The organism is Streptomyces violaceoruber, assembly GCF_033406955.1.
GTDB lineage: Bacteria > Actinomycetota > Actinomycetes > Streptomycetales > Streptomycetaceae > Streptomyces > Streptomyces violaceoruber.
Genome location: NZ_CP137734.1, coordinates 1254500 through 1485185, shown reverse-complemented (window position 1 = coordinate 1485185; position 230686 = coordinate 1254500). Strand labels below are relative to the sequence as shown.

Below are 230686 nucleotides of genomic sequence, written 5' to 3'. Positions count from 1 at the left end.
CGGATCCAGGTGTTCGAAGTGAACCGGCCCGACCGGTCGGCCCGTCGGCTGTTCGGCAAGTCGGACCCGCTCGACGCGCAGACTGCAGCACGAGCTGTGCTCAGCGGTCGTGCCCGGGCGCGGGCCAAGTCCGGCGACGGCCCGGTGCACAGCGCCCGGATGTACAAACTCGCCAAGGACTCCGCAGTCAAGGCCCGTACCAAGGCGATCAACCAGCTCAAGGCTGTTCTGGCCCTCGCCGACCCCGCCCTGCGGGAGCGCATGTCGAGCCTGGGCAATGCCGAGCTGTTCCGCACCTGCGCGCCTCGGCCCACCCGACGGTGGGGGAGACGAGGACGCCGGGGCCCAGGCCACCCTCATGACGTTACGCATGCTCGCCGAGCGCATCGAGGAGCTCACCGCTCAGATTAATGAGCTCAACCAACGCCTGACCCGGCTCGTCGAACGCTACGCTCCGCAGCTGCTCGAACCGGTGGGCATCGGCTCGGACAGCGCCGTCACTCTCCTGATCGCCTTGGGAGACAATCCCGAGCGACTGAACACCGAGGCGTCCTTTGCCGCCCTTTGCGGAGTCAGCCCCATCGAGTACTCCTCCGGCCGGCGGAGCACGCGGCGGCTCAACTACGGCGGAGACCGCCAGGCCAACGCTGCCCTGCACCGCATCGTGTTCACCCGGCTACGCCATGACCCGCGCACCCGGGCGTACTACGAACGCCGCACCCCAGGAAGGCAAGACCCGACGCGAGATCATCCGATGCCTCAAGCGGTATGCCGCCCGCGAGGTCTTCAACCTGGTCAGACCGGTCTCCCTTGCCCCGCGTTATAAGGGCGTCCGACACTGAGGGCGTGGACAGTGCGTTCGTGTTCTTGTTCGCCCTGCCTGGCTACCCGCATCGCCCGGACGGCGACCCCAGGGACGACTTGGACCGGGCCGGCCTGGGCATCGTCAAACTCCTCGAAGGGTGCCGGGGGCAGACCTACCCCGACATGGAATGGGAACTCAAGGCCGCTTTCACGGCAGTGGCGGCAGCGGTATCGGAGGTGACAGGCCCCGCGCACGGTGACCACTGCTCGGTATTCGCCGAACTCGCCGCAGACCTCGCACCGGTCTACCGCCGCTGTGTCCCGTGGGCCAACGGTGTGTTGTACCTGCGCGGGTTACTGATGCCAGGCGTTTCGGGCAACTGCTGGTCGATCGCGGAGGCAGTCGGCCTGGATCGGCGGTATCGCCTGCACCACCTGCTCGAACGCGCCCGCTGGGAGGAGGACACCGCGAGAGACGTGGCGCGTTCCTGACCCGGCACCTTGGTGCCACGGGGGGCGGCGGATCTTCAAGCTCGCCAAGGACTCCGCGGTCAAGGCCCGCACTTAGGCGATCAATCAGCTCAAGGCCGTCCTGGTCATCGCCGACTCAGCCCTGCGGGGACGGCTGTCGGACCTCGGCGACGCCGAGCTGTTCCGCACCTGCGCGCGTCGGCCCACCCAATGGTGGGGGAGACGAGAGCGCGGTGGCCCAGGCCATCCGCATGACGCTGGGCATGCTCGCCGAGCGTATAGAACAGTCCGCGACACCGGCACAGGTAGCAGAGCTCACGGAGTGACTCGACTGAGGTTGGGCTCCCGTAGGGCCGCCGCTGCGCAGAAAGCGTCGGCGGATCAGGACCTTGATCCGCGCGAGCGTTCACCGAACGGTTCCCGGCCATACCTCTCGCATGGAGACACGTAACGCAGTTCACACCTACAGGCTGGCGACATGCACGATCACTTCGTACGGGACATCGAGTATGGAAGGGAACAGAACAAGCGAAACCCTCCGCTGTAGGCGCGCGAGTAAGGATCACCACGCGAATCACGAAGGGTTACGCTGTGCCACCATCCAACCGACCAGCCCACTTCGCTGCGCAGACTTCAGGACGCAAACGGACTATTAATGGGATAGTCCATCGCAATGAAGGCGAAGTTTGATCTGGCGATTGTGCTCGGTATGGCTAACGACCGATGCCGAGAGAACACTGCCCCTCGTCGGCCATTTCTCAGGAAGGGCGACGTCACCGTGCCAGAGGATGGAGGTAGTGTCGGCGACCGCTACGACGTCAGGATGCTCCGCGATACGGCAGATCACCCCGAACGATCTAACATCCACGACTTCCCCAGTTACGAGCATGCCTACGGGCAGCGCCCTCTTGGCTTCACTCCAAATCCCATCACTCGTCACTGGTGCCACCACCTTGGGTAGTCGTTTAGCAGATCTAGGTCATAGTTCGGGATGGCCGCTTCTTGGGCCGGACCACCTTCATACTTGAAGACGTTGTGCTTGAAGTACATGAGGTAGTCATTCAAAGGAATCTGAATCTCGATGATCCCCTCTCCATATGCCTTCGCGTACTGCTCGGCGATGTCCCGCCCCTCGTCTCCGACACCGAAGTACGCACGACCATCGGGGTAAGCGTTCAGCTTATCTGGGTCACCGGGGAAGTCCTGTTCCCGGTAGCCATTGACGTGCTGGTGCTGGCCAAGCCCACGGTTTGGCGCCTTGAAGAAGCTGATGGTCTCACTGGCTTGGGATGCGCCGCCGTTGAAGGCAGGGTCCCCGGCGTGGGCTGCCCCTGGGCCGAAGCGCATTGGGAGCACCACCGGCTTCTTGCCGAGTAGACCCTTCGCCCAATTGATCCCGGGCCCGATGAAGTTGCCTAGCCCACCTGTGATGGCTCCGACGAGGAGGTCGGTGGGGGTGGTGGGCTGGCACAGGGCGGTGTTGATGGCCCAGGTGAGTCCTGCACCTATGGCTGCGTCGGTGACGACGGCGACGCCGAGGGCTCGTCCGCCTTGGAGGCCGAGCTGGCTGGCGAGGGCGGTGCCTGCGGGGGCGAGGAAGCCGCCGACAGCTCCGACTACGGCGCCTTGGGTGGTGGCGACGGCGAAGTCGCCCCAGTCGAAGTCGTCCTGGTGGGTGAAGGCGTAGACGCTGCCGCTGACGACGGAGCCGATGATGGCGCCGATGCACATCGGGCACTGGCCGGTGGGGTCGGCGAGGTTGGCAGGGTTGTTGTCGGCGTAGTTGTACGGGGACTGGTTGGGGTTGTCCGCGGCTGCCGGGATGGGGTCCTGGGTGGTGAAGCGGCGCTGGTCGGTGTCGTAGGAGCGGGCGCGGAGCTGGAGGCGGTCGGGGAGGTAGGGGTCTTTGTACTGGCCGGTGTAGCCGTAGGGGCTGGTCTGGCCGCCGGTGATGGTGGCCTTGCCGGTGGGCTTGCCCCAGGGGTTGTAGGTGTAGCGGTAGTTGTCGGTGCCTGCTGCGTCGTAGACCGTGCTGACGGAGTTCTGACGGTCCTGGGTGAAGTAGTAGGCGCCGGCGGCGCGGTCCATGGAGCGGGCCGTGCCGGCGGGGTCGTACTGGTAGTCCGCGACGGTGGCGCCGGTGGCGTTGGTGTCGGTGGCTATCTGCGGGAGGGCGTTGTTGATGTCCCACAGGGAGGTGCCGGCGAGTGTGTTGTTCTTCTTGACGGCGGTGCGGTTGCCGTCGGCGTCGTGGGTGAACGCGTAGTTGCTGGTGCCGATGGTGGCGGCTTTGAGGCGGCCGGCGGGGTCGTAGGTGTAGGTGCCGTCGTCGTCTTTGGTCTGGTTGCCGTCGGCGTCGTAGGCGTAGCTGGTGGTGGCCGAGCCGGTGGTCGTCGACAGCAGCTGGTCGCCGGCGTCGTACGTGTACGCGGTGGAGGTGCCGGCTTCGGTGGCGGTCTTGAGGTTGCCGACCTTGTCGTACGTGTAGGTGCTGCCGACGGTGCCGCTCAGGCAGGAGGTGGCCGTGGTGTCGGTGCAGACGCGGGTCATGCGGCCCGCGTCGTCGTAGCCGTAGCGGGTCGGCTTGCCGGCGGCGGGTGTTTCGGCGATCAGCCGGTTGTTCGCGTCGTAGGTGAAGGTGTTGTCGAGGGTCGGCGTGGTCAGCGAGGCGAGGCGGCCGGCCGCGTCGTAGGTGCGGGTCTCGGTGCGGGCCGTGGTGGTGGGCAGGGTGACGGTGGTGAGGTTGCCGGCCTTGTCGTAGGCGTAGGAGACGGCCTTGCTGTTGGTCGTCCGGCTCGTGATCCGGCCGGTCTCGTCGTAGGTGTAGCTGGCGGAGCGGCCGTCGGGGTAGGTGCGTGACTTGAGGGTGTCGTCGGTGTTCCAGCGGTAGGTGAACGGCTTGCTCGCGCCCGGCGCTGTGATCGTCTCGATCTTGTTGTCGTCGTCGTAGGTCAGGGTGCGGATGCCGGTGGCGTCCGTGACCTTGGTGATGCGGCTGGCGTCGTCGTAGACGTAGGTCTGGGCGGGGGTGCCGTCGGAGTAACTGATCTTTGACGGCAGGTTGCGGGCGTCGACGGTGGTGGTGATCGTCTGCGCGCGGGCGTTGGTGTACTTGGTGCGGTTGCCGTCGAGGTCGTACTCATAGGAGACGGTCTTACCGGCCGGGTTTTTGACCGATGTCAGCTGTCCTTCGGCGTTGTAGCCGTAGGTGCTGGTGTGGGTGTTGGCGTCGGTGCTGGTCGCGAGGAATCCGGCGGTGTTGTAGGTGAGGGTGGTGGCGCCGGTGTCCGGTGCGGTGACCTTCGTCGGGCGGTTCAGAGCGTCGTACTCGTAGCCGGTCTTCTTGCCGCGGGCGTCAGTGACCGTGGTGATGTTGCCGACGGCGTCGTAGCCGGTGGTGCGTCGGTGGCCGAGCGGGTCGGTGACGGAGGTCGGGTAGCCGGCCGGGTCGTAGCCGAAGGACCAGGTGTACTTCGCCGGGTCGGCGCCGGTGGCGTTGCCGCGCGGGTCGACGAGCGTGGCGAGTTGTCCGTCGTCGTTGTACGTGTAGGTGGTGCGCTCGGCTTCTGGGGTGACTTCGGCGGACAGTTGTCCGTCGTCGTTGTACTCGTATCGTGTCGCGTCTGCCCTCCAGGGCTTGGAGGTGGCGAGGCGTCCCGCGTCGTCGTAGGTCAGCGTCATGCCGTGGCCGAGGCTGTCCCGGGTGGTCTCGACGTGGCCGTTGTCGTCGTAGGTGACGGTACGGGTGTGGTTGAGTGGATCGGTGACCGACAGCGGGCGGTTGTCGGCGTCCCAGGTAAAGGCCGTGGTCTTGCCCAGCGGGTCGGTGACGGTCTTGCGGTTGCCGACCTTGTCGTAGCCGAACGTCCACGTGTACTGCTTCGCATCCGCTCCGGCGGCGTTGCCCCGGGCGGTCACCACCTGGATCTGGTTGCCGGCCTTGTCGTACGCGTAGGTGACTGTCGCGCCGCGCCGGTTGGTCTCCTTGACCAGGCGGCCGACCGGATCGTATCCGAGCACGGTCGTCTTCTGCGCCGGGTCGGTCACGCCGGTCAGACGGCCCGCGTCGTTGTAGCCGTATGCGGTCGTACGCTTCGCCGCGTCGGTGACCGTGCGGAGATTGCCGACCTCGTCGTAGGCGAACGAGGTGGTGTGGCCGAGGGTGTCGGTGACGGTTTTGACGCGGTCGGCGGCGTCGTAGGTGTAGGCGGTCGTGTACTTCGCCGGATCCGCACCGTCAACGTTGCCGCGCGGATCGACGACCGTCTTCACCTGTCCGGACGGAAAGTAGGTGTAGGTGGTCCTGTTGCCCTTCGGCGTGGTTACCGAGGTCAGGTTGCCGTCGGTGTCGTAGCCGTAGGAGGTGGTCTTGCCGCTGGGAGTGGTGACGGTCTTCAGCAGGCCGGTGGCGTCGTCGTAGCCGTATGCAGTGACCTTGCCCAGAGGGTCCTCAACCGTGGCGACCTGGTTGGCAGTGTTGTACCCGAACGTGTACTCGTTGTACTCGCCGTCCTCGTACGTCTCCACGTTGCCGTTGGCGTCGTAACTCCACTCCTCGTCCGACGCGGAGCTGGACCGGCGCTTCAGGCGCCCGGAGGTGTCGTAGTCGTACTCGGTCTCGCGGACTTCCGCGTCAATGGTGCTGGTTCGGTTGAAGAACTCGTCGTAGCGGTAGTAGCTCTTGTTGTTCAGCGGGTCGATCTGGGTGAACAGAACGTTCTGGTAGTAGACGTCCGTCCACACCCCGCCGTCCGGGGCGGTGACGTCGACCTGGTCGAAGGCTCCGTTCTCGCTGTAGGAGAACGTCGTCTCGTGTCCCAGGGCGTCTGTCTGGCTGGTCACTCGGCCCTGGGTGTCGTAGCTATTGAAGGTGACCTGCTTGTCGCGAGCGTCGGTGACCCTGTTCAATCGGCCCGCGGTGTCGTACCCGTAGGACTCCACCTCGCCGTCCAACCCCGTCACGCTGGTCAGGCGGGAACCGGTGTAGCCGTAGTCGACCGCACGGCCATCCGCGAGTGTCACCTTGTCCAGCAGGTCGCCCGTGTAGGCGAGGACCGCCTTGCGGCCGACCGCGTCCGTGATCGCCGTCGGCTTGCCGCCGGTGTACGTCAAGGTGAGGCCCCGGCCGGTACGGTCCTTGACCGCCGTCAACTGCCCGGAGCCGTTGAAGCTGTAGGTCGCGTGGTCGGCGGTGGTCAACTTGAAGCCGGTGCCGTCAACGGCCAGCGTGGAACGCGCCTGAGCAGGAGTGTCGAACTTACCGCCCGACGCCTTGGTATAGGTGTGCCGCGTTCCGCCCTCGCCGACCAGGACCGCGTCACCGTCGGCCTCGAGTAGCAGCAGCGTTTCCCACGGGAGGTTCCAACCCTTGCCCAAGGCGCCCGTGAGCGTGTTGTCGGACGAGTAGACCCGCCCCACCGACAGTGGCACCCCCGGTGCGGGAACCTGGGCGTCAGTGAACGCTTCGGTGAAGGCACCCGTTGCCGTGTTCACCGGGTCGGCGCGCATGACCGTCGTGCCCGCCGCACCGCTAGCGTCCCCGCACACCGCAGCACATGCAGCACCGTCCGGCAGAGAAGGAACGATGTAGAACATGTTGTACGCGCCGCAGCCCCCCGTGTCGGTGGGGTCGTCCGCCACCTGCGTGCAGATGTGGATGGTGTAGGCCGGGACCGGGTACCTGCATTGTGTCGTCGGCACCGTGAACGTCGCGTTGACCACCGGGAACACCCGGTCGGAGTTGAGAGTCGGCGCCTGCACCGTCTGACCGAAGTCGAACGACTCGTTGTCCTCTTGGCTTAGCCGGCAACCGTAGTAGTCGACCTTCCAGGTCACCTTGACGGGATGTACCTCGTCGTCTTCACCCCCGGTCTGCCAGATCGCCGCCGACACCTGCAGCGGCTCCCCCGGCACTGCCGCACCAATGTGGTTGCCCAGCGTCATCAGGAACCCGCCCTGCTGGGCGGCCGTGTTCCCGAACGGGTCTTGCGACACCACGTACAGAGCACCAGCGGAGTACGACGCAGCCGTCGCTGCCTCACTACGAGTAGTGAAAGATGCCCGGCTGACGGGGTAGCCGGAAGGAGCGTGCACAGCAGGCGACTTCGGCCCGGGGGAGGGCAGTTGCTTCTGATCTCCCTTCAGCAGCTTGATCTGTGCCGCCGTCACCGGCTTGCTCTGCGTCGTGGGAAGCGCATGGGGCTTGACCGGCTTCGCCATGCCTCGCGTCTGCTCACGCCGCTGCTCTGGCGTCACCGGCTCCTGATGAGCCGCCGGCTGCGGGCCCCGGTAGGTGTACGCCTCGTCGACCCCGTCGGCGTCACTACCCGAGACCTTGACCAGCCAGCCGCCGCCCGCAACCACGGACAGCACCACCAGCACGATCAACGCCCGCACCCGCCCCGACACAGACGCCAGCACTCCCCCACCCCTTTCACTACATGAACACAAGGCAACGCACCTTTGCACAAGGTCAAGATCCTGAGGATTCTCGGATCCGCGATCAAGGGGTGTGCCATAGATTGGCTGATTGTCATGCACTCGCCCGCCACCGTCCCCGTCCGTAACTCGGTGATCGGCAGGCACAGTTCAGGACCGACCGCACGCCAAACGCCTGCAGGTAGCCCACACCGCATGGCTGGTATTCGCTGTCTAAGACAGGCGTCCGGCCGCGACGGCAGCCGCAATCGCCCGAGAGGAAAACGGACCGGACCCGAGGCTGTCTTGGCCGCGAAGTTCCGGGCGCTGCTGTCGCTCCTGAACGCGCGTCAGCGTCGGCTGTCCGTGGCGTCGGAAGCGCTGGCGCTGGGGTGCGGAGGAATTAGGGGGTGTCCGGCGGATCAGGGGCGGACCGGGACTCGGCGGGCCGGGGGCGTGTCGTCGGTGGGCACGTCAAGGCTGGTGAGGAGGGCCTCTCCTGTGTCGGCGAACTCCCAGCGGGTTGTAATTGCTCCGGCCGCGGCGGGCCACTCGGCACGAACGACAGGGCGGCTCAACAGGCTCTCGAACCAGTCGGCGCACCGTAGGGCGAGTTCGTCGGCCGTGCCGGAGGCCCGGAAGAAGCCGTGCTTGTGTGACTGATGAAGGTTGAAGAGCTGGTCGGCGACTTTCCCTGCCTGCACGTGAGTGCCGTAGAAGTGCACGGCCCACTCGCCGAGTATCAGTGGGTGTTCCTCATCGACGAGGGCGACCCAGACGAGGAGCGACGAGTCGTCCTCGGGCCGTGAGACGTTGTTGGAAGCCCAAGACACCCGCCAGGCGGCGGCCCGAGTGCGCAGCGCTGCAAGGAAGGCGAGTTCGGCCTCGTCGAAGTCCCAGGGGTCCTCGTCGTACTCCTCCGGGTCCTCAACCTCGAACCAGGTGTGCTCGCTGACCAGGAGGCGCAGCCCGTGCCCGGCCTCCGCTGCCCGTTCGCCGAGCGCGCGCCTGGAGTTGAGTTCGTCCCGGGTCGGCCGACGCCCGGTGGAGGCGGCCTCCGTCAGGATCTGCTCGTAGCCGACCAGATACTCGTCGGTCATCTCCCTGCCCCTCCCACTGCCCCTGAGGCAGTCGGTGCTCGCGGTGTACTTCCCGTCCGCGCCGTGTCCCGCCGGAGCTTAGCGAACAGGGTGGGCCGAACCGGCGCTGCGTGCGAGTCCTGTGGCCGCTCTACGCCGCGTCCGCCGACGGCAAGGACGGGGGAGCGGGGCTCGGTGACTCGACAACAGCACTGGACGTCCGGGGCGGCGAGGTGCTCTCGGGGCCTGCGGGCAAGCCCGGTGGCTCCTCGGGAAGGCAGGAGAAGAGTCCCAGCAGAACGGCGAGCGCGGCCGCGCCTGCCAGGATGCGCCCGAGGCGGCGTATTCGCCCGCGAGTGTCAAGGTGGCGCCATGGGGGCTCGGCCGGTGCGTCTTCGCAGTACCAGGCGTCGCCCACAGGGACGTTCCTCTGCGGATGCCCTGTCCGTTCCCGGGCGGATGGCTCTCGCGGTGCGGATCGGGCGATGGCTTCCTCGCTGTCCGTGAGGAATCGTCTCCACACCGAGTCAGGGGTGGGATTCGGCACTGTCGCTCATCTCGTTGCTGTCGGTGCGTCTTGACCTGGGCGGCGCGGCGCGTTCGGTGGGCAGGTGTCTGTTTCGAGGCGGACGAAGGAAATCGTGCGCCCGGCCTCGCACAGGGCCGACTCGGTGCCGTCGGCCGGCAGTCCCAGGTAGGCGCACAGGCGGCGGGCGGTGCGGGGGTGGCGTCGGCCGTAGTGCGCCATGATGTCGGCGCCTTCGTCCGGAGTGAGGAAGTGGGCGGTGACGGCGTGGTGGCGGTTGCCGAATTGCACGACCGTCTTCGGCTGGGCACGTAGGTTGCGGTACCAGTCGGAGCGCGGACCGAAGCCGGAGGCGACCGTCCAGGAGCGATACGGCGCTTCGTAGGCCACGACTTCGAGAACCACCCGGCGGTCGTGTCCACTGATCCGCCCCACGTGGTGCAGCAGCAGCACCCGTCTGCCGAGCAGCGGTCCCAGGCCGGCTCGGAACAGGAAGATGGGCGCGCGAGCGGCCCGCCTGCGCCAGCCGGTCGGAACGCGCGGTCTGGCGGGGTCCGCTTCATCAGGTGTCATGCTCGCCTCCAGAGGGTGGGGTGTCCAACCTCGCCTCGACGGGGCTGGAGACCCGAGGATTTTCACTTTGGCAGGCAAAATTTTGCACAGTCTAAATGATGGATCCCGGGTAGAAAGGGGTCCATGGTTGAGCGCGAGTCCCGCGAGGGGGCCATGGAGGACGTCGATGCCGTCACGCGGGAGGTGCTGACCGCGTCCCGGCTGCTGGTGGCGGTCTCCGCCAGGTCCCTGTCCGCCGTCGAGGAGCGGGTCACGCTGCCGCAGTTTCGAATGCTGGTCGTCCTCTCCGCCCGGGGCGCCACCAAACTCGTCGCTCTCGCCGACCTTCTCCACGTCGCCCCCTCGACGGCCATGCGCATGGTGGACCGGCTCATCGCCGCCGGGCTGGCGGACCGGCAGGTCAATCCCGACAACCGGCGGGAGACCCTGCTGCGGCTCACGGCGGAGGGACGCCGCACGGTCGAGGAGGTCACCGCCCGGCGGCGCACGGAGATCGCCGTCATCGTCGAACGTCTGAGCCCAGAGAAGCGGCGGGTGCTGATCGACGCCCTGGCCGCCTTCAACGAGGCGGGCGCGGAGCCCTCCGCCCCGGCTGCCGACACCGAGCCGTCCCCTCTCGGCTGGGAATGACGACACCGTACCCTGTTTTGCACAATGCAAGGAATTGGCGGAACGGGCCTGTGCCCGCTGCGGGTGCGAGGGAGCCTACGTATGAGCAGACGGCGCCGGGGCCCGTCCGCGCACGGCTCTCACGCGGCGGCTCATGTGCGCGCCATGGTCTGGGGGCCGGCGGACTTCACGGGCCTGCCGCCTCGGTGGTTGATCGGTGAGGGTCTCTTCGCCGGAGTCCTTGGAACAGGGCTGATCGTGGGCGCCGGGGTCTTCGGCGTCTGGTCCGGTGAGTCCGCATTCGCCGCGGGCGAAGTGGGCTTGGTGTGCGCGCTGGGCCTTGTTCTCTACCTGCTCCTGGTCCGCGCCGGCCGGGCCCTGGTGGGGATCGTCGCCGTCCTTGCCCTGGGGCTCGCACTGCACACGCCTCAGACCGCCGCCGGCGTGGTCCTCACGGCCCGGGGGCGGGAAGGGTCCGTGGTCGTGACATCCGTCCAGGCGAGTGAGAAGGCGTCCGGGGCTCGGGGCCGACATTTCTGCTCGGTGGAAGGTCGGGACGGTGTGCCCTCCACGGCTCGGATCTGGCGGGGGTGCACCCAGGCCACCCGCCCGGGGGACGCGCTGGCGCTCGTCTACGACCCGAAAGGGCTGGTGCCTCCGCGCGGGGTCGAGGGCGCGACGGGCATCCTGGAAGAGCTGAGGGGTCTGGTCGGCTGGGCTGTTGGGCTGGTCATAGCCTGCGTCATCGCGGTGGTGCGGTCCTTCCGCCTGCTCGACCGCCCGGCCGCCTCCGGCTCCGCTCGTCCTGGTGGCCGGAGTCCGACTCGTGCACAAGGTTCGGGAACGAGTGGCGGCGGCGGGCGGCAACTTCGTCGAGACGGCTCTGAGGGACCCGCTCGGACATGAGGCGTCCGGGTTACACGACTGGCCGAGCGTTTCTGTGCTGACCGGCCCGCTATGGGGTACCTGTCCACCTGATCATGGACGACCTCGACGAGCGGAGGTGAACGGATGGAGCGGCACGTGCAGCCGGCGGACTGGATCGAGGTCGTGGGCTGGTTCAGTCTCGCCGTGGCCTTCGCCAGTGCCCTCGTCATTCTGGCCGACATCGTTCTCGGCGGCCACCGCCAGAAGATGTGGATCATGAATGTGGTGTATCCGGTCACCGCCCTGTACTGGGGGCCGGTCGCCCTGTGGTTCTACTTCACGCGCGGTCGGCGCACCTCGAAGCCGCTGGTCGAAGAGCAGGGCATGCCCGACTCCGACAAGCTACCGCAGTGGGACGTGCAGTCGAAGGCCATCAGCCACTGCGGGGCCGGGTGCACCCTGGGAGACATCGGTGCCGAGTGGCTCGTCTACGCGGCCTCACTCACGCTCGCAGGCAAGGCCCTCTACGCCGACTTCGCCCTGGACTTCGCCTTCGCCTGGATCCTGGGCATCCTCTTCCAGTACTTCACCATCGTCCCCATGCGCAACATCGGTCGGCTCAAGGGCGTCTGGGCAGCCGTGAAGGCCGACACCTTGTCCATCATCGCGTTTCAGGTCGGCCTCTTCCTCGGCATGTGGCTCTACCAGGAGGTCATCTTCTCGCCCGGCCTGCCGAAGACGAGTGCCGCCTACTGGATGCTGATGCAGGTGTCCATGGTCCTCGGCTTCTTCACCGCCTGGCCGGTCAACGCATGGCTGGTGCGGACCGGCTGGAAGGAGAAGATGTAAACCCCGGTCACGGGCTCCCCTGCGATGGTCAGCGGTGACAGTCACGGTACGGACAAACTGCTGCTGGTTCGTTGCCGGGCTCCGGCAACGAACAACGCTTGACCCTGCTGTGCTTCGCCCATGGACGTCTGGTGAAGGAGTCCGGGAGTATCGGATGGTCGGGTGTCGGGGGACCAGGCAGGAGCGCTCCCAGCCCGACCGCTAACAGCACTGACAGGGGAAGGCCACGGGATGCTCGGACACAGGTGGGTCAAGGGCCGGTTCGTGACACGTGACCGCACGCCGCGCGCCACGGGTGAGTCCGGCACAGGGAGTGACCTCTGGGCATGCCCGGAGCCTCCAGGGACGAAACATGGAAGGGGTGCTCCCATCGTCGTTCACACGCCCACCGTTCCGGACGATGGCCGTGCCATGTCCCTGCAGGGCAGGGCGGTTGGTGTGGCACACGGCGCCCAAGACGTCATCCTGCTGATGCGTCGGCACGGTGTGGAGCTTGATCGCGAAGACCTGGACCGCAGTCCGCTCGTCGAGTGGCGGGGAGGCGGCCCCGAGGCTTGGGGGCTGTCGCAAAGCGTTTCGTCCTGAGGTCTCCTCCGCTGTGCCAGGTCTGCTATGGCGATCCGGCTCGTCGCGCGGTCAGAGCGGCGGTGCGCTGCCCATTTCTGCGGTGAAGAGGACGGGGTCACTGTCGAATCCTCGCACCGCTTCCCGGAACTCCCAGGCCCCCGAGGCGTTCCGGGTGAACTCCGCCACCGTGGCGGCAGTGGCCCCGGCGACCCGCTGGAAGTCGTCCGTCAGAAGTTCCTCGTATCCCTCCGCGACGACCACCCCAGTGCTCGAGACATCGCCGAAGGTTTTGTGTCCGTCGTCCTGATGAATCGCAACTCCAACGACCACGCGTGCGAAGGAGGGTGACAGACGGTCGAGTTCGAACGTCATCTCCTCGACGAAGCCGAAGCCCTGACCGGTCCGGCTGTGCCGGCTCATGTTGATGGTCCCGTCCGGTGATCGCTTGTCGAACTGGACGACGTACACCGGCCGCCCGTGCGGTGCGTCCGTCGCGTAGGTCGTGGCGATGATGTCGAGGTGGTGAGGCGGCCGGTCCCAGGGGCTCGGGTCCCACTTGAGCCGCACATCGACCTTCTTCAGCCCCTTGGCGTTGCTGCTCACCGGCTTGCCACCCTCTCGTTCCAGTCCCTGCGGGGCGCTCCCGCACAGTCAAGTATGAGCCGCCGGGCCCTCGATGGACCGCTCGCAGCGTTGCGCTTGCCCGGAACCGTGGCGCCGCGTTTCCCTGGAGCGGTGTCCGAGGAGCCGTGGGATCGGTGAGCCTCCCGCTCGCCGATCCCGGCGCTTTCGAGGACCTGCTCCCACCTGGGTCGCAAGGGCCGTGGTCATGGGCCGGGGCCGCCGCCGTCACCAGGGGAACGCGCCCGATCCAGGAAAACTGGCCAGGAACCAGATCACCAGCGGCATGAGTACGAGGAGCACGAACGCGGCCAGCGCCTTTACCCACGTTGCTGACCTTCCAGGACGCTTGCCAGACATATCGGCTCCGGTGCGACGGCGCAGCGTCGGCGGACGCCGGCCCCGCTGTGAGAACAACTGCTGTGTGTACTGAGCATGAACCTGCCTGCGGCAGGGGGAGTTGCCCGCTCTGAACGGTCAGCGGTACCGCGGGCGGCGCCGTAGACGAAGCCCTGGCCCCGGATGAGGCAGCCGAGGGGCTCGTTGGGCAGGACCTGCGGGTCGACTAAGCTCGACGTCTTGGTCTGAACCATGAGGAGTGTGGTCTGTGCGGCGGCGGGGGTCGGGTCAGGGGCGCGCCGTCCGGAGCCGGATGGGGCGAACGTGGCTCGCCTGTCTGGTGGCCGGGGGCGTGCTGCTGAGCTGTGGGAGCGCGTACGGGTACTGGCGGCACAGCAAGACTGTGCGAGCCGTTGCCCGTTGCTTGGGGACCCCCGCCGCAGCATCGCACGCCGAGCACGGAGACCGGAGGGCGGTCTCCGTGCCGGTAATCGGTCCCGGCACGTTCGCCACCGCGGCCGCTGAAGGCCGGGTGGTCGGTACGGGAGCGCGGCTGCGGCGGTACCAGGTGCAGGTCGAGGACGGCAGCGGCGTCGTGGCGGATGCTGCGGCGCGGGAGATCGCCGGGATCCTGGGGGATCCGCGCGGCTGGGGCAGCGACGGCGTGGACTCGTTCCGGCTCGTGGCCTCGGGGCCGCGCGACTTCGTCGTCAAAATCGCCACGCCGCACACGGTGGACTGTCTGTGCGGCGCGGCCGGCCTGGACACGCATGGTGAGGTCAATTGCAGTGTCGGCCGTACCGTGGTGGTGAATCTGCGGCGCTGGCTGCTCGGGTCGCCGGAGTTCGACGGGCCGATCGAGGAGTACCGGGCGCTCATCATCAACCACGAGGTCGGGCACCGCATCGGGCACGGCCACGAGACCTGCCCCGGTGCTGGCCGGCCCGCACCGGTGATGATGCAGCAGATCAAGGGGCTGAAGGGATGCGCCGCGAACGCCTGGCCGTTCGACGCCGACGGGCGCTACCTCGGCGGCCCGCACGTCTCGTGACCGGTGACGGGCGAACACCGAAGGGATACTGCGAGCCTGAGCCCTCTGTCACCGAGGAGACGTGGCCGGCGGGATGTCCTGCGGCGGGTGCAGTGATCTCAAGGCGCCTTGGTGGCTCAACCAGCCGACCGGTTCGTCCTTTTCGGCGTCCAGGACCGGGAGTCCCGTGCCGGAGGCGGACAGCAATGGACGCAGGGCGAGCGCGAGTTGCTGGTCGGCGGTTACGCGCGGTGGCGTCTGCACGAGGTCGCCCGTCACCGACGGTGCGCCGTCGGGTTGTTCCGCCAGGGCTTCGGTCACTGCGCGCGCGGTGACGATGCCCATGTACGCGCCCTCGGGATCGCGGACCGGCAGCGCTCCGTGTTCGGAACGGCTCAGGAGACGAGCCGCTTCCGCCAGCTTCAAGGAGTCCGCCACTGGGGCCGGCAGCGGTTCCATGACGCTGGCGACCGCCTCGCCGCCGATGGCCGCGCCTGCCGCCGGGCCTTCCAAGTCGATGCCGCGGCGGCGCAGTTTGAGGGTGTAGACGGAGTCCCTGGTCAGCACCCGGCTGGTGACGGTGGCCAGGACGATCGCCAGCATCAACGGCAGAATGATCGAGTATTCACCGGTGAGCTCGAAGAGGATCACCACCGCAGTGATCGGGGCGCGGGCGGCGCCCGCGAAGACGGCCCCCATGCCGACCAGCGCGTACGTGCCGACCGCGCCCGCGGCCCCGGGCAGCAGGGCGTGGGCTCCGGCACCGAATGCCGCGCCCAGCGTCGCCCCGATGAACAGGCTGGGCGCGAACACTCCGCCCGACCCGCCGATGCCGATGGTCAGACTGGTGGCGATCATCCTTTCCAGGAGCAGGACCAGGAGGAATCCGATCGCGTACTTGCCCTCGGTGGCGCCTTCCAGTACCGGGTAGCCCACGCCGTACATCTCCGGCAGGGCGAGCAGGACGAGGCCGAGGGCCAGGCCGCCCGCCGCGGGTCGCAGCCATTCCGGTCCGCGCCAGGCCCAGTCGCAGGCGTCCTCGATCGCGTACAGGACGCGCGTGAAGGCGACCCCGACCCCGCCCGCGAGGACTCCCAGGAGGGCGAAGAAGGTGTACTGGATCAGGTGCTGGACATGGAAGGCGGGCAGGGTGAGGAAGGCCACGTCTCCGAAGGCGGCGCGGCCGATGATGCTGGCCACGACGCTGGCGAGGACGGTGGCACCGAACGCCAGCCCATGGTGGCGGTGACCCGATTGTTCCCGAAGCACGCCCCTACCCGAAGGACCCGAACGGTGACGAAGGAGGCATGAGACCGACGGCCTGATCTACTGCAAGCTGGACAAACTCCAGCGGAAGAAGGGTCAGGGCCGCTGGCGTGCCGCCCTGACGCGAGGTCCGCGCCCGGTCGACGAGCACGCCATCTCGAGCTCCGGACGATTTCTCGCCAAATCGAGCAGTCCGGGGTTGTCCTTCGTCCTCTCAGCCAGGAGCCCCTTTCCCAGGGTCAATGCGAGCCCGTCGCATTTCGGCCCCGATTTCCGCAGCACGTTAGTTCGAGCGTTCCCCTGATCATGCATCACCGCGACCTCTCTTCACTCCTGACTCACAGGTGATGCACTGTGCGCACACAAGCGCGAAGACTCGTCACGGCCGTGCTGGCCCTGGCTCTCCTGACCACAGCGGGGGGCACTCCATCCTGGGCCTCGCCCCGGGACCGGCCCCACACCCCGGCCACCGGGGCTATCGATCACCAGCCAGCCCGGACAGCCGACGACCTGCCCGAGCCCCCCAAGGCCATGACGCTGGCCGAACGTCGCAAGCAGGTCGCCGAGGACCGGCACGAACGATCGCCGATGCGTGACTACATGAACGCCCCGGAGCGGAAGCCCAAGGGCGAACGCCACAGTCGGCCGGACACCAACCACGTCGACCGTGGACCGGCCGCCCAGTCGAGCGTGTCGCTGCAGCCCCTCGCCGCAGCGGCCGAAAACCCCACGTGGGTGTCGTCCTGGGCCACCGCGTATCCGGGGATGCTGTCGATCGGCGGACAGGTCAAACTGCCCAAGCAGGGATCGTCGTACACCGGAATGTGGTTGTACGTCATGGACGAGAGCGGATACCCCGTCGTCCAGCAGGAGATCAAGAAGTCCACGGACGATCCCAGCGGTGACACTCCGGACACGGGTGCCTGGTGCTACGACTGGTGGTCGAGCAACTCCTACCCCGCGGACCAGTGTTTCTGGTGGGCAGGCAGCGCGCTGGGCGGCATCCTCGAGGACGGCAAGGAGTACTACGCCTGGGTCTTCCTCAACAGCGCCGACGGGACGTCGAGCCCGGGTGGTACCACCTCGCCGTTGGTGGAGGCGTTCTACACGCCGGTCATCCCCGGGGCCCAGGCGGGAATCTGCACCTGCTACGCGCAGGCGCACCGCGCCGACCCGGTCAACACGGCCACCGGCATGTTCTTCGAGCAACTCACCGACGCCTCCCTCGTGAGCCCCGGCGTGCCCCTGGCCTTGGAACGCACCTACCGCTCCGACTCAAGCGCCGTCGGCCTGCTGGGACGCGGCTGGGCCACCCCGTTCGACGCCAAGCTGACCCTCGCCACGGGAAAGGTGACCTACCGGACGGACGACGGCGCGTCGTTCGTGTTCACGCAGAACGGTGACGGCTCGTACACCGGCCCGGCGGGCTCGGCGGCCAAGCTCGTCAAGGGTACGAACACGTACACGATCACCGCCCCGGACCACACCGGACGGACCTTCGACAGCAGCGGCCGGCTCACCTCCGTGACCGACAAGGCCGGCCAGGGCCTGGCCCTGACCTACGCGTCCGGGAAACTCGTCTCCGTCAAGGACGCCGCCGGACGCACCACCACCTTCACACCCGGCACCGACGGACTGCTCTCGAAAGTGGGCCTGCCCGACGGCACATCGGTGTCGTACGGGTACACCGGCGGTCTGCTCACCTCGGTGACCGACCCGGCAGGCAGGACGTCGTCGTACGCCTACAACGCGAACAAGCGCCTGTCCACCTATACCGACCCTGCGGGCGGCAAGGTCACCAACGTCTACGACACGTCGGGCCGCATCACGTCCCAGACCGACCAGAACGGCAAGACCACCACCTTCACCTGGGACGGCAAGAGCGAGTCCCACACCACGGCGCCGGACGGCGGCGTGTGGACGGACGTGCACGCAGGCAACGTCCTGATGGAGACGATCGACCCGTACGGCAAGAGCATCACCTACGACTACGACCGCCGTCTGCGTCCCGTCGCCATCACCGACCAGCGCGGCAACACCACGGAGATGAGCTACGACAGCGCCGGGCGGATGCTCACCCGCAGCGCCCCCTCTGCTCTCGGCTACGCGGAGAGCTGGACCTACGACGGCGCGGGCAACATCACCAGTCACACCGACGGCCGCGGCAACAAGACCACCTACACCTACAACACGTCCAACCAGCTGACGTCGACCACGGATCCCCTGGGCGGCAAGACCGGGTACACATACACCGGGCTCGGCTCACTGGAGACCGTGACAACCCCGCGCGGCAAGGTCACCACCTACGGCTACGACACGGCAGGCAACCGTACGTCGGTCACCACCCCGCTCGGCGAGAAGACCACCTTCACCTATGACGATGCCGGTCGCATCCTGTCCAAGACGGACCCGCGCGGCAACGCCGCGGGAGCCGATCCGGACGCCTACACCACGACGTACGCCTATGACGGCCGCGGGCTGCTCACCTCGGCCACGGACGCCCTGGGCCGCACGACGTCCTACGAGTACAACGGCGCCGAGCAGGTGGTGGCGGCCACCAACCCTGCGGGCGAGACCACGACGTTCGCCTACGACGACGCCGGCCACCTGACCCGGACCACCGACCCGGCCGGCAACTCCGTCACCCGCACCTACGACGCGAGCGGACGCCTGTCCTCCGAGACCGACGCGACCGGCGGCACCACCACCTACACGTACGACAAAGTGGGCCGCCTGCTGAGCAGCGTCTCACCACGCGGCAACGCCGACGGCGCCGACCCGGCCGGCCACACCACCAGCTACGCCTACGACGCGGCCGGCAACAACACCGAGGTGACCGGTCCGACTGGCGCGGCCTCCACCACGACCTACGACGCGATCAACCGTCCCCTAGTGGTCACCGACCCGCTGGGTCACACCACCGGCTACACCTACGACGCCAACGACAACGTCACCAAGGTCACCGATGCCGCGGGCGAGACGGTCACATCCGTCTACGACAAGAACAACCGGCTCACCAGCACCACCAACCAGCTCGGCAAGACCACCTCCTACGCCTACGACGCCGACGGCAACCTGCTCAGCCATACCTCCCCGCTCGGCCACAAGGCGAGCTGGACCTACGACGCCGACGGCCGCCAGGTCACCGTGGTCGACCCGCGAGGCAACGCCACCGGCGCCGACCCGGCCAAGTACACGACCGTCTACGGGTACGACCCGGCGGGCAACCCCACCACGGTCACCGACCCGCTCGGCGGCCTGACCACCACCACCTACGACGCGGTGAACAACGTCGTCGAGCAGACGGACGCGGACGAGCGTGCCACCGTCTACGGCTACGACGACCTGGACCGGCTGACCGAGGTCACCGCTCCCGGTGGGGCAGTAACCGCGTACGAGCACGACACGGCCGGCAACGTCACCGGCCGCACCGACGCGAACGGCCACGTCACCACGTACGGCTACGACGCGGCCCATCGCCTGGCCTCGGTCACCGACCCGCTGGAGCGGGTGACCAGCTACGGCTACGACGCCGACGGCAACCTCACCCGCAAGACCACACCCCGCGGATCCACCGACTACACCCACGACCCGCGCGGCCTGCTCACCGAGATCGACTACTCGGACGCCACACCGGACGTGACCTTCGGTTACGACGACGCCGGCCGCATGACCGCCCGCGCCAACTCGAAGATCTCCGAGGACTTCGCCTACGACTCCGTCGGCAACCTCACCAAGACCCGCCACTTCGCCTACACCTACGACGCCGCCGGACAGATACTCACCCGCACCCACAGCGGCGGCTCCGTCGCGTACACCTACGACGACGACGGCCGCACGTCCACGATGACGGCCGACGGCGAGACCACCACCTACACCTGGGACCCGGCCGCGCACCTCACCCGGTCCGCGCTGCCCAACACGGAGACGGAGGAACGCGGCTACGACCGCGCGGGCCGCCTCACCGCTGTCACCTCCGCCAAACAGGGCGCCACGGTCACCAAGACCGCGCTCACCCTCTCCGCGGCCGGTCTGCCCACCCACGTGAACATCACCAGGGCCGGTGTCGGCACCGGCGGCTACGACCTGACCTACGACACTTCCGGCCGCCTCACCACCGGGTGCTTCCCACAACCCGGAACCGCCGGATGCGCCTCTGGCCGCGCCACGTCCTACACCTACGACAAGGTCGGCAACCGCCTCACCGCCACGCTGGACGACACGTCGACCAGCTACACCTACGACGCCGCCGACCAGCTCACCTCCACCACCACCGGCCCCACGACCACCGCATACGGCTACGACACCGAGGGCAACCAGACCAAGAAGGGCCCCGACGCCTACACCTACGACCTGGCCGGGCAGATCTCCGCCGCCACGATCGCCGGAGCGAACTACACCTACGACCACGATGCCAGCGGCAACCAGGTCACCGTCGCCAAGAACGGCACGACGACCAACCGCTACCAGTGGGACCCCAACGCCCCCCTGCCCCTGCTGGCCTCGGAGTCCACCGGCCTGGGCATCGCGCAGACCTACCGCTACGACCCGCTGGGGCAACCGGAATCGACCGAGACCGGCGCCGGCTCCGTCTACTACTACCACCACGACACCCAGGGCTCCCCGGTCGACGTCACCGACAGCACCGGCACCCTCCACCAGCGGTGGGCCTACGACCCGTACGGCACCCGCACACTGGACACCGTCACCGACGGGGCTCCCGCGAGCACGCCTTCCTACACCGGCGCCCGCTACGAGACCACCACCGGCAACCTCGACCTGCACGCCCGCCAGTACGACACCACCACCGGCCGCTTCACCCGGCCCGACCCGGCAACTCGCCCCATGTCGACACCGTATGTGTCACCGTACGCATACGCGGACGACGTTCCTACCCTCCTGACGGATCCCAGCGGTCTGTCTCCCGACGACCCGAACAACGACCGCGTCGACAGCCTCGGTGAAGCGGCGAGCATCTTCGGCGACGGCTTCGTCGAGGGCCTGAAGTCCCCCTTCGTCTTCCTCGGAGACGCCTACAACGCCCTCACCGGCCGGAACGGCGGTGCCGGCGCGTTCGTCGACAAGTACCTGCCCGTCCGCCCCGCCTACCGTCTGTACCGCGCCGATTACATGCTTCGCCAGCAGGGCTGCGACGCTCTCGCGGACCTGTACACCGAAGCGGCCGAAGAACTCACCAAACAAATCCTCCTCGTGGGAATCGGCGGGCTGACCGGATGGCGCCGGACGGCCGTCGCCCCCGAGACCGCGACAGTCCTCAACGTGGGGAACCTGCGGTTCGGGCCCGGAGGTGGCGGCGTCACCAGAGGCTACGGAGGCATCCCCTACAAGACCCCGATCACAGAGCAGCTCAGAGCACTGGTCAACCCGCAACGCGGCGAAACCAACTGTCGCGCCTGCGCGGTGGCAGTCGACCGCCTGCTGGCCGACGGCACTCCGTCCTCAGCGCCCGGAGGTCTCAGGGAAGGCTCCACAGCACCCATCGAAGCACTGTACGGCGGACGGCAATTCAAGTCGTCCACCGTCTCCGGCATCGTCAATGAGATCAAGAACGCCGGAAACGGCGCCCGAGGTATCGTGATGGGGCAGAAGGGACGGCGAGCCCACGTGTTCAACGTGGTCAACATCAAGGGAGACGTCGTCTTCCTGGACGGCCAATCGGGCCACGCCAATCTCTCAACATGGCGCAACTTCTCCCTCCTGAGGACAGACTGATGCTCGACATGGAAGAGGCAACCAGGCTGGCCAGGCAGTTCCTGGACCAGGCGGTCAGTCATGAAGGCATGGCCTTCGCGCTCGTCGAGGGAGAGCGCGTCCAGGTGGGCACCGCCTTCTACTTCGACTGCCAGTCGGTCGCCTACCTCCGCACCGGGGACCTCCGGGACATGGCCATCGGCACGGGCTACATTCGCGTCGACGGGGAAACCGGGGAGTGCCGCATGCTGGGAGCGACCGAATCCGCCCAGCTCGACCTCTTCTGACCAACTGTGGCCGCACCTCCGGTGTGACGCATGAGGGCCGGGCCGGTGGACGGGGCAACGCCTCGCGCATCCACCGGCTCGGCAATGCCACATGCCTACGGAGAGCCGACCCGAACCGAGGGTCGTACACATGAGGGCGGCCCATTGCTGCAGCGCGTCCCAGGGGCTGTCCGATGGGTTGTGTGAGCTCCTTGCCTGCGACGCCGGTCGAGGAATTGGGAGCAGCGGCTCAGGCGGATGCGGTGGTACTCCGGCATGAATGGAGACGCCGAGGTCATCGTCCTCGCTTGCTGGTCGGACGAGGTGATGGATCCACTGACCCGGGACGACCCGGAGCGCACGTGGCAAGGTCGCTTCGTCCCGATAGCGGGACACTGGGGCTATGCGTTCGGGTGGTGGGCCCTGGAGTTGGAGAAGATGCGCGCCCGCAAGGGCCTGCTCAGGGCATCTGAAGTCGCTGCCGGGGGCCGCATCCGCATACAGCCCAAGTTCTACTTCGCGACCAGGACGACGACTGCTTCGGGCTGTGGATGCTCCAAGAGGGCCGGCTGGTGGAAGTCACCCTTCCGCGCACCGGGCGTTTCCACCAGCCGGCACCGTCTCGTGCGCCTTCGCGCCGAGGAGACCATCGCTAGTTCGTCGAGAGGAGAACTACTGAAGCAGTTGCAGAGTCAACAGACCATGAGTGCGGTTTGGGACGTCCTTCGCGGGCAGGCGGGAGCGCCCACCGTTCGCCAGATCGCACAGGCCACAGGGGAAGCACGCGGCTCAGTGGCCTCCGCCCTCAATGGTGACCTGCAGGGCCATCGCGCCATCGAGTCGGTGTACGGCTACCTCGTGGCCGGCCGTGATGAACTCGCTCATGGGACCCAGAAGCCGCAGACGCTTAGGGCTTGCCGGGAATCAACACGTTGGTTTGTTCTTGCCTTGGTCAAGGTCGAGGAACCGGGCGACCTCGTCTGGTGTCCGGAAACGGGCTGTTGAGGCAGGGAGGCAGACACCGTTGACCCCCCAGGAGTGGACGGACGTCTTTCGCTGCACGGGTGGCAGGACTTCTCGCATTGGCTGCACGAGGCTGGGCTTGAGACGTACTGCTCAATGTGGTCCTGAGCTGGGTTTTCCCTCGGACTGGGCGGGGCTTTCGAGGCCCCGCGCTAGTCACGGCAGGAACCGAGGTAAGCACCGCCCGCGCCCCCAGCGGTAGCGGTCGGCCCCGCCCCTCCCATGCCGGTGAGGACCGGCATGAGCGGAGTTCACGTAACGCGGCGACCGTTGGACAACGGGCTCCCCCAAAGCCATTGCTTCGGTTTACCTGGTCAGGGCCATGGGTAATTTCGGCGCCGGCCGCGCCGCCTGTTCCGGTCGCCACTCACAGCAGGAGGTCGAAGACGGCTCGGGCCTCGTCCCAGTGCTGAGTCTGGGGGTTCTTCAGGTCAGGGTGCAGGATCTTGAAGCTCCGGCCAAGGGCGAGGCTGAGTCCGCCCACGATGTCCGGGTAGGCCGCCTCGGTCTCCTCATCGGGCGTACGGTCCAGCGCGGGATGGCTGGCGAGCTGCTCCAGGATCGGCTTGATCTCTACTTCCTGGTCGATCTTCCGGAACTGGTGGATGCTCTCCTGCAAGCCCTTCGTGATCGGCAGGTCACAGGTCCGGATGACGTCGCGTCCGTTGGCCTTGGCAGTGGCCTGGGCGACGGTCAGCAGGTCGTAGAGCTTGGCGTCGACGAAGTCGCTGTAGCGCTTGAGATCGTTCTTGTCGACGTTCAGTCCTGCGGCCGCGCGGAAGAACCTCTCGAATCTGGCGATGGACATCACTGTCATGACGGCAACCTCCGGCTGCGGGAGCCGGGTGATTCCCGGTCCCTGGGCTTCCCCGCCAGCCTGGACGACTCGAGCGCGCGAGCGCATGCGCATGCCGGGCCCAATCAGGCTCCTTGTCTCGCCCTGTCAGGCCCATGCGCCCGATGGCCCCGGGGTGTCGGACGGGCGTGCTGACCTACGGGGCGGGGCCGGAGAGCGCTCGGGAGAGCGGGGTGAGCGGCATCTGGGGCCGGCTGACGCGGATCATCCCGCCCACCAGGCGTTATGACATCGGGCGGAGCGTAGCGATGCCGCCTGCACCTGCCGGCGCGCTACGGCCGGGAGGTGCAGGCGGCATCGGCGTTACCTCGGAGGCGTCTGCGGGCACTTGGGGTCGCGGGGCGGCCGGCGAGGAGGTTCCTGTCATGCGGGTGTCGTCTCAAGGCGTTTCGGTCGTGGCTCTCCTGGCGGATCCCTACACGCCGACGGAGATCGCGCGGCGCATGGCCTGGACACTTTCCGCTCGGCTCACCGACAGGTCGGGCCGGGGCCGGCGGTTCGACGTCGAGGTGGTCAGCGAGCCGTTCACCTCGGGGACGGAGGACCCGCCCACCTTGATGCGCCGGATCATGGACCGCAGGAGTACCGAGAACTGGGACATCGTCGTGGCCCTCACCGACCTTCCGCTGCACTCCCACGGACGCAGGCTCGCTGTGGGGCTGAATCACGAGCAGGGCTTGGCGCTGCTTTCTCTTCCTTCGCTGGGGGGCCTGCGGCTGCAGACGAGGGCCCGGCGGGCCGTCGAAGAAGCCGTGCTCGGCCTCGCGGGTCCACAGGCCATGGCAGCCGACGGACCTCCGCGAGGTCAGTCGGCTCTGAGACCTCCCGACAACCGTCTCGTACCTGATCATCCGGGCCCGACCGGTGGGCAAGAGGCCGACGATCTTCGGTACGTCGTCAGCGGACCGCGCGGGTACCTGCGGGTACTCGTCGGTATGGTCCGCGCCAACCGGCCGTGGCGGTTGGTGACGGGCCTGTCGAAAGCACTGGCGGCCGCCCTCGCCACCGGGGCCATCGCCACCCTCGACTCCACCACCTGGAGCCTCGCCGAGGCCCTGAGCGCACCACGCCTCGTGATCGCCATGGTCGGGTCCGTCGGGCTGATGATCGGCTGGCTGATCGTGGACGGAGAACTGTGGCATCGATCAACAGAGGGCTCACCGGAGGCGAGGCAGCGGGCCAGGCTCTACAACGCCTCGACGGTCGTGACTGTGGGTATCGGTGCGCTCGTCTGTTACGCGGGTTTGATGGTCATCAACTTGCTGTGGGCGCTGTTCATCCTCAACGACCAGGTGTTCGCTTCCATGACGCGATCCCCGTTGCACGCCACGGAGTACCTGACGCTGTCCTGGTTCGTCGCCTCGGTCGCCACGGTGGGGGGCGCGCTGGGATCAGGGTTCGAGAGCGACGAGGCGATCCGGGCAGCCGCGTACTCCAAGCGCGAGCAGGAACGGCGCGACAGACTCCAGGGCGCCCACGATGACTAGCCGGGGTCCGAGTCGGAAGTACGTGGCCGACCGGTGGACGTTCGCGGGCCCTGCGGGAGTCGTCCCCGCCCGACTGCCGCACCTCGGCCGAGCCGTCATGCCCCGGCAGGGCGTTCCGGCCGGGCTCGCACCGTGAGGTGGCTTCGGGCCTTGGGGGAGGTCGTGCGGTCCGGGCTCTCGATCGAGGAGACGCGGCTGGAGCCTCTGCTCGCCCTGCGCACGGCTGCTGGGGTCGGACTGGTCATCGGGGCCGCGCTGTGGCTGGCCTCGCCTCCATTCGCCGCATCCGCCGCCCTCGGTGCCTTCTCCGCGGGTGCGGCCACCTTCCAGCGCACCTGGCGTCCGCGCAAGGTGATCGCGCTCGGCGCGGGCGCGGGCTTGGCGCTGAGTACCTTCGTGGGCTATCTGGCGGCGGGGCGACTCGTGACGTTGCTCCCGCTGCTGGCGGTATGGGCCTTTGCCGCGGGGATGGCGTGGGCTCTCGGATCGACCGCTGGGATCGTCGCGGCGACGACGGTCGGCAGCATGCTGGTGACCGTCACCCTGCCCACGAGCCTCGGGGTGGCCCTTGAGCACGCCGGGGTGATCGCGCTCGGAGGCGTGGCGCAGGCCGCACTGATCCTGCTGTTCCCGGTCCGACGATGGGGGGCTCATCGCGACGCGCTCGCCGACGCGCTGGCCGCCGTGGCCGACTACGCCCGTCGGCTGCAACACGACCCGGCTGCCACGTTCGACCCGGAACCCCTCATGACGGCCCGGGACGCGGCCGCCGTGACGCCGGCGCAGGCACGCACCCGTCCCCCCGCCCTCCACGGCCCCCGGGGCCTCGCCGAGCGCATGGTGCCGGTCGTCGCCGCGCTCGCCGACCCGGACGTCGGCGCCCCGGCGGCGGGGCCCGGGCGGGACCGCGCGCGAGAGCTGCTCAATGCGGCCGCCGACGTGCTGGACGCGGCCGCGCGTTCGATCCGCCGCGGCACTCCCACCGAGGTTCCGCCCCGGAGCACGGATGTCCTGCGCGTCGACGGCCAGGGCGAGGTGCTGGAGGGGCCTGCCCGGCACACCGCAGAAGAGCTCGTGAGGCTGCTCGCCGAGGCGTTGGAGGTCGCCGAGGGCGTTGGCGCGTACGACAGGGCGTCTACATCGTCCGGCCCCGCGAGCGCCCGGTTCCTGGTGCGCCCGACCATGTTCCGGCTGCTCCCGGTTGTCGTCCGCGCGGTCCGCCGCGAGCTGCGCCGCGACTCGCCCGTGCTCCGGCACGCCGTCCGCCTGGCGGCGGTGGCCCCGCTCGGCTATCTCATCGCGTCCCCGCTGCCCGTGGGCCACGGTTATTGGGCGCCCATCGCCTCGGTGATGGTGATGCGGCCGGACTTCCACCGGACGTACGCCCGTGCGGTGGGCCGCCTCGCCGGCACCCTGGTGGGGGTGGCCCTCGCCACCGGGATGGTGCGGGCCATAGGCCCCGACGCTCATCTGTTCGGCGCGCTCGCGGTGGTCTCGGCGGCCCTGTCGTACACGCTGCTCCGTACCGGCTACGCGTACTCCCAGTGCTTCACTGCCGCGTATGTCGTCTTCCTGCTCGGCATGGGCGGCCACGCGTGGGAGCAGACGGTCCCGGAGCGGGTGGTGCTCACCCTCCTCGGAGGGGCATTGGCGATGCTGGCGTACGTCGTGTTCCCCGCATGGGAGACCCCCCGGCTCCCGGGTCGGCTCGCGGACTGGCTCGCCGCCAACGGCCGCTACGCGGCCGCAGTGCTCCGCGGTTACGCCGAACCGACTCAGAAGCATCGGGCCGACCTGCGCAGGGCCCTGCTGGCGAGCCGGGAGGCACGTGCCGCCTGGCAGGAAGCCTACGACCGTGCGAGGCAAGAACCCGTCCGCCCCAGGGGCCTGACATCTCGCGAGGCGGAGGATGCGCAGGAGGCGCTCTGGGGATTCGACCGAGCGACGATGCTCATGGAAAGCCACCTCCCGGCGGCCGGTAGTCGTCCCACCCCCGAGGCCGAGAGGTTCGCCGAGGCCCTGGAGGCGGACACCGCCCAGGCGGCAGACGACATGCGTGAACACAGAAACCCGGACTGGGGGCGCGTGGCGGAGGCGCTCCACGCATGGGAGGGCGCCGCCGGGGACCGCAGCCCGGTACTGCGACGCGGTGCGGAACTGCAGAAGAAGGCCCTGGACAATCTTGCGACGGCCGTGAGTCGCACACCCCTGGAACGGGACGTCGGCTCTGCTCGCGAGGAGCAACGGGTGCGGGCGGCACTGGCCGCGGAGGGTGACGGATCGGGACCCGCCCGCGGAGGCGGGTGAGGCTTTCGGCGTCGAGGAGGGCAGCGTCTCCCGAGTCAGCCGGATCCGCCCAGCACGATCTTCCACACGCGGGTCGCCACCTGGAGGTTGAGCCGGTCCTCGACGTTCGCGAGGTCGTTGCCGCTGATGTCGCGGATTCGCTGGAGCCGGTAGCGCAGCGTGCTTCGGTGGATCGCGAGGGACGCGGCGGTCTCGTCGTAGTTGCCGCCGCAGTCGAAGTACCGGGTCAGGGTGTCCACCATGGTCGCGTGGTGCCGGGAGTCGTAGTCGATGAGCTGCCCGATCCACTCGTGGACGAACGCCTCCAACTGCCGGTAGTCGTTGCCGGGGCCGAGGATGCGGTAGAGGCCGAGCTCGTCGAAGAACGTCGTGCCGTAACCATCGCGGGAGTGGCGGCGCACCTCCAGGGCACGCTGCGCCTCCTGATAGCGCCGAGGAATGTCCTTGGGGGAGTCGCACGGGGCACTCACCCCGATGGCCCCGGACCGTGTCCCCGTCTCCAGGGCGAGCGCCTCGTACAGCGCGCGGGCGCGCGGCCTGGCGTCGGTGACCAGGACCACGTGATCGGAGCGCCGGGTCAGCAGCGAGCGCATGCCCAGGGCGGTGGCCGCCCGGCCCACGGTCTCGGCGAAGGAGTCATCCGCGGTGCGGTTCGACCACTGCACCACGACGATGTAGTGGCTGCGACGCAGGTCGTGGCCGATCGCCTCGGATCGGACGTAGGCGCTCGCCGTGTCCGTCCCTGCCAGGAGGTCGTCGGCCAGTTCGCGGTGCAGTCTCAGCTCGACTTCGGCAAGCTCGCGCAGGTGCGCCAGCTCCGGGGCGAGCGACGTGGCGGCGTGTTCCAGCGCGTGCACGGTGTGCTCGTCTGCCTTGCCCCCCGCATCGATCAGGGCGAGCACACCCAGGACCTCACCGTGCGGGCGGACCAGAGTGATCAGCCGGTCCTTTATCCGCACCGGCCCGGCCTCCCGTGCGACGGCGTGCAGCATCTCGTCCTGACGCACGGGGTCCGGTTCCGGATAGGGGTCGGGCCGACCGGGGCCACTCCAGGACCTCAGTCGACCGAAGCGGTCCTCGACCAGCGCGGGGAGTCCGGTGAGGCCGTGGAGTGCACGCGTGACCACTTCCTCGCCGCCGCCCGTGGCGGCGACGTCGGTGATGAGCGTGTGAACGGCTCGCTGGTACCCCTGCTCGGCCACGACCGAGATGAGCTGTCGCTGAAGGACGGTGCGTTCCTCCCTCACTCGGTGGAGCTCCACCGCGTACTCACGCTGGTGGCGGTGTGCGACGGCGAGCGACAGAGCGGCGGCGGTGTGCCGGACGAGCGTGGCGAGCAGGAATCGTTCCGCCTCCGTGGGCTCGGAGTCCGACGTCACCACGAGGTAGCCGTGGAGTCTCTGCAGTCCGCGCAGCCCGAAGGCGCGGCCCCAGGACCTGCCGGGTACGGATACCGGGCCGTCCTGACCGGTCAGCTCCCGCACCCTCCGCTCCATGGCCGCGGCGTGAATCCGTCCGTTCGCGGGAGCCGGGACCATGTCACCGTCCATTTCGACGAATCCGGCTTCGGCGCTGTACGGCCCCGCGGCCTCTACATGGGCCATGGCCAGTCGCAGGATCTCGGCTGCGTCCAGGGTGCCGAGCAGGGTGTGGGAGAGCCTCGTCAGGTCGTTGAGGTCACCGGCGGCCTGGCCGGTCGAGGAGCGGCGCGGCCCCGCCGGGGCGCCCGCAGGAGCGCGCTCAGCACTGCCCCGTGGGAGATCGTTCTCCCGGTCGGGGCCACGGGGGTACGGGTCGTGCGCGCCGCTGCCGGCCATGGGATGGCTCCGTTCGCCCGAGCCCTGGATGGGCGACCTGTCGGGTACCCGTTCACAAGCCGACTCATTCGAGATGCCCGACTTGCACCGTCTGGTGCCCGCGGGGCGAACGGACGCGGGCAATCTCGACTCGCCAGGCGCAGGCGTGCTCCCTCTCGTCCCACCACCCTGGGGCGTGTCCGAGAACCTCCGTGCACACCGGCAGGAAGAGCTGGGCGATGACCGAGGAGCACCGCAGGCCGATTGCCTCCTACGAGACGTACCGGGAAGCGGAACGCGCCGTTGACCATCTCTCCGACCAGGGGTTTCCTGTCGACAGAGTGGCGATCATCGGGCAGGACATCCGCCTGGTCGAGCAGGTGACGGGCCGGTTGGGCTTCGGCGGATCCGCCCTTCAAGGAGCGGCGAGCGGTGCGCTTCCCGGCGCTCTGATCGGCTGGCTGTTCGGCCTCGTGAACTGGCTCGACCCCGTGGTCTCCGCACTGCTCCTCGCCCTGTACGGGTTGATCTTCGGAGCAGTCGTCGGCGCCCTGTTCGGCCTGCTGATGCACTCCCTGCAGGCCGGTCGCCGGGATTTCGCCTCTTTCCGCTCGATGCAGCCGAGCCGGTACGAGGTGGTCGTGGACGAGGCGGTCGCCGACGAGGCCGAACGGCTGGTCGCCGCACTGGGGAGCACGCCAGGAGGTTCCGGTCGTAACTGAACGAGCGCGATCCGGAGAGTCGGCGCAGGCCGCCGCAGCAGGAGGAGATCCTCATGGCCAAGGCAGTGGGCATCGATCTGGGCACCACCAACTCGGTGATCGCCGTGTGGGAGGGCGGCGAACCGTCCGTCGTGCCCAACAACGAGGGCAACCGCACCACACCATCCGTGGTGGCCTTCACCGACACCGGTGAGCGCCTGGTGGGTCAGCTGGCCCGTCGCCAGGCGATCCTCAACCCCAAAGGCACCATCTACTCGGCCAAGAGGTTCATCGGCCGGCACTTCGACGAGATCTCCGACGAGGCCAGAGCGGTGGCGTACGACGTCGTCGAGGGCGACGGCGGGGCGGCCCGCTTCAAGGTGGGCGACAAGCTGTACGCGCCCGAGGAGATCAGCGCGCAGGTGCTGCGCAAACTCGCCGACGACGCTTCCAAGCAGCTGGGCGAGCGGGTGACCGAGGCGGTCATCACGGTGCCCGCCTACTTCAACGACGCGCAGCGCACCGCCACCAAGGACGCCGGACGGATCGCGGGACTGGAGGTGCTGCGGATCATCAACGAACCGACGGCGGCCGCCCTCGCGTACGGCATGGACAAGAAGCAGCACGAGACGGTGCTGGTCTTCGACCTGGGCGGCGGCACCTTCGACGTGAGCATCCTCGACGTCGGCGACGGCGTGGTGGAGGTACGGTCCACCGCCGGCGACAGCCACCTGGGCGGTGACGACTTCGACCGTCGTCTGGTGGATCACCTCGCGGACGACTTCCAGAAGGAGAACGGCGTCGACCTGCGCAACGACCCGCAGGCGCTGCAGCGGCTGTTCGAAGCGGCGGAGAAGGCCAAGACCGAGCTGAGTTCGGTGACGCAGACGCAGGTCAGCCTGCCGTTCATCACCGCCGACGCCTCAGGCCCCAAGCACCTCACCGACTCGGTGATGCGCTCCACGTTCGAGCAGATCACCAGCGACCTGGTGGAGCGGTGCCTGGGGCCCGTCCAGCAGGCCATGGCTGACGCCAAGGTCGGCGAGAGCGACATCGACGAGGTCATCCTCGTCGGCGGCTCCACCCGTATCCCCGCCGTCCAGTCGCTGGTGCGCCGGCTGACCGGCGGCAAGGACCCCAACATGAGCGTGAACCCCGACGAGGTCGTGGCCCTGGGCGCCGCGATCCAGGCCGGGGTGCTCAAGGGCGAGGTCAAGGACGTCCTGCTGCTCGACGTCACGCCCCTGTCGCTCGGGGTGGAGACGCGTGGCGGCGTGATGACGAAGATCATCGAACGGAACACCACCATCCCGGTACGCCGCAGCGAAACCTTCTCCACCGCCGAGGACAACCAGCCGGCCGTCGACGTGGTGGTCCTCCAGGGCGAGCGAGAGCGGGCCGCCGACAACCGCGTGCTGGGCCGGTTCCAGCTCACCGACATCCGGCAGGCACCGCGGGGCGAACCGCAGATCGAGGTCACCTTCGACATCGACGCCAACGGCATCCTCGAGGTCAAGGCCCGCGACCGGGACACCGGCAAGGAACAGGGCATCACCATCAGTGAGAGTTCCAACCTGGACCGCGGTGAGGTCGAACGGATGGTCCAGGAGGCCGAGCGCAACCAGGGCGAGGACCAGGCACTCCGCGAGGCGGTCGACGCCCGCAACGAGCTCGACGCCGCCGCCTACCAGGTCGAGAAGCGCCTCGCCGAGCTGGGCGACGCCGCCCCGGCGCACGAGAAGGCACGCGCCGAGATGCTCGTGTCCGACGCCCGGGCGGCGGTCAAGGAAGAGGCGGGCGTGGAGCGCGTACGGCCGCTGACCTCCGAGCTCCAGCAGGTGCTGGCCGGGCTGGCGGCTGCACAGCAGAGCGCCACCGCCGCAGGCGGGTCCGGCCAGGACACCGCGGACGGTGGCGCTGCCGGTGGCGGTGACGACGACGTCATCGACGCCGAGTTCGACAAGGACTGAGGCACGCCATGCCCACCCACCCGAAGGAACCCGACCACGCCGCGTCGGACCCGGCCGAGCCGGTGCCGGAAGCCGAACGTTCGCCTCAGGGGACTGTGCCGCGACCGGACCCGCCACCGTCTGGACCGGAAGCGGCCCACGACGAACCGGAACCCGACGCCGTCCGCCCCGAGCCCGCCGACGACGAATACGCGACCGCGGTCCAGGAACTCGAAGACCGCTGGCGGCGCGCGCTCGCCGACCTCGACAACCTCCGCAAGCGTCACGCCAGGGAGCTGGAACGGGAACGGGCCGCGGAACGGTCCCGCACCGCAGCGGCTTTCCTCCCCGTCATCGACAATCTGGAACTCGCCCTGAACCACGCCGACGCCGCCCCCGGCGCGATCGTGGAGGGCATCCGGGCGGTCAGGGACCAGGCGGTGAACGTCCTCGAACTGCTGGGCTACCCGCGACACGCGGAGACCGGCGTCGCGTTCGACCCGGCCCGGCACGAGGTGGTCGGGGTCGTCCAGGACCCCGACGCCCCGCCGGGCACCGTCGTCGAGGTACTGCGCCCGGGCTACGGGGACGGTGAACGGCAGCTCAGGGCCGCCGCCGTGACTGTCGCGAAGCGGGAGTGACCGGCCATGGCACGGGACTTCTACGAGGTGCTGGGCGTGTCGCGGACCGCGAGCCAGGACGAGATCCAGCAGGCGTACCGCAAGCTCGCCCGCCGGTACCACCCCGATGTCAACAAGGATCCGGGGGCGGAGGAACGCTTCAAGGACCTCAACGAGGCGTACAGCGTTCTCTCGGATCCGAAGACCCGGGCCCGATACGACCGCTTCGGCGAGGATTTCCGCAAGATCCCCGAGGACTTCGACGAAAGGGTCGCGGCCGGAGCGGGTGGCGGGTTCCGCACAGGGAGGACCGCGGGCACGGGTGGCCCCCGCGTCCGGTACGCCTCCGGCTTCGGCGACGACTTCGCGGGAGAGGGCGTCGACATCGAGGACCTGCTGGGCTCGCTCTTCGGAGCGGGCGCGGCCCCCGGCGGTGTACCGGGCGCCGACCAGGAGGCCGAGCTGCCGCTCACCGTCGAGGAGGCGTACAAGGGCGGCCGCCGCACCGTCACGCTCGCCGGCCCCGCAGGACAACCGCGGCGGTACGACGTCGACGTGCCGCCGGGCGTCACCGACGGGCAGCGCATCCGGCTGGCGGGCGAGGGCGGCCGAGGCAGTGGCGACGCCCCTGGTGGTGACCTGTACCTGAGGGTGCGTGTCCAGCCCCATCCCCGGTTCCGGCTGGAAGGCCGCGACGTGTACGTGCAACTCCCGGTCACTCCCTGGGAGGCGGCCCTGGGCGCGACCGTGCCGGTGCCCACCCCCGGTGGCGGCACGGCCAAGGTCACGGTGCCCGCGGGCTCGTCCAGCGGCCGACGGCTGCGACTGCGCGGTGAGGGCATGCCCAATCCGCGCGGCGCCAGTGGCGACCTGTACGCCGAACTCCGTGTCATGGTGCCGCCCACCCTCGGCGACCGGGAGCGGGAACTGTTCGAGGAGCTCGCCGCCACCTCTTCCTTCGACCCCAGGAGGACACGATGAAAGATCGACCCGAGAGAGCGGCAGGCCCCGTCCGTACCGGGCTGGGCGACCGCCCGGTACGGACGCACGCCGACGTGACCGCCTCCACGGCCGTCCGGTTCGCGCTCGTGCCCACACCGAGGCTCTCCCTGGACACCGTGGCCCGCCGCTCGGGCCTCCACCCCGACCTCGTCCGCCGGTTCGTCGCCCTGGGGCTGGTCGACGCCGAACGCGACGCCGCGGGGCACCTGGTGTTCGACCCCACGGCCCCGGCGGTACTCGCCCGCATCCAGCGGCTTCGCGCCGGGCTCTGCCTCAACTACGCGGCCATCGGCCTGGTGCTCGACCTGCTCGACCGCATCAGTCTGCTCGAGTCCGCCCTGCGCCTCCGCGGCATGAGGAGTGACACACCCCCATGGACATGAACCGTCTCACCCAGAAATCCCAGGAAGCGCTCCAGGAAGCCCAGACCGCGGCCGCCCGCATGGGACAGACCGAGGTCGACGGGGAACACCTGCTGCTCGCGCTTCTCGACCAGGAGGACGGACTGATCCCGCGGTTGCTGCAGCAGGCGGGCGCCGAGCCGAAGGAACTGCGCGCGTCCGTGCGTGAGGAGCTCTCCCGCCGCCCGCGGGTCACCGGTCCCGGCGCGGCACCCGGCCAGGTCTTCGTCACTCAGCGCCTCGCCGGCCTGCTCGACACCGCCGAACAGGAGGCCAAGCGCCTCAAGGACGAGTACGTGTCCGTGGAGCACCTCCTGCTCGCCCTGGCCGGGGAGGGCTCCTCGACCGCCGCCGGACGACTGCTCGGCCGGGCCGGCGTCACGACGGACTCGTTCCTGGGCGCGCTCACCCAGGTGCGTGGCAACCAGCGCGTCACCTCCGCCAACCCGGAGGTGGCCTACGAAGCCCTGGAGAAGTACGGCCGCGATCTCGTGGCCGAGGCCAGGGACGGCAGGCTCGACCCGGTCATCGGCCGCGACTCCGAGATCCGCCGCGTCACCCAGATACTCAGCCGCAAGTCCAAGAACAATCCCGTCCTGATCGGCGACCCCGGCGTCGGCAAGACCGCCATCGTCGAAGGGCTCGCCCAGCGCATCGTGCGCGGTGACGTGCCCGAAGGGCTCCGCGACAAGATCGTGTTCGCCCTCGACATGGGTTCCCTGGTCGCCGGCGCCAAGTACCGCGGCGAGTTCGAGGAACGCCTCAAGGCGGTGCTCAGCGAGGTCAAGGCCGCCCAGGGAGGCATCCTCCTCTTCGTCGACGAACTGCACACCGTCGTCGGCGCGGGCGCCGCCGACGGGGCCATGGACGCGGGCAACATGCTCAAGCCGATGCTCGCCCGCGGCGAACTGCACATGATCGGCGCGACCACTCTCGACGAGTACCGCCAGCACATCGAGAAGGACGCCGCCCTCGAACGCCGCTTCCAGCAGGTGCTGGTGGACGAACCCAGCGTCGAGGACACCATCTCCATCCTGCGCGGACTGCGGGAACGCCTGGAGGTGTTCCACGGCGTCAAGATCCAGGACACCGCGCTGGTCTCCGCGGCCACCCTGAGCCACCGCTACATCACCGACCGGTTCCTGCCCGACAAGGCCATCGACCTCGTCGACGAGGCGTGCGCCCGGCTGCGCACCGAGATCGACTCGATGCCCGCCGAACTCGACGAGATCACCCGCCGCGTCACCCGCCTGGAGATCGAGGAGGCCGCCCTCTCGAAGGAGACCGACCCCGCCAGCGAAGCCCGCCTGGAGGAACTGCGCAGGGAGCTGGCCGACCTGCGGGGCGAGGCCGACGCCAAGCACGCCCAGTGGGAGGCCGAACGGCAGGCGATCCGCCGTGTGCAGGAACTGCGCCAGGAACTGGAGCAGGTCCGCCACGAGGCGGAGGAGGCCGAGCGCGCCTACGACCTCAACCGCGCCGCCGAGCTCCGCTACGGCCGCCTTCAGGACCTGGAGCGCCGACTCGCCGCCGAAGAGGAGCAGCTGGCTTCCAAGCAGGGCCAGAACCGGCTCCTGCGGGAGGTCGTCACCGAGGAGGAGATCGCCGAGATCGTCGCCGCTTGGACCGGCATCCCCGTCACCCGCCTCCAGGAGGGGGAGCGGGAGAAACTGCTGCGTCTCGACGAGATCCTGCGCGAGCGCGTCATCGGCCAGGACGAAGCCGTCAAGCTCGTCGCCGACGCCATCATCCGCGCCCGTTCCGGCATCCGCGACCCGCGCCGCCCCATCGGATCGTTCGTCTTTCTCGGCCCCACCGGCGTGGGGAAGACCGAGCTGGCCAAGACCCTCGCCCGGGCCCTCTTCGACTCCGAGGAGAACATGGTCCGCCTCGACATGAGCGAGTACCAGGAACGGCACACCGTCAGCCGGCTCATGGGCGCACCGCCCGGATACGTCGGCTACGAGGAGGGCGGCCAGCTCACCGAGGCCGTACGCCGCAAGCCGTACTCCGTTGTGCTGTTCGACGAGATCGAGAAGGCGCACACCGATGTCTTCAACACGCTGCTGCAGGTCCTCGACGACGGCCGCATCACCGATGCCCAGGGCCGTACCGTCGACTTCCGCAACACCGTGATCATCATGACGTCCAACATCGGCTCCGAGCACCTCCTCGACGGCGTCACCGCCGACGGGGAGATCAAGCCGGACGCCCGCGCCCTGGTCATGGGTGAACTACGCGGGCACTTCCGCCCGGAGTTCCTCAACCGCGTCGACGACATCGTGCTGTTCAAGCCGCTCGGCGAGCGCCAGATCGAGCGGATCGTGGAGCTGCAGTTCGACGAGCTGCGGCAGCGGCTCGCCGAACGCCGCATCGACGTCGAACTCACCGATCGCGCGCGCGAGGCGATCGCCCATCAGGGCTACGACCCGGTGTACGGGGCGCGCCCACTACGGCGGTACATCTCCCACGAGGTGGAGACACTGGTCGGGCGCGCCCTTCTGCGCGGCGACGTCCAGGACGGCGCGACGGTCCGCGTGGACAGCGAAAACGGAGAGCTGGTGGTCACCTACGACCAGCGGGAGGCCGCCGCCCGGGAAGCGAGGGCCGCGTGAACACCAGCCGGACGACGACGGTGACCTGCCCGCACTGCGAGCGCGGGAACCGGGTTCCCGTGACCGCCGAGGGACGCCCCAGGTGCGGCCACTGCAAGCAGTACCTGCCCTGGATCGTCGACGCGGGCGACGGCGACTTCCGCGAGGTCGTCGAGCAGGCCACGGTGCCCGTCGTCGTCGATCTCTGGGCAACCTGGTGCGGTCCCTGCCGCATGGTCAGCCCGGCCCTTGAACAAGTAGCTCGCGACCTTGCCGGACGGATCAAGCTCGCCAAGGTCGACGTCGACAAGAACCCACTTCTCAGCCAACGGTTCGAGGTGCAGGCGGTGCCCACACTGCTTGTCCTGGACCGGGGTGAGACGGTCGCCCGGCAGGCCGGCGCGGCACCCGCGCACGTCCTGCGGGATTGGGTCGAACAGGCCATGGCGGGCCGACCGGACCGACGAGAAAGCGGAGGTGATCGATGATGAACATGCCCGTACGCAGCCACCGCGGTGGCGCGGCAGCGGAGCGGCCTCTCGGATGGGCCCGCAATCCCCTGACGGAATTCGACGAGCTGCTCAACCAGATGAGCGGACTGCTCGAATCGACGGTGGGCGGGGCCGCCGCGCCCGCAGCCGCCTGGACCCCCCTCGCGGACGTCACCGAGACCGATGACGCCTTCGAGGTCGAGATCGAACTTCCTGGCGTCAAGAGCAAGGACATCCACGTCGAGGCCAACGGACAGGAACTGGTGGTCACCGGAGAGATCAAGGAAAAGGAGCGCACAGGCGTCCTGCGCCGCCGCGCCCGCCGAACCGGTGCCTACGAGTACCGGCTGCGGCTGCCGGGCGAGGTGAACACCGAAAAGGTCACAGCGGAGATGTCGGCCGGTGTGCTCACGGTCACCGTCCCCAAGGCGGAGGTCGCCAAGCCCCGTCACATCCAAATCACCGAGAGCGGCGAAAGCGCCGATCGTTGACCCGGGAGCCCGGCGGTGCGGGACCGCGGTCCGGCCCCGCCGGACCGCCGGGAGCGAAAGGAGCACGGTCATGACCGAAACAGGATTCTCCTCTTTCGACACCATGGTGGACAAGGCGAACCGGCTCCTCAGGGAGATCGAGGAAGCCAACGGCTGGCCCAAAGAACGCCGTAAGCAGTCGTACGCCGCACTGCGCGCCGTCCTGCACCGGCTACGGGACCGTCTCTCCGTCGACGGGGCCGCGCACTTCGGGGCACAGCTGCCCACTTTGATCCGAGGCGTCTACTACGACGGCTGGAAGCCGGCCGAGACACCGGTGAAACTCAGCGGCGAGGATTTCCTCCAGCGCGTCCGGGACGACTTTCCCTACGCGGTCGACGGTGGCGTCGAACGAGTCGTGCACACCGTCCTGGAGGTTCTGGAACGCCACGTGAGCGAAGGCGAGTGGAACCACCTCAAATCCGGACTGCCGAAGTCACTGGCCTCCGTACTGCCGTAGACGTTCGGCGCACGGGCACGCCGCCGCGCACACCAGCTGGACAGCCTCTGTTCAATAAGGAGCACGCCATCATGGCTACGATCCCCGACCCGCACCTGGCGATGGTGCGTCCCGTGAGTCCGCGCACCCCGGAGGGATGCGAGGAGTGCCTCAGGTCCCACTCCCCGTGGGTGCACCTCCGGCTCTGCCTCACCTGCGGGCACGTCGGCTGCTGCGACTCCTCGCCCCTCAAGCACGCCAGCCGCCACGCGGCCGGCGTCGGTCACCCCGTGGTGCAGTCCTTCGAGCCGGGGGAGAACTGGCGCTGGTGCTACGTACACGAGGCCATGGTCTGATGAGCAGCGCCGAGTACGGGCATGATGGGCCCCGAGAGACACCGGACCAGTACGGGGCGTTCCCGCGCCTCTCGCCCGAGCAACTCCGGACTCTGGCCGCGCACGGTGAACGCCGCAGAACCACCGCGAACGAGGTGCTGTACCGCGAGGGAGAGCCGTTCCGGGAGTTCCTCGCGATCCTCGGCGGGACCGTCGAGATCCTCCATGACCTCGGCGGCCCCGAGGAGCGGACGGTGGCGGTACACGGACCCGGCAGATTCCTGGGCGAACTCGGGTTGCTGGAGGGCCAGGCGGCCTTCGACACCGCCGTGGTGCGTGAACCGGGCGAGATCCTGGCCGTACCGGTGGACCAGCAACGTGACTTGGTCAGCCGCGACCCCGTCCTCGGTGACCTGATCCTCCGCGCATACCTGAATCGCAGATACCTGCTCATCGGCCTCGGCGCGGGCTTCCGGATCCTGGGATCGTGCTATTCACCGGACACGTTGCGGCTGCGTGAGTTCGCCGCCCGCAACAGGCTGCCGCACCGCTGGATGGATCTGGAGAAGGACAAGGAGGCGGAGGCCCTGCTGCGCCGGTTCGGGGTCCGTCCGGAGGAGACTCCGGTGGTCCTCTGGAAGGGCGACCATGTGCTGCGAAACCCGAGTAACGCCGAACTCGCCCGGATCATCGGGCTGCCCGCCCCCTCGCCGGAGGCCGGGCGGTACGACGTGATGGTGGTCGGTGCGGGTCCCGCGGGACTCGCCGCCGCCGTGTACGGCGCCTCCGACGGCCTCACCACGGCGGTCATCGACGCTGTGGCCACCGGCGGTCAGGCGGGCACCTCGTCCCGCATCGAGAACTACCTCGGCTTCCCGTCGGGCGTCTCCGGGGGCGAGCTCATCGAACGCGCTGTGCTCCAGGCCCGCAAGTTCGACGCCCGCCTCATGGTGCCCGCCAAGGTCACCGGGCTTACTCCTCAGGACGACGAGTACGTCGTCAGCTTCGCCGACGGGTCGCGGGCCCGGACTGGCGCCGTGGTCCTCGCTTCGGGCGTGCGGTACCGCAGGCTCGAAGTGCCCGGCATCGACCGTCTGGAGGGCATCAGCGTCTACTACGCGGCGACCGTCCACGAAGCCAGCCTCTGCCAGGCTGATCCGGTCGCCGTGGTCGGTGGCGGGAACTCCGCCGGACAAGCGGCACTGTTCCTCGCGAACCACGCGTCCACGGTCCAGCTCCTCGTCCGGGGCGGTGACCTCAACGCGGACATGTCGCGCTACCTGGTCGACCAAGTCGAACGGCACCCGAAGATCGAGGTACTGCTGCACACCGAAGTCCGGCGCGTCTTCGGGGCGGAAAAGCTGGAAGTGCTGCTGGTGGAGGACAACACGAGTGGCCGGCGCAGCGAGTTGCGTGCCGCAGCGCTCTTCGTGTTCATCGGGGCTCGGCCCCACACGGAATGGCTCAGGGACGTTCTGGCCCTCGACGAGAAGGGCTTCGTCCTCACCGGTGCCGAAGCCCAGCCGTTGGCCGACCCGGCTCGGTGGGCCCCGCTCGGCCGTGGTCCGCTGCTGTTGGAGACCACCCTTCCCGGCGTCTTCGCCGCCGGTGATGTCAGAAGCGGTTCAGTCAAGCGGGTGGCCGCGGCGACCGGTGAGGGGGCCATGGCGATCCACCTCGTGCACGAGCATCGGGAGCAGGCAGGCAACCTGGTCCGTGCCGCGGGCCCGGAAGGCCACCGGCCGGTGAGGAGTTCGGTACCCGCGGCCGACTGACGTCTGCGCTGGTCTGCTGACGGGTGTGCGCCCGCGCCCTGCAAGACGTGTGCTGTCTACCGTGCGGTCCGGCGCGCCAGACCCCGGCGTCGTCACCTGATGCCGGGACCGGTCTCCGACCCCGACCGCTCGCCACGCGTCGGTCGGGCCGGTCCGGGGGTGGACATCGGATTGCGGTCCTCGGGGTCCCTACCGCTTGTGGCCGTTGCTGTGGCCGTCGGGAGCGGTGTGCTCATCGAGCCTCGTGATCACGGGCTGGGGCGTTCACGTGGCGGGTTCACCACCAAGCTGCACCTGGCCATCGAGCGGGGCCAGAAGCCCTTGTCGATCGTGGTGACGGCAGGAACGTGGAGACGCACCGCAATTCGAACCCGTACTCGCGAAGGTTCGCGTTCCCCGCACTGGGCCGGGCCGACCGCGGGTTCGCCCTGATCGTGTCCGCGCGGACAAGGCGTACGCCTCCCGCCCCAACCGGGCCTACCTGCGCCGCCACGGTATCCGGTGCACGATCCCGGACAGAGTCGATCAGGCGCACAGCCGCCGGAACCTCGGCTCTCGGGGCGGTCGGCCACCAGATTTCGACCCATCGGACTACCGCCAGCATCATGCGGTCGAGTGCGGGATCAACCGCCTCAAGAGACAGCGCGCAGTCGGCCACCCGCTACGAGGCGACCGTCCTCGTCGCTGCCGTCAACGAGTGGTTGTGACCCGCGGCCGTCAGGCAAGGAAGCAGATTGCTGCCGCGCTTGTCGGTGGCTCCTGGCACCATGCGCGCATGAACACAGAGAGCAAGGAGAAGAAGACGCTGTCGGCGTTCCTCGCGGCGCAGCGAGCCAGCGTCCTGGCCATTGTCGACGGGCTTGACACAGAGGCATTGACAACGTCGGTCCTGCCCTCCGGCTGGACGCCCCTCGGGCTCATAGAACATCTGGGTCACGCGGAGAGGCACTGGTTCCAGGAGATCGTCGCCGGAGCGGCCGAGCCATTGCCGTGGCCGGATGACCATGCCCCGCTGACAACACCGCGAACGCCGGAGGTGGTGTTCGCCTTCTACAACGACCAGTGCCGCCGTTCCGACGCCGTGATCGCGCTCACCCCGCTGTCTGCACTCCCGCGGGGTCGTCACCCCGAGCCCCTGGGGGACGAACTCGCCGACCTGCGCGGGATCATCCTGCATGTTGTCGAAGAGACCGCACGACACGCCGGCCATCTGGACATCGTCCGCGAACTCCTCGATGGCGGAACGGGACTCGGACCTCGCTGAGCATCGGCCCGTAGCGCATGCCGGCACCCAACTCCCACTTTCGATACACGCCCTAGGCCGTGTATCGAAAGTGGATCTTGGACTGTGAATGATCACGTCCCATGGATCGGGGGGATCTCACGGACGAGCAGTGGGCAGTGCTGGAGCCGCTATTGCCGCAGGGTGTCAAGGCGGGGCGGCCACCCATCTGGCCTCGGCGGCGGCTGATTGACGGCATACGGTTCCGGGTCCGCACGGGTGTTCCGTGGCGGGACGTCCCTGTCGAGTACGGACCGTGGAGCCGGGTCTACGATCTGTTTCGCCGATGGCAGCGGAACGGCACCTGGCACCAGATCCTCACCCGGCTTCAGTCCCTGGCTGATGCGAAGGGCGCGGTCACGTGGGACCTGAACGTCGACTCCACGGTGTGCCGTGCCCATCAGCATGCGGCCGGAGCTCGTCGGCAGGGTGAACTACAGAAAGAACCGCCGGGCGGCATGTTCACCGAGCCTGGTGATCACGGGCTGGGACGCTCGCGGGGCGGGTTCACCACCAAGCTGCACCTGGCGGTCGAGCAGGGCCAAAAGCCCATGTCCATCGTGATCACGGCAGGGCAGCGCGGCGACTCGCCGCAGTTCGAGCCCGTGCTGAAGAAGGTCCGCGTGCCCCGCCTCGGGCCGGGTCGGCCGCGTGTCCGCCCCAACCGGGTCCGTGCGGACAAGGCGTACGCCTCCCGCAAGAACCGCGGCTACCTGCGCCGTCGCGGCATCCGCTGCACCATTCCGGACAAGGCCGACCAGGCACGCAACCGCAAGAAGCTCGGTTCCCTCGGTGGCCGGCCGCCCGGGTTCAACGCCGAGGACTACAAGGCTCGGCATGCCGTCGAGTGCGGCATCAACCGCCTCAAAAGGAACCGGGCTGTGGCCACGAGATACGACAAGCTCGCGGGCCGCTACGAGGCCAATGTCCTCGTAGCGGCCATCAATGAATGGCTGTGACCAGCTCAATCAGGGGCGACGGACGGATGTCCGTGGAGTCGTGGAGGTTCAAGTGTTGATGGCGTGTTCGACGAACTGGCCGCAGGCGCGGAACCCCAGGCGGCGGTACACAGGCTCGCCGTGGGCAGACGCCTGCAGGACCGCGATGTGGTGGTCTCGCTCGCGGGCAGCGTGAAGGGCCGCGAGCGTGATGGCTCCGCCGTAGCCGCGCCGGCGCTGGGCGGCCAGGGTGGAGATGTTGTAGATGCCGGCGACTCCCGCGTGGTGGAACACCTCGGCGGAGCAGACCGGACGGTTCTCCACGTAGCCCACCAGGTACCGGGCCGGGCAGGTCGCGGCCAGCGCCTGGGAGGCAGCCCGGGCGAAGAAGTCACGGACGGTTTCGGCGGGTGGATTCCAGTTCGCGGCGAGGACCGTGGCGTAGTCGGCGAGCTGCTCGGGCGTGGTCACCGTTCGGATGTCCAGACCCGGGACAGAGGGAATCGGCGGGGTGTCGTCCAGCTCGGCCCACATCGCCGTCTCACGCTCGGACACCGGCAGACCGGCCGCGGTCAGACGGGTGGTGACGTCTGTCGGTGTCGAGGCAGGTCCCACCCACCAGGAGAAGCCGCGGCCGGTGCCGGCCAGCGACCCGACGGTCTCGGAGATACGGGCCGCTGCGTCGCCAGCGGTGAAGCGGGCCGCTGCGACGATGTTGAACGTGTCGTCGTCCAGGCCACTGTCGGCGACCAGGAGGTCATCGGTCTCCGTGACGGTCGCACCGGACATGCTCCGGTGCAGATGGCAGGCGTGTTCCGCCAGATTCCGCTCCATCCTGTCCGTCAAGTCGGCTTCATCGAGAAAATAATCATTCATAGGGATTGATCCCAGCACGACCGGACGAAGAACGCATGCCATTTTAGGCGGTGCCACGCCGATGACCAGCACTTTCGATACACGCCCTAGGTGCAGTGACTGCGGGCTGGCCGATGGTGTGCCCCGCCGAGCCATGAGATGAGGTACATCCGTTTCGGGCTGTGCCGCTCACCGGGCCGGAAGCGGTGCCTTCGGTCCGGTGAGCCGGGGGTCAGGAGCGGGACATTTCGTCACGGACGGTGCGGGCGGCTGCCACCAGGTGTTCGAGCGAGGCCCGGGTCTCGGGCCAGGCGCGGGTCTTCAGACCGCAGTCGGGGTTGACCCAGAGCCGTTCGGCGGGGATGGCCCTGAGGCCGGTGCGCAGGAGTTCCGCGGCCTCGTCGGTGCTCGGGACGCGCGGGGAGTGGATGTCGTACACGCCGGGTCCGGCCTCGCGGGGGTAGCCGTGGGCAGCGAGTTCGCGGGCGACCTGCATGTGGGAGCGGGCGGCCTCCAGACTGATGACGTCGGCGTCGAGGTCGTCGATGGCCTGGACGATGTCGCCGAACTCGGCGTAGCACATGTGGGTGTGGATCTGGGTCTGCGGGCGGACGCCGGACGTGGTGAGCCGGAAGGCTTCGGTGGCCCAGTCCAGGTACCCGGCCCGGTCGGCGCCGCGCAGCGGCAGCGTCTCGCGCAGGGCGGGTTCGTCCACCTGGATGACGGACGTGCCCGCGGCCTCCAGGTCGTTCACCTCGTCGCGCAGGGCGAGGGCGACCTGGCGGGCGGTGTCGGCGAGGGGCTGGTCGTCACGGACGAAGGACCAGGCGAGCATGGTGACCGGTCCGGTGAGCATGCCCTTGACGGGGCGGGAGGTGAGGGACTGGGCGTACGTGGTCCAGCGCACTGTCATGGGCTCGGGGCGGGAGATGTCGCCGGCCAGGATCGGCGGGCGGACGTAGCGGGTGCCGTAGGACTGGACCCAGCCGTGCCGGGTGGCGAGGTAGCCGGTGAGTTGTTCGGCGAAGTACTGGACCATGTCGTTGCGTTCGGGTTCGCCGTGCACGAGGACGTCGATGCCGGTCTTCTCCTGGAAGGAGATGACCTCCTGGATCTCCGCCCTGATCCGCTCCTCGTAGCCGGCCGTGTCGATCCGCCCGGCGCGCAGGTCGGCGCGGGCGGCGCGCAGTTGGCCGGTCTGCGGGAAGGAGCCGACGGTCGTGGTCGGCAGCAGCGGCAGCCGGAGGTGGGCGCGCTGGGCGGCGGCACGTTCCGAGTAGGACTGGGAACGGCGCCCGTCGGCCCCGGTGACCGCGGAGGCGCGGGCGCGGACGGCCTGATCGCGGGTGATGGGGGAGTGGGCACGAGAGGCGAGGTCGGCACGGTTCGCCGCCAGGTCGGCGGCGATGGCGTCGGTGCCCCGGGCGAGCCCCCTGGCGAGGGTGACGACCTCGGCGGTCTTCTGCTCGGCGAAGGCGAGCCAGCGTAGGATCTGCGGTTCGATGTCCCGCTCTGCGGCGGTGTCCAGGGGGACGTGCAGCAGGGAGCAGGAGGCGGACACGTCGACGCGGTCGGCCAGGCCCAGCAGCGTGCCGAGCGTGGACAGGGAGGCGGCGAGGTCGTTGACCCAGACGTTGCGGCCGTTGACGACACCGGCGACCAGCCGTTTGCCGGGCAGCCCGCCGACGGAGGCCAGCGTGTCCAGGTTGGCGGCCGCCGCTCCGGTGAAGTCCAGGGCGAGACCGTCGACCGGGGCCTTGGCCAGCATCGGCAGCGCATCGCCGAGCCGGTCGAAGTACGAGGCGACCAGGAGCTTCGGACGGTCGGCAAGACCGCCGAGGTCACGGTAGGCGCGCTCGGCGGCGTTCAGCTCGGCCGGGGTGCGGTCCTGGACGAGGGCGGGCTCGTCCAGCTGGACCCACTCCGCTCCCGCCGCCCGCAGGTCGGCCAGGACCTCGGCGTAAACGGGCAGCAGCCGGTCCAGCAGGGTGAGCGGGTCGAAGTCCGCCGGCACGCCCGGGGCGGGCTTGGCGAGCAGAAGGTAGGTGACCGGACCCACGAGGACGGGCCGGGCGGTCAGGCCGAGCGCGAGGGCCTCCTTCAGCTCACCGACCTGCTTGGCGGAGTCGGCGGTGAACGCGGTGTCGGGGCCCAGTTCCGGGACGAGGTAGTGGTAGTTGGTGTCGAACCACTTGGTCATCTCCAGCGGTGCCACCTCCTGGGTACCGCGCGCCATGGCGAAGTAGCCGTCCAGCGCGTCGCGGGTCACGGCGGAGCGGTGGCGCTCGGGGATCGCCCCGACCATGACCGTGGTGTCCAGGACGTGGTCGTAGTACGAGAAGTCGCCGGTCGGTACCTCGTCGATGCCCGCGTCGGCCAACCGCAGCCAGTTCGTACGGCGCAGTTCGGCGGCCGTGGCGCGGAGGGCGTCGGCGGTTACGCGGCCCTTCCAGTAGCCCTCGACGGCCTTCTTCAGTTCACGGTTTCGTCCCTGGCGGGGGTAGCCGTACACGGTGGCCCGTGCTGCCGCGGCTGCGGACTTCGTGGTCACGGAGATCTCCTTCGCGAGATGAATCCCTGAGATCCCGGGGCCGGGACGAGAACGCGAAGGGGTGACACACCGGGCGTGGCCGACGCTGCGCGACAAGGCAGGTCCGTCCGCCTGGTATGTACGCCGACCCGCCCTCGAGGTCACCGGGATGTCCGCGCACGAACGGTTCGAGCGCGGGCAGTTGGCAGGTCTTCGGACTCGCGGGCACGTCCTCACCGTTCGAGGACCCCTACTGGCCGTCGCTTCCCGGGACCGGTACCTCGAACCCAGTGCGTATGACGGCGGTCGTTCCCGCTCACCGCTGCGGGGCAGTCCCGGATTCCCACCGGGTTCCCTCTTGCGACGCCCCCTCTGGCTGACGGGGCGAACCAGCTGCTGCGGGCAGCCTACGGGCAGTCGGCCCGTCGGGAACGCGGACGTCCGCGATCCGGGCGGTGACCCACATCACGCGTCTGGAACGGCGCTGAGATCGTGGTCCCCGGTCAGGCGACGGTGAGCACCATCGACATGTCCCCGCTCACCAGCGATGTGACCGTCCCAGCCACGACACGCTGGGAGGCCGGAGACCTCGTGCCCTTCACCCTTCACTTCGAGCACAGCGGACGGGCGGAAGCCCGGCCGTGGTCGTCCAGCGGGGAACGGGATACAAGGGCACGCGATGAGGGGACCACGAGGTCTGCCAAGCGCCTGAGCATGCGGGCCACCGGCTGCCCCGAGCCGCGTCGGCTCGGAGGCGGAGCACCGGGAGCTAAACCAGAGGTGGCGGGCGGACTACGCAGGATCCGCCGGGAGGACCCGCACCTGCACAGCATATCGATGGGGTACCCACTCTCATGGGGTACTGACGCCCGGTCCTGGTTGATGACGAGCGGAACATAGACCATGATCGCCGGTTGGCCAAACCGGCGATCACGGCAATCCTTGAAGCAGCTCGTCAGCCCTCGGTCTTGGCTTTCGACATGCGCACAGAAGGCTGTGCAGAAGGGCTCCCACACTCCAAGGAAAGCGAGTAGCCCTGTCTTATCCGATCAAGAAGCTCGCCCCGAACGCCAAGGGGAAGGTTCGGTACCGGTTCGTGGTCGACGCAGGCCCCGACCCGGTCACGGGGAAGCGTAAGCAGCTGACGCGTACCTTCGGGACGCTGAGGGAGGCGAAGGCGGAGTACGCGAGCATCGTGCATCGCCGCTACGAGGCGGCGCGTGCGCCGCTCAGTCAGGTCACGGTGGACGAGTGGCTGGATCAGTGGCTGTCCATGAAGGCCGAGGACCTGGAAGAGAGCACTGCCTACAGCTACACCATGACCTTGGCCCGCGTCCGCGGAAGGCTCGGGCGCATCCGGCTCCAGGACCTCACCGAGGACCATGTCGGGACATGGATGCAATGGGCGCTCCGGGAGGGGCGTGGGCGGGGAGGGAAGCCGGGCACCGGCCTGGGGGCGACCTCGGTCCAGATGTCGCTGGCCCGGCTGAAGGAGGCGCTTGACCGGGCAGTGACACAAGGCTTGCTCCAGGTGAACGTCGCTCGTGAGGTGACCGTTCCCCGTAGGGCACGGAAGGCAGAGCGCAGGGCCAGGGAGGCTGTGCCGCCGTGGAGCGTCGCGGAGGTACGCGCCTTTGTCCGCGCGATCGCAGGTGACCGCCTGCAGGCACCGTTCCTCCTGGCTCTGATGGGTCTTCGGCCGGCGGAAATCTGTGGCATGCGCTGGGCGGACGTCGATCTGGGCGAAGCCACGGTGTCCATCACCAACACCCGGACGGTCATGGGGAACGACATCGTGGTGGAGAAGGACGCCAAGTCGCTCGCCGGTGAGCGGCAGCTTCCGCTACCGGCTCCTGCTGCGGCTGCTTTGACCGCATTCCGGGCTGCTCAGGCAGCCGAAAAGACGGCGGCGGGGCAGGGGTACGAAGACAGCGGCTACGTTCTCGTGGACGCTCGGGGAAGAGCGCTCAACGGGCGGCAACTGCGTGAGCGAGCCTACAAGGTCATGGATCGCAGCGGGCTGCGTCGGGTTCGTCTGTACGACGCACGTGCGAGCTGCCTGACGTACCTGGCGAACCACGGGGTCCCGGACCATCTCCTCGCCCGGTGGGCCGGTCACGCCGACGTCCGGACCACGAAGCGCTGGTACGTGAAGCCGGATGTGGAGGATCTGCGGCCGGCGGCGGACACGTGGGGAGGTCTGGCGAGTGGCTCCGCCCCCGTTCACGAAGAGAAGGTGAGATGTGGGAGCGTGAACGGGTGAGTGAGAAGAACGTCGACAGCATGCAATACCGCTTTGACGGGCCGGAACAGGCCCCGGTCCTCGTCATGGGGCCGTCCCTCGGTGCTACATGGCACATGTGGGACCGCCAGGTGCCCGAACTGGCCCAGCAGTGGCGGGTCTTCCGTTTCGACCTGCCCGGACACGGTGGCGCCCCGGCCCACCCGGCGGGGTCCGTCGCCGAACTCACCACGCGCCTGCTGGCCACCCTCGACGGACTCGGCGTGCAGCGCTTCGGGTACGCAGGCTGTGCGTTCGGCGGCGCCGTCGGCATCGAACTCGCCCTGCGCCACCCCGAGCGCCTCGCCTCCCTCGCGCTGATCGCCGCCTCGCCCCGCTTCGGCACCGCCGACGAGTTCCGCCAGCGCGGCGTGATCGTGCGCACCAACGGGCTCGACCCCATCGCGCGCAGTTCCCCGGAGCGCTGGTTCACCGGCGGGTACGCGGCAGCCCAGCCCGCGATCACCGAGTGGGCCGTGCAGATGGTGCGGACCACCGACCCCGGCTGCTACATCTCCGCCTGCGAGGCCCTCGCCGCGTTCGACGTGCGCGGTGAACTCGGCCGGGTCGGCGTGCCCACCCTGGTCCTCGTCGGCTCCGACGACCAGGTCACCGGCCCCGCCGAGGCCCGAACCCTGGTCGCCGGCATTCCCGACGCCCGTCTCGCGGTCGTCCCCGGCGCCTCCCACCTGGTCCCGGTCGAGCAGCCCGCGGCCGTCACCGACCTGCTGGTACGGCACTTCACCACCGCCTGGCAGGCCGCCCACGACGCCACCTCCACCGGGCAGGTCCCCGTTCCGGTCCACCCCACGGCACACCAGGTCCCGGTCCCGGCCGCCGGGACCCCGGCCGCGCCCGTCCAGCCGGTGCCGGCCGCGCCGTCGCAGGCCGCGCCCATCGCCGAGATCGGCCCGGCACCCGTCGTGCCGCCGCAGACGCAGGGGCGGCCCGACCCGTACGACGCGGGGCTCAAGGTGCGCCGCGAGGTCCTCGGGGACGGGCACGTGGACCAGGCGCTCGCGCAGGCGGACGAGTTCTCCGGGGACTTCCAGGAGTTCCTGACCCGCTACGCGTGGGGGGAGATCTGGGACCGGCCGGGCCTCGACCGGCGCTCGCGCAGCTGTGTCACCCTCACCGCCCTCGTCGCCGGCGGCCACCTGGACGAGCTGGCGCCGCACCTCAGGGCCGCCCTGCGCAACGGCCTCACCCCGGGCGAGATCAAGGAAGTGCTGCTCCAGGCGGCCGTCTACTGCGGGGTGCCGGCCGCGAACGGCGCCTTCCGGGTGGCCCAGCAGGTCATCCGAGAGGAGACGACACCACCGGAGTGAGCCCTGCGGGCCGGAGGCGGGCGGGCGGCGGCAGGATGGGGGCATGAAGCTCACCAAGAAGTCGCACGCCTGTGTCCGCCTCGAGAAGGACGGGCAGACGCTCGTCCTGGACCCCGGCGGGTTCAGCGAGGAGGACGCGGCCCTCGGCGCGGACGCGATCCTCGTCACCCACGAGCACCCGGACCACTTCGACGAGCTGCGGCTGCGCGCCGCCATGGAGGACAACCCGGCCGCGGCGATCTGGACGCTGAGGTCGGTGGCGGAGAAGATCTCGGCGGCCTTCCCGGGCCGCGTCCACACCGTCGGGCACGGCGACACCTTCACCGCCGCCGGTTTCGACGTACAGGTCCACGGCGAGCTGCACGCCGTGATCCACCCGGACATCCCGCGCGTCACCAATGTCGGCTTCCTCATGGACGGCGGCAAGGTCTTCCACCCCGGCGACGCCCTCACCGTCCCCGACCACCCGGTCGAGACGCTGATGCTGCCGGTCATGGCCCCGTGGAACAAGATCGCCGAGGTGATCGAGTACGTGCGGGAGGTCCGGCCGCGGCGGGCCTACGACGTCCATGACGCGCTCCTCACCGACCTCGCCCGCCCCATCTACGACCGGCAGATCGGCGAGCTGGGCGGCTCCGAGCACCTGCGGCTGACCCCCGGCGACTCGGCGCGGCTCTGAGGCTCTGCCCGGGGCGGGACCGCGTTGTCAGTGCCGCCCGGTAGGTTGTGGGACATGCGCATCGCGACCTGGAACGTGAACTCGATCACCGCCCGCCTGCCGAGGCTGCTCGCCTGGCTGGAGAGCAGCGGCACCGACGTGCTGTGCCTCCAGGAGGCCAAGGTCGCCGAGGCGCAGTTCCCCTTCGACGCGCTGCGCGAGGCGGGCTACGAGGCGGCGGTCCACGCCACCGGCCGGTGGAACGGGGTGGCGGTGCTCTCCCGCGTGGGCCTGGAGGACGTGGTCAAGGGCCTGCCGGGCGACCCGGGCTACGAGGGGGTCCAGGAGCCCCGCGCGATCTCCGCCACCTGCGGTCCGGTCCGCGTCTGGTCGGTGTACGTGCCCAACGGCCGCGAGGTGGACCACCCGCACTACGCCTACAAGCTCCAGTGGTTCGAGGCGCTGCGCGCCGCCGTCGAGGGCGACGCCGCCGGCGGCCGCCCCTTCGCCGTGCTGGGTGACTACAACGTCGCGCCGACCGACGACGACGTCTACGACCGCGCCGCCTTCGAGGGCGCCACCCACGTCACCCCGGCCGAGCGCGCCGCCCTCGCCTCCCTGCGCGGCGCCGGTCTGTCCGACGTGGTCCCGCGCCCGCTGAAGTACGACCACCCCTTCACGTACTGGGACTACCGCCAGCTCTGCTTCCCCAAGAACCGCGGCATGCGCATCGACCTGGTGTACGGCAACGAGCCCTTCGCCAAGGCGGTCACCGACTCCTACGTCGACCGCGAGGAGCGCAAGGGCAAGGGCGCCTCGGACCATGCGCCGGTCGTGGTGGACCTGGACCTGTAGCCGCACGCACCGCACACCCACCGCACACATGCCTTCCGCGTGCCCTGTGGTGCACATGGCGGTACGAATGACAGTGTGGAGGTATGAACTTCCCCTTCCTGGGCAAGCGGCGCGAAGATCACCGGGCGCACGACGCGGAGGGCATCGGCGAGCTGCTCGCCGACTGCGATCTGCTGCGCTCGCAGGCGCTGCGGGAGGGGGTCAGGCTCGACGACTCCGCGCTCTCCCTGGAGCAACTGGACCAGGTGCTCCCGCGCTGGCGCAGCGACGAGGAGATCCAGACCTGGCTCGGCAACGACGCCGGTCTGTACCTCGGCACCGTGATCGTGCGCACCGTGCCCGGCGCCGCCTGGAGTATCCGGTCCGACGGGCAGCCGGTCGTCCGGCTCGCCTCCGGCCGGGAGTTCGACGTGGTGGCGAACGGCCATGCGTGGGCGGAGGACGGCGTGCCCGAACTCTCCCAGCTGTACGGAGAGGTCGCCGAAGCGTGAAGTCTTGGCCCTGCTTCCGGTGTAAATAGGGGTTATGACCGAAAGGTGCGTGTCGGCGGCATTGGTGATGTTCGTCTCGATACGTTGCAGTGGTCGGAGGGACATGAACGCACGCGGGACCTACGTGGGGTGCAGCCGGAGATCACTGCTCGCGGACGAGTAGAAGGTCAGCTGCACACCGGCGAGCGACCTCGTCGAGGCGACGCTCGACGACGTGGCGCTCGCCGGTCCGCTCGGGCTCAGTGGGAGGTGCCGGACGGTGCCGAAGGCAGGTACCGGGGCGCCCGCCAGGCGTCCAGGCGGTGCTCCACCGCCGCACCCAGGGACAGCAGTTCGACGTCCTGGCGGTTACCGGCCATGAGGAGCAGCCCGACCGGCAGTTCACCGACGAACCCGGCGGGCACCGACAGTGAGGGGTATCCGGCCACCGCCGCGGGGGTGGAGGACGGGATCACGTCGTTGTCGCCCCGCGCGCAGTCGGTGGTCCACGCGGGCGGGTTCGCCGGGGAGGCGATGGCGTCCAGGTCGTGCGCGGCCATGACCTCGTCGATGGACCGGCGGGACAGGTCCGTCAACTCCGCGCGCATCGCCCGGTACTCCGAGTCGGTGGTGGACGGTGCGGCCAGCGCCTGTTCGAACAGTTCCTGACCGGCGAAGCAGCTCCGCTCCCGCGGGTGGGTGCGGTTGAACTCGATCAGCTCGGCCAGGTCCCGCGGCCCGCTCCGGGTGGCGAGGTAGGCGTCGATGTCCCGGTGGAACTCGCTCAGCAGCGCCGGGAACTCGAGTTCGGCCAGCCGCTCCTGGTACGGCAGGCTCACCTCGACGACCTCGGCCCCGGCGGCGGTCAGCCGCTCGGCCGTACGGGTCATGAGGGCGTCCACCTCGGCGCCGAGCGACGGCAGCCGCCACAGGCCGATCCGCTTGCCGCGCAGGGTGCCGGAACGGCCGACCGCGTCCGTGAAACTCGGAGCGTCACCGGCGCGTACGGTGTCACGGCCGCTCAGCACGGAGAGCGTGAGCGCGGTGTCGATCACGTTGCGGGCCATGGGGCCGGCCGTGTCCTGCTCGGCGGAGATCGGTACGACGCCCGACTGGCTGACCACTCCGAGGCTGGGCTTGAGGCCGACCACGCCGTTCATGCCGGCGGGGCACACGATGGAGCCGTCCGTCTCGGTCCCGATCGCCACCTGCGCCAGCGACGCGGCGAGCGCCGCGGCCGAACCCGAGGACGATCCGCAGGGGTTGCGGTCCAGGACGTACGGGTTGTTGGTCTGCCCGCCCACCGCCGACCAGCCCGAGGTCGGCTTGGCCGCGCGGAAGTTGGCCCACTCGGAGAGGTTGGCCTTGCCGAGGATCACCGCGCCGGCCGCCCGCAGCTTCCCGACCAGGACCGCGTCGGTGTCCGGTGGGCTCCCGGCGAGGGCCAGCGACCCGGCGGTCGTCGGCATGTCACGGGTGTTCACATTGTCCTTGAGCAGGACGGGGATGCCGTCCAGCGGGCCACGGGTCCTGCCGAGGCGGTGTCTGAGGTCGCTGGCGGCCGCCTGGCGCAGGGCCGTCGGGCTGGTGCGCAGCACCGCGTTGATCCTGGGGTCGACGGCCTTGATCCGCCGCAGGTAGGCGAGGGTCAGCCTGAGCGAGGACAACGAGCCCCGGTTCATGCGCGCCTGCAGCTCCGGGATCGTCACCGTGTCCAGGTTCACTCCCTTGACCAGCGTCGACTCGGCGGATCGCGCCGAATCGCCGGGCCGGGAATCGGCGGCCTCGGCCCGTTGACCCGGGGCCGCCGCGACGAGAGCGGCCACGACCAGGAGTGCGGTCAGGGCCGCCGTGCTTCTCTTCTTCATGGCCGACAGCCCACTACACGGGGCCGTCCGGCACAAGAGGCCCCACGGCCACGGCAGTTGTCGCGCACGGCGGGGCCGGGGATGGTGTGCGGCCCCTTGACGCCCCCCACTCCTTCGCTAAGGTCTAGACCTGCACACGTAGGTCTAGACCTGCGGTGCGGGGTTGCCTCATCGGCACCGTCGTAAGCCGGGGCAGGCTGATCCGACGTGGACCGAAGGGAAATGTGATGTCATGCGCATGAAAAGACGAGTGGCCGCTGCCGTGGGAGCGCTGGTCGCTCCCGTGGTGGCCCTGAGTCTGCCGGCGCCCACCGCGAGCGCCCACGGCTGGGTGGTCTCGCCGGGGAGCCGACAGGACCAGTGCGCCAACCGCGTGGTGCAGTGCGGTCAGATCAAGTGGGAACCGGCGAGCGTCGAGGGCCCGAAGGGGCTGCGCAACTGCAGTGGCGGAGACGCCCGGTGGGCCGACCTGGACGACGACGGCAAGGGCTGGCGGGTCACACCGATCGGCACTACGCACACCTTCACCTGGACCATCGAGGCCCGGCACGCCACCAGCAACTGGCAGTACTTCATCGGCGACCAGAAGATCGCCCAGTTCGACGGGCACGGCGCCCTGCCGCCCGCGTCGGTGAGCCACCAGCTGGACTTCGGCGGGTTCAGCGGGCGGCAGAAGGTGCTCGCGGTCTGGAACATCGCCGACACCGCCAACGCCTTCTACGCCTGCATCGACGTCAACATCGGCGGCGGTGACGACGGCGGCGGTGACGACGGCGGCGGTGACGACGGCGGTGGCGGCGATGGCGATGGCGATGGCGGTGGCGACGGCGGCGGCGACCAGCCCGGCGACTGCGTCGCGGGAGCCTGGAGCGCCGGGAGTGTCTACAACGGCGGCGAGACCGTCTCCCACGACGGCCACACCTGGCGTGCCAAGTGGTGGGTGACCGGCGAGGAGCCCGGCACCACCGGCGAATGGGGGGTCTGGGAGGACCTCGGCGCCTGCTGACCGCCGTACCGCTCCAGCTCGGCCCCGGGCCTCGGCCCGGGCCGGCCGGCGTACGCACCGCAAGGTGCGTACGCCGGCCCGCGCCCGTCGTGGGCGGGTCCGGGCGGGCGGCACCTGCTCGGCATGACCCGGCGGGTGGCGGCCGCTCCGCGGCAGCACGGCGTCGGCCCGGGCCGTGGCCCGGCCCTGTTGCACGGCGTCGGCCCGGAGGCCTTCGCCGCCGTCATCGCCGCGTACACGGTCGGAGCCCGCGTCGTCGGCGTACGGCCCGGCACGACGGACCACCAGCGTGCGGCCCTCCCGCGTGACGCCGAGGTCACGGTCACGGTCACGGACGGTCCGGCGCACCGGACGGAACGGACCCCCGGCCGCCGGGGCCCCGAACGGGATGCGGGTGGGATCGATGATGAGATCGATATCAGGGACAAGGAACCGCCGTCGCCGATGTTCACCGTCGAGTGATCGCTCGGCGATTGGCATCGATAACATCATCTGTCATAGTCACAGCTACCGATGGCCGGCCCGGTTTCCGGTCCTCCGCGCCACCCCCTGCCAAGGAGGAGCTATGAAGCGGTCCACCCTGTCGTACACCGACGGCACCCTCCTGCGGAACGGGCGCCCGCACCGTCTGCTGGCGGGCTCGCTGCACTACTTCCGGGTGCACCCCGGGCACTGGGCCGACCGGCTCCGGCGGCTGGCCGCCCTCGGCCTGAACGCGGTCGACACCTACGTCCCCTGGAACTTCCACGAGCGCACCGCGGGCGACATCCGCTTCGACGGCCCGCGCGACCTGGCCCGGTTCATCCGGCTCGCCCAGGAGGAGGGGCTGGACGTCGTCGTGCGGCCGGGCCCCTACATCTGCGCCGAGTGGGACAACGGCGGTCTGCCCGCCTGGCTGACCGGCACTCCCGGCATGCGGCTGCGCACCTCCCACGGCCCCTACCTCGAAGCGGTCGACCGCTGGTTCGACGCGCTCGTCCCGCGGATCGCGGAACTCCAGGCCGGCCGGGGCGGACCGGTCGTGGCCGTGCAGATCGAGAACGAGTACGGCAGCTACGGCGACGACCGGGCGTACGTCCGCCACATCCGGGACGCCCTCGTCGCCCGGGGCATCACCGAACTGCTCTACACCGCGGACGGGCCGACCCCGCTGATGCAGGACGGCGGCGCCCTGCCCGGCGAACTGGCCGCGGCGACCTTCGGCTCACGCCCCGACCGGGCCGCGGCGCTGCTGCGCTCCCGCCGGCTCGCAGAGCCCTTCTTCTGCGCCGAGTTCTGGAACGGCTGGTTCGACCACTGGGGCGACAAGCACCACGTCCGGCCGGCCCCGAGCGCGGCCGAGGACCTCGGCGGCATCCTCGACGAGGGCGGCTCCGTGAGCCTCTACATGGCGCACGGCGGCACCAACTTCGGACTGTGGGCGGGCGCCAACCACGAGGGCGGTACCATCCGTCCGACCGTCACCAGCTACGACTCGGACGCCCCCATCGCCGAGAACGGCGCCCTGACCCCGAAGTTCTTCGCCCTGCGGGACAGGCTGACCGCGCTCGGCACCGCCGCGACCCGGCGCCCGCTGCCCGCCGACCCACCGCTGCTGGCACCCCGCGACCTGCCGGTCCTCCGGCAGGCGGCCCTGCTCGACGCCCTGCGGGCGACGGCCGAACCCGTGACCGCACCGCTGCCGCTGAGCTTCGAGGAACTGTCCCTGGCCTCGGGCCTGGTCCTCTACGAGGCCGAGCCGCTGCTGCCGCCGGGGGAGCACGAGGTGACCGTCACGGGTCTGCACGACCGCGCCCAGGTCTTCGCCGACGACACACCCGTCGCCGTACTGGACCGCGAGAGCGCCTCGTTCACCGTCACCGGCACCGGAGCACGGGTCCGGCTGGCGCTGCTGGTGGAGAACCAGGGACGGATCAACTACGGTCCGCTGCTCGGCCAGGGCAAGGGCATCCTCGGCGGGGTGCGGGTGGAGCGCCGGCTGGTGCACGGCTGGACGATGCGTCCGCTGCCGCTCGACGCGTGGACGGGGCGGGACACGGCACGCGCCGCGGCGGCGGCCCCCTCGGACGGCCGGGCCGGATTCGCCACCGCCGTCCTGCCGGTGGCCGAGCCCGCGGACGCCTTCGTCGCGCTGCCCGGGTTCGGCAAGGGCTTCCTCTGGGTCAACGACACCCTGCTGGGCCGCTACTGGGAGATCGGCCCCCAGAGCACGCTCTACCTGCCCGGTCCGCTCCTGCGCCCCGGCGACAACACCCTGACCGTGCTGGAACTCGAACGCCTCGGCGACCGCGTCGCCCTGCGCGAGGGCCCCGACCTCGGACCGTCGGAGGAGTACGTCGAGACCTTCGACTGACGCCCCGGGCCAACGGCGGCCGGGTGCGGCCCGCCCCCGAGGAGGGCGAGCCGCACCCGGCCATGTCTCAGCGGGCGTCGGCGGGGCGTTCGCCCGGCGGGTATCCCGTGGGCAGGTCCACGGGCACGCCGTACACGCGCATCTCCGCGGCGGCCGCGTAGGGCTGCCCGTTGAGCGCGTCGAGGGCGGTGAAGCGCACGTAGGAGGCGCGGACCCGGTCGAAGGAGACGCGCTGGGTCTGCGGGACGTCCTTCAGGGTGCCGGTGGCCACCGTCGTCCACGCCTCGCCGTCGTCCGACACGGCGACCTCGTAGTCGGCGACGCGTCCGTTCGGGCCCCCGCTCTGCCGGCCCAGGTACCCGAACCCGTCGACGTCGGCGGCGCCGCCGAGCTTCAGCGTCACCCAGTGCGGATACGGCGCCTGGGAGGTGGTGTAGTCGGTGTGCCAGATGGTGCCGGCGTCACCGTCGAGGACGTTGGACACCGGCCCTTCGGCGGCGCCCGACGAGGTGTTCTCCGAGTCGGCGGTCGCGGTCGTCGAAGCCGGGGCCAGTACCGGTTCGTCGGTCACCGCGGCGCGGGCCCCGGAGGAGACCGTCCTGGTGGCTCCCTCGTGTGCGTAGGCGGCCGTCACCTGCCACGTGGCGGAGGTGCCGGCCGTGCCGGCGGGCGGGGTGAGGAGCCAGGTGGTGCGCACGGTCGCGCCCGGCTGCACGCGCTCGAAGAGATTGCCGTCCTTCTCCTTCACCTCGGCCTTCCAGCCTTCGGGCAGACCCTGGAGGGCGATGCCCACGTTCTCGGCGCCGGCGGACTCGTGGTTGGTGAACGCCGTGACGTACTCACCGGGGACCCCGGGGCTCAGTTCGGCGCCGGACGGGGCCGTGACAGCGGCGCAGGCGGCCCCGGTGTCCGCCTCGCCGAGGTCGGTCACCGTGAAGTCGTCGAGGACGAGATCGGTGCCCCGGGCGCTGCCGAGTCTGCGCAGCCCGACCCAGGTGTCCCCGCAGCCGGCGACGAACTCGCGGGAGTAGGCCGCCGTGTCCAGGGCGGGTGCCAGGACGTCACGGGCGATGTCGCGCGAGGTCGTCGTCCCGTCGGCGACCCGGTCCGCGCCGGTGACCCAGGCCCACTGGCCCTCGACGTTGGTCTGGTACGAGAAGGAGACCCGGTACCGGTGGCCCTCCTCGAACGGCACGGTGGCAGGGGTCGTGCGGTGGACCAGCCCGGTGTTCTCGGCGTGGGACTTCAGCGAGTGCCGGCCCGCGAGCACGTCGTCGACGGCCCTGCCCTTCAGCGCGCCGGTGTCGTAGGGCGAGTAGGTGTTCTTCCACTCCTTCTGGCTGTAGGGCGCGTGCAGGTCGCTGATGCTGGTGCGGGGGTCGGTGACGCCGCCGGCGTCGCCCTTGACGAACGGTCCCCAGCCGGGCCGGTTGCCCTCGAAGTCGTCGTGGGCGACGACCGTGCCGTCCTGGGAGCGGGGGAGCGGAGCGGTGGTGTCCACCATGACCCGTACGTCGTCCAGGACCACCGGGGCGCCACCGGCGACCGCCCCGAGCTCCACGGTGACCGTGCCGTCGCGCGGCGCGGTGAAGGAGACCGAGGCCCGCTGGGAGTACGTGTCCCGTTTCTCGTCGGACGCCATCCTGTTCCGCGCCGGCGTGATGTCGAAGGTCCTGGCCTCGCTGTCCTTGCCGCCGCGTACCCGCAGCGTCGTCTCCCGGCGCTCGCCGGGGCCGATCCCGACGTCCGCGCCGAGCGTGTACCGCTCGCCCGGGGTCAGGCCGCGGACCCGCTGCGCGATGCCCGAGGCGTCCTCGCCCAGGCGGACCACGTTGTCCCCGTTGCCGGCCCGGACGATCTCCGCGTCGCCGCGCGCGTTCCAGGCGTCGAGGTCCCCGCCGTTGAAGCCGGGGTCGGACAGCCCGGTGAACTCGCCGTAGTGGGCGTCGCGGTGCGGTGCCCTGCCGCCGTTCGGCACGAGGACGTAGGGCTGCCCCTTCTCGGCGGTGAGGGTCACCCGCCCCTCGTGGGCCGTCACCCGGGCCTTCTCCGCCCGGCCCTGGTCGGTGAGTTCGTAGAGGGTGAAGTCCTCGGTGCCCGCGAACTGTCCGGTCAGTTCGAAGGTGTGCTCGCCGCCGGAGGCGCTGTAGAAGTACATCTTGTCGGCGTCGCGGGGCGACGAGGTGCCGTCGCCCTTCCCGGCGTTCTGCCAGGGCAGCAGGTAGGTGTCGCCCTTGAGGACCTCGGTGCCGTCCATGGAGATCCGCCGCTCGCCGTCGACGGACTTCACGTCCACCCCGCCGGTGAGCCTCGCGGACCTGCCGCGGTCCCAGTCCAGCACCTGGAAGTGCTGGAGGAACTTGGTCGGCAGGTTGTCGGTCCAGATGTTGCGGTAGAAGGCGTTCCAGTCGTCCTGGCCGGTCCAGCCCTCGAACTCGACGACGCTCGCGCCGCCGAGCAGCGGGTCCACGTTCCACACGTCGCGGTCGGCGTTGGCGATGAACCGGACGATGTCCGAGTTGATGCCCTTGTTCGTGGCGCCGCCGTAGTTCTTGTCGGCCGCCCAGTGCGACCACACCGAGGTGCCCTCGAACTTGTACGCCCACTCGGTGGCGACCTCGAAGCCCATCTCACGCAGCCCGGCGGCGAGACCGTCGGCCAGCCAGCCGCTGGAGTAGTAGGCGTCGATGTAGACGGTTCTGATGCCCGGTGCCTCCTTGCGGAGCTGCTTGAAGCGGTCGAGGACGGCGCCGGTGCCCAGGTCCTTGCGCTGGTCGATGTGGTAGGCCTGGTTGAGCCAGTCCCAGCCGTCGGCCTGGCCCGCGACCATGTCCTCGGTGAAGGTCCTGGCCTGGGCGTAGGCCTCCGTGGCGTTGACGTGGACGGCGAAGTCCGCGTTGTAGCCGGCTCCCGTCCGGGTGAGGCGGTTCAGGTCCTTCCAGCCGCCCGCGCGGACGTTCTCGTTGCCGCCGTAGTCGGGGTGGGCGGAGTCGTGGCCCTCGCTCGCGTACCCCTTCTCCAGCACCCACTGCCCGAGGTCGTCGGTGGCCATGGAGATGCGCTTGGTGTTGTCCAGCGTCTTCAGGAACGGGTTGGTGGCCTGGCTCGCGAAGTTGAACGGGATGCGCTGGACCACGCGTTCGGGCACCCGGTCGGCGCCGAGCGGGCGGCGCATGTGCTCCCGGTGGGCGATGGCGCCGTCCTGCCAGTCGACCGTGCCGTCCCGGTTGGCGTCTGCGGCGAGGACCACCGTCGCCCGGGGCAGCTCGTAGGTGTCGACCCGTGGATCGGTGGCGCCCTCGGGGTGGTAGGTGTACGTGCCGGCCGACAGCTCCGCCCGGCGCCGTCCTTCGCCCTCGTCGACGATGCGGGACTGCAGGCGGGTGTTCCAGTCGGTGTTGTCGTCCTGCGGCGAGTCCTCGGTCGCGTTGGTGATGATGCCCGCCGACAACTGCGCGTTGCCGACGAACGCGTACGGGGTGCCGACGGGCCCCTTGTCCGGGGCGGTGTCGCCGGTGACGGGGACGAAGCGGTCGGCGGTCGTCGTCGAGTCGGTGGAGATCTTCGTCCGGGCGAGGTTGGCGCCCGGCTCGGCGGAGTCGACGGAGACGAGGGACTGGCCGGGGATCGCGAGGGTGCGCACGCCCGGCGCGGCCTCGCCCGAGATCTTCTCGACGGCGAAGACGACCGTCGTCTCCTTGGTGACCGTGATGCTGGAGGTGATCGTGAGACCGGGCAGGTCCTCGAACGTGGAGGTGTAGACCGCCCTGCTGCCCTTCGCCTTCACGGTGGTGGTGGCGCGGTGGCTCTCGCCGTTGACGGTGAAGCCGTCCAGCGCCGTTGCCCGCCCGTCGAGTCCGCGCCGGCCCAGCCGGTAGGAGATCACCTGGGGGAACTCCTTCGCCACGGTGACGGTCAGCCCGCCCCGGCTCAGTTCCACCGGCGTCGGTGCCCCCGCGGGCGCCGCAGCGGCAGCGGGGCGGGGCGGGGCCGCGCCCGCGGGCAGGGCGGCGGCCGACAGCAGGCCCGCGGTGAGGCCCAGCGCCGCGACGACGGCGCCGTGCCGCCGGACCCGTGCGCGTCCGGTTGGGGGAGATGATGAGCCTGTCGAGGTGTCCACTCTGACCGATCGCTTCGGTGTGATCGCTGCCATCTCGTTGCCGCTCGCCTTTCTCCGCGCCGACAGAGGCGTCTTCAGAGAAACTTGATCCACGCGAGGTCCGCGTTGGCGGGAACTATGGCAGAGGATGTTATCGATGCCAATGGGTCGTGCCTGGCTAGACTCCGAGGTGGGTCCATTACCTGCGACGGCGGCCGGAGCCGCCGTTCTTGTGGAGAGGCGAGCGATGTCATCGGAAACGCCGGCCGCCGACGGGGCGCCCGTGAGCAGGCGGACGGCCGACGACGGTGCCGCCCGGCAGCCCGGCATGGCCGACGTGGCGCGGCTCGCCGGGGTCTCCGCCCAGACGGTCTCCCGTACGCTGGCCGGCCATCCCAACGTCCAGCACACCACCCGGGCCAAGGTGCTCGCCGCGGTCGAGGAGCTGGGCTACCGCAAGAACAACGCGGCGCGGATGCTGTCCTCGGGGCGCAGCCGCACGATCGGCGTCGTGACGCTGCGGACCACCTTCTACTCCCGCGCGAACCTCCTCTTCGGCATCGAGGCCGCGGCGCGCGAGGCCGGGTACGCGGTCAGCACCGCCGCCACGGCGTCCCTGGACACCGCGGCGATCGAGAGCGCGCTGTCCCGGCTGGCGGAGCAGGACGTCGAGGGGGTGGTCCTCTCGGTGCCGCTGGTGCACGTGAGCCCAAGGATCGAGCGGCTCACCCGCTCGGTGCCGACCGTCACCGTCGACGGGTCGAGGACACCGGCCACCGAGATCGTCGCCGTCGACCAGACCCTGGCGGCAAGGCTCGCGACCCGGCACCTGATCGAGCTGGGCCACAAGGCCGTCTGGCACGTGTCGGGGCCCCAGGAGTGGCTCGACGCGGCCAGTCGCTGCGCCGGCTGGCGCGACACCCTCGAAGAGGCGGGACTGTCCGTGCCACCGGTGCTGGAGGGGGACTGGACACCCGCCTCCGGCTACCGCAACGGCCTGGTCCTGGGCAAGATCCCCGACGTCACCGCGGTGTTCGTGGCCAGCGACGAGATGGCCTTCGGAGTGATCCGGGCCCTGCACGAACTCGGCCGCAGGGTGCCCGAGGACATCTCCGTCGTCGGGGTCGACGACATCGCGCTCGCCGAGTACTGCTCGCCCTCACTGACCACGGTGGCCCAGCCGTTCGCCGAGATGGGAGCCCTCGCGGTCGCCCACCTGCTGCGGCACATCGCGGACCCGGACGCGGCCCCCGAGCCCGCCTCCGTCGAACCCGTGCTGGTCGTGCGCGCCAGTACGGCGGCGGTCGACGGCCCGGCGGCACGCCGGTCCTGACCGGCACGGGCGCGCCGCCCGGGTGACGTCGCTCAGGACTCGCCGTGGGCGTCGCGGGCCTGAGTCCCGGTGACGAGAACGAGTGCGGCGAGGAAGTCCTCGAAGGCCCGGTCGGCTCTCGCCACGTCACCCGTGGTCTCGATGTCCATGATGAGGCCGCGGACGACCGCCAGTACGAGCGTGGCGAGTTCGGGACGGCCGATGCTGCGCATGCCCTCCTCGAACGGCCGCAGCCAGTCCGTGGTGGACTCGCGGCGGAAGTCCGGCCACAACCGCTGCTCGGCATCCTCGCGGAGTCTGCCGAACATGGTGAGGTACGGCCGGCCGGCCGGGCCGGTCATGACCCGCCAGGCTCGCCGCAGCGTGCTCGGGTAGGGCTCGTCGGGCCGGGGGGCGACCAGTTCGCCGAAGAAGTCGCGCTGACGTCGCCGCGCCCGCCGCAGGGTCTCCCGCAGCAACGCGTCCCGGGTGCCGAAGTGGTAGATGAGCATCCGGGCCGACGTGCCGGAGGCGGCCGCGAACGGCTCGAGGCGGCCGGGAAGCCCGTGCGCGAGCGCGTGGTCGACGCAGGCGTCGAGGATGCGGTCGCGGATCTCGGGCTGCTTGTGTCGACCCATCGCCGCACTTTTTCACGTAACCGCGGCTACGTCTACCGTTGACCGGAGGGCTTGGCGCCCGGGATTCAAGGAGGAAGAGATGCGCGTGGTGTTCGTGCACGGGGCCTGTGTGCGTGACGGGTCGTGGTGGTGGCACCTGGCGGCCTCGGCCCTGCGCGGGCACGGTGTCGGCAGCACCGCCCCGGCGCTGCCGAGCTGCGGCGAGGGCGACCGGCCGGCCGGTCCGCAGGGCCCCGGGCTGGCCGAGGACGTCGCCGCGGTGCGCGCGGTGCTCACCGAGTCGGACCAGCCGATCGTGGTGGTGGCCCACAGCTACGGCGGAATCGTCGCCGCCGAGGCGGCCGCGGGCGTGGCAGCGGTGCGCCACCTGGTGCTGGTGTCGAGCTACCTGCCCGAGCCCGGCGAGTCGCTGTCGACGTTCGGGGCCGACGTACCGCCGCCGTTCCTGGACTTCGACCCCGACGGCGGCACGTTCGGCGCCCGGCCGGAGCTGTTCGCCGAGACGTTCGCCCAGGACTGCCCGCCGGACCTCGCCCGCGACGCGGCGGCCCGTCTGGTCCGGCAGACGCTGGCCGTGACGCGGCAGCCCGTTCGGGCGGCGGCGTGGCACGACGTGTCCACGACGTACGTGGTGTGTACCGAGGACCGCGGCACCCCCGTGGCCGCGCAGCGCGAGTTCTCCCGCCGTGCGGACAGGGCCGTCGAGGTGGAAGCGGGCCACCACCCGTTCCTGTCGCGGCCACAGGCCGTGGCCGACCTCGTCCGACACCTGCCGTGACCGCGACCGAGGGCATGCGCGGCACTGCGGGCGACCGACCCGGAGCGGTGTTCAGGCCCGGTGGGAGTTGCGGGAGGCGGGTGCCGGGGTCGGGAGGGGGCTGGTCGCCGCCCGGGTGACGTCGCCGACCAGCTCGACCACGTCCGGGCCGTACGCCTGTGAGTTGACGACCTTGAGCAGCAGCACGAAGGAGTTGTTGCCGTGCTTGCGGGCCAGCTTCTCGTGGTGCCGGGCGAGGTAGCGGGTGGCGGCCTGGTTGGTGATCGCGCGCTGGCCGCAGAACAGGAAGGCGGGCCGGGCCTCGCGCCGGTCCCCGGCGGTGAGGCGGGCCAGCAGCACGTACTCCGTGACACCCGCCTCCAGCCGGTAGCGCTCACTGCCGATCTGGAAGGCGCCCCGGTCAAGACCGGGCTCCGGGTCGACGTTCACCCGCACCCCGGGCAGCATCGCCGCCATGTGGGCGACCATGCGCCGGTTCGAACCGGGCCCGCCCACACAGAACTCCGTACGTTCGCCGAAGCCCTGGCCGACCATGTCCTGGGTGACCACCTGGACGTGCGCGCCGCAGTCCTTGACCAGCGCGGCGAGTTCCAGCAGCGCGAAGACGTCGAAGCGGTGGACCGCCGGTTCGGAGGCGGCCGGGTCCCGGTTGACGACGAGCAGCGACTCGGAACCGTCCGGCAGCCCGAGGAACGCCTGCTTCCGCCGGAGCTTGCGCTTCCACAGGTAGGTGCGGGCGAGCCAGCCCAGCGTGGCGCTGATGCCCGCCGCGAGCACACCCAGGACGATGTTGCGTACGTCGTCAGTCATGGGCGCGCATGCTAGCGGGCGTCGACGTACCTGTGTTCGACGGGGCGCGGGGGCTCCGGGCGCATCCGGGTGCATCCGGGTGCGTCGTGTGCTCCTGACGCGACCATGACGATCAACTAAGCTGCCCGAACGGCCTTTCCCTGGAGGTGCGGATGCGTCGCCCTGTCGCACGGAATCTGACGGTCCTGGCGGTCTCGGCCGCCGTGGTGGTGTCGGTGGGAGCGGCCGCGCCGCCCACGGCCCGGCACCACCGGCCCGCTCCGAAGACCCCGGTCGCCGTCGGGTACGGGGGCGCGGTCTCCAGCGTCGACCGGGACGCGTCCGCCGCCGGTGTCGAGGTGCTCCGCAAGGGCGGCAACGCCGTCGACGCGGCCGTGGCCACCGCCGCGGCGCTGGGCGTCACCGAGCCCTACTCCGCCGGGGTCGGGGGCGGCGGCTACTTCGTCTACTACGACGCCGAGTCCCGCACCGTGCGCACCATCGACGGCCGCGAGACCGCGCCGCTGACCGCCGACGAGAAGCTCTTCACGGAGGACGGCAAGCCGCTCGCCTTCGCCGACGCCGTCACCAGCGGCCTGTCCGTGGGCACGCCGGGCACCCCGGCCACCTGGCAGACCGCCCTGGACCGGTGGGGCAGCCGCAAGCTCGCCTCGGTCCTGAAGCCCGCCGAGCGGCTGGCCCGGCACGGCTTCACCGTCGACGAGACCTTCCGCTCCCAGACCGCCGCCAACGAGCAGCGGTTCCGCTACTTCCCGGACACCGCCGAGCTGTTCCTGCCCGGCGGTGAACTCCCGGCCGTCGGCTCCACGTTCAAGAACCCGGACCTGGCCCGCACGTACCAGGAGCTGGGCCGCGAGGGCGTCGGCGCGATCTACCGCGGCGCGCTCGGCGAGGACATCGTCGACACCGTCAACAAGCCGCCCGTCGACCCGGACTCGGGCTGGAACGCGCGCCCCGGCGACCTGTCCGCCAAGGACCTCGCGGCCTACGAGGCCAAGCTCCAGGCGCCGACGAGGACCTCGTACCGCGGCCTGAACGTGTACTCCATCGCCCCCTCCTCCTCCGGCGGCACCACGGTCGGCGAGGCCCTCAACATCCTGGAGCGCACCGACCTGTCCACCGCGGACAAGGCCGGTTACCTGCACCGCTACATCGAGGCCAGCCGCATCGCGTTCGCGGACCGCGGGCGCTGGGTCGGCGACCCCGCCTTCGAGGACGTACCGGCGAAGGAGCTGCTGTCCCAGCGGTACGCCGACTCCCGTGCGTGCCTGATCAAGGACGACGCGGTGCTCACCAGCCCCCTCGCCCCCGGCGACCCGCGGCACCCGGCCCCCTGCGCGGGCGGCGGGACGGCGGCGCCGACGACGTACGAGGGCGAGAACACCACGCACCTCACGGTGGCCGACAAGTGGGGCAACGTCGTCGCCTACACGCTCACCATCGAGCAGACCGGCGGCAGCGGCATCACCGTGCCGGGGCGCGGCTTCCTGCTCAACAACGAGCTGACGGACTTCTCCTTCGCCCCGGCCAACCCGGCCGTGCACGACCCGAACCTGCCCGGACCCGGCAAGCGCCCCCGTTCCTCGATCGCCCCGACGATCGTGCTGGACCGGCACCACGAGCCGGTGGTGGCACTCGGCTCGCCCGGCGGCGCCACCATCATCACCACCGTGCTCCAGACCCTCACCGGCTTCCTCGACCGCGGACTCCCGCTCGTCGACGCCATCGCCGCGCCGCGCGCCAGCCAGCGCAACGCCGCGCAGACCGAACTCGAACCCGGCCTCTACGACAGCGGCGTACGGGCCGAACTGGAGGCCCTCGGGCACTCCTTCAAGCTCAACCCCGAGATCGGCGCCGCGACCGCCGTGCAGCGGCTGCCGCACGGCAAGTGGCTGGCCGCCGCGGAGAAGGTGCGGCGCGGCGGCGGCTCGGCGATGGTGGTCGAACCGGTGCGGCGGAGGTAGTCACGGTTCGGGGACGGGCCGCTCCGGCGTGCGGAACGCCAGCCGCCCGTCCTCGACGTCGACCGTCACCCGGCCGCCCTCCGCCACCCGGCCGTCGAGCAGCAGCCGGGACAGCTCGTTGTCCACCTCGCGCTGGATGGTGCGGCGCAGCGGCCGGGCACCGTACTCGGGCTGGTAGCCGCGCTCGGCGAGCCAGTCCACGGCCGCGTCGGTGAAGTCGACGGTGACGCCCTGCGCGTGCACCATGCGACGGGTCTGCTCCAGGAGCAGGCTGGTGATCTGCCGCAGCTGCTCGCCGCTGAGCTGGCGGAAGACCACGATCTCGTCGACGCGGTTGAGGAACTCGGGCCGGAAGTGCTCCCGCAGCGGGCGCAGCACCTGCTCGCGCCGGGCTTCCTCGTCCGCCTCCGCACCGCCCGCGCCGAAGCCGATGCCGGCACCGCGCCGGGTGATCACGTCGGAGCCCAGGTTGCTGGTCATCACGACGACCGTGTTGGAGAAGTCCACCGTCCGGCCCTGCGAGTCGGTCAGCCGCCCGTCGTCCAGGACCTGGAGCAGGATGTTGAAGACGTCGGGGTGCGCCTTCTCCACCTCGTCCAGCAGGAGCAGCGAGTACGGGTGCCGGCGCACCACCTCGGTGAGCTGACCGGCCTCCTCGTGCCCGACGTAGCCGGGCGGGGCGCCGACCAGGCGGCTGACGGTGTGGCGCTCCTGGTACTCGCTCATGTCGAGGCGCACCATCCGGTCCTCGCTGCCGAAGAGCGCCTCGGCCAGTGCCCGGGCCAGCTCGGTCTTGCCGACGCCGGTCGGGCCGAGGAAGAGGAAGCTGCCGATGGGCCGGTCCGCACTGGACAGCCCGGCGCGGGAGCGCAGCACGGCGTCGGAGACGACCCGTACCGCCTCGTCCTGGCCGACGACCCGCTCGTGCAGGTGGGACTCCAGGCCCAGCAGGCGGTCCTTCTCCTCCTGGGTGAGGCTGCTGACCGGGATGCCGGTCTGCCGGGAGACCACCTCGGCGATGGACTCGGTGTCCACGACCAGGTCGAGGCCCTCGTCGGCCTGGCCGTCGCCGGTGGCCTCGGTGATGCGCTGCTTCAGCCCGACGATCCGGTCCCGCAGCTGGGTCGCCTGCTCGTACTGCTCGTCCGCGACCGCCTGGTCCTTGTCCCTCACCAGCTGGTCGACCTCGCGCTCCAGGGCCCGTACGTCGGTGCCCTTGGTGCGCGCCCGCAGCCGCACGCGGGCGCCCGCCTGGTCGATCAGGTCGATGGCCTTGTCGGGCAGGCGCCGGTCGGTGAGGTAGCGGTCGGACATCTCCACGGCCGCGACCAGCGCCTCGTCGGTGTAGCGGACCTGGTGGTGGGCCTCGTAGCGGTCGCGCAGGCCGCGCAGGATCTCGATCGCGTCGGCGGTGGTGGGCTCCGGCACCAGGATCGGCTGGAAGCGGCGGGCGAGGGCCGCGTCCTTCTCGATCCTGCGGTACTCCTCCAGCGTGGTGGCGCCCACGATGTGCAGCTCGCCGCGGGCCAGGGCCGGCTTGAGGATGTTCCCGGCGTCCATCGACCCGCTCTCGCCGCCGCCACCGGCGCCGACGACGGTGTGCAGCTCGTCGATGAAGATGATCAGCTCGTCGGAGTGGGCGCGGATCTCGCCCACGATGTTGTTCATCCGCTCCTCGAAGTCGCCCCGGTAGCGGGTGCCCGCGACGACGCCCGTCAGGTCGAGCGCGACCACCCGGCGCCCGATCAGCACGTCCGGCACGTCGCCGTCGGTGATGCGCTGGGCGAGCCCCTCCACGATCGCGGTCTTGCCGACGCCGGCGTCCCCGATCAGGACGGGGTTGTTCTTGCCGCGCCGGGAGAGCACCTCGACGGTCTGCTCGATCTCCTCCTCACGCCCGATCACCGGGTCGATCCGGCCCTGCTGCGCCAGATCGGTGAGGTCGCGGCCGTACTTGTCGAGGGTCGGCGTGTTCGTGGTCCGGGCGCTCTCGGTACGGCCCTTCGCGGCCTCCGGCGTCTCCGTGGGCAGGTTCGAGGGCGCGAAGCGGGCCGCGTTCAGGATGTGCCCGGCGGCCGAGTCGGGGTTGGCGGCCAGGGCGCTGAGCACGTGTTCCGGGCCGATGTACCCGGTGCCGGTGGAGCGGGCCAGCTCGTGCGCGTCCAGCAGGGCACGCTTGACGGCCGGGGTGAGCGAGAGCGACGTGGGCGGCGGGACCTCGCCCGGCGGGTGCTGCACCGGTCCGGTCCGCTCGTCGATCTGCGAGGCCAGCGAGTCGGGGTCGGCACCGGCCCGGCTGAGCAGCCCCCGGGTCGGCTCGGTGGCGAGCGCGGCCCGCAGCAGGTGCTCGGTGTCCAGGTCCCGGCTGCCGTGCTCGGCGGCGTACTGGGCGGCGCCGCGCACCAGCTCCCGGGCGGGCTGGCTGAGCAGCCGGCCGATGTCGATCTGCCGGGGCCTGGGCCCGCCGAAGAAGCGTGCCAGGAACTCCGCGAACGGGTCGCCCTCCGGGCCCATGTAGCCGCTGGTCATGGTGTACGGACCTCCGCTGCATCGCTGATCGACGTGCCGGGGCCGGGTAACCCGGCAGGCATGCGGTCATGCCCAACATGACACGTTCTGTTCCGGCGGGCATGCCGGGAACCCGGCCGGGGCGCAGGGCCCCGCCCCGGCCGCGACGTCCCTCAGAGACCGTCCCTCGACGTCAGGACGCGCGGGCCGCCGTCCGTGATCGCCACCGTGTGCTCCACGTGCGCCGCCCGGGACCCGTCGTTCGTGCGCAGGGTCCAGCCGTCGGGGGCCGCGTGGTAGTCGTCCCGGCCGCCGGCGGTCAGCATGGGCTCGATGGCGAGGACCATGCCGTGCCGCAGCGGGAGCCCGCGTCCCGGGCGGCCCTCGTTGGGCACCCCCGGGTCCTCGTGCATGTGCCGGCCGATGCCGTGGCCGCCGAAGTCCTCCATGATCCCGTAACCGGCCGACCGGCACACCGTGCCGATGGCGTGCGCGATGTCGCCGATGCGGTTGCCGACCACGGCCGCCGCGATGCCCGCCTCCAGGGCCCGCTCGGCGGTCTCGATCAGCGTGACGTCGGCCGGGCGCGGGGTGCCCACCACGAAGCTGAGCGCCGAGTCGCCCGCCCAGCCGTCCAGGAGGGCCCCGCAGTCGATGGAGACGAGGTCTCCGTCCCGCAGGCGGTAGCCGTCGGGGATCCCGTGCACGATCGCGTCGTTCACCGAGGCGCAGATGACGCCCGGGAAGGGCGTCGGCGCGAAGGAGGGCCGGTACCCGAGGAACGGCGAGCCCGCGCCCGCCTCCCGCAGCACCTCGTGTGCCACCGCGTCCAGCTCCAGCAGGGACACTCCCACGTCCGCGGCCTGCCGTACGGCGGTCAGGGCGCGCGCGACGACCTGTCCGGCCGCGTGCATGGCGTCGATCGATGTGTCCGTCTTCAGTTCCACCATGCCAATTACTATACCGGTATTTGAATTGGGTCCGCGACTCGGCGCGCATGTGCGGCACGCCAGGGGCCGGTACGGGAAACCGGTATTAGAATGACGGCATGGTACGCACCCCTCTGACCCCCGAAGAGCGCGAGCGCGGTGAGCAGCTCGGCCGCCTGCTGCGCGCGGCCCGCGGCGAGCGGAGCATGACGGCGGTGGCCGCCCAGGCCGGACTCTCCGCCGAGACCCTCCGCAAGATCGAGACCGGCCGGGCACCCACCCCGGCGTTCTTCACGGTGGCCGCGCTGGCCGCCGCGCTGGGGCTGTCCATGGACGAGCTGGTGGGCAGGTGCGCGCCCGTGCCGGCCTGAGGCGCCCGACGCCCGTGCCGGCCCGAGGCACCCGCACTCACCCACAGGAGTGCGAAACGTGATCGACACCGCGCCTTGACGACGATGGTCTTGGCAAGCCCGTCCGGCCAGGCTTACGTTCGTCCCTCTACGGCCTGCTCTACGGGCGTAGAGGCTCTGACGTCGTGTCGAAGGAGCAGCTCATGGCCAATGTCGTACGTGCCGCTCTCGTCCAGGCCACCTGGACCGGCGACACCGAGTCCATGGTGGCGAAACACGAGGAGCACGCCCGCGAGGCCGCCAGGCGGGGCGCGCGGGTCATCGGGTTCCAGGAGGTGTTCAACGCCCCCTACTTCTGCCAGGTCCAGGACCCCGAGCACTACCGCTGGGCCGAGCCCGTGCCCGACGGCCCCACCGTCCGCCGCATGCAGGCACTGGCCCGCGAGACCGGCATGGTGATCGTCGTCCCCGTCTTCGAGGTCGAGCAGTCCGGCTTCTACTACAACACCGCGGCCGTGATCGACGCCGACGGCACCGTCCTCGGCACCTACCGCAAGCACCACATCCCGCAGGTCAAGGGCTTCTGGGAGAAGTTCTACTTCCGCCCCGGCAATGCCGGCTGGCCCGTCTTCGACACCGCCGTCGGCAAGGTCGGCGTCTACATCTGCTACGACCGGCACTTCCCGGAGGGCTGGCGCCAACTCGGCCTCGGCGGTGCCCAGCTCGTCTACAACCCCTCGGCCACCCACCGCGGCCTCTCCGCCCACCTGTGGCGGCTGGAACAGCCCGCCGCGGCCGTCGCCAACGAGTACTTCGTCGCCGCCATCAACCGCGTCGGCGTCGAGGAGTACGGGGACAACGACTTCTACGGCACGTCCTACTTCGTGGACCCGCGCGGGCAGTTCGTCGGCGACGTCGCCAGCGACAGCAAGGAGGAACTCGTCGTCCGCGACCTGGACTTCGACCTCATCGACGAGGTCCGGCAGCAGTGGGCCTTCTACCGCGACCGCCGGCCCGACGCCTACGAGGGGCTGGTGCGGCCGTGACCCGTGACCTCTTCGCCCGCCACCGCGCCGTCCTGCCCGACTGGCTCGCCCTCTACTACGAGGACCCGCTGGAGATCACCCACGGCGAGGGCAGGTACGTCTGGGACGCCGCAGGCAACAAGTACCTCGACTTCTTCGGCGGCATCCTCACCACGATGACCGCGCACGCCCTGCCCGAGGTCACCAAGGCCGTCGCCGAGCAGGCCGGTCGGATCGTCCACTCCTCGACCCTCTACCTCAACCGGCCGATGGTCGAACTCGCCGAACGCGTCGCCCAGCTGTCCGGCATCCCCGACGCCCGCGTCTTCTTCACCACCTCGGGCACCGAGGCCAACGACACGGCCCTGCTGCTCGCCACCGCATACCGGCGCAGCAACGCGATCCTGGCGATGCGCAACAGCTACCACGGCCGCTCCTTCAGCACCGTCGGCATCACCGGCAACCGCGGCTGGTCCCCGACCTCCCTGTCCCCGCTCCAGACCCTGTACGTGCACGGCGGCGTCCGCACCCGCGGGCCCTACGCGGACCTGGACGACCGGGACTTCATCGACGCCTGCGTCACCGACCTCAAGGACCTGCTCGGCCACAGCCGCGCCCCCGCCGCCCTGATCGCCGAACCCGTCCAGGGCGTCGGCGGCTTCACCTCCCCGCCGGACGGCCTGTACGCCGCCTTCCGCGAGGTGCTGCACGAGCGGGGCATCCTGTGGATCTCCGACGAGGTGCAGACCGGCTGGGGCCGCACCGGCGAGCACTTCTGGGGCTGGCAGGCGCACGCAAGGAGCGGCCCGCCCGACATCGTCACCTTCGCCAAGGGCATCGGCAACGGCATGTCGATCGGCGGGGTCGTCGCCCGCGCCGAGATCATGAACTGCCTGGACGCCAACAGCATCTCCACCTTCGGCGGCACCCAGGTCACCATGGCCGCGGGCCTCGCCAACCTCAACCACCTCCTGGAGCACGACCTCCAGGGCAACGCCCGGCGCGTCGGCGGACTGCTCATCGAACGCCTGCGCGCCGTCGCCGCCCAGGTGCCGCACGTGCGCGAGGTACGCGGGCGCGGACTGATGATCGGCGTGGAGCTGACCCGGCCCGGCACCGACGAGGCCGCCCCCGAGGCGGCGTCCACCGTACTGGAGGAGGCCCGCGCCGGCGGGCTGCTCGTCGGCAAGGGCGGCGGCCACAGCACCAGCGTCCTGCGCATCGCCCCGCCGATGTCCCTCACCGTCGCGGAGGCCGAGGAGGGCGCCGCGATCCTCGAACGCGCCCTGCGGAGCATCTGACCGCCTGATCGCCGCGTGACGAGCCCAGGAGAGGCCGCCATGACCACGACCACCCCGCGGACCTTGGCCCAACAGCCCTGGGAACCGGCCCTGTCGGTCCGACAGGTCCTCGGCCTCGAACGGGTGCGGGCCGGACAGCCCGAGGTGGTGGCCGGAGCGCACCGCCTCGACCGGCCGGTGCGCTGGGTGCACGTCGCCGAGGCCGCCGACGTCGGGGTGATGCTCAGCGGTGGCGAGATGGTCCTCACCACCGGCGTGCTGCTCGCCGGTGACGAGGAGGGGCAGGGGGAGTACATCCGGTCACTGGACCGCGCCGAGGCCGCCGCCGTCGTGCTCGGCCTCGGCCGCGCCTTCCCCGCCCCGCCCGAGGTGATGCGCAGCGCGGCCGAGCGCTGCGGGCTGCCCATGGTCGTGCTGCACCGGCCCTTCCCCTTCGCCGAACTGACCGAGGAGGTGCAGTCCCGGCTGCTGCGCCGCAAGTTCGCCGCCGTCAGCCTCTCCGAGGCCGTACGCACCGAGCTGACCGGTCTGATCACCGCGGGCGCCCCGGTGCAGCGCCTGCTCGACGAGGTGGCCCGGCACGCCGGCTGCCCGGTCGTCGTCACCAACCTCGCCCACCGCGCCCTCGCCACGGCGGGGGAGCGGGCCGCCGTCGACGACGTACTGCGGGACTGGGAGCGCATCGCCCGCCAGGCAGGCGCCGGCTCGGCCGACGGCTGGATCCGCGCCGAACTGACCTGCCGGGGCGAGGGCTGGGGGCGCCTGGTGCTGTGCGGCTACCGGGGCGAGCGGGCCGCCGGACGCCTGCTCGCCGACCGCGCGGCCGAGGCGCTCGTCCTGCACCGCATGCTCGCCGGTGACGGCACCCACCCGGGCGTTCCCGCGGGCTCCCGGGAGCCCTGGGACTCCTGGGAGGAGCAGTCCGCGCGGAGCCTGCTCACCGACCTGGTCAGCGGGGCGGTACCGGCGCGGCAACTGCTGCCCCGGGCCCGCGCCGCCGGGCTGCCGGTCAACCGGCGCGTCTTCGTCCCCCTCGTCGTCCGCGAGCGGGAGCCCGCCCGGCCGGCCCGGGTACTGCGGCGCCTCGGGCTGCCCGGCCTCGCCGCCCGCCTCGCCGACGACCACGTCGCCGTCCTGCTCAGCCTCGCCCCCGACCAGGACGCCAGGGCGCTCACCGCCCACTTCGCGACCCGGCTGCGTGCGGAACCGGACAACTCCCACGCCGTGGTCGCCGCCGCCGACGCCCGGGCCGACTGGACCGGCGTGCCCGCCGGGCTGCGCGAGGCCCAGCACGTCGCCGACGCGGTCGCCGACTCCCCGGCCGCCGCCCTGGACCTGCCGCCGGTCGTGCGGCTGCGCGACATCCACCTGCGCGGTCTGGTGCGGCTGCTGCGCGACGACCCGCACGTGCAGTCCTTCGCCGAACGCGAGCTGGACGGACTCCTGCGCGGCCCCGACCGGGACCTGCTGCCCGTGCTGCGCACCTACCTCGCCACCGGCCGCAACAAGTCCCGCACCGCCCAGCTCCACCACGTCTCCCGGCCCGCCCTCTACCGGCGCCTCGAAGCCATACAGGGCAGCCTCGGTGTCGACCTCGACGACTTCGAGCAGGCCGCCTCCGTGCACATCGCGCTCCTCGCCCACGACGCACAGCAGGGGTGACACCGTGCAATGCCCGACCCCCGCAGACGTGACACCGTGCCACTCATTCCGGCCACCGCCTGTCCCTAGTCTCGCCGTACACCGAGCGCCACACCGAGCGCCACAGCGAGCGATCCGAGCGAGTGGAGGCCGAAGATGAGCCGAGTGATCCGTGCCGCGCTCTTCCAGACCGCCTGGACGGGCGACAAGGAATCGATGATCCAGGTCCACGAGCAGGCGGTGCGTGACGCCGCCGCCCAGGGCGCACAGGTCATGTGCTTCCAGGAGCTGTTCTACGGACCGTACTTCTGCCAGGTCCAGGACCCCGAGTTCTACGCCTACGCCGAGCGCGTCCCGGACGGGCCGATCGTCGAGCGCTTCCAGCGGCTCGCCCGCGAGCACGGCGTCGTCCTGGTGCTCCCCATGTACGAGGAGGAGCAGCCCGGCGTCCTCTACAACACCGCCGCCGTCATCGACGCCGACGGCTCCTACCTCGGCAAGTACCGCAAGACGCACATCCCGCAGGTGCGCGGCTTCTGGGAGAAGTTCTACTTCCGCCCCGGGAACTCCGGCTGGCCGGTCTTCGACACCGCCGTCGGCAAGGTCGGCGTGTACATCTGCTACGACCGGCACTTCCCGGAGGGCTGGCGGGCGCTGGGCCTGGAAGGCGCCGAGATCGTCTTCAACCCGTCGGCCACCTCGCGCGGCCTGTCCGGCTACCTGTGGCAGCTGGAGCAGCCGGCGGCCGCCGTCGCCAACGAGTACTTCGTCGGCGCCATCAACCGCGTCGGCGTCGAGGAGCTGGGCGACAACGACTTCTACGGCACCTCGTACTTCGTCGACCCCGAGGCCCGGTTCGTCGGCGAGGTGGCGAGCGACAAGGAGACCGAACTCGTCGTCCGCGACCTCGACATGGCCAGGCTGCGCGAGGTCCGCGACCGCTGGCAGTTCTACCGCGACCGCGCGCCGGGCGCCTACTCCCCGCTGACCGCGCCCTGACCCCACCGGGGCCCCTGACAGGAGGGAACAGCAGCATGAGCAGCCGTACCGTCATCCGCGGCGGCCTCGTCATCACCGCGTCCGACGAGATCCACGCCGACGTCCTGATCGAGGACGGCCGCGTCGCCGCCCTCGCCGCGACCGGCACCCCGGCGGCCGAGGCGTTCACCGCCGAGAACGTCATCGACGCGAGCGGCAAGTACGTCATTCCGGGCGGCGTCGACGGGCACACCCACATGGAGATGCCCTTCGGCGGCACCTACGCCGCCGACACCTTCGAGACCGGCACCCGCGCCGCCGCCTGGGGCGGCACGACCACCGTCGTCGACTTCGCCATCCAGAGCGTCGGGCACTCCCTGCGCGAGGGCCTGGACGCCTGGCACGCCAAGGCCGAGGGCAACTGCGCCATCGACTACGGCTTCCACATGATCGTCTCCGACGTGAACCAGGAGACGCTCAAGGAGATGGACCTGCTGGTGGAGGAGGGGGTGACCTCCTTCAAGCAGTTCATGGCGTACCCCGGCGTCTTCTACTCCGACGACGGACAGATCCTGCGCGCCATGCAGCGCGCCGCCGAGAACGGCGGCCTGATCATGATGCACGCCGAGAACGGCATCGCGATCGACGTCCTCGTCGAGCAGGCCCTCGCCCGCGGCGAGACCGACCCCCGCTTCCACGGCGAGGTCCGCAAGGCCCTCCTGGAGGCGGAGGCGACCCACCGCGCCATCCGGCTCGCCCAGGTCGCCGGGGCGCCGCTGTACGTCGTGCACGTCTCGGCGACGGAGGCGGTCGCCGAGCTGACCCGGGCCCGCGACGAGGGCCTGCCCGTCTTCGGGGAGACCTGCCCGCAGTACCTGTTCCTGTCCACCGACAACCTCGCCGAGCCGGACTTCGAGGGCGCCAAGTACGTGTGCAGCACCCCGCTCAGGCCCAAGGAGCACCAGGCGGCGCTGTGGCGGGGCCTGCGCACCAACGACCTCCAGGTGGTCTCCACCGACCACTGCCCCTTCTGCTTCAGCGGCCAGAAGGAGCTGGGCCGGGGCGACTTCTCCAGGATCCCCAACGGGATGCCGGGCGTCGAGAACCGCATGGACCTGCTCCACCAGGCCGTCGTCGACGGGCACATCGGCCGCCGCCGCTGGATCGAGATCGCCTGCGCCACCCCGGCCCGGATGTTCGGCCTGTACCCGAAGAAGGGCACCATCGCGCCCGGCGCGGACGCCGACATCGTCGTCTACGACCCGCACACCGAGCAGGTCATCTCCGCCGAGACCCACCACATGAACGTCGACTACTCGGCGTACGAGGGCAGGCGGATCACCGGCCGGGTGGAGACGGTGCTCTCGCGCGGCGAACCGGTCGTCACCGAGCGGGAGTACACCGGGCGCAAGGGCCACGGCGCCTACACCCCCCGCGCCACCTGTCAGTACCTCACCTAGGAGCGGTGCCCATGGACTTCGGACTCGTCCTGCAGACCGACCCGCCTGCCTCCCGCGTCGTGGAGCTGATGCAGCGGGCCGAGCGCAACGGCTTCAGCCACGGCTGGACCTTCGACTCCGCCGTGCTGTGGCAGGAGCCGTTCGTGATCTACAGCCAGGTCCTGGCCAACACCAGCACACTGAAGATCGGCCCGATGGTCACCAACCCGGGCACCCGCACCTGGGAGGTGACCGCCTCCACCTTCGCCACCCTCAACGACATGTTCGGCAACCGCACCGTCTGCGGCATCGGCCGCGGCGACTCCGCGATGCGGGTGGCCGGCCGCAAGCCCAACACCCTCGCCCGCATAAGCGATGCGATCAGGGTCATCCGCGCGCTGGGCAGGGGAGAGGAGGCCGACCTCGGCGGCGGCACCGTCGTCCGGTTCCCCTGGACCAAGCCCGGCGCCGAAGTCCCCGTGTGGATGGCCGCGTACGGTCCCAAGGCCCTGAAGATGACCGGCGAGGAGGCCGACGGCTTCATCCTCCAGCTCGCCGACCTCTACCTCACCGAGTACATGGTCAAGGCCGTCCGGGACGCCGCCGAGGCCGCCGGACGCGACCCGTCCGAGGTGACGGTCTGCGTCGCCGCCCCCGCCTACGTCACCGCCGACGACTCGCCCGAGGCCCTCGCCCACGCGCGCGAGCAGTGCCGCTGGTTCGGCGGCATGGTCGGCAACCACGTCGCCGACCTGGTCGCCAAGTACGGCGCCCACACCGGTGCCGTGCCCGACGAACTCACCGACTACATCAAGGCCCGCGAGGGCTACGACTACGCCCACCACGGGCGCAGCGGCAACCCGGACACGCAGTTCGTGCCGGACGAGATCGTCGACCGGTTCTGCCTGATCGGGCCGGTCGAGAAGCACATCGAGAAGCTGACCGCCCTGCGCGCCCTCGGCGTCGACCAGTTCGCGCTGTACGACATGCACGACGCGCGGGAAGCCGTGATCGACACCTACGGCACCCAGGTCATCCCGGCCGTCAACGCCTGAACCACCCCGGCCCGCCCCGCACCCGGGGGCGGGCCCCGGGGCGCACCCGCGCACCCCCCTCGGCACCGCCCGCACGGCCTCTCCCGTCCCACCGCATGATTGGCCTGCCCATGACCGACACCGCGCCCACGGCCATACCGCCGTCCGCCCAAGTCACCCTCCCCGACGGGCGCGTGGAGCTCGCCCCGGGCTCCCCGCCGCCGAGTGGTCCCTACGCCAACGAGGACCTGCTGCCCGTCCCCGTCGAGGGGCGCACCTGGACCACGTACAACTTCTCCGCCCTGTGGGTCGGCATGGCCCACAACACGGCCTCCTGGACCCTCGCCTCCGGTCTCATCGCGGTCGGCATGGACTGGAAGCAGGCGGTGTTCACCATCGCCCTGGCCAACCTGATCGTGCTCGCGCCCATGCTGCTCACCGGGCACGCCGGACCCAAGTACGGCATCCCCTTCCCGGTCTTCGCCCGCGCCTCCTTCGGCATCCGGGGCGCCAACCTGCCCGCCGTGGTGAGGGCGTTGGTGGCCTGCGGCTGGTTCGGCATCCAGACCTGGATCGGCGGCGAGGCGATCTACTTCCTGGCCGGCAAGCTGATCGGCGACGGCTGGACGAACGCGGGGACCTTCGGCGGCCACGCCTGGACCATGTGGCTGTCCTTCGCGATCTTCTGGGCGCTCCAGGTCGCCATCATCTACCGCGGCATGGAGACCATCCGCCGCTTCGAGAACTGGGCGGCGCCCTTCGTCCTCGTCGGCGCCTTCGTGATGCTGTGGTGGATGGCCGACAAGGCGGGCGGCTTCGGTCCGCTCTTCGACCAGCCCTCCAGGCTCGGCTGGGGCGGCGACTTCTGGAAGCTGTTCTGGCCCTCCCTGATGGGCATGATCGGCTTCTGGTCCACCCTGTCCCTCAACATCCCCGACTTCACCCGCTACGGAAAGAGCCAGCGGGCCCAGACCCGCGGCCAGGCCCTCGGCCTGCCCACGACGATGACCCTGTTCGCCTTCCTCTCCGTGATGGTCACCTCCGGCAGCCAGGCCGTGTACGGCGAACCGATCTGGGACCCGGTACAGCTCGCGGCGAAGACGGACAACGTGGTGGGCCTGCTCTTCGCCCTCGTCACCGTCCTGGTGGCCACCCTGTCCGTGAACATCGCCGCCAACCTGGTCTCCCCGGCCTTCGACTTCTCCAACGTCGCACCGCGCAGGGTCAGTTTCCGGGCGGGCGCCCTCATCACGTCCGTCCTGGCCGTGCTGATCTTCCCGTGGAAGCTGTACTCCGACCCGCAGGGCTACATCTTCACCTGGCTCGGCCTGGTCGGCGGGCTGCTCGGCACCGTGGCCGGCATCCTCATCGCCGACTACTGGATCCTGCGCCGCGCCCGGCTGCACCTCGTCGACCTGTACCGCAGGGGCGGACGCTACTGGTACGAGGGAGGCTGGAACTGGCGTGCGGTGCTGGCCTTCGTCGTCGGCGGCGTCCTGGCCGTCGGCGGCGCCGACTTCCACCCCCTGGTCGACGGCCGCCCCGTCCCCTTCCTCGAACCGCTGGCCGACTACGGCTGGGCGGTAGGCCTGGCCACGTCCCTGGTGCTCTACCTGATCCTGATGCTGCTGCCCGCGACCCGGCCCGGCACCGACGCGGCCGGAAGCCGCAACCGTTCCGCCTGATCACCGCCGGGAGCCCGGGCACCTCCGTGCTCAGCCGGGACAGGGGCGGGCCGGGACGGGCCGCCGGGTCAGCCGAGGTTGTCGGCCGACACGGTCCCGGTGCCACGGTCGAGAACCGCCGCCGCCCCCCAGCCGCGCAGATCGTTGCCCGCGACCCAGGCACCCCGGCAGCCGGCCATCACCGCGATGCCCGCCTCGGCGCCGGCACCCTCGCCGGGGCGGGACACGTTGCCCCGGCACGACACGTTCACGGCGTTCCCGCCGACGCGGACGGCGTAGGTGCCCGCCGTCCCGCCCGAACCCGCACCGGTGATCCGGTTGTCGCGCAGCGCGATGTCGGAGGAGGCGGCCGAGATGCCGTTGCGGGCCGGGTCCAGCACGGTGTTCTGGGCGATCAGCGCTCCGGTGGAACCGCTGTCGACGCCGATGCCGTCACCGTCGACGTCCGACAGGTGGTTGCCGGTGACCAGGGCGTCCGGGCAGCCCTGGAGCTGGATGCCCTGGGCGTTCCCGCCGGACGGGTGGCGGGTCGTGGCCACGGTGTTGCCGGTGACCGTCGCCCCGTCGGTCTGCCCGACGTAGATCCCCGTCTCGCCGTCCACCCCGCGGACGAGGTTGTCGCTGACGACCACCGAACTGTTGCGCCCCGTACCGGTGTTGGACACCACGATCGCGCCCCCGGTGCCGGTCCCGCGCACGGTGTTGCCGGTCACCGCGATGTCCTGGAGCGGATTGCCGGAACCGGAGCTGACGTAGATGCCGGTGACCGCCGCCGCGTCGATCGTGTTGCCGGCGATCACCGACTGCTGCCAGTCGGTGGCGCGGACGCCGTACGCGCCGCTGCTCTCGACCCTGTTGCCGAGAACGCGGATGTTGCGGTGCAGGGGGCGGGGCGAGTCGGCGGACGCGACGTAGTGGTCGCCGCACAGCGCGTCGAAAGGAGCGTTGCCGGACGAGGAGTTGCGCATCGTGCAGCCGGAGATCAGCACGTCCTCACAGGGGGTGCCGTCGTAGTCGGGCGCCGGCAGGTTGTAGACGTTGGTCGCGCCGGTGATCTGCACGGCCTCGTGCCGGTTGGGCACGGCCGGCACACCGGGCGCCACGTACACCCCGTCGAAGAGGCAGTCGGTGATCCTGACCCGCCGTACCGCGTTGAGTTCGACCGCGTGTGCCTCGGGCACGTCGAGCACGGTGACGTCGCGGACGGTGAAACCGTCGGCATGGGTGAAGACGAACGCGGGGCAGGTCGAGGTGAACCGGCTGCCGCGCATGTCCCAGGTGCCGCCGTGGACGGATATGTTGCCGACCCCGCCGTAGCCGCCGACCGCGGGCATGCCGGCGGTGTAGTTCTTCACCAGGGCCGAGGTGTTGCCGGTGCGGAAGAGCAGCGCCCCGTGCGCGCGGACGGTCATGCCCTGACCGAGCAGCAGGGACTCCCCCAGCGGGTAACTGCCCGCCGGTACCAGCAGCGTCGCTCCACCGCCCGGGACCTCCCGCGCCGCGGCCAGCGCCCGGCGGAAGGCCGCGGTGTCGTCGGTGACGCCGTCGCCGGCCGCCCCGTAGGCCCGCACGTCGAAGACGGGGCCGGTCGCGGCGTCCGTCCCGGCGGCGACGGCCGACGGAGCCGCCGTCAGCTGGGCGGCACCGGCGGCGCCGAGGAGTCCGCCGGTCGCGAGCATGAGGGCGCGTCTGTCCATGGGGTGTCTTCCTCCGGGGGAGTGGCGTGGCGCGGGGTGCGGCCACGGCGCTCGAGCCGGGTCGGACGCGTCGGCCGCTTGGCCATCCTGCCACCGGAGTTGATCAGGGCGCACCGCTACGGCATGGGTCCGGTCGGGAAGGGCTCAGCCGTCCCGCAGGGCGGCCACCGCCTCCTTGGCCGCCTTGATGGCACCCTTGTTGATCTCGGTCGTACCGGGGGCCTTCTTCGACTCGAAGTCGCTGCCGTTGTAGGTGATCATCACCAGGGCGTTGGCGGCGCGGACCAGCACCGTGCCCTCGCGGGTCTGCTGCTTGTCCTCGGTGGTGAGGTTGACGACGGAGTAGGCGCCGTCGCCGAGACCCGGGACGTCGCCGCCGCCGCTGCGGTCGGCGACGCGCTCCTTGTACGACTTCTGGGCCGCCTCGTCCGTCGCCATCACCTCGAAGGAGACGTCGAGCCAGCGGTAGTCGTATCCCTTGAGCGCGTTCCAGGAACAGGTGCGGCGCACCTTGGTGTCCGTGGACGGGATCTCCTTGCCGGCCGCCTTGGCCCCGGGCACCAGCGAGGTGACCGTCTTGTCGGCCAGGCTCTCGCACGGCGCCGGTGCGGTGGCGTACGTCTTGGTCGCCGCCTCCGTCGCCGGTGCGGACGCCGATCTGTTCGTGGTGTCGGGCGGCGTCCTCTCCTTCGCCGCGGGTGACGTGTCGGGCCCGGACGACAGCGCCCAGCCGGCCGTGGCGAGCACGGCGACCGGCGCCAGACGGGCGGTCAGGGCGAGCGGCAGAGGAAGAGAACGCACGGCGCACTTCTCGTGGGGGACGGTGCGGAGGGTGCCCGCACTGCGGACGGGACGCCAGTGTCACACGTGTCCCCGTGGGGCGGAAGGGCGAACTCGGTGCGTGGCCGGGCGGTGACGCAGACGGACGGGCGGCGCCGCCTCCCGCCCGGTGAGCCGTCCGGCGGGCAGGGGACGGCCCGGGTAGCGCGACAGCAGGAGGTCCGCGGTGTCCCGGACCGCGGCGGGACCGGGTTGGCGGCGGGAACCGGTGACGACGGTCATGAGGTCTCCCGAGGGGCGGGGCGAGCGGTCGGGGCGGTCAGGGCCGTCTCGATGCGGTCCACGGCGGTGAACGCGCCGTACGCGACGAGGTGCACCAGGCAGTGGTCGGTGTGCTCGGGCCGGCGCCACGCCGCCACGTCCGCGTCCGTGATCCGGTACGGCGCGAGCGCCACCAGCAGCGCCAGCCGTGCGCCGGGCCGCTCCCTCCGGTCGGGAAACGGGTCCGGCGTGCGGGGCGGGTGCGAGCCGTCCCAGTCGCGCAGCGTGGCGCGCACCAGGTCCTGGTCGTCGGCGTCGAGGAGACCGGCGCCCATCGGGGCGGCGGAGCTCAGCGCCGCGTACGCCGGGCCGACCGGTGTCCCCGCCGCCCACGCCGGTCCCCGGCCCGGGTCGTCCAGCAGGGGAAGGGAGGCGCCGGGCACGGCGGTTCGCCGTACGGTGCGGGACAGCGAGCGGCCCGCCAGGCTCCGGACCGGGCGCAGGCGTTGCGCGCCGGCCGGCAGCAGTGTCTCGGTCACCAGGGACGACACGACGCGGTTGATGAAGTGGAAGGCCAGCACGGTGCCGAGGTAGCCGGGAGCCTCCTCGGGCGGGAACGGGTGGGGCTCGCGCGCCGCACCCGGAACGCGGGTGCGCCGCGCCCAGTCGAGTACGCGCGCGTGCCGCTCGTCCGCCGGCTCCCGCCCCCCGGCCAGGCGTTCGGCCAGGGCGTGGTCGCCGGTGGCGTGCAGCAGCATGGTGTGCGCGTCCACGCAGAACCGGCACTTGTTGGCCTGCGACACCCCGAAGGCGGCGACCTCCTTGCCGGTGCGGTCGCCGGGACCGGCGAGCAGGGACTCGCGCATCAGCGCCCAGGCCGGGGCGACGAGCGCGGGCGCGGAGGAGAGGGCCACGAACGGGGCGGGTTCGGGAATGCCGAAGTCCCGCGCGGCCTGTGCGTAGACCTCGGCGACTCGGCCGGTGGCCGCCTTCGGGGGCAGCGGTTCGGTGTGACGGAAGGGTGTGGGCATGGACAGCAGAGTGCGCCGCCGGGGTGCCCGGCGTCGTCGTACGGGCGGATGCGGTCGGCACTGCGCCGCCGGGGCCCGGCCGGGCGGTGGACTACTTCGCCGGGAGTAGTCCGCAAGCCGTCCACAGGGCCGACGCGAGGGCCGGCCGGGACGCATAGGGTGCGGGCATGAGTGGGCGTCAGGTCGATCGCGGACGGCTCGCCGACGTGGTCCTCGCGGCCGTCGTCGGCGCCCTCGGCACGGCGGTCGCCGCCTTCGACGACGACACCACGGCACTCGACCTCGTGCTCGTCGTCCTCGCCTCGGCGGCGCTCGCCTTCCACCGCGCCGCCCCGCGCGCGGTGCTGGCCGCCGCCACCGTCCTCGGCACGGCGTACGTCGTGCACGCGCACCCCGGCCCGCTGTCCGCGCTGCCCGTCCTGGGCGCCGTGCACACCGCGGCCCGGGTCGGCCACCGGGGCGTCGCGGCGGCCGGCGGCGCCGTGTTCCTGGCCGGGTACGTGGCCACCGGCCCCGGCACGCAGCACGCGGCCGAACGGGCCGGACTGCTCGCCGGCTGGTTCCTGTGCGCGGTGGTGACCGGTCTCGCCGACCGGAACTGGCAGGCGTACCTGCGCCAGACCGAACAGCGGGCCCTGGAGGCGGAGCGCACCAGGGAGGAGGCGGCCCTGCGCCGCGCCGGGGAGGAACGGCTGCGGATCGCCCGCGAGTTGCACGACTCGCTGACGCACAGCATCTCCATCGTCAAGCTCCAGGCGGGCGTCGCCGTCCACCTGGCGCGCAAACGCGGGGACGAGGTGCCGCCCGCGCTGCTCGCCATCCAGGAGGCGAGTGGGGAGGCGATGCGCGAGCTGCGCTCCGCCCTCCAGGTGCTGCGGGCCGACGAACCGGCCGGCACCCCGGCCCTGCTCGTCGAGCGGGCCCGTGCGGCAGGGCTCGCCGTCGAGCTCACGGTCACCGGGGACGAGCGCCCGCTGCCCCGGGCCGTCGACCGGGCCGCCTACCGCATCGTGCAGGAGGCCCTCACCAACGCGGCGCGGCACGCCGGACCGGCGAAGGTGCGGGTCCGCATCGACTACGGCACACGGAACACGACGGACCACACGACGGATCACACGGGGGACCGCATGGGGGAGCTGACGATAGGCGTGGACGACGACGGGGCCGCCGATCCGGACCGCCCGCCGGTGCCCGGCACCGGCCTGACCGGTATGCACGAGCGCGTCAGCGCCCTCGGCGGCACCCTGCGCGCCGCCCCCCGCGCGGAGGGCGGCTTCTCGGTGCGCGCACGGCTCCCGCTGGGGGACACGGTATGAGCGGCGTCCTCCGGGTCGCGCTGGTCGACGACCAGGCACTGATGCGGGCCGGTTTCCGGGCGCTGCTCGACGCCGAGGAGGGCGTCGAGGTGGTCGGCGAGGCGGCCGACGGGGAACAGGGGGTGGCGCTGGTGCGGGCCCAGGTGCCCGACGTGGCCCTGGTCGACGTGCAGATGCCGGTGATGTCGGGCATCGAGGCGACCCGCCGCATCGCCGCCGACCCGGCCCTCGCCGCCGTACGCGTCGTCATCCTCACCAACTACGGCCTCGACGAGTACGTCTTCGAGGCGCTGCGGGCGGGAGCCAGCGGCTTCCTCCTCAAGGACACCGAGCCCGCCGACCTGCTCCAGGCCATCGACGTGGTGGCGCACGGCGAGGCCCTGCTCTCCCCGTCGGTCACCCGCACCCTGATCGGCGAGTTCGTCGCCCGGCCCCCGGACCGGTCCACCGCGCCCGGCCTGGACGCCCTCACCCGCCGGGAACGCGAGGTCACCGCGCTCGCGGCGCGCGGCCTGAGCAACGAGGAGATCGCCGCCCACATGGTGATCAGCCCGCTGACCGCCAAGACGCACATCAGCCGTGCGATGACCAAGCTGGGCGCCCGGGACCGGGCCCAACTCGTCGTGTTCGCCTACGAGTCGGGCCTGGTCGCGGTGCGCGGCAGGGCCTAGGAGCCGCAGGGGGGACCCTCAGGGCACCCGGGCGGTCCACTCGGCGGAGGAGAACTTGGTGCGGGCCAGTTCCCGGGCCCGTTCCAGCTCCTCGTCCGTCACCTTGCCCCGGCTCAGCCCGTACCGCCCGCCGAAGGAGGAGATCATCCGCTCGATCACGGCCTCGCGCGCCAGACCGGTCTGCCGGCGCAGCGGGTCCACCCGCTTCTTCGCGGACTTCATGCCCTTGTCGGACATCTTCTCCCGCCCGATCCGCAGCACCTGGAGCATCTTGTCCGCGTCGATGTCGTACGACATGGTCACGTGGTGCAGTACGGCGCCGGGCCCGCCCCCGGGCCCCACGACGCGCTTCTGCGCGGCACCGGCGATCTTGCCCTGGTCGGTGGCGATGTCGTTGAGCGGCTGGTACCAGGCGCGGATGCCCATCTCGCCGAGCGCGCCCAGCACCCAGTCGTCGAGGTAGGCGTAGCTGTCCTGGAAGGAGAGGCCCTGCACCAGTGCCTCCGGCACGGACAGGGAGTAGGTGATCGTGTTGCCGGGCTCCACGAACATCGCGCCGCCGCCGGAGATCCGGCGGACCACCTCGATGCCGTGCCGGGCGGCGCCCTCGGCGTCCACCTCGTTGCGCAGCGACTGGAAGCTGCCGATGATCACCGCGGGGGCGCCCCACTCCCACACCCTGAGCGTCGGCGGACGCCGGCCCGCGGCGACCTCGGCGGTCAGCACCTCGTCGAGGGCCATGTGCAGCGCGGGGGACTCGGGTCCCTCGTGGATCAGTTGCCAGTCGTAGTCCGTCCAGTCCGTGGCGTGCGCCAGCGCGCGGCGCACGGCGATGCCGACGCCCTCCGAGGTCAGCCCGTACATGACGGTGCCCTCGGGCAGGGCCGCGTCGATCCGCGCGGCGAGTCCCGCCGCGTCCGTGTCCGCCGGGGCCCCCTCCAGCGCGCGGTTCACCGCGTCCAGCGCCTCGTCCGGCTCCAGGAAGAAGTCGCCCGCCACCCGCACGTGCCGCAGCACGCCGTCCTCGGCCGCCACGTCCACGACGACCAGCTTGCCGCCGGGGATCTTGTATTCACCGTGCACCGTTCCGCCTCCGTTCCGCATCCGGCGACAACAGCGCGCCCGACCGGTGTGTTCCCGCCCTTGCGGGCCCCGCTCCGCCCTTCCCCCCCCGTCCGGGCGGTCACGCGACCCGGTCGGGCACCCGGTCGCCGACGGGCACGGTCAGCCGCACCTCGGTGCCGCCCCCGCGCGCCGGGCCGACGACCAGGTCGGCGCCGATCAGCAGGGCGCGCTCCCGCATACCCCGGATCCCGGCGCCCTCGACGGCCCCGCCCGAGTCGTCGAAGCCCCGGCCGTCGTCCCGCACCCGCAGCCGGACGGCGTCACCGGCCCGCTCCAGGGACAGCACCACCAGGCGGGCCCCGGAGTGCCGGGCCGCGTTGGTGAGGCCCTCCTGGGCGACCCGGTAGAGCACCAGGTCGGCGTTGTCGCCGAGACCGGGCAGGCCGGTGGCGATGTCGTGGCGCACGGTCAGCGAAGGCCCGGTGAACTCGTCCGAGAGCGACCTCAGGGCGCTGCTCAGGCCCAGCTCCTCCAGGACCCCCGGGAGCAGCCGGCGGGCGATGCGGCGGATCTCGTCCAGGCTGGCCCGGGTCGTCTCCTGCACCTGCGAGAGCTGCTCACGCACCTCCTCGGGCGCCTGGTCCGCGACCCGCTTGAGATCCAGCAGCACGGCGGCGAGGGTCTGCCCCACCTCGTCGTACAGCTCCTGGGCGACCCGGTGGCGTTCCGACTCCTGCGCGCTCAGCGTGCGGGCGGCGCTCAGGGCGCGTTCGGCCTCCAGCCGGTCGAGCATGGTGTTGAAGGTGGTGATCAGCTCGGCGATCTCGCCGTCGCCGTCGACCTTGGGGCGGACCCGCGGCCGCAGCAGATCGGTCGTGGTCATGGCCCGCGCGAGCTGGCGCAGTGGTCCGAGGCCGATCCGCAGCAGCAGGATGTTGGCGATCAGTATGACCACCAGGCCGGCCGTGAGGATCGCGGCCTCGGTGAGCAGGACGGGGGTCGACACGGTGACCGGTCCCAGCAGCAACGCGGTCGCCGCGATCAGCACCACCGAGTTGAACAGCGAGATTCTCCAGAACAGGGGCACCGCAGCAGCGTCCGGGACGCGCGCCACGGGCGTCCATCGGTTCGCACACCCATTTCCGGCCCGTACCGCCGTGTACCGGCCGGACGGGACCGGCGGCTCCCGCCGGTTAGCCTGGCCCGCATGCGTGTCACCAGGGAACTGCCGGCGCTCGCCGCCGGCGAGGTGGACGTCTCGTTCGTGATCAAGGCGTACGCGGAGGTCGTCGCCGCCGACACGACCTGGACCGAGCACTCCCACCCCTGGCACGAACTGCTCTGGAACGCCCACGGCGCGTCCACCGCCGTGACCGGGTCCCAGGTCTGGTGCGTCACACCGACGCTCGGCCTGTGGATGCCCGCGGGGCAGTTGCACTCGGCCTCCGCCGTCGCCGGAACCTCCTACCGCGCCCACTTCTTCCGGCACGGCACGGTCTCGGCGCTGCCCGACGAGCCGGTGGCCGTGGACATCACGCCCCTGCTCAGGCTGCTCCTGGACCGGCTGGGAGAGCCGGACCTGCCGCCGCGGTCCCGGGACGTCACCGAGGCCATGGTGCTGGACGTGCTGCGGCCCTCGCCGAGGGCACTGCTGGTGCACCTGCCCACGTCCGCGCTGCTGCGGCCGATCGTGGACGCGGTCCGGGCCGACCCCTCCGACCAGCGCACCCTGACCGGCTGGGCCACCGTCCTCGGATGCAGCGAGCGCACCCTGACCCGCGCCTTCCGTACCGAGACGGGCACGAGCTTCGCCCGCTGGGTCGCCTCGGTCCGGGCGCAGCACGCCGTGCGGCTGCTGGCGCGCGGGTTCGAGGTCGAGGTGGTGGCCGACGCGGTGGGCTACCGCTCGGCGAGCGCCTTCGGAGCGGCGTTCCGGCGGACGACGGGGACCACTCCGGGCCGGTTCCGGGCGCCCTGAGAGCGGGCGCGCCGGCCGCACCGGCGCCGTCGCGCACCGGCCGCGCCGTGTCCCGATCGCTACAACCGCTGTCGAGAAGGCTCGATTGCTACGGGTGCGCGGGCTGCCTAGTCTGAGCAGGTCGAGTTCAGGTAAGCCTTACCTAACTATGTCAGTCCGGCTTTCCGCGCCCTCCTCCCTGAAAGTGAACACCGGGTCGATGAGAACAGTGCCGCGCTCCATGTCCCGGCCGCTCGCCCCCAGTACCGGGCGCGTCGTCCCGGACGGCAAGGACGTACACCGCACCCCGGTCAGGGAACCCGCCCGCACCCTGGGCCTGTCGCCCCGGTCGCCGGTCATCCCCGGGGGCATCACCGTCCTCGACCGGACCCGCGGCACCACCATCGTCATGGTCCTGCACGACCTCAACCTCGCCGCGCGCTACGCGGACCGGCTCATCGCCCTCGCGTCCGGCGGGCCGCACGCGGCCGGATCCACCCGGGACGTCATGACCGAGGACACGGTGCGCTCCGTGTACGGCACGGAGAGCCGCGTCATCGAGGACCCGGTCTCCGGCAAGCCCCCCGTCCTGCCGATCGGCCGCCACCACACGACCGCCACCACGACCGCCACCACGCCCGCCACCGCGGTCACCGACGGGGACGGCGGAGCCAAGTCATGACCTCGAAGCTCACCGCCCTGCTGCCCGACCTCGCGCCCTGGCGCTCCTCCCGCGACTTCCGGCTCCTGTGGGTGCAGGGGCTGGTCACCTACCTCGGAAGCGTGATGGCGCTGATCGCGCTGCCGCTCCAGATCAAGGAACTGACCGGCTCCCCGCTGGCCGTCGGCGTCATGGGCGCCGTCGAACTGGTACCCCTGGTGGTCTTCGGCCTCTACGGCGGGGCGCTCGCCGACGCCGTGGACCGGCGCAGGGTCATCGTGCTCACCGAGGCGGGCCTCGGACTCCTCGCGGCCGTCCTGCTCGTGAACGCGCTGCTGCCGCACCCCTTGCTCTGGCCGCTGTACGTGGTCGCGGGCGGGGTGGCGGCGCTGGCCGGTCTCCAACGCCCCGCCCTGGACTCGCTGCTGGCCCGGATCGTGCCGCACGACCAGCTGGCCGCCGCCGCGGCCCTGAACGCCCTGCGCTGGCAGGCCGGCGCCATCGCCGGACCCGCGCTGGCGGGCCTCGTGGTCGCCTACGCGGGCAACGTGCCCGCCTACGCCACCACGGTGGTCTGCTTCTGCGCCTCGGTCCTGATGTGCCGCGGCCTCTCGCCCGTGCCGCCCGCCGAGCACGCGGCCCGGCCGTCCCTGCGCGGGATCGCCGAGGGCGCCCGGTACGCCTGGTCCAGGCCGGTGCTGCTGGGCACGTACGCGATCGACCTGGCCGCGATGCTGTTCGCGTTCCCCAACACCATCTTCCCGTTCCTCGCCGACGAGCTGGACGCCGACTGGGCGCTGGGCCTGATGTACTCGGCGGGCGCCGTCGGCTCCCTGCTGGTCAGCCTCACCAGCGGCTGGGTGTCCCGGACCCGGCGGCACGGACTGCTGGTGGTGTTCGGCGCCACCGGCTGGGGACTGGCGGTCGCGGCGGCCGGCTGGACCTCGCAGATCTGGCTCGTGCTGGCCTGCCTCGCGCTGGCGGGCGCCGGGGACATGCTCAGCGGCCTGGGTCGCACCACCATCTGGAACCAGACCATCCCCGACCGGCTGCGCGGCCGCCTCGCCGGCATCGAGGTGCTCTCCTACAGCATCGGGCCGCAGCTCGGTCAGGTCCGCGCGGGCGCCATGGCCGGCTGGACCGGCGCCCGCCCGGCCATCTGGACCGGCGGGGTGGCCTGTGTCGCCGCCGTGGGACTGCTCACCGCCGCCCTGCCCCGGCTGGTCGGCTACGACGCCCGCACCGACGAGGACGCCCTGCGCCGCGCCCGGGAGGGCGACGGACCGCGCGCCGAGGAGCCGACCCCGACGTGAGAACGGCGGACCGCCCCGCCACGGACGTGCCGTGACGGGGCGGTGCACCGAGGTCGGGCCGCGGTGGGAACGCGGTCAACCAGCCGTCAGTTCACGGTCTGTTCCCACTCGCGGGCCGGCGACCAGAGACCGCCGCCGACATCGCCCCCGCCGGCACTGCCACCGGCTGTGCCGCCACCGCCGGTGTCCCGGAGCGCGCCCGGCCGGTGCGGATGCTGCTCCACCGGCCGGAACCCGACCGTGTAGGTGCGGGTGAACTCACCGTCGGCCGAGGTCACCGTGAGGGTGCGGGTACTGAACCCGCGCTGGGAGGAGGAGACCGTGGAACTGCCGGACGTCACCTTCACCCGCGCGCCCGACGCGGCCGTCACGGCACCGACGGCCGGGATCCGCCCGCCGTTCCTCGGCCAGTCCACGACGTAGGTGCTCACGTCCGGGTCGAACCCGTCCAGCGCCACGCCCCCCACGGTGATCGCGACGGCCTCGGCCGCACTCGCCGCGGTCGCGTCCGGGAAGTTGGTCACCGTGACCGACCCGTCGGCGTTCACGACCACGTCCGCCGCCATCGCCGCCGCCAGGTTGATCCGCTGCCAGCCCGGCCCGCCGGAGCCGGTGAGGTCGAGCGGGTACCCCGAGTCCGTCGCGGTCTGCTCCAGGACCTGGGCGCGCTGTTCCGCGGTGAGGTCCGGGAAGGCCGTGATCAGCAGCGCCGCCGCGTCGGACGGCGCGTCGAGGGCCTGCCCGGCCTCGCCGGTACGGGAGAACCCGTAGGTGAGCCGCTGGGTGTACCGGTCGACCTGCTGCGCCGTGCTCAGCCCGGCGTACGGGTCGCCCGCGCAGGCCGTGAGGGTGTCGCCGTAGCCCTCCTCCTCGCACCGCGCGAGCAGCACGTTCTCGATCTCGGTGTGGGCCTGGCCCAGCAGCTTCGCGAACTCCGGGTCCGCCCAGCGGTGCGCCACCGTGGCCTGGGCCGTGATGCGGCCGCCCATGACGTCGAGCGGGTAGTGGAACCCGAGGACGATCCGGTTGTCCCCGTACTCCGAGGTGCGCGCGAGGATCGACGGCGCCAGGTCGGGCAGCAGCGTGGCGAGGATCGTCCCGGCCTCGTAGCCGCCGTAGGTGTGACCGCTCGGGTACGAGCCCTGGCCGGCCAGGCCGCTGTACGAGCTGTCCTGCGACTCGTAGACGGCGCCGCCGTCCCCGGCGAAGCCGAGCCGCACGTACGGCCGCAGGTACTGGTAGTGGTTCTTCGCCGCGTCGTGGGTGTCGAGGTTCTCGTTGACGCGGGAGAACAGCGCGCTGGTCTTGGGCAGGCGGCCCTCCTTCAGGGCTTCGCCGTACAGCGGGCCGAGCCGGGAGCCGAGGCCGTCGGCCATCGTGACGGTGGCGCTGTTCGACGCGTCCACCTCGGCCCGGTCGACCTGCTGCTGCGTCGCCGCGTTGTTGACGCGCACGGTGATCCTGTCGTTCTCGGCGCCGAGCGGGGTGCCCGCGGGCACCTCCGAGTTGGCGCCGAGCGTGGCGGGGCCGAGGTCGTCGAAACCGGAGAGCAGGTGGGTGAACCAGTCGGACCCGTCCCCGGTCTCGGGCCACGTGTCCGAGGCGTAGGTGGCGTCGAGCGTGTCGCCCGGGAAGGGGGACGGCTCGTACTCCGCCGGGTCGCCGGTCGAGGTGGCCGAGGTGGCCGAGGTGGTGGACGTGGCCGGGGCGGTGGAGACCGTCGCCCCGGAGCCGTCCGAGCTGCCCGCCCGGGTCACCGCGGTCACGGTGGCGGTGTGGGCCTTCGCCCCGCCGGCCGCCGTGAGCACCGCGGTGGAGGTGGTGCCGGGCACGTGCGCGGTGGTCCCGTCGTCCAGGGCCACGGTGTAACCGACGACCGGGAAGCCGCCGTCACCGGCCGGCCGCCAGTTCACCCGGACCCGTTCGCCGTCGGTGACCACGCCCGTGACGGTCGGGGCCTGCGGCCTGTTGTCGCCCGTGACGGCAGGCTGCGTCCGTGCGCTCCAGGGGGAGTCGCCGAGGGCGTTCACCGCGCGGACCCGCGCCGTGTACGACGTGCCGTCCTTCAGCCGGGTGAACACCGTGCTCCGGCTGTCCGGATCGGCGATCTCGACCTGCCGGCCGCCGCTGAGCGTGATCTCGTAGCCGGTGACCGGCGAACCGCCGTCGTCCTCGGGCGCGGACCAGGTGACCTGCACACTGGTGCCGGAGGGAGCGGCGGACACCGCGCCGGGCGCGGCCGGCACCGTCCTGCGCTTCGTGGTGAGCGAGGACCTCGCGCGGTCGAGGGCCGCGTATCTTTCGGTGAGGGTGCGGTCCGTCGCCGTCTCGTCCGCCACGGCCGTCTTCGCCGCGGTGAGCGCCGTGGTGAACGCCTTCCACGAAGCGTCCGTGTAGCGCTCGTCGGCGAGGGCGGACGCCGTGGCGACCAGGCTCTCCAGCCGCAGCCTCGGCAGCGGCACCAGCTGGTTCGCGGCCAGGGTCAGGCTCCGGGTCCGCAGGTCGGCCTCGAGCTGGGTCGCGTCCTCGGTGCCGAGGAGGTCGCGGGCGGCGGTGAGTTCGCGCCGGAACACGCCGAAGTCGATCGTGCCGTACCGGTCCGCGTCCTCGGACAGGCCCTCGTACTGCTCGATCGCCTTGCGCAGGGCGGACAGATCCGTCTGCGCGGGGGCCTCGACGCGGTCGAAGGTGACCTGGCCGAGGTTGGCGACGTAGGGGTGCGAGGAGTCCGCGTTCGTGGTCAGCCGCAGGTGCACGGCGTGCGTGCCGTTGATCGCCTCCGGCAGGGTCAGGCTGGTCGTCCCGCCCGACGACCACGAACTGCCGGTGACCGGCAGCGGGACGGTCGCGTACGGCGTGCCGGGGGCGTCCGGGTCGAAGGAGTCCAGGTAGAGCTGGACGGCGGAACCGGTGCCGCAGCGGGCGGAGTTGTTGACGTAGGTGAGCGTGACGGTGTTCTTGGGGGAGTCGCCGAAGTCGACGTCCCCGTAGTCGAGCCAGGCTCCGTCGTAGGTGCCGCCGAGGCTGGTGGCGGAACCCGCGCCGCTCCAGGTGGCCGGTTCGCTCTTGAGTCCGCCGCCGCTGCTGCCCTCGAAGGCCGTGGCGTCGAACACCACCGGGGCGTCCGCCTGCCGCGTCAGGGTGAGCGAGTGGACGTTGGCGACGTAGGGCTGTGCGTCGGTCTGGGTGCTGGAGACGAAGACGGCGTAGACGTCCTGCGTGCCCTCGAAGACGTCCGGGTCGAGCCGCACGCTCGTGGATGCCACGGTGCCCCAGCCCGAGCCGGTGTAGTCGAGCGGGACGGTGACGGCCGTCGGGCCGTCCTTCGCACCCGGGCGCAGTTCGATGTGCGAGTCCGACGCCGCCCGGGAACGGGGCTTGTCGTAGCTGACGGTGACGGTGTCGGCGCCGTCACCGAGGTCGGTGTCCCGCCACTCGGCCCACGCGCCGTTCGTCACGTTCTCGAAGACGCCGCCCGAGACCTTCAGCGGGAGTGAACCGTCGCCGGTCGAGGTGGTGTTGGCCGTGGTGAGGGTGGCGAGTGTGGTGATCGGGGAGGACGAGGGGGCCGCCTCGGGCGAGAACTGGTACCAGTCGAAGTTCGACACCCACTGCCGCCCCGAGGGGGCGTGGAACACGAAGGTCGTGCTGGACGCCTTCAGCAGGGCCTGCGGGTCCGAGACCGCCGCCCGCACGGTCGTGTAGTACTGCCAGCCGCCGGTCCCGGGCAGGGAGACGGTGGCGACGACGGGGCCGTCGGCGTCCCCGGCGTGGATGTCCACGCTGCTCGGTTCCGCCGCCGCGGCCTGCGAGTTGGCGTAGCGCACGGAGACGCTGCGCGGGGCGACCCCGCCGAAGTCGAGGTCCGTGTACTGCTCCCAGGCGCCCTCGGTGACGCCGCCGAGGTCGCCGTCGGAGTAGTACGCCTCCTTCACGAGGCTGGGACCCTCCATCCGGTCGGGGTCCTCGGCCTGGAGGACGGCGTAGCCGCCCTCGTCCAGGGTGAGTGCGTCGACGGCCGAGCGCAGCGCGTCGTGCGCCGCCATGAGCGTGCCGGTGGGGGAGGCGGAGTCCGCGAGGACGGTCCGCGCGCGTTCCAGGGCCGTGCGGAAGATGCCGTAGGAGCCGTCGGAGTAGTTGCCCTCGCGCACCAGGGACGCCTCGTCGACGAGGGCGGCGAGGCTGCCGCGGTGCACGGCCGCGGCCGAGACGATCAGCGGGTCGGTCACGGACACGCCGGTGCCGGTCACCGTGGAGGCCGGTATGCCGTGCGGGAAGGCCCGGTCGCGGAAGGTGATGCCGAACCGCGCGTCGGTCCTGGTGGTGCCGGTGAGCCTCAGCGACGCGGTGCGTTTGCCGGTGACCCGGAGGTCGGCCGTGACCCCGTCCGGGAGGCCGGTCACGCTCGCCGCGCCGGTCCGGGTGAGGCTGGTGCCCTTCCGCGCGGCGAACGACGCCCTGCCGGACAGGCGGAGTTCGACGCTCGCCTCGACGGTGCCGTCCGCGGCGGTGCGGACGGTCTCGGGGCGGGCGGAGACGACGGTCGTGCCCCTGCCGGGCGCGTGCTCGTCGTCACCGTCGCCCGAGTCGGTGTTCAGCGAGTACGCGGGCTCGGTGCGGGCACCCCAGGACGACGGCTCGGAGCCCATGTCGAACTTCAGGGTGCCGCCGGCCACGATCTGCGCGTAGTCGAGCCACGTGTTGGAGAACCGCTTGCCGTTCAGTGCCGCGCGCTGCACGTAGTAGTTCTTCGGCGAGACCCCGTCGGCCTCGACGGTGAACTCGGCACCGTTGGGGTAGGTGATCGTCGTGGAGTCGAAGAACGGGCTGCCGATCTGGAACTGGCTGGAGCCCGCGGTCACCGGGAACAGCCCGAGGGCGGCGGCGACGAACATGGTCGACATGGTGCCGGCGTCGTTGTCCATGGTCGGCAGGAAGCCGTCCGGGGCGAGTTCGTAGGCCTTGGTCTTCACCGGCGGCCTGAACTCGCCGCCGGAGCTGGGCGCTTCGTTCGTGGAGCCCGTCGCGATGTACCGGTTCCAGGTCTCACCGGTGTAGATGGCGCGCACCCACTTCTGCGTCAGGCTCGGCTCGCCGACGTAGTTGAAGAGGTAGGGGGCCTGGAGGTCGATCTCGTTGGCGTTGGAGTGCAGCATGGTCGAGCCGTCGTCGGCGTCGGAGTCCTCGCCGAACATGTGCCGGATCGCGGCCCGGCCGGCCTGCTCGCCGCCCATGGCCTCGATGAGGCCGCCCATGTCGTACGCGTCGTACCAGTGGTACTGCCAGAGCGTGCCCTGGTAGAGCCTGGCCTCCTCGAACTTCTCGTAGTCGGCCTTCTGCCAGTCGCCCTCGCCGTCGCGCGGGGTGAGCAGACCCACCTCGCTGCCGTCGGGCGCGGTCCAGGCGCCGGGCTTGACCAGGTTGTCGGTCGCCATCGTCGCCTGCTCGCGCAGCTTCTTCGCCTCCGCGTCCTCGCCGAGCGCGTCGGCGACGACGGACAGCGCCCACTGGTCGTAGCCGCGCTGGACCGTCGTGCCGGGGTCGCCGGCGATGTAGCCCTGCCGCAGCTGCGTCCCGGTGTAGTAGCCGGTGTACGACTTCAGCGCCGGGTACGCCTCGTCGAGCCGGTCGAAGTCCTTGAACCCCTTCGACAGGGCGTCGGCGATCACCACGGCCGAGCGCTCCCAGCGCACCGTCGGCACCGAGTGGGTGAGGCTGCCGAGGCTCTTGCCCGCGGCGTGCGCGTCGGCGAAGAGGATGACCGCGGACTGCACCATGTCCCGGTAGGTCGCCGGGTCGATGTAGGCCGCGACCGAGTACTTGCGGAAGTCGTCCCAGGTGGACCAGCCGTCGTAGTACGTGAAGCCGTTCGCCTTGTGCACCGCGCCGTCGACGCCCCGGTACGTGCCGCTGGTGCTGGTGGCGTTCACCGGCAGCGCGTACATGCGGTACAGGTGCGTGTAGAACTGCTTGGTGAGCGTCGAGTCCGGGTCGGCCTTCTTCGAGGCCTTGACCGCGACGGCGCCGAGGGTGCGGTTCCAGTCCGCCTTCGTCTGCGCGCGCACCTCCTCGAAGGTGCGGCCCGCGACCTCCTCGTGCTGGTCGGTTGCGGCCTGTTCGGCGCTGATCGGCGACAGCGTGACGCGCAGTTCGACGTCGTCGCCGTCGGCCGGGTCGAACCCGAGGACGGCGCCGGTGTCGGTGCCGTCCCGCGCCGTCGCGTCGCCCAGCGCGCCGTCGTCGCCCCAGGTGCGCAGCGAGGTCACGGGGACGTTCGTGGTGGCGTAGTAGTACAGGCGGTACGAGGCGCCGTTGAACGATCCGGCGACCAGGCCGCTGATCGCGGTCGTCCCGTCCTTCAGCCGTGTCGCGTCCAGGGTCGCGCGGGTGCGGCTCGTGAAGTTGTTGGCGAGGTCGAGGACGATCTGCGGCCGCGCTTTCGCGGGGAAGGCGTACCGTTCGAGCGCCGTGCGGGTCGTCGCCGTCATCTCGGCGTCGATCGTCCCCGAGGGGGACCCGAGCCCCACCCGGTAGGAGCCGGGCGTCGCGCTCTCGTCGTCGTGGCTGTAGGGGTGTGCGTAGGTGCTCGTGGCCGGGCGCTTGTCGTACTGCTGCGAGGTGGGGACGACCAGCAGGTCGCCGCCGCCGCCCGAACCGCCCACGCCGTCCAGGTTCGTGGCGGTGAACCCGGCGATGTGGTCCTCGTTGTAGTCGTACCCGGAGTGGTTGCGGCCCGGGGTCGTCATCGGGTTGACCTTGGCCAGGCTGTGCGGCGCCTGGGCGCCGGGAAGGTCGTTGCCGTCGTCGCCCGCGGTGGACACGAACGGATCGACGAGCTTCGTGTAGTCCGTTCCGCCAGACCTCTCACCGGCCGGGGGCGAGGCCTTCGTGACGGGCACGGCGACGGCGGTGCCGCCGCCCGTCAGCGCGGCCAGGCCGAGTGCCCCGGCGAGCACCGCCGCGACCGTGGCCCGCAGGGCGGCCCGTGGACTGGACGACCGTATCGGCGGTCTCTTGGATCTGTCGGGCATGACGAGCACGGACCCTTCCCTGGTGGACAACGTTGTCAAGCGGAAGCGTGCGCTCCGGGTGAACGCTCCGCCATCACATAGGGAGAAGTCATACAACGGGGAAACGGAGTTCGTACAGAGGTTCACCCGGCCGCGAGCGCCGTGGACGCGGACCGCCGCCACCCGGTGTCCACGTAGTGGTATTTGCCGATTGCGTGCGACCCGTCGGCAAGATGTCCGCGGACCCGTGCGTGCGACGCGGGATTTCTTCGTCCCGGGCTCCGTGCCGGAGAGGCATCTTCCGGCGCGTCGAACCGGTGCCGGCGAGGTGGCGATAGTGTTCCGCTCCAGCGGCTGGGGGGACGCGGAAACCCCCTGTGCGAAATGCGAAAGCGGCATCAGGACATGCGGGGGGGCATGGAGAACAATCTCGGTTCATCGCGTCGTTCGTTCGACATCTGGAGTGAACTCGCCCCGTCCTTCCGTGAAAGCGCCCTGGCCCGTTCGGTCACCGGCGCGCGGAGCGTCCACGACGGAATCAGCGGTTCCATGGGAACGTGGCGCCCGGTGCGCCCGAGCTTCGTCGACCGGAGCCACTACGACGAACTGGGCCGCGTTTCCGCACGTCTGATGCGGTTGATCCTCGACGCCTGCCGCCGCAGGGCCACCACCGTCGGCGAACTCCAGGACGTGCTGGGGGTGGACGAGGCCGACACGCCGCTGCTGTCGCGCACGGAGCTTCTCGGCGACCACCTGCTCGTCGCCGCGCGCCCCGACATCGTCTATCGGTCCGGCGTCCCCCGGTTCGTCGAATTCAATATCGACGGTGCGCTCGGCGGCACACTCCAGGCCGATCTCCTCGCCGCGCGATTCCGTGATCTCTATCGTCCGCTTCCCGGCGGGGACCGTATCGACGCCCCGCCGTCCGCCGTGGATTCCCGTTTCGCCGAAATCCGTACGTCACTGGGGCTTTCGGAAGGGGCGCGGGTCGCCATTCCCGTGTTCAGCAAGGGCGCGGCACCCGGACTGGAGGACCCCGACGCGTTCCTCGCCTGGCTGGCCCCGATGTGCGAGAGCGGCCGACGGCACGGCATGGACACCGTCGCCTGCCCGATGGACCGGCTGGAGACCGGCGAGGACGACGTCCTGCTGCTCGACGGGCGGCGGGTGGACGCCGTGTTCCGGCTCTTCCTCAGCTTCGACCAGCCGCCGAGCCCCGGCCTGGACGCCCTGGTCCGCTCCGTGCGCGCCGGCCGGGTGCGGATGCACACCTCCGAGGCGACCTGGCTGCTCAGCGACAAGACCACGATGGCCTGGCTCTGGGCGGACAAGGACGCGCTGCCCGGGGACGACCAGCGGCTGATCGAGCGTCACCTGCCCTGGACGGCCCTGTTCCCCGCACCCGGCCCCGACGGCGACGCGCTGCTGCGGCACGCCCTGGCCCACCGCACGGAACTGGTCCTCAAGCCCGTCGGCGGCTACGGCGGCGGCGGCGTGGTCCTCGGCCCCGAGGTCCGGGACGAGGAGTGGCGCCGGGCGCTGGAGGACGCCCGATGGGCCGGACGCCACATCCTGCAGACCCATGTGACGCCGGACCGGCTCGCGCTGGACTTCCAGGACCAGGAGACCGGCGCCCTGGAACACGCCGAAGTGCCCTTCGTCGTCGGCCCGTTCATGTTCGGCGGCGCCCCCTCGGGCGTGCTGGTACGGCACGGCGTCCCCGGTGGCGGGCCCGTCCTCAACGCCCACCACGGTGCCCTGATGAGCTCCGTGGTGCTGGTGGACCGATGTTGAGTGCCACCCGGAGGGGGCGGGAAACCCCGGGCAAGGAGCGGCTCGGCCCGCCGTTCCGGCTCTTCCAGTCCGCCGTGGTCTCCTCGGACCTGGCGGACGGCATCTACAAGATCGCGGTCCCGCTGCTGGCCCTCGGGATCAGCCGCTCCGCGGTCGCGGTCGGTGCGGTCGGTCTCGCCGTCCGGCTGCCCTGGCTCATCGCCACCCTGCCCGCCGGGGTGCTGGCCGACCGGTACCCGCCCCGCAGCGTCATGCGCTGGGCGTCGGCGGTCCGGCTGCCGCTGGTGGCCGCCATGTGCGCCCTGGCCGCCACCGACCGGCTGCCCCTGTGGGCGCTGGTCGTCACCGCCTTCCTCATCGGCTGCGCGGGCATCTTCGTCGACGTGGCCGCCCAGTCCCAGCTGCCCCGGCTGGTCCCGGTGGGGCAGCTCCCCAAGGCCAACGCCTCCCTGCAGTCCACCCAGATGTTCCTCGCGCAGCTGATCGGTCCGGCACTCGGCGGCTACGTGGTGGCGCTGGGCTCCGGCGGCGGACTGGCGGTGGTGGTCGCCCTGTACGTGGTCACCGTCTGGGCGCTGGGACTGCTGCCCGCGGCCGTCGAGCAGGCGGCGGCCGGCCACGCCCGGCCGGCAACCGAACCGGCTCGCGCCGGCGCCGGCCGGCGGTCGTCATTCGGATCCCTGGTCGCCGAACTCGGCGAGGGGCTGCGCTACTTCCGCGGTCGGGGGGACCTCGCCCGGCTCGCGACCGCCGCCGCCGTCAACAACCTGTCCTACTCGATGTGCCTGACCATGCTGCCGCTGTGGGCGGTGCGCCCCGGACGGCTCGGCCTCTCCGAGACCGGGTACGGGCTGCTGCTCACCTTCCTCGCGGTCGGCAGCATCCTCGCCGGGCTGGTGACCGGACGCATCCTCGATGCGGTCGGCGACGGGCCGGTCATGCGGTTCGGTGCGCCGCTGCTCGGCCTCTGCTTCCTCGCCCTGGCCGTGCCCGCGGTGCCCGTGATCGCCCTGGGGCTGTTCGTCTACGGGCTGGTGTCCATGGTCTGGAACGTGACGGTGACCTCCTACCGTCAGGCGACCATCCCGCTGCCCCTGTTCGGCCGGGTCAACGCCGCCTACCGCTGGCTGACCTGGGGCGTCATCCCGTTCGGCTCGCTGTTCGGCGGCACCCTCGCCGCCACGGCCGGCACCACCTGGGTCTTCCTGACCGCGGGCGCCCTGCCCCTGGTCGCGGCGGCCCTGCTGCCCCCGCCCCGGCCGCGGACGGTCCCCGAAGCGCCGGTGTCCGACGCGCCGGTGTCCGAAGCGCCCGTGCCTGACGCGCCGGTCCAGGAGACGCCGGTGCCCGGCGCGTCGGTGCCTGACGCGCCGGTCCAGGAACCGCCGGCGCCCGAGGCCCGTGCCGGCGAAGCGCCGGTCCCTGACGTGCCGGCCCTCGAAGGGGCGGTGGCTGACGCGTCGGCCGCCGGAACGCCGGTGCCTGACCTGCCGGCCCACAAGCCGCCGGTCCTCGAAGCCCGGGACCACCGAGATCCGCCGGTCCTCGACGTGCCGGCCCACAAGCCGCCGGTGTCCGGCGTGCCGGTCCTCGACGTGCCGGCCCACAAGCCGCCGGTGTCCGACGTGCCGGCCCTCGAAGCGCCGGCCGCCGAAGCGCCGGCCCTCGAAGTGCCGTATCCCGACACGCCGGCGCGGACCGGTGCGGGCGTCGACGGCCCCGCCGGCACCGCGGCGGACGGCCCGGCCGAGGCAGCCGCCGGGCAACCCGACCACGCTCCGGGAGCCGCGCGTACCGGCCGCCCGCACCCGGACCGGCGGAAACCGGCGCTCACCGGCGTCCCGGACGCGGCAGCCGCCGCCCGGCCCGCCGACCCGACCTCCTCCGGGGTGGACGCGACCCGCGCCGCGCGGGACTGACGGGTCCACCGGACCTCCCCGCGCCCACCCCTCGTACCGCCTTCCCTACCGCAGTCCGCACCGACCACACGGAAATGGTGTCCACGCATGTCGTTCCTGCATGACCTGCTCACGGCGCAGGCCGCCTCGGCCCCCACCCGCACGGCAGCCCTCCTCTCGGACTCGTCGGCCACCTACGGCCAGGTGGAGACGGATGCGGACCGGGTCGCCGCGGCCCTCGTCGCCCGCGGCGTCCGGCCCGGCAGCCGGGTCGGACTGCACATGTCGCGCTCCCTCGCGCTGCTCCCCGCACTCTTCGGCATCCTGCGCGCGGGCGGAGTCTGCGTCCCGGTCGACCCGGAGGATCCCGACGAGCGCCGCGCCACCATCCTGGAGTACTCGGGCGCCACGCTCGTCGTCACCGAGCGCGCCCTCCTCGACGGGCCCGCGCCCGACGGCACCCGGCAGCTCGCCGTCGAGGACCTGCTCGACGAGGTCGCCGAACCGCTCACCGAGCCGGTCGAACTCGCCCCGGACGCCCTGGCGTTCATCTTCTACACCTCCGGATCCACCGGCACCCCCAAGGGCGTGATGCTCACGCACCGGGCCCTGCTCAGCGGACAGCGCTGGCTCCAGCGCACCTTCCCGCTCGAACCCGGCGACCGCCAGCTGCTGCGCACCACCCTCAGCATCACCAACCTGGTCCGCGAGGTGTTCTGGCCGGTGCTCTCCGGCGGCACCGTGGTCATCGTCCCGCCGGGCGACCACAAGGACCCCGACCGGCTGGTCGAGCTGATCAACAGCGGTTCCGTGACGACGCTGATGGTCGTCCCGGCGCTGCTCTCCGGCATCCTGGAGAACCCCGGCTTCGCCGCCAACACCTCGCTGAAGTACGTCTTCTGCAGCAGCGACGTGATGCCCGGCGCGCTGCCGGAGAAGTACTTCGCCACCGGCCTGTCCGCCCGGCTGTTCAACGTCTACGGACTCACCGAGGCCCTCTACAGCACCTACTGGGAGTGCCTGCCCGGCGCCGTGTACGACGGCTTCGTGCCGGTCGGCCACCCCGCCGAGCTGACCCCCCGGATCCTCGACGCCGGCCTCGCCCCGGTCCCGCCGGGCGAGACGGGCGAGCTGTGCCTGGCCGGCGTGGGCATGGCCGAGGGCTACGACCGGCTGCCCCGGCTCACCGCCGAGAAGTTCGCCGACACCGAGGGCGGCCGGGTGTTCCGCACCGGCGACCTGGCCCGGCAGTCCGAGGACGGCCGGCTCGAACTCCTCGGCAGGATGGACGACCAGGTCAAGATCGCCGGTTACCGGGTGGAGCTGGGCGAGGTGGAGGCCCGGCTGCTCGAAGTCCCCGGCGTCACCGGCGCCGTCGCCTCCGGGCTGCGCGGCGCGGGCGGTCACCAGCGGCTGGTCGCCCACCTGACCTGCGACGGGGAGCCGCCCACCGCCGCCGCGATCCGCGCCCACCTGGGCGACCGGCTGCCGTACTACATGGTCCCGGCCGCCTTCACCGTCATCGACGCGATCCCGCTCACCCACAACGGCAAGGTCGACCGCCGCTCCCTGCACGAACTGCCGGGCGCCCACCTGGAACTGGCCGAGGACTACACGGCCGCGCGCAACGAACTCGAGAGCTACCTGTGCGCGCTGTGGGCCGAGACCCTGGACCTGCCGGCCGTCGGCATCCACGACAACTTCTTCGCGCTGGGCGGCGACTCCATCCAGGGCTTCCTGATCAGCGCCAAGGCCAACCGCGACGGCATCGGCCTGAGCGCCACCCAGGTCTTCGCCACCCCCACCGTCGCCGAGACCGCCGCCTTCATGGCGGCACAGGGCGGCACCGGCCCCGCCCCGTCCGGCTCCCCCGACCCGCAGGGCTTCACCCTCGCCGAGGAGGACCTGGCCGCGGTGCGCGCGGTCGCCGCCGACCCCGACGGCATCGAGACGGTCTACCCGCTCACCGAGATGCAGAAGGGCATGCTGTTCCACTCGCTGCTCGACCCGGACTCCGGCGTCTACTTCGAGCAGTTCCTGTACGCGGTCGACGGCGAGGTCGACCTCGACGCGTACCACCGGGCCTGGCAGCAGGTCGTCGACCGGCACGAGATCCTGCGGGTCTGGATCGCCACCAAGGGCCTGTCCGAACCGCTCCAGGCGGTGCAGCGCACCGCCGAGCTGGGCTGGACCGTCCTGGACTGGTCCGAGCGCACCGAGGCGGAGCAGAAGGAGCTGCTGGAGCGCTACCTCGACGAGGACCGGCGCCGCGGCTTCCCCTACGAGCGGGCGCCCCTGTTCCGGCTGACCATGGTCCGGCTCGGCGCCACCACGTACAAGCTGGTGATGAGCTACCACCACCTGATCCTCGACGCGTGGTCGCTCTTCGTCCTGCTGCGCGACTCCCTGGAGATCTACCACTCCGGTCTCGAAGGACGGCTGCCCGAACTGCGCCCCACGCGTTCCTTCGGCGACTACGTGTCCTTCCTGGAGCACGAGGACATCGAGGGCGCCCGGGACTACTGGCTGGAGCGGCTGGCCGGCTTCCGCCGCCCGACCGTCATCGGCCGCTCCGCGCAGCTCGGCCTCTCCGCCAGCTCGCAGGAGATGCACGCCGAGGCCCGCCTCGACCTCGGCGAGGAGCTGACCGAACGGCTGCTCGCGTACGGCCGCGCCAACCAGCTGACCCTGAACTCCCTGGTACAGGGCGCCTGGGCCGTGGTCGTGGGCGGGTGCAGCGGCCAGGACGACGTCTGCTTCGGCATCACCATCACCCACCGCCCGGTCGGGCTGGCCGGGGTCGAGGACATCGTCGGCATCTTCATCAACAGCCTCCCGATGCGGGTGAACCTGGAGCCCGAGCAGCCCGTCGGCCGCTGGCTCCAGCAGATCCAGCGCACCCAGGTCGCCGCCCGCTCCCACGACCACTACCCGCTGCCGCTGATCCAGCAGCGCACCGACCTGCCCAGCGGCCAGCCCCTGTTCGAGTCGCTGCTGATCTTCGAGAACTTCCCCCGGGGCACCGGCTGGACCGGCCGGGGCGGCCTCGACGTGCGCCAGGAGCGCTACGTCGGCTGGACCAACTACCCGTTCGCCATCGAGGCGATGCCCGAGGAGCAGCTCTTCTTCCAGGTCAAGTACGACCTGGCGTTCTTCGACGCGGAGTCGGTGGAGCGCATCCTGGGCGCCTTCCGCGGCGTCCTGGAGGCCATCGCCGACGGCGGCACCACCCCCGTGGGCAAACTCGCCGAGCACATCGCGGCGAACCGGCCCGGCCCGGCGGCCGAGCCCCGGCCCGCGGACACCGGTGCGCGGGCGCTGTTCCCGGCCCGCGGCACCGCCGCGACCGCCGGGGTCACCACGGCCCCCACCACCGAGGACGAGATCGCGCTGGCCGCGATCTGGGCGGAGGTGCTCCAGGTCGGACAGGTCGACGTCCACACGCCGTTCCTGGCGCTGGGCGGGTCCTCGCTGGCGGCCATGCGGCTGGTGGCGCTCGCCCAGGCGGAGGGCTTCGACTTCGAACTGAGCGAGCTGTTCGCCGAGGACGGCACCGTCCACCGGCTCGCCGCGGACGCGGACGGCGGCGCGGACGGCGGCGGCGACGACGGCACCGGACGGTAACGGCGCCCGGACGGAGGCGGTGGCCCCGTCGCGGGCGGGGCCACCACAGGGGCGGCGACGGACACAGGTCGGAGGGGTACGGCGAGGTGGAAGAGACACAACGGGGTGCGGGGGAGCGGGACCCGCTCGCGCTCCTTCGCGAACTGGCCGAGCGGGGCGTCACGGTGCGCGCCCGCCGCGGCAGACTGTCCGTCGACGCCCCGCCGGACGCCCCCCGGGAGCTCCTCGACGGCCTCACGGCCGCGAAGGAGCCGGTCCTCGCGGCGATCACCGCCCATTCCGGCCTGCCCGGACCCCGGGTCGCCGCCGCGGACCCGGAGCCCCGACCGTCCGGGCACCCCTTCCCGGTGACCGACCTCCAGAGCGCCTACCAGGTCGGCGAGTCGGACTTCCCCGAACTGGCCACCCCGGCGTACATCGCGCACGGCTTCGAGGTCCCGGGCCTCGACACCGGACGCTGGCACGGCGCGCTGCGCACGGTCCTCGCCCGGCACGAGATGCTCCGCGCCGCGGTCGGCCCGGACGGCCGCCAACGGGTCGTCCCGCTCGACGACGGCTGGGGCCCCGCCCTGGTCGACTGGAGCCACCTCGACGCCGCCGAGGCCCGCGCGGCCTTCCACCGGGAACGGGAGACGGCGGCCGCGCTGCTGCCCGGCCTGACGGACGGCCCCCAACTGGGCTGCGCGGTCTACTCCGCCCGCGACACCGCCTTCGTCCTGCTCTGCCTGCGGCTGTTCGTCCTGGACGCCCGCTCCATCGGGCTGCTCTGCCGCGACCTGGCCGACGCCTACGAGGGGCGGCCGTTCGCCGAACCGCCCGTGGCGCCCGGATACTTCGCCCGGTACACCGAGGCCCTCGCCGCCCACCGGGACAGCCAGGCCCACCGCAACGCGGTCGCGCACTGGCAGCGCCGGACACCCGCGCTGCCCGGCCCGCCGACCCCGCCGGCCCTGTCCCGCCCGGCCCGGGCCCGCTTCGCCCGGGTCCGCCACCGGCTGCCCGCACCCGTGTGGGCGGCACTGCGCGAACGGGCCCGCGGCGCCGGCCTGTCGGCCAACTCCGTGCTGTGCGCGGCCTACGCCGAGGTGCTGCGCCGCTGGTCGGGCCGGCCCTCCTTCACCCTCACCGTCCTCGTCGCCACCCGCGCCATGCTGGCGGCCGGCCCGAACGGCACCGACCCGGCACCGGCCGCGTGCGTGGGGAACTTCGGCAGCACGCTGCTGCTGGAGTGCGACGGCACCGGCGCCACCTTCGCCGAGCGCGCCGAAGCCCTGCAACGACGGCTGATGGCGGACCTGCCGCACACCTGGCTGTCCGGGGTGGAGGTGGCCCGCCGGGCCCGCCGGGAGAGCCCCGGGGCCGCGGTGGGCAGCCCGTTCGTCTTCGCGTCGGGACTCGACGAAGCGGCGTCCGACGTGCTGCCCCCGCACCTGCGCGCCGAGGGGTGGGAGCTGGTCTTCAAGTCCATGCACACCCCGCAGGTCCTCCTCGACCACCAGGTCTCCGAGGAGGACGGGGAACTCGTCTGCACCTTCGACCACGTGGCCGAGGCCTTTCCCGAAGGCATGGTCGACGAGTTGGCGGCGGCCCACGCCGACCTGCTGCGCCGCCTGGCCGGGGCCGACGCCCCCTGGACCGCCCCGCACCCGCCGCCGCTGCCCGGGGCCCTGCTGGCCGCGCGCACCGCCGCCAACCGCACCGCGCGCGACCTCCCCGGCGGCGGGGTCCTGGACGGGCTGCGCGAGGGCGCCGCGCGCACCCCCGACCGCGTCGCCCTGCACGGCGCGGACGGGAGGACCACCTACCGCGAGGCCGCCGACCGGGTGGGGCGCACGGCCGCCGCGCTGACCGCGTCCGGGACGGCACCCGGCGAACTCGTCGGCGTGCTGGCGCGCAAGAGCCCCGGCCAGTACCTCGCCGCGCTCTCGGTCGTCGCGGCCGGCGGCGCCTACGTACCGCTCGGCGTGGACTGGCCGCCCGCCCGGCTCGACGCGCTGCTCGCCCGGCACGGCATCGGCAGGGTGCTGGCCGACGCCGAGGGGGCACGGCTCCTCGCGGAGCTGGAACGGCCCGTCCACGTGCTCCCCCTCGACGCCCCGGGGCACCCCGGCGAGCCCCTGCCGCTGCCGGTGCCCGCCCCCGACGACCTCGCGTACGTCATCTTCACCTCGGGCTCCACCGGAACCCCCAAGGGCGTCGCGATCCCGCACGGCGGGCTGCTCAACACCGTCCAGGACATGGTGGAGCGCTTCGGCGTCGGCCCGGACGACCGGCTGCTGTCGCTGTCCGAACTGCACTTCGACCTCTCGGCCTTCGACCTGTTCGGCGCGCTGTGCGCCGGCGCCACCGTCGTCGTGCCGCCCTGCGCCGCCCGCCCCGACCCCGACCTGTGGGCACACTGGGTGCGGCACAGCGGCGCCACCGTCTGGAACACCGTCCCGGCACTCCTCGACATGCTCCTCGACCACCTCGGCGACGAACGCGCCGCCGACGTCCTGGGCGGACTGCGGCTGGTCCTGCTCAGCGGCGACTGGATCCCGCTCGGCCTGCCCGACCGCGTCCGGCGGGCCGCGCCCAAGGCCGAGGTGGTCGCCCTGGGCGGCGCCACCGAGGCGTCCATCTGGTCCAACTACCACGTCGTGGACCGGATCGACCCGTCCTGGAAGTCCGTGCCGTACGGGCTGCCCCTCGCCAACCAGCGCTACCACGTCCTCGACCCGGACGCGGGCTTCGCGGACGTGCCCCACTGGGTGCCCGGCGAACTCTTCATCGCCGGTGACGGCCTGGCCGCGGCGTACTACGGGCAGCCCGCACTGACCGCGGCCCGCTTCCCTACCCACCCCCGCACCGGCGAGCGGCTGTACCGCACCGGCGACCACGCCCGCTACCGGCCCGACGGCACCCTGGAGTTCCTCGGCCGCCTCGACAGCCAGGCCAAGGTGCGCGGCTACCGGGTGGACCTCCTGGAGGTCGAGCAGCAGCTGGCGGCGCAGCCCGGCGTCCGGGCCGCGGCCTGCGTCGTCACCGGTACCGGTGCCGCCGCCCGCCTGATCGCCTTCCTCGTCGCGGAGGAGGGCGGCGGTCCGGGCACCGACGGCGAGCCGGTCCCGGGTCCCGCGGCGCTGCGCGCCCGGCTGGGCACCACCCTGCCCTCGTACGCGGTGCCCAGCGCCTTCCACACCGTCGCCGCCCTCCCGCTGACCGCCAACGGCAAGCGCGACGCCCGCGCCCTCCTCGCCCTGGCCGAGGAGCACGCGGCGGGGGCCGGGGGCGGGGACGCCGACCGGGCCGCCGCGTCCGGCCGCGCACCGCGCACCGAACGGGAGTCGGCGCTGGCCCGGCTGTGGCAGGAGGTGTGCGGCACGGCCGTCCGGTCGGTCGACGACGACTTCTTCGCCAGCGGCGGCAGCTCGGTCTCGGCGGTGCGGCTGGTCCGGCGGATCGAGGAGGAGTTCGGCGTCCGGCTCCCGCTGTCCAGCCTCTTCGAGGCCAGCACCGTCGCGCGGCAGGACGCGCTGCTCGACCGGCACGTCGACACCCTGCTCGTGCCGGTCCGACCCGGCGACGGGGCGGTACTGGTCCTGGTCCACCCGGTGGGCGGACACCTCCTCGGCTACCGCGCCCTGATCGACGCGCTGCCCGCCCCGTACGCGGTGTACGGCCTGCAGGCCCCGCCCAGCGGCCGGCTCCCCGCGACCCTGCCCGAACTGGCGGCGCGGTACGCGCGGGAGGTCGCGGCCCTGGGACGGCCCGTCCACCTCCTCGGCTGGTCGATGGGCGGCGTCCTCGCGGCGGAGACCGCCCGCCGCACCGACCTCGTCCAACCCCTCTCGCTGACCCTGGTCGACAGCTTCGTGGCCGCCACCGACGGCGCGGACCTTGACGAACGGGCCGCCGCGGCCGGGTTCTTCACCGACTACCTCGGCCAGCGGGACGACGTCGCGGAGATCGCCGTACCGGCCGGCCACCCGGACCCCTTCGGACACCTCGCCGCCACCCACCTGCCCCGGGAGCCGGCCGACGCCCTGCGCGGCCTCTACGACCAGTACCGCGCCCTGTACCGGCTGCTGCTCGACCACCGCCCGCGGCCCCTGCCGCAGGACTGCCCGCTCCTGGTCGTACCGGCCGAGCGGGAACGACCGGACGCCTTCGGGGGCCTGACACCGCTGCACCGGCACCCGGCCGGTCTCGTCCCGCCCGGCGCGCGGGTCGCCCCCCTGCCCGAGACGCACTACTCCGTGGTCCGCGGCGGTGCCGCCCGGCGGCTCGCGGAACTCTTTCACACCCGTACAGCGAAGGGATCGGCATGACGAGCAGAACGATCAAGGACATCGTGGTCCTCGGCGAGTCCGAGCCGGAGAACGTGCGCCAGGTGCGCAAGGGCCCGGACCGCTGGATCTCCGGCGAGCTGGCCATCACCAACACCCTGCACTTCACCAGCCCCGACGGGGCCTTCACCTCGGGCATCTGGGAGAGCACCCCGGGCAAGTTCCGCGCGGTGTACGAGGAGGACGAGTTCTACCACATGCTCCACGGCCGGGTGGTCATCGCCGACGACGACGGCAACGCCCGCACCTTCGTCCCCGGCGACACCATCGTCGTCCCCGCCGGATTCACCGGCACCTGGGAGGTCCTGGAGCCCACCAAGAAGTTCTACGCCCACTACCGGCCGCTGGACGACGACCGCACCGGCCCCGCCGTCCAGGCCGGCTGACCCGGCGGAGAGGAACACCATGACCACTGCCCCGCGCGGGGGACACCCGCACCACCGGCTGCTCGGCGTCGGCTACGGGCCCTCGCACCTGTCCATGAGCGCGCTGCACGCCTCGGCCGGACCGGCCGCCGCCGGGACGTCCCTGCACTTCCTGGAATCCAGGGACGCCTTCTCCTGGCATCCCGGCATGCTGCTGCCCGGCGCCCGCATGCAGGTCGCCTTCCTGAAGGACCTGGTGACCCCCAGGGACCCGACCAGCCCCTACAGCTTCGCCAACTACCTGGTGTCCAAGGGCCGGCTGGAACCCTTCCTCAACCTGGGCACGCTCAACCCGACCCGGCGCGAGTACGTCGACTACTTCCGCTGGGCGGCCGACCGGCTCGCCGGCTACGTCACCTACGGCAACACCGCCGAGGCGATCCGCCCGGTGACCGGTCCCGACGGACGGGTCACCCGCCTGGAGGTGGACCACCGCGGCCCGGACGGCACCCGGCACACCGTCTCCGCCGACCACGTGTCCCTGGCGCCCGGCGGCACCCCGATCGTCCCGCCCGGCGTCGAGCCCGGCACCCTTCGGGACGGCACCGTCCTGCACAGCAGCTCCTTCCTGGGCGGCATCCGGCCCTTCCACGACCGCGGCCGCGAACTTCCCTACCGCTTCCTGGTAGTGGGCGCCGGACAGAGCGCAGCGGAGATCTTCCAGTACCTGGCCGGCGAGTTCCCGGCGGCGGACGTCACCCTGGCGCACCGCGGGTTCGCGCTGATGCCCGCCAACAGCAGCGCCCTGGCCAACGCCATCTTCGACCCCGCCTCCGTCGACCTGTTCCACGGCGCCGGACCCGAGCGCCGCCGCGGCATCCTCGCGGAGCTGAAGGCGACCAACTACGCCGCCGTCGACGACGAGGACATCACCGCCGTCGCCGGACTCCTCTACGACCAGCAGGTGCACGGCGGGCAGCGGCTGCACCTGAGCCGGTTCACCGAACTGACCGGTGCCCGCACCGAGGACGGCCTGGTCACCGCCACCCTGCGCGACCTGCTCACCGGCGAGGAACGCGGCGAGCGCCACGACGCGGTCGTGCTGGCCACCGGCTACGACTTCCGCGAGGCGCGCGGCCTGCTGACCGGCGTCGACCCGTACCTGCTCAGGGACGGGGACGGCGAACTGCTCGTCGACCGCGACTACTCGGTACGCACCGACGAGAGCTTCGCGCCGCGGATCTTCCTGCACGGCGCCGCCGAACACACCCACGGCCTGACCAGCACCCTGCTGTCGCTGCTCGCCCACCGCGCCGGAGACATCCTCGACGCCGTCCTCGGCACCCCGGCCGCCGGCCACCAAGACCTCGCCACCCCCCTGTTCGAAGGAGTCCACGCATGAGCGGCATCCGGATCCAGCGGCGGGCCGACGCCCTCGTCAAGGAGGAGTACGGCTGCGCGTTCCGCCGCATCCTGCCCTGGGAGTCCAGCGGACCCTCGGACACCGGCATGGGGGTGTGCACCGTCGCGCCCGGCACGGCCACCACCCCGCACTCCCACGAGGACCACGAGCACTTCTACGTGGTGCGCGGCAGCGGCCACGCCGAGGTCGACGGGGAGCGGACGCGGATCGCCGCGGGCGACGCCCTGGTGGTCGGCGCCCACCAGCGCCACCACTTCGAGAACGCCTCGGACACCGAGGAACTGGAGATGGTGTCGGTCTGGTCCCTCGGCCCCTTCGGCGCCGCCCCGGCCGCCGGGCAGCCCCACGGGGAGGACCGATGACACCGGCCCCGCGCCGCTTCCTGGTCACCGCCACACCCCCCACCACCAACGGCGACCTGCACGTCGGCCACCTCTCCGGGCCCTACCTGGGCGCCGACGTCTTCAGCCGCGCCCAGCGGATGCTGGGGCACACCGTCCTGTACGCGTCCGGCGGCGACGACCACCAGACGTACGTGGTCACCACGGCCGAGCGGCTGGGCCTGGACCCGGTGGAGCTGGCGGCCCGCTGCAACCGCGAGATCGTCGGCACACTGGAACTCGCCGGCATCGACATCGACGCGTTCACCAGCCCCGACGACGCCTACCGCGCCGAGGTGCGGGAGTTCTTCACCGGCCTGCACCGGGCGGGCCGGCTCAAGACCCGCACCTGGACCTTCCCGTACTGCGGGCGGACCGGCCGCTACCTCCTGGAGGCCTTCGCCACCGGGTACTGCCCCGAGTGCCTGGTCGGCACCTGCGGGGCGATCTGCGAGAACTGCGGCCACCCCAACGACGTCGACTCCCTGCTCTTCCCCGCGAGCACCGGCGCCGGGCCCGCCGCCACCACCCAGCCGCGCGAGACGGAGATCCTGGTCCTGCCGCTGGAGGAGTACCGGCAGCAGTTCACCGAGTTCTACCGCGCCCGGCGGGCCACGATGCGCCCGCACGTGCTGCGCTTCGTCGACGAGATGCTCTCCCGGCCGCTGCCCGACTTCCCGGTCAGCTACCCGGCCGACTGGGGCATCCCGGTCGGCATCGACGGCTTCGACGGCCAGGTCTTCAACGTCTGGGCCGAGATGCTGCCGGGCCTCAGGCACATGGCGGAGGCCGCGCGGGCCCGCCGCGCCCCCGCGACCCCGCCCGGCGTGTGGGCTGCGGACTCGGGCTTCGAACTCGTGCAGTTCCTCGGCTACGACAACACGTTCTACTTCGCCTTCGCCCACCTCGGGCTCACCTTCGCGCACGGCGGACTGACCGAGTCGGCCGCGATCGTGACCAACGAGTTCTACCACCTGGACGGGGCCAAGTTCTCCACCAGCCGCCGCCACCTCGTGTGGGCCCGCGACCTGGTGGGCAAGTACGGCGCGGACAACGTGCGTTTCCACCTCGCGCTCGACAACCCGGAGCACCAGCCCGCCAACTTCACCGAGGCGGACTTCCTGGACACCGTACGCACCCGGCTGCACCAGCCGCTCCAGAGCATCGCGGCGGCCCTGGCCCCGCACACCGGGCGGCCCGTGACGGCCGGGCCGCGGACCGAGGTGCTCCTGGACCGCTACCGCGACCGGATGCGGCGGGCCTACACGCTGGAGACCTTCTCGATGCGGCAGGCCGCCGAGACCACCGCGAACCTGTTGGCGCTGCTCGCCGCCAGGGCGCCGGAGGATCCCGGGCTCGCCGCCGCCGGTCTGCGGGCCGCCGCCGAGCACGCCGCGCCCCTGGTGCCCGGCCTCGCCGCCGCCGTCGAGGCCCGGTACACGGCCGCGGCGCCGGGCACCGTGCCGGACCTGGCCGGCCTCCTGCCCGTCACCCTCTGACCGCACCGCACCGCACCGCACCGCACCACCCCACCCCACCCCTCCCTCGTCCAGCGACCCCTAGGCAGAACCCATGCACATCGCGTTCGTCGACTCCAACCCCGCCGCGCTCGAAGCCATCCGGCTCGCCAAGGAGGCCGGTCACCGGGTGACCTACCTCCAGTCCGCCGACCCCTTCTACCCGCCCACCGAGAAGAACCTGCGGATCGTCGGCTCGGTGGACCACCTGGTCGACAACCTCGTCACCACCGACGCCGAGACCGTCACCCGGGTCCTCGCCGCCCGCCACGCGGCCGACCCCATCGACGTGGTCACCGCCCAGCTGGAGCTGAGCGCCGAGGCGGTGGCCGTCGCCTGCCGCGAACTGGGCCTGCGCGGCACGGCGACCGACGGTGTCCTCACCGCCCGCCGCAAGGACCGGTGCCGGGCCGCCCTGGACGAGGCCGGGCTCGCCTCCGCGCGCCACGCGCTGGCCGAGACCGAGGAGGCGGCGCTCGCCGCGGCCGAGGAGATCGGCTACCCGGTGATCCTCAAGCCGCCGTCGGGCGCGGACAGCCTGCTCTCCTACGTGGCCACCAATCCAGAGGAGGCCGCCGCCGGCTGCCGCGGGGTGCTGACCGGACTGGACGCGGTGCCCGTGCAGTGGCACGAGCAGTTCACCCGCGGCATCCTCGTCGAGGAGTACCTGGTCGGCACCCTGGTCTCGGTCGAACTGGGCGCCAAGGACGGGGAGTTCTTCCCCTTCGCGGTGTCCGGACGGTTCCGCTGGGCCGAGGACGAGGTGGTGGAGCTGGGCTCCTACATCCCCGCGGCGCTCTCCGAGGAACAGACCGGGGCCTGCGTCGCCTACGCCGCCGACGTGTGCCGGGCGATCGGGCTGGACCTGGGCGTCTTCCACCTGGAGATCATGGTCACCGAGCGCGGGCCGGTCCTGGTCGAGGTCAACCCCCGGGTGATGGGCGGCGCCCTGCCCACCATCTACCGGCACGCCACCGGCACCGACATCTTCTCCGGACTGCTGGCGATCCTGGAACCCGGCGCGGAGGTGGCGCTGCCCGGCACGCTCGACGGCTGCGTCGGCGGACGCAAGGTCATGGCCCGCGACGGCGGAACCCTCGCGCCCGGCGCCTCGCTGGACCGGATCGCCGACCTGCCCGGCGTCCTGGAGGTCGTCGGCTTCGACAGCTACGGCACCGGACCCGGCCGGACGGTGAACGCCGGACAGATCGTGGCCCGCTTCATGCTGCGCGGGCCGGACCATCCGTCCGTGGTTCGGACGGCCGAGCAGATCCTGCGCCGTTTGGAAGAAGATCTCGGTATTGCCCTGATGATCGGCGAGAAGGACTGACCATGACCTCCCCATCCGCCCCTTCCTCCGCAGAGCGGCCCCGCCTGCCCGGCGCCCTGGACGGCCCCCGGCTGGCGGCCGCGGCAGCCGAGCACGGCACCCCGCTGTGGCTGTACGACGCCGCGACGATCCGCGCCCAGATCGACCGGCTGCGCCGCTTCGACGTCATCCGCTACGCACAGAAGGCCTGCTCCAACCTGCACATCCTGCGCCTGATGCGCGAGGAGGGCGTCCACGTCGACGCCGTGTCGGAGGGCGAGATCGAGCGGGCGCTCGCGGCCGGCTACCGGGTCGGCGGGGACGACGAGCCGATCGTCTTCACCGCCGACCTGCTGAACCGCTCCACGCTGCGCCGGGTGGTCGAGCTGGGCATCCCCGTCAACGCGGGCTCCCCGCAGATGCTGGACCAGGTGGGCCGGGCCGCCCCCGGTCACCCGGTGTGGATCCGGATCAACCCGGGCTTCGGGCACGGCCACAGCCGCAAGACCAACACCGGCGGCGAGCACAGCAAGCACGGCATCTGGCACGAGCACCTCGAAGAGAGCCTCGCGCTGGTCGACCGGCACGGGCTCGACCTGGTCGGCCTGCACATGCACATCGGCTCCGGGGTGGACTACGGTCACCTGGAGTCGGTCTGCGAGACCATGGTCAAGCAGGTCAGGATGGCCGGGCGGGACATCCGCGCCATCTCCGCCGGCGGCGGCCTCTCCGTCCCGTACACGCCGGGCGACCCGGAGATCGACACCGACCGCTACTTCGAACTCTGGGACGCCGCACGCCGGGAGTTGGTCTCCGAACTCGGCCACCCGGTGCGGCTGGAGATCGAACCGGGACGCTTCCTGGTGGCCGGCGCCGGAGTCCTGGCCGCCGAGGTGCGGGCCCAGAAGCCCGTGGGCAGCAACTACTTCGTCCTGGTCGACGCCGGGTTCAACGACCTGATGCGGCCCGCGATGTACGGCAGCAACCACCGCGTCTCGGTGCTCGACGCCGACGGCGCCCCCCGCGCCTCGGACGCCCGCGACACCGTCCTGGCCGGGCCGCTGTGCGAGTCGGGGGACGTCTTCACCCAGGTCGAGGGCGGGGACGTGGAACCGGTGCCGCTGCCCCGCACCGACGTCGGCGACCTGGTCGTCTTCCACGACACCGGCGCCTACGGCGCGAGCATGTCGTCCACCTACAACTCCCGGCCGCTCATCCCCGAGGTCCTGGTCGACGGCGCCGAGACCCGCCTGATCCGCCGCCGCCAGACGGTCGCCGAACTCCTGGCCCCGGAGCTGGAACCCGGCCCGGCGCTCAGTCCTCGACCCAGCCGTGACCCTCGCTGAACTTCACCAGCGCGCCGCGGATGGTGAGGATCTGTTCCGCGGTCAACTGCGGACTCGCGGTCAGCAGGAGTTCCGTCACATCACGCCGGTACTCCTCGGGACTCAGCACATCGCACATCGGATGCCCGTTCTCGTCGGACATCGCGGTACGCGGCGCGGCCTCCTGGTGGCGCCGCGCGACCGGCTGCCGCTCTCCCTCGGGAAGCCGGATGCCCGACGCCTTGAGCCCGCGCTCACCGGTCTCCACCTCGAATTCCACGACCAGTCCGGAACGCACCGACTCCTCGGGAATGAGCAGGTCGTTCACGTGCAGGAAGACGTCCTCGCCCCCGTCCTCCGGCGCGATGAACCCGTAGCCCCGCGTACCGTCGAAACGCACCACACGACCCGCGACCATGCGGACCCCCAACCTCTGGAAACCACCCTCGTCCGGGGCCCATCCCCGGAACGGAACCATGCGTGGATGCTAGACGGAACGGCGCCCCCGCGCACGCGCGGGCGGCCCGGCGCGGACGGCGCGTTGCGCCGGGCGCGGGCACCTCGTGACCGCGATCCACGTGGCACCGCGCGCGCCCTGCCCGGACGTGACGCCCGGGGGGAAGGATGTGCGCACCGCATGTGAGCCGGACGAATCCCTACATCCGCTCTCGGGGCAGGTGGGTGTGCGGGGGAAGGACTCAACCTTGTTGCTGCTCATCTCTCCGGACGGTGTCGACGAGGCCCTCGACTGCGCGAAGGCGGCCGAGCACCTGGACATCGTCGACGTCAAGAAGCCCGACGAGGGCTCGCTCGGTGCCAACTACCCCTGGGTCATCAGAGAGATCCGCGCGGCCGTCCCGGCGGACAAGCCGGTCTCCGCCACCGTGGGGGACGTGCCGTACAAGCCCGGCACGGTGGCCCAGGCGGCGCTCGGCGCGGCCGTGTCCGGGGCCACCTACATCAAGGTCGGCCTCTACGGGTGCGCGACACCCGAACAGGCCGTCGAGGTCATGCGCGGGGTGGTCCGGGCGGTGAAGGACCACAGGGCGGACGCGTTCGTCGTCGCGTCGGGCTACGCCGACGCCCACCGCATCGGCTGCGTCAACCCGCTCTCGCTGCCCGACATCGCGCGCCGTTCGGGTTCCGACGCCGCCATGCTCGACACCGCGATCAAGGACGGGACACGGCTGTTCGACCATGTTCCGCCCGACGTGTGCGCCGAGTTCGTACGGCGCGCCCACGACTGCGGTCTCCTCGCCGCGCTGGCGGGCAGTGTCAGGTCCGGCGACCTCGGCGAACTGGCCCGTATCCAGACGGACATCGTCGGGGTGCGCGGAGCGGTCTGCGAGGGAGGGGACCGCACAACGGGCCGGATCCGGCCGCACCTGGTGGCGGCCTTCCGGGCGGAGATGGACCGGCACGTCCGGGAACACGCGGCCGCTGCCGCGCAGAGCTGACCATGGCTCCGGCGACCGGACGTCCCCCGCACACCACTGACCGCGGCGGGTACTTCGCCGTCGTCGATCCGTCGACCGGCGAGGCCTTCGACGAGGCTCCCGACCGGCGGCCGGAGGAACTGGACCCGGTCGTCGACCGGGCCCGAGCGGCCTGGCCCGGCTGGCGGGCCGACCCGGCCGCACGCAGGACGGCACTGCTCGCCGCGGCGGATGCCGTCGAGGCGGCCGCCACCGCTCTCGCCCCGCTCCTCACCCGTGAACAGGGCAAGCCGCTGACCGAGTCGCATGCCGAGGTGGCCCGTACGGCCGCCCGGCTGCGCTACTTCGCCGAGTTGGACATCGGGGCGCAGCCGATCACGGACGACCGCCCCGTGCACAGCCGGCTGAGGTGGCGGTCGATCGGGGCCGTCGCCGCGATCGTGCCGTGGAACTTCCCCCTGCAACTGGCATCGGCGAAGTTCGCGCCGGCGCTGGCCGCGGGCAACACGATGGTGCTCAAGCCCTCACCGTCCACGCCCCTCGCCACCCGGATGCTGGGGGCCGTCCTCGCCGGTTCCCTGCCCGAGGGCGTACTGACGGTCGTCACCGGAAGGGAGCCGCTCGGCGCCCGTCTCGCCTCGCACCCCGGGATCCGCCATGTGACCTTCACCGGGTCGGCGGCCACGGGCCGGGCCGTCGCCGCGGGCGCGGCGGCCTCCCTCGCGCGAGTCACCCTGGAACTGGGAGGCAACGACGCCGCCATCCTGCTCGACGACGTCGACGTGGAGGAGATCGCGGACCGGCTGTTCTGGGCGGCGTTCCGCAACTGCGGCCAGGTCTGCATGGCGGTCAAGCGGGTCTACGCCCCCGCCCGGCTCCACGACCGGGTGGTGGAGGCCCTCGCCCACCGGGCGAGTACGACCGTGGTCGGACCGGGGCTCGATCCGGCGTCCCGCATCGGGCCCGTCAGCAACGCCCCGCAACTCGCCCACGTCGAGCGGCGCACGGCCCGGGCCCTGGCGGACGGCGGCCGGGCCGCGGCCGGTGGACACCGCCTGGACCGGCCGGGGTACTTCTTCGCCCCGACGATCCTGGCCGACGTGCCGGCCGACAGCCCGGTGGTGACCGAGGAACAGTTCGGCCCGGTCCTGCCGGTCCTGCCGTACGACAGCCTCGACGAAGCCGTCCGGGCGGCCAACGACACCGGCTTCGGACTGGGCGGCTCGGTGTGGAGCACCGACCTCGACCGGGCCGCGGCCGTCGCCGACCGCCTGGAGTGCGGAACGGCCTGGATCAACCACCATGCCGAACTCTCCCTCGCCCAGCCCTTCGCGGGTGCCAAGGACAGCGGTGTCGGCGTCGCGGGCGGGCCGTGGGGGCTGTACGGAAACCTCAGACCGTTCGTCGTGCACCGCCCGGAGGAGGCCTGAATGAAGTTCGGCGCGGCGGTACTGCGCGCGTACGAGAACCCGTTCACCGTCGAGGAGGTGGTGCTGGCGGAGGGGCCGGCCGAGGGGGAGATCCTGGTCCGGATCGCCGGGTGCGGAATGTGCCGGACCGACCTCGCGGTGCGGCGGTCGGGCGGCCGCTCCCCCCTGCCGGCGGTCCTCGGCCACGAGGGCTCCGGAGTCGTCGTGGAGACGGGCGGCACGGGCACCGGCCTGAACGCGGGCGACCACGTGGTGCTGAGCTTCGACTCCTGCGGGCACTGCCGGAACTGCATGGGCGCGGCCCCCGCCCACTGCGACTCCTTCGCCGCACTGAACCTGTTCGGCGGGCGCCGGGAGCATGCCGCACGCTTCACCGACACGACCGGGACCGCCCTGGCGCCCCGCTGGTTCGGTCAGTCCTCGTTCGCCGAGTACGCGCTGGTCCCGGCCCGCAACGCCGTCCGGGTCGATCCCGCACTGCCCCTGGAACTGCTCGGACCGCTCGGCTGCGGCTTCCTCACCGGCGCCGGTGCGGTCCTCAACTCCTTCGGCGTCGGCCCGGGCGACACCCTCGCCGTCTTCGGCGCGGGCGCGGTGGGCCTGGCCGCCGTGATGGCGGCACACGCCGCCGGCGCGGCGACCGTGGCAGTGGACCGGCATCCCGGGCGGCTGGCCCTGGCCGAGCGGCTCCACGCCGTGGCGGTCCCCGCCACGCCGACCGGCCTGTCCGACCGCATTCTGCGGCTGACCGGCGGGGGAACGACGTACGCGCTGGACACCACGGGGTCCGCCGGGCTGATCAACGAGGCGCTCCGGTCGCTGCGTCCGACCGGCCGTCTCGGCCTCGTGGCACGGCTCCACGGCACCCTGCCGATCGAGGCGGGGACGCTGGACCGCGGGCGCGCGATCTTCCACATCTGTGAGGGCGACGCCGTCCCCGGACTGCTGATCCCGCGCCTCACCGCGCTCTGGCAGGCCGGGCGGTTTCCCTTCGACCAGCTGATCCGCACCTATCCGCTCGCCGACATCAACGAGGCCGAACACGACTGCGAGACCGGCCGCGTCGTCAAACCCGTCCTGATCCCGGACGGCCGCCGGCCCTGAACACGCCGCCCGCCGCGGCCCGCCCCGGCCGCCGGCTCCGGCGAACGCCGGTCCCACACCGACCCACCAGGGGAGAAAGCATGGCCGACACGGCACCGCTCGGCACTCGTACGGACGGCGTGGAGGGAGGAGTGGGGCTGACCGCCCTCCTGGTCGCCGCGGCGCGGGCGATCGAGACCCACCGCCCCGACGCCCTCGCCCAGGACATCTACGCGGAGCACTTCGTGCTGGGCGCTCGGGCGTCGGCCCACTGGCCGGTCCGCCTGGACCGGGCCCCGGGCGGGGACACGAGCCCGCTCTGGGGACGCTTCGCCCGCTACTTCGGTCTGCGTACCCGGGTTCTCGACGACTTCCTGCTCCGCTCGGTCCGGTCCGCCGGCATCCGCCAGGTGGTGCTGCTGGGAGCCGGGCTGGACGCGCGGGCCTTCCGCCTCGACTGGCCCTCCGACTGCGTGATCTTCGAGATCGACAGGGACGGAGTCCTCGCGTTCAAGCACCGGGTCCTCGACACCCTGTCGGCCGAACCCGGGGCGCGGCGGGTGCCGATCGGGACCGACCTGCGCGCCGACTGGGCCGGTGCGCTGACGGCGACGGGCTTCGACGCCACGGCCCCCACCGCGTGGCTGGTCGAGGGACTGCTGTTCTACCTGCCCCACGCGGCCGAGACCGCGCTCATCGACACGGTCGACCGGCTGAGTGCCCCGGGCAGCGCCCTGGCGTACGAGGTCAAGCTCGAGAAGGACCTGATGGCGTACCGCGACAGCCCGCTGTACGTGTCGACGCGCCGGCAGCTCGGCATCGACCTGCTCGACCTGTTCAGCCGGGAGCCGCGGCCCGACTCCGCGGCTCGTCTGAGGGACCGGGGCTGGACCGCGTCGGTCCACACGCCCTTCGACTTCACCCGCCGGCACGGACGGGGCCCGCTGCCCGAGGAGAACGACGCCCTGGCGGGCAACCGCTGGGTGTTCGCGGACAGGGCGCGGCCGGCGTGAGCGGCCTGTGAAGTTCCGGCGGGTCCTGCTGAAGTGCCCGAGCCCTCTTCCGGGCCTTCGGGCCGGGCAGGGAGGATGGCAGGCATCCACGCCGCGTACGGCACCGGCCGACCGGGAGCACAGGCCCGTCGACGTGCCCGAACACCGAGGTCAGGTATGCAATTCACGACTCGCCCCACTCTGAGTGGCACCTTCGGCATGGTGTCCTCGACCCACTGGCTGGCCTCCCAGTCGGCCATGGCGGTGCTGGAGGACGGGGGCAACGCCTACGACGCGGCCGTCGCCGGGGCCTTCGTGCTGCACGTCGTCGAACCACACCTCAACGGGCCCGCCGGGGAGGTGCCGATCCTGCTCGCGCCGGCGGGGGGCGGGGTGCGGGTGCTGTGCGGGCAGGGTGTGGCCCCGGCGGGGGCCACCGTGGCGCACTACAAGGGGCTCGGACTCGACCTCGTCCCCGGCACCGGACCGCTCGCCGCCGCCGTGCCCGGGGCCTTCGACGCCTGGCTGCTCCTGCTGCGCGACCACGGCACCAAGTCGCTGGCCGACGTGCTGAAGTACGCCGTCGGCTACGCCGAGCACGGGCACGCTCCCGTGGAGCGCGTCGCCGAGACCGTCGAGACCGTCCGGGAGCTGTTCGAGACGGAGTGGACCTCCTCCGCCGAGGTCTACCTGCCGGACGGCCGTCCGCCCCGCCCCGGCGAGCTGCTGCGCAACCCGGCCCTGGCCGCCACCTGGAAGCGGCTGCTCGCGGAGGCCACCGGCGCGGCGGACCGGAACGGAGTCCGCAAGGGGAACAGGGAGGCGGAGATCGACGCCGCGCGGGAGATCTGGCGCTCGGGGTTCGTCGCCGAGGCCCTCGTACGGCAGGCCGGGCGGCCCACCCTGGACACCAGCGGCGAACGCCACACGGGCACCCTCACCGCCGCCGACCTCGCCGGGTGGTCGGCGCACTACGAGGCCCCGGCGACGTACGACTGGAACGGCTGGACCCTGTGCAAGGCCGGACCGTGGAGCCAGGGACCAGTCCTGCTCCAGCAGTTGGCGCTGCTCCCGCCCGAACTGCCCGCCTACGCCTCCGCCGACTACGTCCACCTGCTGGTCGAGGGCTGCAAGCTCGCCATGGCCGACCGGGAGGCCTGGTACGGAGACGCCGACGGCGCGGACCGCGTACCGCTCGAGGAGCTGCTGTCGCCGGAGTACAACGCGGAGCGGCGGCGGCTCGTCGGCGACAAGGCCTCCTTCGAACTGCGCCCCGGCGCCCCGGGCGGGCGCGTCCCGCGGCTCGCCGCCCACGCGCTCGTCGCCGCCGTGGAGGGGGAGGGCCTCGACGCCCTCGGGGTCGGTGAACCGACGGTCGCCAAGGGCCCGGCGTCCCCGGTGCCGGGGGAGCCGGACGTCGCGGCCGACGGGGGCACCCGCGGCGACACCTGCCACCTCGACATCGTGGACCGCTGGGGCAACATGGTCTCGGCCACGCCCAGCGGCGGCTGGCTCCAGTCCAACCCCGTCGTGCCCGAACTGGGCTTCCCGCTCGGCACCCGGCTCCAGATGACCTGGCTGGAGGAGGGCCTGCCCAACTCGCTCACACCGGGCCGTCGCCCGCGCACCACGCTCACGCCCTCCATCGCCCTGCGCGACGGAGTGCCGGTCATGGCCTTCGGCACCCCCGGCGGCGACCAGCAGGACCAGTGGCAGGCACACTTCTTCCTGGCGGTCGCGCTGCGCGCGCGGGTGCGGGGCGGACTCGACCTCCAGGGCGCGATCGACGCCCCGAACTGGCACAACGACAGCTTCCCCGGTTCCTTCTTCCCGCGCGGCATGCGGGCGGGCTCGGTCACCGTGGAGTCCCGCATGCCGCCGGAGGTCGTCGAGGAGCTGCGGCGCCGCGGGCACGACGTGACGGTGGGGGAGGCGTGGTCGGAGGGCCGGCTGTGCGCCGTCGCCCGGGACCCGGAGACGGGCGTGCTGTCGGCGGCGGCGAACCCGCGCGGCATGCAGGGGTACGCGGTGGGCCGCTGACCGGCAGGCACGCGCGTACACCTGATGTTCGTACCGATTCCACCCGGAGTACACCACCCGGGCGGGGATTGTCAGTGGCGCGTGCTCTCATGGAGTCATGATCGAGGACAACGAAACCATCGACGAGTTTCTCGCCCGGCACACCGGTGACGTGGAGGAGGCCGTCCGCAAGGCGGCCGCGCAGGAGATCATGCCGCGCTGGCGCCGGCTCGCGGCACACGAGGTCGACCAGAAGGCGGGCCCGCACGACCTGGTGACGGACGCCGACCGCAAGGCGGAGCTGTATCTCACGGAGGTCCTGCCCCACCTGCTGCCCGGCTCGGTGGTGGTCGGCGAGGAGGCGGTGCACGCGAACCCGGCTTCGTACGGGGCGATACGCGGCGAGGCCCCGGTGTGGATCGTCGACCCGGTCGACGGGACCCGGCAGTTCGTGCGCGGCGAGGAGGGCTTCTGCACGCTGGTGGCGCTCGCCCACCGCGGCGTCGTGCACGCCTCCTGGACCTACGCCCCGGCCGGTGACCGGCTCGCCACGGCCGCACGCGGAGGGGGCGCCTTCCTGGACGGCGAGCGGCTGTACGCGGGGCCGCCCGAGCCCGGCCGGGACCTGCGGGTGGCCACCTCCCACCCGGACTACACGACGGACGAGCAGAAGCGCGACCTGCTCGCCCTGCGCACCCCGGGCGTGGCCCCCCGCCCCTGCGGCTCGGCAGGCCTGGAGTACCTGGCCGTCGCCCGCGGCGAGTCCGACGCCACCGCCTTCTCCTGGGAAGCGGCGTGGGACCACGCGGCCGGTCTTCTCCTGGTCGAGGAGGCGGGCGGCACCCACCTGACCCGCACGGGCGAGCCCTTCCGCATCACGGGGGGCAACGAACTGCCGTTCACCGCCGCCCGCGACGCGGCCACGGCCCGGCAGGTGGTGGCCCTGCTGTCGGGCGAGGCCTGAGCCCCAGGGGGCGTCGGCCGCCGCCCGGGAAATCCGGTGCCCCGGCGGCCCTTCGCATGGTCGACTGTCGGTCGGAGCAGCCGTCGCCGACCGACCGGAGTCACCTTGTCCCTGCACGTCACCGCTCTCACCGATCCCGCCCGCACCCCGTCCGCCCAGCGCCTGGCCTGGCTGGCCTGCGGGGACGGCGGCGGTCCGCTCGGGTACGCGTTCCTTCGGGTGTTCACCCGGGAAGGGCAGGACCACCTGGCGGAGCTGACGCTGAACGTGCACGCGGCGGAGCGGCGCAGAGGCGTCGGGTCGCGGCTCCTCGACGCGGCGGTCGCCGCCGCACGGGAGGCCGGCCGACGGTCGGTCGTCGCGCAGGCCGACGCGGACACGCCCGGCGACCACTTCCTCGCCGCGAGCGGCTTCCGCAAGGTGCTGGCCCTGACGTACGCCCGGCTCGACCTGGGCGGCACGGGCGGCGGCCGGGCCGGGGAGACCGACGCGATCGTCGAGCGGCCGCACCCCGGCTACCGGTTGGTGTCCTGGCGCGGCACCGTCCCGGACGACCTGGCCGGGACCTTCGCCGACTCGCGCCGCGCGATGGACGACATGCCGATGGACGACACCGACTACGGCGTCGTGGTCTGGGACGTCGAGCGGGTCCTGGCGGCCGCCCGGGCCGTCGCCGACCGCGGGGAGCAGCTCACCACGGTGGCCGTCGTCGACGAGTCGGACGGCTCGGTCGCCGGCTTCTCGGAGTTCGTCGTGCCCGGCGACGGCAAGGGCGACGGGCTGCACTACGGCACCGGTGTGCTGCCCGAGCACCGCGGCCACGGTCTCGGCCGCTGGATGAAGGCCGAGTCGATCCGCCTCGCCCGCGCCCAGCACCCCGATCTCGCCGGTCTGGTCACCGACACGGCCGACAGCAACACGCACATGCGCCGCATCAACGACGCGCTCGGCTACGCCCCCACGCACCGGGCCCTGGAGTACCAGCTCGACCTGTGACGCCCGCGCCGCCCGCGCCGGTCGCGCCCGTCGCGCCGCGCGGTTCTCCCGCCGTCAGGCCGCCACCCCCTCCGCGGCGAGGAACTTCTCCACCGCCTCCCGCGCACGACGGTCGAAGTCGGCGTACTGCGCCTCCCGTTCGGCGCCCGCGACCGCGTCGCCGACCAGCAGACCGCCCTCGGCGTCGACGCGCTGCGGGCGCTCCTCGGCGTCGGTGAGCAGACCGACGGCCGAGTGGGAGAAGCCGCAGTAGGAGGCGATGCCCTCGCTGAGGCTGGTCTCCAGGAGGGCGTGCATCGCCTCGGTGATCGGATCGTCGGCGGTGGCACCGGCCAGGCCCAGCCAGAGCATGCGCTTGCCCGCCAGGCGCGGCTTGCTGCGGCCGTAGGCGAAGCCGTAGTTCCACACGCGGTCGATCCATCCCTTGAGGAGAGCGGGCACGCTCTGCCAGTACACCGGGAAGACGGCGACGACCACGTCGGCGTCGAGCACCCGCCGCATGTGCGCCCGCGCCTCGTCCGAGTACGCCTTCTCCCGGTCCCCCCAGTCCGGCTGGTCCGCCGTGGTCATCCGCGGGTCGAAACCCTCGGCGTGCAGGTCGAGCAGGTCGACGCGGTATCCGGCGGCCTCGAGCCGGTCGGCGGTACGGCGGGCGGTGTGCGCGGTGAGGGAGTCGGCGCGGTGGTGCGCGACGACCACGAGGGCGGTCCTGTCGTTGCTGCTGCTGCGGTGCGTCACGGGGTCTCCCGGCTGGTCTCGGTCAGTGCGACGCGTCCAGTACAGTCGCGGCCGCATGGATGATCCATGGGAGAAACCCTCCGAGACATAGGAGATCGTCTACGATGACCGGCGTGGATCCCCTGAGTTCACTGCTGAGCGGCATCCGGGCCGAGGGCTCGGTCGTCAGCCACGCCGTCCTGACGGCGCCCTGGACCATCCGCTTCACCGACGGGGCGCCGCTCACCATGGTCAGCGTGCTGCGCGGCGGCGGCACCCTGCTGCTGCCCGACGGCACCCCACGGGCGGTCGGCGTGGGCGACACCGCCCTCGTGCGCGGTCCCGCGCCGTTCCTCCTCGCCGACCTGCCCGCCACGGTCGACCGCCCGCACACCGAGTACGAGATCGCGTGCTTCACCGCGGACCCCGAGTGCACCGCGCAGGACCTCGGCGGCATCCGCTGGGGCACCGATCCGGACGGGGCGACGGCGCTGATCGTGGGCGCCTACCGCGCCTCGGGCCACCGCCACGAACGCCTCCTGCGCACCCTGCCGTCCGTCCTGGTGGTCAACGAGGACGTCGAGGTCTGTGCCTGGCTGGAGACGGCCGCGGCCGACGCCGCCCGGCTCTCGGCCGGTTCCCAGGCTCTGATGGACCGGCTCCTCGACTGGGCCCTGGTCTGCACGCTGCGCAACTGGTTCGACCAGGCCGGCGCCGACGCGCCCAGCTGGTACCGCGGCCTGGCCGATCCGGTCCTCGGCCCCGCCCTGCACGCCTTCCACGGCCGGCCCGCCCAGCCCTGGACGGTGGCCTCGCTCGCGGGACGGGCAGGCGTCTCCCGGGCGCTGTTCGCCAAACGCTTCACCGAGCTGATGGGCCGCCCGCCGCTCGCCTACCTCACCGAATGCCGGATGGCCGACGCCGAGGCACTGCTGATCGACACCGACCTGAGCATCGCCCGGATCGCCAGGGCCGTCGGCTATGCCGACGCCTTCGGCTTCAGCGCCGCCTTCAAACGCCACCGGGGCCAGAGCCCCAGCACGTTCCGCGCCGCGGCGGCGGCCTGAACCCCGGCGCGCGGTCCCGCCCACCCGAGACCGTGCGCCGTCGGACCCCGGGCATATCCTGATCCCCAGTGGCCATCGGCTGACGAAGGGGTCCGAAGGTGCCGTCGATGCTCGATGCGGTCGTAGTGGGTGCGGGACCGAACGGACTGACCGCCGCCGTGGAGCTGGCCCGCCGCGGCTTCTCGGTCGCCGTGTTCGAGGCGCAGGGCACCGTGGGCGGCGGAGCGCGCACGGAGGAGCTGACCCTGCCCGGCTTCCGGCACGACCCGTGCTCGGCCGCGCACCCGCTCGGTATCAACTCGCCCGCCTTCCGAGGCCTCCCCCTGGAGCGGTACGGCCTGGAGTGGCTGCATCCCGGGCTGCCCATGGCGCACCCGTTCCCCGACGGCTCGGCCGCCGTGCTGTCCCGCTCGGTCGGCGAGACCGCCGCCTCCTTCGGAGCGCGCGACGCCGGCCCGTACCGCAGGCTGGTCGAGCGCTTCCTGCCCAGGTGGGACACGCTGGCCCGGGACTTCATGTCCCTGCCGCTGACGGCGCTGCCCCGCGACCCGGTCACGCTGGCCCGGTTCGGTCTTGTCGGTCTGCCCCCGTCGACCTGGCTGATGCGCCGCTTCCGCGACGAGAAGGCCAAGACCCTCTTCGCCGGGCTCGTCGCGCACGTCATGGCCCCGCTCGGCGGCTTCGCCACCGGCGCCATAGGCCTGGTCTTCGCCCTGGCCGCGCACGCCCGCGGCTGGCCCGTGGCCCGCGGCGGCTCCCAGTCCATCTCCGACGCCCTCACCGCGTACCTCAAGGACCTCGGCGGCGCCGTCCACACCGACTACGAGGTCAAACGCCTCGACGACCTGCCGCCCGCGCGCGCGTACGTCTTCGACACCTCGCCCACCGCCCTGGCCCGCATCGCCGGCCTCGGCAGCCACTACGCGAACTACCGCTACGGCCCCAGCGTCTTCAAGATCGACTACGCGCTGGACGGGCCCGTCCCGTGGACGGCCGAGGAGCCGCGCAGCGCGGGCACCGTGCAGATCGGCGCCGACAGCACGGAGATCGGCGCGGCCCTGCACGCCGCCTCCGGCACGGACCGCGCACCCGAGCGGCCGTTCCTGATCACCGTGCAGCCCAGCGTCGCCGACCCCACCCGCGCCCCGGCCGGCAAGCACGTCTTCTGGGCCTACGGCCACGTCCCCAACGGCTGGAACGGCGACCTCACCGACGCCATGGAACGCCAACTGGAGCGCTTCGCCCCCGGCTTCCGCGACCGCGTCCTCGCCCGCGCCACCGCCGGACCGGCCGAACTCGCCGCCCGCAACGCCAACTACGTCGGCGGCGACATCTCCTCCGGCGCGGTCTCCGGCCTCCAACTGCTGCTGCGCCCCAAGATCTCCCTGTTCCCGTACTCGACCCCGCACCCGGCCGTGTTCATCTGCTCGTCGGCCACCCCGCCCGGCCCCGGCGTCCACGGCATGTCGGGCCACAACGCGGCGAAGGCCGTCTGGCGCAGGCTGAGGCAGACATGACCGGCATCACCCTCGTCCAGGGCGACATCACCCGCCAGAGCGCCGACGCGATCGTCAACGCCGCCAACTCCTCGCTCCTCGGCGGAGGCGGTGTCGACGGCGCCATCCACCGGCGCGGCGGCCCCGCGATCCTGGCGGAGTGCCGCAGGCTCCGCGCGGGTCACCTCGGCAAGGGCCTGCCCACCGGCCGTGCGGTTGCCACCACCGCGGGCGACCTGGACGCGCGCTGGGTGATCCACACGGTCGGCCCGGTCTGGTCGGCCACCGAGGACCGCTCCGGCCTCCTCGCCTCCTGCTACCGCGAATCCCTGCGCACCGCCGACGAGTTGGGCGCCCGCACGGTTGCCTTCCCCGCCATCTCCACCGGCGTCTACCGCTGGCCGATGGACGACGCGGCCCGCATCGCCGTCGAGACGGTGGCGACCAGCGGGACCTCGGTGACCGAGGTCCGCTTCGTCCTCTTCGACGCCCGGGCGTACGAGGCGTTCGCGGCGCGGCTGGGCTGAGCACCGCAGGCGCCCCGTCCGGTAACGGCCGACCCGCTGCGCCGGCACCCTCCCCACCTGGCTTGACGCTTTATTGCGAGTGATGTGCAATAGCTGCGCATCGACAACAAGCGTGGGGGAGACATGACAGCCCGTCGGACCCGTTGGACCCGTCGGACCGACCGGAGCCTTCCGATACGGAGTGCCGCCGCCGCGGTGGCGTTCGCCGCCGGTGCGACCGCCTGCTCCGCGCCCACGGGCGGCGGAGGGGACGGCGGCACCGAGGCGGCCGAATCCGTCGTCATCGGCGTGGCCTCGGAACCGGACACCCTCAGCCCGCTGCTCGGCTACGGCAAGGACGGAAACTCCAAGATCTTCGACGGGCTGCTCGCCCGCGACACCGACCTGGAGCTGAAGCCCGCCCTCGCCGCCGCGCTGCCGAAGGTCACCGACGACGGCCGCACGTACACGTTCACCCTGCGCGAGGGCGTGAAGTTCAGCGACGGCGAACCGCTGACGGCGGGGGACGTCGTCTACACGTACCGCACCGTCCTCGACGAGAAGACCAACAACACCGCCCGCAGCGAACTCGACGCCGTCGAGAACGTCCGCGCGAGCGGGGACGGCACCGTCGTCTTCACCCTCAAGTACCCTTACGCGCCCTTCGCCGCCCGCACCGTCCTGCCCATCGTCCCCGAGCACGTCGCCGGGAAGCAGGACCCCAACACCGGCGACTTCAACACCGAGCCGGTCGGCACCGGACCGTACGTGCTCACCGACTGGAGCAAGGGCGAGAAGCTCGGCTTCAGGGCCAACCCGCACTACTGGGGCGACAAGCCCGCGGTGAAGTCGTTCACCATGGCCGTCATCGCCGACGACAACGTACGCGCCACCCGGTTGCGCTCCGGCGACCTCGACGGCGCCGTCCTGCCGCCCAACCTCGCCGCCACCTTCGAGAAGGACGACGGCAGGCGCACCTACCGGGCCAGGTCCTACGACTTCCGTGCGGTCACCCTGCCCAGCGCAGGCCAGGTCACCGGCGACCGCGCGATCCGCAGGGCCCTGGACGCCGCCGTGGACCGGCAGGCCATGGTCGACAAGATCCTCGACGGCGCGGGCCGGCCGGCGTACGGGCCGCTGCCCGTCGACGACCCCTGGTACGAGCGCGGCATCGAGCGCCCGCGCGACCTCGCCGCGGCCGGGCGCATCCTGGACGAGGCCGGGTGGAAGCCCGGCTCCGGCGGCATCCGCGCCAGGGACGGACAGCGCGCCTCCTTCACCCTCTACTACCCCTCCGGCGACAAGGTCCGCCAGGACCACGTGCTCGCCTACGCCTCCGACGCCAAGAAGGCCGGCATCGAGGTGAAGGTCGAGGGCGCCACCTGGGAGGTCATCGAGCCGCGGATGAAGACCGACGCCGTCCTCGCGGGCCTGGGCAGCGTCGGCGACCCCGACTTCGGCCTCTACACCCTGCTGCACTCCACCCTCGCCGGTGACGGCTTCAACAACATGGCCCACTACGCCAACCCGGCCGTGGACGAGGCGCTCGACGCCGGGCGCCGCAGCCAGGACCCGAAGGTGCGTGCCGCCGCCTACCGGGAGATCCAGAAGGCGCTCGTGGCGGACCCGGGATACACCTTCCTCACCCACATCGACCACCTCTACGTCCTCGCCGACCGCTGGGACGGGCTGACCACCCAACTGGAGCCGCACGAGCACGGCTTCGCCAGCGGGCCCTGGTGGAACATCGAGGACTGGCGGCCGAAGAAGTGAGCCGATCGGCCCGACGGCCGCCCTGGGGCGCGATGGCACGGCTGGCGGGCCGGCGGGCGCTGTTCGCCGTGCCCGTGGTCCTCGTCGTCACCTTCGGCGCGTTCGCGCTCGCCGCCGCCTCACCCTTCGACCCCGTCAGGGCGTACGCCGGCACCGCCGCGCTCGGCGCCGACCAGGAGACCCTGGACCGGCTGCGCGACAACCTCGGGGTGGACGAGTCCTTCGTCGCCCGCTGGTGGCACTGGCTGACCTCCGCACTCACCGGCGACCTCGGCCACTCCAGCGTGCTGCGGCAGCCGGTGACGCAGGTCATCGGTGAACGGCTCGTCTGGTCCGCGCTGTTGTGCGCCGTCGCCTTCGCCGTCGCCGTCGGCCTCGGCGTGCTCCTCGGCGTGCTGGCCGCCCGCCGGCCGGGCTCGGTGCTCGACCGGGCGGTCACCTCCCTCGCGTACACCCTGGAGGCGGCGCCGGTCTTCTGGATCGCGCTGCTCGCCGTCTGGCTGTTCGCCCTCCAGTGGGACGTGCTGCCCGCCGGCGGTCTGACCGACACCGCCAGCCAACAGGTCACCCCGGGACAGGTCGCGGGCCACATCGTGCTGCCCGCCGGTGTGCTCGCCGTCTCCCAACTGCCCTGGTTCACCCTCTACGTGCGCCAGGGCGTCGGCGACGCACTGGCGGAGGACCCGGTGCGCGGCGCCCGGGCCCGCGGACTGGGGGAGGGCACCGTCCTGGTCGGACACGCGCTGCGCTCGGGGCTGCTGCCCGTACTCACCCTGATCGGCTCCCGCGTTCCCGAACTCATCACCGGCGCCCTGCTGGTGGAGAGCGTCTTCAGCTGGCCGGGCATCGCCGCGGCCACCGTCGAGGCCGCCACCGCCGTCGACTTCCCGCTACTCGCCGCCCTGACCGTTCTCGCCACCGTCGCCGTACTCGCCGGCAACCTGCTGGCCGACCTGCTCTACGGACTCTTCGACCCGAGGGTGAAGCTCAGTGAGATGTGATGTCCCGTCGGGTGCGGCGTGCGTGCGGGGTGGTGTCCGTGGCTGAGATCACGGCCGGGAAGCCGCGGGGCGCCGCCCCCGCCTGGCGCTCCCGCGGTGACGACCGCCGCTCCCACCGCGCCCTGCGCCTGCGCACCTCCGCCGTGCTGCTGACCGTGACCGTGCTCGCGGTGCTGCTCGTGCCGCCGCTGGTGCGGCTCGACCAGCAGGCGGTGGACCTGGCCGCCAAGCTCCAGGCTCCCGGCTGGGCGCACCCCTTCGGCACCGACGACGTCGGCCGCGACCTGCTGCTGCGCTGCGTGTACGGCCTGCGCGTCTCCCTGCTCGTCGGGGTGGCCGCCGCGCTGACCGCAACGGTCGTCGGCACCGCCGTGGGCGCCACCGCCGGTGCGCTGGGCGGCTGGGTCGACCGGGGCGTCATGCGGGTCGTGGACGCCCTGTCCTCCGTGCCCCACCTGCTGATGGGCATCTTCATCGTCGCGATGTTCCGGCCGGGCGTCTGGCCGGTGGTGGCCTCCGTCGCGCTCACCCACTGGCTGTCCACCGCGCGCATCGTCCGCGCCGAGGTGCTGTCCCTGCGTGCCCGTCCCCACATCGACGCGGCCGTCTCCGGCGGCGCCTCCCGGTGGCGGGTGGCCGTACGCCACCTGCTGCCGGGCGTGCTGCCCCAGGCCGCGCTGGCCGCCGTACTGATGGTGCCGCACGCCATGTGGCACGAGTCGGCACTGTCCTTCCTGGGCCTCGGACTGCCCACCCACACCGCGAGCCTCGGCAACCTGATCCAGGAGGCGCGGGGTTCCCTGCTGGCCGGGCAGTGGTGGCCCACCCTCTTCCCCGGCCTGTTCATCATCGTGCCCACCCTCGCCGTCGCCGGGCTCGCGGGCGCCTGGCGGGAGCGGATCAACCCGCGCCGCCGATCGGAGCTGATGCTGTGACCGGGCGAGCCCCCGTGCTGTCGGTGCGCGGACTGTCGGTGCGGTTCCTGATGCCGGGCGGGCGCCGGGTCGCCGCCGTCACCGACGCCCACTTCGACGTGGCGCCCGGCGAGTGCCTGGCCCTGATCGGCGAGAGCGGCTGCGGCAAGTCCGTCCTCGCCTCCGCCCTGCTCGGCCTGCTGCCCGGCAACGCCCAGACAGCGGGCCGCGCGCTCCTCGGCGACCTGGACCTGCTCGCCGCCGACGAGCGGACCCTCGCCCGCACGGTGCGGGGACGGCTGATCGGCCTGGTCCCGCAGAGCCCCGCCGCCCACCTCACCCCGGTCCGCACCGTCCGCTCGCAGCTGGAGGAGACGGTCGCGGAACTCACCGGCGTCCGCGGCGGACGCAAGGTCCTGCGCGAGGCCGCGGAGGCCGCCGCCGAGCGCGCCGCGTTCCCCGCGGACCACCTCGACCACCACCCGCACGAACTCTCCGGCGGCCTCGCCCAGCGCGCCGCCACCGCCCTCGCCCTGGTCGGTGACGCCCCGCTGCTGCTCGCCGACGAACCGACCACCGGCCTCGACCGGGACCTGGTGGACCGCACCGTCGACGAACTGCGGCGACATGTCGACAACGCCGAGGGCAAGGGCGCCCGGGGCGACGCCGGGAGTCGCGCCCTGCTGATGATCACCCACGACCTGGCCGCCGCCGCACGCATCGCCGACCGCATCGCCGTGATGTACGCCGGGCGGATCGTCGAACTCGCCGACGCCGACGCCTTCTTCGGCGCTCCCGGCCCACGCCACCCCTACAGCCGCGGCCTGCTCGACGCGCTGCCCGACCGTGCCTTCACCCCCGTCCCCGGCCTGCCGCCCGAACTCGGCGCCCTGCCGGGCGGCTGCGCCTTCGCCGCCCGCTGCGACCGGGCCACCGACGCCTGTGCCGACCTGCCCCCGCTGCGCCACGCGGTGGCCTGCCACCACCCGCACGCCGCGCTCACGGAGGCCGCCGACCGTGCTTGAACTGCGCACCGTCACCGCCGGATACGCCAGGAACGCTCCGGTGTTCCGGGACGTCTCCCTGTCCGTCGCGCCGGGGGAGGCGGTCGGCCTGCTCGGCCCCAGCGGCTGCGGCAAGTCCACCCTCGCCCGCGTCGCGGCCCTGCTGCACCAGCCCGACGCCGGAGCGCTGCACCTCGACGGCACCCCCGTACGGCACTGGCGGCACCGCGCACCACGGGAACAGCGCACCGCCTTCGGCGTCGTCTTCCAGCAGGCCCGGCTCTCCGCGGACCCCCGGCTGCGGCTGGCCGACCTGATCGCCGAGCCGCTGCGCGCCACCGGCCGCCGGGAGGGCGCCGCCGACCGTGTCGCGGAACTGTCCGCGACCGTGGGCCTGACCGCCGACCTGCTGACCCGGCGCCCGCACGAGGTCAGCGACGGCCAGTTGCAGCGCGCCTGCCTGGCCCGCGCCCTGGTGCTGCGCCCCCGCTGGCTGGTGTGCGACGAGATGACGGCGATGCTCGACGCCTCGACCACGGCCGCCCTGGTGCGGGTCGTGGAGGACTACCGGGCCGCCACCGGCGCGGGCCTGCTGGCCGTCGGCCACGACCGGGTCCTCCTGGACCGCTGGTGCGACCGCACCGTCGAGTGGGCGTCCCTGGTCTCCGCGGCGGAGCGCTGACCCGCCGCCCTCCCCGGGTCCGTCAGCGCGTGCTCCACTTCTGGTTGTCGCGGCCGCTGCACTCCCAGAGCTGGAGCCTGGCGCCGTTGCCCGTCTTCTCGTCGACGACGTCCACGCACTTGTTGGCCTGCACGTTGACCAGGTCTCGGGGGCCGGCCAGGATGAACTGCTGTGCCGGGTTGCCGCTGCACACCGCCACCTGGACCACCGTGCCGTTGGCCGTGCCGCCCCAGGTCGCGTCCATGCACAGGCCCAGCGAGCGGATCGTGCCGTCGGGCCGGAAGTCCCACTTCTGCCAGTTCTTTCCAGTGCAGTCCGCGATCTGCAGCGGCGCACCGTCCCGCCACTTGTGGCCCGCCACCTCGATGCAGCGGTTCGAGGCGTGGCCGTAGATGGTCGTGCCCGGGGCGACGGGCTCCGGCGCCTCGACGTCCGGCTTCTCGTCGCCGCCGCCCCCGCCCGACGTCTCCTTCTCGGGCTGCTCGCGCTTCTCGGGAGCCGGCGCCGCTTCGCCACCGGCTCCGCCCTCGTCCTCCGGCTCCCGGGTGGGCGGCTGCTGCGCCTGCGGCTGCTCGGCGGGCGCGGACCCGGCGGTGCTGGGCAGCAGCTCCGGGGTCGCGCTGGGACTGGGCGCGAGCGCGGCGCCCGCCTGCTCGGTCTGCTCGGTGGCACTGGTGCGGACCTGCGGCTTGTAGGCGATCCAGATCATCACGAAGGCGATGGCCAGCGCCAGCGCGATGCCCAGGAACGTCGCCAGCCAGCGGGGCAGGAACCCGCGCTGCACATAGGTCCCCTCGACATCGGTCGGTTCCACCCCCGACCGGCGCACCGCCAGCGTGTACGGCCGCTCCTGCTTCGCCCCGAACCAGATGACCTGCCGCGGCTTGAGGGTCGTCTCGACGAACGCCGCACGCCCGGGCTCGATCTGCACGTTCGAGGGCCGGATCTCGTACGAGAGGTGGTCGCCGGTGTCGCTGCCCGTGAGCGACGCCGTCACCTTCGTGTTGCCGAGGTTGTCGACCGCCAGCCGCGGCCGGCCCCGGAACCTCCCCTTCACCGTGACCGGCACCAACTCGGCGCGCACCTCGGAGAACGCCGTGATCGTCAGGTTCCCCTCCGGAACCGTGACCGCGTCGGGGTGCTCCGTCGGCGTGATCCGCACCGCGTACGGATGGGGGCCCGCCACCGCGTCCGGCGTCCGCGGCGGGGCGAAGGTCAGCTCCACCGTGCCGGTCGTGCCCGGATACAGGCGCAGCATCTGCGGCTCGACCGTCGTCCAGGGCGCCATGTCCCCGACCGGTTCGAACCGGTACTCGTCCACCACGTCACCGGTGTTGCGCACCCGCAGTCGTACGCGCGTACTGCTGCCGGGGTCCACGGTCGCGGACGCGGGCTCCAGGGAAGTCCACAGGCTCACGGGATGACGTTACGCGGTGTTCCGGTCACCGTCAGGAGCCCCAGGGGCAGACCTGGGTGCCCCAACGGCCCGGACCATGTGACCGATCGTCCCGAAGGTCTCCGTGTTCACCAGGAACAAACAAACTCCGACGGGGTAATTGATTCGGTTGTGTTCGGGTTCTAGGGTGACCCGTGACTCAGTAGTCGCCGCGTCACCGGCAGTTGCGTTCCACCCCTACGGCAACTGCTCTCACAGCACCGTGCGTTGAGCCGCCCCCGAAGCCCACGGAAGGCCACGGTCATGCCGCACTCGCCCGTGTCACCCGCCGAATCCCCGGCCCCTCAGCCCGGCCGGCCCCGCCCGGTCGTCAGCCGCCGCCGCCTCCTGGAGGGCGGTGCCGCCGTCCTCGGCGCCCTCGCGCTGTCCGCGTCGCCCCTCACGGCACAGGCGGCCGTACGGCGGGCGGCGGCCGACGAGCCGCCGGAGTGGAACGACTTCGGCGTCTTCCGGCTCGGCACCCAGCCGCCGCACGCCACGCTCACGCCGTACGCGGACGTCGAGCAGGCGCTCGCCGGCGACCGCGCCCGCTCGCCCTACCGGCTCAGCCTGGACGGCACCTGGAAGTTCGCCTACGCCGACCGTCCCGAGGACCGGGACGCCGACTTCCACCGCACCGACGTGGACGACGGGGACTGGGGGACCATCCCCGTCCCGTCCGTGTGGCAGCTGCACGGCCACGACTTCCCCATCTACCTGAACATCACCTACCCGTACTGGGGTCCCAACGGCCAGGGCGAGGAGCCGCAGCCGCCCGCCGCGCCGACCCGCTACAACCCGGTCGGCCAGTACCGGCGCACCTTCACCGTCCCCCGGGACTGGACGGGCCGTCGCACCTTCCTCCACTTCGAGGGCGTCAAGTCCGCGCACTACGTCTGGATCAACGGCGAACTGGCCGGCTACGACGAGGACTCCTACACGCCCTCCGAGTACGACGTCACCGACCTCCTCAAGCCGGGCACCAACCAGATCGCCGTCGAGGTCTACCGCTACTCCGACGGCGACTGGATGGAGGACCAGGACATGATCCGGCTGAGCGGCATCTTCCGCTCGGTCCACCTCTACTCCACCCCGGCCGTGCACCTGCGCGACTTCAAGCTGGACACCCCGCTCGACGACACCTACACCGGCGCCGAACTGGCCGTCACCGCGAGCGTGCGGGCGTACGGCGAGGGCGGCACGGGCCGCTACACCGTCGAGACCCAGCTGTACGACGCGCGCGGCCACGCCGTCTGGTCCCGGCCGCTGCAACAGCCCGTCGACGTCGGCGGGGCCCGCGCGGGCGAGGACGTCACGGTACGGGCCGCGAAGGCGGTGCCGAAGCCCCGGCTCTGGTCCGCCGAACACCCCGACCTCTACACGGCCGTCCTGCGCTTGCGCGATCCCGCCGGGAAGGTGACCGAGACCCTGTCGCACCGGGTCGGCTTCCGCGAGTTCGCGCTCAAGGACGGGCTGATGCGGATCAACGGCGAGCCGGTGTCCATCCGCGGCACCAACCGCCACGAGATGCACCCCGCCCGCGGCACCGCGCTCACCCGCGAGGACATGGTCGAGGACATCAAAATCATCAAGCGGATGAACATGAACAGCGTCCGCACCTCGCACTACCCCAACAACCCCTACTGGCTCGAACTGGCCGACGAGTACGGCCTCTACCTCGTCGACGAGACCAACCTGGAGACCCACGGCATCCGCGGCGAGTACCCCGGCGACCACCCGGACTGGACCGCCGCCTGCGTGGCCCGCGCCCAGAACATGGTGCACCGCGACAAGAACCACGCCTCGGTCGTCATCTGGTCGCTGGGCAACGAGGCGGGCGGCGGCTCCACCTTCAGCGCCATGCACGACTGGATCCGCTCCTACGACGACACCCGCGTCATCCAGTACGAGGGCGACGACCGCCCCGGCGTCAGCGACATCCGCTCGGAGATGTACGACAGCCCGCAGCGCGTCGAGCAGCGCGCGAAGGACACCTCCGACACCCGGCCGTACGTCATGATCGAGTACGCCCACTCGATGGGGAACTCCACCGGCAACTTCAAGAAGTACTGGGACGTCGTCCGCCGCTACGACGTCCTCCAGGGCGGCTGGATCTGGGACTTCGTCGACCAGTCCCTCTACACGCCCGTCCCCGCCCGCACCCTGCTCACCGAGGCCGGGCCCGCCGGGCTGCGCGGGGAGATCCTCGCCACCCGCGGCACCCTCGACCGCGACGAGGGACTGTCCGGCATCACCGTCTTCGAGCGCCACGACAGCCTCGACCTCACGGGCTCACTGACCCTGGAGGCCTGGGTCACCCCGCACGTGACGGGCTACCACCAGCCGATCATCGCCAAGGGCGACACCCAGTACGCGCTGAAGCAGAACGGCCGGACCCTGGAGTTCTTCATCCACTCCGAAGGCCAGTGGATCACCGCGAACTGGACCGTGCCGGAGGACTGGACCGGCCGCGAGCACCACCTCGCGGGCGTCTTCGACGCGGACGCCGGGACCCTGACCCTCTACGTCGACGGCGTCGAACGGGCCACCCGCACCACCGACCGGCGCCCCAGCAGCAACACCGCGCCCCTCGCGCTCGCCTCCGACGCCGACAACCAGGTGCGGGAGTTCAGTGGCACCGTCCGCCGCGCCCGCGTCTACGCCCGCGCCCTCGGCGCCGCCGAACTGGCCTCCGAGAGCCGCGGACCCGGCGACGACGGTGTGCGGTTCTGGTTCGACGCCGCCACGGTGAAGACCTCGACGCGGCGCCCCCGGGACAAGACGTTCCTCGCCTACGGCGGCGACTGGGGCGACAACCCCAACGACGGCGCCTTCGTCGCGGACGGCATCGTCACCGCCGACCGCGGCCACACCGGCAAGGCCGCCGAGGTCAAGCGCGTCTACCAGGCGATCGACGCCGCCCGCACCCCGGGCGGCGGCCCCGGCGCCGTCACCCTCACCAACGAGTACCTCTTCACCCACCTCCGCGAGTTCGACGGGCACTGGGAACTCGTCGCCGACGGCGAGGTCGTACGGCGCGGGAGGCTGACCCGGGACCAACTGGACGTGGCACCGCGCTCCAGCAAGGACATCACCGTCCCCGTCCGGCTGCCGGGGCGACCCGGCCCGGGTACCGAGTACTTCCTCCAGCTCTCCTTCACCACCAAGGAGTCCACCCCGTGGGCGAAGGCGGGCTTCGAGGTGGCCCGCCGACAGCTCCCCGTCGAGGCCGACGTCCCGGCGGTGACGCCGGTCCGCGCGGCGAGCGTGCCGGCCCTGCGCCACGAGGACCGCGACCAGGAGGTCGAGGTCACCGGCAGGGGCTTCTCGGTCACCGTCGACAAGCGCACCGGCACCATCAGCTCCTACGAGGCCAAGGGCACCCGGCTGATCACCTCGGGACCGGTGCCCAACTTCTGGCGCGCGCCCACCGACAACGACAAGGGCAACGGCCAGCACACCCGCAACCAGACCTGGCGCGACGCGGGCGCCCGCCGGAAGGTCACCGGCGTCACCGTGCGCGCGCTCGGCGACCGGGCCGTCGAGATCAAGGTCACCGGCACGCTGCCCACCTCGGTGGAGTCCACGTACGGCACCACCTACACGGTGTTCGGCAACGGCGAGATCAAGGTCGACAACACCCTGCACCCGGGCGCCGCGAACCTGCCCTACATTCCCGAGGTCGGCACGATGCTGCTCCTGCCGCGCGGCCTGGACCGCGTGCACTGGTACGGCCGCGGCCCCGAGGAGAACCACTGGGACCGCAACGACGGCACGGACGTCGGCCGCTACTCCGGGACCGTCGCCGAGCAGTGGACGCCGTACATCCGCCCGCAGGAGAACGGCAACAAGACCGACGTCCGCTGGATCGCCCTCACCGACCGCCACGGCGTGGGCCTGCTCGCCTCCGGCGAACCCCTCCTGGAGGCCAACGCGTCGTACTTCACGCCGGAGGACCTGTCGGCCGGGGTGCGGCACGACTACCAGCTCACCCCGAGGGACGAGGTCGTCCTGCGCCTGAACCACCGGCAGATGGGCGTCGGCGGCGACAACAGCTGGGGTGCGCACACCCACGACGAGTTCAAGCTCTTCGCCGACCGGGACTACGCGTACACCTACCGGCTGCGCCCGCTCACCGACGTGCGCGACGCGACGCGCGCCTCGCGGCGGCCGACGGCGACGGAATAGGCCCGGATCACGACGGGAGCCCGGGGTAACCGGGCTCCCATGGGTGACATTCTGGTCGGCGCCTGTTCGTGGACGGACCGGCAGCTCCTGGCGAGCGGCTGGTATCCGCGCGGGCGCCGGGACGCGGAGGGGCGGCTGCGGCACTACGCCTCGCGGCTGCCCGTCGTCGAAGTGGACGCCGGATACTACGCGTTGCCGAGCCGGCGCAACAGCGAGCTGTGGGTGGAGCGCACGCCGGACGGCTTCCGCTTCGACGTCAAGGCGTTCTCCCTGCTGACCGGCCACCCCACGCGCGCGGAGTCCCTGCCCGCGGACCTGCGCGGAACCGACCCCGGCCCGCTGAGGCGCGGGCGGGCGGGTGAGGGCCTGCTGGACGAGGTGTGGGGGCGCTTCGCCGAGGGGATCGAGCCGCTGCGCAAGGCCGGACGGCTCGGCACCGTGCTGTTCCAGTTCCCGCCGTGGTTCGCGCCGGGCGACCCGGCCGAGGCGACGCTCGAAGCGTGCGCCCTGCGTACGCAGGGATGGCCGCTCGCCGTGGAGTTCCGCCATCCGGGGTGGTGGGAGCCGGAGCGGGCGGAGGCCACCCGCGCGTCGCTGTCCGCCCTCGGCGCGTCGGCCGTCGGCACCGACATGGCCCAGCGGCTGCCCGGGTCCCTGCCGCCCATCGCGCCGGTCACCCGGCCCTCCCTCGCCGTCGTACGGTTCCACGGCCGCAGCGCCGCCTGGGGGAGGGGAAGCAAGGAGGACCGCTTCCGGTACGACTACGACGTGACCGAACTCGCCGCCTGGGTGCCCCGGTTGCGGCGCGCCGCCCGGCAGGCGGACGAGCTGCACGTGCTCTTCAACAACTGCTGCGCGGACGCCGCCGTTGGAGCCGCCGAGAGCATGCGGCGGCTGCTCACTCGGCCGTGTCGCTGATCCCCAGCCGCAGGTGCTCCACGTGGTACACGGCCTGGTCGAGCAGCCCGGCCACATGGTCGTCGTGCAGCGCGTACACCACCGAACGGCCACGTCGCTCACCCACGACGAGGCCCAGGTTGCGCAGCAGCCGCAGCTGGTGGGAGCAGGCGGACTGCTCCATGCCGACCTCCGCCGCCAACTCGGTCGCGGGCAGCGGGCCCTCGCGCAGCCGGGCCAGGATCAGCAGCCGGGAGGGGGTGGACAGGGCCTGGAGCGTGGTGGCGACCTTGGCGACGTTGTCCGCGTCCAGCCGCACGCGTGCGGCGGCGTCCTGCGCGGTGGTGGCGGCTCCGTGACCCATGCGGTTCATCCTACTCACCACACATGAACACATGAATGAGTCTTCATCCGTTCCTGTAAGGTGTGCCGCGTGTCCACCACGCTTGCCCCCACCCCGGTCCCCGCGCCCGTCCGCCGGGCGCCCCGCCGCCGCACCCGCGTCCTCGCCCTGCCCGAGGCCCGCTGGGCGCTGGTGTCCCTCGTCGCCTTCCTCCTCGCCCTGCCCCTCGACCTCGGCGGTGCCACCGCCTGGACGTACGGCCCGCTGTACGCCGTCGCCTACGCGTCCGGCGGCTGGGAACCCGCGCTGGAAGGGCTGCGGGCGCTGCGCGAGAAGACCCTGGACGTCGACCTGCTGATGATCGTCGCGGCGCTCGGCGCGGCCGCGATCGGGCAGGTCCTCGACGGCGGTCTGCTGATCGTCATCTTCGCCACCTCCGGCGCCCTGGAGGCCCTGGCCACCGCCCGCACCGCCGACTCCGTGCGCGGCCTGCTCGACCTCGCGCCCACCACCGCGACCCGGCTGCGGGAAGGCGGCGAGGAGACCGTCCCGACCGCCGACCTCGCCGTCGGCGACCTGGTCCTGGTCCGGCCGGGGGAGCGGATCGGCGCCGACGGCACCGTCGCCGAGGGCGCCGGAGAGGTCGACCAGGCCACCATCACCGGCGAGTCCCTGCCCGTCCTCAAGCGCCCCGGCGACGACGTCTTCGCCGGCACCCTCAACGGCACCGGCGCGCTGCGCGTCCGCGTCGGGCGCGACCCGGCCGACTCGGTCATCGCCCGGATCGTCACCCTGGTCGAGGAGGCGTCCCGCACCAAGGCGCCGACCCAGCTGTTCATCGAGAAGATCGAGCAGCGCTACTCGGTCGGGGTGGTCGTCGCCACCCTCGCGGTCTTCGGCATCCCGCTCGCCTTCGGCGCCGACCTCACCGACGCCCTGCTGCGCGCCATGACCTTCATGATCGTCGCCTCGCCGTGCGCGGTCGTCCTGGCGACCATGCCGCCGCTGCTCTCGGCCATCGCCAACGCCGGCCGGCACGGCGTCCTGGTCAAGTCGGCGGTCGCCATGGAACGCCTCGGCGAGATCGACACCGCCGCCCTCGACAAGACCGGCACCCTCACCGAGGGCACCCCCGAGGTGACCGCCGTAACCCCCGCGGCCGGCGCCGGGGTCGACGAGGACGCCCTCCTCGCCCTCGCCGCCGCGGCCGAGCACCCCAGCGAGCACCCGCTGGCCCGCGCGATCGTGGCCGCCGCCCGCGCCCGGGGACTGCACATCGCGCCCGCCGACGACTTCACGGCGGCCCCCGGCCGCGGCGTGACGGCCGTGATCGACGGCCGCACGGTGCACGTCGGCCGCGCCGAGCCCACCGAGGGCGCTGCGGGCGCTGCGGGCGCCGAAACCACCGTCCGCGTCACCCGCGACGGCACCCACCTCGGCACCCTCGCCCTCACCGACCGCCTCCGCGACGACGCCGCCCGGGCCACCACCCGGCTCACCGCCCTCACCGGCACCGCCCCCACCCTGCTCACCGGCGACCACGCGGCCGCCGCCGCCCGCGTGGCCGACGCGACCGGCATCACCGACGTCCGCGCCGGACTGCTGCCGGAGGACAAGGTCGGGGCCGTACGGGAACGGGAGCGGGCCGGCCGCAAGGTGCTCTTCGTCGGCGACGGCGTCAACGACGCCCCCGCGCTGGCCGCCGCGCACGCCGGTGTCGCCATGGGCCGGGCCGGCTCCGACCTCGCCCTGGAGACCGCCGACGCGGTCGTCGTGCGCGACGAGCTGACGGCCGTACCCGCCGTCGTGGACCTCTCCCGGCGGGCCCGCAGACTGGTCGTCCAGAACCTGGCCGTCGCCGGGGTCTTCATCACCGTCCTCGTCCTGTGGGACCTCATCGGCCACCTCCCGCTGCCGCTCGGCGTCGCGGGCCACGAGGGCTCGACCGTGCTGGTCGGCCTGAACGGCCTGCGGCTGCTGCGCGAGTCGGCCTGGCGCCCGGAGTGATCCGCAGGGCCCCAGCACGCGGCACCTCCATGTCGGAATCCCGCCAGCCCCGGCCCGGCCGGTGCTCCATCCTGGACGCATGCAGACGGGAATGCACACCGACACCGAGCGCTGCGTGCGCGCCGTGCAGTCGAAGGACGCGCGGTTCGACGGCTGGTTCTTCACGGCCGTCCTGACCACCGGCATCTACTGCCGGCCGAGCTGTCCGGTGGTGCCGCCCAAGCCCGGGAACATGACCTTCTACCCGAGCGCGGCGGCCTGCCAGCAGGCCGGGTTCCGGGCGTGCAAGCGCTGCCGCCCGGACACCAGCCCGGGCTCGCCCGAGTGGAACCGGCGCGCCGACCTCACGGCCCGCGCCATGCGCCTGATCGCCGACGGCGTCGTGGACCGCGAGGGCGTGCCCGGTCTCGCCTCCCGCCTCGGCTACAGCACCCGCCAGGTCGAACGCCAGCTCCTGGCCGAGCTGGGCGCGGGCCCCCTCGCCCTCGCCCGCGCACAGCGCGCCCAGACCGCACGGCTGCTGATCGAGACCACCCCGCTGCCCATGGCGGACATCGCCTTCGCGGCCGGCTTCTCCTCCATCCGCACCTTCAACGACACGGTCCGCGAGGTCTACGCCCTCTCCCCGAGCGAACTGCGCACCCGCGCCCCCAGGAACCGCCGCGCCGCCACCGCCCCCGGCGCCCTGTCCCTCCGCCTCCCCTTCCGCGCCCCCCTCAACCCCGACAACCTCTTCGGCCACCTCGCCGCCACCGCCGTACCCGGCGTGGAGGAGTGGCGGGACGGCGCGTACCGACGCACCCTGCGCCTCCCGTACGGTCACGGCATCGTGGCCCTCACCCCGAACCCCGACCACATCGCCTGCCGCCTCACCCTCAGCGACCTGCGCGACCTGACCGTCGCCATCAGCCGCTGCCGGCGCCTGCTCGACCTGGACGCCGACCCGACGGCGATCGACGACCAGCTGCGCGCCGACCCGCTGCTCGCGCCGCTCGTCGACAAGGCCCCCGGGCGGCGCGTGCCGCGCACCGTGGACGAGGCGGAGTTCGCCGTACGGGCCGTGCTCGGCCAGCAGGTCTCCACCGCCGCCGCCCGCACCCACGCCGCCCGCCTGGTCACCGCGCACGGCGATCCGGTGGACGACCCCGAGGGCGGCCTGACCCACCTCTTCCCGTCGACCGAGGCGCTGGCGGCGGTGGACCCGGAGACCCTGGCGATGCCCAGGACTCGCCGCACCACCTTCACCACCCTGGTCGCCCACCTGGCCGACGGCTCGGTCAACCCGGGCGTCGAGTCCGACTGGGCCGAGACCCGCGCCCGGCTCCTGGCCCTGCCCGGCTTCGGCCCCTGGACCGCCGACGTCATCGCCATGCGCGCCCTCGGCGACCCCGACGCCTTCCTCCCCACCGACCTCGGCATCCGCCGCGCCGCCGCCGAACTGGGCCTGCCCTCCACCCCGGCCGCGCTCACCGCCCGCGCGGCGGCCTGGCGGCCCTGGCGGGCGTACGCCGTCCAGTACCTGTGGGCGACCGACGACCACCCGATCAACTTCCTGCCCGTATAAGACCGTTCGCGTACGACCGTTCGCGTACGACCGTTCGCGCACGACCGTTCGAGCCCGTTCGAGGAGCCGGAGCGAAACCCGTGAAACAGCACACCGTGATCGACAGCCCCTACGGCGCACTCACCCTCGTCGCCGAGGACGGCGCCCTGTGCGGCCTCTACATGACCGACCAGCGCCACCGCCCGGACGAGGAGACCTTCGGCGCCCGCGACGAACGTCCCTTCGCCGAGACCGAGGAGCAGCTGGAGGCCTACTTCTCCGGCGAACTGAAGGACTTCACCCTCGGCCTGCGGCTGAACGGCACCCCGTTCCAGCGCATGGTCTGGACACAGCTCCGGAAGATCCCGTACGGCGAGACCCGCAGCTACGGCGAGCTGGCCGCCGCCCTCGGCAACCCGGCCGCCTCCCGCGCCGTGGGCCTCGCCAACGGCCGCAACCCGATCGGCATCATCGTGCCCTGCCACCGCGTCATCGGCGCGAGCGGCGGCCTCACCGGCTACGGCGGCGGCCTGGAGCGCAAGCAGCGGCTGCTGGACTTCGAACGCGGGACGGCGGTACCGGAGGCCCTGTTCTAGCCGCGCGGGCCCCGGGTTCCAGCCGCGCGGGCTCCGGACGGAAACGCGTTGCCCGCGCGCCGCCGGGCCCGTTACGCTCACCGGACTTCGAAGACCACGCTCTCCCGAAGGATGCCGCAGATGGGGAGCAGGCCCGCGCACCGCAGCCCGGGACCACGGAGGGGCGGCGCCACTTTTCGGCATGCCCTCCGGAGGACCGCACCCATGCATTCCACGCACCGCCCGCACATCGGCCTCGGCCTGCCCGTCGACGACCCCGCCCTGCTGCCGGCCTGGGCCCGGCGCGCCGACGCGCTCCCCTTCAGCACGCTCGGCCTGCTCGACCGGCTCGTCTACGACAACCCCGAACCCCTGATCACCCTCGCGACCCTCGCGGGCGCCACCTCCCGCATCCGCCTGCAGACCGAGGTGCTGATCGCCCCCGTCCACAACACCGCACTGCTCGCCAAGCAGACCGCCACCCTCGACCGCCTGTCGGACGGCCGCTTCACGCTCGGCATCGGAGTCGGCGGGCGCGCCGACGACTGCCTCGCCGCCGGCATCGACCTGCACCGCCGGGGCCGCCGCCTCGACGAGCAGATGACCCTCCTGCGCCGCACCTGGGACGGCGAGCCCTACGGCCGGGACGTCGGCCCCATCGGCCCCCGCCCCGCCACGCCCGGCGGACCGCGGGTGCTGTTCGGCGGCTTCGCCCCGGCCGCCCTGGAACGGGTCGGCCGGTTCGGCGACGGCTTCCTCGGCGCCGCGCTGCCCGCCGCGCACATGAGCGGCCTGTTCCGCCAGGTCGAGGCGGTCTGGCGGAAGTACGACCGCCCGGGCCGGCCGCGCCTGGTCGCCCAGGCGAGCGTGGCCCTCGGCCCCGACGACACGGTGCAGCGGGCCCGGCGCAACCTCCGCGACTACTACGCCTTCACCGGACGCGCCGAGTACATGGCCGAGGGCCTGCTCACCACCGCACGGGAGATCCGGGCCGCCGTCGACGCCTTCCGGGACATCGGCGCCGACGAGGTCGTGCTCTACTGCTGGACATCGGACCCCGACCAGGTCGACCGCCTCGCCGACGCCGTGTTCTGACGGGCCTGCGGCTTTCGGTTCCAGCCGCGGCTCAGCCCAGCCCGCGCAGCAGCGCGGGCAGGGCTGAGCCGATCGGCTCCCGGATCACTTCGTCGGCCAGCTCGTCGTACGGCGTCGGCTCCGCGTTGACGACGACCAGCCGGGCCCCGTGCTCGACGGCGACCCGGGCCAGTCCGGCGGCGGGCTCCACCTGGAGACTGGTGCCGACCGCGACGAACACCTGGCACGCCTTGCTGATGGCGGCCGCCTCGCCCAGCACCACCGGGTCGAGGCGTTCGCCGAACATCACGGTCGCCGTCTTCAGGACGCCGCCGCAGTCCAGGCACGGCGGATCGTCCTCACCGGCCTCGATCCGGGCCAGCACGTCCGCCATCGGGCCCCGGGCCCCGCAGCCGGTGCACACGCAGTCGCGCGCGGTGCCGTGCAGTTCGAGGACCTTGCGGGCGGAGACCCCGGCGAGCTGGTGCAGACCGTCCACGTTCTGCGTGAGCACGCGGACCGGTACCCCGCGCCGCTCCAGGTCGGCCACCGCGCGGTGCGCCGCGTTCGGCTCGGCGTGCAGCGCGGCGCTGTCCCGCCGCATCAGCCAGGAGCGCCGCCTGATCTCCGGATCGCCCATGTAGTACTCGTACGTGACGAGCTTCTCGGCCTCCGGGTCGCGCCGCCACAGTCCGTTCGGACCGCGGTAGTCGGGAATGCCGGAGTCGGTGGAGACGCCGGCACCGCTGAGGATGGCGACGAGAGGCTTGCCGGTCATGCGGTCGAGGGTAGGGGCGCCGGGGTGCGGCCGGCGAACGGTTATCGGTCGACCCGCACGCCGTCCTCCAGCTCGGCCGTGCCGGAGCCGTCCGCCAGGACGTCCAGCGCGGCCAGCACCCGGCCGTGCAGGGAACCGAGCAGGTGGGCGCCGAGTTCCGCGCGCGGCACCAGCCGCCAGGACAGCAGCTCCTCCTCCTGCAACCGGATCGCCTTGAGATCGTCCTCCGACAGCACCCCGCCGTCGTACAGGTACGCCACGATCGGCGGCCTGCCCGCCCCGTTCGACCAGTCCACCGCGAGCAGCCGGCCGATCCGCACGTCGAGTCCGATCTCCTCCAGGGTCTCCCGCCACGCGCCCCGCCGCGGGCTCTCCCCGTCCCCGGACTCGATCGTCCCGCCGGGCAGCGCCCACCCCTCGCGGTAGTTCGGCTCGACGAGCAGCACGCGCCCCGCGGCGTCCCGGAAGACCGCGGCGGCACCGGCGAGGACGCGGGGCAGACCGGCGATGTAGGTGGCGTAGTCAGCAGTGGTCATCCCGGAAGCCTAACGAGCCCGGCCCCCGGCCCGGCGCCCTCCCGGAGCGGGTGCACGGCGGGTTCCACGCTGTGGGCAGGGCATGACGGCGCGGGCGTCCTCCGGTTAGGGTCGCAGCGGCGCGACTGCCTTGACGTGCGCAAGGCTCGGAGAGCAAGGGGAGAGCAAGGTGGCTGACGCTGCTGTGGACGGGACCCGCCGGGTACTCGTCGCCGCGGACAAGTTCAAGGGCTCGCTGACGGCCGTCGAGGTCGCCGAGCGCGTCACGGCCGGACTGCGCCGCGTCGTGCCGGACGTCCTGGTCGAGGCGCTGCCCGTCGCCGACGGCGGCGACGGCACGGTGGCCGCCGCGGTCGCGGCCGGATTCGAACGCCGGGAGGCACCGGTCGCCGGTCCCCTCGGCGAGGAGGTGACGGCGGCGTACGCGCTGCGCGGCGACACCGCCGTCGTGGAGATGGCCGAGGCCAGCGGCCTCCAGCGGCTCCCGGAAGGCGTTCTCGCGCCGCTGACGTCGTCCACGTACGGCTCGGGCGAGCTGCTGCGGGCCGCACTGGACGCGGGGGCGCGGACGATCGTGTTCGGGGTCGGCGGCAGCGCCACCACGGACGGCGGCGCCGGGATGCTGGCCGCGCTCGGGGCGCGGTTCCCGGACGGGAACGGCGAGCCGGTCGCGCCGGGCGGGGGCGGTCTCGCGGGGCTGGTCTCGGCCGACCTGTCGGGCCTCGACTCCCGCCTGTCCGACGTGGAGCTGGTGCTCGCCAGCGACGTCGACAATCCGCTGACCGGGCCGAAGGGCGCCCCGGCCGTCTACGGGCCGCAGAAGGGTGCCTCGCCGGACGACGTGACGGCCCTGGACGCGGCCCTCGCGCACTTCGCGAAGGTGCTGGAGCGGACGGAGGGCGTGGGCGCGCGGGCCGCCGAGTACGCCGCGTCGCCGGGCGCGGGTGCGGCGGGCGGCATCGGGTTCGGCGCGATGCTGCTGGGCGCGCGGTTCCGGCCCGGCATCGAGGTGATGCTGGACGTGCTGGGCTTCGCGCCGGCGCTGGAGCGGGCGGACCTGGTGATCACCGGGGAGGGCTCGCTGGACGAGCAGACCCTGCACGGGAAGGCACCGGCGGGTGTCGCGGCGGCGGCACGGGCCGCGGGCAAGGAGGTCGTCGCGGTGTGCGGGCGCCTGGCGCTGCCGGCGGAGGTGCTGGGGCGGGCCGGGATCCGGCGGGCGTATCCGCTGACGGACGTCGAGCCGGACGTCGCGAAGTGCATCGCGGACGCGGGGCCGATCCTGGAGCGGGTGGCCGAGTCCATCGCGCGGGACTTCCTGGCCTAGGGGGTCTCGCCCCCGCCGCCCCTTCCCGTTCCCGACCCCGGGGGCTCCGCCCCCGGACCCCCTTCGGCCCTGAACGGGCCTCGTCCTCAAACGCCGGACGGGCTGAAGGGCGCGGCACCCTTCCAGCCCACCGAGTCGGGCGGTGGGTGGGCACAGGCCCGGGGGTCTGGGGGCGGAGCCCCCAGGGACGCCGACATCGGCGCCGGGCGCGCGCAAACAGAAGGGCCCCGAACCCGACCCGGGTCCGGGGCCCCACCCAGCGGAGCGCTACGGCAACTGCGCCGCCCGCGCCTCCCGTCGGTTGTCACGGAAATTGTTCACCCTGCGAGCGGTGGCGAACAGCGGGATCACCGCCCCCATCACCAGCTGCAGCGCACACCCCGTCTGCAGCAGCAGCTGCCCGCTCGGCGCGTCGAACGCCCAGCCGGCCAGCAGCCCCATCGACAGGACGATCCAGGACAGCATCGCCACCGCGAGCCGCCCCCGCGGCTTCGGGTACTCGACCCGGCTCACCATCAGCCAGGCCGTGCCCAGGATCGCCAGCAGCGTCGCCACGAACGGCAGCTCGAGCAGCACGATCGACACCACCGTCAGCGCCCCGAACGGCGACGGCATGCCCTGGAAGGTGCCGTCCTTGACGGTGACGCAGGAGAACCGCGCGAGCCGCAGCACCACCGCCAGCAGCACCACGATCGCCCCCACCGCCGCCACCCGCTGGTAGGCGTCGTCCGCGACCATGCCGTAGACGAGGACGAAGTACGCCGGCGCGAGGCCGAAGCTGATCAGGTCGGAGAGGTTGTCCAGCTCCGCGCCCATCGGCGAGGACCGCAGCTTGCGGGCGACCAGACCGTCGAACAGGTCGAAGATCGCCGCGCACAGCATCAGGATGACCGCGGTGGCCGCGCTGTGCCGGGCCATGCCCGACTCGTCGCTGCCCATGAGGTGCGGGATCAGGATGCCGGTGGTGGTGAAGTACACCGCCATGAAGCCGCACGTGGCGTTGCCGAGCGTGAGCGTGTCCGCTATCGACAGGCGGAGCGAGAGCGGCATCTCCTCCTCGTCGTCCACCTCGTCGGCCTCCGGCACCCATCCGGCCTGGGTCTGTGGATCAATCACGGTCAATTCGAGTCACCCCAGCCACCGTCTTCTGACCCACCTCTACATCCACCTCGACACCCTCCGGCAGGTACAGGTCGACGCGGGAGCCGAAGCGGATCAGACCGACCCGCTCGCCCTGCTCGACCTTGGTGCCCTGGGGCACGTACGGGACGATGCGGCGGGCCACCGCGCCGGCGATCTGGATCATCTCGATGTCGCCGAGCTCGGTGTCGAAGTGCCACACGACGCGCTCGTTGTTCTCGCTCTCCTTGTTGAAAGCGGGAACGAAGCCGCCCGGCACGTGCTCGACCGACGTCACCGTGCCCGCCAGCGGGGCGCGGTTGACGTGGACGTTGAGCGGGCTCATGAAGATCGCGACGCGGGTGCGACCGTCCTTCCACGGCATGATGCTCTGCACCACACCGTCGGCGGGCGAGACGACCCGGCCCTGGGTGATCTCGCGCTCGGGGTCGCGGAAGAACCACAGCATCCCCGCCGCGAGCGCGGTGGCGGGGACGGCGACGGCCTTGGCGGTGCCGGAACGGCGGGCCCGCAGGAGGCTGACGGCTGCGGTGGCGACGGTCGGCAGAAGCCACGGCGAGGCTCCGCGCGCGAGGCGTACGCCGGCGAGGCTGTCGCGAGGTGCAGAGGTTTGGCTGTGGGGCATGGATGACCTTCGTAGCGGATGATGCCGCGCTATGACGGGGGACGGCGGCTTTCCGGCGATCGTAGCGGCTCCGCGCCGCAACTGGGTAAGCCAGGAAGCTGAGTCGGCGGCCGAACACTGCCTACGGGGTGTGACCTTCTTCTCCAAGAAAACACCCCGTATCCGGACATCTAACCCTGGAATCGATACTCTTCGAGCAGTCGGCGGCCGATGATCATTTTCTGGATCTCGGCGGTGCCTTCACCGATGAGCAGCATCGGCGCCTCGCGGTAGAGGCGCTCGATCTCGTACTCCTTGGAGAAGCCGTACCCGCCGTGGATCCGGAAGGCGTCCTCCACGACCTCCTTGCAGTACTCGGAGGCGAGGTACTTGGCCATCCCCGCTTCCAGGTCGTTTCGTTCGCCCGAGTCCTTTTTGCGCGCAGCGTTCACCATCATCGCATGCGCCGCCTCCACCTTGGTAGCCATCTCCGCGAGCTTGAACTGGATGGCCTGGTGCTGGGCGATCTGCTTGCCGAAAGTGTGACGCTGCTGGGCGTACCGGACGCCGAGTTCGAAGGCACGCTGAGCGACGCCGCAGCCACGGGCCGCCACGTTGACGCGGCCGACCTCGACGCCGTCCATCATTTGGTAAAAACCTCGGCCGGTGACGCCGCCGAGCACCCGATTGGCCGGAATGCGCAGGCCGTCCATGATGAGCTCGGTGGTGTCGACACCCTTGTAGCCCATCTTGTCGATCTTCCCGGGGATGGTCAGGCCCGGCCGGACCTCGCCGAAACCGGGTTCCTTCTCCACCAGGAAGGTCGTCATGGACTTGTGCGGGGCCGTGCCCTCCGGGTGACCCTCGTCACTTTTCACCAGTACGGCCACCAGCGACGACGTACCGCCGTTCGTCAGCCACATCTTCTGGCCGTTCAGGACGTACTCCTCGCCGTCCCGCACCGCCTTCGAGGAGATCGCCGACACGTCGGAGCCCAGCGCCGGCTCGGACATCGAGAAGGCGCCCCGGATGTCCCCGGCGGCCATGCGGGGCAGGAAGTGGTCCTTCTGCTCCTGCGTGCCGTGCTGCTTGAGCATGTACGCCACGATGAAGTGCGTGTTGATGATGCCGGACACCGACATCCAGCCGCGGGCGATCTCCTCCACGCACAGGGCGTAGGTCAGGAGCGACTCGCCCAGGCCCCCGTACTCCTCGGGAATCATCAGGCCGAACAGGCCGAGTTCCTTCAGCCCGTCCACGATGTCCTGCGGGTACTCGTCCCGGTGCTCCAGCTCGGTGGCGACCGGGATGATCTCCTTGTCCACGAAGTCCCGGACGGTGGAGAGGATCTCCCGCTGGACGTCCGTGAGGCCGTGGGTCTGGGCGAGGCGGCTCATCTCTACTTCCCCTGTTCCTTCGGCTCGGGCCGGCCGGGCTGCTCGCCGCCGCGCTCCTTGGTGTACGTCTCGGTCGGCACCATCACCTTGCGGCGGAAGACGCAGACCAGGGTGCCGTCCTGCTTGTAGCCCTTGGTCTCGACGTGGACGATGCCGCGGTCGTTCTTCGACTTGGAGGGCCACTTGTCGAGCACGGTCGTCTGGCCGTAGACCGTGTCCCCGTGGAAGGTCGGCGCCACGTGCTTGAGCGACTCGATCTCCAGGTTGGCGATCGCCTTGCCGGACACGTCCGGGACGGACATGCCGAGCAGGAGCGAGTAGATGTAGTTGCCGACCACCACGTTCTTGCCGAAGTCCGTCGTCTTCTCGGCGTAGTTGGCGTCCATGTGGAGCGGGTGGTGGTTCATGGTGAGCAGACAGAACAGGTGGTCGTCGTACTCCGTGACCGTCTTCCCCGGCCAGTGCTTGTACGTCGCCCCGACCTCGAACTCCTCGTAGGTGCGTCCGAACTGCATCGCCCTCAGCCCTCCGGGATCTCGAACTTCGACGTACGCCGCATGCCCGCGGCACGTCCCTTGCCGGAGACGACCAGCGCCATCTTGCGGCTGGCCTCGTCGATCATCTCGTCGCCGAGCATCGCCGAGCCCTTCTTGCCGCCCGCCTCGGACGTGTAGTAGTCGTACGCGTCCAGGATCAGCTCGGCGTGGTCGTAGTCCTCCTGGGAGGGCGAGAAGATCTCGTTGGACGCCTCGACCTGGCCCGGGTGCAGCACCCACTTGCCGTCGAAACCGAGGGCGGCGGCGCGCTGGGCGACCTCGCGGTAGCCGTCCACGTTGCGGATCTGGAGGTAGGGGCCGTCGATCGCCTGGAGGTTGTTGGCGCGGGCGGCCATCAGGATCTTCATCAGGATGAAGTGGTAGGCGTCGGCCGGGTAGCCGGGCGGCTGCTCGCCCACGACCAGGGACTTCATGTTGATGGACGCCATGAAGTCGGCCGGGCCGAAGATGATGGTCTCCACGCGCGGGCTCGCCTGGGCGATCTCGTTGACGTTGTTGAGACCCTGCGCGTTCTCGATCTGCGCCTCGATGCCGATCCGGCCGACCTCGAAGCCCATCGTCTTCTCGATCTGGGTCAGGAGGAGGTCGAGGGCGACGACCTGCTGGGCGTCCTGGACCTTGGGGAGCATGATGCAGTCCAGGTTCGGGCCGGCGCCCTCCACCACCGTCACGACGTCCCGGTACGTCCACTCGGTCGTCCAGTCGTTGACGCGCACGACGCGGGTCTTGCCGGTCCAGTCGCCCTCGTTGAGGAACTTGACGATGGTGTGCCGCGCCTCCGGCTTGGCGAGCGGCGCGCAGGCGTCCTCCAGGTCGAGGAAGACCTGGTCGGCGGGGAGGCCCTGGGCCTTCTCCAGGAAGCGGGGGTTGCTTCCCGGGACCGCCAGGCAGGAACGCCGGGGGCGAAGGCGAGAGGTGCCGTCCCGCAGGGACGCCGTCTGAGGGTGGTGGTGGGAGACGGGCGGGCGGTTGACCGTGGTCATGCGGGGACCTCCAGGGGGTCGAGCTTGTTCGCGTACCGGATCTCGTCGACGATCCGGCCGATGATGCCGGTGATGTCGAAGTCCTTCGGGGTGAAGACCGCGGCCACTCCCGCGGCCCGCAGGTCCTCGGCGTCACCGTTCGGGATGATGCCACCGGCGATCACCGGGATGTCTGTGGCACCGGCCACACGGAGCCGTTCGAGTACGTCCGGCACCAGTTGGGCGTGCGAGCCGGACAGGATGGACAGGCCCACCGCGTGCACGTCCTCCGCGAGGGCGGCGTCCACGATCTGCTCCGGGGTGAGCCGGATGCCCTGGTAGACCACCTCGAAGCCGGCGTCGCGGGCGCGCACGGCGATCTGCTCGGCGCCGTTGGAGTGGCCGTCCAGGCCGGGCTTGCCGACCAGGAAGCGGAGCTTGCCGACCTCCATCTCCTTGGCCGTCAGCTCCACCTTGCGGCGCACCTGAGACAGGGCCGAACCCTCCTCCGCGGTGACCGCGACCGGCGCCGAGGACACGCCGGTCGGCGCCCGGAACTCGCCGAAGACCTCGCGCAGCGCCCCGGCCCACTCGCCGGTCGTGGCACCGGCGCGGGCGCACTCCAGGGTGGCCTCCATGAGGTTGCCGGTGCCGCGTGCCGCCTCCTTCAGCTTCTCCAGCGCCTTGCAGGGGCGCGGGTGGTTGAAGGGCGGTTGGTACCGCGTGTCCCGCCAGTTGTGCAGCGAGGCGATGACACGGGCCTCCACCGCCGGGTCGACCGTCTGGATCGCGGTGTCCAGGTCGGCGGTCAGCGGGTTGGGCTCGGTGCCCTCGAAGGCGTTGACACCGATGATCTTCTCCTCGCCGGACTCGATCCGGGCCCGGCGCTCGGCGTGCGAGGCCACCAGCTGGGACTTGAGGTAGCCGGACTCGACGGCGGCCATCGCGCCGCCCATCTCCTGGATGCGTTCGATCTCCGCGAAGGCCGCCTCGACCAGCTCGTCGACCTTCGCCTCGACCACCTTCGAGCCCTCGAAGAGGTCCTCGTACTCCAGCAGGTCGCTCTCGTGCGCCAGCACCTGCTGGATGCGCAGCGACCACTGCTGGTCCCAGGGCCGGGGCAGGCCCAGCGCCTCGTTCCAGGCCGGCAGCTGCACGGCACGCGCGCGTGCGTCCTTGGAGAGGGTGACCGCCAGCATCTCCAGCACGATCCGCTGCACGTTGTTCTCCGGCTGCGCCTCGGTCAGGCCCAGGGAGTTGACCTGGACGCCGTAGCGGAAGCGGCGGTGCTTGGGGTTCTCGATGCCGTAGCGCTCGCGGGTGACGCGGTCCCAGATGCGGCCGAAGGCGCGCATCTTGCACATCTCCTCGACGAAGCGGACGCCCGCGTTCACGAAGAAGGAGATGCGGCCGACCACGTCGCCCATGCGCTCCTGCGGCACCTGGCCGCTGTCCCGCACCGCGTCGAGCACGGCGATCGCGGTGGACATCGCGTACGCGATCTCCTGCACCGGCGTGGCGCCCGCCTCTTGCAGGTGGTAGCTGCAGATGTTGATCGGGTTCCACTTGGGCAGGTGGGACACCGTGTACGCGATCATGTCCGTCGTCAGGCGGAGCGACGGTCCCGGCGGGAAGACGTGCGTCCCCCGGGACAGGTACTCCTTGACGATGTCGTTCTGGGTCGTGCCCTGGAGCTTGGTGAGGTCCGCGCCCTGCTCCTCCGCGACGACCTGGTAGAGCGCCAGCAGCCACATGGCCGTGGCGTTGATGGTCATCGAGGTGTTCATCTGCTCCAGCGGGATGTCCTGGAACAGCCGGCGCATGTCACCGAGGTGCGCGACCGGCACGCCGACCCGGCCGACCTCGCCGCGGGCGAGGACGTGGTCGGAGTCGTAGCCGGTCTGGGTCGGCAGGTCGAAGGCGACCGACAGACCCGTCTGGCCCTTGGCGAGGTTGCGCCGGTACAGCTCGTTGGACGCCTCGGCCGTGGAGTGACCGGCGTAGGTGCGCATGAGCCACGGCCGGTCCTTGTGACGCTCAGTCATGTGTGGCCTCCGCCGTCCTCAGATGTTCCGGAAGCGGTTGATGGCGTCGAGGTGCTGCGCGCGCTTCTCCCGGTCGCGCACGCCCGCGCCCTCCTCGGGCGCCAGGCACAGCACGCCGACCTTGCCCTGGTGGAGGTTGCGGTGGACGTCGTAGGCGGCCTGGCCGGTGTCCTCGAGGGAGTACACCTTGGAGAGCGTGGGGTGGATCCTGCCCTTGGCGATGAGGCGGTTGGCCTCCCAGGCCTCGCGGTAGTTGGCGAAGTGCGAGCCGATGATGCGCTTCAGGGACATCCACAGGTAGCGGTTGTCGTACTCGTGCATGTAGCCCGAGGTCGAGGCGCAGGTGGTGATGGTGCCGCCCTTGCGGGTGACGAAGACGGAGGCGCCGAAGGTCTCGCGGCCGGGGTGCTCGAAGACGATGTCGATGTCCTCGCCGCCGGTCAGTTCGCGGATGCGCTTGCCGAAGCGCTTCCACTCCTTCGGGTCCTGGGTGTTCTCGTCCTTCCAGAACCGGTAGCCCTCGGCGTTGCGGTCGATGATCGCCTCGGCGCCCATCGCGCGGCAGATCTCCGCCTTCTGCGGCGAGGAGACGACGCAGATCGGGTTGGCGCCGCCGGCGAGGGCGAACTGGGTGGCGTACGAGCCGAGTCCGCCGCTCGCGCCCCAGATGAGCACGTTGTCGCCCTGCTTCATGCCGGCGCCGTTGCGGGAGACGAGCTGGCGGTACGCGGTGGAGTTGACCAGGCCGGGAGCGGCGGCCTCCTCCCAGCTCAGGTGGTCCGGCTTCGGCATCAGCTGGTTGGACTTGACCAGCGCGATCTCCGCGAGGCCGCCGAAGTTGGTCTCGAAGCCCCAGATGCGCTGCTCGGGGTCGAGCATCGTGTCGTTGTGGCCGTCGGAGGACTCCAGCTCGACGGAGAGGCAGTGCGCGACGACCTCGTCGCCCGCCTGCCAGGCGTTGACGCCCGGACCGGTGCGCAGGACGACACCGGCGAGGTCGGAGCCGATGACGTGGTACGGCAGGTCGTGCCGCTTGGCGAGGTCGCTGACCCGGCCGTAGCGCTCCAGGAACCCGAAGGTGGACAGCGGCTCGAAGATCGAGGTCCACACCGAGTTGTAGTTGACCGAGGAGGCCATGACGGCCACCAGGGCCTCGCCGGGGCCCAGCTCGGGCACCGGCACGTCGTCCAGGTGGATCGACTTGCGGGGGTCCTTGTCGCGGGTCTCGAGGCCCGCGAACATCTCGGTCTCGTCCTTGTGCACGGTGATCGCGCGGTACGACTCGGGGAGCGGCAGTGCGGCGATGTCGGCCGGCGTGGAGTCGGGCGACTGGATCGCGTCCAGGATGTCCTTCACGGTCACGGTGTTGCCTCCGGCGGTGAGCGCCCTGAGGGAGGGGCGCTGAGGGTTACGTCGGTGCTGCTGAGGTGAGGGTGTGTGCCTGTGACGCAGGCGTTCGGACGCGCAGGGGATGAGGTGCGGGGACAGCCCGAACACCTTCAACGTATGACACCGCGTGTCACCCCGCAAGGCACTGAGTGCCAGAAACTCTTCTCAGATGAAATCTTTACGTGACAGATGAGCGATGATCGATCGAATCATCTCCCGCCGAAGGGGAAAAACGGACGCCGACATGCAAAAACGGCCACCCGGTGGGTGGCCGTCGTCACAGAGTCGAACGGTGCGGTGGGGGACGGTCAGCGCTCCTTGAGCGCCTGTTCGATGGTGCGCATGACCTCGTGCAGCGGCGCGTCGGTGCGCGCCACCGTCACGAGCACCTCGCCCTGCACGGAGGCCGAGGAGGAGACGGCGGGGCGGGCGGTGGAGGCCGTGCTGCGGCCCGCCCCGATGCCCGTGCCGAAGGTCCTGCGCACGATCGCGAAGGCGTGGTCCAGCTCGGCCTCGACGTCGCCCTGTCCGTCGGCCCGCAGCCAGCGCCGCAGCACGTGGTTGTGCGCGGTGACCACGGCGGACGCCGCGACCTCCGCGAGCAGCGGGTCGTCGTTGGCGTCGTCGTCGTGCGCGTGCTCGTCGAAGTGGCCGAGCAGATAGCGGGTGAACAGCCGCTCGTATCGGGCCACCGACGCGATCTCCGCCTCGCGCAGGGTGGGCACCTCGCGCGTCAGCTTGTAGCGGGCCACCGAGATCTCCGGCCGGGCCGCGTACATCTTCATGACTTCCTTGATGCCGCGGCACACCGTGTCGAGCGGATGCTCGTGCGCGGGCGCCGCGTTGAGCACCGCCTCGGCCCGCACCAGGGTGTCGTCGTGGTCCGGGAAGATCGCCTCTTCCTTGGAGCGGAAGTGGCGGAAGAAGGTGCGGCGGGCCACCCCGGCCTGGGCCGCGATCTCGTCGACGGTGGTCGCCTCGTACCCCTTGGTCGCGAACAGCTCCATCGCCGCCGCCGCCAGCTCCCGGCGCATTTTGAGCCGCTGGGCGGCGGCTCGGCTGCCGGCCGCGCTCTCCGGCGCGTCGGGCGTGGCTGAGGTACGTGAGGACTTGGCGGGCTGGGACATGACCCGAACGTACTGCATGCGGGCGCAATCATGCGCGTGACCGGGGATCCCCCCGCCCGCGTGGGGCGGGGGAGACCCGGCCGGATCGAGCAGTCCGCCCCAGTCCTCCTCGGACCGCGGCCAGTCGCCCGACGGCTCAGCGGCGGGCATGCTCGCGGAAACCGCGGCCCGTCTTGCGGCCGAGGCAGCCCGCGGCCACCAGGTGCTCGAGCAGCGGCGCCGGCGCGAGGCCCGGGTCGCGGAACTCCCGGTGCAGCACCTTCTCGATGGCGAGCGACACGTCGAGTCCGACCACGTCGAGCAGCTCGAACGGGCCCATCGGGTAACCGCCGCCCAGCTTCATCGCCGCGTCGATGTCGTCGAGGGTCGCGTAGTGCTCCTGCACCATCTTGACCGCGTTGTTGAGGTACGGGAACAGCAGCGCGTTCACGATGAACCCGGCCCGGTCGCCGCAGTCCACGGCGTGCTTGCGCACCTTGGCGCAGACCTCGTGCACCGTGGCGTGCACGTCGTCGGCGGTCAGCACCGTGCGGACCACCTCGACCAGCTTCATCGCCGGGGCCGGGTTGAAGAAGTGCATCCCGATCACGTCCTGCGGGCGCGAGGTGGCGCGGGCGCAGGCGACGACCGGCAGCGAGGACGTGGTGGTGGCCAGCACCGCGCCGGGCTTGCAGACCTTGTCCAGCGTGCCGAACAGCTGCCGCTTCACCTCCAGGTCCTCGGCGACGGCCTCCACGGCCAGGTCGACGTCGGCGAAGTCGTCGTACGTGCCCGTCGGCGTGATCAGCTCCAGCGTCCGCGCGGCCGCCTCCGCGGTCATGCGTCCCTTGTCCACCGACCGGGACAGGGACTTCCCGATCCGGGCCTTGGCCGTCTGCGCCTTCTCCGCGCTGCGGGCGGCCAGCACCACCGCGTACCCGGCCTTGGCGAACACCTCCGCGATGCCGGACGCCATGGTGCCCGAACCGGCCACGCCCACCGCGCGCACCGGCCGTCCGGCGACCGCGTTGCCGCCCCTGGCCGGGGTCAGCGCGTCCGGCACCACGACCGCGCTGCCGGGCGCCTCGTAGGTGTAGAAGCCGCGCCCCGCCTTGCGCCCCGTCAGGCCCGCCTCGCTGAGCTGCCTGAGGATCGGCGCGGGGGCGTGCAGCCGGTCGCGGGAGGCGGCGTACATGGCCTCCAGGACCGTGCGCGCGGTGTCCACGCCCACCAGGTCGAGCAGGGCCAGCGGTCCCATCGGCAGGCCGCAGCCGAGCCGCATCGCGGCGTCGATGTCCTCGCGGGAGGCGTAGTTCGCCTCGTACATCGCGGCGGCCTGGTTGAGGTAGCCGAACAGCAGCCCGTCCGCGACGAACCCGGGCCGGTCCCCGACCGCGACCGGCTCCTTGCCGAGGTCCAGGGCGAGGTCGGTGACGGCCGTGACGGCGGCGGGCGCGGTCAGCACCGAGGAGACGACCTCGACCAGCTTCATGGCCGGTGCCGGGTTGAAGAAGTGCAGGCCGAGCACCCGCTCCGGGCGGGCCGAGTCGGCGGCCAGCCGCGTGACGGACAGCGCGTTGGTGCCGGTCGCCAGGATCGCCTCCGGACGCACGATCCCGTCCAGCTCCCTCAAGACCCGCTGCTTGATCTCGTACGACTCCGGGACCACCTCGATCACCAGGTCGGCGCCGGCGGCCGCCCGCAGGTCGGTGGAGGTGCGGACGCGGCCCAGGGCGGCGGCGCGCTCCTCCTCGGTCAGCCGGCCGCGCTCGACGGCACGGGCGGTGGAGGACTCCAGCGCGGCGACCGCCTTGACGGCCTGCGCCTCGCTGACGTCGATGCCGACGACCTCGCGGCCGGCCCCGGCCAGGATCTCGGCGATGCCGGTGCCCATGGTGCCGAGGCCGACGACGGCGACGGTGCGGAGCGGGGACAGAGGGGTGTCGGACAGGGGAGTGGCCATCGCGGGACTCCAGGAATGAGGGGTGACGACGGGAACGCGCCCCGGGTACGCCGTGGGCGCACCGGGTGCGTGAGAAGGAGAAGGAAGGGAGTGCGGGTGTTGCCGGGCCGACTCGCGCACACGCCCGGTGCCGTCCTGGGGGCGTGCACACGCCCGCCCGGCGGCCTGTGACCGGCCCTGTCCCGAGGCCGGGTCCTGATGCGGTACCCGAGGTACCGGACCGACTGTCCTCCCGGTGGTTGCGTCACCAGACCACCGTGAGGAGTTGCTGCGGGTGGGTGACCCGCTCGTCTGAGGTTAACCCGCGGGTAACGAGCGCGCCAGCCCTCGACGTTCGTGATGTACGTCCCAGACGGGGTGTGACGCCCCTAACCTCGGTGTCATGGACGAAGAGTTGCGAGCGCTCACGGAGCGTTTACGGGCCGAGTCGGCGGCGTCGGGTGTTCCGGAGGCCGCGGCGGTGTACGACCGGCTCGTGGCGACCGGGGACCAGGACGAGCTGGCCGCCGTGCTCACCGAGCCCGGACACCCGCTGTGGGCCAGGGAACTGGCCGCGTTCCGGCTGGGGGTGGCGGGGGACCGGCGGGCCTTCGAGTCGCTCGTACTCCTGCTGAACCACCGCGACCCGCCCCGCTGCGCCTCGGCCGCGCACGCCCTGGCGCGCCTGGGCGACCCGCGGACCGCCCGCGCGGCCGCGGCCCTCGCCACCAACGAACTGCGGGTCGCCTACGCCCTGCACCCGGTACGGCTGCTGGTCGAGCTGCGGGCCCCCGAGGCGGTACCCGCGCTGATCACCACCCTGGAGCGGCGGCTGCGCCCGCACGATCCCTACCGGCGCGTCGCGCTCGCCTGCGTCGAGGGACTCGGTGCCCTCGGCGACGACCGCGCCGGTCCCGTCCTGAACGACGCGCTCGCCCACCCGGCGCTGGCGCAGGCGGCGGTGCGGGCCCTGGCACGCATCCCGGGGCAGCGGTGAGGCACCGGCCGGTGCCGGTCCCCGTGGTGACGCCCGGTCAGCCCTGCAACGGCCGGGCGTACCGCACCTCGGGCACCGCGACGCCGTCGACCTCGAAGGGCTCCTCGGCTCCGTCGGGGCGAAACCCCGCCCGATCGTAGAAGCGCCGGGCGCGGACGTTGCCCTTGAGCACCCACAGGAGCATGCGCGCGTGCCCGGCGGCCCGGCACCGGCGTACCGACTCCCCGGCCAGGGCGCGGCCGATGCCCGCGCCGAACCGTGCGGCGTCGACGTAGAGGGCGTACAGCTCGGCGTCCGCGGTGCGTGCCTCGCCGTCCCGGTAGGGACCGTGACAGGCCCAGCCGACGACCTCGCCGCCCTCGTCCTCGGCGACCAGGTTCACCAAGCCCTCCGGGGGCCGGGCGAACAGGGAGCGGCGGCGCTCGGCGTCGGCGGCGGGGTCCATCGCGTCGAGGTACGGCTGCGGCATCAGGCCCCGATAGGCGCTCTGCCAGCCCCGGACCCGGATCAGGGAGACCCGGTCGCAGTCCGCGAGGGTCATCTCCCGCACCCGCACGCGCGCCTGCGGACCGCTCACGGCGCCACGACCGCGAACGCCTCGATCTCCATGAGGAACTCCGGCCGGACCAGCGCGGCCACCTGCACCGCGGAGGCGGCCGGCAGCCGGTCGTCGGGTATGTGCTCGGCGCGGGCGGCGCGGATCGCGCCCATGTGGGCCATGTCCGTGACGAAGAAGGTCAGCTTCACCACGTCGTCGAAGGCCGCTCCGGCCGAGTCCAGGCACCGGCGCAGGTTCTCGAAGACCTGGCGGGCCTGGGCCGCGGGGTCGCCCTCGCCGACCACCTTGCCGTCCTCGTCCAGGGCGAGCTGCCCCGAGACGGCCACGAAGCGCCCGGTGCCGAGGACGACATGGGTGTACTGAGCGGCGGGCGCGACGCCCTCGGGGGCCGGGATCCTGGTCAGTTCACTCATGCGTCCATCGTGGACCACGCCACCGACAACGCCGCCGACGGGGTGCGGCGTGCGGCAACGGGACGGCTAGCGGCGGAAGCCGAGCAGTCCGTGCAGGGTCGAACCCCGCGAGGACGTGGAAGCCGCCTTGGACTCCAGCGGCTTCGGGTCCGGCAGCGCCTGGCACACCGCGTCCGCCTCGCCACCGCCGCCGCGCGGCACCGTTCCGTCGGTCAGGTAGGCGGCCAGGTGCTCGTCCAGGCAGTCGTTCCCGCTCAGCGTGATGCCGTGGTTCCCGCCGCCCTCCTCGACGACGAGAGCGGAGTCGCGCAGCAGCCGGTGCGCGGCGACGCCGCCCTCGTACGGCGTGGCCGCGTCGCCGGTCGCCTGGAACAGCAGGACCGGGGGCAGCTCGCCGTTGGCGACGTCCACCGGCTGCCCGGACCCCGTGGGCCAGAACGCGCACGGCGCGTTGTACCAGGCGTTGTTCCACACCATGAAGGGTGCCTTCTCGTACAGGTCCCAGCTGTCGTCCCGCCACTCGTCCCAGTCCCGCGGCCAGGCGGCGTCGCGGCACTGCACCGCGGTGTAGACGCTGTAGCCGTTGTCCCCGGAGGCGTCCAGGGCGCCGAAGTTCTCGTACGCCTCGACCAGCGGGCCGGTGTCCTCGTCCTTGGCGTAGGCGGCGAACGCCTCGGCCAGGTAGGGCCAGTAGCCGTTGTAGTACCCGCCCGGCATGTAGGTGTCCTCCAGCTCGGAGGCGCCGACCTTCCCGCCGGCCGGCCGCTTGGCCAGGGCCGTCCGCATGGCGTACCAGGCGGCCTCGACCCGCTCGGGGTCGCTGCCCAGACCGTAGGCCGCGTCGTGCTCGGCGATCCAGGCCAGGAACGCCCGGTGGCGGTCGTTGAAGGCGAGGTCCTGGTTGAGGTTGGCGTCGTACCAGACGTCGTCCGGCCCGACGACGGAGTCCAGGACCAGCCGTCGCACCCGGTCGGGATGGAGCTTGGCGTACACGGCGCCCAGATAGGTGCCGTACGAGTAGCCGAAGTAGTTGAGCTTCTCCGCGCCGAGCGCCGCGCGGATCGCGTCGACGTCCCGCGCCGCGTCGACCGTGTCGATGTACGGCAGCACGTCCGCGTACTTCTCGCCGCAGGCGTCGGCGAAGGACTTCGCACGGGCGAGGTTGGCCTGCTCGACGTCCGGCGTGTCCGGCAGCGAGTCGGGGCGCACCGGGTCGAAGTGGCCCGGCAGGCAGTCCAGCGCGGGAGTGCTCCTGCCCACGCCGCGCGGGTCGAAGCCGATGACGTCGTACTGGGCGGCCACCTTCGCGGGCAGCGACGACGCCACGAACCCGGCGAGCGTCAGCCCGCTGCCTCCGGGCCCGCCGGGGTTCACCAGCAAGGGGCCTTGGTATGTCCCGGCGGTGTGCGGGACGCGGGACAGCGCCAGCGTGATCTGCCGGCCGCGCGGACGCGCGTGGTCGAGCGGCACCTCCAGGGACGCGCACTGGAGCGTCGGGTAGTCCTCCGTGGCGCACTTCTCCCAGTGCAGGCCCGCCGCGGGCGCCACGGGCGCGGGGTGCGCGGGCCGTGGCGCGCTCGCGTCGGCGGGTACGGCGGTGACGGTCCCGGCGGCGATGACGGCGGCGCCGCACAGCACGGCTGCGCGTTGTCTCATGGCGGTCTCCCAGGACTCCCAGGACGGCGGGGCAGGGGTCCGCGTGGGTCGCGGTCCTCGCCGGATCGTCCCGGGGAGCGCCCTCGGAAGAACGAGACCTGTCGATACTTGACCCGATTGGGTCGGAAGATGCCCTCCAATGCTCTTACCCGGCCGCTCCGGGCGGGCTCACGGTGCCGTCAGAGCCCGAGCCCGCCCGCGACCGACATCTCCTGCTTGGTGAACTCCCCTGTCAGCATGGGCATGGCCCGCCCGATCGCGTCCTTCGCCGCGGGCAGTTCCAGCGAGGCGTCGTGATCTTCCCTGGTCCGCCACACCTCGGTCACCCAGATCGTCGTCTCGTCGTTTTCGGACAGGCCCACGAGATACAGCTCGCAGCCGGCGTCCCGCAGGCCGTCGGCGGCGCTCAGGAGAAGGGAGACCACCTCCTCGCGGAAGCCGGGCCGGGTCTTCATCGAGGCGATGCAGCCGTAGGTCATGGAGGATCCCTTTCGCTTCGGGGCGGGGTCGGCTTCGTCGACCGGAGCGCGCACTCCAAGGCTGTCGGACGAGTCAGATGAGGGAAAGCTGCACCGGCTCCGGGGGCGCGGGTTCGGCCGGGCGCGAGTGCTCCGGCTCCGCGACCCTTCGCGGCATGCCCGCGCGCGCGGGACCGATGCCGTACTCGCGGGCCAGGTCGTGCACCTGACGCGTGATCCTGCGCTGGTACCACTTCGGGGCGTAGGCGCCGTCCGCGTACAGCCGTTCGTACCGGCGGACCAGGTGCGGGTGATGCCGGCCGAGCCAGGCCATGAACCACTCGCGGGCCCCCGGACGCAGGTGCAGCACCAGGGGTGTGACCGAGGTGGCACCGGCGGCGGCGATGGCCCGCACGGTGGCCCTGAGCTGGGCCGGTTCGTCGCCGAGGAAGGGGATGACCGGTGCCATCAGCACTCCGCAGCCGATGCCGCGCTCGCCGAGGGCCCGGACGACCTCGAGCCGGCGCTCCGGGGCCGGGGTGCCCGGCTCCACGGTGCGCCACAGCTCCGCGTCGGTGAAGCCGACCGAGACCGAGATGCCCACCTCCGTCACCCGCGCCGCCCGCGTCAGCAGGTCCAGGTCGCGCAGGATCAGCGTGCCCTTGGTGAGGATGGAGAACGGGTTCGCCCGCTCGGTGAGGGCCTCGATGATGCCCGGCATCAACCGGTAGCGGCCCTCCGCGCGCTGGTAGCAGTCGACGTTGGTGCCCATCGCGACGTGTTCGCCCTGCCAGCGGCGCGAGGCCAGCTGGCGGCGCAGCACCTCGGGCGCGTTCACCTTGACGACGATCTGGGAGTCGAAGCCGAGCCCCGTGTCGAGGTCCAGGTAGCTGTGGGTCTTGCGCGCGAAGCAGTACACGCACGCGTGGGTGCAGCCCCGGTACGGGTTCACCGTCCACTCGAACGGCATGCGCGAGGCCCCCGGCACCCGGTTCAGGATCGAGCGGGCCCGCACCTCGTGGAAGGTGATGCCTCTGAACTCGGGCGTGTCGAACGTGCGGGTGACGACGGCGTCCGCGCCGAACAGCGCGGTGTCCGCCGCCCGGGCGTGGTCGGAGTCCGTGAGGTTCTCCCAGCGCATTTGAGGCCTCCTCGGTAGCACTGCCGACACAATAGAACACTTGTTCCCTTGATCGTGCGGACGAGACGTGCGGACGAGACGTGCGGGGAAGTCGTGCGGATGGGCCGTGCCGGCGAGCCGTGCGGACGAAGCCGCGGACGAGTCGCGCGGGGCCGCTTCGCGCCCCCCGATTTGGTGGCCGGGCGGCGGGGTGGTTGGCTTGCCCCGACCCCGAGAACCAGGCCCTGGAGGAACCCGATGGCGCAGGTCGAGGCGACGACGGAGCGGATCGTCGCAGCGGACGCGGAGACGGTGTTCGACACCCTCGCCGACTACAGCGGCACCCGCGAGAAGCTGCTGCCCGAGCACTTCAGCGAGTACGAGGTCCGGGAGGGCGGCGACGGCGAGGGCACCCTCGTGCACTGGAAGCTCCAGGCCACCAGCAAGCGCGTCCGCGACTGCCTGCTGGAGGTCACCGAGCCGACCGACGGCGAACTGGTCGAGAAGGACCGCAACTCCTCCATGGTCACCACCTGGCGGGTCACCCCGGCGGGCGAGGGCAAGTCCCGGGTCGTCGTGCTCACCACCTGGCAGGGCGCGGGCGGCGTCGGCGGCTTCTTCGAGAAGACCTTCGCCCCCAAGGGTCTCGCCCGGATCTACGACGCCCTGCTCGCCAAGCTCGCCGCCGAGGTCGAGAAGTAGCCAAAGGGCAGACACGGGGCGGCTGTTGGCCGCCTCACCGGTTCGAGTGATCTCCGCGCGAACCCGCCGTACGTCCGTAACTCGTCGCACTTGTTCGCAGTTGTCGCCTCAGGCGGCAAATGTGAGCAGGTGTGATGAGGGGAGCGGTACGTGGGCGGGATCACTCTGGTGCAGGACCCGGTAAGGGATCCCGTACAGGACGAACCGGTCGTCGCGGCCCAGGCACCTCCTGGGCCTCCCGTTCCCGGGCCGGACGGGGAGCGGGACGCGGGGCTGAGCCCGCGCCGGGTGCGGCTGGTCTTCGTCGGGCTGATGCTGGCGCTGCTGCTCGCGGCCCTGGAGCAGATGATCGTCGCCACGGCGCTGCCCAAGATCGTCGGTGAGCTGCACGGTCTGGACAAGATGTCCTGGGCGATCACCGCGTACCTGCTCACCTCGACGGTCGGACTGCCCATCTACGGCAAGCTCGGCGACCTCTTCGGCCGCAAGGGCGTCTTCCAGTTCGCCATCCTGGTCTTCGTCGTCGGCTCCGCGCTCGCCGGACGCGCGCAGACCATGGACCAGCTGATCGCCTTCCGCGCGGTGCAGGGCGTCGGCGCGGGCGGCCTGATGATCGGCGTCCAGGCGATCATCGCGGACATCGTGCCGCCCCGCGAACGCGCCCGGTACATGGGCCTGATCGGCGCCTCCTTCGGACTCGCCTCGGTCGCCGGGCCGCTCCTGGGCGGCTACTTCACCGACCACCTCTCCTGGCGCTGGTGCTTCTACATCAACGTGCCCTTCGGCCTGGTCACTATGGCCGTCGTCGCCGTCGTCCTCAAGTTGCCCAGGCCGCGGGTCAAGCCGCGCCTCGACATCCTCGGCGCCCTGCTGCTCGCCGCCGCCTCCACCTGCCTGGTGCTGCTCACCAGCTGGGGCGGCACCGAGTACGCATGGGGCTCGCGGGTCATCCTCGGCCTCGCCGCCGGAGCGGTCGCGGCCACCCTGCTCTTCCTGGTCGCCGAGCACTTCGCGCCCGAACCCCTGATCCCGCTGCGCCTGTTCCGGGACTCCATCTTCAACGTCACCGCCCTGGTCGGCCTCGTCGTCGGCGTCGCCCTGTTCGGCGCCGCCAGCTACCTGCCGACCTTCCTCCAGATGGTCGACGGCGCCAGCGCCACCGAGTCCGGCCTGCTGATGCTGCCGATGATGGGCGGCGTCGTCGGTGCCTCGATCATCTCCGGACAGCTCATCAGCCGTACCGGTCACTACCGGATCCACCCGATCCTCGGCAGCGCGCTGTCCGTCGTCGGCATGTGGCTGCTCTCCCGACTCGACGCCGACACGTCCCGGCTGCACTACAGCATCTGGATGGCCGTCCTCGGCGCCGGGATCGGCCTGGTGATGCCCGTCCTGGTCCTCGCCGTCCAGAACTCGGTGCGCCCCACCGACCTCGGCACCGCCACCAGCGCCAACAACTACTTCCGGCAGATCGGCGGCAGCGTCGGCGCGGCCGTCTTCGGCACCCTCTTCGCGGGCCGGCTCACCGACGCCCTGGCCGACCGGATCCCCGCCGAAGCCGGAGTCGGCCTCCCGGACGCCGAGGCCATCACCCCCCAGCTCGTCCACTCCCTGCCCCCGGCGCTGCGCGACGCCTACATCGGGGCGTACGCCGACGCCATGCCGCGGATCTTCCTCTACCTGGTGCCGGTCCTCGTCCTCGGGCTCCTCATCGCCCTCTTCCTCAAGGAGAAACCCCTGGTGTCCCACAACGCCCCCGTCACCGACCCGGAGACCGCCCCGCACGCCCCGCAGCCACAGCCGGCCGCCCAGGTCCCGCCTGCCCGTTCGCCCTACGCCGGCGGCATCCCCGTCTGCGGCACGGTGCAGCACCCCGACGGCACCGTCGTGCCCCGCGCGGCGCTCACCCTCATCGACGTCGGCGGACAGCAGATCGGCCGGGGTGCCAGCGGCGACGACGGACGGTACGCGCTGGCCACGCCCGGCTCCGGGGCGTACGTCCTGATCGCCGCGGCCGGCGGCCACCAGCCGCAGGCGGTCTCCGTGACGGTCGGCGAACGCCCGGTGGAACTCGACGTGGTCCTCGGCGGCGCCGGCCGCCTCGCGGGCAGCGTCGTGACCGCCGACGGAAGCCCCGTACGCGACGCGACCGTCACCCTCACCAACGTCCACGGCGAGGTCGTCGCCACCACCCGCAGCGGCCGCGAGGGCGGCTACGTCATCACGGAACTGGTGGCCGGCGAGTACACGCTCGCCGCCAGTGCCCCCGCCTTCCGCCCGGCCGCGCTGCCGGTCAGCGTCCAGGCCGCCCGGGAGACCCGCCAGGACGTCGAGCTGGCCGGCGGCGCCGTGCTGCGCGGCACCGTGCGGGCCAGTGGCGGGCGGGCCGTGGAGGACGCGCGCGTGACGCTGCTCGACGCCGCGGGCAACGTGGTGGACACCCTCACCACCGGCCCGGACGGCACGTTCCGGTTCGTGGACCTGTCGTCCGGCGAGTACACCGTCATCGCCGCCGGCTACCCGCCGGTCGCGACCGTGCTCCAGGTGGCCGGCGGCGGCCGGACGGAGCGCGACCTGCAGCTCGGCCACGAGGACTGAGAGCGGCGACACCGGCGCGCGGGCGCGCGCCGGTGTGTTCGCGTGCCACCAATTCCCCCGTTGCCGCACATGGTCACCGGCCACCCCCGTACGGTGGTGACGGCGACACAGATCTTGCGGAGCCGTGGGCAGAGAGGGCCTGACGCCATGGACCATGGCACCGAGCGGGACGCACCTCCCGGCCACCGTGCCGGACCCGACACCGTGCCGGCCGACCCCGTGACGGGCCGTGTCCCGCTGGCCGTCGTCGTGGTGGACCGCGACGGACTGGTCTCCCACTGGAGCCGTGGCGCGCGGCGGCTGTTCGCCCTGTCCAAGGAAGAGGCGATCGGACGGCCCGCCCCCGATCTGCTGCCCGTCTCGGGCGTGCTCCCCGAGGACGCGGAACCGGACGGCGCCGGGCACAACGACTCCTACCGTTCGTACACGGCCCACGACGGCCCGGGGCCCGGTCTGGAGTCCTCCCTCGACGGGCGGCTGTCCTATCCCGCCGCGGGCCGTGCCCGGCTGACCGTGCGGGCCGACGACCGCGTCGACGTGCTGTGGTGGGCCTACCCCCTGGTGGGCCCCGGTCCGGAGCGGCTGCTCGTGCTGGCCGCCGACGCGGACGGACTGCGGCGGGACTACGCCGACGGGACCGACGACAGCGCCGGGCCGGCCGTCGTCGAGCGGATCGCCCCCGCGTTCGCCCTGCACACCGACTTCCCCGGCGCCGACGAACTCGCCCGCCGGCTCCCCGAGATCCTGCCCAGCATGAGCGTCGGGGAGAGTGCCCGCATCGTCGCGCAGGTCCTCGAACTGGGCTACCCCGTCCTGGAGTTCAGCCGGCACGACCGGGTGCCCGTCACCCCCGACTGGGGCGTGCCCCGGCGGGCCGAGCGCCGGGCACGCCGCGAACGGGCCGCGCGGGCACTGGCGGCCGGCGAACCGGTGCCGGACGAGCTGCGGGACGAGGCCGAGGACCTGGAGTACGCCGCGGTCCGCGAACGCCTGGAGTTCCTCAACGAGGTCAGCGGCGCGATCGGCACCTCGCTGGACCTCTCCCGGACCATCGTCGAGGTGAGCCGGGCGGTCGTCCCGCGCTTCACCGACGTCGCCGGCACCTATCTGCGGGAACAGGTCGTCGCCGGGGAGGGCTTCCCCGACGGCGTGCCCGACACGACGACGATGTGGCACCGGGTCGCCCTGGAACACACCGACGAACCCGGCCGCTGGGACGACGTCGTACCGGTCGGCGAGGCCATGCCCTTCCCGGCGCACACCCCCTTCTTCCAGTGCATGACCACCGGCGAGCCCGTCCTGGTGCCCCGCATCACCGAGGAGATGGGCCACGCCATCGCCTCCCAGTTCGAGAAGCGGGACATCCGGCCGCTCATCACGGGCCGCTCGATGCTGCTGGTGCCGCTGAAGGCACGCACCGTCGTCCTCGGCTTCATGATCCTGCTCCGGCACCCGGAGCGGCCCGTCTTCAACGACATGGACCGCGTCACCGGCGCCGAACTCGCCGCCCGCGCGGGCCTCGTACTCGACAACGCGCGCATGTACACCCACCAGGAGAACGTCGCCGAGACGCTCCAGGACAGCATGCTCCCGCACATCCCCGCGCGCCTGGCCGGCTGCGACATCGCCACCCGCTACCTGCCGGGCACGCTGCTCGGCCGGGTCGGCGGCGACTGGTTCGACGCGGTGAAGCTGCCCGGCGCCCGCACCGCCCTCGTCGTCGGCGACGTCATGGGGCACGGCCTCAACTCGGCCGCGATGATGGGCCAGTTGCGCACCGCCGTCCAGACCATGGCCGGCCTCGACCTGCCCCCGGCCCAGCTCCTGCGCAACCTCGACGACCTCGCCCAGCGGCTCGGCGACACCCACCTCGCGACCTGCCTGTACGCCGTGTACGACCCCATCGCCGGGGAACTGCACCTCGCCAACGCCGGCCACATCCCGCCCGTCCTGGTCCGCGCCGAGGACGGCGCCAGCGAGCTGATCGACCTGCCGACGGGTGCGCCGATCGGCGTCGGAGGGGTGCCCTTCGAGTCGGTGCGGGTCCCGGTGGCGCCCGGTGACCGGCTGGTGATGTGCACCGACGGCCTGGTGGAGGTGCGCGGCGAGGACATCGGTGTCGGCCTCGCCACCCTCTGCGAGTCCGCCGCCCACCCGGCCGCGTCCATGGACGACGCCTGCGACACCATCATCCGGGCCCTGGGTGCCGGCGGCGGCCGCAAGGACGACGTCGCCCTGCTGATGGCCCGGTTGACCGGCATCGAGCCCGACGCCGTCGCCGAGTGGCGCCTCGCCCGCGACCCGGCGGAGGTGGGCCGCGCCCGCGCGGCGGTCCGCGAGCAGCTCCACGACTGGGGGCTGCCGAAACTGGTGGCCCCCGCCGAGCTGATGGTCAGCGAACTCGTCACCAACGCCGTACGGCACTCCCACGCCCGCCCCGTCGCGCTGCGCCTGGTGCGCGCCGACACGCTGCTGTGCGAGGTGGACGACGACGACCACGAACTGCCCGCGCTCAAGAGCGCGGGCCCCGGCGACGAGACCGGGCGCGGTCTGCGCGTCGTCAGCACCCTCGCCCGCGAATGGGGCGCCAGTCGTACCGGCGCGGGCAAGACGGTGTGGTTCGAACTGACACTGCCCGCCCGGCACCGCTAGCGACGGTGCCGGGGCGGGGCCACCGAGCGCGCCGGGTGGGCGGTTCGCGCTGCCCGCGTCGGCTCCGCTCGGTCCGGGGCCCGAATCCGCCCGGCGCGAACTACCGGTGAAGGAATGCGCCCGGCGCTTGTGGCCGTGCGCCCGGCGCGATACACCGTACGGACCCGTCGTCGGCGGGGCGTACGTCGTCGCACCTGGGGAGACGGGCATGAGCGTGACGAGTCGGTACCGGGACGCCTGGGAGGGCTTCTGGAACGAGGCCTCCGGGGACCGGGGGGCGGTGTTCTGGGACGCGGAGCCGACGCTGACCGCCGGTCGCCACCTCGCCCACTTCGAACCGCACCTGACCGACGCCGCCCTGCCGCTGATCGACCTGGGCTGCGGCAACGGCACCCAGACCCGCTACTTCGCCGAACGCTTCCCGCACGTGGTCGGCGCCGACCTCTCCGCCGCCGCCCTCGCCCACGCCCGCCACGCCGACCCGGGCGGACTGGCCGCGTACCGGCAACTGGACGCGGCCGACAAGGCCGAGGCCCAGGCGCTGCACGCGGAGCTGGGCGACGCCAACGTCTACGTCCGGGGCGTCCTGCACCAGTGCGAGCCCGACGACCGGCAGCCCCTGGCCGACGCCCTCGCCGCGCTCCTCGGCGAACGCGGCCGCGCCTTCCTGGTCGAGCCCTCCCAGGCGGCCAAGACCGTCCTGATGGGCCTGGCCCGGGGGCCCGCCGGGCCGCCCGCCAAACTCGCCCCCGTCCTGCGCCACGGGCTGACCCCCGGCGCCGTCCCCGACGAGGCGGTGCCCGAGTACCTCCGCGCGGCGGGCCTCACCGTCCTGGCGAGCGGTGAACTCCCGCTGGTCACCACGGAGTACACGGCGGACGGCACCCGCATCGAACTGCCGTCGACGTGGGTGGTGGCGGGCACCGCGTAGCGCGCGGCTGCTGCGAGAGATCCGGCTGGGGACCGGGGGCGGCGCGGGGAGCGGGGACTTCCGAGAAAGCGCTGATCGTAGGCCGTACGGGGCCCTTCAGTGGTCCAGACCACCGATGGTTATCCACAGCCCTGGCAGAGGTGGCCGGGCAGCGCGTACGGTTCGGGCCATGAAGATCCTCATCAGTGCCGACATGGAGGGCGCCACCGGCGTCACCTGGCCGGCCGACGTGCTGCCGGGGACGCCGCAGTGGGAGCGGTGCCGGTCGATGTTCACCTCGGACGTGAACGCGGCCGTGCTCGGCTTCTTCGACGGCGGCGCCGACGAGGTGCTGGTCAACGAGGCGCACTGGAGCATGCGCAACCTCCTCCTGGAGCGGCTCGACGAGCGCACGGAGATGCTCACCGGACGGCACAAGGCGCTGTCCATGGTGGAGGGCGTCCAGCACGGAGACGTGGACGGCATCGCGTTCATCGGGTACCACGCGGGCGCCGGCATGGAGGGCGTCCTCGCCCACACCTACCTCGCCAACCAGCTCACCGGCGTCTGGCTGAACGACGTGCGGGCCAGCGAGGGCCTGCTCAACGCCCACGTGGTCGCCGAGTACGGAGTGCCCGTGGTGCTGGTCACCGGCGACGACGTGGCCTGCGAGGACGCGCTCGGGTACGCGCCCGAGGCGCGCAAGGTCGCGGTCAAGGACCATGTGTCGCGGTACGCGGCCGTGTGCCGTACGCCCGCCAGGACCGCCGCCGACATCCGGGCCGCGGCCAAGGAGGCAGCCGCGCTCGCGGTGCGGCACGAGCCGGTGGGCGGCGGGCCGTTCACCCTCGCCCTGGAGTTCGACGCCGAGCACCTGGCGGCGGCCGCGACCGTGGTGCCCGGGGTGGCGCAGGTCGGGGAGCGGAAGGTGGCGTACACCCACGAGACGATGTTCGAGGCGATCCGGACGTTCAGGGCGGTCACGACGATCGTCTCGGCGGCGGTGGAGGAGCAGTATGGCTGAGCACACGGGGACCGGACCGGACACCGGCGAGCAGGCGCTGGACGAGGTCGTCCGGTTCACCTCCGAGCTGATCCGGATCGACACCACCAACCGCGGCGGCGGCGACTGCCAGGAGCGGCCGGCCGCCGAGTACGCCGCCGCACGGCTCGCCGAGGCCGGGATCGAGCCCACACTCCTGGAGCGGACCGCGGGCCGCACCAACGTCGTGGCCCGCATCGAGGGCACCGACCCGTCGGCCGACGCGCTGCTGGTCCACGGTCACCTGGACGTGGTGCCCGCCGAGGCCGCCGACTGGAGCGTGCACCCCTTCTCCGGGGAGATCCGCGACGGCGTCGTCTGGGGACGCGGCGCGGTCGACATGAAGAACATGGACGCGATGATCCTCGCCGTCGTCCGCGACTGGGCCCGGCGCGGCGTGCGGCCCCGGCGCGACGTGGTGATCGCCTTCACCGCGGACGAGGAGGCCAGCGCCGAGGACGGCTCCGGCTTCCTCGCCGACCGGCACGCCGCGCTCTTCGAGGGCTGCACCGAGGGCGTCAGCGAGTCCGGGGCGTTCACCTTCCACGACGGGGCCGGGCGGCAGTTCTACCCCATCGCCGCCGGTGAGCGGGGTACCGGCTGGCTCAAGCTCACCGCGCGCGGGCGCGCCGGACACGGCTCGAAGGTGAACCGGGAGAACGCGATCACCCGGCTCGCCGCCGCGCTCACCCGCATCGGCGACCACGCGTGGCCGCTGCGCCTGACCCCGACCGTGCGCGCGGCCCTGACCGAGATCGCCGCCGTCTACGGCATCGAGACCGACCTGAGCGACGTCGACGCCCTGCTGGACAAGCTCGGCCAGGCCGGGAAGCTGGTCGAGTCCACGGTGCGCAACAGCACCAACCCGACCATGCTGGACGCCGGGTACAAGGTCAACGTCATCCCGGGAGAGGCCGTCGCCCACGTCGACGGGCGGTTCCTGTACGGCGCCGAGGACGAGTTCCGCAGCACCCTCGACCGTCTCACCGGGCCGGACGTCGACTGGGAGTTCGTCCACCGCGAGGTGGCCCTCCAGGCGCCGGTGGACTCGCCGACGTACGCCCGGATGCGTGCGGCCGTGGAGGAGTTCGCGCCCGAGGGGCACGTCGTGCCGTACTGCATGTCCGGGGGCACCGACGCCAAGCAGTTCTCCCGGCTCGGCATCACCGGATACGGATTCGCGCCGCTGAAGCTGCCCGAGGGCTTCGACTACCAGGCGCTGTTCCACGGTGTGGACGAACGGGTCCCGGTCGAGGCGCTGCACTTCGGCGTCCATGTCCTCGACCGTTTCCTGCGCACGGCGTAAAGACCCCGGCACCGCCCGGACGAGCAAGCAGCTGGAGGAGAAGTGGGGGAGTCAGTGCGGACTCTGTCATACGGATCGTGGCCCTCGCCCGTCGACGCGGCCCTCGCCGCCGCGCACGACGGACGGCCCGACGACGTCGGCTTCGTCGGTGACGAGGTGTGGTGGACGGCGCCCCGGCCCACCGAGGGCGGACGGCGCACCCTGGTGCGGCGGCACGCCGACGGCACCGAGGAGCCGGTGCTGCCCGCGCCGTGGAACGTGCGCAGCCGCGTCATCGAGTACGGCGGCCGGCCCTGGGGCGCGGCCACGACCGACTCCGGCCCGCTGGTGGTCTTCGTGAACTTCGCCGACCAGCGGCTGTACGCCTTCACCCCGGGCGGCGGCGAGCCGCGTCCGCTGACGCCGCTGTCCGCGGTGGGCGGCGGGCTGCGCTGGATCGAGCCGGACCCGCGCCCCGAGCGCGGCGAGGTGTGGTGCGTCCTGGAGGAGTTCACCGGCGAGGGGCCCACCGACGTGCGCCGCGTGCCGGTGGCGGTGCCGTTGGACGGCTCCGCGGCCGACGACCGGGGCGCGGTCCGTGAACTGGCCCCGGAGCGGCACCGCTTCGTCACCGGACCCCGCCTCTCGCCCGACGGGCGCCGTGCCGCCTGGCTCGCCTGGGACCACCCCCGCATGCCCTGGGACGGCACCGAGCTGATCGTCGCCGAGGTCGGTCCCGAGGGCACCTTCCAGGCGGCCCGGACCGTCGCCGGCGGGCCCGAGGAGTCGATCGCCCAGGCGGACTGGGCCCCGGACGGCACGCTGCTGTACGCCTCCGACCGCACCGGCTGGTGGAACCTCTACCGTGACGGGCGGCCGCTGTGCCCCCGCGAGGAGGAGTTCGGCGGGCCGCTGTGGAAGCTCGGGCAGCGCTGGTTCGCGCCCCTGGACAGCGGCCTGATCGCGGTTCTGCACGGCCGGGGCGCCGCCGTCCTCGGCATACTCGACCCCGAGACCGGCGAGGTCGTCGACGCGGCGGGCCCCTGGACGGAGTTCGCGCCCGCCCTCGCCGCGCACGGTGAGCGCGTCGCCGCCGTCGGCGCGAGCCCCCGCAGCGGTTACGAGGTCGTCGAGCTGGACGCCCGCACCGGCCGCGCCCGGGTGATCGGCGCCCCGCACGAGGACGCCACGGACCCGGAGTTCTACCCGCGGCCGCGGATCCGTACCTTCACGGGACCGGGCGGACGCGAGATCCACGCCCACGTCTACCCGCCGCACCACCCCGGCTGCCGGGCCCCGGACGGCGAACTGCCGCCGTACGTCATCTGGGCGCACGGCGGACCCACCAGCCGTTCCCCGCTCGTCCTCGACCTGGAGATCGCCTACTTCACCTCCCGCGGCATCGGTGTCGCCGAGGTCAACTACGGGGGCTCCAGCGGCCACGGCAGGGAGTACCGCAACCGGCTGCGCGAGCAGTGGGGCGTGGTCGACGTCGAGGACTGCGCCGCCGTCGCCCTCGCCCTCGCCGACGAGGGCACCGCCGACCGGGCGCGGCTCGCCGTGCGCGGCGGCAGCGCGGGCGGCTGGACGTCCGCCGCCTCGCTGGCCACCACCGACGTCTACGCCTGCGGCACGATCAGCTACCCGATCCTCGACCTGACCGGCTGGGGGACCGGCGAGACCCACGACTTCGAGTCGCAGTACCTGGAGAGTCTGATCGGCCCGTATGCCGAGGTCCCGGACCGCTACACCGACCGGTCGCCCGCCGAGCACGCCGAGCGCGTCACCGCCCCGTTCCTGCTGCTCCAGGGACTGGACGACGTGATCTGCCCGCCCGTGCAGTGCGAGCGGTTCCTCGACCGGATGGCGGGCCGCGGCGTGCCGCACGCCTACCTCGCCTTCGAGGGCGAGGGACACGGATTCCGCCGCGCGGAGACCATGGTGCGCGCGCTGGAGGCGGAGCTGTCCCTCTACGCCCAGGTCTTCGGGCTGACCCCGCCCGGCGTCCCGGTCCTGGAGCTGACCCGGTGAGCCGGGTGCGGGAGCTGGTCCGGCCGGCCCGGCTCGCCCCCGGCGCCCGGGTGGCCGTCGTCGCGCCCAGCGGGCCCGTCCCCGAGGAGCGGCTCCAGGCGGGCCTGGACGTGCTGCGCGGCTGGGACCTCGACCCGGTCGTGGTGCCGCACGTCCTGGACCGGCACGACACCTTCGACTACCTCGCGGGCACCGACGCCGACCGGGCCGCCGACCTCCAGGCCGCCTGGTGCGACCCGGCCGTGGACGCCGTGCTGTGCGCCCGCGGCGGGTACGGCGTCCAGCGCATGGCCGACCTGCTCGACTGGGAGGCGATGCGCGCGGCCGGTCCCAAGGTGTTCGTCGGCTTCAGCGACATCACCGCGCTGCACGAGGCGTTCGCCACCCGCCTCGGCCTGGTCACCCTGCACGGACCGATGGCGGCCGGGATCGACTTCATCAAGAACGCCCGGGCCCAGGAGCACCTGCGGGCCACCCTGTTCGCCCCGGCGACGGTCCGCGTGATCACCTCCGGCGGCACACCGCTGGTGCCCGGCCGGGCCCGGGGCGTCACCCTGGGCGGCTGCCTCGCCCTGCTCGCCGCCGACCTGGGCACCCCGCACGCCCGGCCCGGTGCGCGCGGCGGCCTGCTGTGCCTGGAGGACGTGGGGGAGGAGACGTACCGCATCGACCGGTACCTCACGCAGTTGCTGCGCTCCGGCTGGCTCGACGGGGTCGGCGGTGTGCTGCTCGGCTCGTGGGCGCAGTGCGAGCCCTACGAACGGCTGCGGCCCCTGCTGGCCGACCGGCTCGGCGGCCTCGGCGTGCCGGTCGTCGAGGACTTCGGGTTCGGGCACTGCGAGGGGGCGCTGACCGTCCCGTTCGGCGTACCGGCGGAACTCGACGCGGACGCGGGCACCTTGACGCTGGACCGGCCGGCGCTGTGCTCCCCGGCGTAGGCTGGCCCCATGCCGCACACCCCGCCCCGCCACCTCGCCGAGGGCCCGCGCGTGGGCATCCGGCACTTCAGCCACGCGGACGCCGCCGAGTTCACCGCCCGGGCCCGCCAGAGCAAGGACCTGCACCACCCCTGGCTCTTCCCGCCGGAGAGCGTCCAGGCGTACGAGGCCTACGCGGCCCGGCTCATCGAGGACCGCACCAAGGCCGGGTTCCTGGTGTGCGAGAAGGACACCGAGGCGACGGACGGGGCGGGCGGGCCGGCGGGCCCGGTGCCGGACGGCGGTTCCATCGCCGGATTCGTCAACATCAACAACATCGTCGAGGGCGGCTTCCTCAGCGGCGCGCTCGGCTACGGCGCCTTCGCGCACGCGGCCGGCCGCGGGCTGATGCGTGAGGGGCTGGACCTCGTGGTGCGGTACGCGTTCGGGCCGATGCGGCTGCACCGGCTGGAGATCAACGTCCAGCCGGGCAACGCCGCCTCGATCGCCCTGGCCCGCGCCTGCGGTTTCCACCTGGAGGGCTTCTCGCCGAGGATGCTCTACATCGACGGCGCCTGGCGCGACCACCAGCGCTGGGCGATCACCGCCGAGACCGTGACTTCCGGTTGATCTTCATCGTGTCCAGGTCCGTCACCGTGGACTTGAGGTCGCCGAACCCGTAGCCGAGCCCGCGCAGCGCGCCCTCCGCCCGGTCCTCGGCGATCGCGCCCGCCATCTCCTCGCCGTCCGCCGCGTCCGACACCACCACGTAGCGCATCGAGAAGTGCTTCAGCGGTGCGGGTTCGTAGGACAGCGACCCCTCCTCGGTGAACCGCATGCTCGCCATCCCGTGCTCGCCCGCCTCGGCGAGCAACCGGGCACGGGCGTCCTCGGTCAGCCCCTCCCAGGTGCCCCGGACGATCACCCGGTAGGTGTGCCGCTCGTTCCCGTGCCGCTCGTTCCCGTGCTGCTCATTCCCATGCCGCTCGTTCACGTGCCGCTCTCCTTCTTACGCGCGCCGACCGCCCGACCCTAAGCCCACTCCGGCACGGCGTCCCAGCGGATTAAACGTGAGCCACGTCGCCCCGGCCCGGCCGGCGGAACCCCTGTTCACCGCGCCGGGGAGCGGCTTCCATGGGGAAGCGTGACGACGATCCGACGCGAGGTACTGACCCTGCCCGCCGCGCCGCTGGGGCCGGACAACCCCCTGCCGCCGCTGCGCCCCCTGGACGAGGCCCACCGCATCGACGACCGGGACCGTGCGGGCCTGCCGCGCGACATGGCCCGCCAGATCGACTACGAGCCCCTGCGCAGCCTGCTGCCCGCCCAGGTCCGGGACGGCTACGGCCGCGGGCGCGAACCGCGCGCGCTGGACGCCCTCGTCATCGAGAACGACCGGCTGCGGGCCACCGTCCTGCCTGCCCTCGGCGGCCGCATCGCCTCCCTCCACCACAAGCCGACCGACCGCGAACTGCTCTACGTCAACCCGGTCCTCCAGCCCGCCAACTTCGCCCTCAACGGCGCCTGGTTCTCCGGCGGCATCGAATGGAACATCGGCGCCACCGGCCACACCACCCTGTCCTGCTCACCCGTGCACGCCGCCTGCGTCCCCGCCCCCGACGGCGGCCGGATGCTGCGCCTGTGGGAGTGGGAGAGACTGCGCGACCTGCCCTTCCAGGTCGACCTGTGGCTCCCGGAAGGCTCGGACTTCCTCTACGTCGGCGCCCGCATCCGCAACCCGCACGAACGCCCGGCGCCCACCTACTGGTGGTCCAACATCGCCGTCCCCGAAAACCGCCGCGTCCTCGCCCCCGCAGACGAGGCCTGGCTCCCCCACAGCCCTAAAGGCGTGGGAGGTGCCCCCATCGGCTACGAGCGCAGGCTGCGCCGGGTCCCGGTGCCGGAATACGGCGGCGTCGACCGGACGTACCCCCTGAACAGCACCTACGCCGCCGACTACTTCTACGAGGTGCCGGACGACCGGCGCCGCTGGATCGCCGCGCTCGACGAGGGCGGCCACGGACTGGTGCAGACCTCGACCGACCTGCTGCGCGGCCGCAAGCTGTTCGTGTGGGGGACGGGACCCGGCGGACGCCGCTGGCAGGAGTGGCTCACCGAACCCGGCACCGGCGGCTACTGCGAGATCCAGGCGGGGCTCGTCCGCACCCAGCTCGAACACGTCAAGCTGGAGGCGGAGAGCGAGGTGTCCTGGCTGGAGGCGTACGGGCCGCTCACTGCCTCGCCGGAGGGCGACTGGCACACCGTGCTGCGCCGGGCCGAGGACCGGCTGGAGGCCGCCCTGCCGCGGGCCGACGTCGACGCCGCGTACGACGCCTGGCGGGCGTGTGCCGACACCGAGCCGGGCGAGCGCCTGGCCACGGGGTCGGGCTGGGGCGCGCTGGAGGTGCTGCGGACCGGCTGGAAGCTGCCCGGCACGCCCTTCGCGGAGGACACCCTCGGCGAGGAACAGCGGCCCTGGCTGCACCTGCTGCGCGCCGGGTCCCTGCCCGAACCGGAGCACCACGCGCCGCCCGGCGGCACGCTGGTCGCCCGGCCCTGGCGGGACATGCTGGAGACCGCGGCCGCCACGCCGTCGGCCGAGTACCACCTCGGCGTCGCCCAGTGGCACGGCGGCGACCGGGCGCAGGCGGTGCGCAGTTGGGAGCGCGGCCTCAAGTCCGCCACGGACCGCTGGCCGTTGCTGCGCTGCCTCGCCGTCGCCGACCAGGAGGACGGCCACGGGGAGCGTGCCGCCGACCGGTACGCGGAGGCCTTCGACGACCTGTGCGCACGCCGGACCGACGGGGCGGAGAAAGGGGACGGGAGGTGGGTGGCCGTCACCGCCGCGCTGGGCCGGGAGGCGATCGGGGCGCTGCTCGCGGCCGGGCGCGGCACGGACGCCCGGACCGTGTGGGACCGGCTGGATCCCGCGACGCGGGCCCGCGGCCGGTACCGGCTGATCGAGGCCGAGCTGCTGGCCGCCGAGGGCCGGAGCGAGGACGCGCGTGCCGTGTTCGACGAGGGCTTCGAGGTCGCCGATCTGAGGGAGGGCGCCGACGGCATCGGCCTGCTGTGGGCGCGGCTGGACGACGCACCGCTCCCGGCCCGCTACGACTTCCGGATGTGGCCGGACGGGGAGTGAGCCCCGCCCGGCCCCTCGGGTGACGTGCCGGCTACTGCTGCCGGTCCACGTACTCGTAGATCGCCCCGTCCGGGTGCCGGGCGATCAGGTTGCGGCCCCCGGGCGTGGCGACCGGGCCGGCGATGATGTCGGCGCCCAGTGAGCCGAGTACGTGACGGGTCTCCTCGACGTCCGACACGGCGATCGTCGCGGCCACCTTGCGCAGCACCTCGAGTTGGGACTCGGGCCCGCTCATCAGCAGGAAGCAGCCGATGGCGGCGGCCTGGACGCCGCCGCGTTCGAAGCGGAGGGCCTCGCCGCCGGCCAGACCCTCGTAGAAGGGGATCGCCTTGTCCAGGTCGTCGACGTAGATGCGCAGTGTGGCTCCCAGAATGTCCATACGGACGAGCCTAGTTGGGCCGACCCGGTGCCCACCCCCGGTCCGGCCATGGAAGCCCGGCCGGCGGGTACCCGCAACCCATGGACCGCATGGATCACTTGGAACACCTGGACAGGCAACTGGTCGACGAACTGGCGCAGGTGGCACGCGAGACCGTGCGCGACGAACTGCGAGAACAGACCCGCAGGCAGCGCCGCAAGGCCACGCTGTACGCCGCGTCCGGCACCGCCGCCCTCTATGCGGGCGCCGCCGTCGCGCTCGCCGTGGGACTGGCGCTCGCCCTCGCGCTCCCGGGCTGGGCCGCCGCGCTGATCACGGCCGCCCTTCTGGCCGTCGTGGCGTATCTGCTGCGGGGTGCGGCCCGGCCGCACCCGTCGCGCCCGGGTCCGGCACCCGGCACCGCCGGGCACGACCACGTCGCCGGAGGCGGCGCGCCCGCCGCGGCCCCGGGCGGACTCGGCGTGCCGTACCCGCCGATGCCGCCCGTCGCTCCCGGCGGTGTGGGCGGCGCGACCGGCGCCCCGGGCGCGGGCACACCCGCACCGGGCGGCACCGGTCCCGCGGCACCGCGCCAGGACGACCTCGACCCCGAGAACAAGCGCCGTCGCGGCTGACCGGCCGCGCACAGAGGTACGACCGCACAGGGGTACGCCCGCACGGACGGCATCCGTGCGGGCGTACCCCTGCCCTTCGCCCGCGTCAGGCGCTCTGCTGGAGCTGCGGCAGCACCTTGGTGCGGTAGAGGTCGAAGAAGCCGCGCAGGTCCGGGCCGATCTGGTTGACGTAGACCCGGTCGAAACCGGCGTCGGCGAACTGCTTCAGCTCCGCCACGTGCTCGTCGACGTCGTCGCCGCACACCCGGCTGTCGCGGACCATGTCCTCGGTGACCAGGGTCTGCGCCTGCTCGAAGTGCTTCGGCGAGGGCAGTACCTGGCCCAGCTCTCCGGGCAACTGCTCGTTGGCCCACAGCCGGTGCACGGTGCGCACGGCCGCGTCCTTGTCGGTGTCGTAGCAGACCTTGGTGCCGCCGCTGACCAGCTTCCCGCCGCCCCCGCCCTTGCGGTACTGCTCCACCATCGAGGCGTCCGGCATCATCGTGATGTAGCCGTCGCCGACCCGGGCCGCCAGCTTCGTCGCCGCCGGGCCGAAGCCCGAGATGTCGATGGGGACCGGCTCGTCGGGCACCGTGTACAGGCGGGCGTTCTCCACCGTGTAGTGCGTGCCGTGGTGGTTGACCTCCTCGCCGGTGAGCAGCCGGCGCATGATCAGGATGGCCTCCTCCAGCATCTCCAGGCGGACGTGCGCGGCCGGCCAGGCGTCGCCGAAGATGTGCTCGTTCAGTGCCTCGCCGGTGCCGACGCCCAGCCGGAACCGGCCGTCGGTCATCACCGCGCTGGTCGCCGCGGCCTGCGCCACCACCGCCGGGTGGATGCGCACGGTCGGGCAGGTCACCGCCGTCTCGATCGGCAGCGACACGGCGTCGGACAGGGCGCCGATCACCGACCACACGAACGGGCTCTGGCCCTGTTCGCCGTTCCAGGGATGGTAGTGGTCGGAGATCCACAGCGCCTGGAATCCGGCCTGCTCGGCCATCCGGGCCTGCTCGATCAGCTCGGCGGGACCGTACTGCTCGCACGAGAGGAAATAGCCGTACTCGGGCATGAGGGGGTGCCTCCGGACAGGGAGCGGGGGTGGGTCCGGGGCACCGGGTACCCGGGCGCGGTGCCGGAAACCGGCGGCCCGGCGGCTTCCCCGCGGACGTGCCGCGACTTCCCCGCGCACGTTTGGGCGCCCCGGCCCAGGGGACGCGGAAGGCTCACGAGGTACGCGACAGCCCGGAGGCGAACCGTGAGCCGACCCCGCATCGTGATCGTCGGTGCCGGCTTCGCCGGGTACCGGACGGCCCGCACCCTGTCCCGGCTCACCCGGCACCAGGCCGACATCACCCTGCTCAACCCGACCGACTACTTCCTCTACCTGCCCCTGCTGCCCCAGGTCGCCGCCGGAATCCTGGAACCGCGCCGGGTCAGCGTCTCCTTGTCGGGCACGCTGCCGCACGTCCGGCTGGTGCTCGGCGAGGCCGACGGCATCGACCTCGACGGGCGCACCGTGCACTACACCGGCCCGGAGGGCGGGGAGGGCACCCTGGCCTACGACCGGCTGGTGCTCGCCGCGGGCAGCGTCAACAAACTGCTGCCCATCCCCGGCGTCGCCGAGCACGCGCACGGCTTCCGCGGGCTGCCGGAGGCGCTCTACCTGCGCGACCACGTGACCCGGCAGGTGGAGCTGGCCGCCGCGGCCGACGACCGGGCGGAGTGCGCCGCGCGATGCACGTTCGTCGTGGTCGGCGCGGGATATACCGGCACCGAGGTCGCCGCGCACGGCGCGATGTACACCGACGCGCAGGTCCGCAGGCACCCGATGCGGACCGGCATGCGGCCGCGCTGGATGCTGCTCGACGTGGCGCCGCGCGTCATGCCCGAGATGGACGAACGGCTCTCCCGCACGGCCGAGCGGGTCCTGCGGCAGCGGGGCGTCGACGTGCGGATGGGGACCTCCGTGAAGGAGGCCACGCATGACGGGGTCGTCCTGACCGACGGGTCCACCGTCGACACCCGCACCCTGGTGTGGTGCGTGGGCGTGCGGCCCGACCCGCTGGTGGAGTCCCTGGGGCTGCCGATGGAACGCGGCCGGCTGCTCGTCGACCCCCACCTCCAGGTGCCGGGCCGGCCCGAGCTGTTCGCCTGCGGTGACGTGGCGGCGGTGCCCGACCTGAACCAGCCGGGCCAGTACACGCCGATGACCGCACAGCACGCCTGGCGGCACGGCAAGGTCTGCGCCCACAACGTCGTCGCCTCGCTCGGCCGCGGGCAGCGGCGGGCCTACCGCCACCGTGACATGGGGTTCGTCGTGGACCTCGGCGGCGCCAAGGCCGCGGCCAACCCGCTTGGCCTGCCGATGTCCGGCCCGGCGGCGGGCGCGGTCACCCGCGGCTACCACCTCGCGGCGATGCCGGGAAACCGCGTGCGGGTCGCCGCCGACTGGCTGCTCGACGCGGTGCTGCCCCGCCAGGCCGTTCAGCTGGGCCTCGTACGGTCCTGGTCGGTGCCGCTGGAGTCGTCGTCGCCGGAGGTCGCGCGGGTGCCGGGGCGTCCTGAGCAGAGCGGGAAGGACGCCGGGACTGCCGGGACCGCCGGGACTGCCGGGACCGCCGGGAAGCATGCCGACGGCGACGAGGGGAAGAAGCAGCCCGGCGGCGAGCCCGCGAAGGGGCAGCCGGGTGGTGAGCCCGGAAGGAACCAGCCGGGCGGTGAGCCCGGAAAGAACCAGCCGGGCGGTGAACCCGCGAAGAACCAGCCAGGCGGGGAACCGGCCGAGAGAGGACCCGACGCCTCCGCCGGGAGCCGCTCGCACGGTGAGCGGGCGAAGCGGAGCCAGTCCGGCTCGCCCCGTGCGTCCGGCAAGCCCCGCCGCGCCGTCGAGGCCGCCGGACCGCGCTCCGCCCGAGGCGGCTCGGGCAAGCCGGGCAAGTCCTCCCGCGCCTCCGGAACGGGCTCCGCCGGGAAACGGCCCACCGCCCCGTCCGGACCGAGCCGGTCCGCGGGTCAGCCGGCCGACCCCGGTCCCGAGCCGCCGGCGCACCAGCCGCCCCCCGGACCCGACATCGCCCCCGGCCCCGTCAGGCGCACCGACGGACGTGCCGTGGAAGGAGACTCATGAACACCGGTGAACTCGTCGACCTCGGACAGCAGCTGCGCGTCGACAGCGTACGGGCGGCCGCCGCCGCGGGCTCCGGGCACCCGACGTCGTCGATGTCCGCCGCGGACCTGATGGCCGTACTGCTGGCCAACCACCTCCGCTACGACTTCGAACGCCCCGCCCACCCCGGCAACGACCGCTTCGTGCTCTCCAAGGGACACGCCTCGCCCCTGCTGTACTCCGCCTTCAAGGCGGCCGGTGCCATCGACGACGAGGAGCTGCTCACCTTCCGCAAGCAGGGCAGCCGCCTGGAGGGGCACCCCACACCGCAGCGGCTGCCGTGGGTCGAGACGGCCACCGGGTCGCTCGGCCAGGGGCTGCCCGTGGGCGTCGGCATCGCGCTGTCCGGCAAGCGGCTCGACCACACCGACTACCGCGTGTGGGTGCTGTGCGGTGACAGCGAGCTGGCCGAGGGGTCGATCTGGGAGGCCGCCGAGCACGCCGGGCACGAGCACCTCGACAACCTCACCGTGATCGTCGACGTCAACCGGCTCGGCCAGCGCGGCCCCACCCGGCACGGCCACGACCTCGACGCCTACGCACGCCGGTTCAGGGCCTTCGAGTGGCACACGATCGAGGTCGACGGCCACGACGTCGACGCCGTCGACCGCGCCTACGGCGAAGCGCTGTCCACCAAGGGCCAGCCCACCGCGATCATCGCCCGCACCCTCAAGGGCAAGGGCGTACGGGCGGTGGAGGATCGCGAGGGCCAGCACGGCAAGCCGCTGCCGGAGGCCGAGGAGGCCGTCGCCGAACTCGGCGGTCCCCGTGACATCAGGGTGCGGGTACACGCGCCCGAGGACGCCCGGTCGCTGCGCTCGACGGGCACCGGGCAGACCGAGCTGCCCCGCTACGGCCTGGGCGACGAGGTCGCCACCCGCAACGCCTTCGGGGAGGCGCTCGCCGCGGTCGGCACGGCGCGCGGCGACGTCGTCGCCCTCGACGGCGAGGTCGGCGACTCCACCCGGGCCGAGTTCTTCGCCAAGGAACACCCCGAGCGCTACTTCGAGTGCTACATCGCCGAGCAGCAGATGGTCGCCGCGGCGGTGGGGATGGCGGCCCGCGGCTGGGTGCCGTTCGCCACCACCTTCGCCGCCTTCCTGACCCGCGCGTACGACTTCGTGCGCATGGCCTCGATCAGCGGAGCCGGCATCAACCTCGTCGGCTCCCACGCGGGTGTCGCCATCGGCCAGGACGGGCCCAGCCAGATGGGCCTGGAGGATCTCGCCATGATGCGGGCCATCCACGGCTCGACCGTGCTGTACCCGTGCGACGCCAACCAGGCCGCGCGCCTCGTCGCCGAGATGGCCGGCCTGGAGGGCATCCGGTATCTGCGCACCTCGCGCGGCGAGAGCAAGGTGATCTACGGCCCCGACGAGGAGTTCCCCGTCGGCGGCAGCAAGGTACTGCGCTCCTCCGACGCCGACCGGCTCACCGTCGTCGCGGCCGGCGTCACCCTGCACGAGGCGCTCGCCGCGGCCGACGCGCTCGGAGCGGACGGCATCCCGGTCCGGGTGATCGACCTGTACTCGGTCAAGCCCGTCGACCGGGCCACTCTGCGCGCCGCCGCCGAGGAGACCGGCTGTCTGGTGACCGTGGAGGACCACCGGCGGGAGGGCGGCATCGGCGACGCCGTCCTGGACGCCTTCTCGGACGGGCGGCCCGTGCCCCGGCTGGTGCGGCTCGCGGTCACGACGATGCCGGGGTCCGCGACCCCGGCGGAGGAACTGCACGCCGCGGGGATCGACGCCGAGTCCATCGAGGCGGCCGCACGGATGCTCGTGGAGCAGGCGATCGTTCCGTGAGCGGGAGCGGCGGCACGGAGGGCGGCGGCAGGGGTGGCGGCGCCCGGACCGTGCGGGCCGGACGGCACACGGTGGAGGTCCACCGGCCGGACAAGGTGCTGTTCCCGGCCGGTGAGGGCGGTACGGAGGAGTACACCAAGGGCGATCTCGTCGACTACCACCGTGCCGCGGCCCCGTTCATGCTGCCGCATCTGCGGGGCCGCCCGCTGATGCTGGAACGGCATCCGGACGGCGTCGACGGTCCGCGGTTCATGCAGAAGAACACCCCGGAGCACTACCCGGAGTGGATCGACCGCGTCGAGGTCGGCAAGGAGGGCGGCACCGTCTGCCACACCGTGTGCGACGACTCCGCCACCCTCGTGTACCTCGCCGACCAGGCCGCGCTCACCCTGCACCGCTGGCTGTCCCGGACCGGGCGGCTCGACCGGCCCGACCGCATGGTCTTCGACCTCGACCCGGCCCAGGACGACTTCGAGGCGGTGCGCGCGGCGGCCCGGCTGCTGGCCGGACTGCTCGACGAGCTGAAGCTGCCCTCCGCGCCGATGACCACCGGTTCCCGGGGGCTGCACGTGGTCGTGCCGCTGGACGGCCGCCAGGACTTCGACGACGTACGGGAGTTCGCGCGGGCCGTCGCCGACGTCCTGGCCGCCGCCCACCCCGACCGGCTCACCACCGCCGCCCGCAAGAAGGACCGCGGGGACCGGCTCTACCTCGACATCCAGCGCAACGCCTACGCGCAGACCGCCGTCGCCCCCCTCACCGTCCGCGCCCGCCCCGGCGCCCCCGTGGCCACGCCCATCTCCTGGGACCAGCTGGACGACCCGGCCCTGCACGCCCGCCGCTGGACCGTCGCCGACGCGGTGGAGCAGGCCCGCACCCGGCCCTGGGCAGGAATCATGAACCGCCCCCGTGCCCTGGGCCCCGCCCGGCGGCGCCTGAACGCCTTGCACGGCTGAGCGGACTGCGCAACCCGACGAGGTTTGGCGAACACACATGCGGCCACACGGAGGGGGAGGTGGCCATGTCGAACACGAAAAACACATCCGACTCGCAAGAATCACAACAGAGTTCACGAAAGCCACAGAGGTCTCAGGCAACTCAGACATCTCAGGCGTCTCAGAAGTCACAGTCGTCACAGGAGCCGCGCCGTCCCAAGCCGATGGAGGTTCTGCGCGAGGCGCGCGCCCAGCTCGCGGAGCTCACCGGCATGACCGCCGAGTCCGTGTCGTCCTTCGAGCAGACGGAGGAGGGCTGGGTCCTCGAGGTCGAGGTCCTGGAACTGGAGCGGGTGCCCGACACCATGAGCCTGATGGCGAGCTATCAGGTGGAACTGGACGCCGAGGGACAGCTCACGGGCTACCGGCGCGCCCGGCGCTACGAGCGCGGACGGGCCGACTCCCGCGGCGGCCGCTAGGCCGGCGCACGACGCCGGCCCGTACCCGCGAACACCACCCACACCACCGACAAGATGGAGGAACAGCAGGCATGACTGTCGTACCGGCACAACAGACCGGCGGCGGAGGCGGCAGCAGCGGCCTCTACGACGTGCTGGAGCTTGTTCTGGACAGGGGGCTCGTCATCGACGCATTCGTGCGCGTCTCCCTGGTCGGCATCGAGATCCTGAAGATCGACGTCCGTGTCGTCGTCGCCAGCGTGGACACCTATCTGCGCTTCGCCGAGGCGTGCAACCGGCTCGACCTGGAGGCCGGGCCGCGCAAGGACCCGGGGCTGCCCGACCTGGTCGGCGAGATGACCGAGTCCGGCGCCCGCGGCAAGTCCAAGGGGGCGCTGTCCGGCGCCGCCGAGACCATCTCCGACGCGTTCAAGCAGGCCCGTGACGACGGCGGCTCCGAGCGTGAGACGTCGTCGCGTCCGCGGGCCCGCAAGGCCGCGCCCTCGCGCCGGAAGGAGGAGCAGGAGTGAGTACGTACGTCTACGGCATCACCGCCGCCACGCATCCGTCGCTCCCCGAGGGCACGGGCGGGGTCGGCGACCCACCGCGCGAGGTGCGGATCCTCAAGGAGGGCGAGCTGGCGGCCGTCGTCAGTGACGCCCCCGAGGGGCTGCGCCCCAAGCGCAGGGAGCTGCTCGCCCACCAGAACGTGCTGAGCGAGATCGGCGCGGACGGCTGTGTGCTGCCCATGCGCTTCGGCAGCGTCGCCCCCGACGACAAGGCGGTCACCTCAGTCCTCGCCGAGCGCGCCGAGCACTACGCGGAACGCCTGGGGGCGCTGGACGGCCGTGTCGAGTACAACATCAAGGCCAACCACGTCGAAGAGGCCGTACTGCATCACGTGATGGCCGAGAACCCCGAGATCCGCGCCCTCGCCGAGTCCAACAGGCAGGCGGGTGGCGGGACGTACGAGACGAAGATCCAGCTCGGTGAGATGGTCGCGGCCGCGGTCAAGGACCAGGAGGCCGGGGACGCCAAGGCGCTGGAGCGCGCCCTGGAGGCCGCCGCCGACGCCGTGAGCGTGGGCCCCGAGTCCACCGGCTGGCTGGCCAACGTCTCGTTCCTGGTGAAGCGGGAGGCGGCCGACGAGTTCCTGGCCGCCGTCGAGCGGGCCCGCGGCCGGATGCCGCACCTGGAGGTCCGCGTGAACGGCCCGCTGCCGCCGTACAGCTTCGTCGAGCCCGGGCCGGCCGAGCCCGCGGGCACGGCGGCCGGCGGGGCGGACGCCGGAGCGGGGTGACGGCATGGGTCTGATCTCTGAGGTCCTGCTGCTGCCGTTCGCACCGGTGCGCGGCGGCGGATGGGCCATCAGACAGGTGCTGGAGGAGGCCGAGCGGATCTACTACGACCCGGCCACGGTACGGGCCGAACTTGCCCGCCTGGAAGAGCAGTTGGAGGCCGGTGAGATCACGGAGGAGGAGTTCGACCGACAGGAGGACGAGCTCTTGGACCGGCTGGAGATCGCTACGCGCACAAGCGCGGGATTGGGCAACGGGACGGCACCATGAATCGAGTGGGACTGGGCCTCGCCATAGGGGCCGGATACCTGCTGGGACGCACGAAGAAGCTGAAAATGGCGGTAGCCGTGGGCACCATGGTGGCCGGCAAGAAGCTGAACCTGACCCCGAAGGGCATCGCCGAACTGGTCTCCGGCCAACTGCAGAACAACCCGCAGTTCAAGGAGATCGGGGACCAGTTGCGCACCGACCTGCGGGGCGTGGGCAAGGCGGCCTCGGGCGCCATGGTCGAGCGGCAGATCGACGCCCTCGCCGACCGGTTGCACGGGCGCACCGCCGAGGTGCGCGACCAGCTCTCCGGCGTGGCCTCCCGGGCACCCGGCACCGGATCCGACGACTCCCGCGACTCCCGCGACTCCGAGGCCTCGGAGGACTCGGAGTACGAGGAGGCCAGGGAGCGAGAGGAGCCCGAGGAGCACCAGGACGCCGAGGAGCCCCAGCAGGCCGAGGAGTCCGAGGAGTCCGAGGAGCGGCGGGCGCCGCGGCGCGCGCGGCCCGCGAAGAAGGCATCGCCCGAGACGCGCGGCACGGCCGGAAAGGCGCCCGCGAAGAAGGCCGCCGCCAAGGCCCCCGCGAAGAAGGCGGCGGCCAAGCGTGCCCAGCCCGCCAAGAAGGCGGCCGGAAAGAAGACGGCAGGGGCCAGGAACGCCGCCCGCGGCGCCGGTGCCCGGCGGTCGAAGGACGGTGGTGAGCGATGAGCGACTCCCTGGGGTCCGCGGCCTCCACGGCGGGAAAGGCGGCGAAGAAGAACCCGCTGGCCGACGTGGCGCAGAGCGAGGCGGCCGACCGGCTCAAGGCCGAGGTGCAGGACTACCTCGCCGCACAGGCGACCCGGCTGCTGACCGGGGTCGGCACCAAGCTCGGCGAGACCACCGGCAAACTCAACGACATCGCCGAGGGCAACAGCCCCGGATTCGCCAAGCTCGCCCTCGACGGCGGACGCAAGCTGGCCGAGGGCAAGAGCCCGATGCGGGCCGCCTTCGAGGTCGGCGCCGGCAAGGTGAAGGACAACGTGGTCGGCGCCTTCAAGAACCTCACCGGCGGCAAGGGCCGCAAGAAGGGCGGTGGGGGCCAGAAGCCGACCGTCATCATCGAGTACGTCGACGTGGGCGTGCCGCTGCGCACGGCCTACGACCAGTGGACCCAGTACCAGGACTTCAGCACCTTCGCGAAGGGCGTCAAGAGCGCGAACCGCGCCGACGACACGTCCTCCGACTGGCAGCTGAAGGTCCTGTGGTCCAACCGCAGCTGGAAGGCGACGACCACCGAGCAGGTGCCCGACGACCGGATCTCCTGGACGTCGGAGGGCGCCAAGGGCTCCACCAAGGGCGTCGTCAGCTTCCACGAACTCGCCGCCAACCTGACCCGGGTCGTCCTGGTCATCGAGTACTACCCGAAGGGCCTGTTCGAGAAGACCGGCAACATCTGGCGCGCCCAGGGCCGCCGGGCCCGGCTCGACCTCAAGAACTACGTCCGCCACATCACGTTCAAGGGCGAGGCCGACGACGGCTGGCGCGGCGAGATCCGCGACGGCGAGGTCGTCCGCAGCCACGAGGACGCCGTCGCCGAGGAGGAAGAGGAGCGGCAGGCGGAGCAGGAGCCGGAGCAGGAGCCGGAGCAGGAGCCCGAGGGCGAGTACGACGAGGAGGCGGAGGGCGAGCCCGAAGAGGAGTACGACGAGGAGGCGGAAAGCGAGTACGCGGAGCCCGAGGAGGACGAGGCGCCCGAGGAGGACAAGGAAGCCGGGGAGGACGAGTACGCGTCCGGTGACGAGGACGAGGACGAGTACGAGTACGAGGACGCCGAGGGCGGGAGCCGTCGATGACCACCCCCAGCCGGCTGCCCGATCCCTACGGTCAGGGACAGAGCGCCAACCTCGCCGACATCCTGGAACGGGTGCTCGACAAGGGAGTCGTGATCGCGGGCGACATCAAGATCAACCTGCTCGACATCGAGTTGCTGACCATCAAGCTGCGACTCGTCGTCGCCTCCGTCGACAAGGCCAAGGAGATGGGCATCGACTGGTGGGAGAGCGACCCCGCACTGTCCTCGCGCGCCCGGCACGACGAACTCACCCGGGAGAACGCGGCACTCCGCGAACGCCTGCGTGAGCTGGACCCGGGCCGGGTGCCGAGGGAGGAGGCACCGTGACCGGACTGCGCTACGTCTATGCCGTCTGCCGCCCCTTCGACGCGGCCCTCCAGTCCCAGCTCGCGGGCGTGGCGGACGACCCGCCCAGGCTGCTGGCGCACGGAGACCTGGTCGCCGTCGTCAGCCATGTGCCCGAGGCCGACTTCGGCGAGGAGGCGCTGCGCGCCCGCCTGGAGGACCTGGACTGGCTGACCGCCACCGCCCGCGCCCACCAGCAGGTGGTCGACGCGCTCACCGCCGTCACCACCCCGCTGCCGCTCCGGCTGGCCACCGTCTTCCGCGACGACAGCGGCGTACGGGTGATGCTGGAGGAGCGCGAGGCGGCCTTCCGGCGCACGCTCGACCGGCTGGACGGCCGGGTGGAGTGGGGCGTGAAGGTGTACGTCGAGGGGGAACCGGCCGAGCGGCCGGAGGCGTCGGCACCGCCCGCGCCCAAGCCGGCCACGGGCCGGGACTACCTGCGGCAGCGGCGCCGGCAGTCCCGGGCGAACGACGACCTGTGGAGCAGGGCCGAACAGTTCGCCACCGGTCTGCACGCGGCGCTGTCCGAACGGGCCGACGGCGCCCGGCTGCACGCGCCGCAGAACCCCCGCCTTTCCGGTGCCGCCGGGCGGAACGTTCTCAATGCCGCCTATCTGGTGGCCCGCGACGCATCCGAGGAATTCGTCGAAATGGTGGACCGTACGAAGGACGACGCCCCCGGAATTCGCGTGGAACTCACCGGTCCGTGGGCGGCCTATTCCTTCGCCGGAGAGACAGAGGAGGAGGGATCGTGACCGTCGTGGAGCGCCGCGAGATCGCGTTGGTCGACCTGCTCGACCGGCTGCTGGCGGGCGGAGTCGTCATCACCGGTGACGTCACGCTGCGCATCGCGGACGTCGACCTGGTCCGCATCGATCTGAACGCGCTGATCAGCTCGGTCAACCGCAACGTTCCCTCACCGTTCGGGGACTGACGTGAGTGAACCCGCCGAGCCCCGCAAGCGCCGCCTCGACCTCGAGCCCGACACGGTCGAGCGCGACCTGATCAAGCTGGTCCTGACGGTCGTCGAACTGCTGCGCCAGCTCATGGAACGCCAGGCGCTGCGCCGTGTCGACGAGGGCGACCTGAGCGAGGACCAGGAAGAGCGGATCGGGCTCACCCTGATGCTCCTCGACGACCGTATGACCGAACTGCGTGACCGCTACGGACTGCGGCCCGAGGACCTGAACCTGGACCTCGGGCCGCTGGGACCGCTGCTGCCCCGGGAGTGAGCACTCCCGGGGCAGCAGCCTCGTCACCTGTTGTACGTCACTTGTCGTACGTCACCCGCTGTACGTCATCCGTCGTGCGTCACCGGTCGTTCACCACCGGTACCAGCGGCCCCTGCCGCCGCCGGCCGTCGTCCCGCGGGCCAGGAAACCGATCAGCCACAGGACCAGAACCGCCAGAGCGATCCACCAGAGCACCTTCACCGCGAATCCGATACCGAAAAGGACGATCGCGAGAAGCAGTACGAGCAGAAGCGGAACCATAATGTTGAACCTCCTGTCGTACTGGTTTCCCGATTTTCACCGAACAGGCGTCGGTCACGCTTCCTTCCGGCACAGGATTTCGCCGTGCAGAACGCTGAACCAGCTTTCCGGGTGCTTTCCCCAGTCCCGCCAGGCCGCCGACACGGCGCGCAGTCGCTCCGGCGTCGCATGGCCGCCCTCGGTGGCGCGCTCCGCGTACGCGGACGCCAGGGTGCGGTCCGCCCACAGGCCGCTCCACCACTCCCGCTCCTCGGGCGTGGTGAAGGTCCAGGTGGCCGACGTCGCCGTGATGTCGGTGAACCCCGCCTCGAGCGCCCAGGCCTTCAGCCGGCGTCCGGCGTCCGGCTCGCCGCCGTTGGCGCGGGCCACCCGGTGGTACAGGTCCAGCCAGTCGTCCATGCCCGAAGACGCGGGGTACCAGGTCATGGCCCCGTAGTCGGAGTCGCGGACGGCGATGAACCCGCCCGGCCGCGCGACCCGCCTCATCTCGCGCAGCGCCCGCACCGGGTCACCCACGTGCTGGAGCACCTGGTGGGCGTGGACCACGCAGAAGGTGTCGTCCGGGTAGTCCAGCGCGTGCACGTCCGCGACCGCGAAGCCGGTGTTCTCCAGCCCCCGCGCGGCGGCCGTGGCCCTGGCCCGCTCCACGATCTCCGGCGACCGGTCCACGCCGGTGACGTGGCCCTCCGGTACCCGTTCCGCCAGATCGGCGGTGATGGTGCCCGGCCCGCAGCCGATGTCCAGGATCCGCATGTGGGGCCGCAGGGAACCGAGCAGGTAGGCGGCGGAGTTCTCGGCGGTGCGCCAGGTGTGCGAGCGCAGCACGGACTCGTGGTGGCCGTGCGTGTAGACGGCGGTCTCATGCGGCTTCGGCATGGTCGATCCCCTCTCCCGACAGTGTGATCACGGTACGCCCGTCAGCCGCATGGTGAGATTACTGTTTTGCCATGTGGACTGACGGGGTGTCAGGGAGAGAGGGAGTGGTGTCAGGAGAACAGGCCGCCGCCGGGCAGCGGCCGGTACACCGTGAGCGCCTCGGGCAGCTTCTCCAGCGTCAGGTCGCCCTCGGTCTCGGTCAGCTCGCCGTCGTACGCCATCAGCGTGCCCGGCGCGACCCCCGACAGGCGCAGCCGGGGTACCTGCACCGCCGCGTGGGCGGGGGAGCGGGTCAGCGGTCCGGCGAGGGCCGCGGACAGCAGCCGCAGGGCCGGCCGGCGGCCCCCGTGCACCACCCGCACGTCCAGCTGTCCGTCGGCCAGGTCGAGCCGGCGACCCGAGGCGAGCCCGCGGCGGTGGTACGTGCCGTTGCCCGCGAACAGCATCCACAGCGGGCGCCGGCGGCCCCGCACCTCGGCCTCCAGCGGGTGCCGGTCGGCGCGCAGCACCCGCACGGCGGCGAGCACCCCGGCCGGCCAGCCGCCGATCCGGGGCGACCAGCGCTCCCGCTCGTTGACCAGCTCCGGGTACACGCCGAGGCTGAAGGTGTTCAGGAAGACACCCCGCCGCCCGCCGGAGGCGAACCGGCCCACGTCCACCCGCACCCCCTCGCCCCGCTCCAGCGCCCCGCACAGATCCCGTACGTCCTCCACGCCCAGGTCGTAGGCGAAGTGGTTGAGCGTGCCGCCGGGCAGCACCGCGAGCGGCAGGCCGTGGCGGAGCGCGATCTCGGCCGCCGCGTTCACGGTGCCGTCGCCGCCGCACACGCCGAGCGCCCGGGCGTGGCCGGCCGCCTTCTCGAGTTCGGCCCGGACGTCCCCGGGCTCGCACTCCACGACCTCCGCGTCGGGCAGCGCGTCGCACAGGGCCCGCACCCGGTCCGAGGTGCCCGAGCCGACGTTGGCGACCATCACCAGCCCCTCGCCCCCCGGCAGTGCGGGCACCTCGGCCCGCGGCCGGGCCGGCGGCGTGTGCTGGGACCGGGTCGGCACCAGGCCCCGTACGGCGAACGCGGCCCCCGCACCGAGGGCCGCACCGGCCAGGACGTCGCTCGGGAAGTGGACGCCGGTGTAGACCCGGGACAGGGCCACCGCGGCGGCCACCGGGGCCACCGCCGCACCCCAGGCCGGGGACTCCAGCGCGACCCCGGTCGCGAACGCGGCGGCCGACGCGGCGTGCCCCGAGGGGAAGGACGTCGTGATCGGCTGCCGCTTCAGCTGCCGGACCAGCGGCACCGGGTCCAGTACCGGACGGGGGCGCCGCACCGAGCGCTTGCCCAGCGTGTTGATCGTCAGCGAGGCCAGGCCCAGCGAGGCGAGCCCCCGGGCGGCCGCGCGCCGGGCCCTCGGGGTGCGCGACGCGGCCAGAGCAGCGCCCACCGCGAACCACAGCACTCCGTGATTGGCGCCGCGGCTCAACCGGGGCAGCAGCGGGTCCGCGCCCGGCCAGGTGCGGGAGGCGACGGCCTCGAACGCCCGCTGGTCCAGCCGCAGGAAGCCGTTGCGGAGGGGGTGCGGGCCGGGCAGGGCGGCGGTGAGGTCTACGTCGGGACTCATGGATCCCGCCTACCCTGCGGACGGCGTTTCCTGCCGGTGGTCCGCGCCACATGCCCGGGGCTCGGACGCCGCGGCGGAAATGGGTTTGCCCGGGGAGCGGCCGGAGCCGCAGAATCCCGTCCCATGGGTCACCTCGAAGCCGCGCACCTGGAGTACTACCTCCCCGACGGGAGGGCGCTCCTCGGCGACGTCTCCTTCCGGGTGGGGGAGGGGGCCGTCGTGGCCCTCGTCGGACCCAACGGCGCGGGCAAGACCACCCTGCTGCGCCTGCTGGCCGGGGAGCTGAGACCGCACGGCGGGACCGTGGCCGTCGGTGGCGGCCTCGGCGTGATGCGCCAGTTCGTGGGCTCCGTCCGCGACGAGACCACCGTGCGCGACCTGCTGGTGTCCGTCGCGCCGCCCCGGATCCGGGAGGCCGCGCGCGCCGTCGACACCGCCGAGCACGCGATCATGACGGTGGACGACGAGGCCGCCCAGCTGACCTACGCGCAGGCGCTCTCCGACTGGGCCGAGGCGCGGGGGTACGAGGCGGAGACCCTGTGGGACATGTGCACCACGGCCGCGCTGGGGATGCCGTACGACAAGGCCCAGTGGCGGCAGGTGCGCACCCTGTCCGGGGGTGAACAAAAACGCCTCGTCCTGGAGGCGCTGCTGCGCGGCACCGACGAGGTGCTGCTGCTCGACGAGCCGGACAACTACCTCGACGTGCCCGGCAAGCGCTGGCTGGAGGAGCGGCTCGCCGAGACCCGCAAGACCGTGCTGTTCGTCTCCCACGACCGGGAACTGCTGGCCCGCGCCGCCGAGAAGATCGTCTCGGTCGAGCCCGGACCCGCGGGCGCCGACGCCTGGGTGCACGGCGGTGGCTTCACCACCTTCCACGAGGCCCGCCGCGAACGCTTCGCCCGCTTCGAGGAACTGCGCCGCCGCTGGGACGAGAAGCACGCCCAGTTGAAGAAGCTGGTGCTGACGCTGCGCCAGGCCGCGGAGAACAGTCACGACATGGCGTCCCGCTACCGCGCCGCCCAGACCCGGCTGCGCAAGTTCGAGGAGGCCGGGCCGCCGCCCGAGCCGCCGCGCGAGCAGGACATCAGGATGCGCCTGAAGGGCGGCCGCACCGGCGTCCGCGCCGTCACCTGCGGGCAACTGGAACTCACCGGCCTGATGAAACCCTTCGACCTGGAGGTCTTCTACGGCGAACGGGTCGCCGTCCTCGGCTCCAACGGCTCCGGCAAGTCGCATTTCCTGCGGCTGCTGGCCGGCGACGACGTGGCGCACACCGGGGACTGGAAGCTCGGGGCGCGTGTGGTGCCCGGCCACTTCGCGCAGACCCACGCCCACCCCGAGCTGCTGGGCCGCACCCTCCTGGACATCCTGTGGACCGAGCACGCCCAGGACCGGGGCGCCGCCATGTCCCGGCTGCGCCGCTACGAACTGACCCAGCAGGCCGAGCAGGCCTTCGACCGGCTCTCCGGCGGCCAGCAGGCCCGCTTCCAGATCCTGCTGCTGGAACTCCAGGGCGTCACCGCCCTGCTCCTCGACGAGCCCACCGACAACCTCGACCTGGAATCGGCCGAAGCCCTCCAGGAGGGCCTGGAGGGCTTCGAGGGCACGGTCCTCTCGGTCACCCACGACCGCTGGTTCGCCCGCTCCTTCGACCGGTACCTGGTCTTCGGCAGCGACGGCCGGGTGCGCGAGACGACGGAGCCGGTCTGGGACGAACGGCGGGTGGAGCGGGCCCGCTGACGTCCGGACCCCGGCGGGACACCGGGAGGTCACTTCCAGCGCAGCAGCGCCCCCAGGCCGCCCACCGGCGCCTTCTGGGAGGTCTCCGGCGGCAGCACCGGCGTCACCGAGATCGCGGGCGCGCCGGTCATCACCGCCGACCGCAGCAGGGCGTCGTCCGCCCGCGCCGACCAGGAGTTCTGCTCGCCGAGCGTCTTCAGCTCCGTACGGCGCACCGCCACCTGGTCGGCGTCCTCGCCGATCCACACCTCGCGGTGCGTGTCGGGGGCGTCCGGGATGACCAGCAGCTCGTCGATGCGGTGCTCCCGGGCGGCCTCGACCAGCGCGGGCACGCCCTCCGCCGCGCCGGCCCGGCCCTCGTCGTCCGGCGACCGGGCGGCCAGGAACCGGTCCAGGTCCTCCCGGGCACGGGCCCGGACGTGGTCGTCGCGCAGCCCCTCCACCTCGTCGTCCAGCAGCCTGCTGCCGGCGCCCCGGGAGGCCTCGGCGACGCGCTCCTGCAGACGCGAGGGCAGCCGCTCGTGCACCGAGCGCCGCTCCCGGTCGTCACCGACCAGGATCAGCAGGTCGGCGCCGGTCTCCTCCTGGCACACGGCGAGCGCGTCCGCGATCTCCGCGGCGTTGTGCTCCCAGGTGTTCTCCACCCGGAGCTGGAAGTGGCGCTCCGACCAGTCCGCGCTGCTCGTGCGGTGCACCGGCCACTGCCTGCCGGTCACGCCGCCCGCGTCGGAGCTGCCCAGCGCGCTGCGCAGCTCGAAGTCGGCACCCTTGCGGTCGATGTACGCCACCACGCACACCGGGTCCTCGCCGGCCAGGTCGAGCAGCGGCGTGACGTGCGGCAGCGGGGCCCAGTCGGCGGTGGTCCCGCCGTACGGGGGCCGGGCCAGCGCCGGATCGAGGACCACCTGTCCCGCACACGCGAACAGCGCCCGCCCGTGCGGATCGGTGGCGTGCCGCAGCTCGTCCACCGCCTCCCGCACCGCCCGGCACGTGGCGTCGTCCGCGCCCTGCTCCGCCAGCTCCCGGGCCACCGCGGCGGCCGTCAGCTCACGCTCGTGGGGGGTGTCCTCCGTGTGCCGGGAGAGGTCGACGTAGACGGAGGCCCAGGGGCCCTGGTGTTCGTAGAGGGGGTGCAGAAACGCGAGATCCATGTGGCTGCCCTCCCGGGTGCCGCTCGGGGGTGGTAGTGCTGCGGGGCGGGTACCCGGGACGCATGAACGAACACGACACGCGGGACGACACCATGACCGGAGTGGACCCGGGCCGCCTGGACGACCAGCAGCTGATGAAAGAGCTGGAGACCATCCACCGCACGCGCCACGACACCCTGCTGTACGGGTCGAACGACGCGCTGCGGGCCCACAACGACCGCATGGCCCGGCTGGAGGGCGAGTGGCTGCGCCGCAACCCCCGGCGCCCGGTGGCCCCCGGCCGCACCCGCGAGGGCGCCCGGGAACGCGGCTGCGGCCGGGCCGCCGCGCCCGGTGGCTGAGCGCGACGGCGGGCCACCGGCGATCCCTCGCCGGTGGCCCGTCCGCCCGTCGCTCGGTCGTCCGCGCTGTTCCTGTCCGTCTCAGCCGGCCGCCTTGGCGAACTGCGCGAGGTAGGTCTCGCAGAACGCCTCGAGGTCGTCCGGCTTGCGGCTGGTGACCAGGACGTTGTCGCCCGCGTCGCAGACCTGGACCTGTTCGTCGACCCAGGTGGCGCCCGCGTTGCGCAGGTCCGTTCGCAGACTGGGCCACGAGGTCATGGTGCGGCCGCGCACCACGTCCGCCTCCACGAGCGTCCACGGCGCGTGACAGATGGCGGCCACCGGCCGGCCCTGCGTGAAGAAGTCCTTGACGAAGGCCACGGCCTTCTCGTCCATTCGCAGGAAGTCCGGATTGGCCACCCCGCCGGGCAGGACGAGACCGCCGAACGCGTCGGCGGAGGTCTCGCCCACCACCTCGTCGACGGGGAACGTGTCCGCCTTGTCGAGGTGGTCGAAGCCCTGGATCTCGCCGGACTGCGTGGAGACGAGCACCGGATCGTGCCCCGCCTCCTTCGCCGCCCGCCACGGCTCGGTCAGTTCCACCTGCTCCACGCCCTCGGGCGCGGTCAGAAATGCGATGCGCATGGAGTTTCGGTATCCCTTCCGGCGCCTACGCGCCCTGCGAACCGGACCGGCCGCTCTCGGTGAGGGCCACCGCCAGCTCCTGGACGTTGTCGTAGCGCGCCTTGTGCGGCAGTCGGTCCAGCCCCTCGACGAGGGCGTCCGGCGCGTTGCCGCGGCGCAGTGTGCGGGTCAGTTCCCGCGGACCCGCGGGGAAGCTGCCCCGGGTCAGGTTCCGGGCCAGCTCGAGCCGCAGGGCCTCCAGATACGTCGGTCCGCGGCCCGGTGTCACCGGTCCGTACATGACGTCCGGATCGTCCTCGGCGGCCGGTTCCGGGTCGTTCCACTCCTCGCTGCGGGTGGGGTGCCCGGACCTGAGCAGACCCTGCAGTTCATGCTTCATCTCGTCGTCGCGGTGGACGCTCATCCGGTCGCTGCCTCGCTGCATGTCTCCCTCCAGATCCTTAAGGGGTGCCGACCGCGTACCCGGACACCGCGGACCGACACGGATTCATCCGGACGGGTCCGCTCCGATTTCCGCGGCCCGAGAGCGGATCAGTAATCGAGAAGCGCGGGCCGCCGGGCGCCCTCTAGCGTGTGACCACCGAGGCACTGAGGGCGTCACCTTCACCGAGCCCCCGACAGATGGAGACACGATGAGCAGCGCCAAGAGGCCGGGCACGCCGGGACCCGGGTCGCACGTCGCCGACAGCCACGACCTGATCCGTGTGCACGGCGCCCGCGAGAACAACCTCAAGGACGTCAGCGTCGACATCCCCAAGCGCCGGCTGACCGTGTTCACCGGCGTCTCCGGCTCGGGCAAGAGCTCGCTGGTGTTCAACACCATCGCCGCCGAGTCGCAGCGGCTGATCAACGAGACCTACAGCGCGTTCGTCCAGGGCTTCATGCCCACACTCGCCCGCCCCGAGGTGGACGTCCTGGACGGCCTCACCACCGCCATCATCGTGGACCAGCAGCGGATGGGCGCCGACCCCCGCTCCACCGTCGGCACCGCCACCGACGTCAACGCGATGCTGCGCATCCTCTTCAGCCGCCTCGGCGAGCCCCGCATCGGCCCGCCCAGCGCGTACTCCTTCAACACCGCCTCGGTCCGGGCCAGCGGCGCGATCACCGTCGAACGGGGCAACAAGAAGGCGGTCAGGGCGACGTTCGAGCGCACCGGCGGCATGTGCACCCACTGCGAGGGCCGCGGCACCGTCTCCGACATCGACCTCACCCAGCTCTACGACGACTCCAAGTCGCTCGCCGAGGGCGCCTTCACCATCCCCGGCTGGAAGTCGGACAGCCAGTGGACCGTGCAGGTGTACGCCCAGTCCGGCTTCGTCGACCCGGACAAGCCGATCCGCGAGTACACCGAGAAGGAGCTGCGGGACTTCCTGTACGGCGAGCCGGTCAAGGTGAAGGTCAACGGCGTCAACCTCACCTACGAAGGCCTGATCCCCAAGATCCAGAAGTCCTTCCTGTCCAAGGACAAGGAAGCCATGCAGCCGCACATCAGGGCTTTCGTGGAACGGGCCGTCACCTTCACCACCTGTCCCGAGTGCGAGGGCACCCGGCTCAGCGAGGGCGCCCGCTCGTCGAAGATCAAGAAGATCTCCATCGCGGACGCCTGCGCGATGGAGATCCGGGACCTCGCCGAGTGGGTCCGGGACCTGACCGAGCCCTCGGTGGCGCCGCTGCTCACCGCGCTGCGCGACACCCTCGACTCCTTCGTGGAGATCGGCCTCGGCTACCTCTCGCTCGACCGGCCGGCGGGCACCCTGTCCGGCGGCGAGGCACAGCGCGTCAAGATGATCCGCCACCTCGGCTCCTCGCTCACCGACACCACGTACGTCTTCGACGAGCCCACCGTCGGACTGCACCCGCACGACATCCAGCGGATGAACGACCTGCTGCTGCGCCTGCGGGACAAGGGCAACACGGTCCTCGTCGTCGAGCACAAGCCGGAGGCGATCGCGATCGCCGACCACGTGGTCGACCTCGGCCCCGGTGCCGGCACCGCGGGCGGCACCGTCTGCTTCGAGGGCACCGTCGAGGAGCTGCGGGCCGCCGACACCGTCACCGGCCGCCACCTCGACGACCGGGCCGTCCTCAAGGAGTCGGTCCGCAAGCCCGCCGGCGCCCTGGGGATCCGCGACGCGCGGACGCACAACCTCCAGGGCGTCGACGTCGACGTCCCGCTCGGCGTGCTCTGTGTGGTCACCGGCGTGGCGGGCTCCGGCAAGAGCTCGCTGATCCACGGCTCGGTCCCGGCCGGCGCCGACGTCGTCTCGGTCGACCAGAGCCCCATCAAGGGCTCGCGGCGCAGCAACCCCGCGACGTACACCGGGCTGCTCGACCCGATCCGCAAGGCCTTCGCCAAGGCCAACGGCGTGAAGCCGGCCCTCTTCAGCGCCAACTCCGAGGGCGCCTGCCCCACCTGCAACGGCGCCGGAGTAATCTACACCGACCTGGCCATGATGGCCGGCGTCGCCACCCCCTGCGAGGACTGCGAGGGCAAGCGGTTCCAGCCCGCCGTCCTGGAGTACCGTTTCGGCGGCCGGGACATCAGCGAGGTGCTCGCGATGTCGGTGGACCAGGCCGAGGAGTTCTTCGGCGCCGGCGAGGCACGCACCCCGGCCGCCCACAAGATCCTCCAGCGGCTCTCCGACGTCGGCCTCGGCTACCTCACCCTCGGCCAGCCGCTGACCACCCTGTCCGGCGGCGAGCGGCAGCGGCTCAAGCTGGCCACCCACATGGGCGAGAAGGGCGGCGTCTACGTCCTCGACGAACCCACCACGGGACTGCACCTAGCCGACGTCGAGCAGCTGCTCGGCCTGCTCGACCGCCTCGTCGACGCCGGGAAGTCGGTCATCGTCATCGAGCACCACCAGGCCGTCATGGCCCACGCCGACTGGATCATCGACCTCGGCCCCGGCGCCGGGCACGACGGCGGCCGGGTCGTCTTCGAGGGCACCCCCGCCGACCTCGTCGCCGACCGCTCCACCCTCACCGGCGAGCACCTCGCCGCCTACGTCGGCGTCTGAGCGCGCCCCCTGCCCACGGCGCCGGAACCGCTACCGGGGGTGTCCGGCGCTGTGGGATCGTGGTCGGGTGACGACGCTGGAGGATCTGGCCCGGCTGCGCCGGGCCCGCGACCTGATGGACCGCGAGTACGCCGAGCCGCTCGACGTGCCGGCGCTGGCGCGCGTCGCCCTCATGTCGGCGGGCCACTTCTCCCGCAGCTTCCGCGCCGCCTACGGGGAGACGCCGTACAGCTACCTGATGACGCGCCGCATCGAGCGGGCCATGGCGCTGCTGCGGCGCGGCGACATGAGCGTCACCGAGGTCTGCTTCGCGGTCGGCTGTACCTCGCTGGGGTCGTTCAGCTCGCGGTTCACCGAACTGGTCGGCGAGAGCCCGAGCGCCTACCGGGAGCGCGATCACGCAGACGGGGCCGCCCTGCCGGCCTGCGTCGCCAAGGTCTACACCCGGCCGGTCAGGAACGGCGAGCCGGGCAGGAGCGGGACGCCGGCCGGCAAGAGCGAGTCGGTCAGGAACGGAGAAGCGGCGCCCGCGCCACCGACCGTAGCGTGACGCGCATGGACATCAGCCTCTCGCAGTGCTTCATAGCCGTCGACGACCACGACCGGGCGCTCGCCTTCTACCGGGACGTGCTCGGCCTGGAGGTCCGCAACGACGTCGGGTACGAGGGAATGCGCTGGGTGACCCTCGGCTCCCCGGCGCAGCCCGACGTGGACATCGTTCTCGAACCCCCGCTCGCGGACCCCAACGCCTCGGCCGCCGACAAGCAGGCGATGGCCGACCTGCTGGCCAAGGGCCACCTGCGCGGCGTCATCCTCGCCACCGACGACGTCGACGCCACCTTCGAACACGTCCGCGCCGCGGGCGCCGAGGTCCTCCAGGAACCGGTCGACCAGCCCTACGGCGTCCGCGACTGCGCCTTCCGCGACCCGGCCGGCAACATGGTGCGCCTCCACCGTCCGCGCAAGGGCTGAGAAACCGGGGGTTTGCCGCGGGGGACACGGGGCATGGGCAAGTTCAGTGCTTCGGACAGGAGGCACGTCCGTGGGAGCGGCGCGACGCCGCCACGGATGCGTCCGTCCGGGGGCCGGACGCCTTCCCACGGTGACCGCCCGACCAAGGGCCCCGTCGTCGGCACAGTGCCGCCGCCCGCGAGCCGCAGGTTCCGCAACCTCCGGCCGCGATCCGCGGAACGCACCGACCAGGCTGCCGCCCGGTGCGACGACGGGACCCCGCGCTCCGAGGGAGTTGCGACGCACCATGCCGATCCACGCCAGCGTGAAGCACCCGCACGACGACGCCCCCGACACCGCCGACGCCTTCCGTCGGCTCGCCACCCTTCCCGACGGTCCCGAGCACGACGAGCTGCGCGACCGGATCGTCGAGGCCTGGCTGCCCATGGCCGAACGGCTGGCGGGACGATTCCGCAGCCGCGGCGAGAGCTTCGAGGACCTGCGCCAGGTCGCGGCCCTCGGCCTGGTCAAGGCCGTCGACCGGTACGACCCCGAGCGCGGCAACGCCTTCGAGAGCTACGCCGTACCGACCATCACCGGGGAGATCAAGCGCCACTTCCGCGACCACATGTGGACCCTGCACGTGCCGCGCCGGGTCCAGGAACTGCGCAACCGCGTGCGCTTCGCCGGCCAGGACCTGTCCCAGACCATTCCGGGCCGCAGGCCCACCGTCGCCGAGATCGCCGAGCGCGCCGAACTGAGCGAGGAGGACGTCCGGGTCGGGCTCGAGGCGCTGGAGAGCTTCACCGCCCTGTCCCTGGACGCCGAACTCCCCGGCAGCGAGGACGGCTACTCGCTGGGCGACGCGCTCGGCGCCCCCGACCCGGCCCTCGACACGGTCGTCGACCGCGAGGCGGTCAAGGACCGGCTGGCCGCCCTGCCTCCGCGCGAGCGCGCCATCCTGTACATGCGCTTCTTCGACGACATGACCCAGAGCCGTATCGCGGAGCAGCTCGGCATCTCCCAGATGCACGTCTCCCGCCTGATCACCCGCTGCTGCGACCGGGTGCGGGAGCAGGTCCTGCGGGATCCGGGTCCGCAGGCGTGAAACCCGGGACTCACCCGCCCGGACGCCGCGTTCGCGCGAACGGAGCACGGTGACGGGCGCGGCCGTGCCGGGCGGGCTGTGATGGCCGAGGGGCGCGAGTGCAGTGCCCCGCAAGCCGTCGCTCGAAGGAGCCCGTCCCATGCGCCGCACCGCCCGCGCCCTGTCCGTCGCCGTGCTGGCCAGTGCCGCCCTCGGTCTCTCCGCGGGGGTGGGCGCGGCCGACCCGGGCGTCCCGCCGCCTCCCTCCGGCGCGGGAGAACCCGTCGTCCCTCCGCCCGCCGACGACTCGGCGGCCGTGCCCCCGCCGTCCGCCGAGGAGGCCCCGCCGCCGTCCGCCGGGCAGGCCGCGGCGCGGGTCAGCCCGTCGGACGCCGGCCCCGGGGACACCGTCACGGTCTCGGTCTCGTGCGGTCCGACCGGCGGGTCCGCGCCCGCGAGCCTCGATGCCACCTCGGCGGCCTTCGAGGAGGGCACCGTCGCACTGCGCAAGGTGGCGGACGACGCGGGAACGGCGTCCGGGCCGGCCTACCGCGGCACCGCGCGCATAGCCGCCGCAGAGGACTTCGCGGCCGAGCGGCCCGCAGCGGACACCACGGACCCGGGGGGCGCCACGGACCCGGAGGGCGCGGCGAACCCGGAGGGCGCCACGGCCCCGGGGAGCGCCACGGACCCGGGAGGCGTCGCCACGGACGGCGAGCCCTCGGCGGGGACCGAGGGCTGGGCCGAGACCGGCGACTCCGCTGAGGCCGGCGACGACTGGACCGTCGACGGCGCCTGCCCGGACGCCTCGGGCGGCGAGGGCGGCGACCCCTGGAGCGCGACCATGAGCGTGCCGGAGGAGAGCGGTGCCGGTGCCGGTGCCGGTGCCGGTGCCGGTGCGGGTGCGGGTGCCGCTCAGCCCGCGTGCCGGGAATCCGCCGCCCCGCGCACGGGGACCTCCGCGCACGGCACGCCCTGCGGCGGTGCGACGGCGGAGCACGGGGTGCGGGCCGGTGCCGGCGGGACCTTCGGCGACTCGGTGCCCGCCCTGGTCGCGGGCGGCGTCCTGATCGCGGGCGCGTGCGGGGCGGCCGCACACCGGCTGCGGCTGCGCCTGCGCGGGGAGGACGGGGAACGCTGACTCCCGCGCGGCCGCCGGCCAGGCTGTGACGCGCGCAACCGGAGCCGGAGCCTTGGCAGGGTGCCACGGTGGGTACTGGGATCAACGAGCGGCGAGCGAAGCACAGGACCGACGGGAACGGGAACGGGACCGATGGGCCCGACGGGAACGGGCCCGACGGGACCAGGGCACGGCACGGACAGGCGGCACGGACCGCGCGGAGGTACGGCATGCGGCGCACGGACCCCGAGGGCCTGGCCACGAAACCCGCGGGCCACGATCCCGCAGGCCGCCACGGCGCCGGACCCGGTGCCGTGGGACACGGCCCCGTGCGATACGGCCCGCACTTCCCCGACGACGGCCTGCCGGTGCTGCCCGAACTGTCCGCCGTGCTCGCCGCCGCCGCGGGCCGCGCACGCGGTGAACCGGCGGGCGGCGCCCCCGCCCTCCTCGAGGCGGCGAGCGGCTACTGGGACCGGCGCGGCCTGACCACCGACCCCGGTCACCTCGCCGCCGCCCCCGGCGCGGGCGCCCTGCTCCTGGCGCTGACCGCCGCGCTGGGCGGCGACGTCCTGGTGCCCCGCCCCTGCGCCGCCTGGTGGGCACCGTACGCACGACTGCTGGGCCGGCCCGTCTTCCACGTACCGACGCCCGCCGAGTCCGGCGGCGTACCGGACCCGTACGCCCTCCTGGAGACGGTCCGCCGGGTCCGCGCGGAGGGCGGCGACCCCCGCCTGCTGGTGCTGTCCGTCGCCGACGACCCCACCGGTACCGTCGCGCCGCCCGAGCTGCTGCACGAGACCGTCGAGGCCGCCACCGGCGAGGGACTGCACCTGGTCAGCGACGAAACCTGGCGCGACACCCTGCACGACCCGCACGCCACCGTGCTCCTCAGCCCCGCCGAGATGCTGCCCGAGCGGGTCACCGTCGTCACCGACCTGGCCGGTGCGCTGCTCCCGCCGGCCTGGCCGGCCGCCGTGGCCCGCTTCCCCGCCTCCGCCGCCGGGAACGGACTGCACGCGCGCGTGCTGGACGTACTCACCGCGCTGGGCGCCCGGGTCGCCGTACCCGTCGCCGCCGCGGCCGGGTACGCGCTCGGCGAGCCCGAGCCGGTCACCGCACGGCGGGCGGCCGCCGTACGCCTGCACGCGCGCGTGGCCGCCGCCGCGCACGCGGCCGTCGTCGCCTCGGGCGCCACCGCCCGGCCCCCGCAGGCGGGGCGCCACCTCTACGCCGACCTCGGCCCGCTGCGGGAGGCGCTCGGTGCCGAGGGCGTCGGCGACGCGCAGGAACTGGAGGACTTCCTCACCGCCCGGCTCGGCCTGCCCGCCCCCGGCGGACACCGCTTCGGCGACGACCTGCCCGCCCTGCGGGTCCGGCTCGCCACCGGCCCCCTGCTCGACGCGGGCACCGACGAGCGGCGGGCGGAATGCCTCCTGTCTCCGGACCCGTTGGAACTGCCACACGTGCAACGCGCGTTGACCGGTCTGAAGTCGGTCTTCGACGGTCTCCGCGACGCTCAGCGATGGGAGCCCCCTCGATGACGCAGCAGCCCCGGTCGACCGCGCGCACCCCCGCCTCCGCCGAGGACCCCGCCGCGGCCGCCGCCCACCCGCCGCTCGCCGCCCCCCGGCCGCCGGCCGAGCACCGGGTGTGGCCGCGGACCTTCCACGACCGGCTGACCGCACCGCTGCCCGGTCTGAAGGCCTTCGCCAGATTCGCCCGCGAGGGGGCGGTCAGACCCGGCCCGGCCGGACTCGCCGACGTCCCCCGGCTGCCGTGCGCACCCGGCCCGCTGCCCCGGGTGGACGCGCGCACCGTCGCCGTCACCTGGGCCGGACACGCCAGCTGGGTGGTGCGGATCGGTGGCCTCACCGTGCTCACCGACCCGGTCTGGTCCCGCCGGATCCTCGGCACCCCGCCCCGGGTCACGCCCGTCGGCGTCCCCTGGAGCGCCCTGCCCCGCGTCGACGCCGTCGTCATCAGCCACAACCACTACGACCACCTGGACGCGCCCACCCTGCGCCGGCTCCCGCGCGACACCCCCGTACTCGTCCCGGCCGGTCTGGGCCGCTGGTTCCACCGCCGCCGCTTCACCCACGTCACCGAGCTGGACTGGTGGGAGGCGACCGAGCTGAACGGGGTCCGGTTCGACTTCGTCCCGGCCCACCACTGGTCCAAGCGCTCCCTGACCGACACCTGCCGCACCCTGTGGGGCGGCTGGGTGCTCACCGACCCCGACGGCCGCCGCGTCTACTTCGCCGGTGACACCGGGTACGGCCACTGGTTCACCCGGATCGGCCGCCGCTACCCCGGCATCGACCTCGCGCTGCTCCCCATCGGCGCCTACGACCCGCGCTGGTGGCTCAGCGACGTGCACTGCGATCCGGAGGAGGCGGTGCGGGCCGCCCAGGACGTCGGCGCGCGCCGCATGGCGCCGATGCACTGGGGCACGTTCGTGCTCTCCGCGGAGCCGGTACTGGAACCCCTCGCCCGCGTACGCGCCGCCTGGCAGCAGGCGGGCCTGCCCCGCGAACGCCTGTGGGACCTGCCGATCGGCGCCTCCCGCGTGCTGGAGTGACGCTCCCCGTTCCCGTACCCGTCGGCCCGGACCGCCGGACGCCTACGCCTTCGCCGGGCCCCGGAGCCGCCGCCACACCCCCGGCGCCACGCTGACCAGCACGGTCAGTGCGATCGCCGCGGCCACGCCCTCCCACGGCTTGCTGAACAGGGCGCCGCTGAGGACCCCGATCAGCTGGTACGTCACCGCCCAGGCCAGACAGGCCGGCAGGTTGCCCCGGGCGAAGCGGCGCAGCGGCCACTCGGCCAGCAGACAGGCCAGCATCACCGGTATCCGGCCCGCCGGCACCAGCCGGGAGAGCACCAGCACCGCGACGTCGTGCTCGGCGAGCTTGTCCTGAGCCTGCTCCAGCCGGTCCTCCGGCGCCCGGGACCGGATCGCCTCCAGCCAGCGCGAGCCGTTCTTCGAGCCCACCCCGCGCCGGCCCAGCCAGTACAGAGCCATGTCCCCGCAGAACGCCGCCAGCGACGCCGTCGCGAACACCATCAGCATGGCGAACGGAAGCGTCTGGTGCATCGCCACCACCGCCGCCGAACTCACCAGCGCCCCCGTCGGGACCACCGGCACCAGCGCCCCGATCAGGACCAGCAGGAACAGCGACGGGTAGCCGAGCGCCTGCTGCGTCGGCTCCGTCGGTATGTCCAGCGTCGCGGCCGCCAGCCAGCTCACCGCGCGACCTCCACCCGCACACTCTCGCCGTGCCCCAGCCGGTGCACCGCCACGCCCGGCGCCCGCAGCGCCGACAGGCGCACGAACTCCTCGCCCGGCGTGTGGAACTCGTGGGGGCGCACGGCGTCCATCCCGATCGGCCAGTACGTGCCGTAGTGCACCGGCACCGCCGTGCGCGGCGCCAGCCGGGCCAGTGCCTCGGCCGCCCGCCCCGCGTCCAGGTGCTCCGCACCCAGGTAGGGGCCCCAGCCGCCCACCGGCAGCAGCGCCGCGTCGACCGGCCCGACCTCCTGCTCCATGCCGTCGAACAGACCGGTGTCCCCGGCGAAGTACGTCCGCGCCTCGCCCTCGACGACGTAGCCGAGCGCGGGGGCGCGGTGCCGTCCGACCGGCAGCCGCCGCCCGTCGTGCCGCGCCGGGACCGCCCGTATGCGCAGGTCACCGACGGTCGTCTCGTCACCCGACACCACCTCGGTCAGCTCCAGGTGACCGAGCCGCCGCAGCCCCGGCACCGCCCGGCGTGCGCCCCGGGGCACGAGCAGGCGCGTGCCCGGCGCGAGCCGCGCGAGCGACGGCACGTGCAGGTGGTCGGCGTGCAGATGGGAGACCAGCGCCACGTCCGCACGCCATGCCTCGGGCGGCGGCACCGCGCCCCGCCTGCGACGCAGATGGGCCAGCCGGCGGACGAACAGGGGATCGGTGAGCACGCGGATGCCCGAATCCTCGACCGTGCAGGTGGCGTGACCCCACCACGTGAGCTCCACCGGCACTCCTTTGCCTCCTTCGCGCGACTCCCCGAAGCCTACGTCCAGGAGTAGGGTCGGCGGCGAAAACGGGAGGTGACGGGAGGTGAGGGGGGACACCATGGGGCCGGTGCGGGTCACGGCGATCGCGAGTCTGACGCCATTGGAACAGCTGGACGACGACCCCTTCCTCGTCGACTCCCGCAGCCAGCACGCCATGTGCGCCCGCTGGGCCGCGGAGCACGGCTACGTCGTCGCCAGACAGCTGCTGGTGCGCGGTCTGCGGCCGGACCACGACGCCCTGTGGGACGGGGTGCGCCCCGGGCACGACCTGTTCGTGGCGCCCAGCCGCCGGGTGCTGGAGAGCGCGCTGTCCTCCGTCGACGCCTTCAGCGCGGAGTGCGCGCGGCGCGGCGTCCGCGTCGAGACGGTCGGCCAGGCCGAACCGTCCTACGACGCCCGGATGAAGGCGTGCGTGCACCGCAGACTGTCGATGCCGACGGCCGGGTACGACGGCCGCTGACCGCCGCCGCGGGGGGTGAACCGGACCCGGGGGGACAAACGGGCACTCCGGAGCGTTGTGGCAGGGTGGGGAAGGCCCGCACGGACGACGGGCCGGGGACGTGAGGTGTGCGGAGCGTGGGTGCAGGGCGTTGGCGCCGGGTCGCCAGTCAGGTCGGGCGGAGCGTCACGGTGTGGGCCGTGTCCACGCTCACCATGCTCGTGCTCGCCGGGATCCTGCCGGACTTCCGGCTCCAGTCGCCCGACGGGGACAGCGCCACCGACATCGCCATGACCGCCGCGGTCGGCGCCGGTGCCTTCGGCCTGCTGTCCGCGCTGGTCTGGCCGCTCATGGTCCGCCTGCTGCTCCTGGTGCCGGCCCTCGTCCTCGGCCTGCTGGTCTTCTTCCTCAACGGCGGACTGCTGCTCCTCGCGATCGACGTCAACCCGGCCGGGCGCGGCGGCGTCGCCCCCGAGACGGCGGTCGTGGTGGCCGCCGTCATGTCCGCCGTCGCCTCCGCCACCGGCGGCGCCCTGGCCGTGCGCGACGACGACGCCTACCGGCGCCGCCTCTACCGCCTCGCCGACCGCCGCCGCAGATCGGGGCCGCCCTGCCCGGCCGACCCCGGCACCGTCTTCCTGCAACTGGACGGCGTCGGCCACGACGTCCTGCTCGACGCCGTCGACCGCGGCGCCATGCCCACCGTCGCCCGCTGGCTCGGCCGCGACGGCGCCTCGGCGACCCACCGGCTCGCCCAGTGGCGCACCGACTGGTCCAGCCAGACCGGCGCCAGCCAGCTGGGCATCCTGCACGGCAGCAACCACGACGTCCCCGCCTTCCGCTGGTACGAGAAGGACAGCGGCGAGGTCATGGTCTGCAACCGCCCGACCAGCGCCGCCGAACTCCAGTACCGAGCCGTGCGGCGCACCGGCGACGGCGGACTGCTCAGCCTCGACGGCGCCAGCCGCGGCAACCTGTTCGGCGGCGGCGCCGACGAACAGGCCCTCGTGCTGTCCATAGCCACCCGCCGCCGCAGCCCGGAGACCCGCTCCAGATCCGGCTACTTCGCCTACTTCTCCGACCCCGCCAACGCCGTGCGCACCGCGATGTCCTTCGTCGCCGAGGTGTGCCGGGAGATCGGCCAGTCCACCCGCGCCCGCGTCCACAAGGTCCGCCCGCGCGTCTCCCGCGGCGGCCTCTACCCCTTCGTGCGCGCCTTCGCGACCGTCGTCGAACGCGACGTCGTCGTCGCCGCGGTCATGGGCGACATGCTGGCCGGCCGTACCGCCGTCTACGCCGACCTGGTGGCCTACGACGAGGTCGCCCACCACTCCGGGCCGGGCGGCAGGGACGCCGCCAAGGTCCTCGGGCGGCTCGACCGGGCCCTCGCCCTGATCGAGAACGTTGCCGAGCACGCCCCGCGCCCGTACCGGATCGTGGTCCTGTCCGACCACGGCCAGAGCCCCGGCGAGACCTTCCGCGCCCGCTACGGCCTGACCCTCGCCGACCTGGTGCGGGCCGGCTGCGGACTGCCCGTGCCGCGCAGCGCCCGGCGCACCCGCAGCGGCGCCGAGGCGCGCAACACCGTACGGGCCGCCCTGCACCGCCCCGTGGAGGAGGGCGCCGAGCAGCAGCGGCCCGCCGACACCCCCACCGGACGCCGCTCCGAGCCGATCGTGCTGGCCTCCGGCAACCTGGGCCTGGTCTCCTTCCCGGACGTGCCGCACCGGATGACCCGCGAGGAGATCGACGCCCGCCACCCCGCCCTGCTGGCCACCCTCGCCAACCACCCGGGCATCGGCTTCCTGCTGGTGCGCAGCGAGGAACACGGCGGTGTGGTGCTCGGCGCGCGCGGCGCCGAGGTGCCCCTGGACCGGCTCGACCAGGACCCCGGGCCGCTCGCCCCCTTCGGCTCCGGCGCCGCCGACGCCGTCCGCCGCACGCACACCTTCCCGCACACCGCCGACATCATGGTCAACTCCTTCCACGACCCGGTCGACGGCGAGGTCCTCGCCTTCGAGGAGCAGATCGGCTCGCACGGCGGACTCGGCGGCGCCCAGTCGCGCGCCTTCCTGCTGTCGCCGGTCGTGCTGTCCACGCCCGTCGACGAGGGCGCGGAGATCGTCGGCGCCGAACACGTCCACCGGGTGCTGCGCCGCTGGCTGCGCGAGTCGAACGGTCCGCAGGTGCCCGTGGACCCGGTGGACGATTCGCGGTCGAACGCCGCGGAGGGCGCACCTTTTCCCGTCGTGGACGGGTACGTACAGGACAAAAGCGCTTGATTTGGAGCGGTGCCCGACCGTGCCCGACCATGGGCGCGTCCGGCGATCCCGGGCCCCGTTCCATGAGAGGCGCACCACCCCATGCACGTCACCGGGACCGTCCCCCCACCGGCTCCGGAACCGCGGGAGACCCCCGCGGCCCCCGACCACACCACTCCCGCCGACCCCGCCCCCGGCAACGGCAGGCACGCCCGCCGCTTCGGGCTGCCCGTCGCCACCGCCCTGGTCATGGGCAACATCATCGGCGGCGGCATCTTCCTGCTCCCGGCCTCCGTCGCTCCCTTCGGCACCATCAGCCTGCTCGCCTTCGGCGTCCTGACCGTCGGCGCGATCGCTCTGGCCCTCGTCTTCGGCCGCCTCGCCGCCCGCGACCCGCGCACCGGCGGCCCCTACGTCTACGCCCGCGGCGCCTTCGGCGACTTCGCCGGGTTCCTCGCCGCCTGGGCGTACTGGATCACCACCTGGGTGTCCAACGCGGCCCTCGCCGTCGCCGCCGTCGGCTACCTCGACGTCCTGATCCCGGTGAACGACCACCGCTGGACCGCGTGCCTGGCCGCCCTCGTCGTCCAGTGGCTGCCCGCGCTCGCCAACTTCGCCGGTACCCGCTGGGTCGGCGCGGTCCAACTGGTCTCCACCGTGCTCAAGTTCGCGCCGCTGCTGCTCGTCGCCGTCGGCGGGCTGTTCTTCTTCGACGCCGACAACCTCGGCCCGTTCAACGCGAGCGGCTCCGGCGGCATCGGCGCGGTCTCCGCCGCCGCAGCGATCCTGCTCTTCTCCTACCTCGGCGTGGAGTCCGCCGCCGTCAGCGCCGGCGAGGTCGAGGACCCCCGCCGCACGGTCGGCCGCGCCACCGTCATCGGCACCGCGGGCGCCGCCCTCGTCTACCTGCTCGGCACCCTCTCGGTCTTCGGCACCGTCGCCCACGACCGCCTGGTCACCTCGGACGCTCCCTTCTCGGACGCCGTGAACGCCATGTTCGGCGGCGCCTGGGGCGGCTGGGCCGTCGCGCTGGCCGCCCTGGTCTCGATGACCGGCTGCCTCAACGGCTGGACCCTGCTCAGTGCCCAGACCCCGTACGCGGCGGCCAGGGACGGCCTCTTCCCGGCCGCCTTCGCGCGCAAGCGGCGCGGTGTCCCGACGACCGGCGTCGGCGTCACCGTCGTCCTCGCCTCCCTGCTCACCGTCTACAACTACACGTCCGGCTCGGCGAAGGTCTTCGAGGTCCTGGTCCTGGTCACCACCTTCACCGCCACCGTGCCGTACCTGCTGGCCACGGCCGCCCAGATCTTCCACCTGGTCTCCGGGCAGGGCGAGAAGGTCGACCGGGCGCGACTGGTGCGGGACGGCATCGCCGCGTCCGTCGCGGCGGCCTTCTCCCTGTGGCTGGTCGCGGGCGCCGGGTACGCGGCGGTCTACCAGGGCGTGCTGTTCCTGTTCGCGGGTGTGCTCGTGTACGCGGTGATGGCGGCCCGCAGGCGGCGCGCGGAGACGTCCAACGCCCCGTAATTCGGCTGCGCGGCACCCCGGCGGGCACGCACACTGGGCCGGTCACCTCCCGACCCCCTCTCCCGCCGAGGAGCCCCTGCGTGCAGGCAGCCGTCACCGTCACTCCCGCCCGCCTCCCGGAACTGCTGCTCGGCCTCGCCACCGTGCGGCCGGTGTTCCTGTGGGGCGCACCCGGCATCGGCAAGTCCTCCCTGGTGAGGAACTTCGCCGACTCGCTGGGCCTGGAGTGCGTGAGCCTGCTCGGCACCCAGCTGGCGCCGGAGGATCTGATCGGCGTCCCGCAGATCCGGGACGGCCGGTCGGTGTTCTGCCCGCCCGAGTCCATCGCCCGCGACGAGCCGTACTGCCTCTTCCTGGACGAGCTGAACGCGGCCACCCCGGACGTGCAGAAGGCGTTCTACTCGCTGATCCTCGACCGCCGCATCGGGAACTACGAACTCCCCAAGGGCTCCCTCGTCATCGGCGCCGGAAACCGCGCCACCGACAACGCGCTCGCCCGCCCCATCGCCTCCGCGCTGGTCAACCGACTCACCCACGTCCACCTGGACGCCTCCGCCAAGGACTGGCTGGTGTGGGCCGGCGAGAACGGCATCCACCCGTGGATCACCGACCACCTCACCGACCGCCCCGACCACCTGTGGTCCAAGCCGCCCAAGACCGAGGAGCCGTTCTCCACCCCGCGCTCCTGGCACATGCTCTCCGACGCCCTGCACTCCTTCGGGCAGGACCTCGACGAGGAGACCCTGAAGGTCCTCGCGCACGGCACGCTCACCCCGGCCCACGCGACCGCCTTCTGCGGCTACGTCAAGATCGTCCGCAGCCGCTTCGGCATCGAGGCGATCCTCAAGGGCGAGGCCCGCTGGCCCAGCCGCCTCGAGGACCGCGATCTCCTCTACTACCTCGCCGAGTCCTTCCGGGGCCGCCTGGTCAAGGAACTGCCCACGAGCAAGGAGCACATGTCGGCGAACGGCCGCCAGACCGCCTACCGCGCCAAGTCGCTGCTCGTGCAGCTCGCCGAGATCTCCGTCGAGGTCGCCCAGAGCGTCATCGCCTCCGACGCCGACGGCAACCCGCTGCTGCCCGCCTGGTTCCTCGTCGAGGCCGCCCGCGACATGCCCCGGCTGGTGGAGGCCCGCCGGTGAGCCCTACCCGCAGGCAGAAGCAGCAGCAGAAGCAGCAGAAGAAGAAGGACCCGGCCGCCGAGGACTGCGCCAAGGGCGTGCAGCTGGTGTGGGCCAACCCGGCGCTCGCGGCCATGGAGGTCAAGCTGTGCCGGGACGAGGAGTGCGAGGTCGCGCCCCGCCACGGACTCGCCCGCGTCAGCTCCAACGGCCGGGTCCACCTGAACCCCACCCGCCACGCCGAGCCCGCCGACTGGGCCTGGGCCATCGCCCACGCCCTGATCCACCTCGGCTTCGGCCACGTACCCGCCGCCACCGGCGAGCGCGTCCAGCCCGACCGCTACGACCTGGCCGCCCGCTGCACCGTCGTCAACCGCTTCCTCCTGACCTTCCCGGTCGGCCGCACCCCGGACCACCTGCCGCCGACGTACCCCGACGGCGACGAGGAGCGCATCGCCGCCGCCTGGCGCCGCGAGGGCGGCATCCCCGCCGCCTACGAGCACTGCGGCACCGCGGGCGGCGAGCCCGACCAGCTGCTCTCCCCCTGGGACGGCTGGAACCTCCAGGTCCCCGACTGGCAACTGGCCTTCGCCCACGCCCTCACCCGCACCATGTCCACCGCCCTCGACCTCGCGGGCGGCCGCCGCGACGCCATGCTCGGCGGCCCCACCCGGCTCCAGCCCTGGCAGCAGGCCCTGAGCTGGTTCGTCTCCTCCTACCCGCTGCTCGGCGGCATCGCCTCGGGCATCACCCTCGTCGCCGACGCCGAACTGGCCCGCGCCCACGGCATCTCCGTCGCCGCCGTCAACGCCGAGGCGGGGGAGATCTACGTCAACCCGCTGCGCCGGTACGACGACGAGGAGTGGCGGTTCATCCTCGCCCACGAGATGCTGCACGCCGCCCTGCGCCACGGCGACCGCTGCGGCACCCGCGACCCGTACCTCTTCAACGTGGCCTGCGACTACGTCATCAACGGCTGGCTCGTCGAGATGCAGGTCGGCACCATGCCCGAGGGTCTGCTGCACGACCCGGAGCTGGCCGGGCTGTCCGCCGAGGAGGTCTACGACCGCATCGCCGGCGACCTGCGCCGCATCCGCCGCCTGTCCACCCCGCGCGGCAAGGGCGTCGGCGACGTCCTCGGCGGTCCGCTCCGCCCGCCCCGCGACCACGTCGACCTCGACGGCTTCTACCGCCGGGGACTCACCCAGGGCCTCGATCTGCACCAGCAGCAGGAACGCGGCTTCCTGCCCGCCGGCCTGGTCGAGGAGATCCGCGTCCTCAGCCACCCGCCGCTGCCCTGGGACGCGCGACTCGCCCGCTGGTTCGACGAGTACGTGCCCCGCCCCGAGCCCGTACGGTCCTACGCCCGTCCCTCGCGGCGCCAGGCCGCCACCCCCGGCATCCCGCGCGCCGGACGGTACTTCCCCCCGGAGGAGATCGCCCGCTGCACCTTCGGCGTCGTCCTGGACACCTCCGGCTCCATGGACCGCACCCTGCTCGGCAAGGCGCTCGGCGCCATCGCCTCCTACGCCGAGGCCCGCGACGTGCCCGCCGCCCGCGTCGTGTTCTGCGACGCCGCGCCGCACGACGCCGGGTACCTCCCGGTGACGGACATCGCCGGGAGGGTGCGGGTGCACGGCCGGGGCGGCACCGTCCTCCAGCCCGGCGTCGACCTGCTGCTGCGCGCCGAGGACTTCCCGCCCACCGCGCCGGTCCTCGTCGTCACCGACGGCTGGTGCGACGTCCTGCGGGTACGGCGCGAGCACGCCTACCTGATCCCCCAGGGCGCGCGGCTGCCGTTCACCGCCCGGGGGCCGGTCTTCCGGGTGAGCTGAGCCGGAGTGTGATCGGATGGGGGTGGGAACCCCGGACACGGGCTCCCACCACCCCGGTACAGCAAGAGAATTCGAGAGGACCCGCCGTGGCAACCACGCGCTCCGCACACACCGTCTGGGAAGGCAACCTGCTCGAGGGCAACGGTGTCGTCACCTTCGACTCGTCCGGCATCGGCGAGCAGCCGGTGTCGTGGCCGTCGCGCGCCGAGCAGGCGAACGGCAAGACCAGCCCGGAAGAGCTGATCGCCGCCGCCCACTCCAGCTGCTTTTCCATGGCGCTGTCGCACGGCCTGGCCGGCGCCGGCACCCCGCCCACCAAGCTCACCACCTCCGCCGACGTCACCTTCCAGCCCGGCGAGGGCATCAAGGGCATCCACCTCACCGTGGAGGGCACCGTCCCCGGCCTCGACAACGACGCCTTCGTCGCCGCCGCCGAGGACGCCAAGAAGAACTGCCCGGTCAGCCAGGCCCTGACCGGCACGACCATCACCCTGTCGGCCAAGCTGGCCTAGTCGGACAGTCGGACAGTCGGACAGTCGGACAGTCGGACAGGGAGCTAGGAGCCCGCGCGCTCCCAGCCCCGTCGGTCCGGGCGCGGCCCCAGCTGTCTGGGGTCGCGCGACCGGTAGACCACGTACGGGCGGGTCAGGTACTGCAGGGGCGCGCTGAACATGTGCACCAGGCGGGTGTAGGGCACCAGGGCGATCAGCACCATCCCGACCACCGCGTGCACGTGGTACAGCACCGGTACGCCCGCCATCAGTTCCGTCTTCGGGTTCAGCGTGAACAGGCTGCGCGACCAGGGGGCGATGGTGCTCCGGTAGTCGTAGCCGTTGCCGGAGGTGTCGGACAGCTTGGCGATCATGCCGAGGAGCAGGGCGCCGAGCAGGAAGACGTACATGAGCTTGTCGTTGGCCGTGGTGGCCCGGAAGACCGGCGCGTTGGTGCGGCGCCGGTAGACCAGCATGCCGATCCCGGCGACCGCGAGGACCCCGGAGACCGTGCCCCCGTAGAGCGAGAACAGGTGGTACGCGTGCTCGCTGATGCCGATCGACTGCGTCCAGGACGCCGGGATGAACAGGCCGATCAGATGGCCGGCGAGCACGAACAGGATGCCGTAGTGGAAGACCGGCGAGGCGATGTTCAGCAGCTTGGACTCGTAGATCTGCGAGGAGCGGGTCGTCCAGCCGAAGCGGTCGTAGCGGTGCCGCCAGACCAGGCCCGCGATCAGCAGCGCGAAGGCGGCGTAGGGCAGCACGCCCCACAGGAAGACGTTCATCGGCGGGCTCCGGTGGGTGCGGGCGGCAGGGTGGCGCACACGGCGTCCAGGACGCACGCGTAGGGCGTGCCGAAGGCGGTGAGCCGGGCGCGCAGCTGGTCCAGGGCGTCGCGGTGCTCGGTGAGCATCCCCATGTCCCCGGTGCGGGAGACGAACTCCAGCACCGCGGGCAGGAAGTCCGGCAGCTCCTCGCCGGTGAACTCCAGGCCGTGCGCGCGGTACAGCTCCTTGAAGCGGACCAGGGACATCCCGCGGTTGCGGGTGTCGCCGTCGGTCCACCAGCTCAGGTACAGGCTGTGCCGGTTCCTGAAGTCGAAGACCTCCACGTAGTGCGCCTGGAGTTCGCCCTGCCCGGTCGCCGCCGCGTGGTCGGTGAAACCGCGCAGCTGCGGTGCCGCCTCGCGCAGCAGCGGCAGCCGGGCGCGGAAGTCGTCGTCGGGATACGTCAGACAGAGCGCCGCCGCCTGGTGGAGCACCTCGAAGCCGGGCATCGGGTCAGACCTCCCTCTCGTCGTCCGCGGTCTGCCGCCTGCGCAGGATGTGGAAGTTCTCCACCGGCACCAGCGGCAGCCGTTTGCGTCCCGAGTCCTGGCCGAACGGCCCGTCGCCGCCCATGCCCGGACCGCCGTCGGTGTCCAGGCTGCACGTGTCCGGCAGTGCGGACGCCTCCAGCCGGTGCGCGTCCCCGACGGCCGCCGTCGGGATCACGTACCGCTCCTCGTACTTGGCGATCGCCAGCAGCCGGTACATCTCCTGGATCTCCTCGGGCCGCATGCCGACGCCCGCGCAGACGGCCGGGTCCGGGTCCTCGCCGAGGTTGACCGACCGCATGTGGGCCCGCATCGCGGCGAGTTTCTCCAGCGACGCCCGCACCGGCCCGGTGTCACCGGCGGTGAACAGCTCGGCCAGGTACTCCAGCGGGATGCGCAGCGTGTCGATCGCGCCGAACAGGTTGTCCGCGTCCTCGCCGTCGTGCCCGGTCTCCGTCAGCGCGTCCACGACCGGCGACAGCGGCGGGATGTACCAGACCATCGGCATCGTGCGGTACTCGGGATGCAGGGGCAGCGCGACCCTGTACTTGCTCACCAGCGCGTGCACGGGGGAGCGCCGGGCCGCCTCGATCCAGTCGAACGGGATCCCCGCCTCCTCGGCGGCCCGCCGCACCCCGGGGTCCTCGGGGTCGAGGAAGACACCCAACTGCGCCTCGTACAGGTCGTGCTCGTTCGGTGTCTCGGCGGCCGCGGTCACCTTGTCGGCGTCGTAGAGGACGACCCCCAGGTATCTGAGCCGCCCCACGCAGGTCTCCGAGCAGACGGTGGGCTGGCCCACCTCGATGCGCGGATAGCAGAAGGTGCACTTCTCCGCCTTGCCGGTGCGGTGGTTGAAGTACACCTTCTTGTACGGGCAGCCGGTCACGCACATCCGCCAGCCCCGGCAGCGGTCCTGGTCGACCAGGACGATGCCGTCCTCCGAGCGCTTGTACATCGCCCCGGACGGGCACGACGCCACGCACGACGGGTTCAGGCAGTGCTCGCAGATGCGCGGCAGGTAGAACATGAACGTTTCTTCGTACGCGAACCGCACCTTCTCCGAGGCCTGTTGCCGGGTGCGCTCCACCATGGGATCGAGGTCGCCGTAGGCGGGGGCGCCGCCCAGGCTGTCGTCCCAGTTGGAGGACCAGCCGATCTTCATCGGCTTGCCGTCGAGCTGGGAGACGGGCCGGGCGACCGGGTAGTCGGTGCCGAGCGGGGCGTCGGTGAGGTTCTTGTAGTCGTACGTCCAGGGCTCGTAGTAGTCCTTGATCTCCGGGAGCCGGGGGTTGGAGAAGATCCCGGCGAGCTTCTTGAACCGGCCGCCCGCCTTCAGTTTCAGCGCGCCGCGCCGGTTCAGCTCCCAGCCGCCCCGCCACTTGTCCTGGTCCTCGTAGCGGCGCGGGTAGCCCTGTCCGGGGCGGGTCTCCACGTTGTTGAACCAGACGTACTCCATACCCCGCCGGTTGGTCCATGCCTGCTTGCAGGTGACCGAACAGGTGTGGCAGCCGATGCACTTGTCGAGGTTCATGACCATCGCTACCTGGGCCATCGGGCGCATCAGTACTCGACCTCCTGGGAACGGCGCCGGATCACGGTCACCTCGTCGCGCTGGTTGCCCGTCGGGCCCAGGTAGTTGAACGCCCAGGACAACTGGGCGTAGCCGCCGATGAGATGGGTCGGTTTGAGGAGCAGCCGGGTGAGCGAGTTGTGGACGCCGCCGCGTTTGCCGGTCGTCTCGGTGAGCGGCACGTTGACCGTGCGTTCCTGCGCGTGGTGCATGAAGACCGTGCCCGGTGGCATGCGGTGCGAGACGATCGCGCGGGCCACGACGACGCCGTTGCGGTTGACCGCCTCGATCCAGTCGTCGTCCGCGACGCCGATCGCCGCCGCGTCCTCGGCGGACATCCAGATGGTCTGCCCGCCCCGGGACAGCGCCAGCATGAACAGGTTGTCCTGGTACTCGGAGTGGATGGACCACTTGTTGTGCGGGGTGAGGTAGCGGACCGTCACCTCGCGGTGCCCGTCGGGACCCAGTCGCGGTTCGCCGAACAGCCGGTGCATGTCCAGCGGCGGCCGGTACACGGGCAGCGCCTCGCCCAGCTCGTGCATCCAGTCGTGGTCGACGAAGAAGTGCTGCCGGCCGGTGAGGGTGTGCCACGGCTTGAGGTGCTCGGTGTTGAGCGTGAACGCCGTGTAGCGCCGCCCGCCCGCCTCGCTGCCCGACCACTCCGGCGAGGTGATCACCGGCACGGGCGCCGCCTGGGTGTCGGCGTAGGTGATCCGCTTGCCCTCGTGCTCGGCGGCCAGGTGGGCCATCTCCTGCCCGGTCTTCGCCTCCAGGGTGTGGAAGCCCTGGGTCGCCAGACGGCCGTTGGTGGTGCCGGACAGGGCCAGGATGGTGTTGGCCGCCTTCACCGCCGTGTCCAGCGCCGGACGCCCGTCGGCCGGGCCGCCGCGCACCGCGCCGTTGAGCTCACGCAGCCGGGCCACCTCCTCGTCCGGCTTCAGGGTGATGCCCTTGGCGGGCAGCCCCTTGGTCTCCACCAGCGGGCCCAGCGCCGCGAACTTGGCGCCGATCGCCGTGTAGTCGCGCTCCACGACGACGAGGTTCGGCATCGTCCTCCCGGGCTCGGGCTCGCACTCCCCGCGCCGCCAGTCCCGTACGACACCGCCCGGCTGGGCAATCTCGCCCGGGGTGTCGTGCTGGAGGGGCGCCGCCACCAGGTCCTTGCGCACCCCGAGATGGTCCTCGGCCAGTTCGCTCAGCTTCTCCGCGAGGACCTTGAAGGTGTCGAAGTCGGTGCGCGCCTGCCACGGCGGGTTCACCGCCGGGGAGAAGGCGTGGACGTAGGGGTGCATGTCCGTGCTGGACAGGTCGTGCTTCTCGTACCAGGTCGCGGCGGGCAGTACCACGTCGGACAGGAGCGTGGACGAGGTGTGCCGGAAGTCCAGCGAGAGGAGCAGGTCGGCCTTCCCCTCGGGCGCCTCCTCGTGCCAGACCACGTCCCGGGGCCGCTCGCCGGGCGCGGCCTCCTCGGCGCGCAGCGAGGACTGGGTGCCCAGCAGGTGCTTGGTGAAGTACTCGGCGCCCTTGCCCGACGAACCGAGCAGGTTGGCCCGCCACAGGGTCACGATCCGCGGCCAGTTCTCCGGGGCGTCCGGGTCCTCGCCCGCGAACCTGAGCGTCCCCGCCCGCAGTTCGGCCACCGCGTTCGCCACCGGGTCGCCGAAGGTCTCGCCCAGTTCCAGCGGGTTGCGGTCGAAGGTCGGGTACGAGGGCATCCAGCCGGTGCGCGCCGACAGGGCGAGGCAGTCCGCGCCCGCCATCCCGGCCAGCCGCCCCTCGCCCAGCGGCGAGGCCAGCACGTCGGCGCGGAACCGGTCGTAGCGCCACTGGTCGGTGTGCAGGTACCAGTACCCGGTGCCGATCGCCTGGCGCGGCGGGCGCGACCAGTCCGACGCGGCGGCCAGCGACGCCCAGCCGGTCACCGGACGGCACTTCTCCTGGCCCACGTAGTGCGCCCAGCCGCCGCCGTTGCGGCCCTGGCAGCCGGTGAGCTGGAGCAGGGCCAAAAAGCCCCGGTAGATCGTCTCGGAGTGGAACCAGTGGTTGGTGCCCGCGCCCATCAGGATCATGCACCGGCCCTTGGACCGCTCCGCCGTCCGCGCGAACTCCCGGGCGATGCGCACGCAGGCCGCCGCCGGGACCGAGGTGTGCGTCTCCTGCCAGGCCGGGGTGGCGGGCGCGTCGGCGTCCTCGTACGACGCCGGCCAGTCGCCCGGCAGGTCCGGCCGGGTCACGCCGTACTGGGCCAGCATCAGGTCGAAGACCGTCGTCACCAGCGGCCCGGTCGCCCCGCCGAGGCGCGTCGCCGGCACCCCGCGGCGCAGGACGTCGCCGCGCCCCTGCCCGTGTGTGCCGCCCTCGGTGTCGAAGCGGGGGAGGAGCACTTCCACGCCCGAGGCCATCTCGTGGCCGTGCAGGCTCAGCCGGGGGCGTACGTCGCCCAGGTCCAGGTTCCACTTCCCCTGGTCGGCCTCGTTCCAGCGAAAGCCCAGCGAGCCGTTCGGGACCACCGCGCGGCCCGTCGCCTCGTCCAGCACGACCGTCTTCCAGTAGGCGTCGTCGCCGCCCTGCCCCAGGTCGGCGGCGCGCAGGAACTTGTCCGGCACGTACGCGCCGTCCCGCTCGGTCAGCGTCACCAGGAACGGCAGGTCGGTGAAGCGCCGTACGTAGTCGTCGAAGAACGGGGTGACGCGGTCGACGAAGAACTCCTTGAGCACCACGTGCCCCATCGCCATCGCCAGCGCGGCGTCCGTCCCGGGGTGCGGGTGCAGCCACTGGTCGGCGAACTTGGTGTTGTCGGCGTAGTCGGGCGAGACCACGACCACCTTCTGCCCCCGGTAGCGGGCCTCCGCCATCCAGTGCGCGTCCGGGGTGCGGGTCACCGGCACGTTCGTACCCCACATGATCAGGTACGCCGCGTCCCACCAGTCGCCCGACTCCGGCACATCCGTCTGGTCGCCGAATACCTGCGGGGACGCCACGGGCAGGTCGGCGTACCAGTCGTAGAACGACAGCATCGGGGCGCCGATCAGCGAGTGGAAGCGGGCCCCCGCCGCGTGCGACACCATCGACATCGCGGGGATGGGCGAGAACCCCGCGATGCGGTCGGGCCCGTGGGTGCGGATCGTGTGCACGTGCGCGGCGGCGACCATCTCGACCGCCTCGTCCCAGCTCGCCCGGACCAGGCCGCCCTTGCCGCGCGCCCGCTGGTAGCGCTGCCGGCGCTGCGGGTCGCCCTGGATGTCGGCCCACGCGAGCACCGGGTCCGTCAGCCGGGCCTTCGCCTCCCGGTACATCTCCAGGAGCACCCCGCGCACGTACGGGTAGCGCACCCGGGTGGGGGAGTAGGTGTACCAGGAGAACGCCGCGCCCCGGGGGCAGCCGCGCGGCTCGTACTCGGGGCGGTCGGGGCCGACCGACGGATAGTCCGTGGCCTGGGTCTCCCAGGTGATGATGCCGTCCTTGACGAACACGTTCCACCGGCACGAACCCGTGCAGTTCACGCCGTGCGTCGACGTCACGACCTTGTCGTGGCTCCAGCGGTCCCGGTAGAAGGCGTCCGACTCCCGCCCGCCGACGAGTCCGACGCTGTGCAGGTCGGGTGCGGCGGTGCCCGGCCGGAAGAACCGTCCCGCGCGCAGCAGCGCCGCGCCCGGCTCGGTGGGCGGTGTCCGCGTGTCGGTCACGTGCGCTCCCTTGCTCACCCGGTCCCGGGTGCTCGCCAGGCCCTGGTTCACGAACCTAGGGCCGGACGCGGAAGCGCACCTGTTCGCGGCGCCCGTACGGGTCAGGGGGCGGGTCGCCGGACGTACGGGGGCCGGTGCGCGGAGCGGGTCAGGGCTTGCGGGCCACCCCCGCGTACACCGGCACGATGCCCTCCGTCTGGGCCGCCACGTCCTCGGGGTCCGGCCGCCAGCCGGTGACCGGGATGATGCCGGGGCCCAGCAGCTCCAGACCGTCGAAGAAGCGCGCGAACTCGGTGAGGGAGCGCGGGTGGAACGGCGTGCCGCCGCGGGCGAACAGCTCCGCGGCCTTCCCCACCGCCGCCGGGTTCAGATCGGGCGTGACCTGCGAGAGGACCAGGTGGCTGCCCGGTGCGAGCACGTCCTTGTACCGCTTGAGCAGCCCGTGCACGTCGTCGCCGTCGGCGGCGTCGCCGAGGTAGTGGGTCAGGGCCACCAGCGACAGGGCGACGGGCCGGTCGAAGTCCAGGGACTCGCCCGCCAGCCGCAGGATCCGGTCCGGGTCCCGGACGTCCGCGTGGACGTACTCGGTGGCACCCTCCGCCGAGCCGTGCAGCAGTGCCTCGGCGTGCCGGAGGACGATCGGGTCGTTGTCGGCGTAGACGACCCGCGACTCGGGGGCCACCGCCTGCGCCACCTGGTGCAGGTTCGGCTCGGTGGGGATGCCGGTGCCGATGTCCAGGAACTGCCGGATCCCGGCCTCGGCGAGGGTACGCACCGCCCGGTGCATGAACCGCCGGTTCGCGCGGGCCCCGCGCACCGCCGTGCTGTCCGCCGCGAGGATCCTGCGGGCCAGCTCCTCGTCCACCGGGTAGTTGTCCTTGCCGCCCAGCCACCAGTCGTAGACCCGGGCCGGGTGCGGCCTGCTGGTGTCGAGAGGCGCGGAGGCGGGCTCGGGTCCGGTCATGCGGTGTCGTCTCCTCAGGGGCCGGGTGCGGGTGCCGGGTCGTCGCCGGTCAGAAGTTCTCGCGGTACTCGCGCAGGACCTTCTCGGTGCGCTGGGTCGAGGCGGCGCGCGCCGTCATGTGGTCCAGGACCTCCAGGTGCGCCGAGACCTCGGTACGGGAGTCCAGGTACAGGGCGCCCGTCAGGTACTCGGTGAAGACCATGTCGGGCAGCTCCGGCTCCGCGAAGCGGAACAGGGTGAACGGCGCGTACGTGCCGGGGTGCGGCCCGTCCTCGAACTCGGCGACCTGGAGCGTCACCCGGTCCCGGGCGGCGAACTCCAGCAGCTTGTCGAGCTGCTCGCGCATCACCCGGCCGTGAATGCTCACCGGCCGCCGCAGCACCGTCTCGTCCATCACCACCCACAGGTGGGGCGGGTCCGGACGGTCGAGGAGCCGCTGCCGCTCCATGCGCAGGGACACGTGCCGCTCCACCGCGTCCGCGCCCGCGTTGCCGATCGTCCCGGCCTCCAGGACCGAGCGCGCGTAGTCCTCGGTCTGCAGCAGCCCGGGGACGAAGTGCGGCTCGTAGGACCGGACGATCCGGGCGGCGCCCTCCAGGCTCACATACAGGCTGAACCAGTCCGGCAGCACGTCGTGGTACCGCTGCCACCAGCCCGGCTGGTTCGCCTCCTCGGCGAGCGCGACGAACGCCGCGACCTCGTCGGAGGCGACTCCGTACGCCGTCAGCAGTATCTGGACATACGGTATTTTCAGCGAGACCTCGGCCATTTCCATGCGCCGCACGGTGGCCGGGGCCACGCGGAGCACCTTGGCGGCCTCCTCGCGCTTGAGTCCCGCCGTCTCCCGCAGTTCCTGCAGCCGTCTGCCGAGGACCACCTGGCCCACGGTGGGTGCGGCCCGTCGCTCGCTCACGCCACGCCTCCCCAACGCGCCCAAGTCTCGTCGCAGTCTGTCATGTTCCTCTGTCAGTCTCACAGGGGTGTTCGTGGATCATTCTCGGGCCGGACGCATGACCCGGCGGGTAATCGACCGTCCCCGTGCGCCGCGGGATCGTGGAGCCACCGGGTTCCGGTCCGGCGCACTCCGGCCCGGGACCCGGCCCGACCCCAGCGTCTCCGACCCGACGGAGGATGACTCGCCATGTCCACGCACCAGCTTGCCGCACTCGCCCGTACGGCCGAACCGCGGCTGATGCTCCGCCGCTTCCTGGCCCTCGACGCGGCGGTGACGGGCGCCAACGCGCTCGCCTACCTCGCACTGTCCGGCCCGCTCGGCCGCTGCCTCGGCGCCGGCTCCGGCCTGCTCCTCGCCCTCGGGGCCTTCCTCGCGGTGTACGCCGGGTGCGTGGGCCTGCTGGCCGCCCGCTCCCGGCCCCCGGCGCTCGCCGTCCGGGCCGTCGTCGAGGCCAACCTCGCCTGGGCGGCCGTCAGCTTCGCCGCCCTCGCCCTGTGGCTCACGCCCACCACGGCCGGGGCGGTGTGGACGGTGCTCCAGGCCCTCGTCGTCGCCGCGTTCGCGCTGCTCCAGCACGGAGCCCTGAGGCAGGATCAGGGCAGCAGCGCCTGAAGGTACTTGACCGTCGCCGGGTCGGCCGGGAGCAGCGTCTCGATGGCCAGCTCGGCGACCGTCACGTCCATCGGGGTGTTGAAGGTGGAGATGGACGAGATGAACGACAGGACGTGTCCCTCGTGCTCGATCTGCATCGGCAGCGCGAAGTACGGCACCGGTTCGTCCGGCTCCGCGCCCGGCACGCTCTCCGGCACCGGATAGGCGGCCACCTCGTCGTACAGCTCCCGCAGCGGCCGCGAGCGGTGCAGGGCGATCTGCCGCTCCATCTGCTCCAGCAGGTGTCCGCGCCACTCGCGCAGGTTGCGGATGCGCGGCGCCAGGCCGTCCGGGTGCAGCGTCAGCCGGATGGCGTTCAGCGGCGGCGTGAGCAGGTGCTCCGCGACGCCGTCCATCAGCATCGCGATCCCCCGGTTGGCCGCCAGCACCCGGTACGTCGCGTCGACGACCAGCGCCGGATACGGCTCGTAGCCCCGGATCAGCCGCTCCATGCCCTCTCGCAGGGCGCCGAGCGCGGGGTCGTCCAGCGGGGTCTCCGGGTAGTGCGGGGCGTAACCGGCCGCGAGCAGCAGTGCGTTGCGCTCGCGCACCGGGACGTCCAGGTGCTCGGCGAGGCGCAGCACCATCTCCTCGCTCGGCCGGGAACGGCCCGTCTCGACGAAGCTGATGTGCCGGGCGGAGGAGTCGGCGCGCAGCGCCAGCTCCAGCTGGCTGACCCGCCGCCGCTCCCGCCAGGCGCGCAGCATCGGGCCCACGCCCCGGTCGGTGGCGGGGGAGGTGCCGGACACGAGTGCGGTCATACCCGGAACGGTAGTCGACGCCGGGGCGCGCCGGAGCGGCCGCGCTGTGGCAGGCTGAGGCGAACCCGCCCAGGAGAGGAGCGCAGCCCATGCCCGCCGAACCGCTGTCGCCGCAGGAGGTGGAGGAGCGGCTGGCCACCCTGCCCGGCTGGTCCCTCGACGCCGGGCGTCTCACCCGCTCCTACCGGCTCGGCTCGCACTTCGCGGCGGCCGCGATGGTCGTCCACGTCGCCCAGGTGCAGGAGGAGCTCGACCACCACTCCGACCTGACCCTCGGCTACCACACGGTCGCCCTCGCGGTGCACACCCACAGCGCGGGCGGGGCCGTCACCGAGAAGGACGTCGAGCTCGCCCGCAGGGTGGAGGACCTGGCCGCCGGCCACGGGGCACACTGACGGTGTGCTCGACTACGACAAGGAAGCGGAACGCTACGACGACTCCCGCGGCGGCGAGCCCCGGGCCGCGGCGGCCGCGGAGGGCGTGCTGAGCCTGGTGCCGCGGCAGGCCCGCCGACTGCTCGACGTGGCCTGCGGCACCGGCATCGTCACCCGGCGGATCGTCGTCGGACGGGACGGCCTGCGGGTGGTGGGCGTCGACCTCGCCCCCGCCATGGCCCGCCGCGCCGCGGCCCGGCTGCCCGGCGCCGTCGTGCTCGCCGACAGCCGTCGACTGCCCTTCGCCGACGGGGAGTTCGACGCCGTCGCCAGCGTGTGGCTGCTGCACCTGGCCGGCGGTGCCGAGAACGTGCGGGCGATCGTCGCCGAGTGCGCCCGCGTGCTGCGGCCCGGCGGGACCTATGTGACCACCGTCGACAAGGGCGCCTCGCACAACGTGGGCAGCGACATCGACGCCGTGCTCGCCGCCCGGCCGGCCGGCGTCGCGCACGACGCCGCCCACCTGGTCGAGGCGTACGCCCGCGAGTACGGCCTGGAGCCCGTGGGCGGGGCCCGCTTCACCGGACACGGCCAGGGCCGCAGTCCCCGCCGGACCGTCGCCGACCTGCGGCGCGGCTGGTTCGTCACGCTGCCGCCGGGCGAGCCGCTCGCCGAGGAGTTCGCCGCGCGGCTGGCCGTCCTGCCGGACCAGGACCGGCCCCGGCCCGACCCGGTCTTCACCCTCGCGGCGTTCAGGAAGTCCCCGGCGTAGGGCGGCAACCCGGCCGCCCCGGGCGGCGACTGAGAGGCGGAAGCCATCCGCCCTCCAGGAGGTTCGTCCCGTGAGGCACCCCCACACTCGCCCCCACGCCCCCCACCCGCACCGCAGACGCCCACGCGCCCTGGCCGCGGCCCTCGCCGCCGCCGGGCTCCTCGGCGCGGGCCTGACGACGCTGGCCCCCGACACCGCCGAGGCCGCCACGGCACGCCAGGTCGAGGCCCTGGACCGGGGCGTCGTCAGCGTCCACACCGGCGACGGGAACCTGGTCAGCTGGCGCTGGCTGGGTACCGACCCGGACAACGTCGCGTTCAACGTCTACCGGGCCGGTACGAAGGTCAACTCCAGCCCCGTCACCGGCTCCACCACCTACTTCCACTCCGGCGCCCCCTCCCACGCCGACTACACCGTCCGCGCGGTCGTGAACGGCACGGAGCAGGGCGACTCCGTCCACGCGATCCAGTTCCGGGCCGGCTACAAGGACGTACCGATCAGCCCGCCCTCCGGCGGCACCACCCCCGACGGCGTCTCCTACACCTACGAGGCCAACGACGCCTCCGTCGGCGACCTCGACGGCGACGGTGCCCTCGACCTCGTCCTCAAGTGGCAGCCGACCAACGCCAAGGACAACTCCCAGTCCGGCTACACCGGCAACACGGTCGTCGACGGCATCAAGCTCGACGGCACCCGCCTGTGGCGCGTCGACCTGGGCCGCAACATCCGCTCCGGCGCCCACTACACCCAGTTCCAGGTGTACGACTACGACGGCGACGGCCGGGCCGAGGTCGCCATGAAGACCGCCGACGGCACCAAGGACGGCACCGGCGCGGTCATCGGCAACTCCTCGGCGGACCACCGCAACTCGAGCGGCTACGTCCTCTCCGGCCCCGAATACCTCACCATGTTCAACGGCCGGACCGGCAGCGCGATGGGGACCGTCGACTACGTCCCGGCCCGCGGCTCGGTCTCCTCCTGGGGCGACTCCTACGGCAACCGCGTCGACCGGTTCCTGGCGGGCACGGCGTACCTGGACGGCTCCCGCCCCTCCGTGATCATGGCGCGCGGGTACTACACGCGCACGGTGATCGCGGCCTGGGACTGGCGGGACGGCCGGTTCACCCGCCGCTGGACCTTCGACACCAACTCCTCCACCAACAGCGGCAAGGGCTACGACGGCCAGGGCAACCACCAGCTCTCCGTCGCGGACGTGGACGGTGACGGCCGGGACGAGATCGTCTACGGCGCGATGGCCGTCGACGACAACGGCTACGCCCTGTGGACCACCAGGAACGGCCACGGCGACGCCATGCACGTCGGCGACCTCGACCCGTCCCGGGCGGGCCTGGAGGAGTTCAAGGTCGACGAGGACGGCTCGAAGCCCTCGTCGTACCTGGCGGACGCCCGCACGGGCCAGATCCTCTGGTCCACCGGCGCGAGCGGCGACAACGGCCGCGGTGTCTCCGGGGACATCTGGTCGGGCAGCGCGGGCGCCGAGTCCTGGTCGTCCGCGGAGAGCGGCATCCGCAACCCCAAGGGCACCGTCGTCGGCAGCCGCAAGCCCTCCAGCGCCAACTTCCTTTCCTGGTGGGACGGCGACACCGTCCGTGAACTCCTCGACGGCACCCACGTCGACAAGTACGGCACCTCGGGCGACACCCGCCTGCTCACCGGCTCCGGCGTCGCCTCCAACAACGGCACCAAGGCCACCCCGGTCCTGGCCGGCGACATCCTCGGCGACTGGCGCGAGGAGGTCGTCTGGCGCACGTCGAACAACACGGCCCTGCGCATCTACTCCACCCCCTACGACACGGACACCCGCATCACGACCCTCCTCCACGACACCCAGTACCGCACCGCACTGGCCTGGCAGAACACCGCCTACAACCAGCCACCGCACCCGAGCTTCTTCCTCGGAAGCGGGATGCCGAGGGCCCCCCGGCCGTCGGTCCACACGCCCTGACCCTCATGCGGCCTCGTCCACCGGCGGGGGCTTCCCGCCGGTGACCACCGTCCTGACCCACCTCTGCGTCAGCCGCGTCCGGGAGGCGAGCACCCCGACCGGCACGCCCCGCCGGTACGCGGCGCGCAGAGCGGCGTTGCGCCAGTGTTCGAGTCTTCTCTTCGCGGCCCGGTCCGTGACCGTCCGGTGCAGCAGCACCGCGAGTCCGAGCAGCAGCCGCCCCGCCGGTCCCTCCCAGGTTCGTGCCATGCGGTTCCCCCAGTCCTCGCCACCACTCCCGCCCACTCAACGGTCGAAGAAGGACGGCAGCGCCACAAGGGCGTGAAACGGGCACACGGGGCACGGGCGCGTGAGGGGGCGCCGTCGGCACGCGCCCTCCCGGAGGGTCGCGTCGGCCCGCGACCTGACCGGTCGAAGGGGCCCGCCCGACGATCATGGACACGATTTCATCACGCGATCTCCACAAGATGGTGTCCCGGGAGATGATGCACCACGCAACAGCACCATCCCCCGGGGGGAACCATGAGCACCAACTTCACACCGCCGCCCATGCCGTCCTACGGGCCGTCACCGGTGCCCCCGCCCCCGCCACCGAGGAAGAACCGCACGCTGCTCGTCGCCGTGGCCGCCGCGGTGGTGGCCGCGGTCGTGTCGGCGGCCGTCACCGCGGGAGTCACCGGTGACGACGAGGCGGGACCCGCGCCCACGGTCACCGTCACCGAGACGGCGTCCGTGGGCGGGGGCGACACCCCCGCGGCCGAGGAGGAGTCCGCGGAGGAAGCCCCCGCGGCCTCCGAGGACACCGACGACGGTGTCCACGCGCTCGACGAGACGGTCACCTACGAGTCCGACGTCGAGGTCAGCCTGTCCGGCTTCGAGCGCACGGTGTCGAGCGAGTACGCCATGCCCGAGAAGACCCCTTACGCGCGGTTCACGGTCAAGGTCAGGAACAGCGGCACCAAGACCCTCGACACCACGCTGCTCACCGTCAACTGCTCCTACGGCAAGGACGGCCGGAGCAGCGAGTCCGTCTTCGACTCCGACACCGGTCTCGACGGCACTCCCCAGACCAAGCTCCTCGCCGGCCGGTCGATCAACGTGCCCTGGGGCTGCGAACTCCCCAAAGGCGAGAAGCTGATCCAGATCGAGGTCGCCCCCGACTTCGACTCGGAGACGGCGATCTTCACCGGCCCCGTCACGTAGCGGTCGGGCACGCGCGTCCGGCGACGGCGAACCCCTCCGGTTCCGCGTTGGTCCCCGACCGGCTCCCGGTGAACCCGAAGCCGACCGAGGCACCGGGGGCCACACCGGCGTTCCAGCCGACGTTCCTCGCCGTCACCGACGTACCGGCCTGGGTGTGCTCGGCGTTCCACATCCGGGTCACCTCCTGGCCGCCGGGGAAGGACCAGTCGAGGGACCAGCCGTTCCAGGCCGACGTGCCGGTGTTGGTGAGGCGGACGTCCGCCTGGAAGCCGCCCGG

General features: G+C 72.2%; 182 protein-coding genes, 4 pseudogenes and 1 riboswitch (2 of these 187 cut by a window edge). Of the genes and pseudogenes, 125 read left to right on the top strand and 61 right to left on the bottom strand.

From position 1 onward, the window contains the following. Positions 1–842 (top strand): annotated as a pseudogene (locus R2E43_RS39110) (IS110 family RNA-guided transposase) (it extends 270 nt beyond the left edge of the window). Continuing rightward, positions 835–1045 (top strand): annotated as a pseudogene (locus R2E43_RS06620) (hypothetical protein); the annotation flags it as partial. The pseudogenes R2E43_RS39110 and R2E43_RS06620, both read left to right, overlap by 8 nt. A 1166-nt stretch (positions 1046–2211) precedes the next feature. Here the strand turns inward: R2E43_RS06620 and R2E43_RS06615 are convergent. The 3 genes from R2E43_RS06615 to R2E43_RS06605 form a co-directional block, all read right to left on the bottom strand. Next, positions 2212–7656: a DUF6531 domain-containing protein gene (locus tag R2E43_RS06615; RefSeq protein WP_332057109.1), complete on the bottom strand. Its 5445-nt coding sequence runs from the start codon at positions 7654–7656 to the stop codon at positions 2212–2214. 458 nt (positions 7657–8114) lie between these two features. Beyond that, positions 8115–8792: a hypothetical protein gene (locus R2E43_RS06610; RefSeq protein WP_332056007.1), complete on the bottom strand. Its 678-nt coding sequence runs from the start codon at positions 8790–8792 to the stop codon at positions 8115–8117. Positions 8793–9324: 532 nt separating this feature from the next. Next, a complete protein-coding gene (locus tag R2E43_RS06605; protein WP_189284697.1) occupies positions 9325–9870 on the bottom strand; it encodes a nitroreductase family deazaflavin-dependent oxidoreductase in 546 nt (181 codons plus the stop codon). Between the two features lie 123 nt (positions 9871–9993). Between R2E43_RS06605 and R2E43_RS06600 the strand changes: the two genes are divergently transcribed. Together R2E43_RS06600 and R2E43_RS06595 are read left to right on the top strand one after the other, a co-directional pair. Further along, positions 9994–10500: a MarR family winged helix-turn-helix transcriptional regulator gene (locus tag R2E43_RS06600; RefSeq protein WP_332056006.1), complete on the top strand. Its 507-nt coding sequence runs from the start codon at positions 9994–9996 to the stop codon at positions 10498–10500. Between the two features lie 990 nt (positions 10501–11490). Continuing rightward, the gene (locus R2E43_RS06595; RefSeq protein WP_332056005.1) at positions 11491–12195 is read left to right on the top strand and encodes a DUF4396 domain-containing protein; all 705 of its coding nucleotides are present in this window, start codon (positions 11491–11493) and stop codon (positions 12193–12195) included. Positions 12196–12831: 636 nt separating this feature from the next. On the opposite strand, the gene R2E43_RS06590 is transcribed toward R2E43_RS06595, so the two are convergent. Beyond that, positions 12832–13365: a TerD family protein gene (locus R2E43_RS06590; RefSeq protein ID WP_189284694.1), complete on the bottom strand. Its 534-nt coding sequence runs from the start codon at positions 13363–13365 to the stop codon at positions 12832–12834. A 670-nt stretch (positions 13366–14035) separates the two neighbouring features. On the opposite strand from R2E43_RS06590, the gene R2E43_RS06585 reads away from it, so the two are divergent. Continuing rightward, positions 14036–14773: a DUF3152 domain-containing protein gene (locus tag R2E43_RS06585; RefSeq protein ID WP_256108347.1), complete on the top strand. Its 738-nt coding sequence runs from the start codon at positions 14036–14038 to the stop codon at positions 14771–14773. A gap of 48 nt (positions 14774–14821) precedes the next feature. Here the strand turns inward: R2E43_RS06585 and R2E43_RS06580 are convergent. Then, positions 14822–15982: pseudogene (locus tag R2E43_RS06580) on the bottom strand (chloride channel protein); the annotation flags it as partial. A gap of 567 nt (positions 15983–16549) precedes the next feature. On the opposite strand from R2E43_RS06580, the gene R2E43_RS06575 reads away from it, so the two are divergent. The 3 genes from R2E43_RS06575 (at position 16550) to R2E43_RS06565 (ending at position 23001) form a co-directional block, all read left to right on the top strand. Then, positions 16550–21751: a DUF6531 domain-containing protein gene (locus R2E43_RS06575; protein WP_332056004.1), complete on the top strand. Its 5202-nt coding sequence runs from the start codon at positions 16550–16552 to the stop codon at positions 21749–21751. After that, complete coding sequence (locus R2E43_RS06570; protein ID WP_167795040.1) at positions 21751–22017, top strand: hypothetical protein; 267 nt, start codon at positions 21751–21753, stop codon at positions 22015–22017. Before R2E43_RS06575 ends, R2E43_RS06570 begins: the two co-directional genes overlap by 1 nt. Positions 22018–22272: 255 nt before the next feature. After that, positions 22273–23001, top strand: coding sequence for a hypothetical protein (locus R2E43_RS06565; RefSeq protein ID WP_332056003.1), 729 nt, complete (start codon positions 22273–22275; stop codon positions 22999–23001). A gap of 385 nt (positions 23002–23386) precedes the next feature. On the opposite strand, the gene R2E43_RS06560 is transcribed toward R2E43_RS06565, so the two are convergent. Beyond that, positions 23387–23836: a DUF1931 family protein gene (locus R2E43_RS06560; protein ID WP_189284691.1), complete on the bottom strand. Its 450-nt coding sequence runs from the start codon at positions 23834–23836 to the stop codon at positions 23387–23389. Between the two features lie 404 nt (positions 23837–24240). Here R2E43_RS06560 and R2E43_RS06555 point away from each other — a divergent pair, with 404 nt between their 5' ends. Next, positions 24241–25362, top strand: coding sequence for a hypothetical protein (locus R2E43_RS06555; RefSeq protein ID WP_189284690.1), 1122 nt, complete (start codon positions 24241–24243; stop codon positions 25360–25362). Positions 25363–25494: 132 nt separating this feature from the next. After that, positions 25495–27669, top strand: a complete 2175-nt coding sequence (locus R2E43_RS06550) for an FUSC family protein (RefSeq protein WP_332056002.1) — start codon at positions 25495–25497, stop codon at positions 27667–27669. Positions 27670–27704: 35 nt separating this feature from the next. On the opposite strand, the gene R2E43_RS06545 is transcribed toward R2E43_RS06550, so the two are convergent. Then, complete coding sequence (locus tag R2E43_RS06545; protein WP_332056001.1) at positions 27705–29486, bottom strand: helix-turn-helix domain-containing protein; 1782 nt, start codon at positions 29484–29486, stop codon at positions 27705–27707. A gap of 218 nt (positions 29487–29704) precedes the next feature. Here R2E43_RS06545 and R2E43_RS06540 point away from each other — a divergent pair, with 218 nt between their 5' ends. The 14 genes and pseudogenes from R2E43_RS06540 (at position 29705) to R2E43_RS06480 (ending at position 42543) form a co-directional block, all read left to right on the top strand. After that, a complete protein-coding gene (locus tag R2E43_RS06540; protein ID WP_189284687.1) occupies positions 29705–30187 on the top strand; it encodes a general stress protein in 483 nt (160 codons plus the stop codon). Positions 30188–30240: 53 nt separating this feature from the next. Continuing rightward, on the top strand, positions 30241–32136 hold the full coding sequence (gene dnaK, locus R2E43_RS06535) for a molecular chaperone DnaK (RefSeq protein ID WP_189284686.1): 1896 nt from the start codon (positions 30241–30243) through the stop codon (positions 32134–32136). Positions 32137–32144: 8 nt separating this feature from the next. Beyond that, on the top strand, positions 32145–32756 hold the full coding sequence (locus R2E43_RS06530) for a nucleotide exchange factor GrpE (protein WP_189284685.1): 612 nt from the start codon (positions 32145–32147) through the stop codon (positions 32754–32756). A 6-nt stretch (positions 32757–32762) separates the two neighbouring features. After that, positions 32763–33716: a DnaJ C-terminal domain-containing protein gene (locus R2E43_RS06525; protein ID WP_167792853.1), complete on the top strand. Its 954-nt coding sequence runs from the start codon at positions 32763–32765 to the stop codon at positions 33714–33716. Further along, positions 33713–34120: a chaperone modulator CbpM gene (locus R2E43_RS06520; protein WP_332056000.1), complete on the top strand. Its 408-nt coding sequence runs from the start codon at positions 33713–33715 to the stop codon at positions 34118–34120. Before R2E43_RS06525 ends, R2E43_RS06520 begins: the two co-directional genes overlap by 4 nt. Further along, positions 34111–36753, top strand: a complete 2643-nt coding sequence (gene clpB, locus R2E43_RS06515; protein WP_332055999.1) for an ATP-dependent chaperone ClpB — start codon at positions 34111–34113, stop codon at positions 36751–36753. The genes R2E43_RS06520 and clpB overlap by 10 nt, the downstream gene beginning before the upstream one ends. Further along, complete coding sequence (gene trxA, locus R2E43_RS06510) at positions 36750–37220, top strand: thioredoxin (RefSeq protein ID WP_332055998.1); 471 nt, start codon at positions 36750–36752, stop codon at positions 37218–37220. The genes clpB and trxA overlap by 4 nt, the downstream gene beginning before the upstream one ends. Further along, entirely contained in the window at positions 37220–37714 is a 495-nt protein-coding gene (locus R2E43_RS06505) for an Hsp20/alpha crystallin family protein (RefSeq protein ID WP_332057108.1), read from the top strand. Before trxA ends, R2E43_RS06505 begins: the two co-directional genes overlap by 1 nt. 70 nt (positions 37715–37784) lie before the next feature. Further along, a complete protein-coding gene (locus tag R2E43_RS06500; protein WP_064728399.1) occupies positions 37785–38213 on the top strand; it encodes a DUF2267 domain-containing protein in 429 nt (142 codons plus the stop codon). 71 nt (positions 38214–38284) lie between these two features. Further along, the gene (locus R2E43_RS06495) at positions 38285–38548 is read left to right on the top strand and encodes a UBP-type zinc finger domain-containing protein (protein ID WP_064728400.1); all 264 of its coding nucleotides are present in this window, start codon (positions 38285–38287) and stop codon (positions 38546–38548) included. Beyond that, the gene (locus R2E43_RS06490) at positions 38548–40302 is read left to right on the top strand and encodes an FAD-dependent oxidoreductase (RefSeq protein ID WP_189284680.1); all 1755 of its coding nucleotides are present in this window, start codon (positions 38548–38550) and stop codon (positions 40300–40302) included. Before R2E43_RS06495 ends, R2E43_RS06490 begins: the two co-directional genes overlap by 1 nt. A gap of 225 nt (positions 40303–40527) precedes the next feature. Then, positions 40528–41009: pseudogene (locus tag R2E43_RS39105) on the top strand (transposase); the annotation flags it as partial. A gap of 68 nt (positions 41010–41077) precedes the next feature. Further along, positions 41078–41566, top strand: coding sequence for a DinB family protein (locus R2E43_RS06485; RefSeq protein WP_332055997.1), 489 nt, complete (start codon positions 41078–41080; stop codon positions 41564–41566). Positions 41567–41667: 101 nt separating this feature from the next. Further along, positions 41668–42543 carry an IS5 family transposase gene (locus R2E43_RS06480; protein WP_332055996.1) on the top strand — a complete coding sequence of 292 codons (876 nt, stop codon included), beginning with the start codon at positions 41668–41670 and terminating at the stop codon, positions 42541–42543. Between the two features lie 48 nt (positions 42544–42591). Here the strand turns inward: R2E43_RS06480 and R2E43_RS06475 are convergent, their stop codons facing one another. Together R2E43_RS06475 and metE are read right to left on the bottom strand one after the other, a co-directional pair. Then, positions 42592–43356, bottom strand: a complete 765-nt coding sequence (locus R2E43_RS06475) for a GNAT family N-acetyltransferase (protein WP_332057107.1) — start codon at positions 43354–43356, stop codon at positions 42592–42594. Between the two features lie 253 nt (positions 43357–43609). Then, positions 43610–45928 (bottom strand): 5-methyltetrahydropteroyltriglutamate--homocysteine S-methyltransferase, encoded by a 2319-nt coding sequence (gene metE, locus R2E43_RS06470; protein ID WP_332055995.1) that lies wholly within the window; start codon positions 45926–45928, stop codon positions 43610–43612. Between the two features lie 178 nt (positions 45929–46106). Continuing rightward, positions 46107–46303, bottom strand: a riboswitch (cobalamin riboswitch). A 700-nt stretch (positions 46304–47003) separates the two neighbouring features. Here metE and R2E43_RS06460 point away from each other — a divergent pair. The 5 genes from R2E43_RS06460 to R2E43_RS06440 all read left to right on the top strand — a co-directional run bounded on the left by R2E43_RS06460 (position 47004) and on the right by R2E43_RS06440 (position 51520). Next, entirely contained in the window at positions 47004–48170 is a 1167-nt protein-coding gene (locus R2E43_RS06460) for a site-specific integrase (protein ID WP_332055994.1), read from the top strand. Between the two features lie 20 nt (positions 48171–48190). Next, the gene (gene pcaDC / locus R2E43_RS06455) at positions 48191–49516 is read left to right on the top strand and encodes a bifunctional 3-oxoadipate enol-lactonase/4-carboxymuconolactone decarboxylase PcaDC (protein WP_408649137.1); all 1326 of its coding nucleotides are present in this window, start codon (positions 48191–48193) and stop codon (positions 49514–49516) included. A gap of 43 nt (positions 49517–49559) precedes the next feature. Beyond that, on the top strand, positions 49560–50195 hold the full coding sequence (locus R2E43_RS06450; RefSeq protein WP_332055992.1) for an MBL fold metallo-hydrolase: 636 nt from the start codon (positions 49560–49562) through the stop codon (positions 50193–50195). 54 nt (positions 50196–50249) lie between these two features. Beyond that, positions 50250–51029, top strand: coding sequence for an exodeoxyribonuclease III (locus R2E43_RS06445; protein WP_011030841.1), 780 nt, complete (start codon positions 50250–50252; stop codon positions 51027–51029). A gap of 83 nt (positions 51030–51112) precedes the next feature. After that, positions 51113–51520, top strand: coding sequence for a DUF6278 family protein (locus R2E43_RS06440; protein WP_003972582.1), 408 nt, complete (start codon positions 51113–51115; stop codon positions 51518–51520). Between the two features lie 239 nt (positions 51521–51759). On the opposite strand, the gene R2E43_RS06435 is transcribed toward R2E43_RS06440, so the two are convergent. After that, the gene (locus R2E43_RS06435) at positions 51760–53367 is read right to left on the bottom strand and encodes an amidase family protein (protein WP_030863007.1); all 1608 of its coding nucleotides are present in this window, start codon (positions 53365–53367) and stop codon (positions 51760–51762) included. A 232-nt stretch (positions 53368–53599) separates the two neighbouring features. Here R2E43_RS06435 and R2E43_RS06430 point away from each other — a divergent pair, with 232 nt between their 5' ends. The 3 genes from R2E43_RS06430 to R2E43_RS06420 all read left to right on the top strand — a co-directional run bounded on the left by R2E43_RS06430 (position 53600) and on the right by R2E43_RS06420 (position 56726). Next, positions 53600–54373 carry a lytic polysaccharide monooxygenase gene (locus tag R2E43_RS06430; protein ID WP_030863011.1) on the top strand — a complete coding sequence of 258 codons (774 nt, stop codon included), beginning with the start codon at positions 53600–53602 and terminating at the stop codon, positions 54371–54373. Between the two features lie 123 nt (positions 54374–54496). After that, positions 54497–54835: an AMP-binding protein gene (locus R2E43_RS06425; RefSeq protein ID WP_198652985.1), complete on the top strand. Its 339-nt coding sequence runs from the start codon at positions 54497–54499 to the stop codon at positions 54833–54835. 103 nt (positions 54836–54938) lie between these two features. After that, complete coding sequence (locus R2E43_RS06420) at positions 54939–56726, top strand: glycoside hydrolase family 35 protein (protein WP_332055991.1); 1788 nt, start codon at positions 54939–54941, stop codon at positions 56724–56726. Between the two features lie 67 nt (positions 56727–56793). On the opposite strand, the gene R2E43_RS06415 is transcribed toward R2E43_RS06420, so the two are convergent. Beyond that, entirely contained in the window at positions 56794–60846 is a 4053-nt protein-coding gene (locus tag R2E43_RS06415; protein ID WP_030863019.1) for an endo-alpha-N-acetylgalactosaminidase family protein, read from the bottom strand. A gap of 226 nt (positions 60847–61072) precedes the next feature. Here R2E43_RS06415 and R2E43_RS06410 point away from each other — a divergent pair, with 226 nt between their 5' ends. After that, a complete protein-coding gene (locus R2E43_RS06410; RefSeq protein WP_003972576.1) occupies positions 61073–62158 on the top strand; it encodes a LacI family DNA-binding transcriptional regulator in 1086 nt (361 codons plus the stop codon). A gap of 32 nt (positions 62159–62190) precedes the next feature. Here the strand turns inward: R2E43_RS06410 and R2E43_RS06405 are convergent, their stop codons facing one another. Beyond that, positions 62191–62775, bottom strand: coding sequence for a TetR/AcrR family transcriptional regulator (locus R2E43_RS06405; protein WP_011030848.1), 585 nt, complete (start codon positions 62773–62775; stop codon positions 62191–62193). A gap of 79 nt (positions 62776–62854) precedes the next feature. Here R2E43_RS06405 and R2E43_RS06400 point away from each other — a divergent pair, with 79 nt between their 5' ends. Then, a complete protein-coding gene (locus R2E43_RS06400; RefSeq protein ID WP_003972574.1) occupies positions 62855–63553 on the top strand; it encodes an alpha/beta hydrolase in 699 nt (232 codons plus the stop codon). Between the two features lie 51 nt (positions 63554–63604). On the opposite strand, the gene R2E43_RS06395 is transcribed toward R2E43_RS06400, so the two are convergent. Then, on the bottom strand, positions 63605–64363 hold the full coding sequence (locus R2E43_RS06395; protein ID WP_093457318.1) for a hypothetical protein: 759 nt from the start codon (positions 64361–64363) through the stop codon (positions 63605–63607). A gap of 152 nt (positions 64364–64515) precedes the next feature. Here R2E43_RS06395 and ggt point away from each other — a divergent pair, with 152 nt between their 5' ends. Further along, complete coding sequence (gene ggt / locus R2E43_RS06390) at positions 64516–66327, top strand: gamma-glutamyltransferase (protein WP_003972572.1); 1812 nt, start codon at positions 64516–64518, stop codon at positions 66325–66327. On the opposite strand, the gene R2E43_RS06385 is transcribed toward ggt, so the two are convergent. Then, positions 66328–68856: an ATP-dependent Clp protease ATP-binding subunit gene (locus R2E43_RS06385; protein ID WP_003972571.1), complete on the bottom strand. Its 2529-nt coding sequence runs from the start codon at positions 68854–68856 to the stop codon at positions 66328–66330. It abuts the gene before it with no gap. A 152-nt stretch (positions 68857–69008) separates the two neighbouring features. Further along, complete coding sequence (gene map / locus R2E43_RS06380) at positions 69009–69785, bottom strand: type I methionyl aminopeptidase (protein WP_003972570.1); 777 nt, start codon at positions 69783–69785, stop codon at positions 69009–69011. Positions 69786–69883: 98 nt separating this feature from the next. Between map and R2E43_RS06375 the strand changes: the two genes are divergently transcribed. From R2E43_RS06375 to R2E43_RS06340, 8 genes are all read left to right on the top strand, one after another. Beyond that, positions 69884–70135 (top strand): helix-turn-helix domain-containing protein, encoded by a 252-nt coding sequence (locus R2E43_RS06375; protein ID WP_003972569.1) that lies wholly within the window; start codon positions 69884–69886, stop codon positions 70133–70135. 182 nt (positions 70136–70317) lie between these two features. Next, positions 70318–71160, top strand: a complete 843-nt coding sequence (locus R2E43_RS06370; RefSeq protein WP_003972568.1) for a hydrolase — start codon at positions 70318–70320, stop codon at positions 71158–71160. After that, positions 71157–72440, top strand: a complete 1284-nt coding sequence (locus tag R2E43_RS06365; protein ID WP_011030898.1) for an aspartate aminotransferase family protein — start codon at positions 71157–71159, stop codon at positions 72438–72440. Before R2E43_RS06370 ends, R2E43_RS06365 begins: the two co-directional genes overlap by 4 nt. Positions 72441–72479: 39 nt before the next feature. Continuing rightward, positions 72480–74102 carry a PucR family transcriptional regulator gene (locus R2E43_RS06360; RefSeq protein ID WP_003972566.1) on the top strand — a complete coding sequence of 541 codons (1623 nt, stop codon included), beginning with the start codon at positions 72480–72482 and terminating at the stop codon, positions 74100–74102. Positions 74103–74237: 135 nt separating this feature from the next. Beyond that, the gene (locus tag R2E43_RS06355) at positions 74238–75080 is read left to right on the top strand and encodes a nitrilase-related carbon-nitrogen hydrolase (RefSeq protein WP_332055990.1); all 843 of its coding nucleotides are present in this window, start codon (positions 74238–74240) and stop codon (positions 75078–75080) included. A 35-nt stretch (positions 75081–75115) separates the two neighbouring features. Beyond that, complete coding sequence (hydA, locus tag R2E43_RS06350; RefSeq protein WP_326648009.1) at positions 75116–76519, top strand: dihydropyrimidinase; 1404 nt, start codon at positions 75116–75118, stop codon at positions 76517–76519. Positions 76520–76530: 11 nt separating this feature from the next. Then, positions 76531–77553, top strand: coding sequence for a TIGR03842 family LLM class F420-dependent oxidoreductase (locus R2E43_RS06345; protein ID WP_003972563.1), 1023 nt, complete (start codon positions 76531–76533; stop codon positions 77551–77553). Between the two features lie 110 nt (positions 77554–77663). Next, positions 77664–79217 (top strand): NCS1 family nucleobase:cation symporter-1, encoded by a 1554-nt coding sequence (locus R2E43_RS06340; protein ID WP_161270301.1) that lies wholly within the window; start codon positions 77664–77666, stop codon positions 79215–79217. 68 nt (positions 79218–79285) lie between these two features. Here the strand turns inward: R2E43_RS06340 and R2E43_RS06335 are convergent, their stop codons facing one another. From R2E43_RS06335 to R2E43_RS06325, 3 genes are all read right to left on the bottom strand, one after another. Then, complete coding sequence (locus tag R2E43_RS06335) at positions 79286–80914, bottom strand: right-handed parallel beta-helix repeat-containing protein (RefSeq protein ID WP_003972561.1); 1629 nt, start codon at positions 80912–80914, stop codon at positions 79286–79288. A gap of 144 nt (positions 80915–81058) precedes the next feature. Beyond that, entirely contained in the window at positions 81059–81715 is a 657-nt protein-coding gene (locus tag R2E43_RS06330) for a hypothetical protein (RefSeq protein WP_016327715.1), read from the bottom strand. Between the two features lie 257 nt (positions 81716–81972). After that, entirely contained in the window at positions 81973–82986 is a 1014-nt protein-coding gene (locus R2E43_RS06325; RefSeq protein ID WP_332055989.1) for a carboxymuconolactone decarboxylase family protein, read from the bottom strand. Positions 82987–83153: 167 nt separating this feature from the next. Here R2E43_RS06325 and R2E43_RS06320 point away from each other — a divergent pair, with 167 nt between their 5' ends. Both R2E43_RS06320 and R2E43_RS06315 read left to right on the top strand, forming a co-directional pair. Then, complete coding sequence (locus tag R2E43_RS06320) at positions 83154–84302, top strand: sensor histidine kinase (RefSeq protein WP_003972557.1); 1149 nt, start codon at positions 83154–83156, stop codon at positions 84300–84302. After that, complete coding sequence (locus tag R2E43_RS06315) at positions 84299–84973, top strand: response regulator (protein WP_003972556.1); 675 nt, start codon at positions 84299–84301, stop codon at positions 84971–84973. The genes R2E43_RS06320 and R2E43_RS06315 overlap by 4 nt, the downstream gene beginning before the upstream one ends. 18 nt (positions 84974–84991) lie before the next feature. Here R2E43_RS06315 and R2E43_RS06310 read toward each other — a convergent pair whose 3' ends face one another. Both R2E43_RS06310 and R2E43_RS06305 read right to left on the bottom strand, forming a co-directional pair. Continuing rightward, entirely contained in the window at positions 84992–86056 is a 1065-nt protein-coding gene (locus tag R2E43_RS06310) for a lipoate--protein ligase family protein (RefSeq protein ID WP_136208856.1), read from the bottom strand. Between the two features lie 100 nt (positions 86057–86156). Beyond that, the gene (locus tag R2E43_RS06305) at positions 86157–87125 is read right to left on the bottom strand and encodes a HAMP domain-containing sensor histidine kinase (RefSeq protein ID WP_037666121.1); all 969 of its coding nucleotides are present in this window, start codon (positions 87123–87125) and stop codon (positions 86157–86159) included. A gap of 120 nt (positions 87126–87245) precedes the next feature. On the opposite strand from R2E43_RS06305, the gene R2E43_RS06300 reads away from it, so the two are divergent. The 3 genes from R2E43_RS06300 (at position 87246) to R2E43_RS06290 (ending at position 89969) form a co-directional block, all read left to right on the top strand. Then, positions 87246–88016: a helix-turn-helix transcriptional regulator gene (locus tag R2E43_RS06300; RefSeq protein WP_003972553.1), complete on the top strand. Its 771-nt coding sequence runs from the start codon at positions 87246–87248 to the stop codon at positions 88014–88016. Positions 88017–88164: 148 nt separating this feature from the next. Beyond that, positions 88165–88677, top strand: a complete 513-nt coding sequence (locus R2E43_RS06295; RefSeq protein ID WP_332055988.1) for an ABC transporter ATP-binding protein — start codon at positions 88165–88167, stop codon at positions 88675–88677. Then, on the top strand, positions 88674–89969 hold the full coding sequence (locus R2E43_RS06290) for an MFS transporter (protein ID WP_011030908.1): 1296 nt from the start codon (positions 88674–88676) through the stop codon (positions 89967–89969). Before R2E43_RS06295 ends, R2E43_RS06290 begins: the two co-directional genes overlap by 4 nt. A gap of 86 nt (positions 89970–90055) precedes the next feature. Here the strand turns inward: R2E43_RS06290 and R2E43_RS06285 are convergent, their stop codons facing one another. Then, positions 90056–97000, bottom strand: a complete 6945-nt coding sequence (locus R2E43_RS06285; RefSeq protein ID WP_332055987.1) for a glycoside hydrolase domain-containing protein — start codon at positions 96998–97000, stop codon at positions 90056–90058. A gap of 396 nt (positions 97001–97396) precedes the next feature. Between R2E43_RS06285 and R2E43_RS06280 the strand changes: the two genes are divergently transcribed. The 10 genes from R2E43_RS06280 to lysA all read left to right on the top strand — a co-directional run bounded on the left by R2E43_RS06280 (position 97397) and on the right by lysA (position 114963). Continuing rightward, on the top strand, positions 97397–98773 hold the full coding sequence (locus tag R2E43_RS06280; RefSeq protein WP_093457327.1) for a hypothetical protein: 1377 nt from the start codon (positions 97397–97399) through the stop codon (positions 98771–98773). Then, positions 98767–100692 (top strand): MFS transporter, encoded by a 1926-nt coding sequence (locus R2E43_RS06275; RefSeq protein ID WP_093457328.1) that lies wholly within the window; start codon positions 98767–98769, stop codon positions 100690–100692. Before R2E43_RS06280 ends, R2E43_RS06275 begins: the two co-directional genes overlap by 7 nt. Before the next feature lie 87 nt (positions 100693–100779). After that, positions 100780–104295: an amino acid adenylation domain-containing protein gene (locus R2E43_RS06270; RefSeq protein ID WP_332055986.1), complete on the top strand. Its 3516-nt coding sequence runs from the start codon at positions 100780–100782 to the stop codon at positions 104293–104295. Positions 104296–104381: 86 nt separating this feature from the next. Further along, a complete protein-coding gene (locus R2E43_RS06265) occupies positions 104382–108605 on the top strand; it encodes a non-ribosomal peptide synthetase (RefSeq protein ID WP_051957409.1) in 4224 nt (1407 codons plus the stop codon). Then, entirely contained in the window at positions 108602–109009 is a 408-nt protein-coding gene (locus R2E43_RS06260) for a cupin domain-containing protein (RefSeq protein WP_011030914.1), read from the top strand. The genes R2E43_RS06265 and R2E43_RS06260 overlap by 4 nt, the downstream gene beginning before the upstream one ends. A gap of 19 nt (positions 109010–109028) precedes the next feature. Continuing rightward, positions 109029–110390 carry a lysine N(6)-hydroxylase/L-ornithine N(5)-oxygenase family protein gene (locus R2E43_RS06255; RefSeq protein ID WP_332055985.1) on the top strand — a complete coding sequence of 454 codons (1362 nt, stop codon included), beginning with the start codon at positions 109029–109031 and terminating at the stop codon, positions 110388–110390. Beyond that, positions 110387–110773 carry a cupin domain-containing protein gene (locus R2E43_RS06250; protein ID WP_011030916.1) on the top strand — a complete coding sequence of 129 codons (387 nt, stop codon included), beginning with the start codon at positions 110387–110389 and terminating at the stop codon, positions 110771–110773. Before R2E43_RS06255 ends, R2E43_RS06250 begins: the two co-directional genes overlap by 4 nt. Further along, the gene (locus R2E43_RS06245) at positions 110770–112290 is read left to right on the top strand and encodes a class I tRNA ligase family protein (RefSeq protein WP_189283489.1); all 1521 of its coding nucleotides are present in this window, start codon (positions 110770–110772) and stop codon (positions 112288–112290) included. The genes R2E43_RS06250 and R2E43_RS06245 overlap by 4 nt, the downstream gene beginning before the upstream one ends. Before the next feature lie 73 nt (positions 112291–112363). Next, positions 112364–113638, top strand: a complete 1275-nt coding sequence (locus tag R2E43_RS06240) for an ATP-grasp domain-containing protein (protein ID WP_332055984.1) — start codon at positions 112364–112366, stop codon at positions 113636–113638. A gap of 2 nt (positions 113639–113640) precedes the next feature. Further along, positions 113641–114963: a diaminopimelate decarboxylase gene (gene lysA / locus R2E43_RS06235; protein ID WP_030863086.1), complete on the top strand. Its 1323-nt coding sequence runs from the start codon at positions 113641–113643 to the stop codon at positions 114961–114963. Here the strand turns inward: lysA and R2E43_RS06230 are convergent. Next, a complete protein-coding gene (locus R2E43_RS06230; protein WP_016327726.1) occupies positions 114932–115360 on the bottom strand; it encodes a cold-shock protein in 429 nt (142 codons plus the stop codon). The genes lysA and R2E43_RS06230 overlap by 32 nt on opposite strands. 286 nt (positions 115361–115646) lie before the next feature. Between R2E43_RS06230 and R2E43_RS06225 the strand changes: the two genes are divergently transcribed. The 7 genes from R2E43_RS06225 to R2E43_RS06195 all read left to right on the top strand — a co-directional run bounded on the left by R2E43_RS06225 (position 115647) and on the right by R2E43_RS06195 (position 123862). Then, positions 115647–116399: a (5-formylfuran-3-yl)methyl phosphate synthase gene (locus tag R2E43_RS06225; protein WP_003972538.1), complete on the top strand. Its 753-nt coding sequence runs from the start codon at positions 115647–115649 to the stop codon at positions 116397–116399. A gap of 2 nt (positions 116400–116401) precedes the next feature. Then, positions 116402–117808, top strand: a complete 1407-nt coding sequence (locus tag R2E43_RS06220) for an aldehyde dehydrogenase family protein (RefSeq protein ID WP_332055983.1) — start codon at positions 116402–116404, stop codon at positions 117806–117808. After that, the gene (locus tag R2E43_RS06215; RefSeq protein WP_003972536.1) at positions 117809–118912 is read left to right on the top strand and encodes an NAD(P)-dependent alcohol dehydrogenase; all 1104 of its coding nucleotides are present in this window, start codon (positions 117809–117811) and stop codon (positions 118910–118912) included. Positions 118913–118992: 80 nt separating this feature from the next. Beyond that, positions 118993–119904, top strand: coding sequence for a class I SAM-dependent methyltransferase (locus tag R2E43_RS06210; protein ID WP_003972535.1), 912 nt, complete (start codon positions 118993–118995; stop codon positions 119902–119904). 156 nt (positions 119905–120060) lie between these two features. Further along, a complete protein-coding gene (locus tag R2E43_RS06205) occupies positions 120061–121923 on the top strand; it encodes a gamma-glutamyltransferase family protein (protein ID WP_332055982.1) in 1863 nt (620 codons plus the stop codon). 97 nt (positions 121924–122020) lie between these two features. Continuing rightward, positions 122021–122866, top strand: a complete 846-nt coding sequence (locus R2E43_RS06200) for an inositol monophosphatase family protein (protein ID WP_332055981.1) — start codon at positions 122021–122023, stop codon at positions 122864–122866. Between the two features lie 105 nt (positions 122867–122971). Next, entirely contained in the window at positions 122972–123862 is an 891-nt protein-coding gene (locus R2E43_RS06195) for a GNAT family N-acetyltransferase (protein WP_016327730.1), read from the top strand. A 54-nt stretch (positions 123863–123916) separates the two neighbouring features. Here the strand turns inward: R2E43_RS06195 and R2E43_RS06190 are convergent, their stop codons facing one another. Beyond that, the gene (locus R2E43_RS06190) at positions 123917–124600 is read right to left on the bottom strand and encodes an NAD(P)H oxidoreductase (RefSeq protein WP_332055980.1); all 684 of its coding nucleotides are present in this window, start codon (positions 124598–124600) and stop codon (positions 123917–123919) included. 113 nt (positions 124601–124713) lie between these two features. On the opposite strand from R2E43_RS06190, the gene R2E43_RS06185 reads away from it, so the two are divergent. The 8 genes from R2E43_RS06185 to R2E43_RS06150 all read left to right on the top strand — a co-directional run bounded on the left by R2E43_RS06185 (position 124714) and on the right by R2E43_RS06150 (position 133022). After that, entirely contained in the window at positions 124714–125646 is a 933-nt protein-coding gene (locus tag R2E43_RS06185) for an AraC family transcriptional regulator (protein WP_414820598.1), read from the top strand. 107 nt (positions 125647–125753) lie between these two features. After that, positions 125754–127163, top strand: coding sequence for a phytoene desaturase family protein (locus tag R2E43_RS06180; protein WP_030863103.1), 1410 nt, complete (start codon positions 125754–125756; stop codon positions 127161–127163). Further along, on the top strand, positions 127160–127669 hold the full coding sequence (locus tag R2E43_RS06175; protein WP_030863106.1) for an O-acetyl-ADP-ribose deacetylase: 510 nt from the start codon (positions 127160–127162) through the stop codon (positions 127667–127669). The genes R2E43_RS06180 and R2E43_RS06175 overlap by 4 nt, the downstream gene beginning before the upstream one ends. A 123-nt stretch (positions 127670–127792) precedes the next feature. Then, complete coding sequence (locus tag R2E43_RS06170; RefSeq protein ID WP_332055979.1) at positions 127793–129421, top strand: ABC transporter substrate-binding protein; 1629 nt, start codon at positions 127793–127795, stop codon at positions 129419–129421. Positions 129422–129453: 32 nt separating this feature from the next. Further along, positions 129454–130422 carry an ABC transporter permease gene (locus tag R2E43_RS06165; RefSeq protein ID WP_191850150.1) on the top strand — a complete coding sequence of 323 codons (969 nt, stop codon included), beginning with the start codon at positions 129454–129456 and terminating at the stop codon, positions 130420–130422. A 38-nt stretch (positions 130423–130460) separates the two neighbouring features. After that, positions 130461–131357, top strand: coding sequence for an ABC transporter permease (locus R2E43_RS06160; protein ID WP_003972525.1), 897 nt, complete (start codon positions 130461–130463; stop codon positions 131355–131357). Beyond that, complete coding sequence (locus tag R2E43_RS06155) at positions 131354–132361, top strand: oligopeptide/dipeptide ABC transporter ATP-binding protein (RefSeq protein WP_332055978.1); 1008 nt, start codon at positions 131354–131356, stop codon at positions 132359–132361. Before R2E43_RS06160 ends, R2E43_RS06155 begins: the two co-directional genes overlap by 4 nt. Next, complete coding sequence (locus tag R2E43_RS06150) at positions 132354–133022, top strand: ABC transporter ATP-binding protein (protein ID WP_332055977.1); 669 nt, start codon at positions 132354–132356, stop codon at positions 133020–133022. The genes R2E43_RS06155 and R2E43_RS06150 overlap by 8 nt, the downstream gene beginning before the upstream one ends. A 22-nt stretch (positions 133023–133044) precedes the next feature. On the opposite strand, the gene R2E43_RS06145 is transcribed toward R2E43_RS06150, so the two are convergent. Then, positions 133045–134439, bottom strand: coding sequence for an RICIN domain-containing protein (locus tag R2E43_RS06145; RefSeq protein ID WP_332055976.1), 1395 nt, complete (start codon positions 134437–134439; stop codon positions 133045–133047). A gap of 282 nt (positions 134440–134721) precedes the next feature. On the opposite strand from R2E43_RS06145, the gene R2E43_RS06140 reads away from it, so the two are divergent. Both R2E43_RS06140 and R2E43_RS06135 read left to right on the top strand, forming a co-directional pair. Continuing rightward, positions 134722–138645, top strand: a complete 3924-nt coding sequence (locus R2E43_RS06140) for a glycoside hydrolase family 2 TIM barrel-domain containing protein (RefSeq protein ID WP_093457340.1) — start codon at positions 134722–134724, stop codon at positions 138643–138645. A gap of 39 nt (positions 138646–138684) precedes the next feature. After that, entirely contained in the window at positions 138685–139563 is an 879-nt protein-coding gene (locus tag R2E43_RS06135; protein WP_003972520.1) for a DUF72 domain-containing protein, read from the top strand. On the opposite strand, the gene R2E43_RS06130 is transcribed toward R2E43_RS06135, so the two are convergent. Beyond that, complete coding sequence (locus R2E43_RS06130) at positions 139544–139906, bottom strand: ArsR/SmtB family transcription factor (RefSeq protein ID WP_003972519.1); 363 nt, start codon at positions 139904–139906, stop codon at positions 139544–139546. The two genes, R2E43_RS06135 and R2E43_RS06130, sit on opposite strands and share 20 nt — an antisense overlap. A gap of 69 nt (positions 139907–139975) precedes the next feature. Here R2E43_RS06130 and R2E43_RS06125 point away from each other — a divergent pair, with 69 nt between their 5' ends. The 4 genes from R2E43_RS06125 to R2E43_RS06110 all read left to right on the top strand — a co-directional run bounded on the left by R2E43_RS06125 (position 139976) and on the right by R2E43_RS06110 (position 145105). After that, entirely contained in the window at positions 139976–141892 is a 1917-nt protein-coding gene (locus R2E43_RS06125; RefSeq protein WP_326647942.1) for a heavy metal translocating P-type ATPase, read from the top strand. Positions 141893–141971: 79 nt separating this feature from the next. Then, a complete protein-coding gene (locus tag R2E43_RS06120) occupies positions 141972–143456 on the top strand; it encodes an AlkA N-terminal domain-containing protein (protein WP_269462745.1) in 1485 nt (494 codons plus the stop codon). Between the two features lie 80 nt (positions 143457–143536). Next, positions 143537–144031, top strand: a complete 495-nt coding sequence (locus R2E43_RS06115; RefSeq protein WP_011030939.1) for a methylated-DNA--[protein]-cysteine S-methyltransferase — start codon at positions 143537–143539, stop codon at positions 144029–144031. A gap of 204 nt (positions 144032–144235) precedes the next feature. Then, complete coding sequence (locus tag R2E43_RS06110; protein WP_191850094.1) at positions 144236–145105, top strand: LLM class flavin-dependent oxidoreductase; 870 nt, start codon at positions 144236–144238, stop codon at positions 145103–145105. Between the two features lie 31 nt (positions 145106–145136). On the opposite strand, the gene R2E43_RS06105 is transcribed toward R2E43_RS06110, so the two are convergent. Continuing rightward, on the bottom strand, positions 145137–145862 hold the full coding sequence (locus R2E43_RS06105; protein ID WP_011030941.1) for a Sir2 family NAD-dependent protein deacetylase: 726 nt from the start codon (positions 145860–145862) through the stop codon (positions 145137–145139). Between the two features lie 41 nt (positions 145863–145903). After that, the gene (locus R2E43_RS06100) at positions 145904–146398 is read right to left on the bottom strand and encodes an NUDIX domain-containing protein (RefSeq protein WP_136208341.1); all 495 of its coding nucleotides are present in this window, start codon (positions 146396–146398) and stop codon (positions 145904–145906) included. 169 nt (positions 146399–146567) lie between these two features. Between R2E43_RS06100 and R2E43_RS06095 the strand changes: the two genes are divergently transcribed. Next, entirely contained in the window at positions 146568–147725 is a 1158-nt protein-coding gene (locus tag R2E43_RS06095; RefSeq protein ID WP_332055975.1) for a glycerate kinase, read from the top strand. A gap of 267 nt (positions 147726–147992) precedes the next feature. On the opposite strand, the gene pssA is transcribed toward R2E43_RS06095, so the two are convergent. From pssA to R2E43_RS06050, 9 genes are all read right to left on the bottom strand, one after another. After that, positions 147993–148811, bottom strand: coding sequence for a CDP-diacylglycerol--serine O-phosphatidyltransferase (pssA, locus tag R2E43_RS06090; protein ID WP_030178550.1), 819 nt, complete (start codon positions 148809–148811; stop codon positions 147993–147995). A 22-nt stretch (positions 148812–148833) separates the two neighbouring features. Next, positions 148834–149490, bottom strand: coding sequence for a phosphatidylserine decarboxylase (locus R2E43_RS06085; RefSeq protein WP_003972510.1), 657 nt, complete (start codon positions 149488–149490; stop codon positions 148834–148836). Positions 149491–149660: 170 nt separating this feature from the next. Beyond that, positions 149661–150866: an acyl-CoA dehydrogenase family protein gene (locus tag R2E43_RS06080; protein ID WP_011030944.1), complete on the bottom strand. Its 1206-nt coding sequence runs from the start codon at positions 150864–150866 to the stop codon at positions 149661–149663. A 2-nt stretch (positions 150867–150868) separates the two neighbouring features. After that, on the bottom strand, positions 150869–151381 hold the full coding sequence (locus tag R2E43_RS06075) for a MaoC family dehydratase (protein ID WP_003972508.1): 513 nt from the start codon (positions 151379–151381) through the stop codon (positions 150869–150871). Positions 151382–151386: 5 nt separating this feature from the next. After that, positions 151387–152406 carry an HpcH/HpaI aldolase/citrate lyase family protein gene (locus tag R2E43_RS06070; RefSeq protein ID WP_011030946.1) on the bottom strand — a complete coding sequence of 340 codons (1020 nt, stop codon included), beginning with the start codon at positions 152404–152406 and terminating at the stop codon, positions 151387–151389. Next, the gene (locus R2E43_RS06065) at positions 152403–154430 is read right to left on the bottom strand and encodes a protein meaA (RefSeq protein WP_193485624.1); all 2028 of its coding nucleotides are present in this window, start codon (positions 154428–154430) and stop codon (positions 152403–152405) included. The genes R2E43_RS06070 and R2E43_RS06065 overlap by 4 nt, the downstream gene beginning before the upstream one ends. 18 nt (positions 154431–154448) lie before the next feature. After that, positions 154449–155786: a crotonyl-CoA carboxylase/reductase gene (gene ccrA / locus R2E43_RS06060; RefSeq protein ID WP_206309209.1), complete on the bottom strand. Its 1338-nt coding sequence runs from the start codon at positions 155784–155786 to the stop codon at positions 154449–154451. 341 nt (positions 155787–156127) lie between these two features. Beyond that, positions 156128–156946: a TetR family transcriptional regulator gene (locus R2E43_RS06055; protein ID WP_003972504.1), complete on the bottom strand. Its 819-nt coding sequence runs from the start codon at positions 156944–156946 to the stop codon at positions 156128–156130. A 136-nt stretch (positions 156947–157082) separates the two neighbouring features. After that, complete coding sequence (locus tag R2E43_RS06050; RefSeq protein ID WP_030863153.1) at positions 157083–158888, bottom strand: 3-hydroxyacyl-CoA dehydrogenase family protein; 1806 nt, start codon at positions 158886–158888, stop codon at positions 157083–157085. Positions 158889–159270: 382 nt separating this feature from the next. Here R2E43_RS06050 and R2E43_RS06045 point away from each other — a divergent pair, with 382 nt between their 5' ends. Then, positions 159271–159864, top strand: a complete 594-nt coding sequence (locus tag R2E43_RS06045; protein WP_003972502.1) for an adenylosuccinate lyase — start codon at positions 159271–159273, stop codon at positions 159862–159864. Between the two features lie 37 nt (positions 159865–159901). On the opposite strand, the gene R2E43_RS06040 is transcribed toward R2E43_RS06045, so the two are convergent. The 5 genes from R2E43_RS06040 to R2E43_RS06020 all read right to left on the bottom strand — a co-directional run bounded on the left by R2E43_RS06040 (position 159902) and on the right by R2E43_RS06020 (position 164091). Next, entirely contained in the window at positions 159902–160441 is a 540-nt protein-coding gene (locus R2E43_RS06040; RefSeq protein ID WP_003972501.1) for a GNAT family N-acetyltransferase, read from the bottom strand. Further along, positions 160438–160836 (bottom strand): RidA family protein, encoded by a 399-nt coding sequence (locus R2E43_RS06035; protein WP_332055974.1) that lies wholly within the window; start codon positions 160834–160836, stop codon positions 160438–160440. Before R2E43_RS06035 ends, R2E43_RS06040 begins: the two co-directional genes overlap by 4 nt. A gap of 66 nt (positions 160837–160902) precedes the next feature. Next, entirely contained in the window at positions 160903–162492 is a 1590-nt protein-coding gene (locus R2E43_RS06030; protein ID WP_016327743.1) for an alpha/beta hydrolase, read from the bottom strand. Positions 162493–162671: 179 nt separating this feature from the next. Continuing rightward, on the bottom strand, positions 162672–162971 hold the full coding sequence (locus R2E43_RS06025; RefSeq protein WP_030863155.1) for a putative quinol monooxygenase: 300 nt from the start codon (positions 162969–162971) through the stop codon (positions 162672–162674). Between the two features lie 73 nt (positions 162972–163044). After that, positions 163045–164091: an Rv2578c family radical SAM protein gene (locus R2E43_RS06020; RefSeq protein WP_003972497.1), complete on the bottom strand. Its 1047-nt coding sequence runs from the start codon at positions 164089–164091 to the stop codon at positions 163045–163047. Positions 164092–164328: 237 nt separating this feature from the next. On the opposite strand from R2E43_RS06020, the gene R2E43_RS06015 reads away from it, so the two are divergent. From R2E43_RS06015 to R2E43_RS05975, 9 genes are all read left to right on the top strand, one after another. Beyond that, entirely contained in the window at positions 164329–164772 is a 444-nt protein-coding gene (locus R2E43_RS06015) for an SRPBCC family protein (RefSeq protein WP_003972496.1), read from the top strand. 150 nt (positions 164773–164922) lie between these two features. Beyond that, positions 164923–167370, top strand: coding sequence for an MFS transporter (locus tag R2E43_RS06010; protein ID WP_016327744.1), 2448 nt, complete (start codon positions 164923–164925; stop codon positions 167368–167370). Between the two features lie 147 nt (positions 167371–167517). Then, positions 167518–170022: an ATP-binding SpoIIE family protein phosphatase gene (locus R2E43_RS06005; protein ID WP_332055973.1), complete on the top strand. Its 2505-nt coding sequence runs from the start codon at positions 167518–167520 to the stop codon at positions 170020–170022. 208 nt (positions 170023–170230) lie between these two features. Continuing rightward, positions 170231–170953, top strand: coding sequence for a class I SAM-dependent methyltransferase (locus R2E43_RS06000; protein ID WP_030863159.1), 723 nt, complete (start codon positions 170231–170233; stop codon positions 170951–170953). A 169-nt stretch (positions 170954–171122) separates the two neighbouring features. After that, positions 171123–171956, top strand: coding sequence for a M55 family metallopeptidase (locus R2E43_RS05995; RefSeq protein WP_332055972.1), 834 nt, complete (start codon positions 171123–171125; stop codon positions 171954–171956). Next, positions 171949–173280 (top strand): M20/M25/M40 family metallo-hydrolase, encoded by a 1332-nt coding sequence (locus tag R2E43_RS05990; RefSeq protein WP_003972491.1) that lies wholly within the window; start codon positions 171949–171951, stop codon positions 173278–173280. Before R2E43_RS05995 ends, R2E43_RS05990 begins: the two co-directional genes overlap by 8 nt. A 42-nt stretch (positions 173281–173322) precedes the next feature. Continuing rightward, positions 173323–175290, top strand: coding sequence for a S9 family peptidase (locus R2E43_RS05985; protein ID WP_003972490.1), 1968 nt, complete (start codon positions 173323–173325; stop codon positions 175288–175290). 5 nt (positions 175291–175295) lie between these two features. Continuing rightward, the gene (locus tag R2E43_RS05980) at positions 175296–176228 is read left to right on the top strand and encodes a S66 peptidase family protein (protein WP_332057106.1); all 933 of its coding nucleotides are present in this window, start codon (positions 175296–175298) and stop codon (positions 176226–176228) included. A 9-nt stretch (positions 176229–176237) separates the two neighbouring features. Beyond that, positions 176238–176837, top strand: a complete 600-nt coding sequence (locus R2E43_RS05975) for a GNAT family N-acetyltransferase (protein ID WP_011030960.1) — start codon at positions 176238–176240, stop codon at positions 176835–176837. Here the strand turns inward: R2E43_RS05975 and R2E43_RS05970 are convergent. Next, positions 176809–177201 carry a DUF6204 family protein gene (locus R2E43_RS05970; protein ID WP_051815047.1) on the bottom strand — a complete coding sequence of 131 codons (393 nt, stop codon included), beginning with the start codon at positions 177199–177201 and terminating at the stop codon, positions 176809–176811. The two genes, R2E43_RS05975 and R2E43_RS05970, sit on opposite strands and share 29 nt — an antisense overlap. A gap of 150 nt (positions 177202–177351) precedes the next feature. Here R2E43_RS05970 and R2E43_RS05965 point away from each other — a divergent pair, with 150 nt between their 5' ends. After that, positions 177352–179349 carry a DUF5107 domain-containing protein gene (locus tag R2E43_RS05965; protein WP_319215359.1) on the top strand — a complete coding sequence of 666 codons (1998 nt, stop codon included), beginning with the start codon at positions 177352–177354 and terminating at the stop codon, positions 179347–179349. A 31-nt stretch (positions 179350–179380) separates the two neighbouring features. Here R2E43_RS05965 and R2E43_RS05960 read toward each other — a convergent pair whose 3' ends face one another. Continuing rightward, complete coding sequence (locus R2E43_RS05960; protein WP_003972485.1) at positions 179381–179728, bottom strand: VOC family protein; 348 nt, start codon at positions 179726–179728, stop codon at positions 179381–179383. 80 nt (positions 179729–179808) lie between these two features. On the opposite strand from R2E43_RS05960, the gene R2E43_RS05955 reads away from it, so the two are divergent. Further along, positions 179809–180342 (top strand): phage holin family protein, encoded by a 534-nt coding sequence (locus tag R2E43_RS05955; protein WP_162495280.1) that lies wholly within the window; start codon positions 179809–179811, stop codon positions 180340–180342. Between the two features lie 85 nt (positions 180343–180427). Here the strand turns inward: R2E43_RS05955 and R2E43_RS05950 are convergent, their stop codons facing one another. Continuing rightward, complete coding sequence (locus tag R2E43_RS05950; RefSeq protein WP_011030964.1) at positions 180428–181390, bottom strand: LLM class F420-dependent oxidoreductase; 963 nt, start codon at positions 181388–181390, stop codon at positions 180428–180430. A gap of 186 nt (positions 181391–181576) precedes the next feature. On the opposite strand from R2E43_RS05950, the gene R2E43_RS05945 reads away from it, so the two are divergent. The 13 genes from R2E43_RS05945 (at position 181577) to R2E43_RS05885 (ending at position 191666) form a co-directional block, all read left to right on the top strand. Then, complete coding sequence (locus R2E43_RS05945) at positions 181577–183448, top strand: FAD-dependent oxidoreductase (RefSeq protein ID WP_136209240.1); 1872 nt, start codon at positions 181577–181579, stop codon at positions 183446–183448. Further along, positions 183445–185292: a transketolase gene (locus R2E43_RS05940; RefSeq protein ID WP_011030966.1), complete on the top strand. Its 1848-nt coding sequence runs from the start codon at positions 183445–183447 to the stop codon at positions 185290–185292. The genes R2E43_RS05945 and R2E43_RS05940 overlap by 4 nt, the downstream gene beginning before the upstream one ends. Positions 185293–185342: 50 nt before the next feature. Further along, a complete protein-coding gene (ligD, locus tag R2E43_RS05935) occupies positions 185343–186248 on the top strand; it encodes a non-homologous end-joining DNA ligase (protein ID WP_030863172.1) in 906 nt (301 codons plus the stop codon). Between the two features lie 65 nt (positions 186249–186313). Beyond that, positions 186314–186706, top strand: coding sequence for a gas vesicle protein GvpO (gene gvpO, locus R2E43_RS05930; RefSeq protein ID WP_011030968.1), 393 nt, complete (start codon positions 186314–186316; stop codon positions 186704–186706). Positions 186707–186777: 71 nt separating this feature from the next. Beyond that, positions 186778–187215 carry a gas vesicle structural protein GvpA gene (locus R2E43_RS05925; RefSeq protein WP_003972478.1) on the top strand — a complete coding sequence of 146 codons (438 nt, stop codon included), beginning with the start codon at positions 186778–186780 and terminating at the stop codon, positions 187213–187215. Further along, the gene (locus R2E43_RS05920; protein ID WP_003972477.1) at positions 187212–187985 is read left to right on the top strand and encodes a GvpL/GvpF family gas vesicle protein; all 774 of its coding nucleotides are present in this window, start codon (positions 187212–187214) and stop codon (positions 187983–187985) included. Before R2E43_RS05925 ends, R2E43_RS05920 begins: the two co-directional genes overlap by 4 nt. Before the next feature lie 4 nt (positions 187986–187989). After that, positions 187990–188253 (top strand): gas vesicle protein GvpG, encoded by a 264-nt coding sequence (locus R2E43_RS05915; protein ID WP_003972476.1) that lies wholly within the window; start codon positions 187990–187992, stop codon positions 188251–188253. After that, positions 188250–188960 carry a DNA primase gene (locus tag R2E43_RS05910; protein WP_319122945.1) on the top strand — a complete coding sequence of 237 codons (711 nt, stop codon included), beginning with the start codon at positions 188250–188252 and terminating at the stop codon, positions 188958–188960. The genes R2E43_RS05915 and R2E43_RS05910 overlap by 4 nt, the downstream gene beginning before the upstream one ends. Continuing rightward, positions 188957–190087 carry an SRPBCC family protein gene (locus R2E43_RS05905; protein ID WP_003972474.1) on the top strand — a complete coding sequence of 377 codons (1131 nt, stop codon included), beginning with the start codon at positions 188957–188959 and terminating at the stop codon, positions 190085–190087. Before R2E43_RS05910 ends, R2E43_RS05905 begins: the two co-directional genes overlap by 4 nt. Next, positions 190084–190413, top strand: coding sequence for a gas vesicle protein (locus tag R2E43_RS05900; protein WP_003972473.1), 330 nt, complete (start codon positions 190084–190086; stop codon positions 190411–190413). Before R2E43_RS05905 ends, R2E43_RS05900 begins: the two co-directional genes overlap by 4 nt. Further along, positions 190410–191189, top strand: a complete 780-nt coding sequence (locus tag R2E43_RS05895; RefSeq protein ID WP_011030972.1) for a GvpL/GvpF family gas vesicle protein — start codon at positions 190410–190412, stop codon at positions 191187–191189. Before R2E43_RS05900 ends, R2E43_RS05895 begins: the two co-directional genes overlap by 4 nt. Further along, positions 191186–191368 carry a gas vesicle protein gene (locus tag R2E43_RS05890; protein WP_003972471.1) on the top strand — a complete coding sequence of 61 codons (183 nt, stop codon included), beginning with the start codon at positions 191186–191188 and terminating at the stop codon, positions 191366–191368. Before R2E43_RS05895 ends, R2E43_RS05890 begins: the two co-directional genes overlap by 4 nt. Position 191369: 1 nt before the next feature. Beyond that, entirely contained in the window at positions 191370–191666 is a 297-nt protein-coding gene (locus R2E43_RS05885; protein ID WP_003972470.1) for a gas vesicle protein K, read from the top strand. A gap of 90 nt (positions 191667–191756) precedes the next feature. On the opposite strand, the gene R2E43_RS05880 is transcribed toward R2E43_RS05885, so the two are convergent. The 3 genes from R2E43_RS05880 to R2E43_RS05870 form a co-directional block, all read right to left on the bottom strand. Next, positions 191757–191927, bottom strand: a complete 171-nt coding sequence (locus tag R2E43_RS05880) for a hypothetical protein (RefSeq protein ID WP_003972469.1) — start codon at positions 191925–191927, stop codon at positions 191757–191759. A 54-nt stretch (positions 191928–191981) separates the two neighbouring features. Beyond that, on the bottom strand, positions 191982–192803 hold the full coding sequence (locus R2E43_RS05875) for a methyltransferase domain-containing protein (RefSeq protein WP_011030973.1): 822 nt from the start codon (positions 192801–192803) through the stop codon (positions 191982–191984). A 110-nt stretch (positions 192804–192913) separates the two neighbouring features. Next, positions 192914–194419 carry a bifunctional phosphatase PAP2/diacylglycerol kinase family protein gene (locus R2E43_RS05870; RefSeq protein ID WP_003972467.1) on the bottom strand — a complete coding sequence of 502 codons (1506 nt, stop codon included), beginning with the start codon at positions 194417–194419 and terminating at the stop codon, positions 192914–192916. A gap of 123 nt (positions 194420–194542) precedes the next feature. Here R2E43_RS05870 and R2E43_RS05865 point away from each other — a divergent pair, with 123 nt between their 5' ends. Then, a complete protein-coding gene (locus R2E43_RS05865; protein ID WP_003972466.1) occupies positions 194543–196162 on the top strand; it encodes an ABC-F family ATP-binding cassette domain-containing protein in 1620 nt (539 codons plus the stop codon). A 29-nt stretch (positions 196163–196191) separates the two neighbouring features. Here the strand turns inward: R2E43_RS05865 and R2E43_RS05860 are convergent, their stop codons facing one another. Continuing rightward, a complete protein-coding gene (locus tag R2E43_RS05860; protein WP_003972465.1) occupies positions 196192–197313 on the bottom strand; it encodes a baeRF2 domain-containing protein in 1122 nt (373 codons plus the stop codon). Between the two features lie 62 nt (positions 197314–197375). On the opposite strand from R2E43_RS05860, the gene R2E43_RS05855 reads away from it, so the two are divergent. Beyond that, the gene (locus R2E43_RS05855; RefSeq protein ID WP_016327754.1) at positions 197376–197654 is read left to right on the top strand and encodes a DUF6158 family protein; all 279 of its coding nucleotides are present in this window, start codon (positions 197376–197378) and stop codon (positions 197652–197654) included. 81 nt (positions 197655–197735) lie between these two features. On the opposite strand, the gene R2E43_RS05850 is transcribed toward R2E43_RS05855, so the two are convergent. Beyond that, complete coding sequence (locus tag R2E43_RS05850) at positions 197736–198278, bottom strand: type 1 glutamine amidotransferase domain-containing protein (protein ID WP_003972463.1); 543 nt, start codon at positions 198276–198278, stop codon at positions 197736–197738. 25 nt (positions 198279–198303) lie between these two features. After that, complete coding sequence (locus R2E43_RS05845; protein WP_003972462.1) at positions 198304–198702, bottom strand: DUF2795 domain-containing protein; 399 nt, start codon at positions 198700–198702, stop codon at positions 198304–198306. Between the two features lie 208 nt (positions 198703–198910). Between R2E43_RS05845 and R2E43_RS05840 the strand changes: the two genes are divergently transcribed. The 7 genes from R2E43_RS05840 (at position 198911) to R2E43_RS05810 (ending at position 207040) form a co-directional block, all read left to right on the top strand. Beyond that, entirely contained in the window at positions 198911–201301 is a 2391-nt protein-coding gene (locus R2E43_RS05840) for an ATP-binding cassette domain-containing protein (protein ID WP_003972461.1), read from the top strand. Positions 201302–201368: 67 nt separating this feature from the next. Beyond that, a complete protein-coding gene (locus R2E43_RS05835; RefSeq protein ID WP_016327755.1) occupies positions 201369–201851 on the top strand; it encodes a helix-turn-helix transcriptional regulator in 483 nt (160 codons plus the stop codon). A gap of 5 nt (positions 201852–201856) precedes the next feature. Then, on the top strand, positions 201857–202273 hold the full coding sequence (locus R2E43_RS05830) for a VOC family protein (RefSeq protein WP_030863191.1): 417 nt from the start codon (positions 201857–201859) through the stop codon (positions 202271–202273). A gap of 286 nt (positions 202274–202559) precedes the next feature. After that, positions 202560–203360, top strand: coding sequence for an RNA polymerase sigma factor SigF (locus R2E43_RS05825; protein WP_016327756.1), 801 nt, complete (start codon positions 202560–202562; stop codon positions 203358–203360). A gap of 139 nt (positions 203361–203499) precedes the next feature. After that, the gene (locus tag R2E43_RS05820; protein ID WP_136209233.1) at positions 203500–204480 is read left to right on the top strand and encodes a hypothetical protein; all 981 of its coding nucleotides are present in this window, start codon (positions 203500–203502) and stop codon (positions 204478–204480) included. 209 nt (positions 204481–204689) lie between these two features. Next, positions 204690–206003 carry an aminotransferase class I/II-fold pyridoxal phosphate-dependent enzyme gene (locus R2E43_RS05815; protein ID WP_265698682.1) on the top strand — a complete coding sequence of 438 codons (1314 nt, stop codon included), beginning with the start codon at positions 204690–204692 and terminating at the stop codon, positions 206001–206003. After that, entirely contained in the window at positions 206000–207040 is a 1041-nt protein-coding gene (locus R2E43_RS05810) for an MBL fold metallo-hydrolase (RefSeq protein WP_011030985.1), read from the top strand. Before R2E43_RS05815 ends, R2E43_RS05810 begins: the two co-directional genes overlap by 4 nt. A 42-nt stretch (positions 207041–207082) precedes the next feature. Here the strand turns inward: R2E43_RS05810 and R2E43_RS05805 are convergent, their stop codons facing one another. Beyond that, on the bottom strand, positions 207083–207709 hold the full coding sequence (locus tag R2E43_RS05805; RefSeq protein ID WP_003972455.1) for a DedA family protein: 627 nt from the start codon (positions 207707–207709) through the stop codon (positions 207083–207085). Next, positions 207706–208479, bottom strand: a complete 774-nt coding sequence (locus R2E43_RS05800; protein WP_319218466.1) for an MBL fold metallo-hydrolase — start codon at positions 208477–208479, stop codon at positions 207706–207708. The genes R2E43_RS05805 and R2E43_RS05800 overlap by 4 nt, the downstream gene beginning before the upstream one ends. A 94-nt stretch (positions 208480–208573) precedes the next feature. On the opposite strand from R2E43_RS05800, the gene R2E43_RS05795 reads away from it, so the two are divergent. From R2E43_RS05795 to R2E43_RS05770, 6 genes are all read left to right on the top strand, one after another. Beyond that, complete coding sequence (locus R2E43_RS05795; protein WP_011030988.1) at positions 208574–208975, top strand: hypothetical protein; 402 nt, start codon at positions 208574–208576, stop codon at positions 208973–208975. Positions 208976–209082: 107 nt separating this feature from the next. Beyond that, complete coding sequence (locus tag R2E43_RS05790) at positions 209083–211236, top strand: phage holin family protein (RefSeq protein WP_319218464.1); 2154 nt, start codon at positions 209083–209085, stop codon at positions 211234–211236. Between the two features lie 81 nt (positions 211237–211317). Beyond that, on the top strand, positions 211318–212742 hold the full coding sequence (locus R2E43_RS05785; RefSeq protein WP_003972451.1) for an amino acid permease: 1425 nt from the start codon (positions 211318–211320) through the stop codon (positions 212740–212742). Between the two features lie 80 nt (positions 212743–212822). After that, complete coding sequence (locus R2E43_RS05780) at positions 212823–213884, top strand: ATP-binding protein (protein ID WP_332055971.1); 1062 nt, start codon at positions 212823–212825, stop codon at positions 213882–213884. Beyond that, positions 213881–215698 carry a vWA domain-containing protein gene (locus R2E43_RS05775; RefSeq protein WP_193485640.1) on the top strand — a complete coding sequence of 606 codons (1818 nt, stop codon included), beginning with the start codon at positions 213881–213883 and terminating at the stop codon, positions 215696–215698. The genes R2E43_RS05780 and R2E43_RS05775 overlap by 4 nt, the downstream gene beginning before the upstream one ends. Before the next feature lie 86 nt (positions 215699–215784). Continuing rightward, positions 215785–216210: an OsmC family protein gene (locus R2E43_RS05770; protein ID WP_003972448.1), complete on the top strand. Its 426-nt coding sequence runs from the start codon at positions 215785–215787 to the stop codon at positions 216208–216210. Positions 216211–216254: 44 nt separating this feature from the next. Here the strand turns inward: R2E43_RS05770 and narI are convergent, their stop codons facing one another. The 6 genes from narI to R2E43_RS05740 form a co-directional block, all read right to left on the bottom strand. Continuing rightward, positions 216255–216977 (bottom strand): respiratory nitrate reductase subunit gamma, encoded by a 723-nt coding sequence (narI, locus tag R2E43_RS05765; protein WP_011030993.1) that lies wholly within the window; start codon positions 216975–216977, stop codon positions 216255–216257. Further along, complete coding sequence (gene narJ / locus R2E43_RS05760) at positions 216974–217468, bottom strand: nitrate reductase molybdenum cofactor assembly chaperone (protein ID WP_319127326.1); 495 nt, start codon at positions 217466–217468, stop codon at positions 216974–216976. The genes narI and narJ overlap by 4 nt, the downstream gene beginning before the upstream one ends. 4 nt (positions 217469–217472) lie before the next feature. Beyond that, positions 217473–219068: a nitrate reductase subunit beta gene (narH, locus tag R2E43_RS05755; RefSeq protein ID WP_332055970.1), complete on the bottom strand. Its 1596-nt coding sequence runs from the start codon at positions 219066–219068 to the stop codon at positions 217473–217475. After that, on the bottom strand, positions 219068–222763 hold the full coding sequence (locus tag R2E43_RS05750; RefSeq protein ID WP_332055969.1) for a nitrate reductase subunit alpha: 3696 nt from the start codon (positions 222761–222763) through the stop codon (positions 219068–219070). The genes narH and R2E43_RS05750 overlap by 1 nt, the downstream gene beginning before the upstream one ends. A 148-nt stretch (positions 222764–222911) precedes the next feature. After that, the gene (locus tag R2E43_RS05745) at positions 222912–223727 is read right to left on the bottom strand and encodes an SAM-dependent methyltransferase (RefSeq protein ID WP_003972443.1); all 816 of its coding nucleotides are present in this window, start codon (positions 223725–223727) and stop codon (positions 222912–222914) included. Between the two features lie 49 nt (positions 223728–223776). Then, positions 223777–224640, bottom strand: a complete 864-nt coding sequence (locus tag R2E43_RS05740; protein ID WP_003972442.1) for a helix-turn-helix domain-containing protein — start codon at positions 224638–224640, stop codon at positions 223777–223779. A 228-nt stretch (positions 224641–224868) separates the two neighbouring features. On the opposite strand from R2E43_RS05740, the gene R2E43_RS05735 reads away from it, so the two are divergent. Next, complete coding sequence (locus tag R2E43_RS05735) at positions 224869–225294, top strand: hypothetical protein (protein ID WP_319217137.1); 426 nt, start codon at positions 224869–224871, stop codon at positions 225292–225294. Here the strand turns inward: R2E43_RS05735 and R2E43_RS05730 are convergent. After that, entirely contained in the window at positions 225276–226094 is an 819-nt protein-coding gene (locus tag R2E43_RS05730) for a helix-turn-helix domain-containing protein (RefSeq protein WP_319217139.1), read from the bottom strand. The genes R2E43_RS05735 and R2E43_RS05730 overlap by 19 nt on opposite strands. Positions 226095–226183: 89 nt before the next feature. Here R2E43_RS05730 and R2E43_RS05725 point away from each other — a divergent pair, with 89 nt between their 5' ends. The 3 genes from R2E43_RS05725 to R2E43_RS05715 all read left to right on the top strand — a co-directional run bounded on the left by R2E43_RS05725 (position 226184) and on the right by R2E43_RS05715 (position 229206). Next, positions 226184–226489, top strand: a complete 306-nt coding sequence (locus R2E43_RS05725) for a 4a-hydroxytetrahydrobiopterin dehydratase (RefSeq protein WP_003972439.1) — start codon at positions 226184–226186, stop codon at positions 226487–226489. 4 nt (positions 226490–226493) lie between these two features. Beyond that, complete coding sequence (locus R2E43_RS05720) at positions 226494–227240, top strand: class I SAM-dependent methyltransferase (RefSeq protein ID WP_003972438.1); 747 nt, start codon at positions 226494–226496, stop codon at positions 227238–227240. 70 nt (positions 227241–227310) lie between these two features. After that, positions 227311–229206, top strand: a complete 1896-nt coding sequence (locus tag R2E43_RS05715; protein WP_003972437.1) for a rhamnogalacturonan lyase — start codon at positions 227311–227313, stop codon at positions 229204–229206. A gap of 3 nt (positions 229207–229209) precedes the next feature. On the opposite strand, the gene R2E43_RS05710 is transcribed toward R2E43_RS05715, so the two are convergent. Continuing rightward, positions 229210–229455: a hypothetical protein gene (locus R2E43_RS05710; protein WP_003972436.1), complete on the bottom strand. Its 246-nt coding sequence runs from the start codon at positions 229453–229455 to the stop codon at positions 229210–229212. A gap of 273 nt (positions 229456–229728) precedes the next feature. Here R2E43_RS05710 and R2E43_RS05705 point away from each other — a divergent pair, with 273 nt between their 5' ends. Beyond that, positions 229729–230409 carry a hypothetical protein gene (locus tag R2E43_RS05705; protein WP_003972435.1) on the top strand — a complete coding sequence of 227 codons (681 nt, stop codon included), beginning with the start codon at positions 229729–229731 and terminating at the stop codon, positions 230407–230409. Here the strand turns inward: R2E43_RS05705 and R2E43_RS05700 are convergent. Then, positions 230402–230686, bottom strand: partial view of a xyloglucanase gene (locus tag R2E43_RS05700; protein WP_319122897.1) — the 3' portion only. It continues 2388 nt past the right edge of the window; 285 of the gene's 2673 nt are visible here — the last part of the coding sequence; the start codon falls outside the window, past its right edge — the gene reads right to left on this strand; its stop codon occupies positions 230402–230404. The two genes, R2E43_RS05705 and R2E43_RS05700, sit on opposite strands and share 8 nt — an antisense overlap.

Coding starts and splice junctions, on each gene's coding strand:
- R2E43_RS05850 (WP_003972463.1), bottom strand. CDS start 198,278: ATGCGCATCGCATTTCTGACCGCGCCCGAGGGCGTGGAGCAGGTGGAA.
- R2E43_RS05905 (WP_003972474.1), top strand. CDS start 188,957: ATGAGCGACTCCCTGGGGTCCGCGGCCTCCACGGCGGGAAAGGCGGCG.
- R2E43_RS06165 (WP_191850150.1), top strand. CDS start 129,454: ATGGCACGGCTGGCGGGCCGGCGGGCGCTGTTCGCCGTGCCCGTGGTC.
- R2E43_RS06005 (WP_332055973.1), top strand. CDS start 167,518: ATGGACCATGGCACCGAGCGGGACGCACCTCCCGGCCACCGTGCCGGA.
- R2E43_RS05955 (WP_162495280.1), top strand. CDS start 179,809: ATGGACCGCATGGATCACTTGGAACACCTGGACAGGCAACTGGTCGAC.
- R2E43_RS05950 (WP_011030964.1), bottom strand. CDS start 181,390: ATGCCCGAGTACGGCTATTTCCTCTCGTGCGAGCAGTACGGTCCCGCC.
- R2E43_RS06030 (WP_016327743.1), bottom strand. CDS start 162,492: ATGAGACAACGCGCAGCCGTGCTGTGCGGCGCCGCCGTCATCGCCGCC.
- R2E43_RS06400 (WP_003972574.1), top strand. CDS start 62,855: ATGCGCGTGGTGTTCGTGCACGGGGCCTGTGTGCGTGACGGGTCGTGG.
- R2E43_RS06320 (WP_003972557.1), top strand. CDS start 83,154: ATGAGTGGGCGTCAGGTCGATCGCGGACGGCTCGCCGACGTGGTCCTC.
- R2E43_RS05730 (WP_319217139.1), bottom strand. CDS start 226,094: ATGACCGCACTCGTGTCCGGCACCTCCCCCGCCACCGACCGGGGCGTG.
- R2E43_RS05815 (WP_265698682.1), top strand. CDS start 204,690: ATGCGGCGCACGGACCCCGAGGGCCTGGCCACGAAACCCGCGGGCCAC.
- R2E43_RS05975 (WP_011030960.1), top strand. CDS start 176,238: ATGCCGCACACCCCGCCCCGCCACCTCGCCGAGGGCCCGCGCGTGGGC.
- R2E43_RS06525 (WP_167792853.1), top strand. CDS start 32,763: ATGGCACGGGACTTCTACGAGGTGCTGGGCGTGTCGCGGACCGCGAGC.
- R2E43_RS06085 (WP_003972510.1), bottom strand. CDS start 149,490: ATGCCCCACAGCCAAACCTCTGCACCTCGCGACAGCCTCGCCGGCGTA.
- R2E43_RS06325 (WP_332055989.1), bottom strand. CDS start 82,986: ATGCCCACACCCTTCCGTCACACCGAACCGCTGCCCCCGAAGGCGGCC.
- R2E43_RS06595 (WP_332056005.1), top strand. CDS start 11,491: ATGGAGCGGCACGTGCAGCCGGCGGACTGGATCGAGGTCGTGGGCTGG.
- R2E43_RS06135 (WP_003972520.1), top strand. CDS start 138,685: ATGGGTGACATTCTGGTCGGCGCCTGTTCGTGGACGGACCGGCAGCTC.
- R2E43_RS06300 (WP_003972553.1), top strand. CDS start 87,246: ATGCGTGTCACCAGGGAACTGCCGGCGCTCGCCGCCGGCGAGGTGGAC.
- R2E43_RS06255 (WP_332055985.1), top strand. CDS start 109,029: ATGACCACTGCCCCGCGCGGGGGACACCCGCACCACCGGCTGCTCGGC.
- R2E43_RS06120 (WP_269462745.1), top strand. CDS start 141,972: ATGCAGACGGGAATGCACACCGACACCGAGCGCTGCGTGCGCGCCGTG.
- hydA (WP_326648009.1), top strand. CDS start 75,116: ATGAGCAGCCGTACCGTCATCCGCGGCGGCCTCGTCATCACCGCGTCC.
- R2E43_RS06405 (WP_011030848.1), bottom strand. CDS start 62,775: ATGGGTCGACACAAGCAGCCCGAGATCCGCGACCGCATCCTCGACGCC.
- narI (WP_011030993.1), bottom strand. CDS start 216,977: ATGAACGTCTTCCTGTGGGGCGTGCTGCCCTACGCCGCCTTCGCGCTG.
- R2E43_RS06215 (WP_003972536.1), top strand. CDS start 117,809: ATGAAGTTCGGCGCGGCGGTACTGCGCGCGTACGAGAACCCGTTCACC.
- R2E43_RS06445 (WP_011030841.1), top strand. CDS start 50,250: ATGCGCATCGCGACCTGGAACGTGAACTCGATCACCGCCCGCCTGCCG.
- R2E43_RS06485 (WP_332055997.1), top strand. CDS start 41,078: ATGAACACAGAGAGCAAGGAGAAGAAGACGCTGTCGGCGTTCCTCGCG.
- R2E43_RS06435 (WP_030863007.1), bottom strand. CDS start 53,367: ATGAAGAAGAGAAGCACGGCGGCCCTGACCGCACTCCTGGTCGTGGCC.
- R2E43_RS06220 (WP_332055983.1), top strand. CDS start 116,402: ATGGCTCCGGCGACCGGACGTCCCCCGCACACCACTGACCGCGGCGGG.
- R2E43_RS06240 (WP_332055984.1), top strand. CDS start 112,364: ATGCACATCGCGTTCGTCGACTCCAACCCCGCCGCGCTCGAAGCCATC.
- R2E43_RS06015 (WP_003972496.1), top strand. CDS start 164,329: ATGGCGCAGGTCGAGGCGACGACGGAGCGGATCGTCGCAGCGGACGCG.
- R2E43_RS05960 (WP_003972485.1), bottom strand. CDS start 179,728: ATGGACATTCTGGGAGCCACACTGCGCATCTACGTCGACGACCTGGAC.
- R2E43_RS05880 (WP_003972469.1), bottom strand. CDS start 191,927: ATGGTTCCGCTTCTGCTCGTACTGCTTCTCGCGATCGTCCTTTTCGGT.
- R2E43_RS06065 (WP_193485624.1), bottom strand. CDS start 154,430: ATGACTGAGCGTCACAAGGACCGGCCGTGGCTCATGCGCACCTACGCC.
- R2E43_RS06530 (WP_189284685.1), top strand. CDS start 32,145: ATGCCCACCCACCCGAAGGAACCCGACCACGCCGCGTCGGACCCGGCC.
- R2E43_RS06490 (WP_189284680.1), top strand. CDS start 38,548: ATGAGCAGCGCCGAGTACGGGCATGATGGGCCCCGAGAGACACCGGAC.
- R2E43_RS06430 (WP_030863011.1), top strand. CDS start 53,600: ATGCGCATGAAAAGACGAGTGGCCGCTGCCGTGGGAGCGCTGGTCGCT.
- R2E43_RS06540 (WP_189284687.1), top strand. CDS start 29,705: ATGACCGAGGAGCACCGCAGGCCGATTGCCTCCTACGAGACGTACCGG.
- pcaDC (WP_408649137.1), top strand. CDS start 48,191: ATGCAATACCGCTTTGACGGGCCGGAACAGGCCCCGGTCCTCGTCATG.
- narH (WP_332055970.1), bottom strand. CDS start 219,068: ATGCGCCCGATGGCCCAGGTAGCGATGGTCATGAACCTCGACAAGTGC.
- R2E43_RS06075 (WP_003972508.1), bottom strand. CDS start 151,381: ATGCAGTTCGGACGCACCTACGAGGAGTTCGAGGTCGGGGCGACGTAC.
- R2E43_RS05860 (WP_003972465.1), bottom strand. CDS start 197,313: ATGGATCTCGCGTTTCTGCACCCCCTCTACGAACACCAGGGCCCCTGG.
- R2E43_RS05830 (WP_030863191.1), top strand. CDS start 201,857: ATGGACATCAGCCTCTCGCAGTGCTTCATAGCCGTCGACGACCACGAC.
- R2E43_RS05915 (WP_003972476.1), top strand. CDS start 187,990: ATGGGTCTGATCTCTGAGGTCCTGCTGCTGCCGTTCGCACCGGTGCGC.
- R2E43_RS06315 (WP_003972556.1), top strand. CDS start 84,299: ATGAGCGGCGTCCTCCGGGTCGCGCTGGTCGACGACCAGGCACTGATG.
- R2E43_RS06500 (WP_064728399.1), top strand. CDS start 37,785: ATGACCGAAACAGGATTCTCCTCTTTCGACACCATGGTGGACAAGGCG.
- R2E43_RS06545 (WP_332056001.1), bottom strand. CDS start 29,486: ATGGCCGGCAGCGGCGCGCACGACCCGTACCCCCGTGGCCCCGACCGG.
- ggt (WP_003972572.1), top strand. CDS start 64,516: ATGCGTCGCCCTGTCGCACGGAATCTGACGGTCCTGGCGGTCTCGGCC.
- R2E43_RS06250 (WP_011030916.1), top strand. CDS start 110,387: ATGAGCGGCATCCGGATCCAGCGGCGGGCCGACGCCCTCGTCAAGGAG.
- R2E43_RS05745 (WP_003972443.1), bottom strand. CDS start 223,727: ATGACCGGACCCGAGCCCGCCTCCGCGCCTCTCGACACCAGCAGGCCG.
- R2E43_RS05705 (WP_003972435.1), top strand. CDS start 229,729: ATGAGCACCAACTTCACACCGCCGCCCATGCCGTCCTACGGGCCGTCA.
- R2E43_RS06230 (WP_016327726.1), bottom strand. CDS start 115,360: ATGGTCGCGGGTCGTGTGGTGCGTTTCGACGGTACGCGGGGCTACGGG.
- R2E43_RS06450 (WP_332055992.1), top strand. CDS start 49,560: ATGAAGCTCACCAAGAAGTCGCACGCCTGTGTCCGCCTCGAGAAGGAC.
- R2E43_RS06295 (WP_332055988.1), top strand. CDS start 88,165: ATGTCAGTCCGGCTTTCCGCGCCCTCCTCCCTGAAAGTGAACACCGGG.
- R2E43_RS05865 (WP_003972466.1), top strand. CDS start 194,543: ATGGGTCACCTCGAAGCCGCGCACCTGGAGTACTACCTCCCCGACGGG.
- R2E43_RS05710 (WP_003972436.1), bottom strand. CDS start 229,455: ATGGCACGAACCTGGGAGGGACCGGCGGGGCGGCTGCTGCTCGGACTC.
- R2E43_RS06565 (WP_332056003.1), top strand. CDS start 22,273: ATGAATGGAGACGCCGAGGTCATCGTCCTCGCTTGCTGGTCGGACGAG.
- R2E43_RS06000 (WP_030863159.1), top strand. CDS start 170,231: ATGAGCGTGACGAGTCGGTACCGGGACGCCTGGGAGGGCTTCTGGAAC.
- R2E43_RS06245 (WP_189283489.1), top strand. CDS start 110,770: ATGACACCGGCCCCGCGCCGCTTCCTGGTCACCGCCACACCCCCCACC.
- R2E43_RS05810 (WP_011030985.1), top strand. CDS start 206,000: ATGACGCAGCAGCCCCGGTCGACCGCGCGCACCCCCGCCTCCGCCGAG.
- clpB (WP_332055999.1), top strand. CDS start 34,111: ATGGACATGAACCGTCTCACCCAGAAATCCCAGGAAGCGCTCCAGGAA.
- R2E43_RS06020 (WP_003972497.1), bottom strand. CDS start 164,091: ATGCGCTGGGAGAACCTCACGGACTCCGACCACGCCCGGGCGGCGGAC.
- R2E43_RS06370 (WP_003972568.1), top strand. CDS start 70,318: ATGGCCAATGTCGTACGTGCCGCTCTCGTCCAGGCCACCTGGACCGGC.
- R2E43_RS06035 (WP_332055974.1), bottom strand. CDS start 160,836: ATGAGTGAACTGACCAGGATCCCGGCCCCCGAGGGCGTCGCGCCCGCC.
- R2E43_RS06555 (WP_189284690.1), top strand. CDS start 24,241: ATGCGGGTGTCGTCTCAAGGCGTTTCGGTCGTGGCTCTCCTGGCGGAT.
- R2E43_RS05990 (WP_003972491.1), top strand. CDS start 171,949: ATGGCTGAGCACACGGGGACCGGACCGGACACCGGCGAGCAGGCGCTG.
- R2E43_RS05925 (WP_003972478.1), top strand. CDS start 186,778: ATGACTGTCGTACCGGCACAACAGACCGGCGGCGGAGGCGGCAGCAGC.
- R2E43_RS06345 (WP_003972563.1), top strand. CDS start 76,531: ATGGACTTCGGACTCGTCCTGCAGACCGACCCGCCTGCCTCCCGCGTC.
- R2E43_RS06050 (WP_030863153.1), bottom strand. CDS start 158,888: ATGGCCACTCCCCTGTCCGACACCCCTCTGTCCCCGCTCCGCACCGTC.
- R2E43_RS06045 (WP_003972502.1), top strand. CDS start 159,271: ATGGACGAAGAGTTGCGAGCGCTCACGGAGCGTTTACGGGCCGAGTCG.
- R2E43_RS06600 (WP_332056006.1), top strand. CDS start 9,994: ATGGTTGAGCGCGAGTCCCGCGAGGGGGCCATGGAGGACGTCGATGCC.
- R2E43_RS06355 (WP_332055990.1), top strand. CDS start 74,238: ATGAGCCGAGTGATCCGTGCCGCGCTCTTCCAGACCGCCTGGACGGGC.
- R2E43_RS06560 (WP_189284691.1), bottom strand. CDS start 23,836: ATGACAGTGATGTCCATCGCCAGATTCGAGAGGTTCTTCCGCGCGGCC.
- R2E43_RS06140 (WP_093457340.1), top strand. CDS start 134,722: ATGCCGCACTCGCCCGTGTCACCCGCCGAATCCCCGGCCCCTCAGCCC.
- R2E43_RS06340 (WP_161270301.1), top strand. CDS start 77,664: ATGACCGACACCGCGCCCACGGCCATACCGCCGTCCGCCCAAGTCACC.
- R2E43_RS06070 (WP_011030946.1), bottom strand. CDS start 152,406: ATGACCACGGTCAACCGCCCGCCCGTCTCCCACCACCACCCTCAGACG.
- R2E43_RS06270 (WP_332055986.1), top strand. CDS start 100,780: ATGTCGTTCCTGCATGACCTGCTCACGGCGCAGGCCGCCTCGGCCCCC.
- R2E43_RS05825 (WP_016327756.1), top strand. CDS start 202,560: ATGCCGATCCACGCCAGCGTGAAGCACCCGCACGACGACGCCCCCGAC.
- R2E43_RS06285 (WP_332055987.1), bottom strand. CDS start 97,000: ATGCCCGACAGATCCAAGAGACCGCCGATACGGTCGTCCAGTCCACGG.
- R2E43_RS06610 (WP_332056007.1), bottom strand. CDS start 8,792: ATGACCGACGAGTATCTGGTCGGCTACGAGCAGATCCTGACGGAGGCC.
- R2E43_RS06335 (WP_003972561.1), bottom strand. CDS start 80,914: ATGGACAGACGCGCCCTCATGCTCGCGACCGGCGGACTCCTCGGCGCC.
- R2E43_RS06055 (WP_003972504.1), bottom strand. CDS start 156,946: ATGTCCCAGCCCGCCAAGTCCTCACGTACCTCAGCCACGCCCGACGCG.
- R2E43_RS06260 (WP_011030914.1), top strand. CDS start 108,602: ATGACGAGCAGAACGATCAAGGACATCGTGGTCCTCGGCGAGTCCGAG.
- R2E43_RS06495 (WP_064728400.1), top strand. CDS start 38,285: ATGGCTACGATCCCCGACCCGCACCTGGCGATGGTGCGTCCCGTGAGT.
- R2E43_RS06385 (WP_003972571.1), bottom strand. CDS start 68,856: ATGACCAGCGGCTACATGGGCCCGGAGGGCGACCCGTTCGCGGAGTTC.
- R2E43_RS06100 (WP_136208341.1), bottom strand. CDS start 146,398: ATGACCACTGCTGACTACGCCACCTACATCGCCGGTCTGCCCCGCGTC.
- R2E43_RS05840 (WP_003972461.1), top strand. CDS start 198,911: ATGAGCAGCGCCAAGAGGCCGGGCACGCCGGGACCCGGGTCGCACGTC.
- R2E43_RS05795 (WP_011030988.1), top strand. CDS start 208,574: ATGGGGCCGGTGCGGGTCACGGCGATCGCGAGTCTGACGCCATTGGAA.
- R2E43_RS06575 (WP_332056004.1), top strand. CDS start 16,550: ATGACGCTGGCCGAACGTCGCAAGCAGGTCGCCGAGGACCGGCACGAA.
- R2E43_RS06025 (WP_030863155.1), bottom strand. CDS start 162,971: ATGACCTACGGCTGCATCGCCTCGATGAAGACCCGGCCCGGCTTCCGC.
- R2E43_RS06205 (WP_332055982.1), top strand. CDS start 120,061: ATGCAATTCACGACTCGCCCCACTCTGAGTGGCACCTTCGGCATGGTG.
- narJ (WP_319127326.1), bottom strand. CDS start 217,468: ATGCCCGGCTTCGAGGTGCTCCACCAGGCGGCGGCGCTCTGTCTGACG.
- R2E43_RS06585 (WP_256108347.1), top strand. CDS start 14,036: ATGGGGCGAACGTGGCTCGCCTGTCTGGTGGCCGGGGGCGTGCTGCTG.
- R2E43_RS06175 (WP_030863106.1), top strand. CDS start 127,160: ATGACCGGCATCACCCTCGTCCAGGGCGACATCACCCGCCAGAGCGCC.
- R2E43_RS06410 (WP_003972576.1), top strand. CDS start 61,073: ATGTCATCGGAAACGCCGGCCGCCGACGGGGCGCCCGTGAGCAGGCGG.
- R2E43_RS06520 (WP_332056000.1), top strand. CDS start 33,713: ATGAAAGATCGACCCGAGAGAGCGGCAGGCCCCGTCCGTACCGGGCTG.
- R2E43_RS06360 (WP_003972566.1), top strand. CDS start 72,480: ATGACCACGACCACCCCGCGGACCTTGGCCCAACAGCCCTGGGAACCG.
- R2E43_RS05875 (WP_011030973.1), bottom strand. CDS start 192,803: ATGCCGAAGCCGCATGAGACCGCCGTCTACACGCACGGCCACCACGAG.
- R2E43_RS06210 (WP_003972535.1), top strand. CDS start 118,993: ATGGCCGACACGGCACCGCTCGGCACTCGTACGGACGGCGTGGAGGGA.
- R2E43_RS06275 (WP_093457328.1), top strand. CDS start 98,767: ATGTTGAGTGCCACCCGGAGGGGGCGGGAAACCCCGGGCAAGGAGCGG.
- R2E43_RS06170 (WP_332055979.1), top strand. CDS start 127,793: ATGACAGCCCGTCGGACCCGTTGGACCCGTCGGACCGACCGGAGCCTT.
- R2E43_RS06570 (WP_167795040.1), top strand. CDS start 21,751: ATGCTCGACATGGAAGAGGCAACCAGGCTGGCCAGGCAGTTCCTGGAC.
- R2E43_RS06480 (WP_332055996.1), top strand. CDS start 41,668: ATGGATCGGGGGGATCTCACGGACGAGCAGTGGGCAGTGCTGGAGCCG.
- R2E43_RS06475 (WP_332057107.1), bottom strand. CDS start 43,356: ATGGAGCGGAATCTGGCGGAACACGCCTGCCATCTGCACCGGAGCATG.
- lysA (WP_030863086.1), top strand. CDS start 113,641: ATGACCTCCCCATCCGCCCCTTCCTCCGCAGAGCGGCCCCGCCTGCCC.
- R2E43_RS06290 (WP_011030908.1), top strand. CDS start 88,674: ATGACCTCGAAGCTCACCGCCCTGCTGCCCGACCTCGCGCCCTGGCGC.
- R2E43_RS06130 (WP_003972519.1), bottom strand. CDS start 139,906: ATGGGTCACGGAGCCGCCACCACCGCGCAGGACGCCGCCGCACGCGTG.
- dnaK (WP_189284686.1), top strand. CDS start 30,241: ATGGCCAAGGCAGTGGGCATCGATCTGGGCACCACCAACTCGGTGATC.
- R2E43_RS05725 (WP_003972439.1), top strand. CDS start 226,184: ATGCCCGCCGAACCGCTGTCGCCGCAGGAGGTGGAGGAGCGGCTGGCC.
- R2E43_RS05735 (WP_319217137.1), top strand. CDS start 224,869: ATGTCCACGCACCAGCTTGCCGCACTCGCCCGTACGGCCGAACCGCGG.
- R2E43_RS06505 (WP_332057108.1), top strand. CDS start 37,220: ATGAACATGCCCGTACGCAGCCACCGCGGTGGCGCGGCAGCGGAGCGG.
- R2E43_RS06180 (WP_030863103.1), top strand. CDS start 125,754: ATGCTCGATGCGGTCGTAGTGGGTGCGGGACCGAACGGACTGACCGCC.
- R2E43_RS06280 (WP_093457327.1), top strand. CDS start 97,397: ATGGAGAACAATCTCGGTTCATCGCGTCGTTCGTTCGACATCTGGAGT.
- R2E43_RS06200 (WP_332055981.1), top strand. CDS start 122,021: ATGATCGAGGACAACGAAACCATCGACGAGTTTCTCGCCCGGCACACC.
- R2E43_RS06105 (WP_011030941.1), bottom strand. CDS start 145,862: ATGACCGGCAAGCCTCTCGTCGCCATCCTCAGCGGTGCCGGCGTCTCC.
- R2E43_RS05940 (WP_011030966.1), top strand. CDS start 183,445: ATGAACACCGGTGAACTCGTCGACCTCGGACAGCAGCTGCGCGTCGAC.
- R2E43_RS05785 (WP_003972451.1), top strand. CDS start 211,318: ATGCACGTCACCGGGACCGTCCCCCCACCGGCTCCGGAACCGCGGGAG.
- map (WP_003972570.1), bottom strand. CDS start 69,785: ATGGTGGAACTGAAGACGGACACATCGATCGACGCCATGCACGCGGCC.
- R2E43_RS05855 (WP_016327754.1), top strand. CDS start 197,376: ATGAACGAACACGACACGCGGGACGACACCATGACCGGAGTGGACCCG.
- R2E43_RS06375 (WP_003972569.1), top strand. CDS start 69,884: ATGGTACGCACCCCTCTGACCCCCGAAGAGCGCGAGCGCGGTGAGCAG.
- R2E43_RS06110 (WP_191850094.1), top strand. CDS start 144,236: ATGCATTCCACGCACCGCCCGCACATCGGCCTCGGCCTGCCCGTCGAC.
- R2E43_RS06605 (WP_189284697.1), bottom strand. CDS start 9,870: ATGACACCTGATGAAGCGGACCCCGCCAGACCGCGCGTTCCGACCGGC.
- R2E43_RS05820 (WP_136209233.1), top strand. CDS start 203,500: ATGCGCCGCACCGCCCGCGCCCTGTCCGTCGCCGTGCTGGCCAGTGCC.
- R2E43_RS06420 (WP_332055991.1), top strand. CDS start 54,939: ATGAAGCGGTCCACCCTGTCGTACACCGACGGCACCCTCCTGCGGAAC.
- gvpO (WP_011030968.1), top strand. CDS start 186,314: ATGTCGAACACGAAAAACACATCCGACTCGCAAGAATCACAACAGAGT.
- R2E43_RS06425 (WP_198652985.1), top strand. CDS start 54,497: ATGACCCGGCGGGTGGCGGCCGCTCCGCGGCAGCACGGCGTCGGCCCG.
- R2E43_RS05995 (WP_332055972.1), top strand. CDS start 171,123: ATGAAGATCCTCATCAGTGCCGACATGGAGGGCGCCACCGGCGTCACC.
- R2E43_RS05910 (WP_319122945.1), top strand. CDS start 188,250: ATGAATCGAGTGGGACTGGGCCTCGCCATAGGGGCCGGATACCTGCTG.
- R2E43_RS05900 (WP_003972473.1), top strand. CDS start 190,084: ATGACCACCCCCAGCCGGCTGCCCGATCCCTACGGTCAGGGACAGAGC.
- R2E43_RS06395 (WP_093457318.1), bottom strand. CDS start 64,363: ATGACTGACGACGTACGCAACATCGTCCTGGGTGTGCTCGCGGCGGGC.
- R2E43_RS06080 (WP_011030944.1), bottom strand. CDS start 150,866: ATGAGCCGCCTCGCCCAGACCCACGGCCTCACGGACGTCCAGCGGGAG.
- R2E43_RS05870 (WP_003972467.1), bottom strand. CDS start 194,419: ATGAGTCCCGACGTAGACCTCACCGCCGCCCTGCCCGGCCCGCACCCC.
- R2E43_RS05845 (WP_003972462.1), bottom strand. CDS start 198,702: ATGCAGCGAGGCAGCGACCGGATGAGCGTCCACCGCGACGACGAGATG.
- R2E43_RS06440 (WP_003972582.1), top strand. CDS start 51,113: ATGAACTTCCCCTTCCTGGGCAAGCGGCGCGAAGATCACCGGGCGCAC.